Origin of the sequence: Arthrobacter sp. BPSS-3 (assembly GCF_044628475.1) — a bacterium.
Taxonomy (GTDB): Bacteria; Actinomycetota; Actinomycetes; order Actinomycetales; family Micrococcaceae; genus Arthrobacter.
In genome coordinates this window covers 115344-341281 of the sequence record NZ_JBIMMV010000004.1, presented here as the reverse complement: position 1 = coordinate 341281, position 225938 = coordinate 115344, and the positions used below count along the sequence as shown (strand labels likewise).

The 225938-nt window shown below is 70.1% G+C and carries 203 protein-coding genes, 3 tRNA genes, 2 pseudogenes and 2 riboswitches (2 of these 210 cut by a window edge); of the genes and pseudogenes, 62 read left to right on the top strand and 146 right to left on the bottom strand.

What is annotated here, in order from left to right:
* A protein-coding gene (gene infC / locus ACFVY3_RS09050) for a translation initiation factor IF-3 (RefSeq protein ID WP_400159468.1) crosses the window boundary here: on the bottom strand, positions 1-613 show its 5' portion. Its footprint begins 527 nt before the window's first position; only the first 613 of its 1140 coding nucleotides appear in the window; it begins with the start codon at positions 611-613; its stop codon lies off the left edge, out of view.
* Positions 614-862: 249 nt separating this feature from the next.
* Between infC and ACFVY3_RS09045 the strand changes: the two genes are divergently transcribed.
* Positions 863-1249 carry a DUF1844 domain-containing protein gene (locus ACFVY3_RS09045; RefSeq protein ID WP_290258291.1) on the top strand — a complete coding sequence of 129 codons (387 nt, stop codon included), beginning with the start codon at positions 863-865 and terminating at the stop codon, positions 1247-1249.
* A 90-nt stretch (positions 1250-1339) separates the two neighbouring features.
* On the opposite strand, the gene ACFVY3_RS09040 is transcribed toward ACFVY3_RS09045, so the two are convergent.
* The 8 genes from ACFVY3_RS09040 to ACFVY3_RS09005 form a co-directional block, all read right to left on the bottom strand.
* The gene (locus ACFVY3_RS09040; protein ID WP_400159467.1) at positions 1340-2662 is read right to left on the bottom strand and encodes an MFS transporter; all 1323 of its coding nucleotides are present in this window, start codon (positions 2660-2662) and stop codon (positions 1340-1342) included.
* A gap of 78 nt (positions 2663-2740) precedes the next feature.
* Positions 2741-3646, bottom strand: coding sequence for an SseB family protein (locus ACFVY3_RS09035; RefSeq protein ID WP_400159466.1), 906 nt, complete (start codon positions 3644-3646; stop codon positions 2741-2743).
* Positions 3647-3658: 12 nt separating this feature from the next.
* Complete coding sequence (gene priA, locus ACFVY3_RS09030; RefSeq protein WP_290258294.1) at positions 3659-4405, bottom strand: bifunctional 1-(5-phosphoribosyl)-5-((5-phosphoribosylamino)methylideneamino)imidazole-4-carboxamide isomerase/phosphoribosylanthranilate isomerase PriA; 747 nt, start codon at positions 4403-4405, stop codon at positions 3659-3661.
* A 43-nt stretch (positions 4406-4448) separates the two neighbouring features.
* On the bottom strand, positions 4449-4607 hold the full coding sequence (locus ACFVY3_RS09025; protein ID WP_290258295.1) for a hypothetical protein: 159 nt from the start codon (positions 4605-4607) through the stop codon (positions 4449-4451).
* On the bottom strand, positions 4608-5378 hold the full coding sequence (gene hisH / locus ACFVY3_RS09020; RefSeq protein ID WP_377973428.1) for an imidazole glycerol phosphate synthase subunit HisH: 771 nt from the start codon (positions 5376-5378) through the stop codon (positions 4608-4610).
* Positions 5375-6001 carry an imidazoleglycerol-phosphate dehydratase HisB gene (hisB, locus tag ACFVY3_RS09015; protein ID WP_290258297.1) on the bottom strand — a complete coding sequence of 209 codons (627 nt, stop codon included), beginning with the start codon at positions 5999-6001 and terminating at the stop codon, positions 5375-5377. Before hisB ends, hisH begins: the two co-directional genes overlap by 4 nt.
* 170 nt (positions 6002-6171) lie before the next feature.
* The gene (locus ACFVY3_RS09010) at positions 6172-7281 is read right to left on the bottom strand and encodes a histidinol-phosphate transaminase (protein WP_377973426.1); all 1110 of its coding nucleotides are present in this window, start codon (positions 7279-7281) and stop codon (positions 6172-6174) included.
* 118 nt (positions 7282-7399) lie between these two features.
* Positions 7400-7705: a LysM peptidoglycan-binding domain-containing protein gene (locus tag ACFVY3_RS09005; protein ID WP_400159503.1), complete on the bottom strand. Its 306-nt coding sequence runs from the start codon at positions 7703-7705 to the stop codon at positions 7400-7402.
* A gap of 615 nt (positions 7706-8320) precedes the next feature.
* Between ACFVY3_RS09005 and lexA the strand changes: the two genes are divergently transcribed.
* Entirely contained in the window at positions 8321-9070 is a 750-nt protein-coding gene (gene lexA / locus ACFVY3_RS09000) for a transcriptional repressor LexA (RefSeq protein ID WP_400159465.1), read from the top strand.
* Between the two features lie 129 nt (positions 9071-9199).
* On the opposite strand, the gene ACFVY3_RS08995 is transcribed toward lexA, so the two are convergent.
* Together ACFVY3_RS08995 and hflX are read right to left on the bottom strand one after the other, a co-directional pair.
* A complete protein-coding gene (locus tag ACFVY3_RS08995; protein WP_400159464.1) occupies positions 9200-11290 on the bottom strand; it encodes an ATP-dependent DNA helicase in 2091 nt (696 codons plus the stop codon).
* A complete protein-coding gene (gene hflX, locus ACFVY3_RS08990; protein ID WP_364137230.1) occupies positions 11283-12860 on the bottom strand; it encodes a GTPase HflX in 1578 nt (525 codons plus the stop codon). Before hflX ends, ACFVY3_RS08995 begins: the two co-directional genes overlap by 8 nt.
* Before the next feature lie 495 nt (positions 12861-13355).
* On the opposite strand from hflX, the gene ACFVY3_RS08985 reads away from it, so the two are divergent.
* Positions 13356-13970, top strand: a complete 615-nt coding sequence (locus tag ACFVY3_RS08985; RefSeq protein ID WP_364137228.1) for a methyltransferase — start codon at positions 13356-13358, stop codon at positions 13968-13970.
* Here ACFVY3_RS08985 and dapF read toward each other — a convergent pair.
* Genes dapF through map form a run of 4 tightly spaced genes read right to left on the bottom strand, consistent with a single transcriptional unit; the run spans position 13951 to position 18240 of the window.
* On the bottom strand, positions 13951-14910 hold the full coding sequence (gene dapF / locus ACFVY3_RS08980) for a diaminopimelate epimerase (RefSeq protein ID WP_400159463.1): 960 nt from the start codon (positions 14908-14910) through the stop codon (positions 13951-13953). The genes ACFVY3_RS08985 and dapF overlap by 20 nt on opposite strands.
* On the bottom strand, positions 14903-15859 hold the full coding sequence (gene miaA / locus ACFVY3_RS08975; RefSeq protein ID WP_400159462.1) for a tRNA (adenosine(37)-N6)-dimethylallyltransferase MiaA: 957 nt from the start codon (positions 15857-15859) through the stop codon (positions 14903-14905). Before miaA ends, dapF begins: the two co-directional genes overlap by 8 nt.
* Positions 15860-15863: 4 nt before the next feature.
* Complete coding sequence (gene miaB, locus ACFVY3_RS08970) at positions 15864-17429, bottom strand: tRNA (N6-isopentenyl adenosine(37)-C2)-methylthiotransferase MiaB (protein ID WP_400159461.1); 1566 nt, start codon at positions 17427-17429, stop codon at positions 15864-15866.
* A 34-nt stretch (positions 17430-17463) separates the two neighbouring features.
* On the bottom strand, positions 17464-18240 hold the full coding sequence (gene map / locus ACFVY3_RS08965) for a type I methionyl aminopeptidase (protein ID WP_400159460.1): 777 nt from the start codon (positions 18238-18240) through the stop codon (positions 17464-17466).
* A gap of 43 nt (positions 18241-18283) precedes the next feature.
* On the opposite strand from map, the gene ACFVY3_RS08960 reads away from it, so the two are divergent.
* Positions 18284-18556, top strand: a complete 273-nt coding sequence (locus ACFVY3_RS08960; RefSeq protein WP_400159459.1) for a helix-turn-helix domain-containing protein — start codon at positions 18284-18286, stop codon at positions 18554-18556.
* A 24-nt stretch (positions 18557-18580) separates the two neighbouring features.
* Here the strand turns inward: ACFVY3_RS08960 and ACFVY3_RS08955 are convergent, their stop codons facing one another.
* From ACFVY3_RS08955 to ACFVY3_RS08945, 3 genes are all read right to left on the bottom strand, one after another.
* Positions 18581-19084 carry a regulatory protein RecX gene (locus ACFVY3_RS08955; protein WP_400159502.1) on the bottom strand — a complete coding sequence of 168 codons (504 nt, stop codon included), beginning with the start codon at positions 19082-19084 and terminating at the stop codon, positions 18581-18583.
* Positions 19085-19142: 58 nt separating this feature from the next.
* Positions 19143-20192, bottom strand: coding sequence for a recombinase RecA (recA, locus tag ACFVY3_RS08950; protein WP_290258309.1), 1050 nt, complete (start codon positions 20190-20192; stop codon positions 19143-19145).
* A 252-nt stretch (positions 20193-20444) separates the two neighbouring features.
* Positions 20445-20681: a DUF3046 domain-containing protein gene (locus ACFVY3_RS08945; RefSeq protein ID WP_400159458.1), complete on the bottom strand. Its 237-nt coding sequence runs from the start codon at positions 20679-20681 to the stop codon at positions 20445-20447.
* 44 nt (positions 20682-20725) lie between these two features.
* Here ACFVY3_RS08945 and ACFVY3_RS08940 point away from each other — a divergent pair, with 44 nt between their 5' ends.
* Positions 20726-21256 (top strand): MarR family winged helix-turn-helix transcriptional regulator, encoded by a 531-nt coding sequence (locus tag ACFVY3_RS08940; RefSeq protein ID WP_377973417.1) that lies wholly within the window; start codon positions 20726-20728, stop codon positions 21254-21256.
* A 75-nt stretch (positions 21257-21331) separates the two neighbouring features.
* Here the strand turns inward: ACFVY3_RS08940 and ACFVY3_RS08935 are convergent, their stop codons facing one another.
* The 7 genes from ACFVY3_RS08935 to ACFVY3_RS08905 form a co-directional block, all read right to left on the bottom strand.
* Positions 21332-21772: a helix-turn-helix domain-containing protein gene (locus tag ACFVY3_RS08935; RefSeq protein WP_290258312.1), complete on the bottom strand. Its 441-nt coding sequence runs from the start codon at positions 21770-21772 to the stop codon at positions 21332-21334.
* A gap of 138 nt (positions 21773-21910) precedes the next feature.
* On the bottom strand, positions 21911-22444 hold the full coding sequence (locus ACFVY3_RS08930) for a CinA family protein (protein WP_290258313.1): 534 nt from the start codon (positions 22442-22444) through the stop codon (positions 21911-21913).
* On the bottom strand, positions 22441-23079 hold the full coding sequence (pgsA, locus tag ACFVY3_RS08925; RefSeq protein ID WP_290258314.1) for a CDP-diacylglycerol--glycerol-3-phosphate 3-phosphatidyltransferase: 639 nt from the start codon (positions 23077-23079) through the stop codon (positions 22441-22443). The genes ACFVY3_RS08930 and pgsA overlap by 4 nt, the downstream gene beginning before the upstream one ends.
* A 25-nt stretch (positions 23080-23104) precedes the next feature.
* Entirely contained in the window at positions 23105-26014 is a 2910-nt protein-coding gene (locus ACFVY3_RS08920; RefSeq protein WP_400159457.1) for a DNA translocase FtsK, read from the bottom strand.
* Between the two features lie 264 nt (positions 26015-26278).
* Positions 26279-27967 (bottom strand): ribonuclease J, encoded by a 1689-nt coding sequence (locus ACFVY3_RS08915; RefSeq protein ID WP_290258316.1) that lies wholly within the window; start codon positions 27965-27967, stop codon positions 26279-26281.
* 60 nt (positions 27968-28027) lie between these two features.
* Positions 28028-28936, bottom strand: coding sequence for a 4-hydroxy-tetrahydrodipicolinate synthase (gene dapA, locus ACFVY3_RS08910; protein ID WP_400159456.1), 909 nt, complete (start codon positions 28934-28936; stop codon positions 28028-28030).
* A 58-nt stretch (positions 28937-28994) separates the two neighbouring features.
* A complete protein-coding gene (locus ACFVY3_RS08905) occupies positions 28995-29375 on the bottom strand; it encodes a hypothetical protein (RefSeq protein WP_400159455.1) in 381 nt (126 codons plus the stop codon).
* Positions 29376-29445: 70 nt separating this feature from the next.
* Between ACFVY3_RS08905 and ACFVY3_RS08900 the strand changes: the two genes are divergently transcribed.
* Positions 29446-30681 (top strand): heparan-alpha-glucosaminide N-acetyltransferase domain-containing protein, encoded by a 1236-nt coding sequence (locus ACFVY3_RS08900; RefSeq protein ID WP_400159454.1) that lies wholly within the window; start codon positions 29446-29448, stop codon positions 30679-30681.
* Here ACFVY3_RS08900 and ACFVY3_RS08895 read toward each other — a convergent pair.
* From ACFVY3_RS08895 to ACFVY3_RS08865, 7 genes are all read right to left on the bottom strand, one after another.
* Positions 30678-31172: a hypothetical protein gene (locus ACFVY3_RS08895; RefSeq protein WP_400159453.1), complete on the bottom strand. Its 495-nt coding sequence runs from the start codon at positions 31170-31172 to the stop codon at positions 30678-30680. The genes ACFVY3_RS08900 and ACFVY3_RS08895 overlap by 4 nt on opposite strands.
* Entirely contained in the window at positions 31172-31930 is a 759-nt protein-coding gene (gene dapB / locus ACFVY3_RS08890) for a 4-hydroxy-tetrahydrodipicolinate reductase (protein WP_400159452.1), read from the bottom strand. Before dapB ends, ACFVY3_RS08895 begins: the two co-directional genes overlap by 1 nt.
* A gap of 127 nt (positions 31931-32057) precedes the next feature.
* Complete coding sequence (locus tag ACFVY3_RS08885) at positions 32058-32585, bottom strand: molybdenum cofactor biosynthesis protein MoaE (RefSeq protein WP_400159451.1); 528 nt, start codon at positions 32583-32585, stop codon at positions 32058-32060.
* Positions 32575-33123: a MogA/MoaB family molybdenum cofactor biosynthesis protein gene (locus tag ACFVY3_RS08880; protein WP_400159450.1), complete on the bottom strand. Its 549-nt coding sequence runs from the start codon at positions 33121-33123 to the stop codon at positions 32575-32577. The genes ACFVY3_RS08885 and ACFVY3_RS08880 overlap by 11 nt, the downstream gene beginning before the upstream one ends.
* Positions 33120-33617: a cyclic pyranopterin monophosphate synthase MoaC gene (gene moaC / locus ACFVY3_RS08875; protein ID WP_364137198.1), complete on the bottom strand. Its 498-nt coding sequence runs from the start codon at positions 33615-33617 to the stop codon at positions 33120-33122. Before moaC ends, ACFVY3_RS08880 begins: the two co-directional genes overlap by 4 nt.
* Complete coding sequence (glp, locus tag ACFVY3_RS08870; protein WP_400159449.1) at positions 33605-34834, bottom strand: gephyrin-like molybdotransferase Glp; 1230 nt, start codon at positions 34832-34834, stop codon at positions 33605-33607. Before glp ends, moaC begins: the two co-directional genes overlap by 13 nt.
* Before the next feature lie 82 nt (positions 34835-34916).
* Positions 34917-36593 (bottom strand): molybdopterin-dependent oxidoreductase, encoded by a 1677-nt coding sequence (locus ACFVY3_RS08865; protein ID WP_400159448.1) that lies wholly within the window; start codon positions 36591-36593, stop codon positions 34917-34919.
* A gap of 143 nt (positions 36594-36736) precedes the next feature.
* Between ACFVY3_RS08865 and moaA the strand changes: the two genes are divergently transcribed.
* Both moaA and ACFVY3_RS08855 read left to right on the top strand, forming a co-directional pair.
* The gene (moaA, locus tag ACFVY3_RS08860; protein ID WP_400159447.1) at positions 36737-37867 is read left to right on the top strand and encodes a GTP 3',8-cyclase MoaA; all 1131 of its coding nucleotides are present in this window, start codon (positions 36737-36739) and stop codon (positions 37865-37867) included.
* Positions 37868-37874: 7 nt separating this feature from the next.
* Complete coding sequence (locus ACFVY3_RS08855) at positions 37875-38141, top strand: MoaD/ThiS family protein (RefSeq protein ID WP_290258329.1); 267 nt, start codon at positions 37875-37877, stop codon at positions 38139-38141.
* 15 nt (positions 38142-38156) lie between these two features.
* Here ACFVY3_RS08855 and ACFVY3_RS08850 read toward each other — a convergent pair whose 3' ends face one another.
* The 8 genes from ACFVY3_RS08850 to ACFVY3_RS08815 form a co-directional block, all read right to left on the bottom strand.
* Positions 38157-39065 carry an alpha/beta hydrolase gene (locus ACFVY3_RS08850; protein WP_290258330.1) on the bottom strand — a complete coding sequence of 303 codons (909 nt, stop codon included), beginning with the start codon at positions 39063-39065 and terminating at the stop codon, positions 38157-38159.
* Positions 39062-39742, bottom strand: a complete 681-nt coding sequence (locus ACFVY3_RS08845; protein WP_290258331.1) for a TetR/AcrR family transcriptional regulator — start codon at positions 39740-39742, stop codon at positions 39062-39064. The genes ACFVY3_RS08850 and ACFVY3_RS08845 overlap by 4 nt, the downstream gene beginning before the upstream one ends.
* A complete protein-coding gene (locus ACFVY3_RS08840) occupies positions 39739-41388 on the bottom strand; it encodes an AMP-binding protein (RefSeq protein ID WP_364137186.1) in 1650 nt (549 codons plus the stop codon). Before ACFVY3_RS08840 ends, ACFVY3_RS08845 begins: the two co-directional genes overlap by 4 nt.
* Positions 41385-42638: a branched-chain amino acid ABC transporter permease gene (locus ACFVY3_RS08835; protein ID WP_400159446.1), complete on the bottom strand. Its 1254-nt coding sequence runs from the start codon at positions 42636-42638 to the stop codon at positions 41385-41387. Before ACFVY3_RS08835 ends, ACFVY3_RS08840 begins: the two co-directional genes overlap by 4 nt.
* On the bottom strand, positions 42635-43510 hold the full coding sequence (locus ACFVY3_RS08830; RefSeq protein ID WP_290258334.1) for a branched-chain amino acid ABC transporter permease: 876 nt from the start codon (positions 43508-43510) through the stop codon (positions 42635-42637). The genes ACFVY3_RS08835 and ACFVY3_RS08830 overlap by 4 nt, the downstream gene beginning before the upstream one ends.
* Positions 43507-44313, bottom strand: coding sequence for an ABC transporter ATP-binding protein (locus ACFVY3_RS08825; protein WP_400159445.1), 807 nt, complete (start codon positions 44311-44313; stop codon positions 43507-43509). The genes ACFVY3_RS08830 and ACFVY3_RS08825 overlap by 4 nt, the downstream gene beginning before the upstream one ends.
* Positions 44310-45074: an ABC transporter ATP-binding protein gene (locus ACFVY3_RS08820; protein WP_290258336.1), complete on the bottom strand. Its 765-nt coding sequence runs from the start codon at positions 45072-45074 to the stop codon at positions 44310-44312. Before ACFVY3_RS08820 ends, ACFVY3_RS08825 begins: the two co-directional genes overlap by 4 nt.
* An 80-nt stretch (positions 45075-45154) precedes the next feature.
* Entirely contained in the window at positions 45155-46348 is a 1194-nt protein-coding gene (locus ACFVY3_RS08815) for a substrate-binding domain-containing protein (RefSeq protein ID WP_290258337.1), read from the bottom strand.
* Positions 46349-46649: 301 nt separating this feature from the next.
* On the opposite strand from ACFVY3_RS08815, the gene ACFVY3_RS08810 reads away from it, so the two are divergent.
* Positions 46650-47159: a DUF1579 domain-containing protein gene (locus tag ACFVY3_RS08810; RefSeq protein ID WP_400159444.1), complete on the top strand. Its 510-nt coding sequence runs from the start codon at positions 46650-46652 to the stop codon at positions 47157-47159.
* Here the strand turns inward: ACFVY3_RS08810 and ACFVY3_RS08805 are convergent.
* The 6 genes from ACFVY3_RS08805 to ACFVY3_RS08780 form a co-directional block, all read right to left on the bottom strand.
* The gene (locus tag ACFVY3_RS08805) at positions 47156-48499 is read right to left on the bottom strand and encodes a pitrilysin family protein (RefSeq protein ID WP_290258339.1); all 1344 of its coding nucleotides are present in this window, start codon (positions 48497-48499) and stop codon (positions 47156-47158) included. The two genes, ACFVY3_RS08810 and ACFVY3_RS08805, sit on opposite strands and share 4 nt — an antisense overlap.
* 84 nt (positions 48500-48583) lie before the next feature.
* A complete protein-coding gene (locus ACFVY3_RS08800) occupies positions 48584-50815 on the bottom strand; it encodes a polyribonucleotide nucleotidyltransferase (protein ID WP_290258340.1) in 2232 nt (743 codons plus the stop codon).
* A 247-nt stretch (positions 50816-51062) separates the two neighbouring features.
* Positions 51063-51332, bottom strand: coding sequence for a 30S ribosomal protein S15 (gene rpsO / locus ACFVY3_RS08795; RefSeq protein ID WP_290258342.1), 270 nt, complete (start codon positions 51330-51332; stop codon positions 51063-51065).
* Positions 51333-51526: 194 nt separating this feature from the next.
* Positions 51527-52783, bottom strand: coding sequence for a kynureninase (kynU, locus tag ACFVY3_RS08790; RefSeq protein WP_400159443.1), 1257 nt, complete (start codon positions 52781-52783; stop codon positions 51527-51529).
* Entirely contained in the window at positions 52780-53634 is an 855-nt protein-coding gene (gene kynA / locus ACFVY3_RS08785; RefSeq protein WP_290258344.1) for a tryptophan 2,3-dioxygenase, read from the bottom strand. Before kynA ends, kynU begins: the two co-directional genes overlap by 4 nt.
* Positions 53635-53662: 28 nt before the next feature.
* Entirely contained in the window at positions 53663-54748 is a 1086-nt protein-coding gene (locus ACFVY3_RS08780) for a bifunctional riboflavin kinase/FAD synthetase (RefSeq protein ID WP_400159442.1), read from the bottom strand.
* 207 nt (positions 54749-54955) lie between these two features.
* Here ACFVY3_RS08780 and ACFVY3_RS08775 point away from each other — a divergent pair, with 207 nt between their 5' ends.
* Entirely contained in the window at positions 54956-55399 is a 444-nt protein-coding gene (locus tag ACFVY3_RS08775) for a hypothetical protein (protein ID WP_400159441.1), read from the top strand.
* 58 nt (positions 55400-55457) lie between these two features.
* On the opposite strand, the gene ACFVY3_RS08770 is transcribed toward ACFVY3_RS08775, so the two are convergent.
* Positions 55458-56039, bottom strand: coding sequence for an adenylate kinase (locus tag ACFVY3_RS08770; RefSeq protein ID WP_400159440.1), 582 nt, complete (start codon positions 56037-56039; stop codon positions 55458-55460).
* Positions 56040-56065: 26 nt separating this feature from the next.
* Here ACFVY3_RS08770 and ACFVY3_RS08765 point away from each other — a divergent pair, with 26 nt between their 5' ends.
* Positions 56066-56488 carry a GNAT family N-acetyltransferase gene (locus tag ACFVY3_RS08765; protein WP_400159439.1) on the top strand — a complete coding sequence of 141 codons (423 nt, stop codon included), beginning with the start codon at positions 56066-56068 and terminating at the stop codon, positions 56486-56488.
* Between the two features lie 34 nt (positions 56489-56522).
* Here ACFVY3_RS08765 and ACFVY3_RS08760 read toward each other — a convergent pair whose 3' ends face one another.
* Positions 56523-57587, bottom strand: coding sequence for a DUF222 domain-containing protein (locus ACFVY3_RS08760; protein ID WP_400159501.1), 1065 nt, complete (start codon positions 57585-57587; stop codon positions 56523-56525).
* A 740-nt stretch (positions 57588-58327) separates the two neighbouring features.
* Between ACFVY3_RS08760 and ACFVY3_RS08755 the strand changes: the two genes are divergently transcribed.
* Positions 58328-58891 carry an NUDIX domain-containing protein gene (locus tag ACFVY3_RS08755; RefSeq protein ID WP_400159438.1) on the top strand — a complete coding sequence of 188 codons (564 nt, stop codon included), beginning with the start codon at positions 58328-58330 and terminating at the stop codon, positions 58889-58891.
* A gap of 27 nt (positions 58892-58918) precedes the next feature.
* On the opposite strand, the gene ACFVY3_RS08750 is transcribed toward ACFVY3_RS08755, so the two are convergent.
* From ACFVY3_RS08750 to truB, 4 genes are all read right to left on the bottom strand, one after another.
* Positions 58919-59347 (bottom strand): MarR family winged helix-turn-helix transcriptional regulator, encoded by a 429-nt coding sequence (locus ACFVY3_RS08750; RefSeq protein WP_400159437.1) that lies wholly within the window; start codon positions 59345-59347, stop codon positions 58919-58921.
* Positions 59348-59846: 499 nt separating this feature from the next.
* Positions 59847-60407, bottom strand: a complete 561-nt coding sequence (locus tag ACFVY3_RS08745; RefSeq protein WP_400159436.1) for a hypothetical protein — start codon at positions 60405-60407, stop codon at positions 59847-59849.
* A 22-nt stretch (positions 60408-60429) separates the two neighbouring features.
* Complete coding sequence (locus ACFVY3_RS08740) at positions 60430-60783, bottom strand: hypothetical protein (protein WP_290258352.1); 354 nt, start codon at positions 60781-60783, stop codon at positions 60430-60432.
* 2 nt (positions 60784-60785) lie between these two features.
* Positions 60786-61706 (bottom strand): tRNA pseudouridine(55) synthase TruB, encoded by a 921-nt coding sequence (truB, locus tag ACFVY3_RS08735; RefSeq protein WP_400159435.1) that lies wholly within the window; start codon positions 61704-61706, stop codon positions 60786-60788.
* A gap of 157 nt (positions 61707-61863) precedes the next feature.
* On the opposite strand from truB, the gene ACFVY3_RS08730 reads away from it, so the two are divergent.
* Complete coding sequence (locus tag ACFVY3_RS08730) at positions 61864-63072, top strand: pyridoxal phosphate-dependent aminotransferase (RefSeq protein WP_400159434.1); 1209 nt, start codon at positions 61864-61866, stop codon at positions 63070-63072.
* A 60-nt stretch (positions 63073-63132) separates the two neighbouring features.
* Entirely contained in the window at positions 63133-63330 is a 198-nt protein-coding gene (locus ACFVY3_RS08725) for a hypothetical protein (protein ID WP_290258355.1), read from the top strand.
* A gap of 45 nt (positions 63331-63375) precedes the next feature.
* Here ACFVY3_RS08725 and ACFVY3_RS08720 read toward each other — a convergent pair whose 3' ends face one another.
* The 7 genes from ACFVY3_RS08720 to rimP all read right to left on the bottom strand — a co-directional run bounded on the left by ACFVY3_RS08720 (position 63376) and on the right by rimP (position 70328).
* Positions 63376-63723 (bottom strand): CU044_2847 family protein, encoded by a 348-nt coding sequence (locus ACFVY3_RS08720; protein WP_400159433.1) that lies wholly within the window; start codon positions 63721-63723, stop codon positions 63376-63378.
* A complete protein-coding gene (gene trxA, locus ACFVY3_RS08715; protein WP_364137143.1) occupies positions 63720-64169 on the bottom strand; it encodes a thioredoxin in 450 nt (149 codons plus the stop codon). The genes ACFVY3_RS08720 and trxA overlap by 4 nt, the downstream gene beginning before the upstream one ends.
* A 168-nt stretch (positions 64170-64337) precedes the next feature.
* Entirely contained in the window at positions 64338-64862 is a 525-nt protein-coding gene (rbfA, locus tag ACFVY3_RS08710) for a 30S ribosome-binding factor RbfA (protein ID WP_377972212.1), read from the bottom strand.
* A 321-nt stretch (positions 64863-65183) separates the two neighbouring features.
* Positions 65184-68027, bottom strand: coding sequence for a translation initiation factor IF-2 (infB, locus tag ACFVY3_RS08705; protein WP_400159432.1), 2844 nt, complete (start codon positions 68025-68027; stop codon positions 65184-65186).
* Between the two features lie 152 nt (positions 68028-68179).
* Positions 68180-68518, bottom strand: a complete 339-nt coding sequence (locus ACFVY3_RS08700) for a YlxR family protein (protein ID WP_400159431.1) — start codon at positions 68516-68518, stop codon at positions 68180-68182.
* A gap of 215 nt (positions 68519-68733) precedes the next feature.
* Positions 68734-69714, bottom strand: coding sequence for a transcription termination factor NusA (gene nusA / locus ACFVY3_RS08695; RefSeq protein WP_290258361.1), 981 nt, complete (start codon positions 69712-69714; stop codon positions 68734-68736).
* A complete protein-coding gene (gene rimP, locus ACFVY3_RS08690) occupies positions 69714-70328 on the bottom strand; it encodes a ribosome maturation factor RimP (RefSeq protein ID WP_290258362.1) in 615 nt (204 codons plus the stop codon). Before rimP ends, nusA begins: the two co-directional genes overlap by 1 nt.
* Before the next feature lie 158 nt (positions 70329-70486).
* Between rimP and ACFVY3_RS08685 the strand changes: the two genes are divergently transcribed.
* The 3 genes from ACFVY3_RS08685 to ACFVY3_RS08675 all read left to right on the top strand — a co-directional run bounded on the left by ACFVY3_RS08685 (position 70487) and on the right by ACFVY3_RS08675 (position 73521).
* Positions 70487-71614, top strand: coding sequence for a DUF4439 domain-containing protein (locus ACFVY3_RS08685; RefSeq protein ID WP_400159430.1), 1128 nt, complete (start codon positions 70487-70489; stop codon positions 71612-71614).
* 114 nt (positions 71615-71728) lie between these two features.
* On the top strand, positions 71729-72460 hold the full coding sequence (locus tag ACFVY3_RS08680) for a VIT family protein (protein ID WP_290258364.1): 732 nt from the start codon (positions 71729-71731) through the stop codon (positions 72458-72460).
* Between the two features lie 23 nt (positions 72461-72483).
* Entirely contained in the window at positions 72484-73521 is a 1038-nt protein-coding gene (locus ACFVY3_RS08675; protein WP_400159429.1) for an aminoglycoside phosphotransferase family protein, read from the top strand.
* Between the two features lie 36 nt (positions 73522-73557).
* On the opposite strand, the gene ACFVY3_RS08670 is transcribed toward ACFVY3_RS08675, so the two are convergent.
* The 10 genes from ACFVY3_RS08670 to dxr form a co-directional block, all read right to left on the bottom strand.
* Positions 73558-75006: a pyridoxal phosphate-dependent decarboxylase family protein gene (locus ACFVY3_RS08670; RefSeq protein WP_400159428.1), complete on the bottom strand. Its 1449-nt coding sequence runs from the start codon at positions 75004-75006 to the stop codon at positions 73558-73560.
* Between the two features lie 97 nt (positions 75007-75103).
* Positions 75104-75898, bottom strand: coding sequence for a TSUP family transporter (locus ACFVY3_RS08665; protein ID WP_290258367.1), 795 nt, complete (start codon positions 75896-75898; stop codon positions 75104-75106).
* Positions 75899-75910: 12 nt separating this feature from the next.
* A complete protein-coding gene (locus ACFVY3_RS08660) occupies positions 75911-77722 on the bottom strand; it encodes a proline--tRNA ligase (protein WP_400159427.1) in 1812 nt (603 codons plus the stop codon).
* A 491-nt stretch (positions 77723-78213) separates the two neighbouring features.
* Positions 78214-79101 (bottom strand): GNAT family N-acetyltransferase, encoded by an 888-nt coding sequence (locus ACFVY3_RS08655; RefSeq protein ID WP_400159500.1) that lies wholly within the window; start codon positions 79099-79101, stop codon positions 78214-78216.
* Positions 79064-80230 carry a flavodoxin-dependent (E)-4-hydroxy-3-methylbut-2-enyl-diphosphate synthase gene (gene ispG / locus ACFVY3_RS08650; protein ID WP_290258369.1) on the bottom strand — a complete coding sequence of 389 codons (1167 nt, stop codon included), beginning with the start codon at positions 80228-80230 and terminating at the stop codon, positions 79064-79066. The genes ACFVY3_RS08655 and ispG overlap by 38 nt, the downstream gene beginning before the upstream one ends.
* Positions 80231-80278: 48 nt before the next feature.
* Entirely contained in the window at positions 80279-80572 is a 294-nt protein-coding gene (locus ACFVY3_RS08645; protein WP_290258370.1) for a YciI family protein, read from the bottom strand.
* Positions 80573-80622: 50 nt separating this feature from the next.
* Positions 80623-81177: a hypothetical protein gene (locus ACFVY3_RS08640; protein WP_400159426.1), complete on the bottom strand. Its 555-nt coding sequence runs from the start codon at positions 81175-81177 to the stop codon at positions 80623-80625.
* A complete protein-coding gene (locus tag ACFVY3_RS08635; RefSeq protein WP_400159425.1) occupies positions 81174-81920 on the bottom strand; it encodes a MarR family transcriptional regulator in 747 nt (248 codons plus the stop codon). Before ACFVY3_RS08635 ends, ACFVY3_RS08640 begins: the two co-directional genes overlap by 4 nt.
* An 87-nt stretch (positions 81921-82007) precedes the next feature.
* Positions 82008-83339: a M50 family metallopeptidase gene (locus tag ACFVY3_RS08630; protein ID WP_400159424.1), complete on the bottom strand. Its 1332-nt coding sequence runs from the start codon at positions 83337-83339 to the stop codon at positions 82008-82010.
* Positions 83340-83350: 11 nt separating this feature from the next.
* Positions 83351-84565, bottom strand: coding sequence for a 1-deoxy-D-xylulose-5-phosphate reductoisomerase (gene dxr / locus ACFVY3_RS08625; RefSeq protein WP_400159423.1), 1215 nt, complete (start codon positions 84563-84565; stop codon positions 83351-83353).
* A gap of 74 nt (positions 84566-84639) precedes the next feature.
* Between dxr and ACFVY3_RS08620 the strand changes: the two genes are divergently transcribed.
* A complete protein-coding gene (locus ACFVY3_RS08620) occupies positions 84640-86136 on the top strand; it encodes a lipase maturation factor family protein (RefSeq protein ID WP_400159422.1) in 1497 nt (498 codons plus the stop codon).
* A gap of 105 nt (positions 86137-86241) precedes the next feature.
* On the opposite strand, the gene ACFVY3_RS08615 is transcribed toward ACFVY3_RS08620, so the two are convergent.
* Genes ACFVY3_RS08615 through ACFVY3_RS08605 form a run of 3 tightly spaced genes read right to left on the bottom strand, consistent with a single transcriptional unit; the run spans position 86242 to position 89328 of the window.
* Positions 86242-87774: a tripartite tricarboxylate transporter permease gene (locus tag ACFVY3_RS08615; protein ID WP_290258377.1), complete on the bottom strand. Its 1533-nt coding sequence runs from the start codon at positions 87772-87774 to the stop codon at positions 86242-86244.
* Entirely contained in the window at positions 87767-88306 is a 540-nt protein-coding gene (locus tag ACFVY3_RS08610; RefSeq protein ID WP_400159421.1) for a tripartite tricarboxylate transporter TctB family protein, read from the bottom strand. Before ACFVY3_RS08610 ends, ACFVY3_RS08615 begins: the two co-directional genes overlap by 8 nt.
* Before the next feature lie 2 nt (positions 88307-88308).
* A complete protein-coding gene (locus ACFVY3_RS08605; RefSeq protein WP_290258379.1) occupies positions 88309-89328 on the bottom strand; it encodes a tripartite tricarboxylate transporter substrate binding protein in 1020 nt (339 codons plus the stop codon).
* 172 nt (positions 89329-89500) lie between these two features.
* On the opposite strand from ACFVY3_RS08605, the gene ACFVY3_RS08600 reads away from it, so the two are divergent.
* Both ACFVY3_RS08600 and ACFVY3_RS08595 read left to right on the top strand, forming a co-directional pair.
* Positions 89501-91147, top strand: coding sequence for an ATP-binding protein (locus ACFVY3_RS08600; RefSeq protein ID WP_400159420.1), 1647 nt, complete (start codon positions 89501-89503; stop codon positions 91145-91147).
* Positions 91144-91941, top strand: coding sequence for a response regulator (locus tag ACFVY3_RS08595; protein ID WP_400159419.1), 798 nt, complete (start codon positions 91144-91146; stop codon positions 91939-91941). The genes ACFVY3_RS08600 and ACFVY3_RS08595 overlap by 4 nt, the downstream gene beginning before the upstream one ends.
* Positions 91942-91965: 24 nt before the next feature.
* On the opposite strand, the gene ACFVY3_RS08590 is transcribed toward ACFVY3_RS08595, so the two are convergent.
* From ACFVY3_RS08590 to ACFVY3_RS08560, 7 genes are read right to left on the bottom strand one after another with little or no spacing between them, the layout of a single operon-like run.
* Positions 91966-92799: an HpcH/HpaI aldolase/citrate lyase family protein gene (locus tag ACFVY3_RS08590; RefSeq protein ID WP_400159418.1), complete on the bottom strand. Its 834-nt coding sequence runs from the start codon at positions 92797-92799 to the stop codon at positions 91966-91968.
* Positions 92796-93401, bottom strand: coding sequence for a MaoC family dehydratase (locus tag ACFVY3_RS08585; protein ID WP_400159499.1), 606 nt, complete (start codon positions 93399-93401; stop codon positions 92796-92798). The genes ACFVY3_RS08590 and ACFVY3_RS08585 overlap by 4 nt, the downstream gene beginning before the upstream one ends.
* 17 nt (positions 93402-93418) lie before the next feature.
* Positions 93419-94201 carry a CoA transferase subunit B gene (locus ACFVY3_RS08580; RefSeq protein ID WP_400159417.1) on the bottom strand — a complete coding sequence of 261 codons (783 nt, stop codon included), beginning with the start codon at positions 94199-94201 and terminating at the stop codon, positions 93419-93421.
* 2 nt (positions 94202-94203) lie between these two features.
* Positions 94204-94989 carry a CoA transferase subunit A gene (locus ACFVY3_RS08575; protein WP_400159416.1) on the bottom strand — a complete coding sequence of 262 codons (786 nt, stop codon included), beginning with the start codon at positions 94987-94989 and terminating at the stop codon, positions 94204-94206.
* Between the two features lie 21 nt (positions 94990-95010).
* Positions 95011-96186, bottom strand: coding sequence for an acyl-CoA dehydrogenase family protein (locus ACFVY3_RS08570; protein WP_400159415.1), 1176 nt, complete (start codon positions 96184-96186; stop codon positions 95011-95013).
* A gap of 5 nt (positions 96187-96191) precedes the next feature.
* Entirely contained in the window at positions 96192-98357 is a 2166-nt protein-coding gene (locus ACFVY3_RS08565; RefSeq protein WP_400159414.1) for a biotin carboxylase N-terminal domain-containing protein, read from the bottom strand.
* A gap of 8 nt (positions 98358-98365) precedes the next feature.
* Positions 98366-99973, bottom strand: a complete 1608-nt coding sequence (locus tag ACFVY3_RS08560; RefSeq protein WP_400159413.1) for a carboxyl transferase domain-containing protein — start codon at positions 99971-99973, stop codon at positions 98366-98368.
* 205 nt (positions 99974-100178) lie between these two features.
* On the opposite strand from ACFVY3_RS08560, the gene ACFVY3_RS08555 reads away from it, so the two are divergent.
* Positions 100179-100799: a TetR/AcrR family transcriptional regulator gene (locus ACFVY3_RS08555; protein WP_364137092.1), complete on the top strand. Its 621-nt coding sequence runs from the start codon at positions 100179-100181 to the stop codon at positions 100797-100799.
* Positions 100800-100907: 108 nt separating this feature from the next.
* Here ACFVY3_RS08555 and ACFVY3_RS08550 read toward each other — a convergent pair whose 3' ends face one another.
* From ACFVY3_RS08550 to pdhA, 3 genes are read right to left on the bottom strand one after another with little or no spacing between them, the layout of a single operon-like run.
* Entirely contained in the window at positions 100908-102311 is a 1404-nt protein-coding gene (locus ACFVY3_RS08550) for a dihydrolipoamide acetyltransferase family protein (RefSeq protein WP_400159412.1), read from the bottom strand.
* Entirely contained in the window at positions 102308-103318 is a 1011-nt protein-coding gene (locus ACFVY3_RS08545; protein ID WP_400159411.1) for an alpha-ketoacid dehydrogenase subunit beta, read from the bottom strand. Before ACFVY3_RS08545 ends, ACFVY3_RS08550 begins: the two co-directional genes overlap by 4 nt.
* Positions 103318-104496 carry a pyruvate dehydrogenase (acetyl-transferring) E1 component subunit alpha gene (gene pdhA / locus ACFVY3_RS08540; RefSeq protein WP_400159410.1) on the bottom strand — a complete coding sequence of 393 codons (1179 nt, stop codon included), beginning with the start codon at positions 104494-104496 and terminating at the stop codon, positions 103318-103320. The genes ACFVY3_RS08545 and pdhA overlap by 1 nt, the downstream gene beginning before the upstream one ends.
* Positions 104497-104693: 197 nt before the next feature.
* Between pdhA and ACFVY3_RS08535 the strand changes: the two genes are divergently transcribed.
* A complete protein-coding gene (locus tag ACFVY3_RS08535) occupies positions 104694-105167 on the top strand; it encodes an Lrp/AsnC family transcriptional regulator (RefSeq protein WP_400159409.1) in 474 nt (157 codons plus the stop codon).
* A 77-nt stretch (positions 105168-105244) separates the two neighbouring features.
* Here ACFVY3_RS08535 and ACFVY3_RS08530 read toward each other — a convergent pair whose 3' ends face one another.
* Both ACFVY3_RS08530 and ACFVY3_RS08525 read right to left on the bottom strand, forming a co-directional pair.
* Positions 105245-106873, bottom strand: coding sequence for a cation acetate symporter (locus ACFVY3_RS08530; RefSeq protein ID WP_290258395.1), 1629 nt, complete (start codon positions 106871-106873; stop codon positions 105245-105247).
* Entirely contained in the window at positions 106870-107250 is a 381-nt protein-coding gene (locus tag ACFVY3_RS08525) for a DUF485 domain-containing protein (protein WP_290258576.1), read from the bottom strand. Before ACFVY3_RS08525 ends, ACFVY3_RS08530 begins: the two co-directional genes overlap by 4 nt.
* A gap of 197 nt (positions 107251-107447) precedes the next feature.
* Here ACFVY3_RS08525 and ACFVY3_RS08520 point away from each other — a divergent pair, with 197 nt between their 5' ends.
* The 4 genes from ACFVY3_RS08520 (at position 107448) to ACFVY3_RS08505 (ending at position 111289) form a co-directional block, all read left to right on the top strand.
* Positions 107448-108659: a sensor histidine kinase gene (locus tag ACFVY3_RS08520; protein ID WP_400159408.1), complete on the top strand. Its 1212-nt coding sequence runs from the start codon at positions 107448-107450 to the stop codon at positions 108657-108659.
* Positions 108660-108724: 65 nt separating this feature from the next.
* Positions 108725-109444 (top strand): LytR/AlgR family response regulator transcription factor, encoded by a 720-nt coding sequence (locus ACFVY3_RS08515; RefSeq protein ID WP_400159407.1) that lies wholly within the window; start codon positions 108725-108727, stop codon positions 109442-109444.
* On the top strand, positions 109441-109815 hold the full coding sequence (locus tag ACFVY3_RS08510) for a hypothetical protein (RefSeq protein WP_290258398.1): 375 nt from the start codon (positions 109441-109443) through the stop codon (positions 109813-109815). Before ACFVY3_RS08515 ends, ACFVY3_RS08510 begins: the two co-directional genes overlap by 4 nt.
* Positions 109816-109822: 7 nt before the next feature.
* Positions 109823-111289, top strand: coding sequence for a cation acetate symporter (locus ACFVY3_RS08505; protein ID WP_377972253.1), 1467 nt, complete (start codon positions 109823-109825; stop codon positions 111287-111289).
* A gap of 36 nt (positions 111290-111325) precedes the next feature.
* On the opposite strand, the gene ACFVY3_RS08500 is transcribed toward ACFVY3_RS08505, so the two are convergent.
* The 6 genes from ACFVY3_RS08500 to rpsB form a co-directional block, all read right to left on the bottom strand.
* The gene (locus tag ACFVY3_RS08500) at positions 111326-111904 is read right to left on the bottom strand and encodes a DivIVA domain-containing protein (RefSeq protein WP_377972508.1); all 579 of its coding nucleotides are present in this window, start codon (positions 111902-111904) and stop codon (positions 111326-111328) included.
* Positions 111905-112048: 144 nt separating this feature from the next.
* Positions 112049-112969 carry a phosphatidate cytidylyltransferase gene (locus tag ACFVY3_RS08495; RefSeq protein ID WP_364137075.1) on the bottom strand — a complete coding sequence of 307 codons (921 nt, stop codon included), beginning with the start codon at positions 112967-112969 and terminating at the stop codon, positions 112049-112051.
* Positions 112969-113526 (bottom strand): ribosome recycling factor, encoded by a 558-nt coding sequence (frr, locus tag ACFVY3_RS08490; RefSeq protein ID WP_290258401.1) that lies wholly within the window; start codon positions 113524-113526, stop codon positions 112969-112971. Before frr ends, ACFVY3_RS08495 begins: the two co-directional genes overlap by 1 nt.
* 75 nt (positions 113527-113601) lie before the next feature.
* Positions 113602-114339 carry a UMP kinase gene (pyrH, locus tag ACFVY3_RS08485; RefSeq protein ID WP_290258402.1) on the bottom strand — a complete coding sequence of 246 codons (738 nt, stop codon included), beginning with the start codon at positions 114337-114339 and terminating at the stop codon, positions 113602-113604.
* Between the two features lie 153 nt (positions 114340-114492).
* Complete coding sequence (gene tsf / locus ACFVY3_RS08480) at positions 114493-115329, bottom strand: translation elongation factor Ts (protein ID WP_290258403.1); 837 nt, start codon at positions 115327-115329, stop codon at positions 114493-114495.
* A gap of 138 nt (positions 115330-115467) precedes the next feature.
* The gene (rpsB, locus tag ACFVY3_RS08475; RefSeq protein ID WP_400159406.1) at positions 115468-116328 is read right to left on the bottom strand and encodes a 30S ribosomal protein S2; all 861 of its coding nucleotides are present in this window, start codon (positions 116326-116328) and stop codon (positions 115468-115470) included.
* 504 nt (positions 116329-116832) lie between these two features.
* Between rpsB and ACFVY3_RS08470 the strand changes: the two are divergent.
* Positions 116833-117420, top strand: a pseudogene (locus ACFVY3_RS08470) (murein hydrolase activator EnvC family protein); the annotation flags it as partial.
* Between the two features lie 78 nt (positions 117421-117498).
* Here ACFVY3_RS08470 and ACFVY3_RS08465 read toward each other — a convergent pair.
* From ACFVY3_RS08465 to ACFVY3_RS08440, 6 genes are all read right to left on the bottom strand, one after another.
* Entirely contained in the window at positions 117499-118689 is a 1191-nt protein-coding gene (locus tag ACFVY3_RS08465) for an acyl-CoA dehydrogenase family protein (RefSeq protein WP_377972256.1), read from the bottom strand.
* Positions 118690-118924: 235 nt separating this feature from the next.
* A tRNA-Ile gene (locus ACFVY3_RS08460) sits at positions 118925-119001 on the bottom strand.
* Positions 119002-119101: 100 nt separating this feature from the next.
* Entirely contained in the window at positions 119102-120301 is a 1200-nt protein-coding gene (locus tag ACFVY3_RS08455; RefSeq protein ID WP_400159498.1) for a glycosyltransferase, read from the bottom strand.
* A 100-nt stretch (positions 120302-120401) separates the two neighbouring features.
* Positions 120402-121307 (bottom strand): DMT family transporter, encoded by a 906-nt coding sequence (locus ACFVY3_RS08450; RefSeq protein ID WP_290258406.1) that lies wholly within the window; start codon positions 121305-121307, stop codon positions 120402-120404.
* On the bottom strand, positions 121307-121975 hold the full coding sequence (locus ACFVY3_RS08445; protein WP_290258407.1) for a CDP-alcohol phosphatidyltransferase family protein: 669 nt from the start codon (positions 121973-121975) through the stop codon (positions 121307-121309). The genes ACFVY3_RS08450 and ACFVY3_RS08445 overlap by 1 nt, the downstream gene beginning before the upstream one ends.
* A gap of 54 nt (positions 121976-122029) precedes the next feature.
* Positions 122030-122917 (bottom strand): phage holin family protein, encoded by an 888-nt coding sequence (locus ACFVY3_RS08440; protein WP_290258408.1) that lies wholly within the window; start codon positions 122915-122917, stop codon positions 122030-122032.
* Positions 122918-123182: 265 nt separating this feature from the next.
* Here ACFVY3_RS08440 and ACFVY3_RS08435 point away from each other — a divergent pair, with 265 nt between their 5' ends.
* Positions 123183-124406, top strand: a complete 1224-nt coding sequence (locus ACFVY3_RS08435; RefSeq protein WP_377972258.1) for a multidrug effflux MFS transporter — start codon at positions 123183-123185, stop codon at positions 124404-124406.
* Positions 124407-124562: 156 nt separating this feature from the next.
* On the top strand, positions 124563-124970 hold the full coding sequence (locus ACFVY3_RS08430; RefSeq protein ID WP_400159405.1) for a hypothetical protein: 408 nt from the start codon (positions 124563-124565) through the stop codon (positions 124968-124970).
* A 54-nt stretch (positions 124971-125024) separates the two neighbouring features.
* Here ACFVY3_RS08430 and ACFVY3_RS08425 read toward each other — a convergent pair.
* The 6 genes from ACFVY3_RS08425 to ACFVY3_RS08400 form a co-directional block, all read right to left on the bottom strand.
* Positions 125025-125097: transfer RNA gene (locus tag ACFVY3_RS08425), tRNA-Asn, on the bottom strand.
* Positions 125098-125222: 125 nt separating this feature from the next.
* Positions 125223-125295: transfer RNA gene (locus ACFVY3_RS08420), tRNA-Asn, on the bottom strand.
* Positions 125296-125376: 81 nt separating this feature from the next.
* On the bottom strand, positions 125377-127380 hold the full coding sequence (dnaG, locus tag ACFVY3_RS08415; RefSeq protein ID WP_400159404.1) for a DNA primase: 2004 nt from the start codon (positions 127378-127380) through the stop codon (positions 125377-125379).
* Between the two features lie 25 nt (positions 127381-127405).
* The gene (locus ACFVY3_RS08410; RefSeq protein ID WP_377972261.1) at positions 127406-128695 is read right to left on the bottom strand and encodes a deoxyguanosinetriphosphate triphosphohydrolase; all 1290 of its coding nucleotides are present in this window, start codon (positions 128693-128695) and stop codon (positions 127406-127408) included.
* On the bottom strand, positions 128688-129866 hold the full coding sequence (gene dusB, locus ACFVY3_RS08405; protein ID WP_400159403.1) for a tRNA dihydrouridine synthase DusB: 1179 nt from the start codon (positions 129864-129866) through the stop codon (positions 128688-128690). Before dusB ends, ACFVY3_RS08410 begins: the two co-directional genes overlap by 8 nt.
* A gap of 47 nt (positions 129867-129913) precedes the next feature.
* Entirely contained in the window at positions 129914-131374 is a 1461-nt protein-coding gene (locus ACFVY3_RS08400) for a YibE/F family protein (protein ID WP_400159402.1), read from the bottom strand.
* Positions 131375-131561: 187 nt separating this feature from the next.
* On the opposite strand from ACFVY3_RS08400, the gene ACFVY3_RS08395 reads away from it, so the two are divergent.
* The 4 genes from ACFVY3_RS08395 (at position 131562) to ACFVY3_RS08380 (ending at position 135613) form a co-directional block, all read left to right on the top strand.
* A complete protein-coding gene (locus tag ACFVY3_RS08395) occupies positions 131562-132308 on the top strand; it encodes an alpha/beta hydrolase (protein WP_400159401.1) in 747 nt (248 codons plus the stop codon).
* Complete coding sequence (locus tag ACFVY3_RS08390) at positions 132308-133159, top strand: DUF1295 domain-containing protein (RefSeq protein WP_377972266.1); 852 nt, start codon at positions 132308-132310, stop codon at positions 133157-133159. The genes ACFVY3_RS08395 and ACFVY3_RS08390 overlap by 1 nt, the downstream gene beginning before the upstream one ends.
* Positions 133159-133989 carry a lysophospholipid acyltransferase family protein gene (locus tag ACFVY3_RS08385; protein ID WP_400159400.1) on the top strand — a complete coding sequence of 277 codons (831 nt, stop codon included), beginning with the start codon at positions 133159-133161 and terminating at the stop codon, positions 133987-133989. The genes ACFVY3_RS08390 and ACFVY3_RS08385 overlap by 1 nt, the downstream gene beginning before the upstream one ends.
* Positions 133990-134164: 175 nt before the next feature.
* Entirely contained in the window at positions 134165-135613 is a 1449-nt protein-coding gene (locus tag ACFVY3_RS08380; protein ID WP_400159399.1) for a short-chain fatty acid transporter, read from the top strand.
* Positions 135614-135695: 82 nt separating this feature from the next.
* Here the strand turns inward: ACFVY3_RS08380 and ACFVY3_RS08375 are convergent, their stop codons facing one another.
* From ACFVY3_RS08375 to ACFVY3_RS08365, 3 genes are all read right to left on the bottom strand, one after another.
* Positions 135696-136712, bottom strand: a complete 1017-nt coding sequence (locus ACFVY3_RS08375) for a GNAT family N-acetyltransferase (RefSeq protein WP_400159398.1) — start codon at positions 136710-136712, stop codon at positions 135696-135698.
* 2 nt (positions 136713-136714) lie between these two features.
* On the bottom strand, positions 136715-138100 hold the full coding sequence (locus ACFVY3_RS08370; RefSeq protein WP_377972270.1) for a glycine--tRNA ligase: 1386 nt from the start codon (positions 138098-138100) through the stop codon (positions 136715-136717).
* Positions 138101-138225: 125 nt separating this feature from the next.
* The gene (locus ACFVY3_RS08365; RefSeq protein WP_400159397.1) at positions 138226-139200 is read right to left on the bottom strand and encodes a DMT family transporter; all 975 of its coding nucleotides are present in this window, start codon (positions 139198-139200) and stop codon (positions 138226-138228) included.
* 33 nt (positions 139201-139233) lie between these two features.
* Between ACFVY3_RS08365 and ACFVY3_RS08360 the strand changes: the two genes are divergently transcribed.
* On the top strand, positions 139234-139470 hold the full coding sequence (locus ACFVY3_RS08360) for an RNA-binding S4 domain-containing protein (RefSeq protein ID WP_400159396.1): 237 nt from the start codon (positions 139234-139236) through the stop codon (positions 139468-139470).
* 20 nt (positions 139471-139490) lie between these two features.
* Here the strand turns inward: ACFVY3_RS08360 and ACFVY3_RS08355 are convergent, their stop codons facing one another.
* The gene (locus ACFVY3_RS08355; RefSeq protein WP_290258423.1) at positions 139491-140153 is read right to left on the bottom strand and encodes an alpha/beta hydrolase; all 663 of its coding nucleotides are present in this window, start codon (positions 140151-140153) and stop codon (positions 139491-139493) included.
* Positions 140154-140301: 148 nt separating this feature from the next.
* Between ACFVY3_RS08355 and ACFVY3_RS08350 the strand changes: the two genes are divergently transcribed.
* Both ACFVY3_RS08350 and ACFVY3_RS08345 read left to right on the top strand, forming a co-directional pair.
* The gene (locus tag ACFVY3_RS08350) at positions 140302-141141 is read left to right on the top strand and encodes an SGNH/GDSL hydrolase family protein (RefSeq protein WP_377972511.1); all 840 of its coding nucleotides are present in this window, start codon (positions 140302-140304) and stop codon (positions 141139-141141) included.
* Between the two features lie 65 nt (positions 141142-141206).
* Positions 141207-141809: a hypothetical protein gene (locus ACFVY3_RS08345; protein ID WP_400159395.1), complete on the top strand. Its 603-nt coding sequence runs from the start codon at positions 141207-141209 to the stop codon at positions 141807-141809.
* A 19-nt stretch (positions 141810-141828) separates the two neighbouring features.
* Here ACFVY3_RS08345 and ACFVY3_RS08340 read toward each other — a convergent pair whose 3' ends face one another.
* Positions 141829-143313 (bottom strand): CoA-acylating methylmalonate-semialdehyde dehydrogenase, encoded by a 1485-nt coding sequence (locus ACFVY3_RS08340; protein WP_400159394.1) that lies wholly within the window; start codon positions 143311-143313, stop codon positions 141829-141831.
* A 28-nt stretch (positions 143314-143341) separates the two neighbouring features.
* Positions 143342-144244, bottom strand: a complete 903-nt coding sequence (gene mmsB / locus ACFVY3_RS08335; RefSeq protein WP_400159393.1) for a 3-hydroxyisobutyrate dehydrogenase — start codon at positions 144242-144244, stop codon at positions 143342-143344.
* Between the two features lie 171 nt (positions 144245-144415).
* On the opposite strand from mmsB, the gene ACFVY3_RS08330 reads away from it, so the two are divergent.
* Positions 144416-145315 (top strand): LysR family transcriptional regulator, encoded by a 900-nt coding sequence (locus ACFVY3_RS08330; protein ID WP_400159392.1) that lies wholly within the window; start codon positions 144416-144418, stop codon positions 145313-145315.
* A 28-nt stretch (positions 145316-145343) separates the two neighbouring features.
* Here ACFVY3_RS08330 and ACFVY3_RS08325 read toward each other — a convergent pair whose 3' ends face one another.
* Positions 145344-145931 carry a TetR/AcrR family transcriptional regulator gene (locus tag ACFVY3_RS08325; protein WP_400159391.1) on the bottom strand — a complete coding sequence of 196 codons (588 nt, stop codon included), beginning with the start codon at positions 145929-145931 and terminating at the stop codon, positions 145344-145346.
* A 76-nt stretch (positions 145932-146007) separates the two neighbouring features.
* Between ACFVY3_RS08325 and ACFVY3_RS08320 the strand changes: the two genes are divergently transcribed.
* Entirely contained in the window at positions 146008-146631 is a 624-nt protein-coding gene (locus tag ACFVY3_RS08320) for a dihydrofolate reductase family protein (protein WP_400159390.1), read from the top strand.
* A gap of 55 nt (positions 146632-146686) precedes the next feature.
* On the opposite strand, the gene ACFVY3_RS08315 is transcribed toward ACFVY3_RS08320, so the two are convergent.
* The 3 genes from ACFVY3_RS08315 to ACFVY3_RS08305 all read right to left on the bottom strand — a co-directional run bounded on the left by ACFVY3_RS08315 (position 146687) and on the right by ACFVY3_RS08305 (position 151038).
* Entirely contained in the window at positions 146687-148069 is a 1383-nt protein-coding gene (locus ACFVY3_RS08315) for an MFS transporter (protein ID WP_400159389.1), read from the bottom strand.
* 191 nt (positions 148070-148260) lie between these two features.
* Positions 148261-149409: a homoserine O-acetyltransferase gene (locus tag ACFVY3_RS08310; RefSeq protein WP_400159388.1), complete on the bottom strand. Its 1149-nt coding sequence runs from the start codon at positions 149407-149409 to the stop codon at positions 148261-148263.
* A 13-nt stretch (positions 149410-149422) separates the two neighbouring features.
* Positions 149423-149538, bottom strand: a riboswitch (SAM riboswitch).
* Positions 149539-149721: 183 nt separating this feature from the next.
* Complete coding sequence (locus ACFVY3_RS08305) at positions 149722-151038, bottom strand: bifunctional o-acetylhomoserine/o-acetylserine sulfhydrylase (protein ID WP_290258430.1); 1317 nt, start codon at positions 151036-151038, stop codon at positions 149722-149724.
* Positions 151039-151123: 85 nt separating this feature from the next.
* Positions 151124-151240: riboswitch (SAM riboswitch) on the bottom strand.
* A gap of 192 nt (positions 151241-151432) precedes the next feature.
* Between ACFVY3_RS08305 and ACFVY3_RS08300 the strand changes: the two genes are divergently transcribed.
* Positions 151433-152071, top strand: coding sequence for a VOC family protein (locus ACFVY3_RS08300; protein ID WP_290258432.1), 639 nt, complete (start codon positions 151433-151435; stop codon positions 152069-152071).
* A gap of 149 nt (positions 152072-152220) precedes the next feature.
* On the opposite strand, the gene ACFVY3_RS08295 is transcribed toward ACFVY3_RS08300, so the two are convergent.
* The gene (locus ACFVY3_RS08295; RefSeq protein WP_290258433.1) at positions 152221-152988 is read right to left on the bottom strand and encodes a CPBP family intramembrane glutamic endopeptidase; all 768 of its coding nucleotides are present in this window, start codon (positions 152986-152988) and stop codon (positions 152221-152223) included.
* Positions 152989-153068: 80 nt separating this feature from the next.
* Between ACFVY3_RS08295 and ACFVY3_RS08290 the strand changes: the two genes are divergently transcribed.
* Positions 153069-153725, top strand: coding sequence for a histidine phosphatase family protein (locus ACFVY3_RS08290; protein ID WP_400159497.1), 657 nt, complete (start codon positions 153069-153071; stop codon positions 153723-153725).
* Positions 153726-153730: 5 nt separating this feature from the next.
* Here ACFVY3_RS08290 and hutI read toward each other — a convergent pair whose 3' ends face one another.
* From hutI to tdh, 4 genes are read right to left on the bottom strand one after another with little or no spacing between them, the layout of a single operon-like run.
* Positions 153731-154942 (bottom strand): imidazolonepropionase, encoded by a 1212-nt coding sequence (gene hutI, locus ACFVY3_RS08285; protein WP_400159387.1) that lies wholly within the window; start codon positions 154940-154942, stop codon positions 153731-153733.
* Between the two features lie 11 nt (positions 154943-154953).
* Positions 154954-156069: an NAD(P)/FAD-dependent oxidoreductase gene (locus tag ACFVY3_RS08280; RefSeq protein WP_400159386.1), complete on the bottom strand. Its 1116-nt coding sequence runs from the start codon at positions 156067-156069 to the stop codon at positions 154954-154956.
* A 58-nt stretch (positions 156070-156127) separates the two neighbouring features.
* Positions 156128-157339: a glycine C-acetyltransferase gene (locus tag ACFVY3_RS08275; protein ID WP_400159385.1), complete on the bottom strand. Its 1212-nt coding sequence runs from the start codon at positions 157337-157339 to the stop codon at positions 156128-156130.
* A 57-nt stretch (positions 157340-157396) separates the two neighbouring features.
* Positions 157397-158443 (bottom strand): L-threonine 3-dehydrogenase, encoded by a 1047-nt coding sequence (gene tdh, locus ACFVY3_RS08270; protein ID WP_400159384.1) that lies wholly within the window; start codon positions 158441-158443, stop codon positions 157397-157399.
* A gap of 144 nt (positions 158444-158587) precedes the next feature.
* Here tdh and ACFVY3_RS08265 point away from each other — a divergent pair, with 144 nt between their 5' ends.
* The gene (locus ACFVY3_RS08265) at positions 158588-159496 is read left to right on the top strand and encodes a LysR family transcriptional regulator (protein WP_400159383.1); all 909 of its coding nucleotides are present in this window, start codon (positions 158588-158590) and stop codon (positions 159494-159496) included.
* Between the two features lie 3 nt (positions 159497-159499).
* Here ACFVY3_RS08265 and gatB read toward each other — a convergent pair whose 3' ends face one another.
* The 4 genes from gatB to ACFVY3_RS08245 all read right to left on the bottom strand — a co-directional run bounded on the left by gatB (position 159500) and on the right by ACFVY3_RS08245 (position 164758).
* Positions 159500-161005 (bottom strand): Asp-tRNA(Asn)/Glu-tRNA(Gln) amidotransferase subunit GatB, encoded by a 1506-nt coding sequence (gene gatB / locus ACFVY3_RS08260; RefSeq protein ID WP_400159382.1) that lies wholly within the window; start codon positions 161003-161005, stop codon positions 159500-159502.
* A complete protein-coding gene (gatA, locus tag ACFVY3_RS08255; protein ID WP_400159381.1) occupies positions 161005-162555 on the bottom strand; it encodes an Asp-tRNA(Asn)/Glu-tRNA(Gln) amidotransferase subunit GatA in 1551 nt (516 codons plus the stop codon). Before gatA ends, gatB begins: the two co-directional genes overlap by 1 nt.
* Positions 162556-162558: 3 nt before the next feature.
* A complete protein-coding gene (gatC, locus tag ACFVY3_RS08250) occupies positions 162559-162855 on the bottom strand; it encodes an Asp-tRNA(Asn)/Glu-tRNA(Gln) amidotransferase subunit GatC (RefSeq protein ID WP_011691167.1) in 297 nt (98 codons plus the stop codon).
* Between the two features lie 412 nt (positions 162856-163267).
* On the bottom strand, positions 163268-164758 hold the full coding sequence (locus tag ACFVY3_RS08245) for a CitMHS family transporter (RefSeq protein ID WP_400159380.1): 1491 nt from the start codon (positions 164756-164758) through the stop codon (positions 163268-163270).
* Positions 164759-164938: 180 nt separating this feature from the next.
* On the opposite strand from ACFVY3_RS08245, the gene ACFVY3_RS08240 reads away from it, so the two are divergent.
* Entirely contained in the window at positions 164939-166675 is a 1737-nt protein-coding gene (locus ACFVY3_RS08240) for an ATP-binding protein (protein ID WP_400159379.1), read from the top strand.
* Positions 166668-167333 carry a response regulator gene (locus tag ACFVY3_RS08235; RefSeq protein ID WP_400159378.1) on the top strand — a complete coding sequence of 222 codons (666 nt, stop codon included), beginning with the start codon at positions 166668-166670 and terminating at the stop codon, positions 167331-167333. Before ACFVY3_RS08240 ends, ACFVY3_RS08235 begins: the two co-directional genes overlap by 8 nt.
* Here ACFVY3_RS08235 and ACFVY3_RS08230 read toward each other — a convergent pair.
* The 20 genes from ACFVY3_RS08230 to ACFVY3_RS08135 all read right to left on the bottom strand — a co-directional run bounded on the left by ACFVY3_RS08230 (position 167323) and on the right by ACFVY3_RS08135 (position 199706).
* Positions 167323-167844, bottom strand: coding sequence for a hypothetical protein (locus tag ACFVY3_RS08230; RefSeq protein WP_400159377.1), 522 nt, complete (start codon positions 167842-167844; stop codon positions 167323-167325). The two genes, ACFVY3_RS08235 and ACFVY3_RS08230, sit on opposite strands and share 11 nt — an antisense overlap.
* 55 nt (positions 167845-167899) lie before the next feature.
* Positions 167900-168403 (bottom strand): GNAT family N-acetyltransferase, encoded by a 504-nt coding sequence (locus ACFVY3_RS08225; RefSeq protein WP_400159376.1) that lies wholly within the window; start codon positions 168401-168403, stop codon positions 167900-167902.
* A gap of 64 nt (positions 168404-168467) precedes the next feature.
* The gene (locus ACFVY3_RS08220) at positions 168468-169298 is read right to left on the bottom strand and encodes an inositol monophosphatase family protein (RefSeq protein WP_400159375.1); all 831 of its coding nucleotides are present in this window, start codon (positions 169296-169298) and stop codon (positions 168468-168470) included.
* A complete protein-coding gene (ligA, locus tag ACFVY3_RS08215) occupies positions 169295-171517 on the bottom strand; it encodes an NAD-dependent DNA ligase LigA (RefSeq protein ID WP_400159496.1) in 2223 nt (740 codons plus the stop codon). The genes ACFVY3_RS08220 and ligA overlap by 4 nt, the downstream gene beginning before the upstream one ends.
* Before the next feature lie 233 nt (positions 171518-171750).
* Entirely contained in the window at positions 171751-172017 is a 267-nt protein-coding gene (locus ACFVY3_RS08210) for a hypothetical protein (RefSeq protein ID WP_290257160.1), read from the bottom strand.
* A gap of 87 nt (positions 172018-172104) precedes the next feature.
* The gene (locus ACFVY3_RS08205) at positions 172105-173382 is read right to left on the bottom strand and encodes an LssY C-terminal domain-containing protein (protein ID WP_400159374.1); all 1278 of its coding nucleotides are present in this window, start codon (positions 173380-173382) and stop codon (positions 172105-172107) included.
* 79 nt (positions 173383-173461) lie between these two features.
* Positions 173462-177919 (bottom strand): FtsK/SpoIIIE domain-containing protein, encoded by a 4458-nt coding sequence (locus tag ACFVY3_RS08200; protein WP_400159373.1) that lies wholly within the window; start codon positions 177917-177919, stop codon positions 173462-173464.
* Positions 177916-178620, bottom strand: a complete 705-nt coding sequence (locus ACFVY3_RS08195; RefSeq protein ID WP_400159372.1) for a hypothetical protein — start codon at positions 178618-178620, stop codon at positions 177916-177918. Before ACFVY3_RS08195 ends, ACFVY3_RS08200 begins: the two co-directional genes overlap by 4 nt.
* 25 nt (positions 178621-178645) lie before the next feature.
* Positions 178646-180331, bottom strand: a complete 1686-nt coding sequence (locus tag ACFVY3_RS08190) for a serine/threonine-protein kinase (RefSeq protein WP_400159371.1) — start codon at positions 180329-180331, stop codon at positions 178646-178648.
* Complete coding sequence (locus tag ACFVY3_RS08185) at positions 180328-182151, bottom strand: hypothetical protein (RefSeq protein WP_400159370.1); 1824 nt, start codon at positions 182149-182151, stop codon at positions 180328-180330. Before ACFVY3_RS08185 ends, ACFVY3_RS08190 begins: the two co-directional genes overlap by 4 nt.
* Positions 182138-183181, bottom strand: a complete 1044-nt coding sequence (locus ACFVY3_RS08180; RefSeq protein WP_400159369.1) for a PP2C family protein-serine/threonine phosphatase — start codon at positions 183179-183181, stop codon at positions 182138-182140. Before ACFVY3_RS08180 ends, ACFVY3_RS08185 begins: the two co-directional genes overlap by 14 nt.
* Positions 183178-184665, bottom strand: coding sequence for an RDD family protein (locus ACFVY3_RS08175; protein WP_400159368.1), 1488 nt, complete (start codon positions 184663-184665; stop codon positions 183178-183180). Before ACFVY3_RS08175 ends, ACFVY3_RS08180 begins: the two co-directional genes overlap by 4 nt.
* Positions 184662-187163, bottom strand: coding sequence for a transglutaminase family protein (locus tag ACFVY3_RS08170; RefSeq protein WP_400159367.1), 2502 nt, complete (start codon positions 187161-187163; stop codon positions 184662-184664). Before ACFVY3_RS08170 ends, ACFVY3_RS08175 begins: the two co-directional genes overlap by 4 nt.
* The gene (locus tag ACFVY3_RS08165; RefSeq protein WP_400159366.1) at positions 187160-188491 is read right to left on the bottom strand and encodes a DUF58 domain-containing protein; all 1332 of its coding nucleotides are present in this window, start codon (positions 188489-188491) and stop codon (positions 187160-187162) included. The genes ACFVY3_RS08170 and ACFVY3_RS08165 overlap by 4 nt, the downstream gene beginning before the upstream one ends.
* A gap of 46 nt (positions 188492-188537) precedes the next feature.
* Positions 188538-189509 carry a MoxR family ATPase gene (locus tag ACFVY3_RS08160; RefSeq protein WP_290258457.1) on the bottom strand — a complete coding sequence of 324 codons (972 nt, stop codon included), beginning with the start codon at positions 189507-189509 and terminating at the stop codon, positions 188538-188540.
* Positions 189510-189600: 91 nt separating this feature from the next.
* Positions 189601-195612, bottom strand: coding sequence for an Ig-like domain-containing protein (locus ACFVY3_RS08155; protein ID WP_400159495.1), 6012 nt, complete (start codon positions 195610-195612; stop codon positions 189601-189603).
* A gap of 300 nt (positions 195613-195912) precedes the next feature.
* Positions 195913-197244 carry an adenylate/guanylate cyclase domain-containing protein gene (locus ACFVY3_RS08150; RefSeq protein WP_400159365.1) on the bottom strand — a complete coding sequence of 444 codons (1332 nt, stop codon included), beginning with the start codon at positions 197242-197244 and terminating at the stop codon, positions 195913-195915.
* The gene (locus tag ACFVY3_RS08145; RefSeq protein WP_364136974.1) at positions 197234-197830 is read right to left on the bottom strand and encodes a PH domain-containing protein; all 597 of its coding nucleotides are present in this window, start codon (positions 197828-197830) and stop codon (positions 197234-197236) included. Before ACFVY3_RS08145 ends, ACFVY3_RS08150 begins: the two co-directional genes overlap by 11 nt.
* Positions 197823-198731 (bottom strand): biotin--[acetyl-CoA-carboxylase] ligase, encoded by a 909-nt coding sequence (locus tag ACFVY3_RS08140; RefSeq protein WP_400159364.1) that lies wholly within the window; start codon positions 198729-198731, stop codon positions 197823-197825. Before ACFVY3_RS08140 ends, ACFVY3_RS08145 begins: the two co-directional genes overlap by 8 nt.
* Before the next feature lie 72 nt (positions 198732-198803).
* Positions 198804-199706 carry an SDR family oxidoreductase gene (locus tag ACFVY3_RS08135; protein ID WP_400159363.1) on the bottom strand — a complete coding sequence of 301 codons (903 nt, stop codon included), beginning with the start codon at positions 199704-199706 and terminating at the stop codon, positions 198804-198806.
* 256 nt (positions 199707-199962) lie between these two features.
* Between ACFVY3_RS08135 and ACFVY3_RS08130 the strand changes: the two genes are divergently transcribed.
* The 3 genes from ACFVY3_RS08130 to ACFVY3_RS08120 are packed head-to-tail and all read left to right on the top strand — an operon-like array spanning position 199963 to position 203527.
* Positions 199963-201546 (top strand): acyl-CoA carboxylase subunit beta, encoded by a 1584-nt coding sequence (locus ACFVY3_RS08130; protein ID WP_400159362.1) that lies wholly within the window; start codon positions 199963-199965, stop codon positions 201544-201546.
* Entirely contained in the window at positions 201543-201776 is a 234-nt protein-coding gene (locus ACFVY3_RS08125) for an acyl-CoA carboxylase subunit epsilon (RefSeq protein WP_290258463.1), read from the top strand. Before ACFVY3_RS08130 ends, ACFVY3_RS08125 begins: the two co-directional genes overlap by 4 nt.
* 50 nt (positions 201777-201826) lie before the next feature.
* Positions 201827-203527: a DUF885 domain-containing protein gene (locus tag ACFVY3_RS08120; RefSeq protein WP_400159361.1), complete on the top strand. Its 1701-nt coding sequence runs from the start codon at positions 201827-201829 to the stop codon at positions 203525-203527.
* A 38-nt stretch (positions 203528-203565) separates the two neighbouring features.
* Here ACFVY3_RS08120 and ACFVY3_RS08115 read toward each other — a convergent pair whose 3' ends face one another.
* Positions 203566-203925 (bottom strand): VOC family protein, encoded by a 360-nt coding sequence (locus tag ACFVY3_RS08115; protein ID WP_290258465.1) that lies wholly within the window; start codon positions 203923-203925, stop codon positions 203566-203568.
* Positions 203926-204108: 183 nt separating this feature from the next.
* Between ACFVY3_RS08115 and ACFVY3_RS08110 the strand changes: the two genes are divergently transcribed.
* A complete protein-coding gene (locus ACFVY3_RS08110; RefSeq protein ID WP_400159360.1) occupies positions 204109-205566 on the top strand; it encodes a dicarboxylate/amino acid:cation symporter in 1458 nt (485 codons plus the stop codon).
* A gap of 90 nt (positions 205567-205656) precedes the next feature.
* Here ACFVY3_RS08110 and ACFVY3_RS08105 read toward each other — a convergent pair whose 3' ends face one another.
* A complete protein-coding gene (locus tag ACFVY3_RS08105) occupies positions 205657-206229 on the bottom strand; it encodes a hypothetical protein (protein WP_400159359.1) in 573 nt (190 codons plus the stop codon).
* A gap of 179 nt (positions 206230-206408) precedes the next feature.
* Between ACFVY3_RS08105 and ACFVY3_RS08100 the strand changes: the two genes are divergently transcribed.
* The 5 genes from ACFVY3_RS08100 to ACFVY3_RS08080 all read left to right on the top strand — a co-directional run bounded on the left by ACFVY3_RS08100 (position 206409) and on the right by ACFVY3_RS08080 (position 211079).
* The gene (locus ACFVY3_RS08100; protein WP_400159358.1) at positions 206409-206783 is read left to right on the top strand and encodes a YbjQ family protein; all 375 of its coding nucleotides are present in this window, start codon (positions 206409-206411) and stop codon (positions 206781-206783) included.
* Between the two features lie 38 nt (positions 206784-206821).
* Positions 206822-207523: a TetR/AcrR family transcriptional regulator gene (locus tag ACFVY3_RS08095; RefSeq protein ID WP_400159357.1), complete on the top strand. Its 702-nt coding sequence runs from the start codon at positions 206822-206824 to the stop codon at positions 207521-207523.
* A gap of 1 nt (position 207524) precedes the next feature.
* Positions 207525-210065 carry an MMPL family transporter gene (locus ACFVY3_RS08090; protein WP_400159356.1) on the top strand — a complete coding sequence of 847 codons (2541 nt, stop codon included), beginning with the start codon at positions 207525-207527 and terminating at the stop codon, positions 210063-210065.
* 245 nt (positions 210066-210310) lie between these two features.
* Positions 210311-210781, top strand: a complete 471-nt coding sequence (locus ACFVY3_RS08085) for a hypothetical protein (RefSeq protein WP_400159355.1) — start codon at positions 210311-210313, stop codon at positions 210779-210781.
* Positions 210774-211079, top strand: coding sequence for a transcriptional regulator (locus ACFVY3_RS08080; RefSeq protein WP_364136953.1), 306 nt, complete (start codon positions 210774-210776; stop codon positions 211077-211079). Before ACFVY3_RS08085 ends, ACFVY3_RS08080 begins: the two co-directional genes overlap by 8 nt.
* 53 nt (positions 211080-211132) lie before the next feature.
* Here the strand turns inward: ACFVY3_RS08080 and ACFVY3_RS08075 are convergent, their stop codons facing one another.
* Positions 211133-212587: an HNH endonuclease gene (locus ACFVY3_RS08075; protein WP_400159354.1), complete on the bottom strand. Its 1455-nt coding sequence runs from the start codon at positions 212585-212587 to the stop codon at positions 211133-211135.
* Positions 212588-212831: 244 nt separating this feature from the next.
* On the opposite strand from ACFVY3_RS08075, the gene ACFVY3_RS08070 reads away from it, so the two are divergent.
* The 3 genes from ACFVY3_RS08070 (at position 212832) to ACFVY3_RS08060 (ending at position 216240) form a co-directional block, all read left to right on the top strand.
* Complete coding sequence (locus tag ACFVY3_RS08070; RefSeq protein WP_400159353.1) at positions 212832-213509, top strand: Maf family protein; 678 nt, start codon at positions 212832-212834, stop codon at positions 213507-213509.
* Between the two features lie 133 nt (positions 213510-213642).
* Positions 213643-215475: an acetyl/propionyl/methylcrotonyl-CoA carboxylase subunit alpha gene (locus tag ACFVY3_RS08065; RefSeq protein WP_400159494.1), complete on the top strand. Its 1833-nt coding sequence runs from the start codon at positions 213643-213645 to the stop codon at positions 215473-215475.
* Positions 215476-215508: 33 nt separating this feature from the next.
* Positions 215509-216240, top strand: coding sequence for a glutamine amidotransferase (locus ACFVY3_RS08060; RefSeq protein ID WP_400159352.1), 732 nt, complete (start codon positions 215509-215511; stop codon positions 216238-216240).
* Between the two features lie 131 nt (positions 216241-216371).
* On the opposite strand, the gene ACFVY3_RS08055 is transcribed toward ACFVY3_RS08060, so the two are convergent.
* Entirely contained in the window at positions 216372-217781 is a 1410-nt protein-coding gene (locus ACFVY3_RS08055; RefSeq protein WP_400159351.1) for an MFS transporter, read from the bottom strand.
* A 285-nt stretch (positions 217782-218066) separates the two neighbouring features.
* Between ACFVY3_RS08055 and ACFVY3_RS08050 the strand changes: the two genes are divergently transcribed.
* The 4 genes from ACFVY3_RS08050 (at position 218067) to ACFVY3_RS08035 (ending at position 223897) form a co-directional block, all read left to right on the top strand.
* Complete coding sequence (locus tag ACFVY3_RS08050; RefSeq protein WP_400159350.1) at positions 218067-219461, top strand: MFS transporter; 1395 nt, start codon at positions 218067-218069, stop codon at positions 219459-219461.
* On the top strand, positions 219462-221639 hold the full coding sequence (locus ACFVY3_RS08045) for a molybdopterin oxidoreductase family protein (protein ID WP_400159349.1): 2178 nt from the start codon (positions 219462-219464) through the stop codon (positions 221637-221639).
* Positions 221636-223192: an FAD-dependent oxidoreductase gene (locus ACFVY3_RS08040; RefSeq protein ID WP_400159348.1), complete on the top strand. Its 1557-nt coding sequence runs from the start codon at positions 221636-221638 to the stop codon at positions 223190-223192. The genes ACFVY3_RS08045 and ACFVY3_RS08040 overlap by 4 nt, the downstream gene beginning before the upstream one ends.
* Before the next feature lie 111 nt (positions 223193-223303).
* Positions 223304-223897, top strand: coding sequence for a PASTA domain-containing protein (locus ACFVY3_RS08035; RefSeq protein WP_400159347.1), 594 nt, complete (start codon positions 223304-223306; stop codon positions 223895-223897).
* Positions 223898-223935: 38 nt separating this feature from the next.
* Here ACFVY3_RS08035 and ACFVY3_RS08030 read toward each other — a convergent pair whose 3' ends face one another.
* Positions 223936-224187, bottom strand: a complete 252-nt coding sequence (locus tag ACFVY3_RS08030) for a DUF1272 domain-containing protein (RefSeq protein WP_400159346.1) — start codon at positions 224185-224187, stop codon at positions 223936-223938.
* Positions 224188-224256: 69 nt separating this feature from the next.
* On the opposite strand from ACFVY3_RS08030, the pseudogene ACFVY3_RS08025 reads away from it, so the two are divergent.
* The 3 genes and pseudogenes from ACFVY3_RS08025 to ACFVY3_RS08015 all read left to right on the top strand — a co-directional run.
* Positions 224257-224340 (top strand): annotated as a pseudogene (locus ACFVY3_RS08025) (hypothetical protein); the annotation flags it as partial.
* A 258-nt stretch (positions 224341-224598) separates the two neighbouring features.
* Positions 224599-225078, top strand: a complete 480-nt coding sequence (locus tag ACFVY3_RS08020) for a hypothetical protein (protein WP_400159504.1) — start codon at positions 224599-224601, stop codon at positions 225076-225078.
* Between the two features lie 376 nt (positions 225079-225454).
* Positions 225455-225938, top strand: partial view of an aldehyde dehydrogenase family protein gene (locus tag ACFVY3_RS08015; RefSeq protein WP_400159345.1) — the 5' portion only. The gene runs 974 nt beyond the window's last position; only the first 484 of its 1458 coding nucleotides appear in the window; the start codon lies at positions 225455-225457; the stop codon falls past the right edge of the window.

Below are 225938 nucleotides of genomic sequence, written 5' to 3'. Positions count from 1 at the left end.
CCTCGGCGCGCTGGGTGGCGCGGCGGGCTTCCGCCTTGGCTTCGGCCTTGTTCTTGAGCGGGCCGACCACCATGACCATGTTGCGGCCGTCGATGCGGGGGCTGGATTCCACCACGCCCACCTCGGCGACGTCCTCGGCGAAACGCTGCAGCAGACGGATGCCCATCTCGGGGCGCTGCTGCTCACGGCCGCGGAACTGGATCATGGCCTTGACCTTGTCGCCGGCGCCGAGGAACCGCAGCGCGTGTCCACGCTTGGTCTCGTAGTCGTGCTTGTCGATCTTGAGGCGGAAACGGATTTCTTTCAGGACCGTGTTGGTCTGATTCTTCCGGGCCTCGCGTGCCTTGACGGCGGCTTCGTACTTGTACTTGCCGAAGTCCATCAGCTTGCACACCGGAGGCTTGGCCTGCGGTGCAACTTCAACGAGATCCAGATCAGCCTCGGCAGCCAGACGCAGGGCATCCTCAATACGGACGACTCCTACCTGTTCACCTGCAGGGCCGACCAGCCGCACCTCGGGGACGCGGATACGCTCATTGATTCTTGGCTCGCTAATGTTAAAGCTCCTGTGATCGTGGGGGTACTTCTCCGGCAAAAGAAGAAGGCCTCCCATTGCCGGTAGCAATCGAAGGCCTCGAAGATCGGAACTGCCGCCCTGTGGGGCAACATGCGCTTGTCCGGCACGCAGTGCGTGGGTCAAGCGCCCGACCAGGTACCCGGCAACCTTGACTCCCGAAGGAATTCGCGCGGCTGACGCGGGTGGGAGAGATCTCCGCTTGCAAACTGGACGCCGTCTTCACTGGAATCTGTGCGATTCCGGCAAAATAACGACATCCAGTCGGTCTGTGACAAGCTTACCAGCATGAGTACACCAGAACGTAATTCGCACGTCTTCCAGCCGGCGGGCGAGCAGGCGGACGTCTCCCAGCAGATCCGCGACATTTCCGAGGTCCCCGCGATCGAGGTCATCACCACCGCCGCCGTGCACCTGATGAGTGCCGCCGCCGTGAAGCTCGGCCTCGCCGCCGAGGACAATGCCGAAGAACTCAAGGACCTCGACGAGGCCCGCAAGCTCATCACCGCACTGGCGGGCCTGGTCACCGCGGCGGCGCCGGAGATCGGCTCCCAGCACGCCGGACCGTTGCGCGACGGCCTGCGCTCCCTGCAGCTGGCCTTCCGCGAGGAGTCCGTCATTCCGGACGCTCCCGGCAAGGGCCCGGGCGAGAAGTACACCGGCGCGGTCAACTGACCACAATTACACGGCGGTAACGACGACGGCGGGCGGACCAGTGCGGTCCGCCCGCCGTCGTCGTTAAGTCCGGGAGGCACTGGGCCCTCGTCAGGCGGCGGCGAGCCGGCGCCTGCGCCGCCGCTGGAGCACCAGACCCACGAGGCAGAGCAGCACCCCGGCCGCGCCGACCGAGACGAAGCCCGCCCCGGCGCCCACGCCGTCGATGAAGAGCCCGGCCAGCGGAGCGCCGAGCGCCACACCGCCGGTCAGGGCCGAGCCGTACCAGCCCATCGCCTCGCCACGTCGTTCCTCGTCAACCAGGTCGGCCACCTTCTCCGAGGCGGCCGAGAGTACCGGGGCGCAGAGCACGCCCGGCAGCAGGGACAGGAACGCCAGGGCCCAGGTGCTGTGGGCGAACGCCATCGGCAGGGTCAGGGCGGACATGCCGAGCAGCAGGAGCACCGGGGAAACGGGCCGGTGCATGGCGCCGTAGACCACGCCGCCGATCACCGAGGCGGCGCACCAGAACAGAAAGACGATGCCGATCTCGGCCTGGTGGCCGCCGGTCTGCAAGGCGGCGACGATGCCGACGTCGGTGCCGCTGAGGACCATGCCGGAGCCGGCGGCGACGGCGAAGACTGCGGCGACCGAGGCAGTGAACCAGGCGAAGTTGTGCCGCACCTTGTGCCGCAGTCCCAGCCGATCCTGACGGCGGTGCTCGGCGGCGGCGAGGGGAGCCAGTTCCGCCGCTGCCTCCTGCAGGTGCGCGGGGGCGGCCGCGACGACGGCGGCCTCGGCGCCCTGCTGCTGATCCGCCTCGAAGGCGGCCTCGGGCTCGGCGTCGGTGGCGACGGACCGCGTGGGCGGGTTCATCCACATCAGGAAGAGCCCGGACAGTGAGGTGGCGACGCCCACGATGCCGAGGCCCAGCACGGAGTAGCCGGCGGTGGCGACGATCGCGCCGGCGGCCGGACCGATCATGAAGACCAGTTCGGTGCTAATGGCGTCCAGGGCGAACGCGGTGCGGCGCTGGTCCCCGGTGGCCAGGATGCCCAGGGACTGCCGGACCACGCTGAAGATCGGCAGGGTCAAGAGGCCGCCGACGAACACCAGCGGCAACAGCAACTGGTAGCTGACGTGCGGGGCGATGGTCCAGATCACCGTCTCCGAGAGGACGGACGGGATCAGTGCCCGGCGCAGGCCCACGGTGTCCACCCGGCGGCCGCGCCACGGGGCGCCGACGGCGATGCCGATGGTCATGACGGCGGCGGCGGTCCCGGCCGCGGCGTAGCCCTGGCCCAGGGTGAGGACGATGTGCAGGGTCAGGAGCACGCCCGCGGCCGAGTGCGGGATGCGGGCCACCATCCCGACAATCAGTAGGTTCCTGATGGGCCGCACTGCCAGCAGCTCACGGTAAAGCGCGAAGTTCACGGGACGGCGTTCCTTTGCCTTGCATTTCTCTCGGTGGCGCGGCCCGTGACCGGCACCGCGGGAGAGGCGGGCCGCCGGTCAGGGTGCTGCGCGCTGCAGCTTGATTTCGATCGAGTCAACCCGCTCGGCGAAAGCTTCATTCCGGGCCCAGTCCTCGTTCAGGCCGGCCACCAGGGATTGCACCTCGGCGGCACTGAGCCCGTCTTCAAGGTACAGCACCACGCGCAGTTCCGGCCCGGCACCGCCGCCGGGCAGCTGCGTCCCGTCGGCCTGCGCCGAGGCCACTCCCCCGCCGGGGCGCAGTTCGACCCGGCGCAGCGCCCTTACCCCGGCCGCGGAGGCGACGACGGCGTCGGCCACCGTCTGGTCCCGGTAGCTGGGGACCCAGCCGTGCTGCTTGGCCAGCGCCCATACGGCCGGGCGGCGCACCACGAACGTGGCGGCCGAGCCGGGGTCCAGGACCAGCAGTTCGGCATGCTCGGCGACGGCGGAGAGCGCGGCGCGGGCGGCGTAGACGGCCACCGGGCGGGCCTCGGGGTGCCAGGCGGTGAGGTTCTCCGCGGAGGTGAAGACCGGCAGGGCGGTGCGGCCGTCCGGCGCCTTGAGGGTCACCAGCGCCATGTCGGCCTGCTTGTCCCCGTGCAGCTCGGTCCCGTGGGCCCCGGCCACGGCGTCGCCCTCCTCCGCGAGGCTGGCGACGATCGGCACGAAGACCCGGGCCGTGGCGAGGGCCGCGACGACGCCGGCTTCGTCCCCGGTGCCTGCCGCGAGGGCCGCGACGGCGGCGAGGTAGCCGGCGTCGGCCGCGCCGTCGTCGTCCTCGAAGTTATGGATGGTCGCTCCGTCGCCGGCCAGGCTGCGTCCTGCCCAGGGCTGCCCGGCGGAGTCCGTCGCTCCCCCGGCGCCGGCGAGGGCGGCGGCGATGTGGCCGGGGAGGGCGCGGTGGCCGGGCTGCGGTTCCTGCGGCACTGGTTCCTGCGGCATGAAGGGACCGGCCTAGCGGCGGCCGGCGACGTCGAGGGCCTCGGGCAGCGTGAAGTTGCCGTTGTAGAGCGCCTTGCCAATGATCGCGCCTTCGACCCCGAGCGGGACAAGGGAGCGGAGGACCTTGAGGTCCTCGAGGCTGGAGATGCCGCCGGAGGCGACGACGGGCTTGCCGGTCTTCTCGACCATCTGGCGCAGCAGTTCCACGTTGGGGCCCTGCAGGGTGCCGTCCTTGGTGACGTCGGTGACGACGTAGCGGGCGCAGCCGGCTTCTTCGAGGCGGCCGAGGACTTCCCAGAGGTCGCCGCCCTCCTTGGTCCAGCCGCGGCCGGCGAGGGTGGTGCCGCGCACGTCGAGGCCGACGGCGATCTTGTCGCCGAAGCGTTCGATCACCCGGTCGGTCCACTCCGGGTTCTCCAGCGCGGCGGTGCCGAGGTTGACGCGGCCGACGCCGAGGTCCAGGGCGCGTTCGAGGGATTCGTCATCGCGCAGGCCACCGGAGAGTTCGACCTTGATGTCCAGCCGTCCGACCACCTCGCGCAGCAGCTCCGCGTTCGAACCGCGGCCGAAGGCAGCGTCCAGGTCCACCAGGTGGACCCACTCGGCGCCCTGTTCCTGCCAGTTCAGGGCCGCTTCCAGGGGGGTGCCGTAGCTTGTTTCGCTGCCGGCCTCGCCCTGGACCAGGCGCACGGCCTGGCCATTGACAACATCGACGGCGGGGAGCAGTTCCAGGATCGGCAGCGGGTTTTCGGTGGTCATCGTGAAGTCCTCACAAGGTAGGTGGCGGGGGCGGCGCGGGGCGTCAGGCGCCGGGCAGGGTCAGCAGGTAGGCGGCCAGCAGGGACATGCCGGCCAGGATGTAGAAGACGATCTGGACCCAGAGCGGGCTCTTCTGCTGGCGGAAGGAGAGCGCTCCGCCCACCAGCAGCCCGGCGAGGCCCATCAGTACCAGGGACCACATTCAGGCGGTCGCTTCCGGGGTTGCCGGGGCTTCCGCAGTGGTGCCTGTGCCGGCGTTGCGGGCGGGGCGCAGGCTCCCGACCCAGTTGCGCAGCAGGCGGGCGCCCGCGTCCCCGGACTTCTCCGGGTGGAACTGGGTGGCGCAGAGCGGGCCGTTCTCCACCGCCGCGATGAACGGGGCGCCGTGTTCGGACCAGGTCACCAGCGGTGCTGCCATCCGCGGCTGGATCACGTCGAAGTCCCAGTGCTGGACGCCGTAGGAGTGCACGAAGTAGAAGCGTTCCTTCTCCACCCCGTCGAACAGCAGCGAGCCCTCCGGCACGTCGACGGTGTTCCAGCCCATGTGCGGGACGACGTCGGCGGGCAGCAGCTCGACCTTGCCTGGCCACTCCCCCATGCCTTCGGCGACCGTGCCGTGCTCCACGCCGGCCTCGAAGAGGACCTGGAGGCCGACGCAGATGGCCAGCACCGGCCGGCCGCCGGCGACGCGGCGGCCGATCATCCGGATGGCATCGACGGCCTTCAGTTCGTTCATGACGGTTTCGAAGGCGCCGACGCCGGGGACCACCAGGCCGTCGGCGTTGAGGACGTCCTCGGGCTTGGAGCTGAGGATGACCTCGGCGCCGGCGCGCTCGAGGGCGCGCACGGCGGAGCGGACGTTGCCGGAGCCGTAGTCCAGGACGGTGACGGTGGGCTTGCCCTCCGGGGAGGCGGGCTTGCGGCCGGCCTCCGGATCGATGATGGCGCCGTCGCGCAGCACCTTCCCGGTCACAGTGCACCCTTGGTGGAGGGAATGCCCTCGACGCGGGGGTCCGGCTCGACGGCGGCACGGAGCGCCCGGGCGAACGCCTTGAACTGGGCCTCGACGATGTGGTGCGGGTCGCGGCCGGCGGTGACGTTCATGTGCAGGCAGATTCCGGCGTGCAGCGTGATGGCCTCGAAGACGTGGCGGGTCAGCGAGCCGGTGAAGTGGCCGCCGATCAGGTGGTATTCCTGCCCGGCGGGTTCGCCGGCGTGGACCAGGTAGGGACGGCCGGAGACGTCCACGACGGCGTGTGCGAGGGCCTCGTCGAGGGGCACGGTGGCCTCGCCGAAGCGGCGGATCCCGGCCTTGGTGCCCAGTGCGGTCTTGAGGACCTCGCCGAAGGTGATGGCGACATCTTCGACGGTGTGGTGCACGTCGATGTGGGTGTCACCGGTGGCCTTGACGGTCATGTCGATCAGCGAGTGCTTGCTCAGGGCGGTCAGCATGTGGTCGTAGAACGGCACCGAGGTGCTGATGTCCGAGACGCCGGTGCCGTCCAGGTCGATCTCGACCAGGACGGAGGATTCGCTGGTGGTCCGTTCCAGGCGGGCGGTCCGGGCCCGGGCAGCGGCTGATCCGGTGGTGCTCATATGGGTGTCCTTTTGGCTAGGTGGCGGTCGCCCGGCCTGTGACGGCGGCGCGCGGGTCCTGGATCAAGTCTAGGGCCCGGCACGCCCGGGACGCCCGGCGGTCGCAGGGGCGGTCGCGCGGGGCCGGCGGGGCTGACCCGGCGGTGCGGAAGGTGGGGGTGGACGCGGGCTCAGCCGCGGTGGGCGGTGAGGATCCGTTCGAGGGCCTCCAGGAAGGCGGTGGTCTCCGCCTCGGTTCCGGCGGTGACCCGGAGATGGCCGGGGATGCCGACGTCGCGGACCAGAACGCCGGCGTCGAGTAGTTCCTGCCAGACCCGGTGCGGGTCCGTGAGCCCGCCGAAGAAGACGTAGTTCGAGTCCGACGACGCCGGGGTAAGGCCCATTCGGGTCAGCTCGGTGACGATCCGGTCGCGCTGCCGCTTGATGTCCTCGACGTCGGCCATCAGTGCCTCGCGGTGCCGGAGGGCGGCGAGTGCGGTGGCCTGGGTGATGGCGGAGAGGTGGTACGGCAGGCGCACCAGGCGCAGCGCGTCGGTGACCTCGGGCGCCGCGGCCATATAACCGATCCTGGCACCGGCGAGGGCGAAGGCCTTGCTCATGGTGCGGGAGACGATCAGCCGTTCCCGGCCCGGCAGCAGGGTCAGGGCGCTCGGGGTGCCCTCGTGGGCGAACTCGTGGTACGCCTCGTCGACGATGATGATGGCCTGGCTGGCCTCCCCCGCCTCGTAGACGGCTTCGACGACATCAAGGCCAAGGCCCGTGCCGGTGGGGTTGTTGGGCGAGCAGAGGAAGACGATGTTCGGCTGCAGCTCGCGGACCTGCCGGGCGGCGGACTCGGCCGTCAGGCTGTAGCCCTCACCGCGGACGCCGGCGACGTAGCCGGTGTCCGTTCCGGCAGCGAGCAGCGGGTACATGGAGTACGTGGGAGGGAAACCGAGGGCGTTGCGGCCCGGACCGCCGAAGGCCTGGAGAATCTGCTGCAGCACCTCATTGGAACCATTGGCGGCCCAGATGTTCGTGGCATCCAGCCCGTGGCCAAGGTATTCGGCCAGCGCCCCGCGGAGTTCGGTGAACTCCCGGTCCGGATAGCGGTTGAGCCCGGCGGCCGCCTCGGTGACGGCCTCCGCGATCGCTGCCCGCACGTCGGCGGGGACACCATGGGTGTTCTCGTTGACGTTCAGGAGAATCGGAACGTCCAGCTGGGGAGCACCATAGGGGCGCAGGCCCCGCAGGTTGGTCCGGAGGGGAAGTCGGTTGAGTCGCTCAAGCTGGTCAGTCACGTTCCCAGTTTAAGTGAGAGGACTGTCTGGCCCGAAACCGTGACCAACGATGGCCCATCCCGCGGACGGCGAATGGCCATCCCGAGGTCGGCGGACGCTCCGTCCCGGGGGATTCAGCTCAGGGGGTCGGAACGAAGAGCTGCTGGCCGGGCAGGACCGGTGCGGCGTCGAGATTGTTCAGCTGCACGATCTCGGCGACCACGTCCCGCGGATCCCGTTTCGGGTCGACGGTGCCGGCGATGGTCCACAGGGACTCCCCGGGCTGCACGGTCACGGTGACCGTCGGGGTGGTCGCCAGCGATGCCGGGGAATCGGCGGCCTTCGCCGGCGCGGTCAGGAAGCCGGCCACGGACAGCAGCAGGGCCGCGAGCAGGATCAGGGGCAGTCCGAAGAAGACGAAGCGTCCCCGCCGGGTCAGCCGCAAGGGAGCCTGGGCGGAAGAGTGGGCCCGGCGTACAGCTGACGCGCTCCCGGCGGTCGCGTAAGCGTCGGCCGGGGCCGCGAACGGAGCTACCGCCCCGGAGAAGGCCGTGGCGGTATCCGGCACGAGATACAGTGCCGGCCTTCCGGCGTCGGAAAACTGCGAACCGGCGAAAGCGCTTCTTGCTGACATGAACTGAGCCCTCCTGGACTTGTCGTTGCCGCCCGGCGTACTCCTCGTACCTGCCGCCAACCGGCTGAACCATCATTCGCTTCGAACACAAAGCCGAAGCCGGCCGTGGTTCTCCACTCGCAATCTTCGAACACATCTTCGAATCTTGCTGTTCTTTTTTTAGCACCTATGAACGAACTCTGTCGAGACTCGCTAGAACAAATGTTTGAAAAACGCCGGCGGCTGACCTATTTTTGAAGCACGGAACCGGTCCCTCGAGGGACCCGCACTCCGCACCTGCAGTCTGAAACCTGTCGAACACCCGCCAGCGGTGATCAAGAGCAGTCAAACGGCAGGCACTGACATTTTTAGGATTCGCAGCAATCGGGCCGCTTCTCTCGGTCCGCCGGCCACGGATCCGCACCACGAACGGAAGGCACGGCGACCATGGCAGCACAAGCCACCGGCGGGAGGGCAACCCGGCGCGGCGCCCAGTCTGCCCGGGCGCCCAAGAGCCTCACCGTCCGTCAGAAAAAGATCCTCGAAACCATCCAGCGGTCCGTGACGGACAACGGCTATCCGCCGTCGATGCGCGAGATCGGGGACACGGTGGGGCTGGCCAGCCTCTCCAGCGTGACCCACCAGCTCTCCCAGCTTGAGAAGCTGGGCTACCTGCGCCGGGACCCCAAGCGTCCCCGCGCCATGGAAGTCCTGATGCCGCTCACCCTGGACGAGGGGTCCACCCCGATTTCCGGCGTCGAACAGCCCCGCGGGCTGAAGGCCGTCGGCGGACTCGCGGTGTCGGAACTGGCCAGCGCCACGGACACGGCTATGGTCCCGTTTGTGGGCCGGATCGCCGCCGGTGGTCCGATCCTGGCCGACCAGGTGGTGGAGGACGTCCTCCCCCTGCCGCGCCAGCTCGTGGGCCACGGTGAGCTGTTCATGCTCAAGGTCGCGGGTGACTCCATGATCGACGCCGCGATCTGCGACGGGGACTGGGTGGTGGTGCGCCGGCAGAACGACGCCGTCAACGGCGACATCGTGGCCGCCCTCCTCGATGACGAAGCCACGGTCAAGACGTTCCGGCAGCGCGACGGCCACACCTGGCTGCTGCCGCAGAACACCCAGTATGAACCGATTCTGGGCGACCACGCCGTCATCATGGGCAAGGTCGTCTCGGTCCTCCGCTCCCTGTAGCGCGGGCAACGCCGCCGGCCAGGGACCGGCTGAACGCGCTGAACGCCCGGACCTGAGCCCCCCCACCCCGCCCGGACGCCGAGGCCTGAGCGCCACCAAACCCCGCCAAAACGTCCCTGCCCCGGGGGCCTACGACCCCTGCGCGGCTTCTTTCGCGAGCCGCTCCAGCGACGCCACGGCCACCGCCGGGTCCGTCGTGGCCCAGAACGGCGGCAGCGCGGCCCGGAGGAAGCCGCCGTAACGCTCGGTGGACAGCCGTGAGTCCAGCACCGCCACCACGCCGCGGTCCGACGTCGACCGGATCAACCGGCCCGCGCCCTGCGCCAGCCGGATCGCCGCGTGCGTGGCCGAGACGCTCATGAAGCCGTTGCCCCCGGCCTGCGCCACGGCCCGGGAGCGGGCCGTCATCAGCGGATCGTCCGGCCGCGGGAACGGGATCCGGTCGATCACCACCAGCCGGCAGGAGTTGCCGGGCACGTCAACGCCCTGCCACAGGGACATGGTGCCGAAGAGGCAGGTGTCCGGTTCGTCCGCGAACTGCTTGACCAGCGCGGTCATGGTGGATTCGCCCTGGCAGAGGATGCTGAGGCCCAGCCGCGGCCGGAGCGCGTCGGCGGCCTCCTCCGCGGCGCGCCGGGAGGAGAAGAGGCAGAGCGCGCCGCCGCCGGAGGCGCGGATCAGCTTCTCGAGCTCGTCCAGGGCCTCGGGCGCGGTCCCCCGGCCCGGTTTGGGCAGGTGCTTGGCGACGTAGAGGATGCCCTGCTTGGGGTATTCGAACGGCGACCCGACGTCGACGCCGGTCCAGCTCGGGGCGCCGGGGCCCACCAGGCCCAGCCCCCCCGCGGCCGGTTCGAAGGCCGAGCCGATGGCGAGGGTGGCCGAGGTCAGCACCACGGTGTGGTCCGCGAACAGGCCCTCCCGCAGCCGCCCGGCCACGCTGAGCGGGGCGATGTTGATCAGCACGGGCGCCGAATCGTCCGGCTGCGAGTAGCCCTGCTGCGGGTCGAAGGTGCTCTGCCGCGAGAACCACACCACCTCGCGGTTCTCGCGGGCCGCGAGCAGGCGTTCGCAGAGCTCCAGGATCACCATCAGCCGGGAGCGCGCCAGCTGCCGGCCGCCGTCGGCCGTGGTGGAGCCGTCTCCCTTGGAGTCGGAGAGCGCCGCACGGCAGGCGTCCCGGAGCTGGTCCACGCAGTCGAGCTGTTCGCTGTTCAGGCCGTTGGGCATCAGTCCGCCGGGAACCCCAGCAACGGCGAGCTCAAGGTTCGCGGCGGCGTTGTTCAGCGCGTCCACGGTGATGCCGGTGTGCTTGCGGGCGCCCGAGGCGGCGGCGTGGACCATGGCCACGGAGAGCTGGCCGGAGACAGCCCCGGTGACCCGGTCCTGGAGTTCGTGCGCCTCGTCCACCACGACGACGTCGTATTCGGGCAGCACGGCCAGGCCCTCGAAGGCGCTCACGGCCAGCATGGCGTGGTTGGTGACCACGACGTCTGCGTCCGCCGCGTCCTGGCGCGCCAGTTCGCTGAAGCATTCGGCGGCCAGCGGGCACTTCTGCGCGCCGAGGCATTCCATGGCGGTGACGGACACCTGCCGCCAGGCGCGGTCGGTCACGCCGGGGAGCAGTTCGTCGCGGTCGCCGGTGGCCGTGTCCTCGGCCCATTCCCGGAGCCGGACCACTTCCCGGCCCAGCTGCGAGGCCGGACCGCCCATGGCGGCGGCGAAATGCGGGACCGAGGTGTCCTCACCCAGGGAGAAGAGCTGGCCCTCGGCGGGTTCCTCGGACGGGAACCCACCCTCGAGCTTGTGCCGGCACACGTAGTTGGACCGGCCCTTGACCAGGGCAATCTTGACGGGCCGCTTCAGGGCAGGGGTGATGGCCTTGAGCAGCCGCGGCAGGTCCCGGCCGACGATCTGGGTCTGCAGGGCCAGGGTGGCCGTGGAGACCAGGGTTGGCTTGTCGCTGTCCAGCGAGTGGGCGATGAGCGGGATCAGGTACGCCAGGGACTTTCCGGTGCCGGTGCCGGCCTGGACCAGCAGGTGGTCGCCTGTGTCGATGGCGCGGGCCACCTGGCGGGCCATTTCGTGCTGGCCGTCACGGCTCTGCCCGCCCATCGCCGCGACAGCCCGGTCGAGGAGCTCGATCACGAGCTCCTCGCCGGTGGCGCCGCTGGGGGCCGGGCGTGCGTCGCTGTCCGCTTCCGCCACGGCCGGTTCAGTCATTGCGGACGAAGGGATCCAGCTCGGCCGCCAGGCCTTCGCGCACCATGACCACGGCGCGCGTACCGGTCTCCTCGTGGTCCAGGCTGACGATCTCCGCCTCGGTCTCGTGCAGCTTGCTGAGCACGTCGCCGCGGCTGTACGGGATCATCAGTTCCAGCTTCACGCTGGGCCGCGGGATGCCCTCGCTGACGGCCCGCAGCAGCTCGGGGATGCCCTCGCCGGTACGGGCGGAGACCACCACGTGGCGCGGTTCGCGCTGCTTCAGGCGCTCCACCACGAACGGGTCCGCGGCATCGGCCTTGTTCAGGACGATGATCTCGGGCACCTTGCGGGCGTCGACCTCGCTGAAGACGGAGCGGACGGCCGCGATCTGGCCCTCGGGGTCCGGGTGCGAGACGTCCACCACGTGCAGGATCAGATCCGAGTCGGCGACCTCCTCCAGGGTGGACCGGAACGCCTCCACCAGCTGCGTGGGCAGCGAGCGGACGAAGCCCACGGTGTCGGCCAGAGTATAGCCCAGGCCGTCGGAGGTCTCGGCCTTGCGCACGGTGGGGTCCAGAGTGGCGAACAGGGCGTTCTCCACCAGCACGCCGGCGTCGGTCAGCCGGTTCAGCAGCGAGGACTTCCCGGCGTTGGTGTAGCCGGCGATCGCGACGGACGGGACGGCGTTACGACGGCGGTTGGCCCGCTTGGTCTCACGCGCCGGCTTCATGGCCGCGATTTCGCGGCGCAGCTTGGCCATCCGGGTGCGGATCCGCCGGCGGTCCAGTTCGATCTTCGTCTCACCGGGGCCACGGGAGCCCATGCCGGCGCCGGCGCCGCCCACCTGGCCACCGGCCTGGCGGGACATCGACTCGCCCCAGCCGCGGAGGCGGGGAAGCAGGTACTCGAGCTGGGCCAGTTCCACCTGGGCCTTGCCCTCGCGGCTCTTGGCGTGCTGGGCGAAGATGTCCAGGATCAGCGCGGTCCGGTCGATCACCTTGACCTTGACGATATCCTCGAGCGCACGCCGCTGGGAGGGCGCCAGTTCGGCGTCGACCACCACGGTGTCCGCACCGGTGGACATCACGATGTCCTTGAGCTCCTGGGCCTTGCCCGAGCCCAGGAAGGTGCCCGGGTCCGGCTTTGCCCGGCGCTGGACCAGCCCGTCCAGCACCTCGGAGCCGGCCGTCTCGGCCAGCGCGGCGAGTTCGCGGAGGGAGTTCTCGGCGTCGGCCAGGGTGCCCTCGGACCAGAGGCCGGCCAGCACCACGCGCTCCAGCCGGAGTTGCCGGTACTCGACCTCCGTGACGTCTTCGAGTTCGGTGGAGAGCCCGGCGGTGCGGCGCAGGGCACGGCGCTCCTCGAGGTCCTGCTGGTCACCGTCGTAGCTGCCGTGCTCGGTGGCCAGGCCGGAGATGGCCTGGGCCCGGCCCAGGACCGCGCGGGGTTCGGCGGTGTCCGCGTCGGCGGCGCCGGTGTCCCTAGCGGGGGAATCCTTGGAAAGAATCCGGTCGATCACAGCCTGGATCTCGGCAGGACTCATGTCCTGGGCTGCTGAATCGGGTCCGGTGTTGGGCTGACTGGTCATGGTCTCCTTTGAAGGGTCTGCCATTTCAGAATAATGCTGATCGGTGCGGTGCGCTGCGGAATTCGCGCTGGGCTGACGATGTGGGGTCATCCGTGCCTCCTGGCTGTCCTGCGGCGGCGGTGCCGCGGACGGGCGGGCTCCTCGGCGGAGCGGCGGGTGGGGTCCGTGGGTCCTGGAAAGGTTTCCTCACGGGCGGTGCTGCACGCCGGTCGGTTCCGCGGGTGACGGCGGGGCCGTGCGGTGGGATCTTCGAGGCGTGGAGTTTCCGGCGTTGCTGGAATGAGTACCGGAACAGGCCGCGGGTCGCCGCGGCCGGAGGGGTCCAGCGGAGGGCGGGGCCTGCGTCGCTGGAGGGCGGATCACCCGTTGAGGCGGGCGCCTGTGCCGGTTGCCTGGTGGCCGGCTATTCGAAGATCAGGAACATGCCTCCAAGTTTACCAGAGCGCACCTTTCCGGTTTCCCAAGCCCGCGGACGGCCAACTACTCTGGCACGTTATGGAGTCTGCACACTATTTCAGCGCCCAGCCGGCCGGGCCGTTCACCCGCAAGCCCCTCACCGTGGAACTGGCCGGCGCGCCGCGGCAGTTGCAGACCTCCAGCGGAATCTTCAGTCCCGACGGCGTCGACAAGGGCACCGCGGTGCTGCTGGCGGATGTCCCGGCCCCCGCCCCGCAGGGGAACCTGCTGGACATCGGCTGCGGCTGGGGTCCGATCGCGCTGACGATGGCGCTGAAGGCCCCGCACGCGCACGTCTACGCCGTGGACGTCAACGAGCGCTGCGTGGCCCTGACCAACGAAAACGCGGCACTGCTGGGCCTGGAGAACGTCACGGCCAGCACCCCCGGCGAGGTGGACCCGGAGCTGCGCTTCGACACCATCTGGTCCAACCCGCCCATCCGGATCGGCAAGGACGAGCTGCATTCCCTGCTGCTGCTCTGGCTGCCGCGGCTGGCGCCGGGCGGGTCGGCGTGGCTGGTGGTGCAGAAGAACCTCGGCTCGGATTCGCTGCAGCGCTGGCTGGGCACGGAGCTCGACAGCAGCTTCACGGTGACCCGGGAGAGCACCTCGAAGTCGTTCCGGATCCTTCGGGTCAGGAAAGCGTCCCGCTAGCGACGATCACGGCCGGGCCGCTGAGCTCGACGTGCTCGTGGCCGTCGGGGGCGACGAAGAACTTCACGCCGACGACGCCGCCGGGCACCGTGACGTTCCAGGCGTCCGGCGCGCCCTGACCAGCCCAGTGCCGGATCGCGACGGCGGCCGCGCAGGCGCCGGTGCCGCAGGAGAGGGTCTCGCCCACGCCGCGTTCGTGGACGCGCATGCTGATGGCGCCGACGCCGTCGTGGACCAGCGGCTCGGCGGGAACGACGAACTCGACGTTGGTCCCGTGCGGCGGCTCCGGGTCGACGCGCGGTGCGGTGAACAGTTCGGTGGCGTCCAGTTCTGCCTGCTCGGCGAGGGCGACGACGGTGTGCGGGTTGCCCATGCTGACCGAGAGGGCCGGGCGGGCAACGTCGAGGCCGTGGGCGCTGACGAGGGAGTCCATGGCCCGGGCCGTGGCCTCGCCGGGGAAGATGAATTCCCAGGGACCCATGTCCACGGCGTAGCCGGAGGCGGTGCGGACGACGGTCTTGATGCCGGCGCGGGTGCCGATCACGAGGGATTCCCCGGCGGGCAGGTCCACGAGGCCCTGCTGGACCAGGAAGTGGACAAAGACCCGGACCCCGTTGCCGCACATTTCGGAGAGCGATCCGTCACCGTTGCGGTAGTCCATGAACCACTCCGCCTCCGGGTGCTCCGCGAGCAGTTCGGTGCCCTCGGGCAGGAATCGGGAGGGGACCGCGCGGATCAGCCCGTCGCCGCCGATGCCGCGGTGCCGGTCACAGAGGGCCGCGACCTGCTCGGCGGTCACTTCCAGGGCCCCGTGCGGGTCCGCGATCAGGACGAAGTCGTTGCCGGTGCCGTGGCCCTTGGAGAAGGCGAGCCCGGCCAGTGCTGTGGTGTCGGCGGCGTGGGCCGTCGGGGCGGCGGTTCCGGCGAGAGTGTCATCCATGGTCCAAGGCTACCGGGCCGCCTCCCGCCGGGACCAACGCCAGCTGCGTTGCCTTCGCCACGAGGTCCGGGGCCTGCCAGTCGAGCCAGGCGATCCGCGGGTCGGCGCGGAACCAGGTGAGCTGGCGGCGGGCGAACTTCCGAGTGGCGGCGATGGTGTCCTCGGCGGCGTGCGCGACGTCGGATTCGCCGTCGAGAACCTTGAGGAACTGGGAGTAGCCGAGGGCGCGGGAGGCGGTCTTGCCGCGGCGCAGGCCCTCGGCGTCCAGCCGACGCACCTCCTCGAGCAGGCCGCGGTCCACCATGGCGTGCACGCGGGCGGCGAGGCGCTCCCGGAGCTCCTCCCGGTCCACCTGGAGGCCGACTTGGACGGCCGGGCGGTGGTAGGTGCGGTCCGGCATGAAGGAGCTGAAGGGCCGGCCGGTCAGTTCGTACACCTCGAGGGCACGGATGACCCGCCGGGCGTCGCCCAGGCGCCCGGCCGAGACCGGGTCCACCTGCTCCAGCCGGGCCCGGAGCGGGGCCAGGCCTTCCGCCGCCTCCTCGGCCTCGAGGCGGGCACGGACGGCCGGGTCGGTGCCGGGGAAGTCCAGGACGTCCAGGGCGGCCCGGACGTACAGCCCGGACCCGCCGGCGAGGATGGCGCGTTTCCCGCGGGCGTGGATGCCGTCGATGGCCTCCCGGGCCTGCCGCTGGAAGTCCGAGACGCTGGCTTCCTCGGTGACGTCCATGATGTCGAGCAGGTGGTGCGGGACGCCTCGCCGCTCGGCGTCGGTGATCTTGGCGGTGCCGATGTCCATGCCGCGGTAGAACTGCATGGCGTCCGCGTTGACCACCTCGCCGTCAAGCGCCAGCGCGAGGGCGACGGCCAGGTCGGATTTCCCCGAGCCGGTGGGGCCGACGACGGCGATCACCGGCGGCGGCGCGGCGGACAGTTCGGCCCCGGTCACGGCGTCAGCGGCCGCGCACGGGCAGCGCGGGCATGCCGAGGGACACCCCGGCCTTGCCGCCGCCGGCCGCGGCGGGGGCGGGTGCACCGCAGGAGTCGGCCTGGGACCGGTCCCAGGCGTCGCCGGCGCGGGAGCGGCGCAGCTGGTAGTCCTCGGGGGACGTGGGGTCGGCGATGAGGTGGAAGGACGCGGCCCCGGTGACGGTCACGGTGACGAGGTCGCCGGGGCGGGGGGTCTCGGCGCCGTCGGGCACTGAGAAGTGCACCAGGCGCTGGTCCTGCGCGCGGCCCGAGAGGCGGTGGGTCTCCCCCGCCTTCCGGCCCTGCTGGGCGGTGACCATGACCTCGACCCGGCGGCCCACCTGGCGGGCGTTTTCCTCGGCGGCGATCCGGTCCTGCAGGGCGGTGAGCCGTTCGAAGCGTTCCTGCACCACGGCCTTGGGCAGCTGTTCGGGCAGGTCGGCGGCGGGGGTGCCTGGCCGCTTGGAGTACTGGAAGGTAAAGGCGGTGGCGAAGCGGGAGCGTTCCACGACGTCCAGGGTGGCCTGGAAGTCCTCCTCGGTCTCCCCGGGGAAGCCGACGATGATGTCGGTGGAGATCGCGGCGTGCGGGATCTTGTCCCGGACCTTGTCGAGGATGCCCAGGAACTTCGTGGAGCGGTAGGAGCGCTTCATGTCCTTGAGTACCTTGTCCGAGCCGGACTGCAGCGGCATGTGCAGCTGCGGCATGACGTTGGGGGTCTCCGCCATCGCCTCGATGACGTCGTCGGTAAAGGCGGCGGGGTGCGGGCTGGTGAACCGGACGCGCTCCAGACCGGGGATCTCCCCGCAGGCGCGCAGCAGCTTGGAGAAGGCCTGGCGGTCGCCGAATTCGACGCCGTAGGAGTTCACGTTCTGGCCCAGCAGGGTGACCTCGATGGCGCCGTCGTCCACGAGGGCCTGGATTTCGGCGAGGATGTCGCCGGGGCGGCGGTCCTTCTCCTTGCCGCGCAGGGCCGGGACGATGCAGAAGGTGCAGGTATTGTTGCAGCCGACGGAGATGGAGACCCACCCGGCGTACACCGAGTCGCGCTTGGTGGGCAGCGTGGAGGGGAAGACGTCGAGGGATTCGAGGATTTCCAGCTGTGCCTCGTCGTTGTGGCGGGCCCGGTCCAGCAGGGCCGGCAGCGCGCCGACGTTGTGGGTGCCGAACACCGCATCGACCCACGGCGCCTTCTTCAGGATGGTCTCGCGGTCCTTTTGCGCCAGGCAGCCGCCGACGGCGATCTGCATGCCCGGGTTCGCCTCCTTGACCGGGCGGAGGATGCCGAGGTTGCCGTAGAGCTTGTTGTCCGCGTTCTCACGCACGGCGCAGGTGTTGAAGACCACGACGTCGGCCAGCTCGCCCTCGGAGCGGACGTAGCCGGCGGCCTCCAGCAGGCCGGACATACGCTCGGAGTCGTGCACGTTCATCTGGCACCCAAAGGTGCGCACCTGGTAGGTGCGGGCGGGCGCGGACGCTGCCGCATCCGACGCCGAGGAATCGGCGTGCGTCGAGGGGCTGTCGGCTGGGGAGGGAATGGTCAAACTCACCCGTTAAGGGTACCGGCTCCGCCCGGGGCGCGGACTACGCGGGCGGAGCGAGGGTGAGGATCTCGGCCCCGTCCTCCGTGATGGCGATGGTGTGTTCGCTGTGGGCGGTCCGGCAGCCGGTGGCGCTGCGAAGTGTCCAGCCGTCGGCGTCGGTGACCAGGGTGGCCGTGTCCTCCATGACCCAGGGCTCCAGCGCGAGCAGCAGCCCCGGCCGGAGGGTGAAACCGCGGCCGGGCCGGCCGGTGTTGGGCACGTGCGGGTCCTGGTGCATGGTGGAGCCGATGCCGTGGCCGCCGAATTCGGTGTTGACCGGGTAGCCTGCCGCGGTGAGGACGCCGCCGATAGCGGCCGAGAGGTCACCGATCCGGGCGCCCGGCTTCGCCGCCGCGATGCCGGCGGCCAAGGCGCGTTCGGTGGTCTGGATCATCGCGACGCTCGCGGCAGGCCGCGTGTCGCCGACGAGGAAGCTGATGGCGGAGTCAGCGGCGATGCCGTTCCTGGCGACGGCGAGGTCCAGGGTGAGCAGGTCGCCGTCGGCCAGGCGGTAGTCCTGGGGCAATCCGTGCAGGACGGCGTCGTTCACGGCCGTGCAGATGTAGTGGCCGAACGGTCCGCGGCCGAAGGAGGGCGCGTAGTCGACGTAGCAGGATTCGGCGCCGGCAGCGGCGATGAGGTCCTTGGTCCAACGATCAATGTCCAGCAGGTTGGTGCCGACGGTGGTGCGGCTCTTGACGGTCTGCAGGATGCCTGCGACGAGGGCACCGGACCCGCGGGCCCGGTCCAGTTCGGCGGCGTTGAGAATCTCGATCATCCAATAACTATACCGGCCATATTATCCCGGTACACTGGTTCCCATGGTCAGACTCCCGCTCTCCCCGCACGAGGTCCGCCGCGGCCAGCGCCTGGGCACGCTGCTGCGCGAGGCCCGCGGCGACCGGTCGATGCTGGACGTGGCCCTGGCCGCCGGGGTCTCCCCCGAGACCCTGCGCAAGATCGAGACCGGCCGGATCGCCACCCCGGCGTTTCCGACGATCGCTGCATTGGCCGAGGCTCTCGGCCTGTCCCTGGACCGGCTGTGGGAGGGCGTCAGGGATGCCGATGACGAGACACGACGAGTGGCGTCCTAGGGCCGGACTAATCCAGGGCCAAGCTCAGTCATCCAAGGGCGGCACGTCGCCCGCGCCGCCGTCCTGCAGCGACGCGTCGATGACCTCGTTGACGATCCGGAAGGCCTGTCCCGGCTGGTAGCCCTTCCGGGCGAGCATGGATGCCAGACGCCGGACGGCCTTGTCCCGTTCCGCCCGGTCCTCGAGGCCGCGCAGGGACCGCAGCTTCCGCTCCACCAGTTGCCGGGCAGCCGCGTCTTCCTGCTCGTCGGTCACCTGGGCGAGCGCCTCGGCCGCCGCGTCCTCCGCGACGCCCTTCTCGGCCAGTTCCCGGCGCAGGGCTCCCCTGGCGAGCTTCCGGTTTTCCGAGCGGCTCCTGACCCACATCCGGGCGAATTCCGCGTCGTCCACCAGCCGGACCGCCTCGAAGCCGTCCAGCACAGCCTCGGCCACATCCTCGGGAATGTTCCGCTCGGCGAGCTTGCGCTCGAGCTGGTGCCGGCTCTTGGCGGAGCCGGTCAGCTGGCGCAGGATGATGGTGCGGGCCACCGACGCGGGGTCCGCGTCGGCGTCCAGCTCCGGCGCCGGTGGTTGAGAAGCCCGTGGCTTAGAACCCGTCAACGGCCTTCAGCTTCGGCGACTCTTCCGCGTCGGCTGCCTTGACGCCGACGCCGAGCTTTTCCTTGATCAGGCGCTCCAGCTCCGCTGCCAGCTCCGGGTTGTCACGGAGGAAGCGGCGGGAGTTCTCCATGCCCTGGCCCAGCTGGTCACCGTCGTAGGTGAACCAGGAACCGGACTTCTTGATCAGGCCGTGCTCGACACCCATGTCGATGATGCCGCCCTCGCGGGAGATGCCCTGGCCGTAGATGATGTCGAATTCGGCGATCTTGAAGGGCGGGGCCATCTTGTTCTTGACGATCTTGGCCTTGGTCCGGTTGCCGACCGAGTCCGCGCCCTCCTTGAGGGTCTGGATCCGGCGGACGTCGATGCGGATGGAGGCGTAGAACTTCAGCGCCTTACCACCGGTGGTGGTTTCCGGGGAGCCGAAGAAGACACCGATCTTCTCGCGGAGCTGGTTGATGAAAATGGCGGTGGTCTTGGTCTGGCTCAACCGGCCGGTGATCTTACGCAGGGCCTGGCTCATCAGGCGGGCCTGCAGGCCGACGTGGCTGTCGCCCATGTCCCCTTCGATTTCGGCGCGGGGCACCAGCGCGGCGACGGAGTCGATCACGACGATGTCCAGCGAGCCGGAACCCACCAGCATGTCCATGATTTCCAGGGCCTGCTCACCGGTGTCCGGCTGCGAGACGAGCAGCGCGTCCGTGTCCACGCCCAGCTTGGCGGCGTATTCCGGGTCCAGGGCGTGTTCGGCATCGATGAAGGCTGCAATGCCGCCCTGGCGCTGGGCGTTGGCGACGGCGTGCAGCGCTACGGTGGTCTTACCGGAGGATTCGGGGCCGTAGATCTCTACGACGCGGCCGCGGGGCAGGCCGCCAATGCCAAGGGCGACATCCAGGGCGATGGAGCCGGTGGGAATGACCTCGATGGGGGCGCGGACTTCGTCGCCCAGGCGCATGACCGAGCCCTTGCCGAACTGCTTGTCAATCTGGGCGAGTGCTGCGTCGAGCGCCTTCTGGCGATCCGGGGCTGCGGCCATGATTCACACCTCAAAAACTTTCTCATTGGAGAGTGGCCGTCACGGCCGTTGCTGTCATCACCGACGTTAGGGGCAGCCACTGACAAAGTTGCCGCCGTCGTCGCGTATGTGGAAAACGCTCTGAAAAAAGCATAGCCCGACCCGAACAGATATTCGAACAATCCCCCGGCGTGTCAGGCACCGCGGGAGGCCAGGCGCCCACGGTCCGGGAATGGTTCACCGGACCGGTTCCCGGGCCGGCGTCGCCGTCGTTTAGTTCAGCGGGCCCGGGTCGCGGGGTTTGATGTCGCGGCCGAGCCGGCGCTCCGCGGGCACGTCCTGGACGTCACACATGGCCAGCCACACCTGTTTGGGCGGGATGCCGGCGCTCAGCGCCTGGTCCGCGGTGCGTCCTCCCACGCCGGCCAGAACCAGGGAACTGCTGAGGACGCGGGAGTAGCCGGCACCGAACTCGTCGTCCATGAGCCGCCAGAAGTCGCTGATTCGCACCGCACAAGTCTCTCACGGAAGCCGAGCGCGGGGCGGACCCTAGAATGGTTGCTATGAGCACCATTGACCACGCCGCGACCACGCCGGAGCAGGGTTCCGGGGCCGGCGCGGCCTCCCCCGACGAGTCCATCGCCGAGGTGGAACACCAGCTGAGCCTGCTGTGGCGGCGCGCCCGTTCCGTCTCGCAGCGGCTCTCCCGCGAGGTGCACCCGGATATGGAACCCGCCGCGTACGGCCTGCTCTCGGTGCTTCGGGCCCGGGGGCCGATCCGCCTGACCGAGCTGGCGGCATGGCTGGGCGTGGGCAAGCCGTCGGTCAGCCGCCAGGTGGCGTTCCTGGAGGGCCTCGGCCTGGTGTCCAAGGCCGCGGACCCGCTGGACGGCCGGGCGCAGGCGATCAGCCTGACGGCCCTGGGCGAGGAGAAGATGCACCTGGTGCAGGACGCCCGGCGCGAGGTATTCCGGGACCGGCTGGCGGAGTGGCCCGCCGGGGACCTGGCGGCCTTCGCCGGGTACATGGCCCGGCTCAATGCCAGCTACGAACGGGATGGCTTCCCGCGCGACGAAGACCTCTAAGAGACCTGCAGCGGCACGCAAAAGGTCCCCGGCACACCGCCGGGGACCTTTTCTATGCTTTGGGTGACGCTGGATTTAGCGGGCGCCCGAGAGCAGTCCGGTTCCCAGTTCGTCGTTCAGTTCACTGTCCAAATCACGGCCGTACCGCTGGGAGAATTCCTGCGGAACGGTGTCCGGCACTGCCACGCCCTCGGCCACGGCGACACGGTCGCTGACCTCGCGGAGCATGCTGGAAAGCGGGACATCGAGGGCCGTGCAGATCGAGGAGAGCAGCTCCGAGGAGGCTTCCTTCTGGCCGCGCTCCACTTCGCTCAGGTAGCCCAGGGATACTCGGGCACTGTGCGAGACTTCGCGGAGGGTACGGCCCTGGCGCTGGCGGACGTCGCGCAGGACGTCGCCAATTTCGTGACGAAGTACAACCATCTTGCGCTCCTTCTGTTCGCTCTTAGCCTGATCGGCGAGGCCCACATCCTTCCAGCGGACAACGCCGTTTACGGATACGGGCTGCTTTACCATCTGTATCGCCTTGCTCCCTCGTTGGTCGGTTCGCCGTTTCGGTGCGAACGTCTCGGTGACTTCATCCTATGCGCCGCCCTTCTTCGGTGGCGACACAATGTAACAACTATTCGAAATCACGTTTTGTTCCCCGTTACTTTACGGTCCGGTAGCACCGCCGACGGCGTCGAGCAGCCGTTCGAGTGCGGCGCCGCAGGAGAGCGCCCGGATCTCCTGACGGCTGCCCTCGAAACGGTAGGGGTACGACGCCGCGCCCTCCGCGGTGGCGACGCCGATGAAGACGGTGCCCACGGGTTTGCCGTCGTGGGCGTCGGGGCCGGCGACGCCGGTGGTGGAGACGCCGACGTCGGCGCCGCACGCGCGGCGGGCGCCCGCGGCCATGGCGGCGGCCACGTCCCCGTCAACCGATCCGGCCGTCTCGAGGAGCGCCTCCGGGACCCCGAGCACCGCGGCCTTGACCTCGTTGGCGTAGGCGACCACGCCGCCGCGGAGCATCGCGGAGGCGCCGGGCGTGTCGGCGAGGACGGCGGCGACCATGCCGGCCGTGAGGGACTCGGCCGTGGCTACCGTCAGGCCGGCGGCAACGGACCGCTCCACGGCTTCGCCGGCGAGGCGGTGCAGGTTGGGGTGGGCTCCCGGGTGCAGGTTCAGGTGGGCTTCCGGGCCGGTCACGGGGTGCCCTCCTGGATCTTCTGCTGCTGCGCCTTGATGCCGCGGGCGCGGAGCTTCATGGCCTCGATGACGTACTCGGCGCCGGTCCAGACGGTGATGGCGAGGGCCGCGAGCATCACGATGAAGCCCAGCACGCCCAGCCACGGGGCGATCGCGGCGAGCGGGACGACGTAGAGGAAGATCGCCGCGGTCTGCACGACGGTCTTGAGCTTGCCGCCGCGGGAGGCGGGAATCACGCCGTAGCGGATAACGAAGAAGCGCAGGGCGGTGATGCCCCACTCGCGGATCAGGATCAGGGCGGTCACCCACCAGGGCAGTTCACCCAGCAGGGAGAGCATCACCAGGGCCGAGCCGATCAGCAGCTTGTCGGCGATGGGGTCCGCGATCTTGCCGAAGTCGGTGACCAGGCCGCGGCTGCGGGCGATATCGCCGTCGAGCTTGTCCGTATAGATGGCGACGGCGAAGACGGCGACGGCGGCCCAGCGCCACGGCCCGTTGCCGGCGTGCAGGCCCGGGGCGTCGGCGACGAGGCACCAGATGAAGAAGGGCACCAGCGCGATCCGCAGCATCGTCAGGATGTTGGGCAGGTTCCAGATCTGCGGGGCGGACCCGGGGTTGTTCTCTGCGCTAGTCACTCTCTTAGGCTACCGTCTGCGCCGGTTACCGGCCGGTGAGCGACCAGGCGTCCTCGGAGCCCTCGTCCTCGCCGCCGTCCGCGCCGTCGTAGTAGTCGACGCTTTGGGCGCGGTTGTCCAGGTCCGCCGCCACGAGGTCCTCGGCGTAGCCGCCCTGGGCGATGTTGGCGTTGGCGTTGTCGCTCAGCGCGGCGGTCTGCGAGTCGGCCGCGGCCGGGGCCTCCTGGCCCTTCATGGCCGCCAGCACGGCCGCGAGGTCGTCCGGCTTGACCAGCACGTCGCGGGCCTTGGAACCCTCGGAGGGTCCCACCACTCCCCTGGATTCGAGCAGGTCCATGAGCCGGCCGGCCTTGGCGAAGCCGACGCGGAGCTTGCGCTGCAGCATCGAAGTGGAGCCGAACTGCGTGGTGACCACCAGTTCGGTGGCCTGCAGCAGCACCTCGAGGTCGTCTCCGATGTCGTCGTCGATCTGCTTCTTTTCCGCCTCGGGGGCGACGTCCTCGCGGTAGACGGCCTGCAGCTGGCCCTTGACGTGCTCGACCACCTTGTGGATCTCGGATTCGGTGACCCAGGCGCCCTGGACGCGCATGGCCTTGGAGGCGCCCATGGGCAGGAAGAGGGCGTCGCCCTGGCCGATCAGCTTCTCCGCGCCGGGCTGGTCGAGGACGACGCGGGAGTCGGTGACCGAGGAGGTGGCGAACGCCATCCGGGACGGGACGTTGGCCTTGATCAGGCCGGTGACGACGTCCACCGAGGGCCGCTGCGTGGCGAGCACCAGGTGGATGCCGGCGGCGCGGGCCAGCTGGGTGATGCGTACGATCGAGTCTTCGACGTCGCGCGGGGCGACCATCATCAGGTCGGCGAGCTCGTCCACGATCACCAGCAGGTACGGGTAAGGGCGGATGACGCGCTTGGAGTCCACAGGCGGGTGGACCTTCCCGGCGCGGACGGCCTTGTTGAAGTCGTCAATGTGCTTGAAGCCGTAGTTGGCCAGGTCGTCGTAGCGGGCGTCCATCTCGCGGACCACCCACTGCAGCGCCTCGGCGGCCTTCTTGGGGTTGGTGATGATGGGGGTGATCAGGTGCGGGACGCCCTCGTAGGCGGTCAGTTCCACGCGCTTGGGGTCCACCATAACCATGCGCACCTCGTCCGGGGTGGCGCGCATCAGGATCGAGGTGATCATCGAGTTCACGAACGAGGACTTACCGGCACCGGTGGCACCGGCCACGAGCAGGTGGGGCATCTTGGCGAGGTTGGCCACGACATAGCCGCCCTCGACGTCCTTGCCGACGCCCATCACCATCGGGTGGTCCGTGCGGCGGGCGTTCTGGCTGCGGAGGACATCGCCCAGGGAGACGGTCTCGCGGTCCGTGTTGGGGATCTCGATGCCGATCGCGGACTTGCCCGGGATGGGGCTGAGGATCCGGACGTCGGAGCTGGCCACCGCGTAGGAGATGTTCTTGGACAGGGCGGTGACGCGTTCGACCTTGGTGCCGGGCGAGAGTTCGATCTCGTACCGAGTGACGGTGGGGCCGCGGCTGAAGCCTGTCACGGTGGCGTCCACGTTGAACTGGGTCAGGGTGTCGGTCAGGGCGGCGACGACGGCGTCGTTGGCTTCGGTGCGCTCCTTGGGGATGGAGCCCGGGGTCAGGAAGTCCGAGGCCGGCAGCGTGTAGGTGACGTCCCCGGCGAGGGAGAGCTGCTCGGTCCGCTGCGGGATCGGGGTCGGCTGCGGCGCCGGGGCGACGGGGTTGGCCGGGACCTTGGGCGCGGCGGCGGCGCCCGCGGTGACGGACCCGGCGGCGATCATGCCGGGGGGGATTTGCGGGATCGCTTCGGTGGCGTTCTCCGGAGTGGCGCCGTCCGCCGCGGCGCCCAGGCCCTGGGCGGCCTTGATCTTCTCGACGGCGATCTCGGCCTGGGTGGGCCGGCGCACGCCGGGCGCGACGGCGGGTGCCTTCCGGCCGCGACGGCCGCCGTCGTCGTGGGCGTCGTCGGGTTCGTCGTCGACGACGGCGTGCTCGAAGGCCTCGTCGCCGACGTAGCCCTCGAGGCGGGCGTCGGCGGCGTCCTGGTCCTTGCCGAAGAGCCGCTTGCGCTTCTTCTTCGGCGCGGGGGCGTCGTTCTCGTAGAGGTAGCTGCGGTCGTGGGCGTCGGTCTCCGGCTCGTCCCGGAGATCGATGCCCATGAGGTGTTCGTAGGCGCCGCGGATCCGGGAGGGAATGGCGCCGAACGGTGTGGCCGTGACGATCAGCAGGGAGGTGAACGCGAGCAGGCTGTAGAGGGCCACCGGGACGGCGGGGTGGATGGTGGCCAGCGGCGCGGCGGCGAGGTAGCCGAGCATGCCGCCGGCGCGGCGGAGGCCGTCGAAGCCCTCGGCGACGCCGGGCTGGCCGCCGATGATGTGGGCGAGGCCGCAGCCGGCGAAGGTCATGATGAGGAAGCCGATACCGACGCGGTTGTTGCCGCGGCCGTCCACCGGCTGGCGGAAGAGCCGGAAGGCGCAGACGAACAGCATCAGCGGCAGGAGCAGGGTCATCCAGCCGAACGTGCCGTTGACGATCCCGTAGACCAGGTCCGGGAGCCAGCCGCGGAAGCCCCACCAGGCGAAGGTTGCCACGAAGACGCCGAGGACCAGGTTGAACAGGGCGGCGCCGTCGCGGCGGTCCTCGGGGTGGAGGTCGCTGACGTCGGAGCCGATGCGGCGGATCCCGGCGCCCAGGACGTGCCCGACGCCGAGCCAGGCGCCAGCGACGACGCGGACCAGCCAGGGCTGGTGCGGCTCGACGGCGGCCATCTGCCGGGTGCGGGCCGTCCCCTGCGTGCGGGATTTGGACGCGGCTGCGCCGGAGCCTTTGGCCGAAGATGTGCCTGATTTGCCCCGCGGGCTGCCGCTTGAGTTGCCTCTAGGCGCGGAAGTAGTTCGTGTCGCCATACCTGCCACGGTACCCGAGGACCGGCCTGATGCCCCGGATTTCCGGGGCGGAGCGGGCCATGTTGGCGCTCCCCGGCCCGGCACTCCCCTGTCCCGGCGGGCTCACGCCCCGCCCCCGTCCCGGCGGGCTCACGGCGCGCCCCCGTTCCTGGCGGCTTCACGGCGCGGCGGGGCCGGTTAACGCCGGACGGCTCCCCCGGCCGGGCCGCGCGGGGGCGGAACCGGCGGGAGGAGCCGTTCGGGTGCTGCTGGTGCTGCCGGGGCCTACGCCTCGAGGACCACCGGGATGATCATCGGCTTGCGGCGCAGCTTGCGGTTGACCCAGGTGCCGATGACCCGGCGGACGACCTGCTGCAGCTGCTGCGTGGTGTGGTCGCGGTTCTTGACGGCGTCCTCGAGCGCGGCGTTGATCTTCGGGATGATCTCGTCGAAGACCGAGTCGTCCTCCGCGACGCCGCGGGCGTGGATCTCCGGGCCGGAGACGACCTTGCCGGTGGCGCGGTGGATGACGGTGACGATCGAGATGAAGCCCTCGTCGCCGAGGGTCTGGCGGTCCTTGAGGTCCGCCTCGGTGACCTCGCCGACGCTGGAGCCGTCGACGTAGACGAAGCCGACTTCGACCTGGCCGACGATGTCCGCCTCGTGGTCGCGCAGGTCGATCACGGTGCCGTTGTCCGCCAGCAGGATGCTCTCCTCCGGCACGCCGGAATCCAAGGCGATCTTGCCGTTAGCGATCAGGTGCCGGGTCTCACCGTGCACCGGCATGGCGTTCAGCGGCTCGAGGATGTTGTAGCAGTAGAGCAGTTCGCCGGCGGCGGCGTGGCCGGAGACGTGCACCTTGGCGTTGCCCTTGTGGATCACGTCCGCGCCGAGCTTGAGCAGGCCGTTGATGATGCGGAAGACGGCGTTCTCGTTGCCCGGGATCAGGCTGGAGGCAAGGATGACGGTGTCGCCCTGTCCGACGACGACGCGGTGGTCGCCGTTGGCCATGCGGGACAGCGCGGCCATCGGCTCGCCCTGGGAACCGGTGGACATCAGCACCACGCGGTTGTCCGGCAGGTTGTCGATGTTCTTGATGTCCACCAGGATGCCGGCGGGCACCTCGAGGTAGCCGAGCTTGGCGGCGATGGCCATGTTGCGGACCATGGACCGGCCGACGAAGGCGACCTTGCGGTTGTGGTTTGCCGCGGCGTCGAGCACCTGCTGGACGCGGTGCACGTGAGAGGAGAAGGAGGCGACGATGATGCGCTTGGACGCCTGGCCGAAGAGGCGGTCCAGGGTGGGGCCGATCTCCTTTTCCGCGGTGGTGAAGCCGGGAACGTCGGCATTGGTGGAGTCCGAGAGGAACAGGTCCACGCCTTCCTCGCCGAGCTTGGCGAAGTGGCGCAGGTCGGTGATGCGGCCGTCGAGGGGCAGCTGGTCCATCTTGAAGTCACCGGTGTGCAGCACGGTGCCGCCGGCGGTGCGCAGGAAGACCGCGAGGGCGTCCGGGATGGAGTGGTTGACGGCCACGAACTCGCACTCGAAGGGGCCGAACTTCTCGACCTGGCCTTCGTTGACGATCATGGTGGTCGGCTTGATCCGGTGTTCCTGCAGCTTGGCCTCGATCAGCGCCAGGGTCAGCTGCGAGCCGACGAGGGGGATGTCGTTGCGCAGGCGCAGCAGGTACGGGACGGCGCCGATGTGGTCCTCGTGGCCGTGGGTGAGGATGACGGCGACGACATCGTCCAGACGCTTCTCGATGTAGGAGAAGTCCGGGAGGATCAGGTCCACGCCGGGCTGGGTCTCCTCGGGGAAGAGGACGCCGCAGTCAACGATCAGCAGCTTGCCGCCGATTTCGAAGACCGTCATGTTGCGGCCGATCTCGCCGAGGCCGCCCAGCGGGACGATCCGCAGGGTGTTGGCGGCCAGTTTCGGCGGCGTGACGAGGCCGGGGAGGGCGGTTTGGGTCATAGTGCACTACTTTCCAGGCGGGGCATGGCAGGTCGGGGCGTGATGCGGCGCGGGGCCGGATCAGGCGTAGACGAGCCCGGCCTCCGCCAAGTCCTCGCGGATTGTTTCGATCTCGGCTTCGCCCGGCTCCACGAGGGGCAAACGGACAACCGAGTTGGGCAGGACTCCCTGCCACTTGAGAACTTGCTTCGCAGCTACAGCGCCCTGAATGTGGGTCATCACTGCACGGACCACGGGGTCCAGTTCGAAATGTAGGGTGCGGGCGGTGGCAAAGTCGCCCGCAAGCGCGGCGTCGATCATGGCCCGGAACTGCCGGGTCGCGACGTGCGCGGAAACACTGACAAGCCCGACGGCGCCGGCGGCCATCCAGGGCAGGGTGAGGCCGTCGTCGCCGGAGTAGACGTCAAGGTCCGTGTTGGCCAGCACCTTGGTGACGGCGGCGAAGTCGGCCTTGGCGTCCTTGAGGGCAACGATCCGGGGGTGGTCCGCCAGCCGGATCATGGTCTCGGGAAGGATCGGGACGCCGGCGCGGCCGGGGATGTCGTAGACCATGACGGGCAGGTCCGCCGCGTCGGCGACAGCCTCGATGTGCGCCTGGATGCCGGGCTGGCTGGGCTTGTTGTAATACGGGGTGACGATCAGCTGGCCGTGGGCGCCGGCCTTGGCGGCCCGCTTGGCCATCTCGATCGAGTGCGAGGTGTGGTTGGTGCCGGTACCGGCGATGACCTTGGCCCGGTCCCCCACCGCCTCGACGATGACGCGGAACAGCTTTTCCTTTTCGTCGTCCTCCAGGGTGGAGGTCTCGCCGGTGGTGCCGGAGATGACGAGGGCGTCGTTGCCGTCGTCGACGAGCTTGGAGGCCAGTTCGGCGGACTTCTGATAATCGACGTCACCATCGTTCGTGAACGGCGTGACCATGGCGGTCACGAGGGTTCCAAACGTGTACGAGCGAATGTCAGAGTCAGCCATGGCAAAAACGTTACCTTGTCCCCGCAGTGTTAGAACAATAACGGCAACGTGACGCGCATCATCCCCGTTCGGGCGCGGCACCCGGCGCGGCACCCGCTGCGGCGCCGCCCGCGGTGCCGGGCGCGGCGCAGTAGCGGCCCACCGCCTGCTCCCGCAGCGACTCAGCCCACGCGGCCAGCCGCTGCGCCGCGCGGACGTAGTGGAAGAGCTCGATCGGCGTGAGCGCCTCGACGTCGGTCTCGGCGAGCCGGCGTGCCAGTTCGGCCCCGGGTTGCTGGGCGGACAGGGCGGTTCCCTCGTTGTGCCAGCTGAGGTCCTCCGCGGCCTCCCCGGCCACCAATCGGCGGAACAGGAAATCGACGACGCCGGGACTCATGGCTTTGAGGACCCCGGAGGACGGCCCGAACCCGGCCGGCTGTGGTTCTGGTGGATGGTTCATGCCGCTCATCCTATTCGAACATATATTCGAATACAAGAGTCGTGACCGGCCCGCGTGAGACCATCGAGGCATGACCTCCCGCGGTACCGCTGCCCGTTCCAGGACCGCCGGCGGGACGCCCCGGACGCCCCGCCTGACCGGCGTCGACGCCGCCCGGGGCCTGGCGCTGCTGGGAATGATGGCCACCCACGTCCTCCCCACTTTCGAGGCCGACGCGGCGCTAACACCCACCTGGGTGGGCCTGGCCTTCTCGGGGCGGGCGGCGGCGTTGTTCGCGGTCCTGGCCGGGGTGGGACTGGCGCTGTCCACGGGCAAGGAGCAGCCCTACGCCGGGCGCGAACTCTGGGCGGCACGGCGCGGGGTGGCCCTGCGGGCCCTGGTGGTGGCCGCCGTCGGGCTCACCCTGGGGGCCCTCGAGGTGAACATCGCCGTCATCCTGGTGCATTACGCCGTCCTGTTCCTCTGCATCCTGCCCTTCCTCGGGCTGCGGCCGGGGCGCCTGTTCGCGTTCGCCACCGGGTGGCTGCTGGCCAGCCCGGTGCTCGCCTACCTGCTGCGCCCGTGGCTGCTGGCACCGGAGCCGCCGCTGCAACTGGGGCACAACCCCGGCTGGGCGGATCTCGCGGAGCCCACCCGGGTGGCCGGCGACCTGTTGCTCACAGGCTACTACCCGGTGGTGCAGTGGCTGACGTACCTGTTGATCGGACTCGCGCTCGGCCGGCTGCCTTTGGGCCGGGTCGGTCTGCAGGTCAGCCTGGTGGCCGCCGGGACGGCCGCCGCCGTCTTCGCTAAGTGGTTCGCCGGGGTGCTGATGGAGGACCGCGGCGGCCGGGCGGCGCTGCAGGCGGCCATCGGTGACCCCGACTATCCGCTGGCGTCCCTGCTGCAGGTCAATCTCGCGGGCGTGGACCAGTCTGGCTCAGGCTGGTGGCTGGCCACCGCGGCCCCGCACTCGGGCACCAGCCTGGACCTGTTGCACACCTCCGGGGTCGCGGCGGCGGTGCTGGGGGCCTGCCTGCTGCTGGCCCGGCTGGCGGACTGGGTGGAGCTGGATCTGCTCCGCCCCCTGCGCGGCGCCGGTGCGATGACGCTCAGCCTGTACTCGGCGCACGTGTGTGTCATGGCCTCCCTGCATGGCCACCCGCTGCCGTCCGGGTGGAGCCCCGACGGCGTCTTCTGGGCGCAGGCACTGGCGGTCCTGGCGCTGGGCTGGATCTTCGCGACGCTGTCCTGGCGCGGGCCGCTGGAGTGGGCCGGCCACGGCGCGAACCTGCTGGGCCGGGGCCGAACCCTCGCGGGCCGCTAGGCGGGGCGTCCCCCGGCGTTCCCGCCGTCGCGGTACAGGCGGACGGCGTCGCGCATGGCCGCGCGGGCGCGCTTCCGGTCGCCGGCGGCGTCGTACGCGCAGCTGAGCCGGAACCAGGACCGCCAGTCATCCGGCGCGGCTTCCGCCTCGACGCGGTACTTCTCAAATTCGGCGTCCGCGGCCTCGCGGATGATCCGCCCGGCGGGGGTGCGCGGCAGGGTGTCCTCCGGCAGGCCGCCCTCGGCCTCGAGGATCTTGGCCAGGCGTTCGGTGCGGGCGCCGAAGAGCAGTTCCCGCACCAGCGCCCAGGCCCCGACGATGGGCAGCAGCAGGTAGGCCAGGCCCAGGGCCTTGGCCACCAGGTTGGGGTCGCCGAGCAGCAGCACCGAGCGCTGCAGCGAGACCACCAGGTAGAAGACGAGCAGGAGCGTCACCGCGCCCACCCAGATCTTGGTGCGGTTTGCCTTGAAGGCGGCCAGCACGTTCGCCATCAGAGGCCCAGGTCCAGGTAGCCGTCCAGGCCCACGGTGAGGCCCGGGTGCGCCGCGACATTGCGGACACCCAGCAGCACGCCGGGCATGAAGGAGGCGCGGTCGAACGAGTCGTGACGGAAGGTCAGCTGCTCGCCGGGGCCGCCGAGCAGGACCTCCTGGTGGGCCACCAGGCCGCGGAGCCGGACGCTGTGGACCCGGACGCCGTCGACGTCGCAGCCGCGGGCGCCGGGGCGCTCGCTGGTGGTGGCGTCGGGGCTGGGGGCCACGCCGGCGGCGTCGCGCTCGGCGGCGATGAGCTGTGCCGTGCGCACGGCGGTGCCGGAGGGGGCGTCCACCTTGTCCGGGTGGTGAAGTTCGATGATCTCGACCGATTCGAAGTAGCGGGAGGCCTTGGCGGCGAAGGCGGAGGCCAGGACCGAGCCCAGCGCGAAGTTGGGGGCGATCAGCACCCCGGTCTCCGGCCGGCCGGCGAGGAGGGCGGTGAGCCGGTCCAGGCGCCCGGCGTCCCAGCCGGTGGTGCCGACGACGGCGTGCATCCCGTGGTCGACTGCGAAGCGGACGTTCGCCTCGGTGCTCTCGGGAACGGTCAGGTCGACGACGACCTGCGCGCCGGCCTCCGTGAGGGTCTCGAGGGAATCGCCCCGGCCTAGGGCCGCGACGAGGGTGAGGTCTTCGGCGGCGTCGATGGCCTTGATGGCCTCCGCGCCCATGCGTCCGTTGGCGCCCAGGACGGCGACGGCGAGTTGTTCGGTCATGCCCTCAACCCTACCGCCGGGGCGCTGGCCGGCCTGAACCGTTACCGCCCGGACCGGCCCCGCGTAACGGGGCCCGCGCCGCGGGGGGCTGGCTGCGGGCATCGGCGGGCACAGGCCGCCGGAGGTGCTACTCCCCCGCGCCTACCCATTCGACGGTGCCGTCGCTGAAGAACTGTTCCTTCCAGATCGGCACCTGTTCCTTGATCCGGTCCACGAGTTCGGTGCAGACGGCGAAGGCCTGCCCGCGGTGCGCGGCGGAGACGGCGCAGACCAGGGCCGGGTCGCCGATCTCCAGCATGCCCGTGCGGTGCGCGGCCCAGATCCGGACCGGCTTGGACTCAGTGCCGGCGGCGGCGTGTTCGGCGACGAGCCCGGCGACGACGTCGGCCATCACCTTGTGGGCGGTGGGGTGCGCGCTGTAGCTCAGCCGGTCCACTGGCTTGCCGCAGTCGTGGTTGCGGACGACGCCGCTGAAGCTGACGACGGCGCCGGCCGTGTCCGACTCCACGGCGGCGATGGCCTGGTCGACAGAGATGGGCTCGGCGCTGAGGACGGCGTGGACGATGTCGAACGTGGCGCCGCCGGCGCTGTCGGCTGGGGTGGCGGCGGTGCCTTCGGCTGTGGTGGCGTTGGGGTTGGTGGCGTCAGTGCCCATGGGTGCCTTCCAGCTGGTCGCAGAGGTGGCCGAGGATCGGGTCGAGGAAGCCAAGGCCGTCCATCACGCCCTTGGGCGATCCGGGCAGGTTGACGATGAAGGTGGTGCCCGCGGCGCCGGCGTGGCCGCGGCTGAGCAGCGCGGTGGGTGTCTTGGCGGCGCCGACGGCCCGAAGCCCCTCCATGATGCCGGGGATCTCGCGGTCCAGCAGTGGCAGGGTCTGTTCCGGGGTGGAGTCGGTGGGGCTGAGGCCGGTGCCCCCGCTGGTGATGATCACCGAGGGGCGCTGGCTGAGCAGGGCGCGCAGGGCGGCACCGACCGGTTCGCCGTCGGGGACCACCATTGCCGGGTAGGTCTCGAAGCCGTGTTCGGTCAGCCAGTCCGCGATGACGGGGCCGGTGAGGTCCTCGTAGACTCCGGCGGCGGCGCGGGTGGAGGCGATCACGATCCCGGCCTTCCGGCCGGTCACCTCGCCGTGGGTATGGGGTTCCCCGTGGGTGTGGGGTTCGGGGTGCTGGTGGGGTTCGTGGCTGCTCACAGGGTCCAGTCCCCGCTCTTGCCGCCGCTCTTGGCCAGGACCTTGATGTCGTTGAGCACGGCGTGCTTGTCGACGGCCTTGATCATGTCGTAGACGCTCAGGGCGGCGACGGAGACCGCGGTGAGGGCCTCCATCTCCACCCCGGTCACGCCGCGGGTCTTCACGGTGGCGAAGACGGTGACGGTGTCCGTGCCGAGCTCGAAGTCCACCGTGACCTTGCTGATGGGCAGCGGGTGGCACAGCGGGATCAGCTCCGGCGTCTTCTTGGCGGCCATGATGCCGGCGACCCGGGCGACGGCGAGCGCGTCGCCCTTGGGGAGGTCCCCGGACCCCAGGAGCGAGAGGACCTCTGCGGTGCTGTGCACGGTGGCGGTGGCGGTGGCCTCGCGGGTGGTCTCGGCCTTGGTGGAGACATCGACCATCTGGGCGGTGCCGTCCCGGCGGAGATGGGTCAGCGCGGGCGGGGAGAGTTCTGCGTCGTTCACAGCACCCATACTTCCACCTCATCGCCGGCGGCGAGCTCCGCGGTACCGGCCGGGACGTGCACCAGGGCGTTGGAGAGGGCCAGGGCGTGCACCAGGTGTGAGCCGGCGCCGCCCTCCAGGTGCACGGTGCCGTCCGGGGTCAGGGTGCCCCGCCGGACCTGGTGTTTGGCCGCGGGCGAGGTCAGCGGCGCGGCCAGCCGGGCGCGGACGGCGGTCCGGGGTGCGGGACTGCCGAGCAGCCCGGTGAGGACGGGACGGAGGAACATCTCGAAGGAGACCAGGCAGCTGACCGGGTTGCCGGGGAAGCACAGCACCGGGACGCCGTCGAAGGTGCCCAGCCCCTGGGGTCCGCCCGGCTGCATGGCGACGGAGCCGAATTCGACGCCGTGGCCCTCCAGGGCCTGCCGGACCACCTCGTAGGCGCCCTTGCTGACGCCGCCGGTGGTGATGATGAGGTCCACCGAGGGCGCGTGGGCGCGGAGCAGCCGCTCGAGCGCGGCCGGGTCGTCCGCGGTGATGCCGGCGCGGGTGACGGCCAGGCCGGCCTGCCGTAGCCCGGAGTCGAGCAGGGTGGAGTTGGCGTCGTAGATCTTGCCGGCCTCCAGCGGCGTGCCCGGGGCCACCACCTCGTCGCCGGTGGTGACCAGCAGCACGGTCGGGGCGGCGTGCACCGGTGCCTCGGCGAGGCCCAGGGCGGCGAGCAGTCCCAGCTGCCCGGGGCCCAGGTAGGTGCCGGCGGCCAGTGCCCGGGTCCCGGCGGCGATGTCGCTGCCGGCGGCGCGGACGTAGGTTCCCGTGGCCGTGGCGGGCAGCCGGACGGTGGCGGGGCTGCCGGGTTCGGGGAAGACGTCCGGCTCGGCCGCTTCGATCGGTACGACGGCGTCCGCACCCGGCGGGATCATTGCCCCGGTCATGATCGGGGCCGCGGTCCCGGCGGCCAGGGCGGCGGGTTGGGCGCCTGCGGGCACCGGGTCGGTGACGCGCAGCTCGGTGCCGCCCTCGGCCAGGTCCGCGCTGCGCACGGCGTATCCGTCCATTTGGGAGTTGGCGAACGGCGGGAGGTCCAGCGGCGCGGTAATGTTTCGGGCCAGTCCGCGGCCCAGCGCGTCGGCCAGCGGCACGGTGTCGGTGCGGACGGCGAGGCCTGCCAGCAGTGCGCGGACCTTGTCCCGGTGCGCCTCGACGCTGGCCGGTCCCGCCTTGGCGGGCTGGGGTCGGGAGTGCATGGGTGCGTGTCCTTCGGCTCGGCGGGCTGGGTTTCTCGGCGGACTGGGGTTCTGGTGTGGCAGGGGTCTGGCGGCGCTCCGGTTAGGAGGTCACGTCAACTGTAACCGTGTGGTATCCGGTGGCTCCGTCCGGCGCGACGGGGGCCTGTGCCTCCACCTGGACGGCTCCCGTGGCGTCCGTGGCGCGGACCTGCACCTCGTAGCTGCCCGGCCCCAGCGGCAGGGCCAGTCTCCATTGCCGCCAGGTGTCAGCGGAGATGCCGGGGGCCAGCTCGGCGGCCTTCCAGTCGCCGCGGTTCACCCGCACCTCCACGGCGCGGATCCCCCGGTGCTGGGCCCAGGCCACCCCGCCGAAGGTCACCGTCCCGGCCGGGACCTTCCGGCCCGCGCGGGGCACGTCGATCCGGGACGAGGTCTTGATCGGCCCGCGCTCGCTCCAGCCGCGCGGGGTCCAGTAGCCCTCGTCGGCGGCGAAGCGGGTGACCTTCAGCTCGGTGAGCCACTTGGTGGCCGAGACGTAGCCGTAGAGGCCGGGGACGACAAGGCGCACCGGGAAGCCGTGTTCCAGCGGCAGCGGCGCACCGTTCATGCCGATAGCCAGGATCGCGTCCCGGTTGTCCGTGAGGGCCTCCAGCGGCGACCCGGCGGTCCAGCCGTCCACGCTGCGCGAGAGCACCATGTCCGCGCCCTGTTGCGGTCCGGCCTGTGCCAGCAGCTCGCGGACCGGCCAGCCCAGCCACCGGGCGTTGCCGATCAGGTCCCCGCCCACCTCGTTGGAGACGCAGGCGATGGTGATGTGCCGTTCGATCAGGGGTTTGGCGAGCAGCGCCTGGAAGTCAAGTTCCACTGGCCGGTCCACCATCCCGGTGACCGTGAGCTTCCAGGTCCGGGGATCCACCACAGGGACGCGCAGGGCGGTGTCGATCCGGTAGAAATCGTCCGCCGGGGTCACCAGCGGGCCCTGGCCTGGCAGTTGCTGGTCCGCGCCGGCGGGAACGGGCGGGGCGGCCGAGGCGGGGGCGGGAAGTGCCAGGGTGCTGCGGTAGCCGGTGACGGCGGCCGTGGCGCCGCGGAGCGTGCCGGCGAGCACGCCGCCGAGGGCCGCGACACCCGCCGTGATGGAGAAGCTGCGGAGGAACCGGCGTCGGGTGGCCGGTTCCTTCCCGGCGTCCGGGGCCGGCAGTGCCGCTGGGAGTGTCTCCGGTGGCGTCTCCGGCTCTAACGCTCTCTCCGGCGCCGCCGTACCGCGCGTCTCCTCCGCCGTCGTCCGCCAGTCACGGAGGGCGCCGATCAGCCAGCCCAGCAGCACCACGGCGACGGCGGCGGCCAGCAGCGGGGCGGGAACGGCAGCCCCGTCCGCCTCCGGCCGGCCCAGCACCGCGGCGAGTCCGGCCAGTCCGAACACCGCGACGACGGCCGCCCCGGCGAAGCGGCGGCGCAGTTCCAGGACCCCGGCGACGGCGGCCAGCACGGCGATCGCCAGGCCCATGCCGGTGAGCAGGGCGAGCTTGTCGGCGGTGCCGAACAGGGAGATGGCCCACTCCTTGACGCCGGGCGGGACGGCGTCGATCACGGCCCCGCCCACAGCCGTCACGGGAGAGACCGAGGGGCTCAGCAACCCGGCCGCGAGCTCGCCGGCGGCCACGCCGGCTCCCACCGCGGCCAACCCGGAGGCCGCCGCCCAGCGGGACACGCGCGGTCCTACGATCTCCGGCCCGGGCGGGACCGGGCGCTGCGCCACCGGCTGCGGGGTATTCATCCTCCCAGCATAGATTCGCCGGGGAGATTCGCCGCCGGGTTCAAGGGCTGGGTCCGCCCGCCGGGTTCGCGGGCTGCGTTCGCTGGATGGATTCGCGGCTGCCGGGCGGTGATGCCCCGGCGCAGGTGGCGTAGCCTGACACTATGACTGTTCAGCTTGGCATGCCCCAGCCCCGCGCGGAGGGTGGCTCCGGTCCGCAGGCGCCACAGCCGGCCGGACGCCCGGCCGGGCTGCCCGCGGGCCTGGTGGACCGCTACGGCCGCGTCGCCACGGACATGCGCCTGTCGCTGACGGACAAGTGCAACCTCCGCTGCAGCTACTGCATGCCCGCCGAGGGCCTGGAGTGGCTGTCCAAGGCGGCCGTGATGAGCGCCGAGGAGATCGTCCGGATTGTGAGGATCGGCGTGGACAGCCTGGGCGTCCGCGAACTCCGGCTCACCGGCGGCGAACCCCTGGTTCGCGCGGACTTGCTGGACATCATCAGCTCCCTCCGCCACGCTCACCCGGACCTGCCGATCTCCATGACCACCAACGCCGTCGGCCTGGACAAGAAGGCCCAGGCGCTGAAGAACGCCGGCCTGACCCGGATCAACGTCTCCCTGGACTCGCTCCACGAGGAGACCTTCACCCAGCTGACCCGGCGTCCGTTCCTGAACAAGGTGCTCGCCGGCGTCGACGCCGCCTGGGCCGCGGGCCTCGGACCGGTGAAACTGAACGCCGTCCTGATGCGCGGCATCAACGACGCCGAGGCCCCCTCCCTGCTGGCCTGGGCACTGGGCCGCGGTTACGAGCTCCGCTTCATCGAACAGATGCCCCTGGACGCAGACCATGGCTGGACCCGACGGAACATGATCACCGCCGCCGAGATCCGGGACCTGCTGTCCGTGGACTATGTCCTGTCCGCCGACCCGCGGGAACGCGACGGCGCCCCGGCCGAACGCTTCGAGGTCCGCGCCCGGGTCCCCGGCACGGACACCGCGGAGGGACCCATCCTGGGCACCGTGGGAATTATCGCCTCGGTCACCGAGCCGTTCTGCGCGGACTGCCGGCGCACCCGGATCACCGCCGAGGGCAAGATCATGAGCTGCCTCTTCTCGCACGAGGAGACGGACCTGTTGGGGCTGCTGCGCAGCGGCGCCACCGACGAACAGCTCGCCGAACGCTGGCAGGACGCCATGTGGGCCAAGCCCAAGGCCCACGGCATGGACCACGTGGGCCTCGACGCCCCCGACTTCGTCCAGCCGGACCGCAGCATGAGCGCCATCGGAGGCTGACCCACCCGTGATCGTCCGTTACTTCGCTGCCGCGCGCGCCGCCGCCGGCGTCGACGAGGAAACTTTCCAGCTGCCCGAGGGCGCCGACGTTGCCGGCCTGCTCGAAGCCGTGCTCGCCGTCGACCGTCCGGTCCCGCCCGCCGGCACTCCCCCGCTGGCCCGGCTGCTGTCCCGTTCCAGCTTCCTGCTCAACGAGGTGGCCGTCCGGGACCACGCCACGGCGCTGGCCCCGGACGACGTCGTCGACGTCCTGCCGCCGTTCGCCGGCGGCTAGGAACCCGCCGGGAAACTACTCCCCCGCGAGGGCGGCCCGGACGGTGTCTGCCACGGCGGCCGCGCCGCGCTCGCCCATGATGATCGTGTAGTGGTTCACGTCCGGGACGTCCCGGACCTGCAGGGACGGCAGCTTCTCCGCCCAGGTCTCGAGGTAGCCCGGCGCGTACAGGCCGGCGGGTTCGTTGAGCAGCCCGCGCGGCGCCCGCAGTACCTGGGTCGACACCGTGAGGTCCGCCAGCGCCTTCAGCAGCGAGGAGCCCCGGTGCAGGTCCGCGGTGTCCTCCGCCATCGCCTCGTACCGGGTGGCAGGCTTCAGTTCCGGGGCCTCGCCGGTGAGGTCGTAGTCCACGTAGTCGTCCACGAACGGCCCCCAGTCGGAGGCGAAGGCCGGGTGCTTGCGCCAGAAGGAGCGGTAGACCTCGCGGCTGGTGAAGGTGGCATTGAGCCGCTCCGCCGCCGGGCCCAGGATGGAGGAGACGATCTCGGCGTCGGAGAGCCCCTCCGGGACCTGCAGCGGCAGGCCGCCGTCCACCAGCACCAGGGACCGGACCCGCTCCGGGGACAAGTCCGAGAGGACCACGGAGGCGAAGCCGCCCATGGAGTGGCCCACCACGACAACGGGGCCGGGGGCGAGTTCGGCCAGCACGGCGGTGAGGTCCTCCGCGTGCGAGGTCATGCCGTACGGGGCGGGCAGGGCGTTGCTGCGGCCGCGGCCGCGCAGGTCCGGGGCGATGATCCGCACGTCGGGCAGCGCCTCGGCCAGGTACGCCCAGCACTTGTGCGAGGCGGTGACGCCGTGGACGGCCAGGATGGTCGGGGCGTCGGAGCTGTCCTCCGGGCCCCAGATGGCGGTGTGCATGGTGCCGCCGCGCACGGGGACCTCGACGGTCCGGTAGGTCTGCTGGCTGGTGGTCTGGGTCATGGGTTCGTCCCTTCCTGGGGCGGGGTGGGGTTCGCGGCGGTAGTGGGGGCGGGAAGGCCGGGGTTCGGGGCCAGCCCGCGTTCGATGAACTGCATCATTTCCTCGAAGACGTGCTCGGGAATCTCGGGCCTGGCGCCGGCGGCCGGTTCGGCGCCTTCCTCGTCCCAGAGCACCCAGCGCATGCCGATCAGCTCGCCGATGCCCATCAACGCCCAGGCCGCGACGGTGGGGTCCATGTCCCGGACCTCCCCCGCGAGCTGGGCTGACTTCAGGCCCTCGATGTAGCCGTTGACGATCCGGGTGTAGTGCAGGCGGAGGGCGCCGGGCGAGACGAACTCGGCCTGGCGGATGATCCGGTACAGCGCGGGGTGCTCGGCGGTGAAGCGGAAGAACGCCCGGAAGCCGGCCCGTTCGGCGTCGATCCGGTTACCGGCGCTGCGGGCGGCGTCGGTCATGGCGTGCCGGACCCGGCGGTTGAGGTCCTCCACCACCTCGTCGAAAATCGTCTGCTTCCCGTCGAAGTAGAGGTAGAAGGTGCCGAGTCCGACGCCGGCGGCCTCGGTGATCTTGACGATCGAGGCGTCGTGGTAGCCCACCGAGGCGAACACGGCCTCGGCGGCCTCGAGCAGCTTGGCGCGAGTGCGGGTGCCGCGGGCGGTGCGGGGTGCGGTGCTCATCGCCGGCCTCCGGGGGTCGATGCAGTGGTGGTTGATGCGGTGGTCGGGGTGGCGCCGTCCGAGTGACGGGCGGCGAGATCCTGCCGGAGCCGGGCGCGCAGCACCTTGTTCAGCGCCGTGCGCGGCAGCCCGGCGACCAGTTCCACCCGCGACGGGACCTTAAAGCGGGCCAGCTGGCCGGCGCAGTGGTCCAGCAGGTCCTGCTCGTCGGTGGCCATCCCGGGCCGGACCACCACGAACGCCTGCCCGGTCTCGCCCCAGCGGGGATCTTCAACGCCGACGACGGCGGCCTGCGCCACCGCCGGGTGGGCCAGGAGGACGGCCTCCACCTCGGAGGGCGAGACGTTCTCGCCGCCGGAGATGTAGATGTCCTTGAGCCGGTCCACCACCTTGATGTACCCGTCGGCATCGCGCTCGACCAGGTCACCGGTGTGCAGCCAGCCGCCGGCGAGGACCGCCGCCGTCGCGGCCGGGTCGCGGAAGTAGCCGGCGAAGACGCCGGGGCCACCCACCAGGAGCTCGCCGGCGGCCGCGCCGTCGAGGATCTCCCCGGTGGTGGGATCGGCGACCGCCACCTCGACGTGCGGGTAGGGCTTGCCGGAGTAGCCGACCATCCGCTCGGCGTCCTGGTTGGGCAGGCAGAGCACGTTTGGGGACGCCTCGGTAAGGCCGTAGCCCTGGCTCAGCGCCACCCCCTTGCGGTGCCAGATCCGCAGCAGTGGCGCGGGCATGGGCGCCCCGCCGACGACGGCGTGCCGGAGGCCGCCGAGTTCCGCGGCGGCGAAGTCGGGGTGCTCGGCCAGCATCAGGTACTGGGTGGGCACGCCCATCAGCATGGTGACGCCGCGTTCGTCGATCAGCTGCAGCACCCGGCCGGGATCGAAGCCGCGCTCCAGCACCACCGTGGCCCCCACCCACCAGGCCAGCAGCGGCTGGATGTTCCAGCCGCCCACGTGGAACTGAGGGAGGACGGCCAGGACCACGTCACTGCTGCCCATGTCCAGGGTGCGGGAGAGCGAGAGGTTGTTCCAGAAGCAGTTGGCGTGGGTCAGCACGGCGGCCTTGCTGGGCCCCTCGGTGCCGGAGGTGAAGATCATCAGCAGGGCGTCGTCGTCCTGCACGGACTGCCGCGGCAGCTCGGCCGGCGCCGGGGTGACCCGGGTAGGCGGCGGGACGGACTTCTCCACCCCGCCCGGACCCAGCGCCGCGGTCCGTGGCCGGTGCGCCAGCAGGGCGCAGGCGGCGGCGCCCAGGGAGTCCAGGTCCGCCTCGACGAGCAGCAGGTGCGGTTCGGCGAGTTCCAGCTGCACGGCCAGTTCCCGGGGCGAGAGCCGCCAGGACAGGGGCACCAGCACCAGGCCGGCCTTGGCGCAGGCGAAGAACGCCACCACGTGGTCGGTGCTGTTGCCGGTGAGGCTCGCCACCCGGTCCCCCACCCGGTACCCGGCTTCGCGGAACCCCTCGGCCAGGGCCGCGGCGCGGCGCTCCAGTTCGAGGTAGGTCAGGGCGCAGCCCCGGTCATCGATCGCGACCCGGTGCGGGGTGGCGTGGCTGCGGTCGGTGGTCCAGCGGCCCAGGGTGTGGAGCCCGTCCCCGCGAACAGAGCCTGCGATGTGGACCGCGGCGGAAGCCGTGTCGGTGGTCATGCTGCGTCCTCCAGAATTTCCCGCGGCGTCTCGGTGGTGCCGTTGCCGGCCCGGCCGCGGCGCCGTTGGGCCAGCCGCTCCGCGGTCCCGGCGATGCCGCCCGGGAGGAAGAGCACCACCAGGATGAACAGCGTGCCGAGGATGAACAGCGGTTCAGACAACGGTACCCGCAGGATGTCCGGAAGGCCCTTGACGGCCTCGGAGTTGGCCAGCGCGGTGAGCCGCTGGTCCAGGATGGTGTAGAAGACGCCGCCGATCACGGCGCCCCAGCGTGAGCCCACGCCGCCGAGTACCACCATGACCAGCAGGGTGATGGTCAGGTCCGAGGAGATGGCCCGGGGCACCGCGCCGCTTTGCAGCAGCAGGAACACCATGCCAATCACACCCACGAGGATCGCGGAGACCACGAAGATCAGCAGCTTCACCAGGTACGGCTGCAGGCCCAGGACGCGGACACGGAGTTCGTTCTCGCGGACCGCGGCGGCGGTGTGGCCGGCCCGGGAGGACTGCACCCAGGTGACGATGATGAAGACAACCACCAGCACGGCCAGCGCCAGCCAGTAGAGGTTCCGGGTGTTCACCACGCCCACCAGGGCCTCGGGCAGGTTGTCCGTGCGCAGGGTCAGGCCCTCGTCGCCGCCGGTCCGGCCGTCCGGGTTGCGGCCGACGATCACCGAGCCGGCCTGGGCGAAGGCGAGGGTGACCATGGCGAACGGGATGCCGCCGACGCGGAGGCTGATGCTGCCCACCACATGCGCCAGCACGATCACGATCAGCAGCGTCAGCCCCATGGCCGGCAGCAGCGGAATCTCCAGGTTCTTCAGGATGATCGCGAGCCCGTAGACGCCGGCGCCGAAATAGAGGGCGTGGCCGAAGGAGAGCAGCCCCGCGACGCCGAGGAGCAGGTGGTAGGTCAGCGCGGCCGCGGCCATCAGCATGCTCATGGCCAGCAGCTGCAGCGATCCCGGGGTGTAGCTGGGACCGGGCAGGATCCCGGGCAGGGACAGGTTGAGCAGCGGCAGGAGGACCAGGAGCAGTACCCCGGCCAGGCCCGCGGCCCAGCCGGCAACCCGGCGGCCGGTGACGGGGCGGCCTCCCCTGCCGCGGCCGGCGCCGGGCGTGCCCGCGGTGCGTGCGCCGTCGTCGTGGGTGGCGCCCTGGCGGCGGGACCGGCGGACTGCGCCGGTCCCGGCGGTGGTCCCGGCGTCGCCGCCGGTGGTGGTCTCGGTGTTGCTGCCGGTGGTGGTCATGCGGTTCTCCCAAGCAGGCCGGTGGGGCGGACGAGCAGTACGACGCCGAGGGCCAGCACCACGACGAAGTCGCCGGTGCCGCCGAGGTAGAAGTTGGCGAACTGCTGCAGGACGGCGACGGCGACGGCGGCGATGGCCGCGCCGGTCAGCGAGCCGAGCCCGCCGATCACCGTGACGATGAAGGCGAAGATCAGCAGCGAGCCGCCGAGCATCGGTGAGACGTAGCCGAAGTAGTGCGAGGCGAGGACGCCGCCTAGTCCGGCGGCGGCGCCGCCGATGGTGAAGACCAGGGTGAAGGCCTTGCGGACGTCGATGCCCAGGGCGGTGACCATGGAGCGGTTCTCGACGCCGGCGCGGATGATCATGCCGTAGCGGGTCTTCTTCAGGAAGAAGACCAGGGCCAGCAGCACCAGGACCGCCGCGAGGATGCAGACGAACCGGTCGTTGGGGACGCGGGCGCCCAGGATGTCGGTGGTGTCCTTGAACCAGGCCGGTCCCTGGATGAAGACAGGGTCGGTCCCCCAGATGCCGTCGAACAGGGCGACAGTGGCCAGCGAGAGGCCAAGGGTGACCAGGACCTGTTCGATGTGGCGCTGGTAGAGGCGCCGGATCAGGACGAACTCGGTGAAGGCCGCGAACGCGGCGCCGGCGGCGGCACCGATCAGCAGGGAGACCAGGAAGATCCCCCAGTTATCGGACCCGGCGCGGCGGGCGATCTCCCAGCCGGTGAAGGCGCCGAGGGTCAGGAAGGCCCCGTGGGCGAAGTTGAGCACGCCCATCAGGCCGTAGATCAGGGACAGGCCGGCGGCGACGAGGAAGTACAGCGCCCCGAGGCCGAGGCCGGTGAAGAGCAGGAGGATGACGGTACTCACTGGGCGGCGCCTTTCACGGCAGCGTGGGAGGCCTGGTCCGCACCCGGGTGCGGGTCGTTGGAGACGCCGAGGTGGCGCTGGATCAGGGCGGCGTCGTCGAGGAATTCCTGTGCCGGGCCGGTGTGGACCACGCGGCCGCCGGAGAGGACGACGGCGTCGCCGGCGAGCTGGCGGACCACCTGGAGGTTCTGTTCCACCAACAGGATCGGCACGGTCCGGGCGGCCTCGGCCAGGGTCTCGGCGACCTCGCCGACGATCTTGGGGGCCAGGCCCTTGGTGGGTTCGTCGACCAGCAGGACCTTGTTCGTGTTCAGCAGGGCGCGGGCCAGCGAGACCATCTGCTGCTGGCCGCCGGAGAGCGTCCCGGCCATCTGGCCGGCGCGGGCCAGCAGGTCCGGGAAGAGCTCCTCGACCAGCTGGCGGCGCGGCGCGGCGTCGCGTTCGGCCAGGCGCAGGTTCTCGGCGACCGTGAGCTTGGAGAACACCTCGCGGTCCTCGGGGACGTAGCCAACGCCGCGCTGGATGATCCGGTAGGTGGGGTCCTTGTCGATCCGTTCGCCGTCGAGCGTGACTGCCCCGGAGCGATCGATCAGGCCGATGATGGCCTTGATGGTGCTGGTCTTGCCGACGCCGTTGCGGCCCAGCAGCGCAGTGATCCCGGCGGCGGGGACGGAGAACGAGACATCCTCCACCACCTGCTGGCCGGCGATATTGGCGCTGAGGCGGTCAACGGTGAGGATCGGCGTGGCGGGGCCTGGGGCGGCGCCCGGGGTTTCGGGTTGGGGGTCCGCGGCGGGGCTCATACTGGTTCTCCGAGGTAGGCGCTTTGCACGGTGGGGTTGGCCATGACGGCGTCGGGGCTGTCCAGGGCCAGCAGGCTGCCGTGGTGCATCACGGCCACCCGGTCCACCAGGCCCAGCACCACGTCCATGTGGTGCTCGACCATCATGACCGTGCAGCCGCGGTCCCGGTGCATCCCCCGGATGATGGCGGTGAGGGACGGGACGTCCCCCGACGCCACCCCGGCCATCGGCTCATCGAGGAGGACGACGGCGGGATCCGTCGCCAGCAGCACGGCGATCTCCACCTTGCGCTTCTCGCCGTGCGAGAGGTCCCCGGCCGCCGTCGTGAGCTGGCCGCTGAGTCCCACCTCGGCGATGGTGCCCAGGGCGATCCGGGTGGCCTCGTCCGAGGAGCCGGGGAAGCGCAGGATGTTCAGGCTTCCGCCGAGCTTGGCCTGCGCGGCGAGCCGGACATTCTCCAGGACGGAGAGCCGGGGGAAGAGGTTGGAGGTCTGGAAGGTCCGGCCCAGCCCCGCCCTCGCGCGGCGGTGGATCGGCTCGTTGGTGATCGGCCGTCCGTTCAGGGCAATGCTGCCCGCGGTGGGGCGCAGCACGCCGGAGATCAGGTTGAAGAGGGTGGTCTTGCCGGCGCCGTTGGGGCCGATCACGCCGATCATCTCGCCGGCGTTGACGGTGAAGCCGACGTCCTGGAGGATGCGGGCGCCGCCGATCTGCAGGCCGAGGCCGTCCGCCTCAAGGGCGGGCGTGGCTGGGGTAGTCATACGGGTCCTTTGTTCTGGCTCGAAGGCCGGTGCGGCCGGGCCGGGGCGGAATTCTCCGCGCCCGGCCCGGCCGCCGCTGGCTACTTCTTCTCCGGCGGGGCGACGGTGTCGCCGGGCACGGCCTTGATCAGCTGCGGGGTCCAGGCGCCGTCCTTCTGGACGAGCTTGGCCTGGTACATGTCCTGGATCAGGGCGTGGTCCGAGGCACGGACCGTTTCCTTGCCCTTGGGTCCGTCGAAGCTGTAGCCCTCGAGGGCCTTGACCATGGCGTCGGGGTCGGTGCCGCCGCCCTGCTTGATGGCCTGGACGATCAGCTGGCCGGCGACGAAGCCGTCCGGGGTGAAGAGGTCGGCCTTGCCGCCGGCCTTCTCGACGCCGGCGATCATCTTCTTCTCGACGTCGGTGCCTGAGGCGCCCGGGAAGTAGTGGTTGAGGAAGCTGATCTTGGAGCTCGCCGGGCCGTAGGCATTGAAGCTGGAGGCGTCGCCGAGGCCGGTGACCACGGGAGCGGAGTCGAAGACGCCCTGCTGGCTCAGGGCCTGCCACATGGTTCCGGTGGTGGCACCGGCCCAGGCGACGAAGACCAGGTCTGCCTTGGCGTCCAGCAGCTGGCGCGCGAACGGCGTCAGTTCCTGGTTCTCCGGGACCAGCACGGAGCTGACGTTGGCGCCCTTGGCCCCGAGCACGGCCTTGACCGCGGCGACGTTGCCCTGGCCGAAGGCGTTGTCCTGGGCGAAGACGACGACCTTCTTGCCCTTGGTGTCGATGAACGTGCCCGCGGTGGCGACGTCCTGCAGGCTCTGCCGGCCGGAGCGGAAGGTGTACTTGTTGACGCCCTGGATCGCGTCGGTGGCGGCGGGGCCGGAAATGTAGAGGACCTTGTTCTGCTGGGCCTGTTCGGCGAGCTTGACGGCGATGCCGGAGGAGGCGGTGCCGCCGATGATCTTGTAGCCCTTGCCGATCATGTCCTTGGCGGCGGCGACGGCCTTGTCCGGGTCGCCGGCGTCGTCGGTGTAGGTCAGGTTGATCTTGGCGCCGTTGACCTCGCCGCTGCCGCCGGTGGCGTAGTCGATGCCGGCCTGTAGGCCCTGGTAGTAGGTGGCGCCGTAGGCCGCCAGGGCCCCGGTCTTGGAGTAGATGATGCCGACGTTGACGGGCTCGGCGGCCTTGCCGGAGCCCGCGGGGGCTGCCGAGCCGGCGGTGGGCGCGCAGGCGCTCAGGGCCAGGCCGGAGGCCATCACGGCTGCCATCAGGAACTTCTTTGTGTCCTTCACGGGATGCCTTTCGGTGAAAATCCGAGGAGTGGGGGCAGAGGAGATCTGAGTCCAACCTGAAAGGTGATTCAGATTACAGTCAATCTATGGCGCGACTCACACGCTGTCAACGGATTCCGGTGCCGGCTGTGCAACGAAATGGCAACGAAGTTGCCTCTCCCCCGCTTCGACCAACTGCGCCTTAGCGGCTCCCCGCGGCCGCCCTTTACTCCCGGTGCGGCCCGCGTGAAGATGATCCCGGGGCCGCAGCGCGGTCCGGGGAAAGACAGGGAAGGACCGAGAAGGAGCGGGGTGGTGCGGCATGAACCGACGGTTGACGGGCGCCACGCTCGGCGCCCTGGCTGATTTCCTGGGGCGCTGGAGCGGCACCACCCGCTGGGAGGCCACCGCATGGGGTCCGGCAAGGAGCGCGGCGGCGGAGGTGGAGTTCGCGCGGGCGGCGGGTGGGCTGGCGGTCACGGTGGCGTTCCGGCACGCCGAGGCCGACGGCGGCGTCGCCACCGTCACGGGGGTGCTCACCGAGGATCCGCGCCACCCCGGGGCGCTCCTATACGAAATTCACGGTGCACGCGCCGGCGTCGTAGGCCTGCCCTTGGATGGGCGCGCACCGGACGCGCCGGCGCGGGCCGCCTGGCACGACGGCGTGCTGACCATCGAGCGGCGCAGCGCCCGGGGCACGGCCCGGCACACGCTGCAGGTGCGCGATGGCGAACTCATCCACTCCGCCGGGCTGCGGCTGGGAGCCGCCGGGGAGTTCACCCCGTTCATGACGACGGTGTGCCGCCGGGTCCCGGCGGCGGCGCCGGTTTAGAGCCCGAAGGTCTCGGTTTCCTCGAAGGGTCCCACCACGGTGACGGTCCGCGGGGCGGCGGCGAGTTCGCGGGCGAGTTCCTGGACCTCGGCGGCGGTGACGGCCTGGATCTGCCGCAGGGTCTCGTCGATGTCCTGGTATTCGCCGGAGACCAGTTCGGCCCGGCCCAGGCGGGACATCCGCGAACCGGTGTCCTCCAGCGCCAGGACGATCCCGCCGCTGAGCTGGCCCACGGCCTTGCGCAGCTCCTCCTCGGTGATGCCGCCCTCGGCGAGCTTGTCCAGCTCGGCGCCCAGCAGGTCCAGCACCTGGCGGACCTTTGTGGGGGTGCAGCCGGCGTACATGCCGAAGTACCCGGCGTCGGCGTAGGAAGAGGCGAAGGAGTAGGTCGAGTAGACCAGGCCGCGCTTCTCGCGGACCTCCTGGAACAGGCGGGAGGACATGCCGCCGCCGAGGACGGCGTTGAGGACGCTCATGACGAAGCGGCGGTCATCGGTGGCCACCAGCGAGGGGCAGCCCACAATGATGTTGGCCTGCTCCACGGGGCGCTTGACCACGTGCAGGCCGGCGGTGCCGGTGATCACGGCGCGTTCGGTCGCGCGGCGCTGCACCGGGGCGGCGTCGGCCTCGAGGTCCCAGCCGGCGGTCTCCAGGGCGTCCACCACGAGGCGGCAGACGACGTCGTGGTCCAGTCCCCCGGCGGCGGTGATGACGAGCTCGTCCGGGCGGTAGTAGCGCCGGTAGTGGTCCCAGACCGAATCCCGGGCAACGGCGCGGATGGCCTCGGGAGTGCCGCCGATGGGGCGGCCCAGCGGGTGGGAGCCGAGGACCGCGGCGACAAAGTGCTCGTGGGCGACGTCGGTGGGGTCGTCGCTGTCCATCGCGATCTCCTCGAGGATGACGTCGCGTTCCTGCTCCATCTCCTGCGGGTCGAGGACGGCGCCGGTGATCATGTCGGCGATGACGTCGATCGCCATCGGCAGGTCCGTGTCGAGGACCCGGGCGAAGTAGCAGGTGCTTTCCTTGGCGGTGGCCGCGTTGGATTCGCCGCCCACCTCGTCGAAGGCGGAGGCGATCTCCAGGGCGGTGCGCTTCCGGGTGCCCTTGAAGAGGAGGTGTTCCAGGAAGTGGGTGGAGCCGTGCTGGCCGGGGGCCTCGTCCCGGGATCCGACGCCGACCCAGAAACCGATCGTGGCGGAGCGCTGGCCGGGCATCGCCTCGGTCAGCACCCGGACGCCGCCGGGGAGCACCGAACGCCGCACCTCCGAACCGCCGTCGGCCCCGTGGATCAGGGTGTCGGCGTGCTGGTTCTGCTCGAGCGGCAGCGGGACGAGAGTCATTAAGGCCTTTCAAAAAACCGTGCTGGAAGGGTGCCAAATCTGCCTGCCATCCTACCCGCGGCGGCGGCCGTTGATCGGGAGGGACTACTCCGCGGACTCCGCGGCGGCGTCGGCGCCCTCTTCCTCGGCCACGACGGGCGAGAGGGAGAGCTTGCCGCGGTCATCGATCTTGGTGATTTCCACCTGGATCTTCTGGCCGACGGAGACGACGTCCTCGACGTTGTCCACGCGCTTGCCACCGGCGATCTTGCGCAGCTCGGAGATGTGCAGCAGACCGTCCTTGCCCGGGGTCAGGGAAACGAAGGCGCCGAAGGTGGTGGTCTTGACGACCGTACCCAGGTAGCGCTCACCGATTTCCGGGACCTGCGGGTTGGCGATGGCGTTGATCGCGGAACGGGCGGCGTCCGCGGACGGGCCGTTGGTGGCGCCGATGTAGACGGTGCCGTCGTCCTCGATCGAGATGTCCGCGCCGGTGTCCTCCTGGATCTGGTTGATCATCTTGCCCTTCGGGCCGATGACCTCGCCGATCTTGTCTACCGGGATCTTGACCGCAATGACGCGCGGAGCGAACTCGGAGAGCTCGTCCGGGGTGTCGATCGCGGAGTTCAGGACGTCCAGGATGTGGAGGCGGGCTTCGCGGGCCTGCTTGAGGGCCGCTGCCAGCACGGAGGCCGGGATGCCGTCGAGCTTGGTGTCCAGCTGGATGGCCGTCACGAACTCGGAGGTACCGGCGACCTTGAAGTCCATGTCGCCGAAGGCATCTTCGGCGCCGAGGATGTCGGTCAGGGCGGCGTAGCGGGTCTGGCCGTCAACCTGGTCAGAGACCAGGCCCATGGCGATACCGGCGACGGCGGCCTTCAGGGGCACACCGGCGTTCAGCAGCGACAGGGTGGAGGCGCAGACGGAGCCCATCGACGTCGAACCGTTGGATCCGAGAGCCTCGGAGACCTGGCGGATGGCGTAGGGGAACTCCTCGCGGGACGGCAGCACGGGCACGATGGCGCGCTCTGCCAGGGCACCGTGGCCGATTTCGCGGCGCTTCGGCGAACCGACGCGGCCGGTCTCACCGGTGGAGTACGGCGGGAAGTTGTAGTTGTGCATGTAGCGCTTGCGCGTCACCGGCGACAGCGAGTCGATCTGCTGTTCCATCTTCAGCATGTTCAGCGTGGTGACACCCATGATCTGGGTCTCGCCGCGTTCGAAGATGGCCGAACCGTGGACGCGGGGCAGGACCTCGACCTCGGCGGTGAGCTGGCGGATGTCCGTCAGGCCACGGCCGTCGATGCGGACCTGGTCCTTGAGGATGCGCTGGCGCACGACCTGCTTGGTGACGGAGCGGAAGGCTGCGGAGAGTTCCTTCTCGCGGCCCTCGAACTGGCCGGCCAGGGAGGAGAGGACCTCGTCCTTGAGCGCGTCGGAGGCGGCATCGCGTTCCTGCTTGTCGGCGATCTGGAAGACCGCGGCAAGCTTCTCGGCGGCGGCGGACTCGACGGCGGCGTAGGTGTCGTCCTCGTAGTCCAGGAAGACCGGGAACTCGACCGTGGGCTTGGCGGCCCGGGCGGCGAGGTCGGACTGGGCGTCGCAGAGAGCCTTGATGAACGGCTTGGCAGCCTCAAGGCCCTCGGCCACGACCTCTTCGGTCGGGGCGGTGGCGCCCTGTTCCTTGATCAGGTTCCAGGAGTTGTCGGTGGCCTCGGCCTCGACCATCATGATCGCGACGTCGTCACCTGCAACGCGGCCGGCGACGACCATGTTGAAGACCGAGTTCTCCAGCTGGGAGTGCTTCGGGAAGGCAACCCACTGGGAGCCCTGCTCGTCGGCGACGAGGGCAACGCGGACGCCGCCGATCGGGCCGGAGAACGGCAGGCCGGAGAGCTGGGTGGACATCGAGGACGCGTTGATCGCGACGACGTCGTAGAGCTCGTCCGGGTTGATGGAGAGCACGGTAACGACGATCTGGACCTCGTTGCGCAGGCCCTTGATGAAGGCCGGGCGCAGCGGGCGGTCCATCAGGCGGCAGGCCAGGATCGCTTCGGTGGACGGGCGGCCTTCGCGGCGGAAGAACGAGCCCGGGATGCGGCCGGCGGCGTACATGCGCTCTTCGACGTCGACGGTCAGCGGGAAGAAGTCAAAGCCTTCACGCGGGTGCTTGCCCGCCGTGGTGGCCGACAGCAGAGCGGTTTCTTCGTCGATGTAGACCATCGCGGCACCGGCGGCCTGCTTGGCAAGGCGGCCGGTTTCGAAGCGGATGACCCGCTTGCCGAAGCGGCCATTGTCAATGACGGCTTCCGAGAACTGGATTTCGGGACCCTCCATAGAGAGTCACCTCCGTTTCTTGTGTCACGGAGTCCAGCCGCATCAACCCAGTCCGGCATCTGTCTACCTGGACTGCACTGCACCCGGTCATCGATCGAGACCCACGGGCCCGGGCTTCGGTTCCTTGAAGCCCTTCCCGGAGGTCACTACCGAGGACCGCGAATGCGTGATGCGGTTGATCCTCCTGTTGAGTTTTTTTGAAGAAGGCGGCCCCTTTCCGAGGGAAAGGGGCCGCCCCTAAAGCTGACTAGCGGCGCAGGCCGAGGCGCTCGATGAGCGCACGGTAGCGGTTGATGTCAGTGTTCTTGAGGTAGGTGAGCATGCGCTTGCGGCGACCAACCATGGCCAGCAGACCGCGCTGGGTGTGGTAGTCGTGCTTGTGCACCTTCATGTGCTCAGTCAGATCCTTGATCCGCTGGGTCAGGACTGCAACCTGGACCTCCGGCGAACCGGTGTCGCCCTCGGACGTTGCGAAATCCTTCATGATGGACTGCTTTACAGCGGCTTCAAGTGCCACAATAACTCCTTGAGATGTGCCGTGAGGCCCGAATCAGTAATTCACTGCCGGGGATGCCGGACGCGCTTTCCACCGGAGCGGAGCGCGTGGCAGGGCCCAGCAACCACGGACTGCAGCCGGACCCACCGTTTAGTTTACGGGCACGCCGCGGACGTTGTCTAAACCGGCCCCGCGCCGGCGTCGACCTGCGGCGATCAAGCGGTGTCGGCGAGCAGCCCGCGGATGGCCAGCACGCCGCGGTAGAGCTCGGCGAACGAGGTGCTCAGCGGGGAGAGGCCCAGCCGGATGCCGTGCGGGGCTCGGAAGTCCGGGATGACGTCCTGCTTCCACAGCGTTGCGGTCATTTCCCGGAACGCCGGGTGGTCCACGGTGATGTGGCTGCCGCGCCGCGCCGGGTCCCTGGGGGTGGAGAGCTTCACGCCGGAGGGTTCCAGCCAGGCGTCGAAGAGCTCCAGGGCATAGGCGGTCAGCAGCTCGGACTTGCGCCGGATCGCCGGCATCCCGGCCTCCTCGATCAGGTCCAGGGTTCCGCGCATGGCGAGCATGCCGAAGATCGCCGGGGTGCCGCTGAGAAAACCGCGGATGCCCGGGGCCGCCTCATAGCCGGGACCCATTTCGAAGGCGTCCTTGCGGCCCATCCAGCCCCAGATGGGCTGCTGCAGGCCGGGCAGGTGCCGGGCGTTGACGTACGCGAACGCGGGCGAGCCCGGTCCCCCGTTGAGGTACTTGTAGGTGCAGCCGGCGGCGAAGTCCACGTCCGCGGCGTCCAGGGCGATCTCCACCGAGCCCGCGGAGTGGCAGAGGTCCCAAACCACCAACGCGCCGGCGTCGTGGATGGCGGCCGTGATCCCGGGCAGGTCCGCCAGGTGGCCGGAGCGGTAGGCGATCTGGCTCAGGACCACGACGGCGGTGGCGGGGCCGGTTGCGGCGCGCACCTGTTCGTCGGTCACGCCGGAGGCCTGGTCAGCCTGGATCCAGCGGATCGTCAGGTTTTCCTCGCGGGCAATCCCCTCCACCAGGTACCGGTCCGTGGGGAAGTTCTCGGTGTCCAGCACGATCTCGGTACGGGCCGGGTCCGTGACGGCGGCGAGGGCGGCCCGGATGAGCTTGTAGAGCACCACGGTGGTGGAGTCGGCGATAATGGTCTGTCCCGGGGCGGCGCCGAGCGCGACCCGGCCCAGCTGGTCGCCGATGGCCTGTGGAAGGTCCAGCCATTCCTCGTCCCAGCCACGGATCAGCCGGCCGCCCCAGCCCTGCTCGATGAACGAGGAGATGTCCGTGACGGTGCGCTTGAGCGGCCGCCCCAGGGAGTTGCCGTCCAGGTAGGACAGCTCGGATTCCGCGCCGATGAACTGGTCCCGGTAGGCGGCCAGCGGATCGGCTGCGTCGAGGTCGAGGGCGCGCTGCCACAACGGGTCGGCGCCGCTGTGCACCTTCTGGTTCTCGCTCACTGGCCGATCTCCGTTCGTACGGCGAAAAGTTCGGGGAAGAAGGTCAGCTCCAGGGCCTTCTGCAGGAATGCGGCGCCGCTGGAGCCGCCGGTGCCGGACTTCATGCCGATGGTCCGCTGCACCGTGCGGAGGTGGCGGAAGCGCCAGAGCTGGAAGTTGTCCTCCAGGTCTACGAGTTCCTCGCAGGCCTCGTAGGCGCCCCAGTTGTCCGCCGCGTTTTCGTAGATGTACTTGAACACCGGCACCAGCTCGGCGGAGAACTCGTGCGCCCGGGTGACGTCCCGGTTCAGCACCGACTCGGGCACGTCGAAGCCCTGGCGCTTGAGGTAGGCGAGGAAATCGTCGTAGATGCTGGGGGCCTCGAGCAGCTCCTGGAGCATCGCGTGCGCCTCCGGGTCTGATTCGAAGACCGGCAGCATCTTGCGGTTCTTGTTTCCCAGCAGGAATTCCACGGCCCGGTACTGGCTGGATTGGAACCCGGAGGAGTTGCCGAGGAAGCCGCGGAATTGGGAGTACTCGGTGGGCGTCAGGGTGGCCAGGACGGACCACTGCTCGGTGAGGGTCTTCTGGATGTGCTTGACCCGGGCGATGGCTTTGAGGGCGGAGCCGAGGTCGTCGCTCCGGAGCCACGCGGCGGCACTGCGCAGTTCGTGGAGCACGAGTTTCAGCCACAGCTCCGTGGTCTGGTGCTGGATGATGAACAGCAGCTCGTCGTGGTGCTCCGGTTGGCTGACCGGCTGCTGCGCGCTGAGCAGCGTGGGCAGCTGGAGGTAGGAGGCGTAGCTCATCCGGGTGCTGAAGTCACGGACGATGTCCTTGTCCAGCTCCCGGGTGTTCTTCTCAAGTGTCACGTCTGGTGCCTTCCCCGCCGGCAGGGTGTCAGCCGGCGAACAGGATCTGGTGGGTCTGGACGACGTCCAGCCGCATCTGCTCGATCAGAGCCTCCGGCCCACGGTACGCGACCATGCCGCGCAGCCGGGCCACGAATTCGACGACGACAGTCTGGTCGTACAGATCGAAGTCCTCCACGGCTTCCTGGGGCCGGTCAATGACGTGTGCCTCCACCTGGCGGCTGACGCCGTCGAAGGTGGGGTTGGAACCGACGGAGATCGCCGCGGGCCAGCGGGTACCGGCCTCATCCACTAGCCAGCCGGCGTAAATGCCGTCCGCGGGGATGTAGCCGGTGGCGTCGGCGGCGAGGTTCGCGGTGGGGAATCCCAGGTCGCGGCCGCGGGCTGCGCCGTGCACCACCGTGCCGCGCATCCGGTGCGGGCGGCCGAGGACGGCGGCGGCCGTGGCGACGTCTCCCTCGCGCAGCGCTTCGCGGACCCAGGTTGAGGAGCAGCGGCGGTCGCCGGCGCCGTGTACTGCTGCGTCTCCGTGAGTTCCGGCGTCGTGCGTTCCGGCGTCGCCTGTTCCGGCACCGTGGGTTCCGGCACCGTGCGTTTCAGTGCCATCTCTTCCGGCGCCGTGCAACGGGAAGCCCTCGGCGCCGAACTCGTTGATGACCTGGACTTCGAAGCCGAGCTTCTCCCCCAAGTCCTTCATGGTGTCCAGGTCTCCGGAGTTGCCGCGGCCGAAGCGGGTGTCGTGGCCGATGACGACGTGGCTGGCCTTGAGCGTGTCGACGATGATGGAGGAGACGAATTCTTCGGGCGTGAGGCTGGCCAGTTCCAGCGAGTACTTCATCACCAGGACGGCATCGAGGCCCACCTCGCCGAGCGCGACGAGCTTGTCTTCGAGGCCCATGATCAGCTCGGGTGCGGACTCCGGCCGGTGTACCTGAGCGGGGTGCGGGTCGAAGGTGATGACGACGGCGCGGGCGTGGTTCAGGCGGGCGGTGCGGATGAGCTGGGAGAGCACCTGCTGGTGACCTCGGTGCACGCCGTCGAAGTTGCCGATCGTGACGACGGTCGGGCCGAAGTCCGTGGGGACCTCGGACGGATCGTTCCAGATGTGGACCATCTACCTCGCCTTTTTGCTGCCTGCCAAAACACTTTTCCCGGAGGGATAGGGCCGGCTCCGGAACTCTCCTAGGTTACCCGCATTCCTCCGGCGCCCCCGACGCCGGCCGGGTCCCCGAACCCGGCCCCGCCATCGGCGCCGTGGTAGCGTCCCCCTAACGCCGACGTAGTGACATGGCATCAATTTGGGGGACAGATGAAATATGGAATGACGGGCGCCCTGGCGCTAGTGGCGATACTCGGCGGGACGCTGTGCGGGTGCGCAGCGCAGCCCACGGGCGCCGTGCAGCCTGGGCCGGCGCAGGCCGGTCCGGCGGCCGCAGATCCGACGGACGCAGGTCGGACGGACGCAGGGCGGGCTCACGGTCCGGTGGGCGGTTACGAGGGCTGGTGGAACTCGACGCCGGCCAGCGGTGACGCCCATGGCCTGCCTGCGGAGACGGTCGCCATCAATACCCGCACCAACCAGGTGGTGGACGCCTTCAACCGAAGCATCAACGACGCCGGCCGCCCCACGAAGATCAGCGATGTCGATTACATCGTCACCCCGGACCCGTCATGGCCGAAGGACTCGGTGGTCATCATTGACACTTCCACCCGTCAGGTCATCGCCAACTTCCGGGTCGATGCGGCGGGCGAGCCGATCCGGTAGGTTCCGACCTGAGCCGCAACCCGCCGTCGTTCGCGCACCGCGGCAGCCACACGCTCCGCTACCTTGTCTGGGATCGCGTCTCCACCGGTGGCACGGATGGCAACCCGTTCAACCAGGCCTCCAGTTCCCGCGGCCGCCGGAAGATCAGCACCTCGGCGGAGCCGCCGGCGCTGTTGAGGGAGCGCATAACCCGCCGCTTGCGGGTAAAGGACCGGAAGTGCCAGGCAATGATTGAGTCCTTGGCGAACAGCCGGCGAAACGTCTCCCGGTTTCCGTTGCAGACCGCCTCTTTGGAGACGACCCGTCGGATGGACCGGCGAACGAGGCGGAGCAGGGATAGCCACCGGGGGTAGTCCAGCCCGACGATGAGTTCGGCCCGGGGAACGATCAAATCCCGCCACACGCCGTAGGCGCTGTCCAGCACCCACTCGTCCAAGGCGGCGATCCGTGCGGCCGTCTCGCGTTGCTCCTCGTCGCCGGGCTGCTGCCACCCGGGCAGCCAGCCAATATCGTCATCCGCCGAGTACTCCGGGAGCCCGGTGCGTGCGGCGTAGGCCCGGGCGGCCGACGATTTTCCGCTCCCGGTGACACCGTAGAAGAGCACACGCGAGGGGCCCGGGGCCGGGGTGGGTGAGTTCATTCGCCCCAGCATGCCACACTGGGCGGATGCCCGAGTTCAGCCTCTCAGCGAGCCGCGATGTCTCCCGGTCGGAGCTGCTTGCCCTCTACGACTCCGTGGGCTGGACCGCCTACACCAACGAACCCGAGGTGCTGGAACGGGCCGTTCGAAAGTCCTCCTTTGTCGTCACGGCCTGGGCGGAAGGCGCCTTGGCTGGTCTGGCAAGGGCTATGTCCGACGACGAGACTATTTGCTACGTCCAGGACATCCTGGTGCAACCCTCTTTCCATCGTTCGGGTGTCGGCCGACAATTACTGGCCGCGGTCATGGACCGGTTCGCTCACGTGCGGCAAACGGTCCTTTTGACCGACGACGAGCCGGAACAACGGTCCTTCTACGAGTCGCAGGGATTCATCGAGGGCGGCGACTCGAAGCCCCACGCTCTGCGCGTGTTCACACTGTTCCGATAGCGGCACCTGCAACCACTCCCTCTATCTCCCGAAATCACAGTCTGAAGTAGTGGTTTTGTCGGGGTTTTTGGTGGGGGTCGAGGTGGGGTGGCGGGATATACCAGGGAGTCCCGGCCCGTGACTGGATAGTCCATTGTTCTTTGTGGATCAGGTGATGGTGGTGCGAACACAACAGGACACCGTTGTCTGTACTCGTTAGGCCGCCGCGGGACCAATAGTCGATGTGGTGGGCCTCGCACCAGGGGGCGGGGATGGTGCAGCCGGGGAAGGTGCAGCCCTTGTCGCGGGCGGTGATGGCTTTGCGGATGTGTGGCGGGAAGATCCTACTGGTCCGGCCGATGTCCAGGATCCGGCCCTCGCTGCCGAGGAGGACGGGAATGATGTCCGCGTCGCACGCGATCTTCCGGATGGTGGCGGCGCTGACGGGTCCGGTGAAGGCCAGCGTCCCGGTCCCGGCCAGACCCAGGGTCCCGGATGCTGTCTCGTCCTGCGGGCCACGACCGTCGGCGGTAGTCAGGCGGGTGAGGAGGTCGCGGTAGTCGATAGTGACCATGACCTGCGGGCGGAGGCCGCCCGTGGCGGGGAGCCCGCCGGTGGCGAGGGCGGCCTTGCAGGCGCCGATCAGACCGTCGAGCAGGCGCTGGGGCCGGGTCCGGAGATCCAGCCGTTCCTCGGAGACTCCCGGTCCGGTGGCGAAGGCCTCCTCCGCCGAAACTATGCAGCCTTCAGCGTCGGCTTTGTCGGCAGCGGCCGGGGTGGTCCCGCTGGCATCCACTGCGCCGGGAACGGTCGCGGCTGTTCGTGGGTTGGTGGCGGTGTTCATGACCGTGAGGAGGTGTTCGAACTGGTCGGTGGTGGCGAAGATTTCCAGGTGCTGGAGACCGTGCCGGGGACGGCGGATGAACGCGCCCTGTAACTGGCGGAGGAGTTCCTCGGTGGGCTCGGCACCGTCCTGGTCGAGGCCGTCGATCCAGCGGCGGGCGACCCGGGTGAGGAAGTCCGGGTCGTGAACCGCCGCGACGGTGGTGAGGGCTTCTTCCATCCGGGCCACGGTGGCGGTGTCTGCAAGGAGCCGGACCCGGTCGAGGGACTGGGTGATGATGGTCGCGGACCGGGATGGAACCTCCCCTTCCGCGAAGGCCGGCCAGTTCCCCGTGAACGGCCGGGATCGGCTGGCCGGTCAGCCCAACCCGGGGCAGGAGTTCCCCGGCAAGACATAGTCGCCGGTGCGCCTCGGCGGTGGTGATCCGTAGGCGGTCCCGCAGGAAGTCCGTGGTCCGCCGATACCCGTCACCTTCCGGCCCGGGCTTTGAGAGATCACAAGCATCGGCCGCGGCGGCCTGGGTTCGCGTCCGGTCGACCGCTCCCGCGGCGACAACCTGCAAGAACTCCACCGCCCGGGCGAGTTCCTCCACATCCCCGGCGAAAGCCGCCGCCTCAGTGAAACCCAGCACCCCGGCGTCGTCGACGGCCGCCGTGCAGACCTCCCGCAGCGAAGGGGCGATATCCCCCAATGCAATACCGCCGCGCCCGCCAGCTACCGGTACGGGGACCGGAAGAAACGAAACCGCAGCCGTTGCGTTCATGGGTTAATCCTGCCCCCGACCTCTGACAATTAATCTCGCGCAGGCGCGCCGCATGCGCCCGTCACCGACCGGCCAGTGAGCCGGTAGATACGAAAGCGCAGCCAGTGCGTCCATGACCCAATACTCTCGCCGACCTCTGACAATTAACCGCGCCTCAAGGACCCGCAGAAGAAACCCGGCGACGTGACTCCCTATGACCTCGCGTGCGCCTCCCCGGAGTCGAGCCGTACTGCCCCCGTGGCAGACTAGCGATATGGACAGCTCAGCCGCTCCCCTGCCCGACGCCCCGCAGCCAACCCCCACGCCGGACACGCAGGAAAAGCAGGAGAACCCCTACTTCGGGCCTCGCCGGCCGCACGGCCCCCGCGATCCGGGCGACGCCTGGGTGGAGGGCGACAAAGGGCGTTTCTGGGGCCGGTTTGGTTCGGCCGGGCTATTGGTCCACGACGCCGGCAAAGGCATCCTCCTGCAGCACCGTGCCACCTGGAGTGACCAGGGCGGCACCTGGGGCCTGCCCGGAGGTGCCTTGCACCAGGGCGAGGACGCGGTCAACGGTGCACTCCGCGAAGCGAAAGAGGAGGCCGCGGTGCCCCCGGAGTCGGTGGAGGTGCTGTTCACATCCGTGTTCGACGTAGGCTACTGGACCTACACGACAGTCGCCGCGCGAGTGATCGAGCCTTTTGACCCGGCGATCAGCGATCCGGAAAGCCTGGATCTGCAGTGGATTCAGCCGGCCAACGTCGATGAGCATGAGCTGCACCCCGGCTTTGCCGCCGCCTGGCCGGAACTGCGCCGGCGGCTGGAGCAAGCGTCCTAAGACCGGCGAACGACGAGCAGAGCAGGCTTAGCGCCCGGGAGTCTCGAAGGCGGAGAGGATGCGGCCGAGGTCGTGCTGCAGGTGGGTCCAGTTCTCCAGATCCTCCGGCAGTGCCTCGCGCTCGATCTTGTGCGCAGCGTCCAGCGCGGCGGTGCCGGCTTCCGTCAGCGCCACGGAGAACTGCCGGCGGTCGCGTCCGTCGCGGGTGCGGGTGACCAGACCGGAGTCTTCCAGCCGACCCAGGACTCGTCCCAGAGTCTGGCTCTGCACGGCAATGCGCCGCGCCAGCTGCTCCTGATTCATCGGTCCGGCCGCGAGGCCTTGGAGGGCAATAACGCCGGCGTGGGTGAGCCCAAGCGCGGCCAGGGCGTTGTCCTTACGGCGTTCAACGACCCTGGCGGCCATAGACAGCAGCTGGTCGGTCCGCCATTTTCTGGAATCGGGGGCGGCGCTCATGCCAGGCACCCCGGGAGCGGCCGCAAACTGACCTCGCCCACCGGCGCTGCGCCCGTGGCTGCGCCCTCAAATTCCCATGTCGCTCCGGGAATGGCGTTCATAGTACCCATGATGCCTCCCTCGCTTCGGTTGACCAGCAGGAAGCGAAACCGTCATTGCCCGCATCCGAGTTCCACAATAAGCATGCTTACTATGAATCGCAAGTTTACTTATTATCGCGGGCCTGCGGCGTGGTGCCAAGCATGCTCGCCGGCGGGAAAGGATCGGGGCACGGTCGCTGGAAATGGCGTACGACGACGGCGGCCGCGGATGCCCGGCGACGGCTCGCCGCCGCGGGATTCAGAGGGCAGCCACACTCACCAGCGCGTGTACGCATCGGGCGGGGACGGGCGGTCCAGCGGCGGAGCCGGGGTCGGTCGGCAGGTGCGAACGGCATCACTCCGGAACGCGCGGTTTCAGCAGCGAAGCCGCCGCCGTCGTCCGGATGCCGCGGACAACCTCAGTCAGCGGAAGCAGCCACCGGGGCCGAGGGGCGGCGGCGGTAGAGCCAGATCAGGCCCAGAATCGGCAGCAGCAGCGGGATGAACCCGTAGCCCCGCCCGAACAGGGACCAGACGGTCTCGTGCGGGAAGTTCACGGCGTCGAAGAGGCTCAGGGCCCCGACGACCAGCACGCCGACCAGTTCCACCACCACGGCCGTGACGGACACCTTGAACCAGGTGGGCCCGGGCTTCGCGAGGGAAATGGTCGCCACGATGTAAACCACCGCGGCGAAGGCGGACAGCAGGTACGCCAGCGGCGCCTCGGAGAACTTGGTGAGGATCTGGTAGCCGGCCCGCGCGGTCGCGGACAGGGCGAAGATCGCGTACACCGCGATCAGCAGCCGCCCCGGACCGGTGTTGCGGGTGTCCTTCGCGGTCCGGTTAGACCGACCCGCCCCGGACGAACGGCCGAGCCCTCCGAGCCGGCCCCCGCGGGCGCCAGTTCCCCCAATGGCCCCGGACGGGTCCGTTGCCCCGCCGTCGTCCGTCGTGCCGGTTCCCCGCTCTGAAGCCGCCATGTTCTTCCCTGCCTCTTTCACGTCAGTACCAGATCTGATTCATCCGGGCGGCCATCACCAGGGCGGTCACGCCCACGGCCGCCAGCACGAAGTTACTCCACCGGGTGCGTTCAGCGATGGCCCAGTACACGGCCCCCACCGGCAGCAGCAGCGCCGTGAACAGGTAGCCCCAGAACTCCCACGGCTCCCCCGCGATGTGCTCTCCCGATGCCACGCGGATGATCGAGCCCACCAAATAGACCAGCAGGGCCAGCTCCACGGCGGCCACGGAGAGAATGGTCGTGTCGTTCGGGGCCTTCTTCAGGATGCCGGCACCGGCGCAGAGCACGGTGGAGACCAGCCCTACCACCAGGATGATGTAGAAATACGCGTCCACCCTCAGGCACCCGGCTTTCCGGTGTCCGGGGCGAAGACCAGCACGGGCTTGGCGTAGTTGCCGGCGTCGGAAAGCAACGCCACGAGGGAGCCGTCCGGGGCAAAGGCCGCCGCCGGATTCTCCGCCGTCGCAGCCTCCGGTGAACCGGCCGGCGCACCGGCGGCGATCCGCCGGCCGAAGGAAAGCTCGACGGTCTCCTCGTCGCTGAGTTCGCGGTTGGGCATCAGCGCCCGCGCGGCCTGCGACATTTCCAACAGGTCCAGCTCCTCGGCGAGCTCCTCCAGGCTGTGGGCCTGGTCGAGGCCGTAGGGTCCCACCTGGGTGCGGCGCAGGGCCGTGAGGTGGCCGCCGACGCCGAGGGCGGAGCCCAGGTCGCGGGCGAGGGCGCGGATGTAGGTGCCGGAGGAGCACTCGACGGTGACGTCCAGGTCCAGCACCGCGCCGTCGGCGCTGCGCCGGAACTCGTGGATCTCGAAGCGGTGGATGGTGACCGGTCGGGCGGCGAGTTTGACCTCCTCGCCGGAGCGGACGCGCGCGTAGGCCCGCTCGCCGTTGACCTTGATGGCGCTCACGCTGCTGGGGACCTGCTGGATTTCCCCGGTGAGGGCGGCGACGCCGGTACGGACGGCGTCTTCGGTGACCCCGGCGGCGCTGGTGCGGCTGACGACCTCGCCCTCGGCGTCGTCCGTGATGGTCGACTCGCCCAGGCGGACGGTGGCGGTGTAGGTCTTGGACGTCCCAACGATGTAGGTCAGGAGGCGGGTAGCCTTGTTGACGCCCAGGACCAGGACGCCGGTGGCCATCGGGTCCAGGGTGCCGGCATGGCCCACCTTTCGGGTACCGGCGATCCGCCGCATCCGCCCAACCACATCGTGGCTGGTCCAACCCTGCGGCTTGTCTACTATCACCAGTCCAGAAAGCACGCCTCCCAGTATATCCGCGGCACACCGGCCTCCCGCCGCCCGGGGGTCGGCCGTGCGCAGCACCAGCGCAGCACCCGCACAGCACCGGGAAGCCACCGGGAAGCCACAGCCGGCAGGCACCGGCTCGGTCGCCAACCCGGCGGCTAGGATGGCAACCATGCCAGAGCTAGCCGCCCATGTCCGCGATGTCCCCGTCAACCAGATCCGCGAGATCACTGAGGCCGCCTGGCACACCCCCGGTGCGATCGTGCTGAGCATCGGCGAGCCGGGCTTCGCGCTCCCCCGTCACGTCCTCGAGGCCGGCATGGCGTGCCTGGACCGGGACGAAACCAACTACACGCCCAACGCCGGGATTCCCGCGCTGCGGGAGGCATTCGCCGCCCGCTTCCGGGAGCACAACGGCGTCGACGTCGGTGCGGATTGCGTGTACGTCGTCGACGGCGCCCAGCAGGGCCTGCACTTCGCGATGAGCCTGTTGCTCTCCCCCGGCGACGAGATCCTGGTGCCCAACCCCGGCTACCCCACGTTCGCCATGACCTCCAGCCTGCTGCACGCTGTCCCGGTCCGTTACCCGCTGTACCCGGACCACGCCTTCCAGCCGCGGATCGAGGACATTGAGGAGCTGATCACCCCGCGGACTCGGGTGCTGGTGCTCAACTCCCCCTCGAACCCGCTGGGTGCCGTGCTCAGCGAGGACCTCACGCGGCGGTTGGTGGAACTGGCGCGGAAGCACGACCTGTGGATCATCTCGGATGAATGCTACGAGGCCTTCACCTACGACGTCCCGCACGTCAGCCCGGCCCGGTTCGACAGCGACGTCCCCGGCGAGGCGCGCGTGTTCACGTCGCTGACGCTGTCCAAGACCTACGGGCTGACGGGTCTGCGGATCGGTGCGCTGATCTGCCCTCCCGGCCTGGAGCAGCAGATGAACAACGTCATGGAGGCGATCGTCTCCTGCGTGGCCTCCCCCTCGCAGTACGCCGCCTTGGCCGCGCTCACCGGCCCGCAGGACTACGTGTCCCACGCCCATGCCCACTACCGGACCAACCGGGACGCCGCCTCCCAGGTCCTGGACGCGAAGGCCATCCCCTTCCTGACCGCCCAGGGTGCCTTCTACCTGTGGGCGGACATGTCCCACGTCAGCGGCGGCAACGTCCGGGCCTGGGTGCGGCGTTTCCTGGCCGAGTCGGGGGTTGCCTTCGCCCCGGGAACCGCGTTCGGTTCGATCGGCGAGGGCTGGATCCGGATCGCCTTGTGCGGCGGCACCGCGGAACTGGTCGAGGGGCTGGAGCGGCTGCCCGGCAGGGACCGGTCCGGGGACGACACGGCCCCGGAGTCCCTACCGCGGGATGCGGCCAGGCAGTAGCCTGACCCGACACGTCCCAGCCGCCGGAGGCGGGCAACGACAAGGAAAACGGAGGCGGCCATGTGGTGGCAGGACCTGTTGTGGGGCATCTGGAACGGGCTGACGGCCTGGATCATCCTGATCGCCCACGTCTTCGGGGCGTGGAAGGAATTCCCGTTCTACAACACGGCCCGGGCCGGCAACTGGTATGACTTCGGTTTCCTGCTCGGCATGGGGTCGCCGCTGCTGGGCCGCCTGGGCGCCCGACGGCGGCGCTGACGCGACGCGCCAGCGGTAGCGACAGGACCGGTCAGAGCACCACGGTCAGAGCAAGATCTCGTTCTCGTCCTGAACCGCCGGCGCGGCCGGTGCGGTGAAGGACAGGGTGACCACGAAGTGTCCCTCGGCGCAGTTGCGGGCGATGATCGCCCCGGCGTCGCCGGCCAGTTTCACCCCGAACTGCAGTTGCAGGTGTTCCGGGGCGAGTTCGCGCATCACCTCGGCGGCGGCGCGGGCGGCCGGGCGGACCGCGGCCAGGGCATCCTCGAGCCGGCGGCCGGCCTCCAGCACCCCGATCTCGTTCCGGGCCGGACGCTCGACCCCGAAGCTGCCCTCGTCGACCTCCACCAGCACGGTCCCGGATCCCACCTCGTAGCGCAGGATCTCGGTCACCGCCGGCTCCTTTCGTTCCGGCCGGCCAGCGCCCCGTCCAGCCAGGACCGCAGCGCGGCCGCCGGGGGCGCCCCGGCCTGGCGCGCCACCACCGTGCCGTCGATGATGACCAGCATGGTGGGGATGGCCTGCACGTCGAAGCGGCGGGACAGGGCCGGGGAGGTGTCCACGTCGACCTTGACGAGTTTGACCTGTCCGGCCCGCTCGCGCGCCAGCCGGTCCAGCACCGGGCTGACCATGCGGCAGGGGCCGCACCAGGCGGCCCAGAAATCCACCAGCGCCGGCACCGATGACTGCTCAGCGATCGCGGCGAAGTCCGCGTCTCCGGCGGCCACGATCCAGGGCAGGTCTTGCCGGCATTTGCCGCAGCGGGGGTGGCCAGCCACGGCGGCGGGGATGCGGTTGGTGGCGCCGCAGTTCGGGCACGTCACCAGCGCCGTGGTCATGGCCTGCCGCCGTCGTTCGGGTGCCCCGGAGTCATGGTTCCATGGGACCCTCCGGGCGCCGGAGCGCCTAGGGTCCAAAGGCCCCGCGGGCGGCGGGCGGCCAGCCCCGGATACGCCTGCGGCCGGACCCGCGAACGGGTCCGGCCGGAGGTCCGGGGCGTGCCGGGACTACTTGTTGCTGTCCTCGTCGATGGCGCTGTCGGCGCGGAGATCGTGGTTCTCCTCGTCGAAGTCGTCCTCGTCAAAGTCCTCCTCGTCGAGCTCGACGTCGTCGGGGATGTCGCTCTTGTACGGGTCGGCGTCGCCGGCGTGCTTGGCGCCGGCCGCGAGGGCCGCCACCTCGGCGTCACGCTTCTTCGCCTCGCGCAGCAGTTCCTCGAGGTTGGAGGCCACCACAGGAATCTGGTCGGCGACGAACTCCAGGGTCGGAGTCAGCCGGACGGTGATGTTGCGGCCGACTTCCTGCCGGAGCACACCCTTGGCCTTCTCGAGGCCCTTGGCGGCATCGGCCTGCGCCGTCTCGTCGCCGAAGACTGTGTAGTACACCGTGGCGTGCTGCAGGTCATTGGTCACCCGCGCATCGGTCACGGTCACGCCTTCGAGCCGGGGATCCTTCACCCGTCGGCCCAAAGCCTCCGCAACCACAACCTTGATCCGCTGCGCCAACTTGGCAGCCCGTGCGGGATCAGCCATTTCCACTCCTAAAAATTTTGGATGTACGACTGCGCCGAAACGGTCGCCGTACAAGTGCCGGTTTGGTGCCACGCGCCTAAGTCAAGCCTACGACGGACTCCCGTTGGATTTTTTCCGGCGGCCTGGGAGTGGCATCCCAAGGTCGCAGCCGAGTGCCCCGATGCGAGCTTGCGAGCATTGGGAAGGCTGAGACCGCTGCCGGAGCTGGGCGGACGACGTCGTCAGACGTTGGCCGCCCAGCGCAGGGGCGGGGCCCCCACAACGGCGGAAAGGGCGGGGCCGCCGGAAAAAATCCAACGGCCCCACCCGCGAAGCAACGCCTTAGACGCGCGGCTTCTCGCGCATCTCGAAGGTCTCGATGATGTCGCCTTCGGTGATGTCGTTGTACGAGCCAAGACCGATGCCACACTCGAAGTCCGTGCGGACCTCGGTGGCGTCGTCCTTGAAGCGCTTGAGCGTCTCAACGGTGAGGTTGTCGCCGATGATCTTGCCGTCGCGGCTGATGCGGGCCTTGGCGTTGCGCCGGATGATGCCGGAGCGGACGATCGAGCCTGCGATGTTGCCGAACTTGGACGAGCGGAAGACCTCGCGGACCTCGGCCGTGCCCAGCTGGACCTCTTCGTACTCCGGCTTGAGCATGCCCTTGAGGGCTGCCTCGATGTCATCGATGGCTGCGTAGATGACGGAGTAGAAGCGCATGTCCACGCCTTCGCGGTCTGCCAGTTCGGCAACCCGCTCTGCGGGCTTGACGTTGAAGCCGATGATGACGGCGGAGTCGACCGTTGCCAGGTTGACGTCGTTCTGCGTGATCGCACCGACACCGCGGTGGATGACGCGGAGCTGGACACCCTCGCCGACGTCGATCTTGAGCAGCGCGTCTTCGAGGGCTTCCACGGCACCGGACACGTCACCCTTGAGGATGAGGTTGAGGGTGTCGATCTTGCCATCGGCGACGGCCTGGTCGAAGTCTTCCAGGCTGATGCGCTTGCGGCGCTTGGCCAGGGCGGCGTTGCGGTCGGCGGCTTCACGCTTCTCGGCGATCTGGCGGGCGGTGCGCTCGTCAGCGGTCACGAAGAAGGTGTCACCGGCGCGCGGGACGTTGGACAGACCCAGCACCTGGACGGGGCGGGACGGGCCGGCCTCGGTCAGGGCGCTGCCGTCGTCGTCGAACATCGCACGGACGCGGCCGTGGGCCGTGCCTGCCACGATGGTGTCGCCGACGTGCAGTGTGCCGGACTGGACCAGGACGGTTGCAACCGCACCGCGGCCCTTGTCCAGGTTCGCTTCGATCGCGATACCGCGGGCGTCCTTGTTCGGGTTGGCGCGCATGTCCAGGGCTGCGTCCGCGGTGAGCAGGACGGCCTCGAGCAGCTCGTCGATGTTGAGGTTCTGGCGTGCAGAGACCTCCACGAACATGGTGTCGCCACCGTACTCTTCCGGAACCAGGCCGTACTCGGTCAGCTGGCCGCGGACCTTGTCCGGGTTGGCGCCTTCCTTGTCGATCTTGTTCACGGCCACGACGATCGGCACGTTGGCCGCCTGGGCGTGGTTGAGGGCTTCAACGGTCTGCGGCATCACGCCGTCGTCCGCTGCGACCACCAGGATGGCGATGTCGGTGACCTTCGCACCACGGGCACGCATGGCGGTGAACGCCTCGTGGCCCGGGGTATCGATGAAGGTGATCTTCCGGTCGGTGCCCTCGTGGTTGTGGGTGACCTGGTAGGCACCGATGTGCTGGGTGATGCCGCCGTGTTCGCCCGCCATGACGTCGGACTTGCGGATGGCATCGAGCAGCCGGGTCTTACCGTGGTCGACGTGGCCCATGACGGTGACAACCGGAGGACGTGCCTCGAGTTCCTCATCGCCCTCGGCCTCAAGCTCGGCGTCGAAGTCGATGTCGAAGCCGGAGAGCAGTTCGCGCTCCTCGTCCTCCGGCGAGACGACCTGCAGCTTGTAGCCCAACTCCTCGCCGAGCAGCGCGAAGGTCTCTTCGTCCAGGGACTGCGTGGCCGTGGCCATTTCGCCCAGGTGGAAGAGGACCGTCACCAGTGCGGCGGGGTTTGCCTCGATCTTGTCGGCGAAGTCCGTGATGGACGAGCCGCGGCGCAGGCGCACCACGGTGTTGCCGTCGCCGCGGGGTACGCTCACGCCACCCAGCGACGGTGCGCTCATCTGCTCAAGTTCCTGGCGCTTTGCGCGCTTCGACTTGCGCTGCTTGCCGCGGCCTGCGCCGCCCTTACCGAAGGCACCCTGGGTGCCACCGCGTCCGCGGCCACCCTTGCCGAAGCCGCCGCCGGCCGGGGCGCCGCCGCCACCGGGACCGCCGGTGCCGGGAGCACCCGGACGGCCCGGGCCGCGGCCGCCGCCGGGACGGCCTGCACCGGCGGGTGCGGGACGCTCGGTGCGGTTGGGCATCATGCCCGGGGTCGGACGGTTTCCGCCGGCACCCGGACGGGCGCCGGGGGCACCGGCCGGACGCGGGGCGCCCGGACGGGGACCTGCAGCACCGGCGGGACGCGGTGCGCCCGGACGGGGTCCACCGGCACCGGCTGCGGGGCGGGGGCCGCCGGGGCGGTCGCCCTGGCTGCCACCCGGACGCGGCATCCCCTGGGACGGCGCGAACGGGTTGTTGCCCGGACGGGCGGTACGTTCGGAGTCGCCGCCACGGCCGCGGGGCATGCCCTGCGAGGTGGCGAACGGGTTGTTGCCCGGGCGGGGACCGCCGGGACGCGGCGCGGAGCCACCCTGGCGGGCCGGAGCGGCGGGCGCTTCAGCCTTGGGTGCCGGGCGTGCGCCGGGCTTGGCACCGGTGGACGGCGCGGCGGGAGCCTCGGCGGCCGGAGCGGCAGCCGGGGCTACCGGGGCGGGTGCCGACGGCGCCGGAGCGGCGGGGGCTACGGGAGCTTCGGCCTTGGGCGCGGCCGGTGCCGGCGCGGGGGCCGGGCGGTTGGCGGCGGGGCTGGCCTTGGGGGCGGACGCGGGCGCTTCGGTCTTGGAAGCGGCAGGCGCGTCGGGGAAGGCGTTGCGGAGTTTCCGCACCACCGGTGCCTCAATGGTGGAAGAGGCGGAGCGAACAAATTCGCCCAGTTCCTGCAGTTTTGTCACTGCATCTTTGGAAGTAATACCGAGCTCTTTGGCGAGCTCATGTACGCGGACCTTGGCCACATTTCTCCTGTCTCGGTCCGCACCGAGCCAGGCACGAACCGTCTACTTCTTACTGCGGGCCTCCGCCGCTGGTGCAGCTGAAAGGCCCATTGCAGAGCGCAACAAAGTTGTCATCGTTGCGTACTCATCGCTGGGAACTCATCGGGTTTCCATCAGTTTTCTGACCCGCTTTCAGGTTGGACGGTTGTTGCTGCGGCCACCGGAGGTGTCTGCAGCGTGCCTGCCAGGATCCGGCGTTCGACGTCGTCCGTTCCGGCGGCGCCGTTGAGGGCGCGTCCGAACGCACGGCGTTTGACCGCCAGTGCCAGGCACTTTTCGCTGGGGTGCAACCATGCACCCCGGCCTGCCATCCGGCGTCGTTCGTCGACCACGACGGCGGTTGACCCGCCGGCGCCGGCGACCAGCCGGAGCAGTTCCGACCGCGTTCCCTTCTTGCGGCACCCGATGCAGGTACGTTGCGGCTGATTCCCGAGCTGCTGAGTTTCTGCCACTGCGAGTATCTTCCTGCCGTAACCACCTGCCGGCCCGGGCACGTCCGCTGGGAAAGCCGCACGCGCCGAGGGCACAAGGATGCCGGCCCGAAGGCGCGGTCACTGTCTATTCTAGCCCTCCGGCGCCCCGGTCCCGAAACGGGCGGGGCCGGGGAAACGCCTTTCGGCCCCGGGCAGGGGCTGCGCCGGGGCCGAACGAGGGGATGCGGGAGGGACTACTTGTCCTTGTTCTCCGCGGCGTCCGAGACGATGTCGATCCGCCAGCCGGTGAGCTTGGCGGCCAGGCGGGCGTTCTGGCCCTCCTTGCCGATGGCGAGGGAGAGCTGGTAGTCCGGGACCACCACGCGGGCGGACCGGGTGGCCTCGTCCGTGATGGTGACCGAATTCACCCGCGACGGCGAGAGCGCGCTGGCTATAAAGGTGGCCGGATCGTCGCTGTAGTCGACGATGTCGATCTTTTCCTCGTTCAGCTCGGTCATCACGGCGCGGACGCGGGAGCCCATCTCGCCGATGCAGGCACCCTTGGCGTTGACGCCCGGGATGTTGGCCTTGACCGCGATCTTGGTGCGGTGTCCGGCTTCACGGGCCAGCGCCACGATCTCCACCGAGTGGTCCGCGATTTCCGGGACCTCGAGCTCGAAGAGCTTGCGGACCAGGCCGGGGTGGGACCGGGACAGCGTGATGGACGGGCCCTTGGTGCCGCGGTGCACGTCGATGACGAAGGCGCGGAGCCGGTTGCCGTGGATGTACTTCTCGCCGGGGACCTGTTCGGGCGGCGGCAGCAGCGCCTCCACCGTGCCGAGGTTCACCTGGATCATGTGCGGGTTGTTGCCCTGCTGGATGGTGCCGGCGACGAGTTCGCCCTCGCGGCCCTTGAACTGGCCCAGGACGTTGTCGTCCTCGGCGTCGCGCAGGCGCTGGAGAATGATCTGGCGGGCGGTGCTCGCGGCGATCCGGCCGAAGCCGGCGGGGGTGTCCTCGAACTCGCCGACGGGTTCGCCGTCGTCGTCGATCTCGGTGGCCCAGATGGTCACGTGGCCGCTCTTGCGGTCCAGCTCGGCGCGGGCCTTCTCGAAGGCGCCCGGCGTCTTGTGGTAGGCGACCAGGAGGGCCTGTTCGATGGTGGGGATCAGGAGATCCAGCGGGATTTCACGCTCACGCTCCAGGAGTCTCAGCGCGCTCATGTCAATATCCATTAGGCCTCCTCGGAAGGTCCATTGTCGTTCTCCAGCGGCGCCTCTTCGAGGTGGCTGAACTCTATCTCGACTTTTCCACTGCGGATCCTGTCGAAAGGAAGCTTCACGGGGTCGCCCTGCTTGGGCTTCATCCCCTTCTTGACGGCCAGCTCGGGCACCAGCGTCACGCCGGAGCTGTCCACGGACTGGATCCGGCCGGTGACGTTGTCACCCTGGATGACGTTGACGGTGACCATCCGGCCGCGGGCGCGGTGCCAGTGCCGCTCTTCGGTGAGCGGGCGGCCGACGCCGGGCGAGGACACCTCGAGCTCGTATGGCCGGGAATCCGTGCTGGGGTCCTCGTCCAGGATGTCCGAAAGGGTCTTGGAAATCTCCGCGATCACGTCGAGGCTGACGCCGCCGGTTTCCTCCTGGGGCAGGTCGACGACGACGTGGACCACCCGGTTGGCGCCGGCAATGTGAATGGAGACATCTTCCAGGTACAGCCGGTTGGCCTGGACCGCGGGGGCGAGGAGCGCATAGAGCCGCTCGGCCTCCAGGTTGTGTGCGGGGGCGGCGTCAGCCTTTCCCGATCCGGTCCGGCCTGTCGAAGTCGTGGCTTCTGCGTTGGTCATAATGCCGCCCGCCTCCTGCTAGATGATGTTGTGAGTACTAGCGTAGCGACAATCGCGGCCGGTGGCGCACTCCAGTTCCGGCCCGCGCACCGCCGTCGGGCCTCTCCGGGGCCCCCACCGCGGTGGCTCGCGGGCGGGCCGTGCCAAAATGGTCTGTTGTGAATGAGGAGACCAGCGGAGAACGACGGCGGGCCCGGCTGCCCCGGAACCTCCCCCGGCTGGCGTTGATCGTCGTCCTCGCCGTGGTGGTGCTGACTTTGGGGCTGGTGGTGCGCCCCGGCAAGCCCGCGGAACCGGCTCCGCCGACCGCGTCCGAGCGGGCCCTGGCCGCCGCCCTTACCGACACCCTGGAGCTCCGTTCCGACGCGGAACGGCTCCCCGAAGCGGGGACCGCCGCGGACGGCACTGTGAGTTTCCTGACAACCCAGGCCCGCGCCCTCTGGCGCCCCGGGGCGGCCACCCCTTCGGCATCCCCGTCTCTGGCGCCCTCCGGCGCGGCGTCCCCGGGCCAATCCCCCGCGTCTGCGTCCCCGTCCGCCGCGCCCATGACGGCCGCGTCGCTCGTCACCGCACTGGACGCCAGCGGACGGCAACGCCTGGCCGACGCCGCCGCCGCGGGCCCGGGGACGGCGCGGCTGCTCGCCTCGATCGGCACCGGCCAGCTGCTGCAGGCCTCCGCGTTGGCCGCCGCGACCGGCACGCCGGACCCGGCAGCGACGGGCGCCCCGGCGTTGGCCTCCTCTCCCGCCGCCCCAACCACCGATTCTGCGACCCCGTCCCCCTCGGCCTGCCCGACCGCCACGGATTCCTCCTCTGCCGCCCCCTCCGCGTCGGCGTCACCGGCGCCTGCGGACCTGGCGAACGCCCTCGCCGAGGTGATCAGCACCGAACGGGAAACCGTTTACGCTTACCAGGTGGCCCTCACGCGTCTGGACGGCCCCGGGGCCGCCGCGGCCTCCACCCGGCTGACCCGCCACGAGGCCCTCGCCGCGGCCGCCGAGGCGCTGGTCCGGCAGCACTGCGCGGCCGCTCCCCCGCGCCAGGCCGGCTACGCGCTGGACCCCGCGTTCCTGGCCTCGCCGGCGGCCGGGCTACGCGGGCTGGAGGCCGGCTCGCTGGCCGCCTACGCCGACCTGGTGGGCCTCAGCGACGGCAGCACCCGCCAGTGGGCCGTGTCCGGGCTGCTGGAGGCCGGCCGCCGCGCCGCCGCCTGGGGCGCCGCGCCGGAGCCGACCCCGGGCCTGTCGGTGGACCCCGCGGAACTGCCCACGCTGCCTGCACAATAGGCTGGCCGGGCGGGAAATAAGCCTGGATGTGCCACGATTCAGGGTAGGCGCGGCTTACTTTGCTTAGCCTCCGGATACTGGCAGTGGTTGCGGCCCTGATGGTTGGCTGTTCGCATGGAAACCAGCCAGGCACCCGTCCTTCAAGAAAATGAACCGCACCGCAACGACCTCGCGCACCGGCTTAACTGGCTGCGCGCCGGTGTCCTCGGTGCCAACGACGGGATCGTCTCGGTCGCCGCGATCGTGGTGGGCGTCGCGGGCGTGACCACCGACTCCGGCCCCATCCTGATCGCCGGTGCCGCCGGCGTCGTCGGAGGTGCTATCTCCATGGCCCTGGGTGAATACGTGTCCGTCAGCAGCCAAAAGGACAGCCAGGAGGCGCTGATCGAGAAGGAACGCCGTGAACTGGCCGAACAGCCCGAGGAGGAGCTCGCCGAGCTCACCGCCATCTACCAGGCGAAGGGCCTCAGCCCCGAAACCGCCGGCGCCGTGGCACGGGAACTGACAGCCCACGACGCGCTCGGCGCGCACCTCGCGGCCGAACTGAACATCGACGAGACCGACATCGTCAGCCCCTGGCACGCGGCCCTCGCGTCCGCCATCGCCTTCCTGGCAGGTGCCATCCTGCCGATGCTGGCGATCCTGCTGCCGCCGGAGAACATCCGCGTGCCGCTCACCTTCGCCGCGGTGCTGGTCGCCCTGGCCGCCACGGGTGCCGTTGGCGCCTGGATCGGCGGTGGCTCCAAGGGCAAGGCCGCGATCCGCGTGGTGATCGGCGGCGCCGCGGCGCTGCTGGCGACCTTCCTGATCGGCAACTGGCTGGGCGCGAGCGGCTTCGCCGGCTGAATCGCCGACACTACGCTGGGACGGTGACTTCGCCCAGCCCCGTCCCGATCCCCGCCGCCCTCACCCGCAGATACTCCCGGACCGCCGAGGGCCGCGCCTGGCTGGCGTCCCTACCGGGCGTGATCGCGGACGCCCTTGAGGCGTTTTCGCTGGTCCTTGACCTGGCGCCCGGCGCGGAACCGTGGAGCGGGCACTGCGCCGTGGTCGTCCCGGTGCGGCTGAACGACGGCGCGCCCGGTGTACTGAAGGCCGCCTACCCGCACGAGGAATACCGGACCGAACATCTCGCCCTCGGGCTCTGGGAGGGCCGGGGCGCGGTCCGGCTGATCGCCGCCGACCCGGAGGCGGGCGTGCTGGTGCTGGAGCGGCTGGAGGCTACCCGTTCGCTGCAGGAGGTGCCCCTGGCGGCGGCCACCGCGGTGTGGGGCGGCCTGGTCCGCCGGCTTTCGATCACCCCGGACGGCCGACCTGCGTGGCGCGGCTTCGAACAGGTCGCCGCCGTGGCCGAGCGGTGGAGCGACGAGTTTCCCGAGCGCTGGGAGGCCTTGGGCCGGCCCTTCCCCCGCTGGCTCCTGGAGGCCGCCCTGGAGGTCTGCCAGACCAGGGGCGTGGTGGGCCGGCGCTCCGGCGTCGACGTCCTGGTCCACGCCGACCTGCACTTCCTGAACATCCTGGCCCGTCCCGGGACAGCGGCCGGGTCAGGGCATCCGGACGATTACCGTGCCATCGACCCGCACCCGCTGGTGGGTGAGGCGGAGTTCGCGGTGGCGCCGCTGCTCTGGAACCGGCTGGCCGAATTGTCCGCCGCCGGTCCGGCCGCGGCGCTGCTGGAGCGCTGCCAGGAGTTCAGCGCCGCCGCGGGCCTCGACGGCGACGTCGCCCGGCAATGGGCCTTGGCGCGGGAAGTCGAGAATGCGCTCTGGTACACGGAGGAACGGAACGACGGCGGCCGGGTGCGCTCGCTCTGGGTCGCCAGCACCCTCGCCGGGCGGACCCTCGACGGGCTGCCCATGCCCGCCGACCTGCAGGTCCCGGGCGCCTCCGGCCCCTCCCGCGGCTAGGCAACAACGACGAGGTTGCCTAGCCAGGCGTCCGCGCTAGGTGCCCGCCTGCTCAGTCGCCTGCTCACCGGCGTCCCGGACCGCGGCAAGCGCGTCCCGGACCGCCGCCACAGCTGTGGCCACGTCGCCGTCGTCGGTGCTCCAGTTGCTCACCGAGATCCGCAGGATGTCCCTGCCCCGCCAGCGCGAACCGGACATCCAGACCCGGCCGTCGGCGATGATCCGGTCCGTTACCGCCCGGGTGGTGGCGTCATCACCGAAGGCCAGGGAGACCTGAGTGTAGACGACGTCGTTGAGCACCTCGACGCCCTCGAGCGCGGCCAGCGCCTCGGCCAGTTGGCGGGCACGGAGCACCAGCCCGCGGACCTGCCCGGCGACGCCGTCGCGGCCGAGGGACTTCAGCGCAGCCCAGACCGGCACGCCGCGGGCCCGCCGGGACAGCTCCGGCACGGTCTCGAACGGATCGGCGGCCCCGTCGGCGGCCTGGATGGGGTAGCTGGTGTGCAGGCCCATCGCCGCCCGGAGCGCGGTGACGTCCCGGACCACCGCGATCCCGCAGTCGTAGGGCACGTTGAGGGTCTTGTGCGCATCGGTCCCCCAGGAGTCTGCCCTGTCCAGCCCGTCGGTCAGGGCGGCCAGTTCCGGCACGGCGGCGGCCCAGAGACCGAAGGCCCCGTCCACGTGCACCCACGCGCCGTGGGACTTGGCGACGGCGATGGCCTCCCGGAACGGGTCGAAGGCACCCGAATGCAGGTTGCCGGCCTGCAGGCAGACCAGCAGCGGCACGGATCCGGTACCCGGACCACCCTCGGCAACCGCCGCCCCGAGGGCGCGGTCCAGGGCCGCCGGGTCGATCCGGCCCTCCGCGTCCGCCGGCACGGCGGTGGGCCGGCCGAGCCCGAGGTAGCGGAGCCCCAGGTCAATGGTGTCGTGGCGCTCGGCACCCGCGAAGCAGCGGATCCGCGGCGCGCCGGAGAGGCCGTCGGCGTCGGAGTCCCAACCGGCGTCCTGCAGCAGGCGCCAGCGCGCGGCGGCCAGGCCGGTGAAGTTGGCCATGGTGGCGCCGGTGGCGAACCCCACCCCCGACTCCTGGGGCAGGCCCAGCAGCTCGAGCAGCCACCGGCCCGCGGCCTCCTCGATGGCGGCGGTGGCGGGGGTGGCGAAACGGAGCCCGGCGTTCTGGTCCCAGGCGCTGACCAGCCAGTCCGCGGCCAGGGCGGCGGGCAGCGTCCCGCCGATCACCCAGCCGAAGAACCGGCCGGAGGGCATGGCCATCAGCCCGGGTTCGGCCTTTTCCGCGAGGTAGTCCACCACCTCGACAGCGGGGGTGCCGCCGGACGGGAGCGGGCCGCCGACGTCGGCCGCGAGTTCGGCGGCGCTCCGGGCGGGGCCGATGGGACGGGACTGCTGGCTCTCCAGCCACCGCCGGGCGTGCCCGGCCGCGGCGGCCAGGGCGTCGCGGTAGCGCTCACCGGGTGCTGACATAGCTGCATGCTACGCCCGGCCCCGCCACCGCGGCAGGGCCCTGCGGTCCCCGGGAGCCCGGCGCCCGGAGCCCGGCACGGAGCCCTTAGCCGAAGTCTCAGCCGAGGGTGTCGTGCCAGACGTCGGAGCCGAGCTTGATGATCAGCACGCCCACGACCACCAGGAACACGATCCGGATGAACTTGCTGCCCCGGCTGACGGCGGTCCGGGCACCGAGGTAGCCGCCGGCCATGTTGGCCCCGCCGAGGACCAGACCCAGGCCCCAGAGCAGGGAGCCGTGCGGCAGGAAGAACAGCAGGGCTCCGGCGTTGGTGGCCATGTTGACGATCTTCGCCTTGGCGCTGGCCTCGAGGAAGGCGTAGCCCATGGCGGACACCAGCGCGATGATCAGGAAGGACCCCGTTCCGGGGCCGATCATGCCGTCGTAGAACCCGATGACGCCGCCGATCAGGCAGGCGATGACGTAGTGGCGGTGCCCGTTGTGGCGCAGCTTGGTCAGCTCGCCAACGTTGGGCCGCAGCGCCGTAAACAGGGCCACGGCCACCAGCGCGGCTACGATGATCGGTTTGAAGACGCTCGCCGGCAGGGTGGCGGCCAGGATCGCCCCGCCGAAGCTGCCAGCCAGGGCGATCACCGCCATGGGGATGGCGGTGCGCAGGTCCGGCCGCACCCGGCGGTAGTAGGTCACCGCGCTGGTGGTGGTGCCGAAGATGGAGCCCATCTTGTTGGTCGCCAGCGCCTGCACCGGGCTGATGCCCGGCACCAGGAGCATGACCGGCAGCTGGATCAGTCCCCCGCCGCCCACGACGGCGTCGATCCACCCGGCGGCGAAACCGGCCACCACCACCAGGATCAGGGTGGTGAGCTGGATTGATTCAAGACCCGAAAGCATCCCCGGGGCGGGTCAGGCGTTGCGGACGGCGTTGAGCACGTGGTCGACGGCCCGGTCCACGGCGATGTTCTCGGCAGCGCCGCTGCGGCGGTCCTTGATCTCGACGACGCCGTCCACCAGGCCGCGGCCGACGGCCAGGATGGTGGGCACGCCGACGAGTTCGGCGTCGCCGAACTTCACGCCCGGGGAGACCTTGGGACGGTCGTCGTAGATGACCTCGAGGCCGGCGGCCTCCAGTTCGAGCGCGAGTTTCTCGGCGGCGGCGAAGATCTCCTCGCCGCGTCCGACGGCGACGACGTGTACGTCGGCCGGGGCGACGGCGCGGGGCCAGACCAGGCCCTTCTCATCGTGGTTGGATTCGGCCAGGGCCGCCACCGCGCGGGTGACGCCGACGCCGTAGGAGCCCATGGTGACGACGACCTGCTTGCCGTTCTGGTCCAGGACCTTGAGGTCCAGGGCCTCGGCGTACTTGCGGCCAAGCTGGAAGATGTGGCCCATTTCGATGCCGCGGGCGGTTTCCAGCGGGCCGGAGCCGTCCGGGGCGGGGTCGCCGGCGCGGACTTCGGTGGCCTCGATGACGCCGTCCCAGCCGAAGTCGCGTCCGGCCACCAGGCCGAAGACGTGCTTGCCGGCCTCGTTGCCGCCGGTGATCCAGGCGGAGCCGCTGACGACGCGGGGGTCCACCAGGTAGAGCAGCTTCGACGCGCCCTCGGAGCCGAGCAGCGGGGCGTCCAGGGACATGCCCGGGCCGATGTAGCCCTTGACCAGCAGCGGCTGCTTCTTGAGGTCTTCCTCGTTGGCGGCCTCGAGGGTGATCTCACCGGCGATCGGCAGGAAGGACCCGATGGTGGCCTCGACGCGCTTGAGGTCCACGCCGCGGTCGCCGGGGACGCCGATGACGACGAGCTGGCGCTCACCGGTGGGCAGCGTGACGGCGAGCACGACGTTCTTCAGCGTGTCCGCGGCGGTCCAGGCGCCGCCGTCGGCTTCGCTGCGGGGCGCCAGGGTGTTTGCGGCCGCCACGAGGGTGTCGATGGTGGGGGTGTCCGGGGTGTCGCGGACCTCGGCGGCGGGGGCGTTGGTGAAGTCGATCTCCGCGGGAACCACGGTGGTGACGGCCTCTACGTTGGCCGCGTAGCCGCCGGCGGACCGGACAAAGGTGTCCTCACCGATCTCGGTGGGGTGCAGGAATTCCTCGCTCTTGGACCCGCCCATGGCGCCGGCCGTCGCGGTGACCGGGACGACCTCGAGGCCGAGGCGCTCGAAGATCTTCAGGTAGGCGCCGCGGTGTGCGGCGTAGCTGGCGTCCAGGCCGGCGTCGTCGACGTCGAAGGAGTAGGAGTCCTTCATGATGAACTCGCGGCCGCGGAGCAGGCCTGCCCGGGGGCGTGCCTCGTCGCGGTACTTGTTCTGGATCTGGTAGATGCTCAGCGGCAGGTCCTTGTACGACGAGTACAGGTCCTTGACCAGCAGGGTGAACATTTCCTCGTGCGTGGGGGCCAGCAGGTAGTCGTTGCCCTTGCGGTCCTTGAGCCGGAAGATGCCCTCGCCGTACTCGGTCCAGCGGTTGGTCGCCTCGTAGGGCTCCTTCGGCAGCAGCGCCGGGAAGTGGACCTCCTGGGCGCCGATCGCCGTCATCTCCTCGCGGATGATCTGCTCCACCCGGCGCAGGACGCTCAGGCCCAGCGGCAGCCAGGTGTAGATGCCGGGGGCCGCGCGGCGGATGTAGCCGGCCCGGACCAGCAGCCGGTGGCTGGCCACCTCGGCGTCGGCGGGGTCTTCACGGAGGGTGCGCAGGAACAGCTGGGAGAGTCGAAGGACCACTGGAGGGGTATCCGTTTCTGAGAAATGCGGGGCCTCCGGGGAGGCACGAAATGTCCAGCTACCAATCTACCGTCTCGCCGCGGCGCGGGTTCCCGGACGACGAGGGTTCCCGGGGCGGCATGTGTGCGGGTGGCATGTGTCCGGGCGGGAGGCGTCAGGGAATGGGAAGGGCCGCGCCCCGGCGTGGAAGCCCCTGGCCGTTTCCGGCTGGTCATCCGTCGTGGCGCGGCCCCGCGACCCCAGTGCCGCTTTTATCAAGGCTGTTAACCCTGGCCCGAGCCTGCCCTTCCGGGCGGCTGCGGGGCCAGTTGGTGGTTTCCCCCTGAGACCGCTCGCGCCTTCTCGGCGCGGCTAGCTAGAACCTATGTGATCCCCGTCGCCAAAACAAGAGTGTGCCCTTATATTTTTGTCACAAGTCGGTGACATGACGTGTCTCGGGCGGGGTGGAACGGCACCGTCCTAGAAGAGCGCGGTTTTAGAAGAGCACGGTCTTAGAAAAGCACCGTCGCGAAGCTGCCGGCCTGTTCGAAGCCCACCCGTTCGTAGCTGGCCCGGGCACGGACGTTGAAGTCGTTGACGTAGAGGCTGGTCACCGGAGCGAGCCGCTGGGCCAGGAGCACGACGGCAGCCATGTACCCGGCGCTAAGGCCGAGCCCGCGGTGGGTGGGGTTCATCCACACGCCCTGGACCTGCGTGACGGCGGATGTGACGGCGCCGAGTTCGGCCTTGAAGATGACCTCGCCGTCGGGCCCGAGGTGGACCATGGAGTGCCCGGCCCGGATCAGCCCCTTGATCCGCCGGCTGTAGAACTCGCGGCCGCCGAGGTAGGGCGAGTAGCCCACCTCCTCCTCGAACATAGCGGCGCAGGCGGGGAGGATGCGGTCGAAGTCGGCCATCTGCCCGAAGCCCAACGCCGGATTGGGCTCGATCAGCGGCGTGCCGCTGATGGTCATGAGCGGTTGGTCCGCCCTGATCTCCTGGGCGGTGTGCCCGAGGTCCTCCATGGCCGCGTGCAGCGCCAGTACGGCCTCGGCGGGGCCGAAGATGGAGGCGTAGCGGCGACCGGCGCGGTGTGCCGCGGCCGCGATGAGGGGTGCGAGGTCGGCATCCAGTTCGACCGGCACCAGGTTGGCCCCGGCCCAGCAGGCCGAGACGAGGGCCCCGCCGTCGAACACGCCGAGGATGCTGGCGCCGCCGGCGGTTGGCGCGGCGGTGCCGGTGGATTCGAGGTGGGACAGGATGAAGACGTTCGCGACGGGGTCGCGCCGCGCGAGATCGCGGAGGGCGCCGGTGTCGCCGGCGCCGAGGAGGCGGACGGCGGCACCGGCCTGGGTACCGTCCTTACGAAACGCTAACCACGGGGCCACCCTTGACAGCATCTTCGCCATCGGCTTCCCCCATCTCTTCGGCGAGGCGCATGGCCTCTTCGATCAGTGTCTCAACGATCTGGTTCTCGGGGACGGTCTTGATGACCTCGCCCTTGACGAAGATCTGGCCCTTGCCGTTGCCGGACGCCACGCCGAGGTCCGCCTCGCGGGCCTCGCCGGGTCCGTTGACCACGCAGCCCATGACGGCCACGCGCAGCGGCACCTCCATGCCCTCCAGGCCGGCGGTGACTTCCTCGGCGAGGGTGTAGACATCCACCTGGGCGCGTCCGCAGGACGGGCAGGAGACGATCTCGAGCTTGCGGGGGCGCAGGTTCAGCGACTGCAGGATCTGGTTGCCCACCTTGACCTCCTCCACCGGCGGGGCAGAGAGGGACACGCGGATGGTGTCGCCGATGCCGCGGGAGAGCAGCGCGCCGAAGGCGGTGGCGGACTTAATGGTGCCCTGGAAGGCGGGGCCGGCCTCGGTCACGCCGAGGTGCAGGGGCCAGTCGCCCTTTTCCGCGAGCATCTCGTAGGCGGCCACCATGACGACGGGGTCGTTGTGCTTGACCGAGATCTTGAAGTCGTGGAAGCCGTGCTCCTCGAACAGCGAGGCTTCCCAGACGGCGGACTCGACGAGCGCCTCCGGGGTGGCCTTGCCGTACTTCTTCATGATGCCGGGCTCCAGCGAACCGGCGTTGACGCCGATCCGGATGGAGGTGCCGTGGTCCTTGGCGGCGCGGGCGATTTCCTTGACCTGGTCATCGAACTTGCGGATGTTGCCGGGGTTGACCCGGACCGCTGCGCAGCCGGCCTCGATCGCGGCGAAGACGTACTTCGGCTGGAAGTGGATGTCCGCGATCACCGGGATCTGCGACTTCTTCGCGATGATGGGCAGCGCCTCCGCGTCGTCGGCGGAGGGGCAGGCCACGCGGACGATGTCACAGCCGGAGGCTGTGAGCTCGGCGATCTGCTGAAGGGTGGCGTTGATGTCCGTGGTCGGCGTGGTCGTCATGGACTGCACGCTGATCGGGAAGTCGGAGCCGACGCCGACCGAGCCGACCTTGATCTGGCGGGTTTTCCGGCGCGGGGCAAGAACGGGGGGCGGTGCCGACGGCATTCCGAGGCTGACCGAGGTCACGGGGACTCCTCTGGGATCGAAGCGTAGTGCGAAGGGTGGGCGGGCCGCTTAGGCGGAGTGGCCGGCCAGCAGGCCGGTCACCGGCGCCCAGGCCGTGGTGCGGATACCGGAGATGGCGCTGGCGGCGGCGAACGGGTCCTGCTTGAGCAGCTCGCTCAGGGCCTGCTCGTCGGCTGCCTTGAGGATCAGCAACGCGCCGGCGCCGTCGGAGTACGGGCCACTGGCCAGCAGGGTGCCGTCCTCGGCCAGGCCGGCGGTCCATTCCCGGTGGGCGGGTCGGGCGGCGGCGCGGGATTCGGCGGACTCGGCGTCGTAAACGTACTCAACAGCAAAAACAGTCATACCGCTACCCTATCCCCCAGTCCACCGGGTTCCCATCCATCGGCCCGGTTTCAGGCCTGCAGCAGAACCCTCGCCAGCGCGGCCACGCCGGCGGCCCACAGCATCGAGGTGAGGGTGCCGATGATGAACCTCTCGGCCGCGACCGGGGTTTCCTTCAGTTCGGCGAACCGGCCCAGGCCCTTGATGGCGACCACATAGGCGATGGCCACGGGCTGCCCGGCCAGGATGGCGAGGGCGACGGCGAGGCGTTCCAGCACGCCGATGATCGCCCCGCCGCGCAGGATGCGGGTGCCGACGGCGGCCGCCGGGACGGGCGCGGGGGCTGGGGTCTCGGGGGTTGGAGTCTCAGTGCTTGCTGCGGCCGGGATTGCCGGGGTTCCGGCGGCCGTGGTTACAGCCCCGTCCGAGGGATCGTCGCTCCAGCCGGGACCGGCGTCGGAGTCGCTCCAGCCGGGACCGCCGTCGGCGTCGTCAACCGCGTCGGCCGACTGCCCGGCGTCGGCCCTGTCGTCGATGGTGCGGGCCAGGCGGAAGACCAGGGCGGTAACCGGCCAGCCGGCAAAGCCCGCAATCAGCAGCGCCAGTGTGATCCAGAGGGCGTTCACCGGTCTCCTTCGCTCGGGGTGCGCGCGGCGTGGCCGTCCGCGCCCGCGGTCTGGCCGTCGGCCAGGGCCAGCAGCATTTCCGCCGCGGGCCGTGCCGCCCATTCTTCCTGCCAGCGGGAGCGAAGCAGGGCACGGCTCACCGACTGCTCCGTGATTCCCAGCGCGGCGGCGGCGGCCTTCTGGCTGCCGTGGGTGCCGGCGCGCCCGTCGCGGACGTCACGCAGCGCGTCCACCACCTTCCACTGGGCCGCGGTCCGGTCCTGGACCAGGCGGCCGATCAGCCGCAGGACCGCCTCGGCATTGGCAGCCTCCCGCTCTCCCGGCGGCGCGGCCGGTGTCCCGGCGGCGCCGTCTCTGGAGCCGGCCGGACGGGAGGCCGCCCCGCGGCGTGGGGTCCCCGCGGTGCCGGCTTCGACGGCGAGGGGGACATGCCCGGCGGCCTTGGCCCGCTCCACCGCGAGCCGGGCCGCCACGAACGCCGGCCCGGAGCCCTCACGGGGGCTGGCAGGCAGCGGCTGGTCCACGGCCCCGACGCCGATTCCGACATACCAGTGGCCGTCGCGAAGGACATGCAGGGCGGTGTCCACCGCCTCGGCCGGCGACTGCAGCACCCCCTGCAGCTCGTCGCCGACGGAGCGTTCGAAGGTGGCTCCGGGGACCAGCCGGGCCAGCGCCGCCAGCAGCCCGGGAACCCGATCCACATCGGTGCTGCTGCCGCGCTGGTCGATCGTCAGGACGTACATACCGCAACCCTAGGCGGCTGATTCATAAAGATCAACCATCTAAAGCTGATTATCAAAAATCAGTTCAAAATGGCTTAGTAGCGGGAATCAACCGAAAAGGTTCACCGGTTTGACGATGTCCGCGTAAATCAGCAGCGCTGACATGCCCATCAGCAGCGCCGCCACCACGTACGTCACGGGCAGCATCTTGGCGATGTCGAACGCCCCCGGATCCGGGCGGCCGAAGAGCTTGGCGATCCGGCGCCGGACACCCTCGTACAGCGCGCCCGCCACGTGGCCGCCGTCGAGCGGCAGCAGCGGGACGAGGTTGAAGACGGCCAGGGCGAAGTTCAGCCCGGCGAGCAGGCCCACCAGGGTGGCGAGCCGACTCTGCAGCGGCACCTGTTCCATGGCGGCGACCTCGCCGGCCACCCGGCCGACGCCCACCACGCTGATCGGGCCGTTGGGATCCCGTGGCTCCGAACTGAAGGCCGCCTGCGCCACGCCCACCACGCGGGCCGGGAGGTTCAGGACGACGCCGGCGATCTGCTTGATGTTCTCCCCCGCCATCGGAAGCACCGCCGAGGCCGGCTGCTGCACCAGCGCCGATTGCGGGCCGATGCCGAGGAAGCCGACGTCCTGGTAGCGGAGCTTGCCGTCCGCGTCCTTGGCCTGGCGTCCGTCGGCGCCGACCACCGGGCGGGAGGAGAGCACCGGGGTCACCGTGGTGGTGACGGGGGCGCCGTCGCGCTGGACCGTGACGCTCACGGTCTTGCCGGCCGATGCCCGGATCCAGCCGGTGAGCTCGTCCCAGTTGGTGACCTGCCTGCCGTCGAAGGAAGTGATTGTGTCGCCCGGTTTCAGTCCGGCGGCGGCCGCGGGGGTGAGCTTGCAGTCCTGCGAGTTCGGGTCCACGGTTTCCCCGGCCTTGACCTGGCACTTGGAGACGTCGGCGATGGTGGTGGTGGAGCCCGCCACGCCGAAGCCCATCAGCAGCACGGCCGTCAGCACGAGGCCGATCAGCAGGTTCATGGCCGGGCCGCCGAGCATGATGATGATCTTCTTCCAGACCGGCAGCCGGTAGAACACCCGGTCCCGGTCGTCGGGGCCGATCTCCTCGTGCGCCAGCGACCGCGCGTCGGCCGCCAGGGACTGGAACATGCCGGTGCTGGAGGCCCGGACGGTGCCGTCTTCCGGGTTGGGCGGGTACATGCCGATCATCGAGACGAAGCCGCCGAGCGGGATGGCCTTGACGCCGTATTCGGTCTCACCGCGGCGCCGCGACCAGAGGGTCGGGCCGAAGCCGATCATGTATTTGGTGACGCGGACCTTGAACAGCTTGGCCGGCACCAGGTGGCCCACCTCGTGCAGGGCGATGGACACGGCGATGCCGATCACGACAAAGACGACGCCGAGGATGAAGAGGAGAACGGGGCTCATGCTGGGTCTGGCTACTTCCTGGGCACGGACTGGCTGGGGGTGGCGGGGGTTCCTACGGCCAAACGCTCGAGGGTCCGCACGCGTGCCCACGTTTCAGCATCCAGCACGGCCTCGACCGTCAGCCCGGAGGATCCTGTGTGCTCGCTGAGGACGGCCTCGACGGTGTCCACGATGTCGGGAAAGCGGATCCGGCCGGCGTGGAAGGCCATCACGGCTTCCTCGTTGGCGGCGTTGAAGACCGCCGGGTAGGTGCTGCCGCGGCGGGCGGCGTCCTTGGCCAGGCCGACGGCGGGGAACGCGCCGGCGTCCAGCGGTTCGAACGTCCAGCTGGTGGCCCGGGTCCAGTCGCACGGGGACGCGGCGCCGGGAACCCGGTCCGGCCAGCCGAGGCCCAGGGCGATCGGCAGGCGCATGTCCGGCGGGGAGGCCTGGGCGATGGTGGATCCGTCGGTGAACTGCACCATCGAGTGCACCACGGACTGCGGGTGGACCACGACGTCGATCTTCTCCAGTGGGATGTCGAAGAGCAGGTGCGCCTCGATCACTTCCAGGCCCTTGTTGACCAGGGTGGCGGAGTTGGTGGTGACCATCAGGCCCATGTCCCAGGTGGGGTGGGCCAGGGCGTCCTGCGGGCTTACGTCCAGCAGCTCGGCCCGGGTCCGGCCGCGGAACGGACCGCCGGATGCCGTCAGGACCAGGCGGTCCACCTCGGCGGCGGTGCCGGAGCGCAGGCACTGGGCGATGGCGGAGTGTTCGGAGTCCACCGGGACGATTTGGCCCTCGCGGGCGGCGGCCTTGACCAGGGCGCCGCCGACGATCAGGGATTCCTTGTTCGCCAGGGCGAGCGTGGCGCCGGCCTTCAGGGCGGCGAGGGTGGGTGCCAGGCCGATCGAGCCGGTGATGCCGTTGAGGACGACGTCGGCGGGGATCTCCGCGATCCGGGTGGCGGCGTCCGGGCCGGCGAGGATCTCCGGCCGGTAGCCGGTCACACCGGCAGCGCGCGCGGCGTCGTCGATCAGGCGCTGCAGCCCGGCAGGGTCACCGGCGGCGATGCCGACGGCGCGGGCCCGGGTGTGGACCGCCTGCCGGGCCAGGAGTTCAAGGTTGCCGCCGCCCGCGCTGAGCGCCACGATCTCGAACCGGTCGGGCGCCCCGTCGACGACGTCGATGGCCTGGGTACCGATGGACCCGGTGGATCCGAGGAGGACAATGCTGCGCGGCTTCATGCCTCCAGTATCCCGCACCGGCACTGCCCCGGCCGCGCCTTGACGCCCTCCGGCGGCGGCGTACCGTGGGAATCGTGGAGTGGACGGCCTGGTTTGACGCGCCGGACTACGGATTCGCCCGGCAGGTACTGCAGCGCGGCGTCGCGGCCGTTTTTGTGGTCGCGTTCCTCTCCTCGCTGAACCAGTTTCCGGCGCTCCTCGGCGAGCGCGGACTACTCCCGGTCCCCTCGCTCCTGGCCCGCGCCCGGCGCCCGCTTCGACCCACCCTGTTCGCCTGGCACTATTCGGACCGTTTGCTGCGCGCGGTCTGCGCCGTCGGGATGCTGATCGGCGCCGCCCTGGTACTGGGCCTGCCGCAGCAGGGGCCGCCGTGGCTGCCGCTGCTGGCTTTCCTGGCGCTCTGGTTGCTGTACATGTCGATCGTGAACGTGGGCCAGACGTTCTACGGGTTCGGCTGGGAGATGCTGCTGCTGGAGGCTGGGTTCACCGTGGGGTTCCTCGGCTCGGAGCAGACTCCCCCGCCGCGGACCGTCCTGCTCCTGCTGGTGTGGCTGCTGTTCCGGCTGGAATTCGGGGCGGGGATGATCAAGATCCGCGGCGGCCGGGAGTGGCGGGACCTCACCGCGCTGTACTACCACCACGAAACCCAGCCGATGCCCGGGCCCCTGAGCCGCCAGGCCCACCTGATGCCGAAGGCCTGGCACCGGCTGGAGGTCCTGGGCAACCATGGCGCCCAGCTGGTCGTGCCGTTCTTCCTGTTCGCCCCGCAGCCGCTGGCGTCCGTGGCCGCGGGGATCGTGGTGTTCACCCAGCTGTGGCTGGTGGCCAGCGGCAACTTCGCGTGGTTGAACTGGATGGCGATTCTGCTGGCTTTCGCGGCGGTGAGCGATCCGGTGCTGCACGCCCTGTTCCCCGGCCTGCCGTCCGGCTGGCGGCCCCCGGGTGCGGCGGAGGGAGCAGTGCCGGCGGGAGGTGTCGTGTCAACGGAGGGCTCGCAGGCGCCGCTGCCCTGGCTGGTGCTGGTAAGCCTGGCCACCGTGTTGCTGCTGGTGCTCAGCTACCGCCCGGCGGCGAACCTGGTCTCGTCGTACCAGCTGATGAATGCCGCGTTCAACCGCTGGCAGCTGGTCAATGCCTACGGGGCGTTCGGCTCGGTGACCAAGCAGCGGATCGAGATCGTGGTGGAAGGGACGCTGGACGCCGAGCCGGACGAGACGGCGGACTGGCGGGAGTACGGGTTCCGCGGCAAGCCCGGAGATGTCCGCCGGCTGCCGCGGCAGTGGGCGCCGTACCACCTGCGGCTGGACTGGCTGATGTGGTTCCTGCCGCTGCGCAGCGTGCACGAGCAATGGTTCTACGCGTTCCTGGCGAAGCTGCTGGAGGCAGACCGGCCCACGCTGCGGCTGCTGCGGGAGGACCCGTTCGACGGCGCCCGGCCGCGCTGGGTGCGGGCCCGGAGTTTCCACTACCGCTTCGCCACCCGGGCGGAGTTCCGCGCCACCGGCCAGCGCTGGGTCCGGATCCTGCTGGAGGAGTCCATCCCGCCGCTGTCCCTGCCGCCGGAGGACTGAGTGCCCGCCGGGAACGCAGCGATCTGACACGAATGGCCGGAATGGTGGGTACCATTCCGGCCATTCGTGGCAAACAGGCGCGGTGGCCTGGCTAATGCTCCCGCCTTAGACGGACACGGATTCCTTCTCGGTGACCGCCTCCAGGGCGGCCTGCCGGCGGCGCAGCCACCAGGAACCCAGGAAGATCAGCGCCATGGTCGCGTAGACCACGACTGCGAACGGGGTGGAGAACAGCGCGGTGGGGTCGTTCTGGGAGAGCTGCAGCGAGCGCCGCAGCTGCACCTCGAACATCGGCCCCAGGATCATCGCCACCACCATGGGCGCCACGGGGTAGCCGTAGCGGCGCATGAAGTAGCCCAGGATGCCCACCACCAGCAGCACCCCGACGTCGATCGGCGAGAAGTTCACCGAGAACGCCCCGAGGGCCGCGAAGACCAGGATGCCGGCGTAGAGGAACGGCCTCGGGATCTGCAGGATCTTCACCCAGAGGCCCACCAGCGGCAGGTTCAGCACCAGCAGCATCAGGTTGCCCACGTACAGGGAGGCGATGAGGGTCCACACCAAGGCGCCCTGGTTTTCGAACAGGAGCGGCCCGGGCTGGATCTGGTAGCGCTGGAACGCGGTCAGCATCATCGCCGCGGTGGCGGTGGTGGGGATACCTAGGGTCAGCAGCGGCACCAGGACACCGGCTGCGGCGGCGTTGTTGGCCGCCTCGGGACCGGCGACGCCCTCAATCGCGCCCTTGCCGAACTGGCGCCGGTTCTCGCCCTTGGCCAGCCGCCGTTCCGCCGCGTAGGACAGAAACGTTGAGACGTCCGCGCCGCCGGCGGGGACCGTGCCGATCGGGAAGCCGATGAACGTCCCGCGCAGCCATGGCTTCCAGGACCGCTTCCAGTCCTCCTTGGACAGCCAGGCGTTCTTGCCCTTGCTGACCGGGATGACCTCCACCGGACCGTGCCGGAGCTTGGAGGCGACGTAGAGCGCCTCGCCCAGGGCGAAGAGGCCCACGGCCACCAGCACCATGTCGATGCCGTCCACCAGGTTGGGGTTGTCGAAGGTGAACCGCTGCTGGGCGGTGCTGTCATCGATGCCGATCAGGCCGATGAACAGGCCCAGCGCCAGGGACGCGAGCCCCCGGAGCACCGAGGCGCCCAGCAGCGCGCCGACGGTGAGGAAGGCCACCACCATGAGTGCCACGTAGTCCACCGGGCCGAGGCCGACGGCGAATTCCGCCACCACGGGGGCCAGGAAGGACAGCAGCACGGTGGCGATGGTGCCCGCGATGAACGAACCGATCGCCGCCGTCGCCAGCGCTGCTGCTCCCCTGCCGGCCTTAGCCATCTTGTTGCCCTCGAGGGCGGTGACGATCGAGGCGGACTCACCGGGGGTGTTGAGCAGGATCGACGTCGTCGAGCCGCCGTACATGCCGCCGTAGTAGATGCCGGCGAACACGATCAGCGCCGCCGCCGGGTCCAGGGCGTAGGTGATGGGCATCAGCAGCGCCACGGTCATGGCCGGGCCGATGCCCGGGAGGACGCCGACGGCGGTGCCGACGAAGACGCCGCCCAGGGCGTAGAGCAGGTAGACCGGCTGGAGGGCGTTGGCGAAGCCGTCGAGCAGGAACGTGATGCTATCCATGGAAGAACGGCACCCCCTCGAACAGCGGACCCGGGGGCAGGGACACGCCCAGCAGGCCGCCGAAGACGTACTGCAGGAGCAGGGCCATGACCACGGCGACGACGATCGCCTTCCAGAGCGGCTTGGCCTCGAGGGTCCAGGCCGCGCCGCTGAACAGGACCGCCGCGGCCACGGGCCAGCCGGCGGGCTCGATCAGGACGATGTGCAGCACCACGAAGCCGACCAGCTTGGCCAGGGCCACCCAGTCGGTGGAGGCGTCGGCGTCGAGGTCCTCGCCCTCCTCGGCCTGGCCCACCTTACCGCGCAGGACCTGGATGACGACGCCGGTGCCGACGGCCACGAGCGTGCCGCAGACGATGTAGGGGAAGGCGCGGGGGCCGATGCCGGTCTCCGACGGCGGGATCGGGATGGATCCCGCCGACAGGAGTCCCGCCGCGCCGATGCTGACGAACAGGAGGGCGAAGAGAATCTCCCCGAGAGGCCGCCTGGCGGGCGCCTCTACGTGGGTGGACTCTGTTGTTGGGGCGGACACTGTTACTTGACCAGGCCGATCTCGGTCAGCGTGGTCTTGACCTTGGTGATGTCCTCGCCCAGGAAGGTCTTGAAGCCGTCGCCGGCCAGGAACGCGTCGTCCCAGTTGTTCTTCTTCAGGGTGGACTTCCAGGCCTCGGTCTCGTGCAGCTTGGTGACGAGCTCGGTCAGCTTGGTCTTCTGGGCGTCGTCAATGGAGCCGGGGGCCACCACGCCGCGCCAGTTGGTCAGCACGACGTCGATGCCCTGCTCAGTGAGCGGCTTGATGCCGGGCAGCGCCGGGACCTCGCCCTTGCCGGAGACGGCGAGCGCGCGGACCTTGCCGGCCTTGACCTGTTCGGCGTATTCGCCGATGCCGGAGATGCCGGCCTGGACCTTGTTGCCCAGCAGCGCGGCAATGGACTCGCCGCCGCCGGAATAGCCGATGTAGTTCAGCTTGTCCGAGCCGACGCCCTGGGACTTGAGGATCTGCCCGGCCAGGATGTGGTCGGCGCCGCCGGCCGAGCCGCCGGTGATGGCGACGCCCTTGCCGTTGGCCTTGATGTCGTCCACCAGGTCCTTGACGGACTGGTACTTCGAGGACGCCGGGACCACCAGGACCAGGGGCTCCTCGGTGAGGCGGGCGATCGGGGTGGTGTCCTCCAGGCGGGACTTGGCGCCGTTGGTCTCGACGGCCCCGACCATGACGTAGCCCATCACCATCAGGGTGTTGGCGTCCTTTTCGGTGGCCAGCTTGGCCAGGCCGTTGGTGCCGCCGCCGCCGCCGATGTTGGTGACCTGGGCGGAGCTGACGAGCTTGTTGGACTGCAGGTCCGCCTGGATGGCCCGGCCGGTCTGGTCCCAGCCGCCGCCGGGGTTGGCGGGGACGATGATGCTGAGCTTCTTGACCGGTTCGGCGGCGGATCCGGTGCCGGCGGCGCTGCCGGTGCCGGTGCTGCCGCCGCAAGCCGCGAGGGTGAGGGCCAGGCCGGCCGCTCCGGCGGTGAGGGCGGCGCGGCGGGTGAAGGTGTGGTGGAACGTCATGATCTCTCCTTGGACACATGTGATGCACATCATTGGAATCACTTCCCCGACCCTAGGAGCGGCCACGGTGGCGGGACAGTATTAGGACGTAGAGGTAGTAGTGGTCATATTGGTCACGGATCGTGGCCGGCTTCCGGCACCGGGCGGCGGTCCCGGGTGGCAGACTTGTGAGGTGTTTCACAGCGTCCCGCTCCGCTTCCAGCTGGTGGCCCTCCAGCTGGCCATCGTCCTGGCCGTGCTCACCGCCGTCGGCGTCGTGACCATCCGCATGCAGGAGGCGCAGCTGCGCGATGCGTACAAGAGCCGGCTGATCGGCGTGGCCGAGTCCGTGGCGCGGCTCCCGTCGGTCATCAACGCCTTCGGCACGCCCGCCCCCGCGGAAACCATCCAGCCGATCGCCGAGGTGATCCGGCAAGCCTCGAACGTCACCTATGTGGTGGTGACGGACAAGTTCGGCGTGCGGCAGTCCCACCCGAACGCGGAGGAGATCGGCAAGCACGTCTCCACGGACCCGTCCGTCCCGCTCGCCGGGGACATCTACGTGGGAACCCAGACCGGCACCCTCGGCGAGTCCTGGCGGGTCAAGGTGCCCATCTTCGACCGGAACGGGGCGGTGATCGGGTCGGCCTCCGTGGGGGTCCTGGAGAGCACCCTCGCCGCCGACCTCTACGAGGACCTGCCGCAGCTCTTCGGCTGGCTGGTGGGCGCCGCACTGCTGGGGTCCCTCGGCGCGATGTACATCTCCAAGCTGGTCTGGCGGCGGATCTACAAGCTGGAACCGGAGGACATCGCTGCGCTGCTCGAGACCCGGGACGCCATGCTGCACGGCCTGGGTGAGGGGCTGGTGGCGGTGGACGCCGACGGCACCGTGGTGCTGGTCAACGACGAGGCCCGGCGGCTGCTGGGCGTGGGCGAGGAGATCCTCGGCTCCCCCGCCACCGCCTCCCTGGAGCCGGGCATCCACCGGCTCCTCGCGGCCGGCTCCAGCACCGAAGAACTGGTCCTTTCCGGCGAGCGAATCCTCCTGGGCAAGGTGAACGCCGCCACGGTGGACGGCCGGGAGGTGGGCAAGGTGCTGATCCTGCGGGACCGGACCGAGCTGCACGCCATGCTCAGGGACCGCGACGGCGCCCTGGACGTGACGCAGGCGCTCCGGGCCCAGGCGCACGAGTTCGCCAACAAGCTGCACGTCGTCTCCGGGCTGCTGGAGCTGGGCCAGCAGTCGAAGGCGGTGGAGTTCCTGGGCCGCAGCGCGGCCGACGCCGGCTTCGTGAACCGTCCGCTGGCGGCGGGCATCACCGACGACGGCGTCCGGGCCCTGCTGATCGCCAAGTCCACGGTGTGCGCCGAGCGCGGGATCGACATCGAGGTCGCGGAGGACTCGGTCTGCTCCCCGGACGGGACCGACGACGTCATCACCGTGCTGGGAAACCTGATCGACAACGCCGTGGACGCCGCCGGCTACGACAGCACCGTGGCCGTCGCCCTCGCCGAGACCCCGGCCGGCGGACGGGTGCTCACCGTCGAGGACGACGGCCCGGGCGTGCCGGAGGCGGCCCGGCAGGCGGTCTTCGACCCCGGGGTCACGAGCAAGGATACCGACGGCGTGAACACCCGCGGGTTCGGGCTGGCCCTGGTCCAGCGCGTTGCCCGGCGGCGCGGCGGGACGGCGGCGGTGACCCTTTCGGACCTGGGCGGGGCGCGGTTTACGGTCACCTTCGGCACGATTACTACTTCACACACGGCGGGGAGCGCCGCGGCGGCTCCCCCGGCGGCGGGGCCGGACGCCCCACGGAAGGCGGCACTGGAACGGCTATGAGCGGCATACGCACCCTCATCATCGACGATGACGTGGCGGTGGCGGGAATCCATCACGGCTTCCTGCTGGCCCGCGGCGGCTTCGACGTCGTCGGCACCGCCCACTCGGGACGGCAGGGACTGGACCTCGCCGCGGAGCTGCTGCCCGATCTGGTCCTGCTGGACATCCACCTGCCCGACATGTCCGGGCTGGAGGTGCTGCGGCAGCTCCGGAACCGGCCGCACCAGCCCACGGACGTCCTGGTGATCACCGCGTCCCGGGAGTTGGAGACGGTCCGCGCGGCGATGGCCGGCGGGGTGCTGCACTACCTGGTGAAACCGTTCACCTCGCAGGCCCTCAACGAGCGGTTGGACGAGTACGTGGCGCTGCGCGACGAGCTGGCCGCAGGGTCCTCGGCCGGGCCGCTGGACCAGGACCGGATCGACCGGTTGGTGGCACCCGCCCGGCGTGCTACCGCGGCGGCCGGGGCTGGGCAGGCTGCCGGGGGTCACGCGGCAGGTCAGGCGTCAGAGGCCGACGGCGGCGGGACCGGCGCGGGGCTCAGTGCCGGTGCCGGTGCGGACGGGGTGCGACTGCCCAAGGGGTTGTCCCGGCCCACCCTGGACGCGGTGATCGAGGCGCTGCGGGCCAGTCCTGAGGACGTGTCCGCGGCCGGGCTGGCGTTGAGGCTGGGCCTCTCCCGGGTCAGCGCCCGGCGGTACCTCGAGTATCTGGTGGTGAACGGCTTCGCCCGGCTCACCCCGCGGTACGGCGCCGCCGGCCGGCCGGAGAACCGCTACCTCTGGCGCCGCTGAGAAGCGGCCCGAAAGCCCCGGAGGTCAGTGCCCGGCGCGTCGGAGCGTGGCCTCGGCGTGCTTGAGGATGGGCCCGTCGATCATGCTGCCCTTGTGCTGGAAGACGCCCGTTCCGGCGGCTGCGGCGGCGTCGAGCAGCTCGCGCGCCGTGGCCACTTCTTCCTCGGACGGGGCGTACGCCTCCCGGACCACGGCCACCTGGTTCGGGTGGATGCAGGCCTTGGAGCCGAAGCCGGAGGCGACGGCGTCGCGGCTCTCGGTGGCCAGGCCGTCCAGGTCCGGGATGTTGACGTAGACCGAGTCCACCGCTTCCTTGCCGGCGGCGCGGGCGGCCAGCAGCACCGTGGAGCGGGCGTGCAGGGCGACGGCGCGGTAGCCGCCGTCGTCGTTCCGGCTGGACGTCCCGCCGAGGGAGGCGATCAGGTCCTCGGCGCCCCACATCAGGCCCACCACGTTCGGTTCGGCGGCGATGGCTGCGGCGTTAACGATCCCGGCCGCCGTCTCGCACAGGGCGATCACGCTGAAGCCGTCCAGCTCACGGAGCTGGGCGGCGCTTTCGGCCTTGGCGAGCATCACGTGCCGGTAGGGGGTGTGCTTGAGGCAGTGCAGGTCCTTCCCGAACTCCTCGGTCCCGGCCGGGTTGATCCGGATGATGGTCCGGCTGGGATCCAGTTCGGGCACGTCACCGGCCGAGCCGAGCTGGGCCAGGATGGCCCCGCGGGCGCGCTGCTTGTCCGCGGGGGCGACGGCGTCCTCGAGGTCCACGATCACGGTGTCCGCGCGGTCGGCGGCCTTTTGGTAGCGCTCGGGCCGGTCGGCGGGGCAGAAGAGCAGGGCGGGGCCCATCAGGAAGGTCATGCCTCGATTCTCCCCTTTTCGGCGGCTTCCGGTGACGCGGCTTCCCGCGACCCGCCCTGCTGAGCCGCCTGCTGAGACGCCGGCTGCGACCCCGGCTGAGCAGAAGTGTGCGCGTCGCGGGTCCACATCAGGCAGCTGCGGGTCGCCAGCGCCACCACGGTGCCGTCCTGGTTCCGGCCGGTGTGCTCCATGGTCACGATGCCCTGGCCCGGCCGGGACGAGGAGAGCCGCTTACCGGTCACCACCGTCTCCGTGTAGAGCGTGTCCCCGTGGAAGAGCGGGTGCGGGAAGGACACATCCGTCAGGCCCAGCTGGGCAATGATGGTCCCCTGGGTCAGCTGCGGCACGGACTGGCCCACCATGGTGGCCAGGGTGAACATGGAGTTCATCAGCCGCTGGCCGAAGGGCTGTCCGGCGCTCCAGGCGGCGTCCAGGTGCAGCGACTGGGTGTTCATGGTCATGGTGGTGAACAGGACGTTGTCCGTCTCGGTCACGGTCCGGCCGGGCCGGTGCGCGTAGGCGACGCCTTCCTCGAGCTCGTCGAAGTAGAGGCCGCGCTGTTCGATGACGCGGCGGCCCGCGCCGCCGGCGCCAGCGTCCATGTGGGAGTGGCTGGTGGTCATACGGAGAGTTCCTGGTCTTCCTCGAAAAGTTCGGCGCCGGTGGCCGCGGCCACCTCTTCCGCGGTCACGTCCGGAGCCAGTTCCCGCAGCACCAGCCGCGAGGTCCCGCCCTCGGTCACGACGTCGATGACGGCGAGGTCGGTGATGATCCGGTCCACGCAGCCCTTGCCCGTCAGCGGGAGGGAGCAGCGCTCCACGATCTTCGGGTTGCCGTTGCGGTCAACGTGTTCCATCATCACGATCACCTTCTTGGCACCGAAGACCAGGTCCATCGCTCCGCCCATTCCCTTGACCATCTTGCCCGGGATCATCCAGTTGGCGAGGTCCCCGTTCTGCGCCACCTCCATGGCGCCGAGGACGGCGACGTCGACGTGGCCGCCGCGGATCATCCCGAAGGATGCGGCGGAGTCGAAGAAGGCGGCGCCCTTGTTGACCGTGACGGTCTCCTTGCCGGCGTTGATCAGGTCGGGGTCGACTCTGTCCTCGGCCGGGTAGGGCCCGACGCCGAGGATCCCGTTCTCCGAGTGCAGCACCACCTCGACGCCGTCCGGAATGTAGTTCGGGATCAGCGTGGGCATGCCGATGCCGAGGTTGACGTACTGGCCGTTGTGCAGCTCCCGCGCCACGCGGGCGGCGAGCTCGTTCCGGGTCCAGCCCCTGGCCGGAGCGGCGGAGTCGGCGCCGCCGGGAACGGCGCCGTGTTCGACGGCGGGCGGGCGGTATTCGTGCCGGACGGTTTCGGGCCGGGCCGGCCCGTCCGGGGTCGGGGTGCTCTCCACGGTCAGGCTCCTGTCGTTACGGCGGGCGCCGCGGGCGCCGCAGCGGCCACGGTGCGCTTCTCGATGCGTTTCTCCGCCTCCGGGGCGAGGACCACGCGCTGGACGAAGATGCCCGGGACGTGGATCTGTCCGGGATCCAGCTCGCCCGGTTCCACGAGTTCCTCCACCTCGGCGATGGTGATCTTCCCGGCCATGGCGCAGAGCGGGTTGAAGTTCATCGCGGCGGCGTGGAAGACCAGGTTGCCGTGCCGGTCCCCCTTCCAGGCGTGGACCAGGCCGAAGTCGGGCGCCAGCGCCTCCTCCAGCACGTAGTCGGCGCCGTGGAAGCTGCGGACTTCCTTGGCCGCGGAGGCCACCGTGACGTTGCCGTCGGCGTCGTACTTTTGCGGCAGGCCGCCCTCGGCCACCTGGGTGCCGACGCCGGCGGGGGTGTAGAACGCGGGAATCCCGGCCCCTCCGGCGCGCAGCTTCTCGGCCAGGGTGCCCTGCGGGGTGAGGACCACCTCAAGTTCGCCGGACAGGTATTGCCGGGCGAACTCCTTGTTCTCCCCCACGTAGGAGCTGATGGTGCGGCGGATCCGGCCGTCCTTGAGCAGGATACCCAGGCCCCAGTCGTCCACGCCGCAGTTGTTGCTGACGGTCTCCAGGTCCGTGGCGCCGCGCGCGTGCAGGGCCTCGATCAGCGCGACCGGGATGCCGCAGAGGCCGAAGCCGCCGACGGCGAGCGAGGCGCCGTCGGGAATGTCCGTAACGGCCTCGGCGGCGCTGGCAACAACTTTATCGATCATCGAAAGGATCCTTCCCTGCGGCTACAGGCCCAGTTCGCGGGCGATCAGCATCAGCTGGACCTCCGTGGTGCCCTCGCCGACTTCCAGGATCTTGGAGTCGCGGTAGTGGCGCGCCACGGTGAACTCGTTGATGAAGCCATAGCCGCCGAACACCTGGGTGGCGTCCCGCGCGTTGTCCATGGCTGCCTCGCCTGCGATCATCTTAGCGATGGCCGCCTGGGTCTTGAACGGCTTGCCGGCGAGCATCCGGGCGGCCGCGTCGTAGTAGGCCAGGCGGGCGGTGTGGGCCCGGGCCTCCATGCGGGCGATCTTGAATGCGATGGCCTGGTATTTGCCGATGTTCTGGCCGAAGGCGCTGCGTTCCTTGGCGTATTTCACCGACTGGTCCACGCAGCCCTGGGCTGCGCCGACGGCGAGCGCGGCGATGGCGATGCGGCCTTCGTCGAGGATGGAGAGGAAGTTGGCGTAGCCACGGCCGCGGGTACCGAGCAGGTTCTCCTCCGGGACCCGGACGTTGTCCAGGGTCAGCGGGTGGGTGTCCGAGGCGTTCCAGCCGACCTTGTTGTAGGCCTTCTCAGCCGTGAAGCCCGGCGTGCTGGTGGGCACCAGGATGGTGGAGATTTCCTTCTTGATGCTGCCGTCCGGGCGTTCCTGCTGACCGGTGACTGCGGTGACGGTGACGAGCCTGGTGATATCGGTGCCGGAGTTGGTGATGAACGCCTTGTTGCCGTTGATCACCCAATTTTTTGCGTCTCCGACGCCTTCCAGCCGGGCGGTGGTCTTCGTGCCGCCGGCGTCCGAACCCGCCTCGGGTTCGGTCAGGCCGAAGCCGGCGAGGGCCTTGCCGGAGGCCAGCAGCGGCAGCCACTCCTCCTTCTGCGCGTCGGTGCCGAAGCGGTGGATCGGCATGGCGCCGAGCGAGACGCCGGCCTCCAGGGTGATGGCGACGGACTGGTCCACGCGGCCGAGCTGCTCCAGGGCCAGTGCCAGGGCGAAGTAGTCCCCGCCCATGCCGCCGGATTCCTCCGGGAACGGCAGGCCGAAGAGGCCTATGTCGGCCATCTGGGAGACGACCTCATAGGGGAAGCTGTGCTCCTCGTCGTGCTTGGCGGAGACCGGGGCAACCACCTGGTCGGCGAAGTCGCGGACGGTGTCGGAGAGGTCCTGGTAGTCCTCGCTGAGTTCAAAATCGGGCATGGGGATCACTCCTGTGGGTGGATGGTGGCGAGGACCTGGTCTGCCTTGACCAGGTCGCCGGTGGTGATGCTGAGGTGGACGGTGCCGTCCAGGGGTGCGGTGAGCTGGTGCTCCATCTTCATGGCCTCCACGGCCACCAGCGCCTGGCCCGCGGTGACGGCGTCGCCGTGGGCCACGGAGACGGACACCACGGTGCCGGGCATCGGCGAGCGCACCGCGGGGTCCGCGGCGCCCTCTTCGCGTTCGACGGCGGCGAGCACCCGGGCGAGCCGGGCCTCCCGGGTCAACGGCTCGAGCCGGCAGGACCAGCCCTCGTTGCCAACGAAGAGGAACCCGGGCGGGTCTTCCCGAAGGAAGTCGTGCCCGGACTGCGCTAGCGCGAACCGGTGCTCCACGCCGTCGATCTCGAAGAGGATGCTGTCGCCGGAGAGGCCGATCACGGCCACGTCATGCTTGGTGCCGCCGTCGACCTGGACCCGGGCGCGGCCGAGGTCGATGTTCTCCACGAACGTGACCGCCACGGTGGCGAGCCCGCCCCCGGGAATGCCGAAGCTCATGGTCCACGCCGCCGGTGCCCCGATCCGCCAGCCGCGGACGCTGTCCCAGGGCGAGCGCAGGCCCGCGGGACCCTCGGCGAGGACCCAGAACGGCAGGGCCGCCGCCATCAGCTCCGCGTCGCCGGCCCGGCGGAAGGTGAAACCCGGCATTTTGCGTTCGATCAGGCCGGTGTCGAGCCGGCCGGCTCGGACGTCCTCGTCGTTGATCAGCATCCGCAGGTATTCGACGTTGGTCTCCGGACCCAGCACCGTGTACCGGGAGAGGGCCGTGTCCAGCTTCGCGAGGGCCGCGGCCCGGTCCGGACCGCGGGCGATAACCTTGGCGATCATCGGGTCGTAGTCGCTGGAGATCTCGGCGCCGGGCCGCAGCGATGAGTCGATCCGGATGTCCGGGTCCGCCGCTGCCGGGACCCCGGCGTCCAAAACGGCGGCGTCCGCGTCCTCGAGCTCGGTGAAGATCTCCCCGCGCTCATCCAGCAGCAGCACCTCTCCCCCGGAGGGCAGGAAGTTCTTCTCAGGCACCTCGGCGTAGACCCGGGCCTCCACGGAGTGGCCGGTGAGGACGACGTCGTCCTGGGCCACGGTGAGTTCCTCCCCGGCGGCGATGCGGACCTGCCATTCGACCAGGTCGATGCCGGTGACCATCTCGGTGACCGGGTGCTCGACCTGCAGGCGGGTGTTCATCTCCATGAAGAAGAATTCGTCCGGGGCGTCGTCGGAGACCAGGAACTCCACGGTGCCGGCACCGGAGTAGTTGACGCTGCGGGCGGCGTTGCAGGCGGCCTCGCCGAGCCGTGCGCGGATGGCGGCGCCGTCGGGAAGGCCCTCCAGCAGCGGGGACGGGGCCTCTTCGATCACCTTCTGATGCCGGCGCTGCAGGGAGCATTCGCGCTCTCCGAGGTGGATGACGTTGCCGTGGTTGTCGGCGAGGACCTGGACCTCGATGTGCCGCGGGGTGGTGACCAGCCGCTCCAGGAACAGGGTGTCGTCGCCGAAGGCGCTGGCCGCGACCCGGCGGGCCGTCGCGAGGGTGGCTTCGAGGTCCTCGGGCCGCTCGACCACGTGCATGCCCTTCCCGCCGCCGCCGGCGGAGGGCTTGATCAGCAACGGGTACCCGACGCCGGCAGCGGCCGCGATCAGCTGGGCGTCGCTCATGCCGGGTTCGGCGACGCCGGGGACCACGGGGACGCCGTAGCCGGTGACGTGGTTTTTGGAGCGGATCTTGTCGCCCATGATGTTCAGGGATTCGACGCCGGGGCCGATGAAGGTGATGCCTGCCCGCTCCAGGGCGCGGGCGAAGTCGGCGTTCTCGCTGAGGAAGCCGTAGCCGGGGTGCACGGCCTCGGCGCCGCTGCGGCGGCAGGCATCGATGATGGCCTCGATCTTGAGGTAGCTCTCGGTGGCGGCTGCAGGCCCGATCCGGACGGCGGCGTCGGCCTCCCGCACGTGGCGGGCGCCGGCGTCGGCCTCCGAGTAGACGGCGACCGAACGGATGCCGAGGGCGCGCAGGGTGCGGATCACGCGGCAGGCAATCTCGCCGCGGTTGGCGACCAGGACGGCGCCGAAGAGCGGCGCCGGGGTCGAAATGGCGGGGGTGCTGGTGGTTGCTGTCACGGCGGGGCTCACATCCGGAAGAGGCCGAAGGAGGTCTCCGGCAGCGGGGTGCGGGAGACGACGTCGAGCGCCAGTCCCAGGACGGTGCGGGTGTCCGCGGGGTCGATGATGCCGTCGTCCCACAGGCGGGCGGTCGAGTAGTAGGGGCTGCCCTGGTCCTCGTACTGCTGCTTGATCGGGGCCTTGAAGGCCTCCTCGTCCTCGGCAGACCATTCCTCGCCGCGGGCCTCGTACTGGTCGCGCTTCACCGTGGCGAGGACGCTGGAGGCCTGGTTGCCGCCCATGACGGAGATCCGGGAGGCCGGCCACATCCACAGGAAGCGCGGCGAGTAGGCCCGGCCGCACATCGAGTAGTTGCCGGCGCCGAACGAGCCGCCGATCACCACGGTGAGCTTGGGCACCCTGGCGGTGGCGACGGCGGTGACCATCTTGGCGCCGTTCTTGGCGATGCCGCCCTGCTCGTAGTCCTTGCCGACCATGAAGCCGGAGAGGTTCTGCAGGAAGATCAGCGGGATCCCGCGCTGGTCGCAGAGTTCGATGAAATGTGCACCCTTGAGGGAGGACTCGCTGAACAGGACGCCGTTGTTGGCCACGATGCCCACGGGGTGGCCGTGCAGCTTGGCGAAGCCGGTGACCAGTGTGGTGCCGTAGTTCTTCTTGAACTCGTGGAAGCGGCTGCCGTCCACCAGCCGGGCGATGACCTCGCGGACGTCGTACTGGGCGTTGACGTCGGTGGGGACGGCGCCGTAGAGCTCGGCCGGGTCCGCTTCGGGTTCGACGACCGTGTCGATCTCCCAGGCGGGGGCGGCCGGCCGCGGCAGGGTGGAGACGATGTCGCGGACGATTTGCAGGGCGTGCTCGTCGTTCTCGGCCAGGTGGTCGGTGACGCCGGAGATCTTCGAGTGCAAGTCGCCGCCGCCGAGTTCCTCGGCCGTGACGATCTCGCCGATCGCCGCCTTCACCAGCGGCGGGCCGCCGAGGAAGATGGTGCCCTGGTTGCGGACAATCACGGTCTCATCGCTCATCGCGGGGACGTAGGCGCCGCCGGCGGTGCAGGAGCCCATGACGGAGGCGATCTGCGGGATCTTCGCCGCGGACATCTGCGCCTGGTTGTAGAAGATCCGGCCGAAGTGCTCCTTGTCCGGAAAGACCTCGTCCTGGCGGGGCAGGAACGCCCCGCCGGAGTCCACCAGGTAGATGCAGGGCAGGCGGTTCTCCAGCGCGATCTCCTGGGCGCGGAGGTGCTTCTTGACCGTCATCGGGTAGTAGGTGCCGCCCTTGACGGTGGCGTCGTTGGAGATGACCAGCACCTGCCGGCCGTGGACCAGGCCGATGCCGGCGATCACGCCGGCGCCGGGCGAATCGCCGTCGTACATGCCGTCCGCGGCGAGCGGGGCGATCTCCAGGAAGGGGCTGCCGTCATCGAGCAGCCGGTCGATGCGTTCGCGCGGCAACAGCTTGCCGCGGGCGACGTGGCGTTCGCGGGACTTCTCCGGTCCGCCGAGCGCTGCGGCGGCCAGGCGCTCCTTCAGTTCCCGGGCCAGGCCCAGCTGGGCCTCCCGGTTTGCGGCGAAGCCTGCGCTGCCGGGATCCACCCGGCTGGCGATTGTCTCCATTGACTGCTTCCATCCCCGGCCGGACCGGGGCCCTGGGGCTGCCGGTCCGGCCATTTCGGTTAGTAACGCATAACTGAGTTTTAGGTTAGTCTCTACTAACTGTGATGTCCAACACAGGATCGCCGGGACGGCGGGTTGCAGCCCGGTGTACGGAGCCCGTACAGCACAGTGAATACCCAGACCAGCCGAGAAGAAGGGTGAGCCGGTGACCGAGTCCAGCCAGCCAACCCAGCGCAGCCGGGCCAAGGAGAGCCGCCGGCAGGCGCTGCTGCAGGCCGCGGCCGCCCTCTTCGCCGCCGAGGGCTTCAACCGCGTCTCCCTGGAGGATCTCGGCGCCGCGGCCGGAGTCAGCGGCCCCGCCGTCTACCGGCACTTCGCCGGCAAGCAGGCGGTGCTGGGGGCAATGCTGCTCAGCGTCAGCCAGGACCTGCTCGACGGCGGCCGCGCCGTGGTGGCCGGCGCCGGGACCGCGGAGACCGCCCTCGCCGGGCTGGTGGAGTTCCACGTGGACTTCGCCCTCAGCCACCCGGACGTGATCCGGGTCCAGGATCAGGACTTCAGCAACCTCGCCGACGAGGACCAGGCCGAGGTCCGGACCCTGCAGCGGAACTACGTGGAGCTGTGGGTGGACGTGTTGTCCGGCCTGCACCCGGACACGGACCCGGCCGAGCTGCGGATGCGCGCCCACGCCACCTTCGGCCTGATCAACTCCACCCCGCACTCGGTCCGCACCCAGGGCCGCCGGATGGCACTCAAGCGTGCCCGGCCGCTGCTGGAGGGCATGGCCCTGGCCGCCCTGACGGCCCCGGGCAACGGCACGCGCTAGGCGAACTCGCCTGGGCGGGTCTCCCCCGGACGGCCCTGCCCCCCGAACGACAAAGGGCCGGGCGCCCCTCCGGCAAAGGAGGGATGCCCGGCCCCGCGGGCTGGGAACCTAGGCCATGGCGAGTGCCATGCCGGGGTCGGACAGCAGCGCACCGACGTCCTGCAGGAAGCGGGAGCCCTGTTCGCCGTCGACCAACCGGTGGTCGAAGGAGAGGCTGAGGGTCATGACCTGGCGCAGCGCCACCTCGTCCCGGTACTCCCACGGCATCTTCCGCACCGCGCCGACGGCCAGGATGGCGGCCTCGCCCGGGTTGAGGATGGGGGTCCCGGCGTCGATGCCGAAGACGCCGATGTTCGTGATCGAGATGGTCCCGCCGGAGAGGTCCGCGGGGGCGGTCTTACCGGCGCGGGCGGTCTCGGTCAGCTCGGTGAGCGCGGTGGAGAGCTGGGTCAGCGACATCCGGTCCGCGTCCTTGATGTTCGGCACGGTCAGCCCCCGCGGAGTGGCGGCCGCGATGCCGAGGTTGACGTAGTTGAACTGGACGATCTCCTGGTTGATCTCGTCCCACCGGGCGTTGAGCGTGGGGTGGCTGCGCAGGGCGATAAGCACCGCCTTGGACACCAGGGTCAGCGGGGTGAGTTTGTACCCGGCAAAGGCCCGGCTCTCCTTGAGCCTGGCCAGCAGTTCCATGGTGGGCGTGACATCCAGGGTCAGAAACTCGGTCACGTGCGGCGCGGTGAAGGCAGACGAGACCATGGCCGCGGCGGTGAACTTCCGGACGCCCTTGATCGGGGTCCGGGTTTCCCGCTCGCCCGCCGCCGCGGTGACGACGGCCGCCTGCGCGCCGGCCAGTTCCTGCGGCGCGACCGGGAGGTCCCCGCCGCCGACGAAGTTCCGCACGTCCTCCCGGGTGATCAGGCCGTGCTCGCCCGTACCGGTGACGGCGGCGAGGTCGACGCCGAGGTCCTTGGCCAGCTTGCGGACCGGCGGGGTGGAGCGGGGCCGCTCGGCAGCAGGCGCGCCACTCGGCGGGACGGCGACGGCGGGTGCGGGTGCGGGCGCCGGGACAGGCGCGGCAGCGGCAGCAGGAGCCGGAGCGGGTGCGGCCGCCGAAGCAGCCGGTGCAGCCGCGGCCGCGAAGGTCCGTGCCCGGCGGGCCGGCCGGCCGGAGCCCTCCGGCACGGCACCGTAGCCCACCAGCGTCGGTTCCCGCTTTGCGGGCGCCTCGCCCGAACCCGCGCCGGAACCGCCGTCGTCGTCGCCCTCGATCTCGAAGGAGACAATCGGCTTGCCGACCTCCACCACGGTGCCGGGCTGTTCGTGCAGCGCGGTGACGACGCCGGCGAACGGTGAGGGCAGCTCGACGACGGCCTTCGCGGTCTCCACCTCGGCGATGATCTGGTTCAGGGTGACGGTGTCCCCCACGCCGACCTTCCAGGCGACGATTTCCGATTCCGTCAGGCCTTCGCCGAGGTCCGGGAGGCGGAATTCCTTGATCATGGTGGCGTTCATCCTTCCAGCCCGCTCAGGGAGTTGGGGCGGCCCAGGGCCCGGTCCACGCCGTCGAGGATCCGGTCCAGTCCGGGCAGGTGGTGCATCTCCAGCTTGGAGTAGGGGTACGGGACGTCGAAGCCGGTGACCCGGACGGGGGCGGCCTCGAGGTGGTAGAAGCAGCGTTCGGTGATGCTCGCGGCGACCTCGGCGCCGAGGCCGCCGGACTGGCTGGCCTCGTGCGTGATGACCAGGCGGCCGGTCTTGCGGACCGAGGCCTCCAGCGTGGCGAAGTCCACCGGGGCGAGGGAGCGCAGGTCGATGACCTCGACGGAGACGCCCTCGTCGGCGGCGGCGAGCGCGGCGTCACGTGCGGTCTTGACCAGCGGGCCGTAGGCCACCAGGGTCACGTCGGTGCCCTCGGTGACCACCCGGGCCTTTTCCATCGACGGGGCGGCGGAGACATCCAGGGACTCGTCCACCTCGCCCTTGTCGTGGTAGCGGCGCTTGGGCTCGAAGTAGAGGACCGGATCGTCGCAGGCGATGGCCTGCTGGATCATCGTGTACGCGTCCTGCGGGTTGGAGACGCTGACCACGCGCAGGCCGGAGGTGTGGGTGAAGTACGCCTCGGGCGATTCGGAGTGGTGTTCGGGTGAACCGATGCCGCCGCCGAAGGGCACGCGGATGGTGATGGGCATCTTCACGGCACCCATGGTCCGGTAGTGCATCTTGGCGACCTGGCTGACGATCTGGTCGAAGGCCGGGTAGATGAAGCCGTCGAACTGGATCTCCACCACCGGGCGGTAGCCGCGGTAGGCGAGGCCGACGGCGGTGCCGAGGATGCCGGATTCGGCGAGCGGCGTGTCCACCACGCGGTGCTTGCCGAAGTCCTTCTGCAGCCCGTCGGTAACGCGGAAGACGCCGCCGAGGGTGCCGATGTCCTCGCCCATGAGGATCACCTTGGGATCGTTGTCGAGGGATTTGCGCAGGCCGGAGTTGATCGCCCGGGCAAAGGTCATCTGCGTCATCAGCGAGCACCTTCTTCGGAGGGGGCACCTGCGGGATCGCCGAAGGAGGCCAGGTAACGGGTGTAGTGGTCCTGCTGGCGGTCCAGCCAGGAGTGCGGGGTGCTGTAGACGTGCTCGAAGATCTGCAGCGGCTGCGGTTCGGGCATGGTGATGGTGCCGGAGCGCAGTTCCTTGGCCACGGCGTCGGCCGTGGCGGCGACGGCGGTTTCCAGGTCCGCGGTGAGCAGGCCCTTACGCTCCAGGAGCGCCTTAAGGCGGTGGATCGGGTCCTTGGCGGCCCAGTCCTCGAGCTCGTTGGCGTCCCGGTACCGGGTGGGATCGTCCGCCGTCGTGTGCGGGCCCATGCGGTAGGTGACGGCCTCGATGAAGGTGGGGCCTCCGCCGCGCCGGGCCCGGTCCAGGGCGATCCGGGTGGCGGCCAGCACGGCGAGGACGTCGTTGCCGTCCACCCGCATGCTGGGGATGCCGAAGCCGGAGGCCCGGTCCGCGATCTGGATGTGGGACTGCAGCATCACGGGCTCGGAGATGGCCCAGTGGTTGTTCTGGCAGAAGAAAATGACGGGGGCCTGGAAGCTGGCCGCGAAGACCATCGCCTCGTTGACGTCGCCCTCGCTGGTGGCGCCGTCGCCGAAGTAGGCCACGGCCGCGGAGTCGGCGCCGTCGTTCTGGATGCCCATGGCGTAGCCGGTGGCGTGGAGGCTCTGGGCGCCGATGATGATCTGCTGGGTGGCGACGTTCACGGTGTACGGGTCCCAGCCGGCGAGGGCGTTGCCGCGCCAGGCCTTGACGATGTCCGCGGGCTTCACGCCGCGGACGTAGGCGACGCCGTTGTCCCGGTAGCTGGGGAAGACGAAGTCGTCCTCGCGCAGGGCCCGGGCGGAGCCGATCTGGGAGGCTTCCTGGCCCAGCAGCGGCGGCCAGAGGGCGAGTTCGCCCTGGCGCTGCAGGGCGGTGGCCTCGGCGTCGATCCTCCGGATGGCCACCATGTCCTCGTAGAGGGAGGTCAGCACGTCATCGCCGATGTCCTGGACCCAGGGGTCGAACTCGGGATGGCTGACGCGTTCACCCCCCGGGGTGATGAGCTGGACGAGATCCCCGCCCGTGCGCCTGTTCGATCCTGCACTGTTTCCGGGGCCGCCGGGGGCTGCGCCGCCCTGGCCCGCGTCGTCGGTAAACACAGTTTGTCCGCAACCTTCTGACGTCGTCTGACCCCTGCCCGCGGGACTCGTGATCCCAGCGCGCGGCGGCCACCCGGGCGCCGTTGCCCCGGATAATTGTGACCCTACTCACAAGTGCCATTGGGTACAACCACCCACTGATATTTTGAGCATCCTGCCAGGTTCAGAGGTTCCGGACCGTGCTAACCTTGCGCACTATGCAACCCTTGGATGGCACGGACACCCGCTTGCTTTCGGCCATGGCGCGGGACCCGCGCGGCACCGTCGTGGCCCTGGCGCAGAAGCTGGGACTCTCCCGCAACACGGTGCAGGCCCGGATGGCCCAGCTGGAGAAGAAACACGTATTCCTCTCCTTCGAGCGCCGGATCAATCCGGTCACGCTGGGCTACCCGCTGATGGCCTTCATCTCGGTCCACGTCCAGCAGCAGAAGCTGGGCAAGCTGGCGGTGGAGCTGGCCGCGGTCCCGGAGATCCTGGAGGGCTATGGCCTGACCGGCTCGGCAGACCTGCTGCTGCGCGTGGTGGCGCGCGACGCCGAGGACCTGTTCCGGATCAACGGCAAGATCCTCTCCTGCGACGGGGTGGACCGGACGGACACGGCGCTGGCGATGAGCGAGATGATCCCGTTCCGGATTCAGCCGCTGCTCGAACGCGGCCCGGCCGAGGGCTGACCCGGAACGCACAGGACCCCCGCGCCGGGCGGCGCGGGGGTCCTGTGCGTTCGGTGATGCAGCTATGTGGTGGTGCGTTAGTGGTTGGTGGCCTTCTCGGCGCCCACCCCGGTGAGGGAGCGAACCTCCATCTCGGCCTGCTTGGTGGTGTCCTCGCGCCGCTTATCTAGCACGGTGCCCAGCCAGCCCAGGAAGAACGCGAGCGGGATGGAGACGATGCCGGGGTTGCTGAGCGGGAAGATCGCGAAGTTCGCGCCGGCGATCATCGAGGTCTTGGTGCCGGAGACCACCGGGGAGAGGGCGATCAGGATGATGGCGGCGGCGAGGCCGCCGTACATGCTCCAGATCGCGCCCTGGGTGGTGAACCGGCGCCAGAACAGCGAGTACACGATGGTGGGCAGGTTCGCGGAGGCGGCGACGGCGAAGGCCAGGGCCACCAGGAAGGCGACGTTCTGGCCGTTGGCGAAGATGCCGCCGGCGATGGCGAGGATGCCGATGACGATCACCGTGCGGCGCGCCACCTTGACCTCGGTCTCGGCGTCGGCCTTGCCCTTGGCGATCACGTTGGCGTAGATGTCGTGGGCGAAGGAGGCCGCCGCGGTGATGGTGAGGCCGGCGACGACGGCGAGGATCGTGGCGAACGCCACCGCCGAGATGAAGCCCAGCAGCAGCGGTCCGCCGAGGTGGAAGGCCAGCAGCGGGGCGGCGGAGTTCACGCCGCCGGGGGCGCCCTTGATGGTGTCGGCGCCCACGAGGGCCGCGGCACCGTAGCCGAGGACCAGGGTGAACAGGTAGAAGATGCCGATCAGCCAGATGGACCAGACGACGGACTTGCGGGCTTCCTTGGCGGTGGGGACCGTGTAGAAGCGCATCAGCACGTGCGGCAGGGCCGCGGTGCCGAGCACCAGGGCCAGGCCCAGGGACATGAAGTCCAGCTTGGACGTGTCCGACTTGCCGTACTGCAGGCCGGGGTTCAGGACGGCCGGATTTTTGGCCGTCTCCGCGGCGCCGCCGAGCAGGTCCGAGAGGTTGAAGCCGTAGATCGCGAGGACCCAGAAGGTCATCACGGCGGCGCCGGCGATCAGCAGCATGGCCTTGATGATCTGCACCCAGGTGGTGCCCTTCATGCCGCCGATCAGGACGTACATGATCATCAGGGCGCCGACGACGATGATCACCAGCGCCTGTCCGCCCCAGTCGCTGATGCCCAGCAGCAGGGAAATCAGGCTGCCGGCGCCGGCCATCTGGGCGAGAAGGTAGAAGAAGCAGACGGCCAGGGTGGAGATGGCCGCGGCGATCCGGACCGGACGCTGCCGGAGCCGGAAGGAGAGCACGTCGGCCATGGTGAACTTGCCCGTGTTGCGGAGCAGTTCGGCCACCAGCAGCAGCGCCACCAGCCAGGCGACGAGAAAGCCGATGGAGTACATGAAGCCGTCGTAGCCGTTGACCGCGATCGCGCCGGTGATGCCCAGGAAGGACGCGGCGGAGAGGTAGTCGCCGGCGATGGCGGTGCCGTTCTGCGAGCCGGTGAAGGACCGGCCGGCGGCGTAGTAGTCGGCGGCGGTTTTGTTGTTCCGGCTGGCGCGGAACACGATCACCATGGTGACCGCGACGAAGAGGGCGAAGATGCCCATGTTCAGGAGGGTGGTGTCCTTGAGCGCGGCGACGTTGACCGCGGGGACCGTCAGGGATGCGTGCAGTGTCATTGGGCCGTTCCGCTCACTCGGTTGCCGTGCTTGTCGAACTCGTGGCCTTCGATCTCCTGGCGGATCTCGGAGGCGATGGGGTCCAGCTTCCGGTTCGAGTAGCTGACGTACCAGCCCGTGATCGCGAAGGTGGAGACGAACTGCAGCAGGCCCAGGATCAGGCCGACGTTGATGTTGCCCCAGACCTTGGTGGACATGAAGCCCACCGCATAGTCGGCCAGCAGGACGTAGGCGAAGTACCACAGCAGGAACGCGATGGCCATCGGAAAGACGAAGCTGCGGTGACGTTTGCGCAGTTCCTGGAACTGCTCCGTCGACTGGACTTGCTTGAAGTCCACGGACGCCGCTGCGTCCGTATGCTGGGCGTCGTGACCCATCATTCCTCCTCATTGAGACTGGCGAGTCACCGCCGGGCGCTCCGGCTTCCGGACAACACTCCCCCGGGATTGTGTGACTGGAATCACTGTGCAACGTGATGTGCGCTACATTCCAGCACCGGCGCGGGCGGCGTCGCCCAGCGGTCGCCGCGCTGCGACAAACGGCGGACCGCCCGGCCTGGCGCTACGCTGGCAGCATGCCGGACTCCCCCCTGGTCAGCGCCGCGGCCGTCGCCGTGATCGCGCTGGCGATCGCCGTCGTCATCGCCGTCGGGCTCAAGGTCCTGCGCTCTTTCCGTGACCTTGGCACCGACGCCGAGCGCGCGACCTATAAGACCCTGCACGCCGCGTCCCGGGCCGGCCAGCACCTGCGGACCGGCCTGAACCCCGCCGGCGCGGGCAAGGCCAGCCGGCAGCTGCGCGGGCTGCTCGGCTGCGACGGGTTCGCCATCACGGACACCACGGGCGTCCTGGCCTGGGACGGCGCGGCCGAGGAACTCCGCCCGGTCCTGATGGAGGTGGCCGCGGCAGTGCTGGCGGGCGGCCACACCGCCGTGATCCCCGCCGGGGAGCTGCGGGCCCCGGGCGGCCGCTCCCCCGCCGGCTCTCCCGGAGCCGGCTACGCGGCCGTCATCGCGCCCATCCGGGTGGGGTCCGGGGTGGCGGGCGTGGTGGCCGCCTTCGCCCCCGAGGCGGGGTCCGGCCTGGTCCGGGCAACCGGCGAGGTGGCGGACTGGGTGGCCACCCAGGTGGAACTGGCCGAACTCGATGCCTCCCGGACGCTGCTGATGGAGGCGGAGGTCCGGGCGCTGCGGGCCCAGATCAGCCCGCACTTCATCTACAACTCACTGAACGCGATCGCGTCCTTTATCAACACGGATCCGGTCCGGGCCCGGGAGCTGGTGGTGGAGTTCGCCGACTTCACCCGCTATTCGTTCCGCCGGCACGGGGACTTCACCACCCTGGCCGAGGAGCTGCGCTGCATCGACCGGTACCTGCTGCTGGAGCGCGCCCGCTTCGGCGAGCGGGTGCAGGTCAGCCTCCGGATCGCGCCGGAGGTGCTGAGCACCGTGATCCCTTTCCTGAGCCTGCAGCCGCTGGTGGAGAACGCCGTCCGGCATGGCCTGGAGGCCAAGGAAGGGCCCGGGCACATCAGCATCACGGCCAACGATTCGGGCGCGTTCGCCGAGGTGACGATCGAGGACGACGGCGTCGGCATGGACCCGGATCAGCTGCGCTCGGTCCTGGCCGGGCACAGCGGCGGCGACCACGTGGGCCTGCATAACGTGGACGCGCGGCTGCGGCAGGTCTACGGGGAGGACAACGGCCTGGTGATCGAGACGGCGCCCGGCGAGGGCACGCTGATCACCCTGCGCGTCCCGAAGTCCCAGCCCCGCCACGACGCCTGAGCCGGCGCCCGGCCCACGCCGCCCTGGCGCCCGTCGGGGCGCCGGTGCGGCGGTACCCTAGGACCATGATTAACGTCCTCGTCGCCGACGACGAGCTGCCCGCCGTGGAGGAGCTGGCGTTCCTGCTGGGCCGGGACGACCGGATCGGCACCATCTACCGCGCCTCCTCCGGCGCCGAGGCGCTGCGCACCCTGGAGAGCGCCGACGTCGACGCCGTCTTCCTCGACATCCACATGCCGGCCCTCTCCGGCCTGGACATCGCCCGGGTGATCGCCCGCAGCGCCCGGCCGCCCGCCGTCGTCTTCGTCACCGCGGACGAGGACTGCGCCCTTGAGGCCTTCGAGCTCGCCGCCGTGGACTACCTGCTCAAGCCCGTCCGCGCCGAGCGGCTGGCCCGCTCCGTGGGCCGGATCAGTGAGCTGCTGCGCGACGGCGGCCCGGCCCCGGAAATGATTACCGTGGACCTCGGTGGCACCACCAAGATGATCCGCCGCGACGACGTCACCTACGTCCAGGCGCAGGGCGACTATGCCCGGCTGCACACCGCGGACGCCAGCTACCTGATCCGGGTGCCGCTGGCGGACCTGGAGCAGCAGTGGGCCGAGGCCGGGTTCCTGCGCATCCACCGCTCCTACCTGGTGTCGCTGGCCCACGTGGGGCACCTGAAGCTGGCGGCGGGCCGGCCCAGCGTGGCGGTGGCCGGCGCCGAACTGCCGATCAGCCGCCGGCACCTGCCCCCGGTCCGGGAAAAGCTGGAGGCCACCCGGATCCGGCCGCAGGCATGACCCGGGTCAGGGTCACCGCCCCGCGCCGCGTCGCCACGGGCGCCGGTTCCGGGCGTGGCAGAGCCGCGGCTGAGGCACGGAAGGCGGCGGAAGAGACCGACGCCGGTCAGGTGTTCGTCCGCGCGCTGATCCGGTCCCAGCTCCGGCTCGGGATCGTGGTGGCCGCCGGGTTCCTGCTGATCATGCTGGGTTTCGCCCTGCTGCTGGGTCTGGTGCCGGGACTCGCCGAGCTGCGGATCGCCGGCCTGCCCTTCGACTGGGTGCTGCTGGGCGCCGGGATCTATCCGGTGATCGGGCTGAGCGCCTGGCTCTACGTCCGGACCGCCGCCCGGAACGAGGCCCGCTACCGCGACCTCGCCGGCGAGCGGTGAGGCGGCCATGAACCCGGTGGTCGGCGTCGCCGCCTTCGCCGCCGTCACCCTCGCCACCGCCGTGATCGGTTTCTACGGCCTGCGGATCTCCCGCACCACCGGGGACTTCTACGTCGCGTCCCGCACCGTCCGGCCGTGGTGGAACGCCTCGGCCATCGGCGGCGAGTACCTCTCCGCGGCCAGCTTCCTGGGCGTGGCCGGCCTGATCCTGCTCTCGGGCACCGACGCCCTCTGGTATCCGGTGGGCTACACCGCCGGGTACCTGATGCTGCTGCTGTTCGTGGCGGCCCCGCTGCGCCGCTCCGGCGCGTACACCATCCCGGACTTCACCGAGGCGAGGCTGGAATCCCGGGCCGTCCGCCGGGTCACCAGCCTGGTGGTGGTGATGGTGGGCTGGCTGTACATCGTCCCGCAGCTGCACGGCGCGGCGCTGGCCATCCGGATCACCACCGGGCTGCCGGCCTGGGTGGGCCAGGTGGCCGTGATCGCCGTCGTCTGCGTTACCGTGATGGCCGGCGGGATGCGCTCCATCACCTTCGTCCAGGCCTTCCAGTACTGGCTGAAGCTCACCGCGCTGGCCGTGCCGCTGCTGTTCCTGCTGCTGGTGCTCGCCGGCACCGGTACCCCGGCCGTGGCCGAGGCGCCGGTGAACCCCACCGGGCTGCCGCCGGCCGGCCCGTACCAGAACATCTCGCTGCTGGTGGCGCTGCTCTTCGGGACGCTGGGCCTGCCGCACGTGCTGGTGCGCTTCTACACCAACCCGGACGGCCAGTCGGCGCGGCGGACCACCCTGATCGTGCTGGGCCTGCTGTCCGTGTTCTACCTCTTCCCCACCGCGTACGGGCTGATCGGGCGGGTCTTCGCCCCCGGCGCCGCGGGCGCGGGGCAGGCCGACGCGCTGGTGCTGCTGCTGCCGGGCCGGATGATCGGCGGCCTCGCCGGGGATCTGCTCTCCGCGCTGGTGGTGGCCGGGGCGTTCGCGGCGTTCCTGTCCACCACGTCCGGGCTGGTGGTCTCGCTGGCCGGCGTGATCAGCCAGGACATCCTGGGCGGCAGCGTCCGCGGCTTCCGGCTCGCGGCCCTGTTCTCGGCCGTGGTGCCGTTGGGGATCGCCGCGACGACGGATTCGACGGCGCTGGCAGGGAGCGTGGGGCTGGTGTTCGCCTTCACCGCCTCGACCATCTGCCCGGTGCTGCTGCTGGGGATCTGGTGGCGTGGTTTGACCGACGCCGGGGCGATCGCGGGGATGCTGACCGGGGCGCTGGCGTGCGGCGGTTCGATGCTGGCCGGCGCGGTGCTGGGCGCGGCGGGGACGCCGTCGTGGCTCGCGCAGCCGGCGGCGTGGACGGTGCCGGCCGCGTTCGCCGTCATGGTCCTGGTGTCCCGCGCCACCCGGGGCCGGGTGCCGAGCAGCATCACCCGGCTGATGACCCGGCTGCACACCCCCGAGCGGCCGCTCGTGACGGAGCGCTAGCTCCGGGTCAGTTGGCGGCCGGTCGCTAGGGCCGCGTCAGTCGATGGCGGCCATGAGTTCGACGACTTTGTCCAGGAACGCATCCACCTGGGTTTCCTCGTAGCCGTCGCGGCCGACGGCAGGCCGGAAGGTGGCGCGGCGGACGTTGTCCACGCTGAGCGGCTGGTCCTCGTCCAGGTAGCCGATCAGCTCGTGGCAGAGGCCGTCGACGTCGGCGATGTTGTAGCTGCGGACTTTGGCCTTCGCCGGCCGCCGGAAGCGCTGGCCGTCCGGTCGGTGCAGCCGGCCGCGGAGCAGCCCGGCCAGCCGGCCGATCTCGCGCAGCCAGGCGTCCTCGCCGCGTTCGCCGACCAGTTCGTCGCGTTCCCGGCGGGCCAGGGCGTCCTCGAGCCGGTCCAGGGCCGCGTCCACGGCGGCGGCAGCGTAGCCGCCCTTGACCGGGTCGAAGGTGACGGCGCGGACATCGGCGCTCCTGACCACGCGCTCGGCCGCCTGCGGGGTCTCGAAGGAGACCCTGGCCTGCCGCAGGAACTGGTCCACCTGCTTGGCGTTGTAGCCGTACTGGTTGCGCTGGACGCGGTCAAAGGAGGCAGGGATCTGCCGGTTGAGGTCCACTCGGTTGCTGTCCACTGTTTACTTCTTATCCTTCGAGGCCGTGCGGCTCTTGTTGTTCGGCGCTGGTTGTCCGGCTCTGGCCGATCCGGTACGGCGCTTTTTACGGGCACCATTGTAGGCGCCGGGGCGGGGTTGTCCGCCCGCTCAGCCGCCCGCGGCGGCAGAGAAAATCATGAAGGCCACCGGCGAGGCGAAGACGATGGAGTCCAGCCGGTCCATCACTCCCCCGTGGCCCGGCAGGCTGTTGCCCATGTCCTTGATGCCAAGCTCACGCTTGACCATGGACTCGGCAAGGTCACCGGCGGTCGCCGCTCCCACCATGCCCACGGCGAGGGCGGCACCAAACCACCACGGCTCACCGAGGACAAAGATCGAGGCCAGGACGCCGACGACGACGGCCCCGCCCACAGACCCGGCGAAGCCCTCCCAGGACTTCTTCGGGCTGATCTTGGGGGCCATCGGGTGTTTGCCGAGGGACGCGCCGACGAGGTAGCCGAAGGTGTCGTTGGAGACCACCAAGAGCAGCAGGGTGCCGATCTGCCAGGCCCCGACGGGCACCACGCCGTTTGGCCAGAAGCCGACCGGAGTGATCCCGCCGGAGGCGTGCAGCGGCAGGACCGCGAAGCTGATCAGGAAGGGTACCCACGCCATCGTGAAGACGCCGGCGAAGATGCTGCGGGCCGAGCCCGCGGCGCCCTCCAGCGACCGCCACAGCAGCACCGCGACGCTGCTGAGCAGGAACGCGAACATGAGGCTTTCCGGGCCGCCGAAGTAGGCGGAGACCGGCATCGCCACGGTGCCGGTCATCGCGGGGATGATCGGCAGCCGGGTGCCGGAGGCCTCCAGGGCCCGGTAGACCTCCCAGACGCCGAAGACGGCGAAGGCGGTGACGATCAGGACGAAGGCCAAGGGCAGGAACAGCAGGCCGCCGAGCACCGCAAAGAGCATGGCGAGGCCGACGGCCGTCGCGGCGGGAAGATTCCTGCCCGCCTTGGGCGTCGGGTTCTTCCGCTCTTTCCCCCTCACCCGGACGCGCGGCCCGGGTGCCTGCTGTTCGCCTGTCATCAGACCTCGAGCAGCTCGGCTTCCTTGCGCTTGAGCAGCTCGTCGATGCCGTCGACGTGAGACTTGGTCAGGGCGTCCAGTTCCTTCTCGGCACGGGTTCCCTCGTCCTCGCCGGCCTCGCCGTCCTTGACCAGCTTGTCCAGGGTTTCCTTGGCCTTGCGGCGGATGTTGCGGATGGACACCTTGGCGTCCTCGCCCTTGGACTTGACGATCTTGACGTATTCCTTGCGGCGTTCCTTGGTCAGTTCCGGGATGGTGACCCGGATGACGTTGCCGTCGTTGGAGGGGTTGGCGCCCACCTCGGAGTCACTCAGGGCGCGTTCGATGTCGCGCAGCGCGGTCTTGTCGAACGGGGTGATGAGGATGGTGCGGGCGTCCGGCACGGCGAAGGACGCCAGCTGCTGCAGCGGGGTCGGCGAGCCGTAGTACTCCACCATGACCTTGTTGTACAGGCCCGGGGTGGCGCGCCCTGTGCGGATAGAGGCGAAGTCTTCCTTGGCAACCTCGACCGCCTTGTCCATCTTGTCGCCGGCTTCGAGCAAGGTCTCTTCGATCACGTTCTCTCCTCAGAAATTTGGTGCGCGCCCCAGAGCCCGGGGAGCTGAACTGTCCTCAAACCATCCTAGCCGGAGCTAGGGGGTGACCACGGTGCCCAGGTCCTCGCCGCGGATGGCGCGGGTGACGTTGCCCTCGCCCTCCATGCCGAAGACGACCATGGTGAGGTTGTTGTCCTTGCACATGGTCATGGCGGTCTGGTCCATGACGCGGATGTCGCGGCGCAGGGCCTCGTCGTAGCTGAGCTTGTGCAGCTTCTCCGCGGTGGGGTCCTTCTTCGGGTCGGCGGTGTAGACGCCGTCGACGCCGCTCTTGGCCATCAGGACGACGTCGGCGTGCACCTCCATCGCGCGCTGCGCGGCGACGGTGTCGGTGGAGAAGTAGGGCAGGCCTGCGCCGGCGCCGAAGATCACGACGCGGCCCTTCTCCATGTGGCGGATGGCGCGGCGCGGGATGTACGCCTCGGCGACCTGGCCCATGGTGATGGCGCTCTGCACGCGGGTCTCGACGCCGGCCTGCTCCAGGAAGTCCTGCAGCGCCAGGCAGTTCATGACCGTGCCGAGCATGCCCATGTAGTCGGCGCGGGAGCGGTCCATGCCGCTCTGCGAGAGCTCGGCGCCGCGGAAGAAGTTTCCGCCGCCGACGACGATCGCGACCTCGACGTCCGGGACGGCCGCGGCGATCTGCTTGGCGACCCCGCGGACGGTATCCGGGTCGACGCCCAGCTTGCCGCCGCCGAAGACCTCGCCGGAGAGCTTGAGGAGGACGCGGCGCCGCGTCTTCGTTGGCTGGGCGGAATTGTTGACGGTATCCATGGTGCCTTCCCGTTGGTGAGCTCTCAAAAGGTTATCGTGCCGGGGCCCGGCGGCGGCATTCCCTGCCGACCGGGGCCCGGCGCAGGCGCCCGGGGGTCTCCTGCGCATGCAAAAGGGGTGGCCACCGAAGTGACCACCCCCTGGCGTTGCCGGTTAGGAACCGACGCGGAAGCGTGCGAAGCCGGTAGCCTTCACGCCGGCCTCTTCGAGGACGGCGGCGACGGACTTCTTGGCGTCCTTGGCGAATGCCTGGTCAACCAGGACCTCGCCCTTGTAGAAGCCGGTGACGCGGCCTTCGACGATCTTGGTCATCGCGGCTTCGGGCTTGCCCTCGGCCTTTGCGGTTTCCTCGGCGATGCGGCGCTCGGACTCGACCAGCTCGGACGGGACGTCCTCGCGGGTCAGGTAGTTCGGGGCCATGGCGGCGATGTGGACGGCGACGTCGTGGGCGGCGGCGGTGGCGGCTTCGCCTTCACCGTCGACGGCGAACAGGACGCCGACCTGGGCCGGGAGGTCCTTGGACGTCTTGTGCAGGTACGCGTCGACGGTCGGGGCCTCGATGCGGGCGATGCGGCGGACGACGACCTTCTCGCCCAGGATGGCGCCTTCTTCGACGACAACCTCGGAGAGCGGCTTGCCGTCAACGTCGGTGGCCAGGAGGGCCTCGAGGTCGGCAGCGCCGGACTCGACGGCGACGGTCAGGACCTTGTCGGCCAGCTGGATGAACTTGTCAGCCTTGGCGACGAAGTCGGTCTCGCAGTTGACTTCGACCATCACGCCGACGCCGTTGGCGACCTTGGCGGCAACCAGGCCCTCGGCCGTGGAGCGGCCTTCGCGCTTGGTGGCACCCTTGAGGCCCTTGATGCGGATGATCTCGATGGCCTTCTCGGCGTCGCCGTTGGCCTCGTCGAGAGCCTTCTTGACGTCCATCATGCCGGCGCCGGTGCGCTCGCGCAGGGCCTTGATGTCAGCAGCAGTGTAGTTCGCCATGTGAACCCCTCTGTCTAGAAAATTTTGTCTAATGTACGGACCGACAGGACGGCTGCTCACGCAAAGTGAGCGGCCATCCTGTCGGTACCCCCGCACGCTGCGGGCAGCGCGCGGGGAAGTGCGGCTAAGCCGGGGTGACTACTTGGCGTCGTCCGCGGCCGGGGCCTCGGCGGCTTCCGGAGCAGCCTCGGCCGCGGGAGCAGCTTCGGCGGCCGGGGCAGCCTCTTCGGCCTTGTTGCCTTCGAGGAGCTCGCGCTCCCACTCGGCCAGCGGCTCTTCCGGGGCTTCCGTGGTGCCCGTGGCGCGCTGGTTGCGGGCGATCAGGCCCTCGGCAACGGCGTCGGCAACGACGCGGGTCAGCAGGTTCACGGAGCGGATGGCGTCGTCGTTACCCGGGATCGGGAAGTCAACTTCGTCCGGATCGCAGTTGGTGTCCAGGATGGCCACAACCGGGATGTTCAGCTTCTTGGCTTCGTCGACGGCGAGGTGTTCCTTCTTGGTGTCGACAACCCACAGGAGCGAAGGCGCCTTGGTGAGGTTGCGGATACCGCCGAGGTTGGTCTCCAGCTTGGTCAGCTCGCGACGCAGGAGCAGCAGTTCCTTCTTGGTGTAAGCGGAACCGGCGACGTCGTCGAAGTCGATCTCTTCGAGTTCCTTCATGCGCTGGATGCGCTTGGAAACCGTCTGGAAGTTGGTCAGCATACCGCCGAGCCAACGCTGGTTGACGTACGGCTGGCCGACGCGGGTGGCCTGCTCGGCGATGGCTTCCTGTGCCTGCTTCTTGGTACCAACGAAGAGGACGGTGCCGCCGTGTGCAACGGTGGCCTTCACGAACTCGTAGGCACGGTCGATGTAGGACAGCGACTGCTGCAGGTCGATGATGTAGATGCCGTTGCGCTCCGTGAAGATGAAGCGCTTCATCTTCGGGTTCCAACGACGGGTCTGGTGTCCAAAGTGGACGCCGCTGTCAAGCAGCTGGCGCATGGTTACGACGGGCATGCCGACGCTCCTTCCGGCAGGTCATTCATGAGAGAGCCGTGAGGCCCTCTTACCCTGCCAATAGTTGACGGTTGATTAGCAGCACCCGGTTCCGGGAGCTCCTCCTGGTATCCACCGCGCTCCTCATCCGGGCCATGGGGTCCGGACCGCAAGGGACGCAGTCCTCCTCATCCGAAGCGGGGCTTCGGCTGCAGAGGGCTGGATACGCGTAGTCAGCAAGCATTCCCGCACTCCTGAATGAGATGTGCTGCCTTCCGCGGCACGTCCGGGAAGGACAGCGCAACGAATCGGGGCATGAGGGGAACAGCAAACTGCTCCACCTAGTGTACTACAGCGGTCCCCGCCCGACGGACGCGGTCGGGGCGCCCGGCGGGGGTGCTTCGGGGTGCTGACGGGGCGCCGGCGGCGGTGTCTTGAAGGGCGAATCCGGGGGCCTCAAAGGAGTTGTCCACATGGCGTGCCGGGTGCCTGTTCCGGCACAGCCCCGGTTCCCATGCTGAAACCATGACCCTGTTCTCTGTGCTCCCGCTGCTGCTCGCCGTTGCGCTGGCCCAGTCCCTAGCGCCGACGGCACCGCCGCGCCCTTCGGCAGCGTTTTCCGGCCAGGCGGCCGTCCGTGCCGCGGCCATCGGAGCCGCGACGGCGTTGGCTTCTGGCCCCAAGTCGACGGCGGGCGGCGGGGCTTCGACCCGCGGGGCGCGGGCGGTGCCGGCACGCGCGGCGCCGGCACGGGGCTGGGTCTGGCCGCTCTCCCCCAGGCCCGCGGTGGTGCGCGGCTTCGATCCGCCGGACCGGCCGTGGCTCAGCGGCCACCGCGGGGTGGACCTGCGGGCCGAGGCCGGGGCTGTGGTCAGCGCACCGGCTCCGGGACGGGTCAGTTTCGCCGGCGTGGTGGTGGACCGCCCGGTGCTGACCATCGATCACGGGGACGGGCTCCGGAGCAGCTTCGAACCCGTGGAGACGAGCCTGCGGGCCGGGGACCCGGTAGCGGCCGGATCCCCGGTGGGTGCGGTGGCAGCCGCGCAGTCTGCACCGCCCGGCCACTGCGGCGGCACGCCCTGCCTGCACTGGGGCGTCCGCCGCGGCGAGGAGTATCTGAACCCGCTCGGGTTCGTCCTGGACCTGAGGCCCTCGGTGCTGCTGCCGCCGGTCCGGGCGCCGGCGTCGGGTTTAGACGATCGCAGAGATTCCGGTGATGGCCCGGCCCGTGACCAGGGTGTTGATCTCGTGGGTGCCCTCGTAGGAGTAGATGGCCTCGGCGTCGGAGAAGACCTTCGCCATCTCGTAGTCGGAGACAATGCCGTTGCCGCCCAGGAGGCTGCGGCCAATCGCCACGGTCTCCCGCATCCGGGCCGTGGTGAAGGCCTTGGCCAGGGCGGACTGTTCGTCCTTCGCCTGGCCGGCGTCCTCGAGCTGGGAGAGCCGGACCATCATGCCCATCGAGCTGACGGTGTTGCCGAGCATCTGGACCAGCTGGTTCTGCACCAGCTGGAAGGAGGCGATCGGCCGGCCGAACTGGCTGCGTTCGACGGCATAGCGGCGGGCGACGTCGAACGCGGCCAGCTGCTGGCCGACGGCCTGCCAGGCCACGGAGAGGCGGGTGACCTTCAGGACCTTGTTGGTGTCGCGGAAGCTGTTGGCGTTCGCGAGCTTGAAGAAGTCGGGAACCACGACGTTTTCCAACGTGATGTCCGCGTTCTGGACCGTGCGCAGCGAGATCTTGTTCTCGATCTTGGTGGCGCCGTAGCCCTCGGTCTTCGTGTCCACCAGGAAGCCCTTGACCTGGTTGTCCTCGACGTCGCGGGCGTAGATGACCACCCAGTCGGAGAAGGTGGCGTTGCCGATCCAGCGCTTGGCGCCGTTGAGGACCCAGTGGTCACCCTCGCGCCGGGCGGTGGTGCGCGTGCCGCCGGCGACGTCGGAGCCGCCCAGCGGTTCGGTCAGGCCGAAGGCGCCGATCTTCTTCATCGAGTAGATCTCCGGCAGCCAGGCCTCCTGCTGCTCCTCGGAGGCCAGCGCCTCGATGGAGCCGGTGAACAGTCCGTCGTGGACGCCCATGAAGGTGGCGATCGAGGTATCGGCGCGGGTCGTCTCGGCGTGCAGGATGCCGGCGAAGAGGTTGGAGTAACCCTGGCGCTTGACCGGGCTGACCAGGTCGATTTCGGCCAGCTTGGGGATCAGGTCCATCGGGAACTCGGCACGGTTCCAGCAGTCGACGGCGATCGGCTTGACCTCGCGGGCCAGGAACTCGCGGACCTCGGCCAGCCGGTCGCGCTCCTTGGCGCTGAGCAGCTGCTCGAAGGCAAAGAAGTCGCCGTCGGCGTACGGGAGGTTGTTGACGTCGATTGCAGCCTTGGACATGGTGTTCCCTCACTTGTGATCAGCGGCGACCAGAACGGCGCGGGGAGATCCGCACCGATATGTTACTGGGCAGTAACTTACCGTGCGCGGAGAGGTGCCGCAAGTGACCTGGCCCACCCGCGGGGGCCACGGCATACAAAAAGAGCCGCGTCCGGGAGGCGGGCTTCCGGACGCGGCTTGGGAATGCGGCGTCTGATGTGGGGAGGTGATGCGGACCGGCCAGGAGACCGGTCGATGGTAGGGCTACTCGGACTTGAACCGAGGACCTTAGGATTATGAGTCCCGCGCTCTAACCAGCTGAGCTATAGCCCCGTGGGACCCGGGGCACCGGCCGTGTCACGGCGGGCCCCGGGGCAAAACACTCTAGCAATAGTAGTCGCACCGGCCGGGCGCTACGGCCCGTGCGGGAGTGCTAGACCACCAGGTCGTCGTAGCTGGCGCCGCGGTAGATGTCCTCGAAGGTCTGGAGGGTCCGCTCGATGCTGTGGTTCTCCACCATGCTGCGGCTGACCTTGCCCATGGCGGCGCGCTCGTCGGCCGGCAGCGACAGCACCGCGGTGATCTTGGCCGCCAGGTCGTCGCTGTCGTTCGGGGTGAAGAGGTAGCCGTTCTCGCCGTCGCGCACCAGGTGCGGCAGGGCCATCGCGTCGGCCAGGACCACGGGCGTGGAGGCAGACATGGCCTCAAGGGTCACCAGGGACTGCAGCTCCGCGGTGCCCGGCATGCAGAACAGGTCGGCGCCGAGGTAGGCGCGGCGCAGTTCCTCGTCGCTGGCCAGGCCCAGGAAGCGCACCCGGTCCCCCAGGCCCAGGCGCTTGACCTGGGCCTCCAGGGCCGGTCGGACCTCGCCGCCGCCGACCACCTGCAGGTGGACGTCGAGGTGGGCAGGCGTCTTGGAGATGGCGTCGATCAGAACGTCGATGTGCTTTTCCTCGGCGAGGCGGCCCACGAAGAGCACGGTGGGGCTGGCGTTGACGGGAACTTCCTCCCCGGGCTTCAGCTCGTAGGCGGCGGCGTCGATGCCGTTGGAGAGCGGCAGCACCTTGCGAAGGAAGGCATGGTCGTGCATCGCCTTGGCCGCGAGCGGGGTGGGGGTGGTCACGACGTCGGCCTGGCCCATGACCTTGCCCATGTCGCGCCAGGAGACGCGGCCAACGATGTCCTTGAACCACTGCGGGAACGGCAGGAAGGGGTTGAGGTTCTCCGGCATGAAGTGGTTGGTCGCCACGATCCGCACGCCGCGGCGCACCGCCTCGTAGAGGACGTGCTCACCGATCATGTAGTGGCTCTGGATGTGCACGACGTCGGGCTTGACCCGGTCGAAGAGGAGCGCGATTTCTTTCTTGATCTCCCAGGGGAAGGTGATCCGGAAGCTCTCGTGCGTGGGCACGGAGTGGGAGCGCACGCGGTGCACGGTGGCCTCGTCGCGGAACTCGCTGTAGCTCTTGCCCTTGCTGGGGCGGGTGGCCAGGACGTGGACGTCGTGGCCGCGTCCGGTCATGCCCTTGGCGAGACGGTAGCCGAACTGGGCGGCTCCGTTGACGTCCGGCGGGTAGGTTTCGGCGGCGATCAGGATCGTCAGTTTCCTGCCGGGGTTGTCGGTCTGGGGCATGGTCACGGGGATGGCTCCTGGTGGTCACGGTGGGTAGCGGCGGCCGGCCGGCCGCCGGCGCAGGCGCGGCCAGCCGGCGCCTGAAGTCTGTGGCGTCGCCCTAAGGCCTCCGCGCCGCGGCCTTCCGCGCGTCTTTCTTGCGCTTGGTGACCTCGGGGTGGTGCCTGGACAGGGCGATCACTCCCACGATAGCAAGGAGAGCCGCGGCACCCATGGCGATCGCGGTCACGGCGTGGACATCGGGGCGCAGTTCGCCGAGGATCACGACACCGATCGCGATGCCGATCATGGGATCGATCACGGTCAGGCCGGCGATGACCAGATCCGGTGGACCGCCCGAGTAGGCGCTCTGCACGAACCACGAACCCAAGCCGCCGGCGGCGAGGATCGCCAGCAGGGTGTACCACTGCACGTTGAGCAGGAACAGCCCGTTGGGGTCCAGCAGGTGCCGGCCGATGATGCGGGTCAGGACGGCAACGAAGCCAAACAGCATGCCGGCGCCGATGATATAGACGAAGGCGCTCATCCGGTGCTTGAACAGCAGCGCCAGGGTGCCGAACAGGGCCACGACGAGGGCCAGCAGCAGCACCACCGTGAGTTCGTCCGCGGCGCTGACATGGTGGTTCTCCTGGGTGACCGTGACGGCCAGGACCACGAACAGGGCGGAGCCGGTGACGCAGCAGCTGATCGCCACCACGGTGGCCCGGTTCATGCTCAGGCCCTGGTCCTTGGCGTTGATGACCGTGGTGATGACCAGCGCGATGGCGCCGATAGGCTGCACGACCGTCAGCGGGGCGGACACGAGGGCGATGGCGTTCATGGCCGTGCCGACGCACAGCAGCAGGAGCCCCAGGATCCAGCGCCGGTTGCGGATCAGCCGCAGCAGGCCGTTGGAGCTCAGGGCCAGTCCGCCGGTGTCTGCCTTGACCGCGCTGCCCTGCCGTTGCGCGCCGAAGGCGAGGAAGAAGGCACCGGCGACGGCCAGCACGACTGCCAGCCAGACCATCAGCGGGGCCCGCCGTCGTCGTTGGAACGTTCCTGCGGGTTCACGGCGGTGCTGCTTTCTGCGGCGGGCCGCTGTCCGCGGCCCTTGCGGATGATGGCCCAGAAGTAGTTATAGGCGGCGATCCAGTGCCCGATCAGGCCGAGGCCCAGGCAGGCCCAGGCCGCCACGAAGTAGCCCTCGGCGCCGGGCAGCTGCAGCTTCGAGAGCACCAGCAGGGGCGTGCCGAGGAGCAGCAGCGCGGTCCGGATCTTGCCGACACGGCTGACCGGGAGGTCGGGGTGGCTGTGGAAGTAGTAGAGCGAGATGGTCATCAGGATGAGGTCGGGCACGAGGAGGGCGGTCAGGTACCACCACTCGACGACGCCGGCGATCACGAGGGTGACCGCGACGGCGATCAGGGCCAGCCGGTCCGCGATCGGGTCCATGATTCGGCCGAGGTTGGACATCTGGTTGAAGCGGCGGGCGATGTAGCCGTCCACCCAGTCGGTGCTGCCCATGAGGGCCAGGACCAGGGCGGCGGCACCGTACTCCTGTTTCGCGAGGACCAGCCAGATGAACAGCGGAACGCCGAGGAACCGCACCACGGTGAGGAGATTGGGGACCGTGAAGACCACATCCGAATGGATTTGGGGTTGGCCGGGACGCGCGCCAGCGCCGATGAACCTCATTCGGCCTCCCTTTCCGCTGCCGGTGTCCATTCGTTGTCGAGGTTTACAGTCCTGTCAGCCCTTGAGCAGGCGGCGCAGCAGGACGACGAAGGTGGTGGCGGCCGCCGCGAAGGCTGCCAGCGGCTTCCAGCGCTTGGCCAGGTCCGCGGCCGGAGCCGAACCGGAGCTGCCGGTGGAGGGCCGGGCGCCGGGAGTGGTGGCGGAGGGGCCGCGGAGGGCGGCGATCCGGTCGTCGACCAGTTCCTTGCCCTCTTCGACGCGCTGCTGGCCGGCGGCGAGGAGGATCTGCGCCTGGGCCTTGAGGTCCAGTTCCTCGCCGAGTTCGTCGCGGACGCCGGTGAGGTGGCGGCGGCGCTGGTCCAGCCGGCGGCGCAGCTCATCTTCGGAGGGGGCGGGGCCGAGGTCGGGCTGTTCGGCCGCCTTCTTCGCTTCCTTTTCCGCCTTCGCCCGGGCTGCGGCCGCTTCCTTGGCGGCCTTCGCGGCCTTGGCTTGCGGCGTGTTCGGGTCCAGCACGGCCGGGTCGAAGGAGGAGCCCTCCTTGGCGATGCCGAGGTCGTACTTCAGCCCGCGGATGGTCTCCTCGGGGACCAGCGGCATGGCCTTCTTGAAGCGGCTGACGCCGATCAGTCCCACGATCAGAGCGATGACCAGGAACAGGGCGCAGACCAGCAGGGCCGCGAGCCAGGCCGGCATGATCGTGGCCAGGCCCATGATGGCCGCCACGACGAGTCCGATGACCAGCAGCAGGACGAAAATCAGGGCGACGACGGCGAAGGCCGCCGCGATGCCGAGCTGGATGCCCTTGCGCTTGAGTTCGGCCTTGGCGAAGGCAATCTCATCGTTAAGTTGCCGCGGTGCCAGCTTAAAGATCAGTTTCAAGGTCTTGGGCAACGCGGAAAGGCGCAGCCCCCCGCCGGTCCTGCCGGTGTGCCGTCCGCTCATCGGTTCCGCCTAACTGGTGCCATCTGTCGTTCTGCTTCCGCTGAAATGCCCGGGCCTGCGCGGCTGATTGCACGCCCAGGTGTCAAAACTATCATTCGGGGCGCCGACGGCGGCCAGCGGAGGGCGCGGGCGCCTGCGCGTCGGGTTAGGCGACGCGCGCCGCGTCCTGCGCGGCGTCGTGCCCGGCGTCGTGCCGCGCGTCGTGCCGGCGGCGGCGGCCGGCGGCGCTGTCCGTGCCGCCGCCCCGGCCCTAGGATTGACCTCTGTGCAGACACCCAGCAATCCGGGCGATTCCCTGACCCGCCGCCGCAAGCTTCTCTATATCCTCATGCTGGGCGCCCTGACGGCACTGGGACCCTTCACGGTGGACCTGTACCTGCCGGCCTTCCCGGCCCTGGAGGCCAGCCTCGGCGTCAGCGAGGCGGCGGTCCAGCTGACCCTGACCGGTACCACCGTGGGCTTCGCGCTCGGCCAGCTGGTGGTGGGACCGCTCAGCGACCGGTTCGGCCGCCGGATGCCGCTGATCCTCGCCACCGCCCTGCACATCGGCGCGTCCCTGGGGGCGGCGTCGGCCACGGACATCGGGACCCTCGGCCTGTTCCGGGTGCTCATGGGCATCGGCGCGGCGGGCGGCGGCGTCGTCGCCATGGCCATGGTGCGCGACCTGTTCAGCGGCTACGCCATGGTGCGAATGTTCTCCCGGATGGCACTGGTCAACGGCCTGGCCCCGATCCTGGCGCCGGTGATCGGCTCGCAGCTGCTCCTGCTGACGGCGTGGCCGGGCATCTTCCTGTTCCTGGCCGGCTACGGCAGCTGCGTGATCATCGCGGCGCTGTTCCTGGTCCGCGAGACGCTGCCGGCGCACCTGCGCGGCGCCTCGGGCATGACGATGCGCCAGCGCTACCGGGTGTTGTTCGCGGACCGCATCTTCGTGGGCACCCTGTTGCTGGGCGGCATGAACTTCGGTGGCCTCTTCACCTACCTCTCGGCCTCCCCCTTCCTCTTCCAGGACGTCTTCGGCTTCTCGGCCCAGCAGTACGGCCTGCTCTTCGGCATCAACTCCTTGGGGATCGTGGCCGGGGTGCAGACCAGCGCCCGGCTGATCAAGCGCGTCCCGCCCCAGTGGATCGTGGCCTGCTCCACGGCCTGGATGTTCCTGATGGCCCTGCTGATCGTCGTCTTCGACCGGGCCGGCCTGGGGCTGTGGGGCGTGATGGTGCCGCTGTGGTTCTACATCCTGGGGGCCGGCTTTACCTTCCCGTGCGTCCAGGTCCTGGCGCTGGCCAACCACGGCGCCCAGGCCGGCACGGCGGCGTCCCTGCTGGGTGCCGCGACCTTCCTCATGGCCGGGATCATCTCCCCCGTCGTGGGCTGGCTGGGCGTCGAGTCGGCGACGCCGATGGGCGCCGTGCAGGCCGGCTGCATTCTGCTGGCGGCGGCCGCGCTCTGGCTCGTGGTCCGGCCGCGGACGGTACCCTCCATCCACTGATCCGGCGCTCTTCGGGGGACGCTCCGGCTACGCGAGGGTGTCCCGCCCGGCGGTCCGCGCGGGTCCGGCCCTGGTGTTCGCTGGCACGCTCTGGCCGCCCGCTCGGGGCCGGTCCCGGCCCTGTTCCCGCCCGGCGGCGGGCGATAAGGTTATGGTGTGCCCGAACGGCAGGACCTCCCTCCCCTCCCGGCCACGTGGCAGCGGTGCGATGACGGCATCCTGCCCCTGTGGTGGGAGCGGTTGTGTTCGCAAACCAGCCCCCAATCGGCGGCGCTCTACGCGGCAGGGCTCTTCACGGAGGACCGCCGCCGGCCGATCGCGCAGTGGTACAACCCCGCTTTCGACGCCGCCCTGCTGGTAGCCCCCGAGACGTCCCCGGAATGGCCGGTGCAGCGCTTCGGCATCTTCTACGCCCCGCCGCGCGGCGGGTTCACCCGGGTCCACTCCGGCGCCCACGAATGGCACCCCCGCGAACCCCGGCAGTCCCCCACCGAGGAAGAGGCCTTCCAGGCCGCCGTCGGCGAGGCGGAACGCTTCCTGCAGGTGGAAACGTTCTTCGTCTGAGCGCACAAGAAAAGGCCCCGCAGCCGGCTGTTCGCCGGCCGCGGGGCCTGTCCGCTCCTCCTGCTGGACTTGAACCAGCAACCCTTCGATTAACAGTCGAATGCTCTGCCAATTGAGCTAAGGAGGAATGAAGCAGGTATGACATTAGCAAAGGTTTTACCGCTAAGGAAATCGGCCCCCGGCGACTCGGCAGATACCCCCGCTGGGTATAAAAAAGTCCCCGCTCCGGCGAACCGGAACGGGGACTGTGCGCTCCTCCTGCTGGACTTGAACCAGCAACCCTTCGATTAACAGTCGAATGCTCTGCCAATTGAGCTAAGGAGGAATGAAGCGGGTACCAGCCTAGCAAACCCGCGGCCCGGAAGCGAAATCGACGGCCGCCGGGTCCCCGTTGCGGGGCGAGGCCTCAGGAATCGGCGCGCAAGGACCGCCGCTGCATCTCCAGTTCCATCAGCTCGCGGTTGAGTCGCTGGAACTCCTCCGGGTTCGCGGCGGCGTCGAGGCGCTGCAACTGGCCCATCTTGTCCGCCTTGACCCGCGTGATCTGCAGTTCGAACAGCCGGGCCAGGATGTCCCGGCAGTAGCGCTGCACGGCGTCCTCGGTGCTGGCCGGCAACGGCACCACCGAGAGCTCGGAGACGAGCGGACGGAGCGGTTCCGGAACCTCCTGGAGCAGCTCGGCGACCCAGCGGGCCGGATCCGCGGCCGAGGCCAGGCCCGTGGCGCGGATGGCCTCGTGGATCGCGAGGTAGGCCGGGGTGGAGAACCGCGCCTCGGAGAAGCGCTCCCAGGTGGTCCCCTCCAGCATCGAGGGTTGCTGCAGCACCACTTCCAGCGCCTGCCGTTCCATCGCCGCGACGGGGTCGCGGGGATCGGGCCGGTTGAACGCGGGCAGCGCGGCCGACGGCGGCAGCGGCGCCACCCCCGGTGCACCCGGGTTCTGGCCCTGCTGAGGGTAGCCACCCTGATTCTGGTAGCCCTGCTGGTTCTGTTGGTAGCCGCCCTGCTGGCCGGCGGAACCGAAGCCGTTGCCCTGGCCCGCTCCCCCGCGGCCGCCCTGCTGACCGGGACCGCCCTGGGTGCCGCGCTTCATGGCCGCGCCCACGGCCCGGCTGACGTCCTCCACGGGCATCCCGAGCCAGCCGGCGAGCTCGCGGGCGTAGGCCGGGCGCATGCCGGCGTCGCGGATCTGCGCCACGACGGGCGCGGACTCGCGCAGCGCCGAGATCCGGCCCTCCACGGTGTCCAGGTTGTGCCGGCGCAGGGTGGCCCGGATGGCGAATTCGAAGAGCGGCCGGCGGGTGCCAATCAGGTCGCGTACGGCGGCGTCGCCCTTGGCCTGGCGCAGGTCGCAGGGGTCGGCCCCGGTGGGTTCGACCGCCACGTACGTCTGTGCGACGAACCGCTGGTCCTCCTCGAAGGCGCGCAGGGCGGCCTTCTGGCCGGCGGCGTCGCCGTCGAAGGTGAAGATGACCTCGCCTCCGCTGCCGTCGTCGGAGAGCAGCCGGCGGGCGATCTTGATGTGGTCCGTGCCGAAGGCGGTGCCGCAGGTGGCCACCGCCGTCGTCACACCGGCCAGATGGCAGGCCATCACATCGGTGTAGCCCTCCACCACCACCAGTTGCCGGTCCTTGGCGATGGTGCGCTTGGCCAGGTCGATCCCGTAGAGGACCTGGGACTTCTTGTAGAGCGCCGTCTCCGGGGTGTTGAGGTACTTGGGGCCCTGGTCGTCCTCGTAGAGCTTCCGGGCGCCGAAGCCGATGGTGTCCCCCGCGATGTCGCGGATGGGCCAGATCAGCCGGCCGCGGAACCGGTCATAAATCCCCCGGTTGCCCTCGGAGAACATGCCGGTGAGTTTCAGTTCCGCGTCCGTGAAGCCGCGGCCGCGGAGGTGCTTGAGCAGCGAGTCCCAGCCCTGCGGGGCGTAGCCGACGCCGAACTGCTCGGAGGCCGCCCGGTCGAAGCCGCGGCCGTAGAGGAAGTTCCGGCCTTCGGCCGCGCCCGGGGTCAGGAGCTGGGCGCGGAAGAATTCGTCGGCGATCTTGTGGGCGTCCAGGAGCCGCTGGCGGCGGCCGATCTCCTCACGGTTGGGGCCGGAGCCGCCGTCCTCGTAGCGGAGCTCGTAGCCGATCCGGGCGGCGAGCTTCTCGACCGCCTCATGGAAGGTGGTGTGGTCCAGCTTCTGCACGAAGGAGATCACGTCCCCGTCCTCGCCGCAGCCGAAGCAGTGGTACCGGCCCACCTGGGGGCGGACGGTGAAGGAGGGGGAACGCTCGTCGTGGAACGGGCAGAGGCCCTTGTAGGAGCCGAGGCCGGCGCCCTTGAGCGTGACGTAGCCGTCGACGACTTCCTTGATGTCGGTGCGCTGGCGCACCTCGTCGATGTCTTCGCGTTTGATCAGGCCGGCCACGGAGCCATCCTAGTCACTCCCGCTGTCACCACAGTGACGGTAGGCTGCCGACCAGCCGTTCATACATGGCCAGCGCGGAGCCGTCAGTCAGCGAGGCGACCTGGTCGATGACGACGCGCAGCCGCGCCCCGTCGTCGGCGGCGTCGCGCCAGTCCGCGGCGAACATCGGCTCGAGGTGCCGGTCGCCGGTGGCGTTCAACGCGGTCACCAGGGCGTGCAGGACCTCGCGCTGGCGTTCGTAGATCGGCTGCCGGTGTTCGGTGGTCATCACGAAGGTGGTGGCCAGGCCCTTCATCACCGCGATCTCCATCACGGTCTCGTCCGGGACAATCAGTTCGGCGTTGTAGCGGGTGAGGTTCTCCGGCCCGTACACGGCGCGGGTGGTCTCCAGGGCGCTCTGGCAGAACCTGCCGATGAGCTGGCTGGTCATGTCCTTCAGGGCCGCCATGGACTTGCGGCTGCCGTCGGCCTCGCGGACCCACACGCTGGTGGCCTCGAGGCGGGCCAGGGCGGCGTCGATCGCGGCCGGGTCGTTGTGCGGCAGGTACCACTGCTTAGCGTAGCCGACGACGCGGGCGCGGTGGTCCGGATTGTCCATCCAGCGCAGCTGGAAGTGCCCCGCGACGATCGCGTCCTCGACGTCGTGCACCGAGTACGAGATGTCGTCGGCCAGGTCCATGACCTGGGCCTCGAGGCAGGAGCGCCGCTCCGGGGCGCCCTCGCGGATCCAGTCGAAGATGGGCAGGTCGTCCTCGTAGGCGCCGAACTTGCTGGTGCGCTGGCCGTGGATGACCGGCGCGTTTTCCGCCGACCAGGGGTACTTGGCGGCGGCGTCGAGGCTGGCCCGGGTGAGGTTGAGCCCGGCCGGGCGGCCGTCCGCGGCGAGGACCTTCGGTTCCAGCCGGGTCAGCAGGCGCAGGGTCTGGGCGTTGCCCTCGAAGCCGCCGATCGCGTGCGCCACCTCGTTCAGGGCGGACTCGCCGTTGTGCCCGAAGGGCGGGTGTCCCAGGTCGTGGCTGAGGCATGCGGTGTCCACGACGTCGGGATCGCAGCCCAGGGCGCGGCCCAGTTCGCGGCCCACTTGGGCGACCTCGAGGCTGTGCGTGAGCCGGGTTCGGACGAAGTCGTCGGTATCCGGGGCGACCACCTGGGTCTTGGCGCCGAGCCGGCGCAGCGCCGAGGAGTGCAGCACCCGGGCGCGGTCCCGTTCGAAGTCGGACCGGTAGGTGCTCTTGGGCGGCTCCTCGACCCAGCGGGCGGTGTCGCTCTCCACGTAGCCGTCCAGCACCGGGGCGGCGGTCCGGGTCTCAGCCACCGGAGACGTCCAGTTCGGCGGCGGCGATCTCCTGGGACTGCTCCGCGTTCAGGCGGCGGTCCAGCAGCCAGTCCTTGGGCAGTGCGGGTTTCTTCGGCGAGCCGGCGCGGCCGCGGGGCCCCTCGGCGTCGACGCCCGGGTAGGGCGAGTCGAGGTCCAGCTCGTCCAGGGTGCCGCGGAGCACCTCCAGGCTGGTGACGAGGGCCAGCCGGTGGCGCAGGTCGCTGCCCACCACGTAGCCCTTGAGGTACCAGGCCATGTGTTTGCGGATCTCGCGCAGGGCCTTCCCCTCGTCACCGAAGGTCTCGACCATCAGTTCGGCGTGCCGGTAGATACCCTTGGCGACCTGCCGCAGTCCCGGCTTGTGCCGGACGTCGCTGCCCTCGAAGGCGGCCATCAGGTCGCCGAAGAGCCAGGGCCGGCCCTGGCACCCGCGGCCGACGACGACGCCGTCGACGCCGGTTTCCCGGACCATGCGGACGGCGTCCTCCGCGGACCAGATGTCGCCGTTGCCCAGGACGGGGATGTCCGGGAGGGCCTCGCGCAGCCGGGCGATGGCGGACCAGTCGGCCTGGCCGGAGTAGAACTGGGCGGCGGTGCGCCCGTGCAGGGCGACGGCGGCGACGCCCGAATCGCGGGCGATCCGGCCGGCGTCGAGGTAGGTCAGGTGGTCATCGTCGATGCCCTTGCGCATCTTGATGGTCAGCGGGATGTTGCCCTTGGAGGCTTCCTTGACGGCGGTCTGGACGATCGAGGTGAACAGGTCGATCTTCCAGGGCAGGGCGGAGCCGCCGCCGCGCCGGGTCACCTTGGGCACCGGGCAGCCGAAGTTGAGGTCGATGTGGTCCGCGCGGTCCTCCTCGACGAGCATCCGCACGGCCGCGCCGACGGTGACCGGGTCCACGCCGTAGAGCTGGACGGAGCGGACCTTTTCGTCGTCGTCGTGGGAGATGATGCGCAGCGATTCGGGGGTGCGCTCGACGAGGGCACGGGAGGTGACCATCTCCGCGACGTAGAGGCCGCCGCCGTATTCACGGCAGAGCCTGCGGAAGGCGGAGTTGGTGATGCCTGCCATCGGGGCGAGGATCACGGGCGTGTCCACCGTGATCGGGCCCAGCTTCAGGGGCGGCAGTTCCAGCTTGGGGGCGGGAGGGGTTGCTACAACAGTCACCCCTCCATTGTCTCAAAGCCGGACAAATCGAGGCCGCGCCGTGCCCGCTATGTGGAAACCGGGGCCGCGCGCCGGCCCCGGCGCTTCTCCGGCGGGGCATCCGGACCGGCGTCGACGGCCGGGGCCGGTTCCCGGCCGGCGGCGGGGCGCGGGTCCCGGTTGTCGGCGGGTCCCGGACTGCCGGCAACCGGCGCCGCGGGCCCGCCCGAACGGAGCCCGGTGGCCTTGACCACCAGCACGGCGATCAGGGTGGTCACGGGGATCGCCAGGACGAGCCCGATCGACCCGACCAGGGTGCGGACCACCTCTTCGGAGAGTTCGGCGCTGGTCAGTGCGTCCCCCAGCGGGCGCTCGTAGAGCATCACGATGATCAGGATGGGCAGCGCCGCGCCCGCATAGGCGAACGCGATGGTGTAGACGGTGGAGGCGATGTGGTCGCGGCCGATCCGCATGGCCGAGGCGAAGAGCTTCCGTGCCGAGGTCTCCGGTGCCAGTTCCCAGAGCTCCCAGACGGCGGAGGACTGGGTGATGGTGACGTCGTTGAGGACGCCGAGGCCGGAGATGATCAGCCCGCAGAGGATGATTCCGGAGATCGAGATGTGGTCCGAGACGTTGGCGAGCGTGGCGGCGTCGTGGTTCCCGACGCCGGCCAGGTTCGCCGCGTCCGTGGCCCAGGCTGCGAGCGCGGCGGTGATCGCCAGGCCGAACATGGTGCCCAGCAGCGCCGTCGAGGTCCGGGCGGTGAACCCGTGCGCGAAGTAGAGCACCCCGATCATGATCACGGTGGATCCGACCAGGGCCAGCAGCAGCGGCGGTTTGCCCTCCACGAGGCCGGGCAGCATGAAGGAGACCAGCACCGCATAGGCACCCACGAGGCCGATGAGCGCCCGCAGTCCGCGCCAGCGGGCGACGGCGATCACGACGACGGCGTAGAGCACCGCGAGCAGGATGATCGGCAGGGTCCGGACGAAGTCGACGAAGACGAACGCCGGGGAGCCGCCGGCGTCGGCGCCCTGGACCCGGGAGAGGTTGAGGTAGCGAATGTTGTCGCCGACCTTGACGCCGTGGGACTTGGCGACGTCGGGGTTGATCACCACCTTGACCGGGTTGCCGCCCTGGTCCGGTTCCGTCCAGGCGAAGGTGCACTGCGAGCCCGTTCCCGGAGCTTGGGGCTGGGCGGACTGCCCGTCGGCGGGCTGGCCCTGCTGGGCCGGCTGCTGCCCCTGCGCTGGCGTTTGACCCTGTGTGGTGTCCATGCAGCTGCCGGTCACGACGCGCTGGATCTTGCCGGTGTCGAAGGTGACGCCCGGGGCGGCGGCGTAGGGGCTGGCGAGGGTGAGGCCTTCCTTGCTGCCCGAGGGCCAGAGGAGGATCATCGCCACAATGGTCAGGACGGTCAAAGGCGCCAGGACCGCCGCCAGGATCCAGTTGGCTTTGCGGCGGGCCGCGAGGGCACGGGGCGACGGCGGTTCGGCCGGGTGCGGGGCGTGCGAGTGTCCGGCGCCCATCAGCAGGTGATCTCCATGCCGAAAATCCTACGGGGAGAACGTTGCCGCCCGGGCACGGTGGCACGGCGCACCCATCCCCGCCGTGGCGGGTTCCGAATCACCGCGGGACATAAACTCGGCGTGCGGGAACTTCGCCCGCGGGCCCGGTGTTGGTATGGGCAGGACAAGCAGGGTGGAGGACACTATCGTGGCCAGGCGAATTGCAGACGAGCGCGAACACACGGGCCCGGGCCCGGAGGCCCGGGCGGAGCTGAGCGTCGCCGACGCCGAGGGGCAGACCCGCGGCGTCGCACTGGTGCTGCACGGTGGACGGGCGGACAGCTTCGACCAGGTCCGTGCCCGGCACCTCAGCCCGGCCCGGATGCTGCCCTTCGCCCAGGCCCTGCGCAGCCAGGGCGGACCGCATGGCCTGGCGGTCTGGACCATGCGGAACCGGTACCGCGGCTGGAACGGCCCGGACATGTCCCCCGTGCAGGACGCCCGCTGGGCCCTGTCGCAGATCGCGCGCGAACACCCGGGCGTCCCGGTGTTCCTGCTGGGCCACTCCATGGGCGGCCTCACGGCCCTCTGCGTCGCCGACGATCCGCAGGTTGCCGCCGTCGTCGCCCTCGCCCCCTGGCTGACCGCCGCGACGCCGGTGGAGCGCGTGGCGGGCCGCCGCGTCCTGATCGTCCACGGGGACGAGGACCGCTGGACCAGCCCGGTGAACTCCCTGGCCTACGCCCGCCGTGCGGAGGGGATCGCCGCCTCGATTGACTACGTCTCGCTCACCGGCGCCGGGCACTTTATGTTCCGCCGGGTGGGGCTCTGGAACTCCCTGGCCAATGGCTTCATCCTGGACTCGTTTGCCGCCAGCACCGGCGCCAAGCCTGCCGGAACCGATGCTCTCCGCCAGGTGCTGCCGGCCGCGGCTGCGCTGCCAGTGGTTCTCTAATGCAGGCTTTCCCGCCGCTGGACTTCCCGCTGGAGGCCTTCCTGGCCAGCCTTCCCTGGGCCGCACTGGCCGTGGCGGCACTGCTGGCCGTGACCTTCGCCGTCGCCGTCCGGCAGCGCCGGCACTCGGTGATGGACGTGGTGTGGGGGCCCGGCTTCGTGGTCGTGGCGGCGGTGTCCTGGCTGCTCTCAGCCGGGCACGGCGACGGCGGCCGGCGCCTCCTGCTGCTGGTGCTCGTGGCAGTCTGGGGCCTGCGGCTGGGAGCGCACATCGGCGTCCGGGCGCGCGGCGGGCACGAGGACCCGCGCTACACCGCCATGCTCGACGGCGCGCCGGGCTCCCGGGATGTCTACGCCCTGCGCCGCGTCTACCTGCCCCAGGGCATCGTGCTCTTCTTCGTCTCCCTAACGCTGCAGGTGGGGATGTTCGCCACCGCTCCCCTGGGCTGGCTGGCCCTGGCCGGGGCGCTGCTGTGGGCCGTCGGCTTCGTCTTCGAAACCGTCGGCGACCGGCAGCTGGCGCAGTTCAAGGCCGATCCCGCCCGGCGCGGGACCGTTTTGGACACCGGCCTCTGGCGCTACACCCGGCACCCGAACTACTTCGGTGACGCGGCCGTCTGGGCCGGCCTGTTCCTGGTGGCGGCGGACTCCTGGCCGGGCATCCTCACCGTCCTCTCCCCCGCCCTGATGATCTGGACCCTGGCCGGCAAGACCGGCAAACCGCTGACCGAGAAGGCCATGGCCGGCCGGCCGGGCTACCGGGAATACGTTGAGGCGACCTCGGGCTTCCTGCCGTGGCCGCCGCGGACCCGCCGCGCCGCAACGGGCACGGGCACGGGTAGGGGGCAATAATGGGACGGTTCCCGCACTGGCGTCCGGCGCCTAACGACCGCTTCTACCGCTCGATCGTGCGCACCGGGCAGGCCCTGCGCTGGTTGTTCCAGATCCGGATCATCGTCACGGGCCAGGAGCACCTGCCGGCCCCGGACCACCGCGGCACCGCCTCCCGCACCCCGGTTCCCGGCTCCGGGGCCGTCGTCGCGATCACCCACTTCGGGTACCTCGACTTCGCCGCCGCCGAACTGCTGCTCTGGGCCCGCAACAGGGCGCAGATGCGCTTCCTCATCACCCAGGGCGCGGCTGACCACTGGTTCGCCGGCCCCGCCGTGAGCGCCGCCGGGCACGTCGTCGTCGGCTACGAGACGGGCTCCCACGCCTACGACGCCGCCGTTCAAAAACTCCGCGCCGGCGAGTACGTGGCGATCCTGCCCGAGGCCGGCGTCAGCCGCAGCTTCAAGGTCCGCGAATGCAAGACCGGCGCGGTGCGGATGGCCGCCGAGGCGGGCGTCCCCATCATCCCGGTCTCGGTCTGGGGCGCGCACCGGATCATGACCCGGCACCACGGCTTCTCGCCGCTGCGGGCCTGGCGCGCCCCCGTGCGGGTGCACGTGGGCGAACCTCTCACACCCGGTCCGGGGGTGGACGTCGCCGCCGCCACCGAGGCGCTGCGGACGGCACTCCAGGACGGGATCGACGTCGCCATGGCCGACTTTCCGCTCCGCCCCGCGCCCGGGGCCTGGTGGATGCCCGCCGACCACGGCGGCGGCGCTCCCACGGAGGAACAGCGGCGCCGGCTGGACGAGGCCGAGGGCCCCCGCCGCGCCCGCGCCCGCCGCCGCTGAGCTCCAACGCTGTGCTTCGCCGCCGCTGACCGCGGCAGATCGACCGCTCGGCGCTCCGCCGCCCGCCTGAGAGCCTGGGCCGGGCCAACACGCGCCGATAAACCCGGGCCGGGGCGGGGCGCTGGCTAAACTCCATCGGGTAGAAAAACGCACTCAATGGAGAGGTACACCCCCGGTGGCAAACACAGCCCTGACCACAAGCACGATCGGCGAGGAACGCGGTCTCGCCCGGATCGCCCAACGGATGGCCGCCTGGACGGAGAAGTGGTTCCCGGACGCCTACATCTTCGCCCTCGCCGGGGTCATCATCATCGCCCTCGCCGCACTGGCCATCGGCGCCTCCCCGCAGTCGATCGCAGACTCCTTCGGCAACGGCTTCTGGGACCTGACCGCCTTCACCCTGCAGATGGCCATGGTGGTCCTCACCGGCTACGTCGTGGCAACGTCCCCTCCGGTGGCGCGCCTGATCAACCGCCTGGCCATGGTCCCGGCCACCGCGCGCACCGCCGTCAGCTTCGTGGCCCTGATGTCCATGTCCGTGTCCTTCCTCAACTGGGGCCTGAGCCTGATCTTCGGCGGCCTGCTGGCCCGCGCCATCGCCCGCCGCAAGGACCTCACCGTCGACTACCGGGCCCTCGGCGCGGCCGCGTTCATGGGCCTCGGCGCCGTCTGGGCCCTCGGCCTGTCCTCCTCCGCCGCCCAGCTGCAGGCCACCCCGGCCTCGCTGCCGCCGGCGCTGCTGAAAATCACCGGCGTCCTGGACTTCGGCACCACCATCTTCACCTGGCAGTCGCTGCTGACCCTCGCCATCCTGATGCTGCTGACCACCGTGATCGCGCACTTCTCCGCCCCGCAGGGCGGCTCCATCCGCACCGCGCAGGACCTGGGCGTAGACCTCGACGACGCCCCGACCGAGCCGGCACCCCGGTCCCGTCCGGGTGAATGGCTCGAATACAGCCGGATCCTGCCGATCCTGGCCGGGCTCCTGACCCTGGGCTGGCTGGTCTCCCAGTTCCTGACCAAGCCGTTCCTGTCCGTGGTCAGCAGCCTCAACGGCTACCTGCTGGTCTTCCTCATCCTGGGCCTGGTGCTGCACGGCACGCCGCGGAACTTCCTGCAGGCGGTCACCAAGGCCGTCCCGGCCACCGCCGGCATCCTGGTCCAGTTCCCGCTCTACGCCGCGATGGCCGCAATCCTGACCAAGGCCACCGGCGCCGGCGGCATGTCCATCTCCGGGCACCTGGCCGAATTCTTCGCCCAGATCGGCAGCGGCGGCGGCTTCGCCGTCGTTATTGCCCTCTACACCGCGGTGCTGGGCCTGCTGGTCCCCTCCGGCGGCGGCAAGTGGCTGGTGGAGGCCCCGTACGTGATGCAGTCCGCCACGGACGTGCAGATGAACCTGGGCTGGACGGTGCAGATCTACAACATCGCCGAGGCGCTGCCGAACCTGGTCAACCCGTTCTTCATGCTGCCGCTGCTCGCGGTGCTGAAGCTGCGGGCCCGCGACCTGGTCGGCTTCACCTTCCTGCAGTTCCTCTTCCACCTCCCGGTGGTGCTCCTGCTGGTCTGGCTGCTGGGCATGACCTTCGACTTCGTCCCGCCGGTAATGCCTTCGGGAAAGTAGCGGGGAAGTAGCCCTTAACCCAACTGACCCGCAGCCGTTGTCATCATGACAACAGCTGCGGGTCAGTGTGTTTTAAGGCGGCTTAGGCCGGGTCGGAGAGGACCAGCGTGTCCGCCTCGGCCAGCCGGGCGGTGCCTGCCTCCAGCAGGGGTTCGACGACGGCGGTCAGCGCCTCCATGGAGTCATCCAGTTCCAGCAGCACCGGGTACTGGTAGGCGATCAGCGCCAGCAGGTCCCGGACGGCGGCCCGGGCGTCCTCGGCGGACAGCTCCGGGTCGTGGCCCAGGAACACGTCCGAGGGCTCGGCCCCGGCCGCACCGGCGTCCGGGGTGCCCGTCTCCAATGCGCCGGTCTCCAGGGCGCCCTGGGCGTAGCTGACGGCGAAGGCCTGCAGCTTGCCCTTCCTGCTGGCCGGAACGCCTGCGCCGAAGGCACTGGCCTTCGGCGCGCGCAGCACGATCGCCCCGCGGGCCCCGGTCAGGTCGTCGAGGAAGAGCCGCTGCACGGTGGCGACGCTGAGCTCCCCCGGGGTGTCCCAGTGGTGCACGGCGGTGTAGTACCGGCCCACGACGTCGCTCAGTTCCACCGAACCCGTGGCCAGGTCCTCAACCCGCTCGGAAGCCGCGGCCTCGGAGCCGTCGCCGAAGACGGGCAGCTTCAGGGCGCCGGGTTCGACCACCACCAGGCGGGACCGCTGGATGGGTGTCAGGCCGGCGGCCTCGGCGAAGCCGGCGCCGGGGGTGCCGGGTTCAACCTTGGTCCGCAGCCGGGTCACGCCGGAGGGCGACTGCTGGGCCTCGTGCCGGAGCATGGCCAGCAGCGTCGAGCCAATGCCGGCCCGGCGGTGGTCCCGGGCCACCTCCACGTACACCCAGAGGCGTTCCGGGTGCAGCGTGGCCTCGTGCACGACGCCGGCCGCGACCGGGATGGCCACGCCGTCGACGACGTCCTCGGCCACGATGCAGCGGCGCCACGGGGTGTTGCTGGAGGGCGCCAGGGCGGCGCGGAACTGCCGGGCCTGGTCCGTTTCCGGGCCGCCCCAGATTTCCAGCAGCGCCAGGTCGTCGCCGTCGCGCCAGGGGCGGTACTCGATCGCCATGCTCAGGCGCCGATCAGCCGCGCGGCGAGGTAGCCCTCCACCTTGTCCAGGGAGACGCGCTCCTGGCTCATGGTGTCGCGCTCACGGATGGTGACGGCCTGGTCCTCAAGGGTGTCGAAGTCCACGGTGATGCAGAACGGGGTGCCGATCTCGTCCTGGCGGCGGTAGCGGCGGCCGATCGCGCCGGCGTCGTCGAAGTCGATGTTCCAGTTCTTGCGCAGCTGCGCGGCGAGGTCCTTGGCCTTGGGCGAGAGGTCCTCGTTGCGGCTCAGCGGCAGGACGGCGGCCTTGACCGGGGCCAGGCGCGGGTCCAGCTTGAGCACGGTGCGGACGTCGACCCCGCCCTTGGCGTTGGGGGCCTCGTCCTCGACGTACGCGTCGATCATGAACGCCATGAAGGATCGGGTCAGGCCGGCGGCGGGCTCGATCACGTACGGGGTGTAGCGCTCGTTGGTGGCCTGGTTGAAGTAGCTCAGGTCCTGGCCGGAGGCCTTCGAGTGGGTGGAGAGGTCGAAGTCGGTGCGGTTGGCGATGCCCTCGAGCTCGCCCCACTCGGAGCCGGAGAAGCCGAAGCGGTACTCGATGTCCGTGGTGCCCTTGGAGTAGTGGCTGAGCTTTTCCTTCGGGTGTTCGAAGAAGCGCAGGTTTTCCTCGCGGATACCCAGGCCGGTGTACCAGGCCATGCGCTCCTTCATCCAGTACTCGTGCCACTGCTCGTCGGTGCCGGGCTCGACGAAGAATTCCATTTCCATCTGCTCAAACTCGCGGGTGCGGAAGATGAAGTTGCCCGGCGTGATCTCGTTGCGGAAGGACTTGCCGATCTGGCCGATGCCGAACGGCGGCTTCTTCCGGGAGGTGGTGAGCACGTTGTTGAAGTTCACGAAGATGCCCTGGGCGGTTTCGGGGCGCAGGTAGTGCAGGCCCTCTTCGCTGGCCACCGGGCCCAGGTAGGTCTTGAGCAGGCCGGAGAATTCCTGCGGCTCGGTCCACTGGCCGCGGGTGCCGCAGTTGGCGCAGACGATGTCCTTGAGGCCGTTCTCGGCCGGGCGGCCCTTCTTCTCCTCGTACTCTTCCTCGAGGTGGTCGGCGCGGTAGCGCTTGTGGCAGGAGAGGCATTCGACCAGCGGGTCGGAGAAGACCTCGACGTGGCCGGAGGCTTCCCAGACCTGGCGGGGCAGGATGACGGAGGAGTCCAGGCCAACGACGTCCTCGCGGCCGCGGACGACCGACTGCCACCACTGCCGCTTGATGTTTTCCTTCAGCTCGGCACCGAGGGGACCGTAGTCCCAGGCAGAGCGTGAGCCTCCGTAGATTTCGCCGGCCTGGAAGACGAATCCCCGTCGCTTGGCGAGGGAGATGATCTGGTCGAGTACGGATTTTGCTGCCATGGGAACTCCATTTTCTACAGGGCCGCTGGGTGCGGTCCGCGCTGTTGGCCCCGGGTCACCGGCTGGTTGCCGGGCGGGGTGGTACGAAAGGGGTGATTCAAGGTCCTAGCCTACCCGTGTGGCCCCTACCGTTTCAGCGCGTTCCGGGACCAGGGCAGGCTGGCCAGGACGATCGCGGCGAGGGTGAGCAGGGTGCCCAGCACGGTGGGGAGGGCGACGACGGTGCCGGGGGCCGGCAGCGCGAGGTCCAGGCCGAGCGAGCCGAGGAGCTGCCCGGCGATCATGCCGAGGCCGGTGACCAGCACGCCCAGGCTGCGGACCAGGAACGCGGCGACGGCGATGAAGATGCAGCCCATCGGGCCGCCGAGGTAGTACCACCACTGTCCGGGCAGGCCGTTGCCGGCCCCGGCGATGGCCAGTTTGATACCCCAGGCCAGCCACAGCAGCACGCTGCCGGCGATGAAGTTCACCAGGGTGGCGGTGATGGGGGTGCCGTAGTGGACGGTAGCGGTGCCGTTCATCGCCTGCTGGAAACTCATCAGGAAACCGGCCAGCACGGGCAGCAGCACCGGGAGGATGAGCTGCAGCGGGTCGGGGGCGCCGGCGCCCCCGGAGAAGCGGGGTGAGACGGCCCAGGCGACGGCGGCGACGGTGAGGACGCTGCCGAGGACCCGGATGCCGGTGATGGGCCGCTTGCCCGCCGGGCCGATGCCCATCCGGTCCACCAGCAGGCCGCTGAGGGTCTGGCCGGTGACGGCGGCGACGGTGAACAGCGCCACGCCGAGCAGGCCCACGGTGAAGGACTGGGCGAAGACGAAGAGTCCGCCGATGGCACCAGCCAGCACGTAGTAGCGGGGGAAGCGGCGTTCCCGCAGGGCCGGCAGCACCTCCGCCAGCCCTGCCCTGCCCCTGGGCAGCGCCAGGGTGATGGCGATCATCAGGATCAGGCCGGTGGTGAAGCTCACCACAGCGGCGGCCAGGCCGTCGGCGAGCGCCGTGCCGAGGGCGCCGTTGACGCGGGCCTGGACGGGGACCAGGAGGCCGGCGGTGACGGCGGCGAGGAGTCCGAGCGGCAGCGGCAGCCGGGGCGTGTGGGTCATTGGTGGCACCTTTGGTCAGGCATTATTGCTTGTATGAGCAACCCGGAAATTGATGAGGTCCCGATCCGCGACGAGATGATCCGGCTGGGGCAGCTGTTGAAGCTGGCCAGCCTGGTCGAGGACGGGGTGGAAGCGGCGGAGCTGATCAAGAACGGGCTTGTAAAGGTCAACGGGGAGATCGAGGAGCGCCGCGGCCGGCAGTTGCACCACGGCGACGTGGTCACGGTCAACGGCGAGTCGGTCCGGATCAGCACCCCCGCGCGAGCCTAGCGCGGCGTCACGGCAGTCCCCTAGGCGGTGAGCACCTCGTGGGTGAGGAACTCCCCCACATGGCCCACCTCCTGCTGGTTGATGCCGTGCCACATGCCCGTGTAGAGCACCTTGGTGAGCTTGACGTGCCTGCGCACCCAGCCCATGGTGAATTCGATCTTGTCCGGGGTGATCACCGGGTCCTGCTGGTCCCGCCCCCAGAACATCGGAACGGTGCCATCCAGATCGGCGTCGTGGAAGGTGGGGTCACCGGCGGCGTCCACGGCGAAGCCGGAGAGGCCGACGACGGCGGCGTAGGCCCCGGGGCGGCGGCGCAGCAGTGTGGTGGCCAGCGCCATCCCCATCGAGAAGCCCAGCAGCGTCACCGACGGGTGCTCCCCGCGGACCGAGTCGATCCAGTGCTCGGCGTAGGCGGCGGCTTCCTTGACGGCGTCGAGGGAGTACTCGATGGACGCCGTCAGCGGGAACCACGTGAAGCCGGGGCCGGTGGGCAGCGGTGCCCGCAGCGCGGCCACGACGAACTCCTGCGGCAGCATGTCCGCGAGGCTCATCAGGTCCTGTTCGTTGGCGCCGTAGCCGTGCAGCAGCACCAGCAGGGGCCGCCCGGCCCGCTCGGATTCGGGCCGGGACCAGAGGACGACGGGTTCGGGAAAGGTTGCCGGGTAGCCGGCGGCGTCAGTCATGGCTCCATTCTTGCAGTTACCAATCAGTAACATGCGACGGTGGCGCGATTTGCGGGGCAGGGGGCAGGATGGAACGGTGAGCGAAACAAAAGCAACGGAGAACGATCCGGACCGCACGGTCAACCACCCCTGGACCCGCTACGTGGCGATGGGCGATTCCTTCACCGAGGGGATCGGCGACCCGGAACCCGCAAGCCCCGGCGGCCACCGCGGCTGGGCGGACCGCGTGGCCGAGGAGCTCAGCCGGGGGCACGACGACTTCGCCTACGCCAACCTGGCGGTGCGCGGCCGGTTGCTGCAGCAGATCGTGGACCAGCAGCTCGCCAACTGCCTCTCGCTGAAGCCGGACCTCGTCACCCTCTCCGCCGGCGGCAACGACCTGATCCGCCCCGGCGGCGACCCCGACGTGCTGGCCGAGCGACTGGACTCGGTGGTGCAGATCCTGAGCCTGAACGGCGCCACGGTGGTGCTGTTCAACGGCCCCGACACGGGGTCCTCGGTGCTGGGCAGAATCCGGAGCAAGGTGGCGATCTACAACGAGAACCTCCGCACGGTGGCGGCCCGGCACGACGCGGTGATCGCGGACATGTGGTCCCTCCGGCAGCTGAGCGACCCGCAGATGTGGGACGCGGACCGGCTGCACTTCTCCCCGCTGGGCCACCACACGATCGCCGCGATGGTGCTCGATTCCCTGAACGTCCAGCACACCCTGGAACCGCTCTCCCCCAAGCCGCTGCCGCCGCAGACGTGGCGCGAGGCGCGCACCGGGGACCTGATCTGGGCCCGGGAGCACTTCGTGCCGTGGGTAGTGCGCCGGCTGCGGCACCGCTCCTCCGGCGACGGCATCACCGCCAAGCGCCCGCTGGCCGGGCCGGTGTTCGGCCCCGGCGTGCCGCTGGGCTCCGGCGAGGGGCCCAAGGGCACCGGAACGGGCGCCGCCGGCGGTTCGGCCGGCACCGCGGACGCCGCCGACGCCCTGCGGTCCTGAGTCCGGCACGGGCCGCGGGTGCCGGGCGTTAAGCTGGGAGATCATCTTCTGAGAGGCCCGGTACCGTGAGTATTTTCTTCTGGATCATCATCCTGTCCCTCGTGATTCCTGCTGCCTTGCGCTACTACCGGCGCTCGGTGCAGAACAAGAACCGGGACCAGGGCCCGTACCAGGGCACGCCGGGCGGCTTCGGAGGTTTCCCCGGCACCGGCCCGGGACCCGGCCAGAGCAACCAGCCGCGGGACGGCTTTACCCAGCGGGACTACTACGGCGGCTTCGGCCGGCTCAATCCCCCGCAGCCGCCCGCAGGCCAGCCTTACCCTGACCAGTACCCGGGAAACCAGTACCCCGCCGGCCAGCCCTACCCAGGCAATCCTGCCCCGGGTACCCAGTACCCGGGCAGCCCGTACCCCGCCAACCAGTTCCCCGCGCCGCAGCCGCCGGTCCCCTACGAGGACAGCGAGCAGTACCGGAACAACCCGCCCCGGCCCACCCCGCAGCCGCAGGGTTCAGACAGCCCGCAGGGCGTGCCGCCTGTACCGCCGCCGTCGTCGAACGCGCAGGGCTACCGCGCCCGCAAGCTCGCCGAGCTGGACCAGATGTACAGCAACGGCGAGCTTGCGATGGAGGACTACATGGCCCGGCGCGCGGAGATCATGAAGGGCTGACCGCGACGGGTCCGCCGCCCTAGTCGACCTGCGGGAAGCCCAGGTCGATCACCGAGGTGGAGGGGTCCGGCCAGCGGGTGGTGACCACCTTGCCGCGGGTGTAGAAACGGATGCTTTCCGGGCCGTACATGTGGGTGTCGCCGAAGAGCGAGTTCTTCCAGCCGCCAAAGGAGAAGGTGCCCACCGGCACCGGGATCGGGACGTTGACGCCCACCATGCCGGCCTCGACGTCGAACTCGAACTGGCGCGCCGCGCCGCCGTCGCGGGTGAAGATCGCCACGCCGTTGCCGAACTCGTTGTCGTTGACCAGCTGCACCGCGTCGGCGTAGGTCTCGACCCGGACCACCGAGAGCACGGGGCCAAAGATTTCGTCGTCGTAGACCTTCATGCCGGGCTTGACGTGGTCGATCAGGCTGACGCCGATGAAGAAGCCGTTGGAGTCGAACTCCTGCTCGCGGCCGTCCACCACGACGGAGGCGCCCTCGTCCGCCGCGCCCGCCACGTAGGAGGCGACCTTGTCGCGGTGCTCGGCGGTGATCAGCGGACCCATCTGCGAGGCCGGGTCGGTGCCGGGACCGATCTTCAGGGTGGCCATCCGGGTCTTGATCGCGCCGACCAGGTCGTCGGCGATGTTGCCGACGGCCACCAGCACGCTGACGGCCATGCAGCGCTCACCGGCGGAGCCATAGGCGGCGGAGACCGCCGCGTCGGCGGCCATGTCCAGGTCAGCGTCCGGGAGGACCACCATGTGGTTCTTGGCGCCGCCGAGGGCCTGGACGCGCTTGCCGTGGTCGGCGGCGCGCTTGTAGATGGACTGGGCGATCGGGGTCGACCCGACGAAGCTGACGGCCTTCACGTGCGGGTGTTCCAGCAGCACGTCCACGGCCTCCTTGTCGCCGTGCACCACATTCAGGACGCCGGCGGGCAGCCCCGCCTCGGCGAAGACCTGGGCGATGAAGACTGCGGAGGACGGGTCCTTCTCGCTGGGCTTGAGCAGCACGGTGTTGCCGCAGGCCAGGGCGCTGCCGATCATCCACAGCGGCACCATGGCGGGGAAGTTGAACGGGGTGATGCAGGCGACGACGCCGACGGGTTGGCGGACGGAGTGGACGTCGACGCCGCCGGAAACCTGCTCGGAGCGTTCGCCCTTGAGGGCATGGGAGAGCCCGGTGGCGAACTCGATGTTCTCCAGGCCGCGGGTGATCTCGCCCTCCGCGTCGGAGAGGACCTTGCCGTGCTCGCTGGTCAGCAGCGCGGCCAGCTCCGGCCGGCGCTGCATCAGCAGCTCGCGGACGCGGAAGAAGATGGCAGTGCGGCGGGCGAGGCTGGTGGCGCGCCAGCCGGGCAGCGCGGCGCGGGCGGCCGCGATGGCTTCCTCGACCCGGGCGGCGGAGGCGAGGGCGACTTCCTTCTCCTGCTCGCCGGTGGCCGGGTTGAAGACGGGGCCGTAGCGCTCGGCGTCGGAGACCAGTTCGCCGTTGATGACGTGGGGAATGCGTTCCATGGGGGTTCTCTTTCTCGGGGGTCCGGCGCTACTTGGCGGCTTCGAAGGAGCCGTCGACCAGCTTCACGATCGCGGAGCAGTCCGTGCCGGAGTGGCCGCCGTCGATCAGACGCTGGAAGAGCTGCTGGACGTGCTGGCCGATCTCCAGCGGGGTGCCGGTGTCCTGGGCGGCGCTGATGGCCAGGCCGATGTCCTTGTTGGCCAGTTCCGCGGTGAAGGTGGGGGCGAAGTCGTTGTTGGATGCGGCGGTGGGGACGACGCCGGCCACCGGGTACCAGGTGCGCAGCGCCCAGCTGTCGCCGGAGGAGACGGAGGCGATGTCCCAGAAGACCTGCTTGTCCAGGCCCAACCGGTCGGCCAGGACGGCGCCCTCGGCGGTGGAGGCGAGGTTGATGAAGAGCATCAGGTTGTTGCAGATCTTGGCGGCCTGGCCGGTGGTGGCCCCGCCGGTGGGGATGATGTTCGCGGCCATCGGGCGGATGAACTCGGTGGCGTCGGCGACGGCGTCGGGCTTGCCGCCGATCATGAAGGTCAGGGTGGCGGCCTTGGCGCCGCTGATCCCGCCGGAAACCGGGGCGTCGACAAAGCGGAACCCGGCCTCGGCTGCGGCGTCGTGCAGGGCCTGCGCTGAGGCTATGTCAATCGTGGAGGAATCCACCAGCAGGGTTGTGGTGTCCGCGTGGGCCAGGACGCCGTCCTCGCCGAGGTAGACGGCGCGGGCGTGCTCGCCCTTGGGCAGCATGGTGAAGACGACGTCGGCGCCCTTGACGGCCTCGGCGATGCTGCCGGCGGGGGTCACTCCCCCGGCCTCTGCGGCGGCGACGGCGTCCGGGTTGAGGTCGAATCCGCGGACCTCGTGTCCGGCCTTGGCGAGGTTGACGGACATGAATCCGCCCATGTTTCCCAGTCCGATCCAGGCAACAACTGCCATGGCTAAAGCTCCTTTGCTTGGTGTGGCTGATGGTTCCGTGCGGAACTCCCCGCGCTTCGGCGGGGCACTGTGTCCACCATCACACCCTGTTACAGTGCAATCAAGACAAAAAAGTGAAGATGCCATGTGCAGCCATGCACATATCTCCCGAAGCACCGAGAGGCCCGGACCGTGAACCGCCTTCCCAGCCCCGATGACCTGCTGATCCTGCTGACCGTGGCGCGGCTGGGCCGTTTCAACGCCGTCGCGGAGACCCTGGGCACCACGCACACCACCATCTCGCGCCGGATCCTGGCGCTGGACAAACAGCTGGGCGGCCGGACCCTGGAGCGCACCCCGCAGGGCTGGGAACTGACCGAGCTGGGCAGCCAGGCGGTGGCGGCAGCGGAGGCGATCGAGGGTACCCTGGGCGCACTGAGCGGCCGGATCGCCAGGCGGGACGACGTCCTGGCGGGCCTGGTGCGGATCAGCACGCCCGACGGTTTCGGCGCCGAATTCGTTACCCCCGCCCTGGTCCGGCTGCAACGCGAGCACCCGCAGCTGAACGTGGAGGTCCTCAGCGCCACCCGCAAGGTCAGCCAAAACCGCTCGGGCGTTGACCTGGAGGTGGTGGTGGGCAACCTGGAGGTCAGCAGCGCCCAGACCATCTTCCTGGCCAACTACTTCCTGCGGCTGTACGCCAGCCCGCAGTACGTCCGCGAACATGGGACGCCGGAGACGCTCGACGACGTGCGCCGGCACGGCTTCGTCTCCTACGTGGAGTCCGCCCTGCAGGTGGCGGAGCTGGGCCACCGCTCAACGCAGCTGCCGTTGCCCCGTTCCAGCTTCCAGGCCACCAGCATTTTCGCCCAGCTGGAGGCGGTCCGGCGGGCGGCCGGGATCGGGCTGCTGCCGAATTTCCTGGTGGTGGGCAAGGAGGGGTTCGTCCCCGTCCTGCCGGCCGACTTCCAGCGCCAGCTCCCCATCTGGGCCGCCGCGCGAGCCGAGTCGCTCCGCTCGGCGCCGGTGCAGGCCGTGCTGGCCGCCCTCCGGGCCGAGATCGCCGAGCGCCAGGACGTGCTGGCCGGCTGACGAGGCCTAGCGCAGGAACGCGGGCGGCTCAGCGGCCACCTAACGGGACCGCGGGGATGAGCCGTTCCACGAAGTCCTCGATGATGTGGTCGCGGTCGGCCGAAGGGTCGACGGCAACGGTGATCTGGTCGAAGATGAAGCCGGTGATCGCGTAGTGGAACAGCGAGATCTCGTGCCGGCCGCCGGGGAGTCCCATCCGGGCGTTGAAGGCGACGTCGGCGGCGAGCCCCTCTCGCAGCCAGCTGCTGATGGCCGCTTCCACAGGGGGCCGGCGGGTTGCTTCGAGGCGAAGCTCGAAAAGGGCCAGGGCGGCATCACGGTCCGAGGTCAGCCGCCGGACGATGTCCTTCATATAGTCGGCGAACAATGCCCGGCCGGGCTGCCGCGCAGCCAGGGCGGCGTGGACTTCCGCGTCGGGCGCGAGGCGCTCACCGATGCGAACCAGAATGGCGTCGACGATCGCGTCCCGGGTGGGGAAGAAATTGGACGCAGTGCCGCGGGGGACGCCGGCTTCGGCATCGAGCGCACGATGGGTGAGACCCCGTGAGCTATGGCGGGCAAGGACTCGGACCGCGGCGTCAGAAAGTCTCTGTCGCCGCTCAACGTTCGGTGGCATGCCCCAATCCTACGGCTACCGGGACAGTTGTCGTGGTACCGTCCAAGTACAACACCTGTAGTGATTGGAGATGCTTGTGCGTGAGCTTGTTTACTACGTCGCGACCTCGCTGGATGGATACATCGCAGCCCCAGACGGATCGTTTGAGGTGTTTCCCGTGGAGGGCGACCACATGCAGGTCATTTTCACCGAGTTCGCGGACGCCCTTCCATCGCACGTCCTTGCAGCGCTCGGCGTCGACCCGCCGGGGAACCGCTTCGATACCGTCATCCAGGGCTGGGGAAGCTACTCCGTTGCCCATGCGATGGGAATCGGGCGCCCGTACGCACATCTTCGCGAGTTCGTCGCAACGCGGACGAGAACGGGCACCGATCCGGCCGTCACCTATACGCAGGATGCCCTCGCCACCGTGAAGACGCTCAAGGCCGAAGAAGGCCTGGACATCTACCTCTGCGGTGGCGGCGACCTCGCCGGACAGCTCCTGCCGGAGATCGATCGATTGATCCTCAAACGGAATCCCGTCGTCCTCGGGGCAGGCATCCCGCTCCTCGGCGGCGCCGCCTTTCAGCCGACGGCGTTCCGCCCGGCCGCCTCTCGGAAATTCACTTCGGGAGTCGTCATCGAGGAATGGGCACGCGCCTCCCAGCCCCGAACAGCGGCAGCCCCCGTCCCGCGGTGCGGGGACGGGGGCTGCCGGTGAAGCTGGTCGTTCGTTACTTCTTGCTGACTACTTCTCGCCAGCTACTTCTTGCCTGCTATTTCTTGCCTGCGGCAAGCAGGTCGGCCGTGCCCTGGGCGTCGGCGGCGTCGACGTCATGCAGGGAGATGCCGCGGGTTTCCTTCAGGAAGAGCACCGCGACGGCGGTGATCGCGCAGGCGATCGCCAGGTAGATGGCAACCGGGACGGAGGACTTGTACTCGCCCAGCAGCGCCACTGCGATGATCGGGGCGAGCGAGCCGGCCACGATCGAGGTCACCTGGTAGCCGAGGGAGACGCCGGAGTAGCGCATCCGGGTCGGGAACATCTCGGCCATGATGGCCGGCTGGCCGGCGTACATTAGGGCGTGGAACAGCAGGCCGATGATGACCGAGGCAAGGATGATGAAGTCGTTGCCGGTGTCCATCATCGGGAAGGCGAAGAAGCCCCAGGTGGCACCGAGGACGGCGCCGGCCATGTAGACCGGGCGGCGGCCCAGGCGGTCGGACAGCCGGCCCACCATCGGAACCACAGAGAAGTGAATGGCGTGGGCGATCAGCAGCAGCATGAGGATGCGGGTGGTGTCGGCGTGGACCACGGTCTTCAGGTAGGTGATGGAGAAGGTGACCACGAGGTAGTAGAGGATGTTCTCCGCGAAGCGCAGGCCCATGGCGGTGAAGACGCCGCGGGGGTAGCGGCGGAAGACCTCGGCAACGCCGTAGCCCTTGTGGCCGGCTTCGACTTCCTTGCGGGCCTCGAGGAAGATCGGCGCATCGTTGACCTTGGTGCGGATGTAGTAGCCGATCAGGACGATCACGGCGGAGAGCCAGAACGCCACGCGCCAGCCCCAGCCGAGGAAGTCGGCGGAGGACAGGGTGGAGGAGAGGATGAACAGCACCGCGGTGGCGAAGAGGTTGCCCAGCGGCACGGCGGACTGCGGCCAGCTGGCCCAGAAGCCGCGGGACTTGCTGGGGCTGTGCTCGGCCACCAGCAGGACGGCGCCGCCCCACTCACCGCCGACGGCGAAGCCCTGGGCGAAGCGCAGGAAGACCAGCAGGGCCGGAGCCCAGTAGCCGATCTGGGCGAAGGTGGGCAGGCAGCCCATCAGGAAGGTGGAGACACCCACCAGGATGATGCTCAGCTGCAGCAGCTGCTTGCGGCCGAACTTGTCACCGAAGTGGCCGAAGACGATGCCGCCGATGGGGCGGGCGACGAAGCCGACCGCGTAGGTCAGGAAGGCGGCCAGAATGCCGTCCAGCTCGGTCTGGGAATTGGGGAAGAAGGCCTTGCCGAAGACCAGGGTTGCGGCGGAGGCGTAGAGGAAGAATTCGTACCACTCCACCACCGTGCCGGCCATGGAGGCGGCGACGACTTTCTTGAGGCCGGACGCCTTGACGTCGGTTTCCTCTGCGCGCCTCGCGGCGGCGTTTTCCGTGCTCATAAGAACTCCTTCGGTGTCGCCATCGACACCCTGCGGCTTACTGGGCTGACTCCGTGTGAGTTGGACCACACGCGGTCATTCTCCACGAGTATGGAGTGTCACCGCCGCAGCCTCAACGACCAATCGCGCAGAGCCTATCTGCAAAATTGCACACCGGCACACGGGAAGAGCCGGCGAAGAAGCCGTGGTACTCAGGCGAAGAACGCCTCCCGGAGGACGCCGCCGAGCTGGCCGATCTCGGTCAGGAACCCGTCGTGGCCGATCGGGGCCGAGATGACGTGCATGGGCACCTCCCCCGGCAGGGCCGCCGCGAGCTCCCGGGACTGTTCGGGAAAGTAAAGCCGGTCCGAGTCCACGGCGGCGATGAAGAACTCGGCGGTGGCCCCGGCGAGCGCCTGCCGAAGGCTTCCGCGGCCACGGGCGACGTCGTGGCTCATCAGCGCCTCGGTGATCGCGATGTAGCTGTTGGCGTCGAAGCGCTGCACCAGTTTGTTGCCCTGGTGGTCCAGGTAGCTCTCCACCTGGTAGCGGCCGCGGCCGGACAGCGGCCCGGGCGCGAGCGGTGTCTCGCCGTCCTGGCCGGTCCGGCCGAAGCGGCCCTCCAGTTCGGCGGCCGAGCGGTAGGTGATGTGGGCGATCCGCCGGGCCAACGCCAGGCCGTCATGCGGCTCGGGGCCGCCGTAGTAGTCGCCGCCATTGAAGCGCGGGTCCTGCCGGATCGCGAGGGTCTGGGCCTGGGCGAAGGCGATCTGTTCGGCGGTGCTGTAGGCGCCGACGGCGATCACGGCGCAGCGGCGCACGCGTTCCGGGTAGCTGACGGCCCACTCCAGGGCCCGGGCGCCGCCGAGGGAGCCGCCGAGCACGGCGTGCCATCGGTGGATGCCCAGCGCGTCGGCCAGCCGGGCCTCGGCGGCGGTGCTGTCGCGCAGGGTGACGAGGGGGAAGCGGGATCCCCAGGGCCGGCCGTCGGGCGCCGGCGTGGACGGGCCGGTGGAGCCGTAGCAGCCGCCGAGGATGTTGATGGACACCACGAAGTACCGGTCCGTGTCCACGGGCGCGCCGGGGCCGGCGAGCTGTTCCCACCAGCCGGGCTCCCCGCCGGCGCCGCGGGTGACGTGGGTGTCCCCGGTCAGGGCGTGCTCGATCAGGACGGCGTTGGAGGCGTCCGCGTTCAGGGTGCCCCAGGTCTCGTAGGCGAGCACCACCTCCGGCAGGACGGCGCCGGACTCGAGTTCCAGGGCGCCGACGGACAGGTACCGCACGGCGCCTTCGGGGGCGGCGGCGTTTCCTGCTGCGGGACTGGTGGCGGGTACACCCGTTCGGGTGACGGCAATCGTCATGTTAAAAGACCTCACTTCGCGCTTGCCTGCCGTCAGTTGACCGGCAGGCCAGGTCTTCACCCGGGGCACCCCGCCGCAAAAGGAGGGTTGCCGGCCAGCAAGCCGGGGCTGTCGCTGGCACTCATGACCTGCACCGAGTGTACGAAACAGGGCGGCGTCCTGGCGAAGATTGTGACTTCCATGTGACAGCCGCCCGCCCCGCCGCCCCGTTTCCCCACCTTTGAAGGCCAAGGCCGGCGGGTCGCCGCGGACACGCCGCGCCGGCCGCCGTCGGGCCCGCAAAGGTGGGGAAATCCGGCGAGGGTCCCGGGCCTAGCCGGCCTTCGCGGCGCGGAAGCCGGCGTCGAGGTCCGCCAGGATGTCGTCGATGTGCTCCAGGCCCACCGAGAGCCGGACCAGGCCCGGGTGGACGCCCGCCACCGCCTGCTGCTCCGGGCTGAGCTGGCTGTGCGTGGTCGACGCCGGGTGGATCACCAGCGAGCGCACGTCGCCGATGTTCGCCACGTGCGAGTGCAGCTCCAGGGCGTCGACGAAGCGTTTGCCGGCCTCCACTCCCCCGGCGATGACGAAGGAGACGACGGCGCCCGTGCCGCGCGGACCGTATTTCCGGCCGCGCTCGTACCAGGGACTCGAGGGCAGCCCCGCGTAGGCGACCGATTCGACGTCCTCCCGGCCCTCCAGCCATTCGGCCACCCGGGTGGCGTTGGCGACGTGCCGCTCCACCCGCAGGCTCAGCGTCTCGATGCCCTGGGCGATCAGGAAGGCGTTGAAGGGCGCGACGGCGGAGCCGAGGTCGCGCAGCAGCTGGACCCGGGCCTTGAGGATGTAGGAGAGGTTGGCCCCCAGTGCGCCGTCCGCGCCGAGGTCCCGGGCGTAGACCAGGCCGTTGTAGCTGGGGTCGGGGGTGTTGAAGCCGGGGTACCGCTCCGGGTCCGCGCCGAAGTCGAACTTTCCGGAGTCCACGATCACACCGGCGATCGCCGAGCCGTGGCCGCCCAGGTACTTCGTGGCCGAGTGCACCACGATGTCCGCGCCCCACTCCAGCGGCCGGATCAGGTACGGGGTTGCGAGGGTGTTGTCCACGATCAGCGGCACCCCTGCCTGGTGGGCCACCTCCGAGATGCCCTCGATGTCCAGCACGTCCTGGCGCGGGTTGGAGACCACCTCGCCAAAGAAGAGCTTGGTGTTCGGCTGCACCGCCTCGCGCCACTGGTCCAGGTTGTCCGGGTCCGCCACGAAGGTCACGGAGATGCCGAACTTCTTCAGAGTGTGGGCCAGCAGGTTGTAGGTGCCGCCGTAGAGGCTGGGGCTGGCCACCACGTGGTCCCCGGCCTCGGCGATGTTGAGGATGGCGAAGGTTTCCGCCGCCTGCCCGGAACTGAGCAGCAGCGCGCCGAGGCCGCCCTCCAGGCTGGCGATGCGCTGTTCGACCGCGTCCTGGGTGGGGTTGCCGATTCGGGTGTAGATGGGGGCGAGCTCGGCCAGGGCGAACCGGTTCGCGGCGCTCTCGGCGCTCGGGAAGACGAACGACGTCGTCTGGTAGATCGGCAGCGAGCGGGCGCCGGTGGCGGCGTCCGGCTGCTGGCCGGCGTGGATCTGACGGGTTTCAAAGGACCAGGCGTTGGACATGGTGTCTCCTGTGACTGGGCTCAGGACGGCACCGCCTCCCGGGTCCTGCGCCGCTGGCAGGTCCCGGAATATCGTCACGGCCCTGGCGCCGCGCTTGCCCCGCCGGCGGTCGCCGGAGGGCCAGGTCTTCACCCGGGGCACCCCACCGCGCAAGGAGGGTTGCCGGCCAGCGAGCCGGGGCTTGGCGCTGGCACTCATGACCTGCTCCCAGTGTAGGAAGCCGGAAACCGGTCCGGATAGCTTTGTGACAAAGATGAAGAAACCGGTCCCCGGGACGGCTTCTCCGGCGGATTTCCGCGGCCGCGCTGGGCGGCACGGGGGCCCGCCGGATGGTCCCTGCGAGGTTAGGACAGCCTAAGCTGAGAGGTCCATCACAAAGTGCCAAGATGAGGGCATGCGCATGGATCACGTCTCTTACGCCTGTGAAAAGGATGGCCTCGCGGCCACCACCGACCGTATCGCCACGGCCCTCGGGGTCGAGGCCGTCAAGGGCGGCGTGCACCCCCGTTTTGGCACCCGCAACATGATCATCCCGCTCGCCGGGCACAAGTACCTGGAGGTCGTGGAGGTCCTGGACCACCCGGCCTCGGACAAGGCACCGTTCGGCCAGGCGGTCCGCGCCCGCTCCGCCGCCGGCGGCGGCTGGATGGGCTGGTGCGTTGAGGTCGACGACCTGGCACCCTTCGAGGAACGCCTGGGCCGCGCCGCGGTCAACGGCAACCGCAAGTTCCCCGATGGCCGCGAACTGGTCTGGAAGCAGATCGGCATCCTGGGCCTCATCGCGGATCCGCAGGTCCCGTACATGCTCAAGTGGGAGGGCGACCCGGCCCTGCACCCGTCCAACGCCTACGAAAGCTCGGTGAAGATGTCCGAGCTGACCATCGCGGGCTCCGCGCAGCGGGTCACCGAGTGGCTGGGCGAACCGGTGGAGAAGCCGCTGGAGGACGTGGCCGTGAACTGGCAGGCCCCGCACGGCACGCCGGGCATCCTCTCGGTCACCTTCGAGACCGCCTCCGGCGCCGTCACCATCTAGGGCTTCGGCCCGCCACAACTTCGGCCGCCGGCCGCGGGTGTCAATGACGCCACCCGCCGCCGGGGGCCGAAACTCTTTAAGCCGCTCCCCGCCTCGTCGTGCGGGACAGGGCACCGCAGGTCACGGCACCGCAGGAATCGCAGGACGCCTCAGCCCAGGCCGACCGCCTTGCCGAACAGGCTGAAGCCCACGAACGCCACGATGTCCAGCAGCGCGTGCGCGATCACCAGCGGCATCACCCGCCGGGTCCGGGTGTAGACCAGGGCGAAGATGACGCCCATGATGGCGTTGCCGATGAACGGCCCGAACCCCTGGTACAGGTGGTAGCTGCCGCGCAGGATGGAGCTCGCGGCGATGGCCGCCGGCAGCCGCCACCCGAGTTTGCCGAACCGGTCCAGCAGGTACCCCACCACGATCACCTCCTCGACGATCCCGTGCCGGATGGCGGAGAGGACCAGGACGGGCACGGTCCACCAGTAGGTGCCCAGCGCGCTCGGGATGATCGCCGTCGTGATGCCCAGGGCCCGGCCGGCGGCATAGAGGCCCAGCGACGGGATGCCGATCAGCAGGAACAGGCCCACACCCTGCAACAGGTCCTTTCCGGGGCGTGCGAAATCGAACCCGAGCTTCCGGAATGCCGAGCCGCCGGGGGTCCCCGGCTCGCGGGGACCGGTGAGGAAGTAGAGCACCAGCAGCACGGGGACGAGCGCGAAGGCGATGTCCAGCAGCTGGTAGGTCAGGTCGAAGTACTCGCGGCTGCTCTGGGAGCGGTTCAGCGTTGAGGTCCCCTGGGCCAGCGGCGCCTGCGAGAGCTTGTCCAGCAGCTGCACCACCGAGTACACCGCCGACTGCCCCAGCGAGAGTCCCAGCACAATCCATACTTCGAACCGCACACGGCGGCGGGAGGTAACCAGCATGGTCCTATCTTGCCTGCCGTTGCCGGGAGTTGGCCGGACGCGCCTAAGCTGGGGCCGTGAGCGCGCCCGGGAAAATCCTGATGATCCGGCACGGCCAGTCCGCTGCCAATGCCGATACCTCCATCTACAACCGGGTGCCCGATTACCGCGTCCCGCTGACCGATCTGGGCGTCGAGCAGGCCCGGGCCGCCGGCGTCGAGCTCCGCCGCCAGCTGGACGGGCAGCAGGTCTGCGTCTACGTCTCGCCCTACCTGCGCGCCTACCAGACCCTCGATGCGCTGGATCTGGGCAACCTGACCGAGCGGGTCATCGAGGAGCCCCGGCTGCGGGAGCAGGACTGGGCGAACTTCCAGATCGCGGGGGACATCGAGGACCAGAAGGAGCTCCGGAACGCTTACGGGCACTTCTTCTACCGGTTCCGCGAGGGCGAGTCCGGGTCCGATGTCTACGACCGGATCTCCTCGTTCATGGAGACCCTGTACCGGCACTGGTCCAAACCGGACTACGCGCCCAACGCCCTGTTCGTTACGCACGGGCTGACCATGCGGCTGTTCTGCATGCGCTGGTTCCACTGGTCCGTGGAGTACTTCGAGTCGTTGAACAACCCGGACAACGCCGAGCTGCGCACCCTGCACCGCACCGGGGACGGCAAGTACGAACTCGACAAGCCGTTCAGCCAGTGGGTGGAGCGGCGCGTGGACGAGACCGTGCTGCACGCCCCGCCCATGGTCTTCTAGAAGGTTTAGCGGGCGCGGACCCCGGCGCGCCAGACGGCGTGGGTCAGCGGCATGCCCGGCCGGTAGGCCAGGTGGGTGGCCGAGGGGGCGTTGAGCAGGTGCAGGTCCGCGCGGTGGCCGACGGCGATTGACCCCACAGCGCGTTCGCCGTCGACGTCGTTCCCCGACTCCCGGCCCAGCGCCAGCGCCCCGCCGTAGGTCGCGGCGCGGACCGCCTCGTGCACGCTGAGCCGCATCTGCAGCACCGCGGTGGTGACGCAGAAGGCCATGGAGCTGGTGTAGGAGGTGCCGGGGTTGGCGTTGGAGGCCAGGGCCAGCTGGACGCCGGCGTCCAGCAGTTCGCGGCCGGGGGCCAGCGGCTGCCGGGTGGAGAGGTCGCAGGCCGGCAGGCAGGTGGCCACCGTGCCGCGCTCCCCGGCGCCGGCCGCGGCTTCCCAGCCGGACCAGCTGTCCGCGAGGTCGCGCACGTCCTCCCGCGACAGGTGGTTCACGTGGTCCACGCTGGCTGCCCCGAACTCCACCGCCAGCCGCACCCCCGGCCCCTCGCCGAGCTGGTTGCCGTGCACCCGCAGGCCCAGGCCCGCCTCCCGGCAGGCCGCCAGCACGCGGCGGGACTGCTGCTCGGTGAAGGCTCCGCGTTCGCAGAAGACGTCCGCCCAGCGCACGTAGGGCCGGACGGCGGCGAGCATCGGCCCGCAGACCAGGTCCGTGTACTCCTCGGCATCCATGCCGGCCGGGACCAGGTGGGCGCCGAGGTAGGTGACCTCATCGGCGACCGTGGAGGCGATCCGGGCGCTGCGGGCCTCGTTGTCCACGTCCAGCCCGTAGCCGGTCTTGGTCTCCAGGTACGTGGTGCCCTGCGAGACGGCCTCCGCCACCCGGCCCAGCGCCAGGCGGGTGAGGTCGAAGTCACCGGTCGCCCGGGTCGCGCCCATGGTCACGGCGATGCCGCCGGCGCTGTACTCCTCCCCCGCCATCCGCGCCTCGAACTCCGCGGTGCGGTCGCCGGCGAAGACGAGGTGCGTGTGCGAGTCCACCCAGCCGGGCAGCAGCGCACGCCCCGCGGCGTCGATGGCGTCGTCCGCGGCCGGGGCGTCCCCGGCGGGGCCCAGCCAGGCGATGCGTTCGCCCTCGATGACCACGGCGGCGTCGTGCAGGACCCGGTACTCGAGGTCCTGCGTCATCAGTTCGCCGATATTGGTGATCAGGGTGCTCATGGGTCCATTCTTCAGGCCCGGATGGACATCCGCGTCGCCGCCAGCGCCGCCGCTGTCCGGGATGCCGGACTGTCGGTCGGGAACGGCGCCCCGGCCGCCTGCCCGGCGAGGATCAGTCCGGCGGCGAGTTCGGCGATCCCGGAGGAGGTCTGGAAGCCATAGCCGCCCTGGCCGGCGAGCCAGAAGAAGCCCGGCGCCTCGGCGTCGAACCCCACCACCGGGATGCCGTCGGAGGCCTCGGTGCGCAGTCCGGTCCAGGCCCGGCTGACGGCGTTGATGCCGAGGGTGGTCACCTCGTTCAGGCGGGTGATCAGGGCCTCGACGTCGCCGGGGTACGGCCGGGCGTCCTCGGGTCCGCTGGGGACCTTCTCCGAGGGCGAGATCAGCACCTGGTGCCGGCCTTCCGGGCGGAAGTAGAAGCTGTCCGTGGCGGCCACCATCGGGCAGCCGGGCGGAAGCGGATTCTCGACGTCGACGATCGCCGCGGTGCGGCGGAAGGGCTGCAGGCCCAGCTTCTCGACACCGGCAAGGACGGCGAGCTCATCCGCCCAGGCGCCCGCGGCGTTGACCACGACGGCGGTGGAGAGCGCCTCCTGCCCGGCGCCCAGTTCCCAGCCCGAGCCCGTGCGCTGCGCGGAGTGGATGCGGGCGCCGGTGATGATGTCCACGCCGCCGGCGACGGCCCGCTCCCGGTGGTCCTCCAGCAGCAGGGAGGCGTTGCAGGCGAAGGAGCCGGAGTCCAGCCCGGCGGAGGTGAAGCTCTCCGGTTTCAGCGCCGGGCAGAGCTTGAGCGCCTCGTCGTGGCCGATCAGGTGCATGAAGCCGCTGGCCTGCTCGCGGACCGCGTCCTCGTCGCCGATCAGCATAAATCGCCGGGGCGAGAGGACGGGTTCGGGGCGGGTGCCCTCGTGCGTGCCGATCAGTTCCAGCGTGCGCAGCGTCAGGTCCCGGACCACGGGCGGGCCGTAACTGGGGATGAGCTGCCGGGCCGAGCGCGCCGAGGTGTGGTAGCCCAGCGTCTGCTCGGCCTCGACCAGCGCCACGCTGCACTTGCCGGCCAGCGCCGAGGCCAGGGACAGTCCGGCAATGCCGCCGCCGGCAATCACAACATCGTAATGAGCTGACATGTGACCCATCCTCGCACCCGGCGGGGACATCCGTCAGCAGGTCTTGCGGACCGGGTTGCTACGCGGCGGCGACCTCCGCGCGGCTGGCCACGAACGCCTGGACGCAGCGTTCGACGTCGTCGGTGCTGTGCGCGGCCGAGAGCTGGACGCGGATCCGGGCGGCACCCTTGGGGACCACGGGGTAGCTGAAGGCGGTGACGAAGACGCCGTGGCCGAGCATGGCGTCGGCGACCTTGGCGGCCATGACGGCGTCGCCGAACATCACCGGGACGATCGCGTGTTCGCCGTCGAGCAGCTCGAAGCCCTCCTCGGCCATCCGGCGGCGGAACAGCCCGGCGTTGGCGAAGAGCTTTCCGCGCAGCTCCGCAGAGTTCTCCACCAGGTCCAGGGCCTTCAGGGTGGCGGCGACGATCGCGGGGGCCAGGGAGTTGGAGAACAGGTACGGGCGGGCCTTCTGCCGGAGCATGGCGACGACCTCGCGGCGGCCGGAGACGTAGCCGCCGGAGGCACCGCCGAGGGCCTTGCCGAAGGTGCCGGTGTAGATGTCCACCCGGTCGGAGACGCCCGCGTGTTCGGGGGTGCCGGCGCCGGTGGGCCCCATAAAGCCGACGGCGTGCGAGTCGTCCACCATGACCATGGCGTCGTACTTGTCGGCCAGGTCGCAGATCGCCTCGAGCGGGGCGAGGTAGCCGTCCATCGAGAAGACGCCGTCGGTGACGATGATCTTGCGGCGGGCCGGGTTCTCCTGGTTGTCCGCCTCGATCAGGCGGGCCTCGAGGTCCGCCATGTCCCGGTTGGCGTAGCGGAAGCGACGGGCCTTGCAGAGCCGGATCCCGTCAATGATGGAGGCGTGGTTCAGCGCGTCCGAGATGACCGCGTCCTCCGGGCCGAAGAGGGACTCGAAGACCCCGCCGTTGGCGTCGAAGCAGGAGGAGAAGAGGATGGTGTCCTCGGTGCCGAGGAACGTCGAGACCCGTTTCTCCAGGGCCAGGTGCAGGTCCTGGGTGCCGCAGATGAAGCGGACGCTGGCCATGCCGAAGCCGCGGGAGTCCATGGCGTCCTTGGCGGCGGCGATGATCTCCGCGTGGTCGGCCAGGCCCAGGTAGTTGTTAGCGCAGAAGTTCAGCACGTCCGTGCCGGGCTGGCCGAGCTGGCCGGCCGTGATGTGGTTGGCCTGCGGCGAATCGATGTGCCGTTCGGTCTTGAACAGGCCGGCGCTGCGGATCTCATCGAGTTCGTGCTGCAGCTGGTCCTTGATGGCTGAATACATGGTCGGTGCGCTCCTGGGCTGGGTGGGTGGTTGTACGGTACCGGAAAGGGCCGGGGCCTAGAAGCCGGTCCAGTCGAGGACGACCTTGCCGCCGACGCCGGCACGGGCGATCTCGAAGCCCTTCTCCCAGTCGGCGGCGGGCAGGGTGTCGGTGACGACGGCAGAGATGTTCGCGTGCAGCACCGGGTTGGAGGAGAGCATGGCGCTCATGGCGTACCAGGTCTCGAACATCTCGCGGCCGTAGATGCCCTTCATAGTGAGCATGTGGGTGACGACCTTGCCCCAGTCGATGTCGATGGACTGGCTGGGCAGGCCGAGCATGGCGATCCGGCCGCCGTGGTTCATGTTCTCGATCATTTCCGGCAAGGCGGTGGGGTGGCCGGACATTTCCATGCCGACGTCGAAGCCCTCGCGCATGCCCAGTTCGCGCTGGGCGTCCTTGACCCGGGTGGTGGAGACGTCGATCGCGAGGTCGACGCCGAGCGTGCGGGCCAGGGCCAGGCGCGGGGCGGAGACGTCGGTGATGGCAATCTTGCGGGCGCCGGCGTGGCGGGCGACGGCGATCGCCATCAGGCCGATGGGTCCGGCGCCGGTGATCAGGACGTCCTCGCCGACCAATGGGAAGCTCAGGGCGGTGTGGACGGCGTTGCCGAACGGGTCGAAGATGGCGCCGAGTTCCGGGGTGACGGACGGGTCGTGGTGGACCCAGACGTTGGTCTCGGGGATCACGACGTATTCGGCGAAGGCGCCGTCGCGCTGGACGCCGACGCTGACGGTATTGATGCACATCTGCTTGCGGCCGGCGCGGCAGTTGCGGCAGATCCCGCAGACGATGTGGCCTTCGCCGGAAACCCGGTCGCCGACCTTTACGTCCAGGACGTCCTCGCCGACCTCCACCACCTCGCCGTAGAACTCGTGGCCGGCGATCAGCGGGGCGTTGATCATGCCCTGGGCCCAGGCGTCCCAGGACTGGATGTGCAGGTCCGTGCCGCAGATGCCGGTGGTCATCACCCGGATCTTGACGTCCCCGGCCCCGGTCTCCGGTTCCGGCCGGTCGACGAGGTCGAATCCGGCGTGCGCGCCGGACTTGTAGAGAGCCTTCATGGGCCTGCCTTACTGTGCTGGTGCCGCCGGGGAGGTGGCGGGGTGTGGGTCAACTCACCCCATTACAACCGCCCGGATGCATTAGCACAACCGAAAATTTCTCAATCGACGATTTAGATTTTCCTTAGCCGTAGGATGGTGGGCATGGAAATCCACCAGCTCGAAATGCTCCGCGAGCTCGGCGCCCTGGGCAGCGTCAAGGCAGTCGCCGAAACCCTGCTGGTCACCCCCTCGGCGGTGTCCCAGCAGCTGGCGGCGCTGCAACGCTCCGTGGAGGTGCCGCTGACCCGAAAGGAGGGCCGGAACCTGGTGCTCACCGAGGCCGGGCAGGTGCTCGCCGACGCCGGGGCCACCGTCGTCAGCGCCATGGCCGAGGCCCGCGCCGCGATCGGCGAATACCACGGCTCCCCCGCCGCGCCGGTGACCCTCAGCGGGTTCCACAGCGCCGGCCAGGCGCTGTTTGCACCGCTGGCCCGGCTGCTGTCCGGGCCGGGCCGGCCGGAGGTGCGGCTCTCCGACGAGGACGTCGCCCAGCAGGACTTCCCGGCCCTGACGGCCCGCTACGACCTGGTCCTGGCGCACCGGATGGATCACAGCCCGCGCTGGCCCGAGGAGCGGGTGGCGGTGATTCCGCTGGCGCACGAGCCGCTGGACGTGGCGTTGCCGGCGGGCCACCGGCTGGCCGGGCAGCGTGCGGTGAGCGCGGACGACGTCGTCGGCGAACCCTGGGTGACCAGCCACGCCGGCTACTCCCCAGCGGACGTGCTCTCCGCCGTCGCCGCCGTGGCCAGCCGGGAGCTGAACATCGTGCACCGGATCAACGACTACTCCACCGTGGCGGCGCTGGTGGCGGCGGGCAGCGTGATCGGGCTGCTCCCCCGGCACACCGCCCGGCCGGTGCTGAACCCCTCGATCGTGCTCAAGCCGCTGGAGGGGATCAGCACCCGGCGCCGGATCGACCTGCTGGCGCGGCCGGAAAACCTTAAACGCCGATCGGTCATGATGGTCTGCGAGGCGCTGCAGACAATCATGACCGATCTGGTGGGCGGCTAGGGGCTAGCCTTCGACGCCGAGGCGCTCCAGGATCAGCTCCCGGACGCGGCCGGCGTCGGCCTGGCCGCGGGTGGCCTTCATGACGCCGCCGACGATCGCGCCGATCGCCTGGACCTTGCCGCCGCGGATCTTGTCCGCGACGTCCGGCTGCGCGGCGAGGGCAGCGTCGATGGCTTCGAGCAGCGGGCCGTCGTCGGAGACCACGGCGAGGCCGCGCTTCTCGACGATTTCCGCAGGGGTGCCCTCCCCGGCGAGAACGCCGTCGAGGACCTCGGAGGCCATCTTGTTGTTGATCTTGCCGTCCTCGACCATCTTGTTCAGTTCGACGATGGTGGCCGGGTTGACGCCGAGCTGGCCGGGGTCGACGTCGGCGTTCTTGGCGCGGCCGACGATCTCGCCCATCCACCATTTGCGGGCCACCGTGGGGGTGGCGCCGGCGGCGATGGTTTCCTCGATCTCGTCCATGACGCCGGCGTTGACGACGTCGCGGAACTCCAGGTCGGAGTAGCCCCAGTCCGCCTGCAGGCGCTTGCGGCGGGCGGCCGGCGGCTCGGGCAGGGTGGCCCGGAGCTCCTCGACCCATTCGCGGGAGGCGACGACCGGCACCAGGTCCGGTTCCGGGAAGTAGCGGTAGTCGTCCGCGTCGGACTTGGGCCGGCCGGAGGTGGTGGAGCGGGTGTCCTCGTGCCAGTGCCGGGTCTCCTGGATGACCGGCTGGCCGGAGTCCAGGACGGCGGCGTGCCGCTGGATCTCGTAGCGGACGGCGTGTTCGACGGCGCGCAGCGAGTTCACGTTCTTGGTCTCGGAGCGGATGCCGAAGCGTTCGCGGCCGTGGGGGCGGAGCGAGACGTTGGCGTCGCAGCGGACGTTGCCGCGTTCCATCTTCGCGTCCGAGACGCCGAGGTTCTTGACGATCTCGCGGATCGCGGCGACGTAGGCCTTGGCCAGTTCGGGGGCGCGGCTGCCGGCGCCCTCGATCGGCTTGGTGACGATCTCGACCAGCGGCACGCCGGAACGGTTGTAGTCCACCAGGGAGTAGTCCGCGCCCTGGATGCGTCCGGCGGCGCCGCCCATGTGGGTGAGCTTGCCGGCGTCTTCCTCCATGTGGGCGCGTTCGATCTCGACCCGGAACACGGTGCCGTCGGAGAGCTCGATGTCCAGGTAGCCGTCGTACGCGATGGGCTCGTCGTACTGGGAGGTCTGGAAGTTCTTCGGGGTGTCCGGGTAGAAGTAGTTCTTCCGGGCGAAGCGGCAGGACTCGGCGATCGTGCAGTTCAGCGCCAGGCCGATCTTGATCGAGGACTCGATCGCGGTCTTGTTCACCACCGGCAGGACGCCGGGCAGGCCCAGGTCCACCTCGTTGACGTTGGTGTTCGGCTCGTCGCCGAAGACGTTCGGCGCGGAGGAGAACATCTTGGTCTTGGTGTTCAGTTCGACGTGGACCTCGAAGCCGAGTACGGGGTCGTACTTCTCCATCGCCTCTTCGAAGCTGAGGGTTGCGTCAGTCATTAGTGTGAACCTCCGTGGCTCAGGGCAGCGTCGTCAAGTGAAGGGGCCTTCGCCAGCAGGGGTCCACCCCACTGTTCCTCGAGCAGCGACTCGAGCACGGCGCCGACACGGTAGAGGCGGGCGTCCTGCCGGGCCGGGGCCAGCAGCTGGACACCGACGGGCAGGCCGTCCTCGTCCGCCAGGCCGCCGGGCAGGGACAGGCCGGGGACACCGGCCATGTTCGCCGGGATGGTGGCGACGTCGTTGAGGTACATCGCCAGCGGGTCGTCCAGCTTCTCGCCGAGCTTGAACGCCGTGGTGGGCGCCGTCGGGGAGATCAGCACGTCGGCCTGGGCGAACGCGGCGTCGAAGTCGCGCTGGATCAGGGTGCGCACCTTCTGGGCCGAACCGTAGTAGGCGTCATAGTAGCCGGCGCTCAGGGCGTAGGTGCCCAGGATGATGCGGCGCTTGACCTCGTCGCCGAAGCCGGCCGCGCGGGTGGCGCCCATGACGCGTTCGATCGTCAGCGGACCCTCTTCGGGCAGCACGCGCAGGCCGAACCGGACGCCGTCGAACTTTGCCAGGTTGGAGGAGGCCTCCGAGGGCATGATCAGGTAGTAGGCACCCAGGGCGTACTTGAAGTTCGGGCAGGAGACCTCGACGATCTCGGCGCCGGCGCCCTTGAGCAGCTCGAGTGCCTCGTTGAAGCGGTTCTCGACGCCGGCCTGGTAGCCCTCGCCGTGGAGTTCCTTGATGATGCCGATCTTCATGCCCTCGACGTTGCCGGTGCGGGCGGCGGCCACCAGGTCCTCCAGCGGGTCCGGCAGCGAGGTGGAGTCGCGCGGGTCGTGGCCGCCGATCACCTGGTGCAGCAGCGCGGAGTCCAGCACGGTGCGGGAGACCGGGCCGATCTGGTCCAGCGAGGAGGCCATGGCGATCGCGCCGTAGCGGGAGACGCCGCCGTAGGTGGGCTTGACGCCGACGGTGCCGGTGACGGCGCCGGGCTGGCGGATGGAGCCGCCGGTGTCCGTGCCGAGGGCCAGCGGGGCCTCGAACGCGGCCACGGCCGCGGCGGACCCACCGCCGGACCCGCCGGGGATGCGGTCCAGGTCCCACGGGTTGCGGGTGGGGCCGTAGGCGGAGTGCTCGGTGGAGGAGCCCATGGCGAATTCGTCCAGGTTGGTCTTGCCCAGGATCGGCATCCTGGCCGCGCGCAGGCGTTCGACGACTGTGGCGTCGTAGGGGCTGTGCCAGCCCTCGAGGATCTTCGAGCCGGCCGTGGTGGGCTGGCCGACGGTGACGATCAGGTCCTTGACGGCGATCGGGACGCCGGCCAGGACGTGCAGGGCCTCGGCTTCGGCGCCGCCGGCGGCGCGGATGGCGTCCACCTCGGCGGCGACGGCGAGGGCTTCCTCGCCGTTGACGTGCAGGAAGGCGTTGACCTGGCCGTCGACGGCGGCGATGCGGTCCAGGTAGGCCTGGGTGACCTCGACGGCGGTGACCTCGCGGGCGGCCAGCTTCTCGGCGAGCGCGGCGGCGGAGAGGCGGATCAGTTCGTTGGTGTCAGTCATGTCTTAGTCCTCATCCAGGATGGCCGGGACCTTGAAGCGGCCCTCGTACGCGTCGGGGGCGCCGGAGAGCGACTGCTCGGCCGTGAACGTGTGGCCGACGACGTCCTCGCGGAACACGTTGGTCAGCGGGATCGGGTGGGACGTGGCGGGGACGTCGTCCCCGGCGGCTTCACTGACGGACTTGACCGATTCGACGATGACGGCGAGCTCGCCGGCCATCCTGTCCAGCTCTTCAGCACTCATCTCGATGTGCGCGAGACGCGCGAGATGCGCGACGTCGTCGCGGTTGATCGCAGCCATGGATCTCCCCTGCAAGGTTCGGATTATTTTCCGTCCCAGTCTACGTGGGTTGAACTACGCTTACCGCCCGGCGTGGCCGCCATGGGACGGCCTGCCGCCTTTCGGCGGCGGGCCGGACGGATCCCTTGGCTGCTCGCTCGTTCCTCCCCACCGTCCCCCTCCCCTCGCAAGTCCCCACCGGCTCCCAGCCTTCGCAAGCTCAGGCCGGGTCCCGCGCCGGCGTGGCCCCTCGGGCAGGGAACCCTGACGGCGTGGGCCCTGCTTGGACGCACGCTGGCGGATGTCCGTCCCGTCGCCGATGTGCCTACCTCACCTCACGGCCCCTGTCCGGGGCTCGGGGCCCGGACAACGCAAAGGAGGCAGGGGCGGAAAAACTTCCGCCCCTGCCTCCTTTTGTTTTTCTCTTTCGTTGTCAGCCGATGCCGATGGCTCCGGTGGCCATGCCTACTCCGAGCATGACCAGGGAGATGACGGCGGTGCGCCAGAGGACCTTCTTGTGGTGGTCGCCCAGGTCCACCTTGGCCAGGGAGACCAGCAGGAGGATGGCCGGGACCAACGGGCTCTGCAGGTGGAAGGGCTGGCCGGTGATGGAGGCGCGGGCCATGTCCGCCGCGCCGACGCCGTAGTGGGCGGCGGTTTCGCTCAGGACCGGGAGGACGCCGAAGTAGAAGGCGTCATTGCTCATGAAGAACGTCATCGGGATGCTCAGGACGCCGGTGATGACGGCCATCAGCGGGCCCATGTCGGACGGGATGATCTGCACCAGCCACTCAGACATGGCCTTGACCATGCCGGTGCCGTTGAGGACGCCGGTGAGGACAGCGGCGGCCATGACCATGCTGACGACGGCGACGATCGAGGGTGCGTGGGCGATCAGCTGCGCACTCTGCTCCTTGATCTTCGGGAAGTTGACCAGCAGGGCCACGGCAGAGCCGACCATGAACACGAACGGCAGGGGCATGATGTTGGCCACGAGGGTCACCATGACGGCCACGGTCAGGGCCAGGTTGAACCAGAACAGCTTCGGCCGCAGGGTCGCGCGGTTCGGATCCAGGGCGGTGTCCGCCATGGCGGAGTCGCGATCGTCCACGAGGTTTTCGGTGCGTTCCAGGACTGCGACGCCGGAGCCACCCGCGGGGGCGCCGCCGGCCGGGGTGCCGCCGGCCGGGGTGCCGTTGCGGCCGGCGCGGCGGCCGGAGATGCCGGAGGTGCCGGAACCACTGGTGCCCGTGCCGCCGTCGGCCGTTCCGCCGAACTCAACGCCCTCGGCCCATATCTCCGGAACGGTGGCGCGGAGGCGGTTGCGTTCCTGCAGGCCCAGCAGCCAGGCGAAGACCATGACCACGGCCAGGCCGACCACCAGCGAGGGGATCATCGGGACGAACACGTCGTTCACGTCGAGCTTCAGCGCGGTGGCGGCGCGGGCGGTGGGACCACCCCAGGGCAGGATGTTCATGGTGCCGTTGGCCAGGCCGGCCACGCAGGTGAGGACCACCGGGCTCATCTTCAGCCGCAGGTACACCGGCAGCATCGCCGCGGTGGTGAGGATGAAGGTGGTGGAACCGTCGCCGTCGAGCGAGACGGCCGCGGCGAGGACCGCGGTGCCCAAGACCACCTTGGCGGGGTCGTTGCCGAGCTTGCGCAGGATGAACCGCACCAGCGGGTCGAAGAGTCCGACGTCGATCATCAGGCCGAAGTAGATGATGGCGAACATCAGCAGCGCGGCCGTGGAGGTCATCGACTTCATTGAGTCGAGCACCATGGGGCCGATGCCCAGACCCGCGCCGGCAAAGAGTCCAAAAACGGTGGGGACGATGATCAGCGCCAGCACCGGCGTCAGCTTCTTCGTCATGATCAGCACCATGAACACCGCGATCATGGCGAATCCGAGTATTACCAGCACAGCCGGCTCCTTCTTCAGTGGTCCGCACCACTCCGCTGTGATGCGCACTACAGACGTTAGGGTGGCGTGCGTCACGGTGGTGCCTTTGCCTCATTTGATTGGCATACTGCTTGTTGGACGCATTGTGCTCATTTTGCTCACCACCCGATCGACGACGCCGGACCGCCCCAGGAGGCAGCCATGGGACCCCTCACGGGCCGCACTCCCCTGCGTTTCAGCACCCAGACGCTGCTGCTGCAGCTCGCCGTCGTGGCGCTGGTGGTACTGCTCAGCGGCGCCGTCCACGCCTGGCTGACCTACGACCGGCTGGGCCGTGAGGCGGAGAACCAGGCCCTGACCCTGGCCCGCACGGTCGCCTCCGACCCCGGGGTCCGGTCCGAGGTGCAGCAGATCAGCGCCCAGGCCGGCACCCCGCCGCCGGCCGAACTGCTCACCGGCCCGCTGATGGCCGCCGCGGAGGGTGCCCGCGCCCGGACCGGGGCGCTGTTCGTGGTCATCACCGACGAGACCGGGCTGCGGCTGGCCCACCCCGACGCCGACCGGCTGGGCGAGCGGGTCAGCACCGACCCGTCCGAGGCGCTCTCCGGCAAGGAGGTCACCACCCGTAACACCGGTACCCTGGGCCCCTCCGCCGGCGCCAAGGTCCCCGTCTACGCCCCCGGCGCCGGGGCGCCGACGGGCCAGGTGGTGGGCGAGGTCAGCGTGGGCTACTCCACCGAATCGATCGGCCAGAGCCTGGGCCGGGACATCGCCCCGATCCTCCTCACCGCCGCCGGCGCCCTGCTGGCCGGTGTACTGGCCTCCTTCCTGCTGCGGCACCGGCTGCGCCGGCTGACCCTGGGCCTGGAGCCGGAGGAAATCAGTACCCTGGTCCATGACCAAGTGGCGGTGCTGCAGGGCGTGGACGACGGCGTGATCGGCATCTCCGCCGACGGCCGGATCAGCGTGTTCAACGCGGCGGCCCGGCGGATGCTGGACCAGCCGGACCTGGCCGGGACCGCCTGGGCGGACGCCCCCGTCCCCGGTGCCCTGCACGCCCTGACCCGGGCGGACGCGGCCGAGGCGGACGCCGTCGAGGTGGTGGCCGGGGGCCGTGCCCTCGTGGCCAGCGCCCGCAAGGCCCTGCACGGGCGCGAGGACCTGGGCTGGGTGGTCATGCTCCGGGACCGCACCGAGCTCCAGCACCTGACCCGGCAGCTGGACGCCGTCGGCACCCTCTCCACCGCACTCCGGGCGCAGCGGCACGAGTTCGCCAACCAGCTGCACACCATCGCCGGGTTCATGAGCATCGGCCAGCACCAGCAGGCCCGCGATTACCTGGCCAGACTTGCGGCGACCGGCCCGCTGAAGTTCCCGGTGGACCAGGCCGAACTGCTGCAGGACCCCTACCTGCAGGCCTTCCTGGGCGCCAAGGGCGTGGAGGCGGACGAGCGCGGGGTCAGCCTGCGCCTGGGCCCCGAAACCCTGGTCCGTGGCCAGGTGGTGGAGCCGCAGGACGTCACCACGGTGCTGGGGAACCTGATCGACAACGCCGTGAACGCCGCCGTCGCCGGATCAGGCCCGGACCGCTGGGTGGAGGTGGAGGTGCTGGACGCCCCAGGCGCGGACGGCGCGGCCGGAACCCTGCACATCATCGTGGGCGACTCCGGCGACGGGCTCCCCACATCCGACGGCGGGTCCGATGCCGGGCCGGACGGGGTCTTCGCCGAGGGTTTCACCACCGCCCGGACCCCGGCACGCGCCAGCGCCGGGCAGGGACTGGGACTCGCCCTGGCCCGGCAGCTGGCCCGCCGCCGCGGCGGGGACGTCACCGTGCTGGACCGCGGCAGCCCGGGCGGCCCGGGCGCCGTCTTCCTCGCCACCCTGCCCGGCACCACCGCCATGACCCCGAACCCCCAAGGAGGGGACGATGCCTGAGGACTTCCGCGTCCTGATCGTCGACGACGACTTCCACGTCGCGAAGCTGCACGCCGCCTATGTCGATTCCGTGGGGGGCTTCCTGGCCCTGCCGCCAGCCGGTTCCGCGGCCCAGGCGCTGCAGGCCATCCACAGCCTCCGCCCGGACCTGGTGCTGCTGGATGTGTATCTCCCGGACGCCTCCGGCCTGGACCTGTTGCACCAGCTGGATGTGGACACCATCATGCTGACCGCCGCCGCGGACACCGCCTCGCTGCGGGTGGCGTTCCGGCGCGGGGCGCTGGGCTACCTGCTCAAGCCGTTCACGTCCGAGTCGCTCTCCCAGCAGCTGCGCTCCTACGCCCGGTACCGCCGGATCCTCACCCAGCCGGGCGCCGTGACGCAGGAAACCGTGGAGCGGGCCAAACGGGCCCTGATGCCCGGGGACGTCACCGCATCGGCCAGGCCACGGTCCGCCACGGAGGCCGCCGTGCTGGAATCCCTCGAGCCCGGTGAGCAGTATTCGGCGGCGGAGGTGGCCACCCGGGTGGGCGTCTCCCGGGCCACGGCGCAGCGGTACCTGTCCTCACTGGCGGACGACGGCGCCGTCGAAATCCAGCTCCGCTACGGCAGCACGGGCCGCCCGGAGCACCGGTACGGGGTGGCCGTCAGCCGCTGATGCTGCCGCCGGCGCGGAAGGCGTACTTCCGCGCGTGTTCGTGGATGCGGCCCAGGATCTCCATTTGGGCGTGGCCGTCCTCGATCAGCCGCTCGTAGGTGGCCGGGTCGAGGCCGAGCTCCACGGCGTGTTCCAGGATGGTCTGCCAGCCGCCGATCTTGCCCAGAACGGCCGCGCGCATGAGTTCGGACTCGAGCACCAGGGTCAGCGGGGAGCGGCTCACGATCCGGCCGTTGAGTTTCAGCCGGCCGGCGTGTTCGGCCAGCCAGGCCGCGGCCTGCCGGTGCGGGCGCTGCGGGACGCCGAGCTCGTGGATGAGGTTCCGGAGCAGCTCCCGCTCACGGGTGAGCTCCTCCACCAGCCGCGCCAGCTCGGCCCGGAACGGGGTGTCAGTGAAGTCCTTGGCCATCCGCTCCACCCGGCCCAGTCCCGCCGTCGAGCCGGTGAGATGGTCCGAGAGGTAGATGCCGAGCAGCTTCCGGTCGATGGTCTCGGGGATGCGGGGTGCCATGCTGGCCACCCTACCCGAGGGCGCGCGTCAGAGAACCGGTACTAGAGGGCCGCCGCTAGAGGTCGAGGCGGTAGACCAGCAGCTTGATCTGGGTGTCCGGGACGAACCAGTCCCGTTCCGGGACCCGCTGGAAGCCGGTCTTTTGGTACAGGCCGTGGGCGCTTTCCCAGGTCAGGCCGGTGGTGAGGGCCACGCCGGTGACGCCGGGCAGGGTCCGGGCGTGGCTGATGATGGCGTCCACCATGGCCTTTCCGGCGCCGCTGCGCTGCACGGCCGGGTCCACCACGAGCATCCGGAATTCCAGTTCGTCGGGCAGAGCGATGTCCGCGTACGGCTCCCCCGCGACGGCCAGGGTGACGGAGCCGATGACCTCGCCGGCGCGTTCGGCCACCCAGATGACCGCGTTGTCGTTGCGCTCGGCGACCTTCCGGATCTGGCGCATGTACGGGTGGTCGGCGTCGTCAAAGTACCCGGCGGCGAGGTAGGCGTCGGTGGTGATGCGGGCGACGGCGTCGAAGTCGGCCGGGACGGCGGGCCGGATCAGGATCTGCGAAGGCACCTATCAATGGTACGGGCAGCCGTGCGGGCCGGCCGGCCAAACGCCCATTTCCGTGACTGAGGTATCAGAGCGGGAAGGCGCCGGAGAGCTCCAGCGGCCCGGCGCAGGTCCAGGCGCCCAGGCGTTCCTCGTCCGAGGGCCCGCCGTTCAGCACGCTGGTCAGCCGCGGCCGGCGGACCCAGCAACCGGCCTCCTCGGCGATCAGGGCGCCGGCGGCGAAGTCGTGTTCGTTCAGGCCGCGTTCGCCGTAGGCGTCGTGGGTGCCGTCGGCCACCAGGCAGAGGTCCAGCGCGGCGGAGCCCAGCCGGCGGACGTCCGCGAAGCCGCCCATCAGCTGCGCCAGGCCCGCGGCCTGCTCGGCGCGGACCGCCGGGTCGTAGCTGAAACCGGTGGCCAGGATCTGGCCGGTCCTGCCCTGGACGGGTCCGTTGAGCGCGGTCCGGCGGCCGTTCTCCTCGAGCCAGGCGCCCTGGCCGCGGGAGGCGTAGTAGACCCGGCCCAGTGCCGGGGCGTGGACGACGCCGGCCAGCCAGGCGCCGTCGGGCCCGGCGACCGCCACCGAGGTGGCGTAGTAGACGATGTTGCGGATGAAGTTGGTGGTGCCGTCCAGCGGGTCGACGGACCAGCGGTAGCCGCTGGAGTCGTCGGGCAGCACGGTGCCGCCCTCCTCGCCGGTGATGGTGTCCGTGGGCCGGGCGCCGGTGATGACGCCCCGGACCGCGGCCTCGGCGGCGAGGTCGAAGTCGGTGACCCAGTCCCCCGCATCGCCCTTATTGCTGACGCCCAGGTCCGCCGAGCTGCGGCCGGCCAGGACGGCGGCGCCGGCGGCTGCCGCCTCCCGGGCCAGGGCGAGGAACGCCTCCGGGGCGGGAAAGGCCGCGTCCGTCCCGCTCATTCGGCGTCGGTCCCTGCGTCGGCGACTGTCTCGGACTCGTCGGCCGCGCCGTCGTCGTCGGCTTCCTCGCCGCTCCCGCCGCCCACGCCTGCCGGTCCCTCGGCCAGCAGTGCCCGGAAGCCGTCCTCGTCCAGCACCGGCAGGCCCAGCTGCTCGGCCTTGTCCAGCTTGGTGCCCGCGTTCTCCCCGGCCACCACGTAGTCGGTGTTCTTCGAGACCGAGCCGGCGGCCTTGCCTCCGCGGATCAGGATGGCCTCCTTCGCCTCGTCCCGGCTGAAGCCCTCCAGGCTGCCGGTGACCACCACGGTCAGGCCTTCCAGGGTGCGCGGGGTGGAGTCGTCAACCTCGTCCTCCATCCGCACGCCGTCGGCAGCCCAGCTGTCCACGATCTCGCGGTGCCAGTCCTCGGCGAACCATTCCTTCAGCGCCACGGCGATCACCGGGCCCACGCCGTCCACCCCGGCCAGCTCCTCCTCGGAGGCCTGCCGGATCGCGTCCATGCTGCCGAAGGCGGTGGCCAGCGCCCGGGAGGCGCGGGGCCCCACGTGCCGGATGGAGAGGGCCACCAGCACGCGCCAGAGCGGCTGGGATTTGGCCTTCTCCAGCTCGGCGAAGAGCTTGACCGTGCTGGCGGTGGGCTTGGACGGGTTCTTGGCCGTGCCCTTGGTGTAGAAGTACGGGACCAGCTCGTACTCGCCGGTGCCCACGCCCTTGCTGCGCTTTTCGCGCCGGATCCGGACGTCCGCGAGGTCCTCGGGGGTGAGGCGGAACAGGGCCGCCTCACTGGTCAGCGGCGGGGTCTCGGGCTCGGTGGGCTGGGTGAGGGCGACGGCGGCCTCCCAGCCGAGCGCCTCGATGTCGAAGGCGCCGCGGCTGGCCACGTGGAAGACACGTTCGCGCAGCTGCGAGGGGCAGGACCTGGCGTTGGGGCAGCGGATGTCCACGTCGCCCTCCTTGCCGGGGGCCAGCGGGGTGCCGCAGGACGGGCATTCGGTGGGCATGACGAAGTCCCGGACCGGCGGGTCCTGCTGGTCCCGGAGTGCCAGGACCGGGCCGACGATCTCCGGGATCACATCGCCCGCTTTGCGCAGAATGACGACGTCACCGATCTTGACGCCCTTGGCCTTGACCACGTCCTGGTTGTGCAGGGTGGCCATGCTGACGGTGGAGCCGGCGACCTTGACCGGCTCCATGATGCCGAACGGGGTGACACGGCCGGTGCGGCCGACGTTGACGGCGATGTCCAGCAGCTTGGTGTTGACCTCTTCGGGCGGGTACTTGTACGCCACCGCCCAGCGGGGCACGCGGCTGGTGTAGCCCAGCGCCCGCTGGGTGGCCAAGTCGTCGACCTTGACGACGATGCCGTCGATCTCGTGGCTGAGGCTGTGCCGCTTGTCCCCGTAGCGTTTGATGAAGTCCAGCACCTCGGCCAGGCCGGGCAGCACCTCGAAGTAGGGGCTGGTGGGCAGGCCCCAGTCGGCGAGCTGGCGGTAGGTGTCCGACTGGCTCCGGGTCTGCAGGCCCTCGCGGGCGCCGATGCCGTGGACGTACATCTTCAGCGGCCGTTTGGCGGTCTCGGCCGGGTCCTTTTGCCGCAGCGACCCGGCGGCGGCGTTGCGCGGGTTGGCCAGCGGGGCCTTGCCCTCGTTGATCAGGGCCTCGTTGAAGGCGGCGAAATCCTTGGACGGGATGAACACCTCGCCGCGGATCTCCATCTCGGCGGGGAAGTCCGTGCCGGTGAGCCGCTGCGGGATTTCCTTGATGGTCAGGACGTTGTGGGTGATGTCCTCGCCGGTGGTGCCATCGCCGCGGGTGGCGGCGCGGACCAGGACGCCGTCGCGGTAGAGGAGGTTGACGGCCAGGCCGTCGATTTTGAGTTCGGTGAGCCACTGCGGTGGGGTGCCGCCGTTGCCGATTTTGGCGATGCCGGCCTCGGCCTTGGCGATCCAGGCTTCCACCTCCTCGACCGAGAAGACGTCCTCGAGGCTGTACATGCGGGTGAGGTGCTCGACGGCGGTGAACGCGGCGGAGACCTCGCCGCCCACCTCCTGGGTGGGTGAGTCGTTGGCGACCAGCTCGGGGTGGGTTGCCTCGAGCGTCTCCAGCCGCCGGTAGAGTTCGTCGAATTCGGCGTCGGAGATGACCGGGGCGTCCTCCTGGTAGTACGCGAAGCGGTGCTTGCGGACCTCCTCGACCAGCTGCTCGTACTCCTCGCGGATGGCCTCGGACGGGACGGCGCCGCCGTCGCTGCCGGGGGCGGTGGCCGTGGATTCGCTGTCTGCTGCGGTCTTCGCTGTGCTCACAGACCTATCCTGCCTTAGAACACGGACATTGTGTCCGCACGGAAAGTTATCCGGTTCCGGAGAAGCCGTCCGGCCGGGGGATGCAGCAGGTCCGGACGCGGTGCGTCCGGACCTGCTGCGTAGTGGGCGGGTTGTTTCCGCGGCCGCGTTTAGCGGGCGGAGGCGCTCTGCTGTTCGGTGGCGTTGCGGACCGCCTGCTGGCCGGCCTGCTGCAGCGCCTGGGACACCCGGGTCAGGGCCGCGACGTGCTCGCCGTTCCACTCGCTGCGGAACTTCTCCGCGTCCGGACCCATCCACTGCGTGCCGGCCAGGACCTTGGTCAGCATCGACTTCTGGTTATCGATTTCCTGCGACCCGGCCTGCAGCTTGGACCCCAGCGCCTTCAGCTGATCAACATCTGCACCCCAAATAGCCATGCGAAAAATCTCCTTAGATCGTCGGACCCGAACCTCTCGGCGTCCCCAGCGGCCCCCGGCTGATCCGGAAGTTCCTATGCCAAGAACCTACCCTGCCGCCTCCGCCAGCGTCGATGGGGACCCCTGCCCATCGGCCTTGCGGGCGTAGCTGAGGGAGCGCCGGCTGGTGAGGGCGATGATCAGCAGGATGTCCAAGGACAGGCCCACCAGGTTGGTCTGGAAGGTCACGGCGGGTCCGCCGGTGAGCACGTCGACGGCCTGGGCGATGATGGCCAGTGCGCTCAGCAGCATGGTGGCCACGCGGGCGCGGTTGCCGCCGCGGAGCACGAACCAGCCCAGCGCCAGCTCGGCCAAGCCGAACACGGCGATCACCGCGACGACCACCGGCAGCTGTTCCCCGGCGCGGTCCGCCAGCGGCAGCGAGCCCGGGTCCGAGACGGCCATCAGGGCCGCGAGAGCCAGGGCGGCGAGGCCGCGGAGGGCGGCGAGCCCGACGCCGAAGAGGGTGGGCGCGGGCGGGCGGACGGCCGTCACGGCGGGCGGCGGCACCGCCCCGGCGTCGGCCGTGACCCCGGTGAGGTCGACGACGGGAAGGTGCCCGTCGGTGGAGATGGTGTCTCCCCCACCGTTGCGGGAGTGGTAGCCGGAGGAGAAGTCGCGCAGGATCCGCACCCCGACGGCGGGGTCGGCGGCGCGCAGGCTGGCCAGGACGAAGTCCCGTTCCCTGTCGATGTCCTCCTCGATCTTGTGGGTGACCTGCAGGGTGAAGAGGGACAGGCCCACGGAGCGGTCATAGGTGCCGGCGGCCACCCAGTCCACGGCGGCACCGCCGGGGAGGACCCAGCCGGGCGGGCAGCGCCAGAACCGGATGTGGTGCCGCTTGCCCGGGTTGCCGTCCACCTCCTGCTGGTACGCGAAGTCCTGCTGCCGGCCGAAGAGGAACAGCGGGCTGACCGGCGCCTCGTCGTAGCTGCGGCGGGTGAGGGTGGCGGTGATGATGCGCCGGCTGCTGGCCAGGTCAACCGGGTCGGCCAGGGTCCAGCCGGCCCGGCGCATGGCGGTGTGGACCTGTGCCGGCGAGCCGAGCAGCGCCACGTTCACCGGGTCCCCCAGCAGGCCGTCGCTGGTCCGGGCCCGGCCGATGAAGTAGTCGGGCAGGTAGATGCGGGTGAGGATCCGGTGCAGCCGGGGCAGCACCAGGTACGCGAGCGCGGCCCAGAAGACGACGGCGAACCAGGCCCGGCTCCAGTCCAGGCTCGCCTCAAACAGGATGCTTGCGAGCCACAGGGCGGCCACACCGCTGAAGACGAAGAGGGCGTTGTCCAGTGCCGTGTCGCCGCCGGGGGCCACCCTCCGCGCGGCCACCGCCCGATTCCTTACCCGGGTCATGCCCACACCCTACCGCCGGGGACGCCACTGCGTCCCCGGCGGCAGGGGTCGGCTCCTAGGCCCGGTTTTCCGGCGGCAGGGCGACCTGGAGCTTGCGGACCTTGCCCCGGCCCACGATGTAGCCGCGGCCCGGGATGAAGTCTCCGCTGACCCGGCCCAGGGAGGTGTTGAGCAGGCTGTCACCCTCGATGTCCCCGGGGTTCAGCAGCAGCCCGCGGCGCCCGGACTTGAAGGGCTGGGCCAGGGACCAGGCGGAGGACCAAGTGGAGGTCTCAGATTCGCCCACCACCCACTGCTCGGCCTTGATCGAGGCGGTCACCAGCCGGGCCAGGCCGGATTCGGCCAGGGTGTCGGTGAACTCGGTGAGGCCCTCGATGAAGATCGCCAGCTTGCCGGGGGTGCCGGTGCTGTAGTCGACCAGTTCGTCGATCATCTCGTCGACGTCGTCGGCGCCCACCACGGAGCGGTCCCAGAGCTTCAGGGACGCGGCCGCGGAGCGCCGGGAGCCCAGGTAGATCAGCTCCACGCCCGGGTTGGAGCGGCGCAGGGCATGGGCCAAGGTCACCAGGGCAACGGTGCGGCCGGAACCGGGCGGGCCGGCCAGCAGCAGCGGGCCCTTGGCCAGGATTTCGGCCGGCTGCAAGGTCTCGTCGTCGACACCGATCACGGGCAGGTCCGGGCTGCCGGCGGGCAGCAGGTCCAGGTCCACCGAGTCGGGCAGGCGCTCGATCTGCGGGGCGCGTTCGACGCCCTGGCGCAGCATCGCCTCCCGCAGTTTGTGCACCTCGCGGGCCTGGACGGCGAGGTTGGAGTTGCCGCCCAGGACGGCCAGTTGCACCTCGAGGCCGCCGAGCAGGCCGCGGCCGGGCGGGCTGCCGGCGCCCAGGACGTCGCGCGGGACGTCCATGGAGAGGTAGTCCTCCTCGGAGGACAGCCGCAACACCAGCCGGCGCTGGATGGACGCCAGCAGGGAGGCGGGGACGGCGTTGGGCCGGTCGCCGGCGACCACCAGGTGGATGCCCAGCGGCCGGCCGTCGGTGGCCAGCTGCAGGAAGATGTCCCAGAGGCCGGAGAGCTTGCTGTATTCGAAGGTCTCCCGGAAGGCGGAGATGCCGTCCACCAGGACGAAGATGCGCTTTTCGTCCGCCATCCCGGAGAGCCGGCGGTATTCGACGATGGTGCTGGCGCGGACCTCGGCGAAGCGGGCGGACCGGTCGTCGGCCAGGTCGCGGAGCCAGCGCAGCAGGCGGCCGACGCGTTCGACGTCGTCGCCGTCGATCACCTCGCCCACGTGCGGCAGCTCGTCGAGCATCCGCAGTCCGGCGGAGCCGCAGTCGATGCCGTAGACGTTCACCGGGCCGCCGCGGGGGGTGACGGCCGCGGCGATCGCGATGCCGCGCAGCGCCGCGGACTTGCCGGAGCCGCCGGTGCCGTAGATGGCCATGTTTCCGTCCCGGTCCGGTTCGTAGAACACGGTGGGCTGGTCCTGGTGCGCGGGGTCGTCCGCCACGCCCAGGAGCAGCCGCTCGTCCGTCCGCGGGTTCGGCAGCAGGGAGAAGTCGTAGGTGGTGGCCAGCTCGTCCAGCCACGGCTTGCGGGGAGGCTCGATGGCGAGCACGTCCGCGGCGCGCAGGATGTTCTGCGTCATCCGGGCGATGTCGTTCGGGCCGGCGGGCTGCTCGGCCGCCGGGTCCGCCTCGGCCGGGGCGGCCCAGGCCGGGCCGGAGCCGAACGCCATTTCCACGACGTCGATCCGGGGCCGCTGCGGCTTCTCCGTGGTCCAGCCGCCGGCGTAGCCGGTCTGGAAGCCCTGGATCCGGCCGGGACCGGTCTTGACGGCGCCGCGGCCCGGGATGGACGGGTCGAAGTAGGCGGCGGTGGGGACGCCGAGGATGTCGACGGCGTCGTCCTCATCCGCCATCCGCAGCGCCACACGCAGGTTGGTGTTGGCGCGTAGGCTCTCCTTGATCACGCCGGCGGGGCGCTGGGTGGCGAGGATCAGGTGCAGGCCCAGAGAACGGCCGCGGGCGGCGACGTCCACGACGCCGTCGACGAACTCGGGCACCTCGGTGGCGAGGGCGGCGAATTCGTCCACGATGATGATCAGGTACGGCGGCGCCTCCGGGTCGGCCCGGCGCTGGAGTTCCAGCAGGTCCTTGGCCTTCTTGCGGTTCAGCAGTTTCTCGCGGTGGTGCAGCTCGGCCCGGAGCGAGGTCAGGGCCCGGCGGACCAGGTGCGGGGACAGGTCGGTGACCAGGCCCACGGTGTGCGGCAGCTGCAGGCAGTCGGCGAACGCGGCGCCGCCCTTGTAGTCCACGAACAGGAAGCTGACCCGGTCCGGGCTGTACGCGGCGGCCATGCCCATCACCCAGGACTGCAGGAACTCGGACTTGCCGGCGCCGGTGGTGCCGCCCACCAGCGCGTGCGGGCCCTCGTTCTTCAGGTCCAGGTAAAGCGGTTCGATGCCCTTGGAGCCCACCAGCGCGCGGAGCGAGCCGTTGTCCTTGCGGTTGGGCGAGGCGGAGGCATGCACGGAATTGTTCTCGCTCCAGCGGTCCGCGACAGCCTGCGGGTTGTCCAGGAAGTCCTTGCCGATCAGGGTGGCGTAGGAGACGGCGCGGGGCAGGTCGGAGTCGTCCTCGAGCGGCTTGCCGACGTCGACGACGGGGGCCAGCATGCGGGCCAGCTGCGCGGCGAGGCCGGCGTCGAGGCTCTCGCAGGAGACCGGGAAGGTGTGCCGGCCCAGGCGGACCTGGCCGGTGGTGGTGCCGTGTTCGCCGTCGACGGCCATGAAGTCCCGGCAGGCGGCGGGGAGCTGTTCCACCGAGGCGGCCACCCAGATCACGTGGACGCCGGCGTCGGGGCCGCGCTCAAGGACGCGGGTGAGCCGGCCGCGGTCCACCGGGGCGTCGTCCTCGACCACCAGCAGCACGGTGGGCAGCTGCGGGGCGGGGACCTCCGCGGCGGTTTCGCCGGGCCGGTCGGTGAAACCGGGGCGCAGCGCCGGGGCGGGTTCGCGGGAGGCGGCCTCGCGCTGGTCGATCAGGTCCTCGAGGCGGGACAGCAGGGCGGTGCCGCCGGCCGGACCGGCGGCAAGGTGGTCCCCGGCGAGCGGGCTGTGCCCGGAGCCGGCGTGCGGGAGCCACTGCAGCCAGTCCCAGCGGTCCCGGGACTGGGCGGAGGTGATCGCGGTGAGGACCACCTCGGCCGGCGAGTGCAGGCCCACCAGCTGAAGCACCATGCCGCGGGCGACGTCGTCCACCAGGCCGCGGGCGCCCGCCAGGCCGAAGGAACCGGCGGTGCGCAGCTGCGAAACGATCGGCACGCCCTCCACCTCGGCGAACCGGTGCAGGCAGTCCTGAATCTCGGCCATGAACTCGGGGTCGGTCTCGTTGTTCTGCGGTTCCTCGAACTGGATCCGGGACGGGGCGGTGCCCAGGCCGAAGCGCAGGCCCAGGAAGCCGGTGTGTTCGGGGCGGTGGGTCCACAGCAGCGGCCCCAGCTTGTAGATCGAGTCCACGGTGTCGCTGACGGAAGGTGCCTCCTGCAGCCGGACGGCCCGTTCCACCTTTTGCAGCCCGGTGATGTCGGCCTGGAACGCGGCCATGGCGGCGCGGAAGGACTTGAGCTGTTCCTTGCGTTCGCGCCGGGACTGCATCTTCTGGTCCATGTAGTGGCCCACGACGAACAGCGGCATCATCAGCATGAAGACCACGGACATCATGTTCTGCGTGACCGCGAAGACCACGGCGCCCATCATCAGCGGGGCGATCAGCATGATGTACGGGAAGGGCTGGCGTTCCTGGCGGGTGGGCCCGGACGGCACGGTGCGCTTGCGCGGTTCGAACCGGGGCACCACGCGGGGCGAGCGGTTGAAGTCGATCAGCGGGGAGCTCGGGGCGGCGCCCTGGCTGCCGCCGAGCGAGACCACCGAGACCGTGGTGTCGCCCAGGGTCACGGTGTCCGAGGAGGTCAGGGTGGCACGGGTAACCGGCAGCCCGTCCATCAGCAGCCCGTTGGCGGAGTTGGTGTCCACGATCTCGATGCTCTCGCCCACCGTGATCCGGGCGTGCCGTTTGGAGGTCAGCGGGTCGTTGAGCCGGATGTCGACGTCGCGGTCCCGGCCCACGTAGCTGGTGCCCGAGGGCAGCGGGAATTCGCGGCCGACGTCGGGCCCGGAGAGGATCCGCAGGGTCGCCGCGGCGGGGCCCCGGTTCGCCCCGGGGACGGCGAACTGCTCGCTGACCTGTGTGAGGGAAATGATCGAGCCGGGCCGGAGGCCGGATTCGAGCAGGCCGTCTTCCCGGTTCAGGACGGTGCCGGTGGAACCGCCGGCGGCGAAGGCCTCCTCGATCCGGAGCGAGAGGTTCGCCGGCGCGGGGGTGCCGCGCCGGGCCGGGTCGGCGGCCCAGAGTTCCGTGGCGATGTCAGCCACGGTGGCGAGGCCGTCGACGGTGACGGCCAGGTCCTTGGCCTCGGCGGGGTCACGCCGCAGGGTCAGGCGGATCCTCATGCGTCCCCGCTTCCGCGCTGGGTCTCCAGCAGCACCAGGTCCGCGGGGGTGACCAGGTGTGAGGTGACGGCATGTTCGACGAGCCGGGCCCGGCGGTTGGTGGCGAGCTTCCCGCCGCCGCCGCGCAGTCCGGCGACTCCCACCCGGTCAAGTTTGTCGCACACGTTATCCAGCTTTCTGTTGAATCGGGTCAGGGTCCAGCCCAGGGTCTTGGCCGCCTCCGCGGAGGAGGGTATGGCGCTGAAGCCGGTGCCCTCGCGGCGGAGCATGGGCTCGGCGAGGGCGACGATCAGGGCCTTTTGCGAGTCGGTGAAGACCACGGGCCCGATGGTGGTGTCGCCGCCGCTGTCCTCGCCGCGGGATTCCTGCCGGAAGGACGGGGTGCGCAGGTGCACGGCGAACTCGTACGTGGTGGGGCCAGCGGTGAAGATGACGTTGGTGTGGCTGAAGACCAGCGGGATCCGGGCGCCGGGGGCCAGCCAGGCCTGCATGCCGCCGGAGGCGTCGGCGATGGTGGCGCAGAGCATGCTGCCCACGTTGCTGAGCCACCAGATGCCGTCGTAGCGGGCGATCTGCAGGAACTGCCGGTGCAGGTACGGGTTGTCATCGACCTCCAGGTCGCCCTCGCGGCCGATGCTGAAGATGTCCTCGTCGGATGGTTCGTGCCATTCGCCGCAGAAATCGATCGCTAGGTCCCCCATGATGGTTCTCCTTCTCGGGTGGTGGTCACGGTTTCTTGGCGCAGCCGATGGAGGGCTGTTCCATCGGTGAGGAGGCCCCGTCGGCGCGGACCATCATCACCTGGATGCAGGTCTCACCCGAGGGATTCGGTTCCACCTGCACCTTGGGTTCGGCGGCCGCCTGGAACTCCCCCGTGCCCTGGAGGGAGTAGGTCCGCCATTTGTACTTGTCGCCCGGCTTGGGCTGCGGGTTCTTCCAGGTGAAGGTGACCTTCCCGGCCGCGTCCACGGCTCCGGTGAGGTTCTCCACGTCCGGGACCGTGCCGTTGTCCAGGGCGTCGGCGGGCGGCCGGCTGACCTGTTCGGCGGGTTTGGCGGCGGGCGCCGGGCGGGTGGTTCCGGCCACGACGCCGACGACGGCGGCCACCACCAGGACGGCGCCGGCGACGACGGCGAGCACCAGGTTGCGCCGGCGGTGGTCGGGGGCGGCGGTGCTGTCTCCGACGGCGTCGGCTGCCGCCGCGTCAGTGTCCCCCGAGGCCTGCCGGCTGGAACGGCTGACGGTGGCCGCGACGTCGTCGTCCTCCGCGGGGGCGGCCGGCGTGAAGGAGGGCAGGGCTCCGGGCTTCTTGACGGCGTCGCTGCCCGGCCGCGGGGCGGAGGCGCCGGATGGGCGGCGGACCGTATCGCTGCCAGGTGCAGGCGGTGGTGCCGCCGCGGGAGCGGTCGCCGCCGTAACCCCGGGCAACCGGGTGGGGAACGTGGGCCCGTGCCCGGTAGCGTCCGGGTCGATCGCCGCGATGCTGCGGACCCGCGTCTCCTCGAAGCTGTCATCCGGATGCGGTTCGTCGGCGCGGGGTTCCTCGAGGACCTCGAAGGGGGTCACCGAGAGATTCAGTTCGGCCTGAATCCTCTGCAGCGCCAGGGCGAACGCGTGCGCCGAGGAGTACCGCGACGCCGGGGCCTTGGCCATCGCGGTTGCCAGGGCCAGTTCCAGGGACTCGGGCACGTCGGCGCGGCCCAGCTTGGGCACGGGCATGCTGGTGATCCGGGAAATCAGCTCGCGCTGGGAGTTATCCGCGCCCGGCAGGACGAACGGGGACCGGCCGGCCAGCAGGGTGTAGAGGGTGGCGCCGAGCGCCCAGACGTCCACCAGGACGCCGTCGATCTGGCGGTCGCTGAACTGTTCCGGCGGGGACCACGGGATGGACATGCCGGCGTCCTCGTCCTGGTCCCCGGCGAGTGTGCCGGAGATGCCGAAGTCCGTCAGCGCGGGCCGGTTGTAGTCGGTGACCAGGATGTTCGCGGGCTTGATGTCCCGGTGGGCGATCCCGGCCCGGTGCGCGGTCTCGACGGCGGAGGCCACCTGGATGCCGACGGCCAAGACCTCGTCCACGCTGAAGCGCTGGCGCCGGTAGCGGACGTCCAGGCTTGGCCGGGAGCAGTACTCCATGGCCAGGTACGAGTGGCCGGCGTCGGTGATCTCGGCCTCGAAGATCGTCACGATGTAGGGGTGCGAGGAGAGCTGGGCCATCAGGTTGGCCTCGGACTCGAACCGGCGGCGGGCGCCCTCGGTCTTCAGGTCCGAGAGCAGCACCTTGACCGCCACCTTGCGGCGCGGACGGTCCTGTTCGTAGAGGTAGACGTCGGAGAAGCCGCCGGAGCCCAGCAGGCTGACGTAGCTGAAGCCGGGGATGGTGGGCGGCGGCGCGGCGGGGCGTTTGGCGTTCACAGCAGTTCCTCGAAGCGCAGCTGGATGCCGTCGCCGAGTTCGGCGATGTCGCCGTCGAACACGATCGCCATCTCGCCCTGGGCGAGCCGGCGCGGGGCCTGGCCCTCACGCAGGAGCACGGTGCCGTTGGTGGCCTTGAGGTCGCAGAGCATCACGTGCCAGCCCTCCAACCGGACCTCCACGTGCGAGCGGGAAATATCGCCGCCGGGGCTGGCCACCTGGATCAGGCGCGGCATGACCGCGCCCTGGACCCGGGAGACCGACGGCTGGCGGCCGATAATCAGGGACTGGTCCAGGTCGATCAGCTCGCCGGTGGAGAGCCGGACCCGGCCCAGGCGCGGGCGCCGGACCTGCACGCCGTCGCCGGGCAGGGCCTGGCCGCAGTACGCGCAGGCGGCGCTGGTGGGCGGGTTCGCGTGGCCCCGGGGGCAGACCCGGGCCAGGACCATGGGACCCGTGCCGGGAGCCGGCTCCGGAGGCGCCTGCAGCGGGGCCGCTCCCCTGCCGGGCAGCGCGCTCTTCATGATGGTCTGGCCGTCGTGGTCCGTGTCGTCGGTTGCGCCCTGCGCCACGGCCGGTGATGCCGACGCGGGGCTTTCCGGGGCCGTATCCGGCCGGGCGAAGGCGTGGATCACCGACGGCGGACCCTGCTGGGCCGGCGGCGTGGGTGCAGGCACCGGCGCGGGGGCGGAGGCCGCGCGGTCGCCGCCGGTGGCCCAGGGCACCGAATCGATCAGGCCACCGGGCACGGCGGGCGCCGCGGGGGCCGGGGCCACCGCGGGCTCCGGTTCCGGGGCGAAAACCGGCTCCGGTTCCGCGGCGGGTTCGGCCGCGGCCGTTGCGGGTTCCCCGTCGGCATCCGGGTCCTCGCGGACGGCGGCGTCCTCGATGGTCCGCAGCACGGTCTGTTCCCAGAGGTGGTCGTAGCTGCTGGTCGGTTCGGCCTCGGCCGGCTCGGGCGTCCCGGGTACGTCCTGGTCCGTGGGCTCGGATGCGGCCGGTTTCGAAGCGGCGGCTGCGGGCTCGGCGGGTGCGGGCTCGGCGGGTGCGGGCTCTGCCGCTTCAGGCTCCTCGGGTGCCAGATCCTCCGGCAGTTCCAGCACGGTGTCGGCAGAGCTGCCGGCGTCGCCGGATTCGATCTGGGTCTGGTCGTCGGTTTCATCGGCGGCCTGGTCGGCGGCTTCGTCGGCCAGCTCGGCCTCGACATCCGCCGCCGCGGCGGCGAGCAGCACCTCGTCGCGGGGTGCCGCAGCCGCAGGTGCCACCGCTGCCGGGCTCTGCATCGTCCCGGGCGTCCCGCCGTCGAACGTGCAGACAAGCCCCCGAAGCATCACGACGCCCTCGGCCAGCGGCAGCCGCTCCGCGGCCGCAGTCGCAGTCGCAGTCGCAGCCGCAGCCGAGTCACCCGTGACCGCGGGCAGTACGGCCTCGAAACCCTCAGCGGCGGGCAGCCGGCGCTCGGTCCAGGTGGTCACGTCGCGGCCGCTGAGTTCGGTGGTGGTGCCGCCGTCGAGCCGGACGGTCAGGTCGATCTCGCCGCGGAGGAACACCCGCAGGGGTGCCGCCAGGCCCACCACGCCGAACCACGGCAGCCGGAACAGCGACCCGCCCGAGGCGGCGGTGACGGCGTCGAGCACCTCGTGGATTTCCGGGGACCGGCCGAGCAGCGCCCACAGCGGCTCCACCAGGGAACGCCCGGTGTCAGGCGGCAGCAGCACGACGGTGCCGCCGCGGATGATCCCCAGCCAGTCCCCCGGCAGGTAGCTCAGCTGTGCCCGTTGCTCAGCAATGTGAGCCGCCGCGGCGTCAGCGCTTGCCATGGCTGTCCCGGTCAGGGGCATCGGCCACAGCGCCGTCGAGGGCCACGTCCAGGACCTCGGTCGCGGCGGAGTCGGCGGTGATGTCCTGCGTCTCAGAAATACTGGCCGGGAGCACGTCGGTGTCGACCAGTTCGGGCCGCGGGAGTGTGTTCTCGTCCTCGGCCTCGCCGGGGGTGCGCGGCGCGGTGTGGGCGCCGCCGTCGCCGGCCACGTTGCTGGCGTCCACCACGATGCAGGTGACGTTGTCGCGGCCGCCGCTGCGCAACGCCGCCTGGATGAGCTGGTCCACCGCTGCCTGCGGGTCCGGCTCGCCGGCAAGGATGCCGGCGATCTGCTCGTCGTCGAGCTCGCCGTTCAGCCCGTCGGAGCAGACCAGCATCCGGTCGCCCTCCTCGACGGGCAGCAGCCAGTAGTCCGCTTCGGTCTCGTCGCCGGTGCCCAGCGCCCGGGTGACCACGTGGCGGCGGGGGTGCACGGCGGCCTCGGCCTTGGTGATCTCCCCGGCGTCGACGAGTTCCTGGACCTCGGAGTGGTCCACGCTGACCTGGCTGAGCTTGCCCTGGCTGAGCCGGTAGGTGCGGGAGTCGCCGATGTTCATGACCAGCCAGTACGGCACGCCGCGCTGCTCCACCACCACGACGCCGGTGAGGGTGGTGCCGGCCCGCGAGCCGGTGGCCTCGCGGATGTCCGCGTCGGCCTGAACCAGGTACTGCTGGAGGCCCGCCGCCGTGGCGTCGCGTTCCCCGGTGGCCAGCTGCGGGATGCCCGCGAGGGTGCGGACGCAGATGCCGCTGGCGATCTCGCCGGCCTCGTGTCCGCCCATGCCGTCGGCGACGGCGAAGACCGGGTCCGCGGCGATGTAGGAATCCTCGTTCATTTCACGGCGGAGGCCCCGGTCCGTGCCGTAGCCGCAGTTGAGCCGGAGGCTTGGCGCATCGCTGGAAGTACCGCTGGGGGCGCTGCCTGCTGCGCTGCTGGCTGCACCCGCGGGGGCTTCGGCGGAGGGAACGGGAGACGGCTGTGTTGTCATGCCTGTCCTAGGTAGAAGGAGCGGTCACCGAAGTGCACGGTGGAGCCGGGGCGTACGTGGGTGGGCTCTCCGGGGGCCAGCGCGGTGCGGATTCCGTCCGGGGTGGTGACGGCGCTGCCGTTGGTGGAGTTCCGGTCGGTCACCCAGATACCGCCGTCGCCGGCCTGCAGGTGCAGGTGGGTCTTGGAGATGGAGCGGCCCGGGTCGGCCACGGGGATCAGCTGCACGGCGTCCTCGCCGGGGTGGCCGGCGGGGTTGCGCCCGATCAGCGAGGCGCGGTCGAGCTCGATTTCCCGGCCGTCGTCGATCCGGATCCGCAGCATGGCGAGGGTGATCGGCGCGGAGGAGTCGCCGCGGACCTGGGTGCGGTCATGATCGTCGTCGGGGTGGACGCCGAAGGCGCGGTTGTTCGCCGGGGTGCTGCGGACGGCCTCGATCGGGGCGAACCCGGCGGGAGCGGGGACGGCGGCGGGGGCGGGCGCCGCGGCAGCGGGTTCAGGCGCAGGGGCGGCCGGGGCAGAAACAGGCGCAGCCACCGCGGGCCGGGCATCCAGCCGTGCGGCACCCGCGACGGGCGAGGCGACCTGCTGCACCGGCGGCAGGTCGAGCGGGGCGAAGCTGTAGGGGCCCTGGATCCCGCCGGTGGTGATGGGGTTGCGTCCGGCGGCGACGTCGAACATCCGGGTCTTGGCGGCGGCGTCGTGCCAGCCGCGCAGCCCGTTGTTCTTGTCCCACCGGTTGGAGATGACCACCAGGACGGCCCATACGGCGGCAATCACGACGGCGGCCCCGAGGATCCACTGCGCGGCGCCGAACCATCGGAAGACCACCACCAGGACCGCGGCCACGGCGGCCAGCAGCACGCCGGCTCCGGTGATCAGCCCGCGCAGGAACACTGCGCCGCCGCCGGGGGCGTACCCGTCGGCGTCGGCGGTCCGGAGGCCCAGCACGCGGTTGCCCAGGGTGACGCCGGAACGGGACTCGAGCACCGCCTGGACGATCACGTACACCGCGGCGATGCCGAGGCCGATGCCGCCGAAGAGCACCAGCGAGGAGGTGTTGTAGATGATGGTTCCGTTGCTGCGGGTGCGGGTGACCTGCGAGAACCCGAGGGCCAAGAGGATCGCCAGGACCGCCACCGGGCCCGTCCAGTCCAGCACCGCGGCCCCCAGACGCCGCTGCGCGGTCGCTGGAACCAGCTCAAGCTTGTTCGGCAACGCGGTACCTCCCCCTGGTCCGTGGACGTCCGCGCCGGCCGGCCGGGCGTCCCGTGATGTGGCGCCGCCCGGACTGTTTGGCGCTACCGGGATAGTACCGGGTCCGGGGACACTCCGCGGGGCGGAGGGGACGGAGTGGGCGGCGCGGTTGGCCAGCGGCGTCCCGCAGGCGGGGCAGAAAGTGGCGCCCGGGCGGATCGGCTGCTGGCAGCGCGGGCAGCGGCTGGCGTCGGTCATGGCTCGGTGCGGGTCTTCCTGAAGCGTCACTGTGGTTCCTGGGGCGGACCGGGCTCCACTGTACTAGCTGGCTTCCGGCCGGGCCGTTTCCTGCCGGGCAGCACCGGCCTGAGGCTGCGCAGCGTAAGCGCGGCGCGGCCCTCGGCCAGCAGCGAGCGCGGCGAGAACCTCGCCTGCTGGCGCCGCCAGAAGCCCATCGTCCCGGTCATTTCCTTGAGCGACCCCTCCACGATCTCCCAGTACTGGCGCACCTGGTCCTCACTGGGTTCGCCCGCGCCGAAGATGGCGGCGTCGGCGCGGTGGGCCAGCAGCGTCGTCGTGCCCTTGCTGGCGGGGAACGCCTCGCCGAGCACCACGGAGGTTTCCCGCCGGGTGGCGCGGCCGTCCACGCCGGCGCCCAGGTCGGTGGCCAGGCTCAGCACCTCGCTCCAGCCGCCGCCCACGCGCTGGGAGGGGTTGCCGGTGGTGAAGCGGGCCTTTCGCCGCCGGGACTTCAGCAGGGCGATCAGCAGCAGTGGCAGCGCGATCACGGCCACCGGGATGAGGGCGACGCCGATCGCGGAGAGCAGCGGTCCCCAGAACAGCCAGGGGTTGTTCTTCTTCTCATCCGCGTCCAGGGCGTCCGGGGAGGAGTCCGGCGGCAGCTCGGCCGGCTCCTGCGGCGGGGGCGGCGGCTGCAGCACCTGCGGCTTGGGCTTGGACTTGTTCTCCGGGTCAGGTGGGATCGGGACGTTGTCCTTGGGCGGGGTGGGGTCGAAGGCCACCCAGCCGACGCGGTCGAAGGCCACCTCCACCCAGGCGTGGACGTCCTTGCCGGTGATCTGCACCTGGCCGGCGCCGTTTTCCGGGCCCTTGGGGTCCGGGTAGAAGCCCATCACCACGCGGGATGGGATGCCCAGGTGCCGCAGCATCAGGGACATCGCCACGGAGTACTGCTCGTCGTCGCCGAGCATCTGCTTGGCGGTCAGCAGGGCGCGGATGCGGTTGGAGCTGTGGCCGGAGACGCTGGGCAGCTGGCCGTCGTCGATCAGGCCGTTGCTGAAGGCGCCCTTCTTCTGGAAGTGGGCCTCGATCTGCCGCACCCGATCGATCGCGGTGGGCGCGTCCGCGGCCAGGTCGTTCGCCTGGGAGCCCACCACGGGCGGGACTTCCTCGGGGTCCGGCAGGGAGTCCTTGGCGAAGTCGTACTGCGTCAACTGCCCGTGTTCGAGCATCACCGGGTCGGCCACCTGGACGCTGTAGGAGTCGCCCTTGGCCAGGCCGCGGGTGGTGACGGCGGTGTCCGTGCCGGAGTTGAAGTACAGGCCGGACGCGGCGCCGGAGCCGTCGCTGGTGAAGCTGATACCGGTGGTTTTCCGGCCGCCGGGCAGGAAGTAGCCCTGGTAGTCCTCGATGGTCACGTCGAGGGTGTAGTCCCGGGTAGGCACGACGCCGGACGAGTCGGCGAGGGTGTTCAGCGACTTGGCGTCCCCCACTTTGCTGAAGCTGCCGGAGCCGTTGGGATCCATGGAGTAGTTGGTGCCGTTGAAGGAATCAAGCGCGGCCAGGCGGACCCGGCCGTCCTTGGGCAGGCCCTTGACCAGGAAGAGGTTGTCGTCCTTTTTGTCCTTGACGAAGTTCCTGAAGCTCGCCAGCGGCGTGACGTAGTCCTTCGGGTCGAATGGCGGGACGACGGCGTTGCGCAGCACCCGACGATCGTCCCCGCCGGTGAGCAGCGGGGAGGTCACGGCGGTGGTGCCGATGGCGACGGCGATCACGCCGGCGGCGGTGCCGAGGCGCCGAAGCCGGGCGGCACGGGCCGCGGCCGGGTCCGCGTCCGGCCGGTTCACCGAGACGGTGCGGGTGCTGTTGCGGCGCAGGGCGTCCCGGCGGAAGGTGGCCCAGGCGATCGCGATCACGGTCAGGGCGGTGCCGCGCTCCACGGTCAGGAACGCGGCGTTGGTGCTGAAGGCGATCCCGGTGATGAACAGCACCAGGACCGGCAACAGCGGCCAGTACGGGTTCTTCAGCCGCCAGATCAACAGCCCGGCGGCCAGGGCGGTGAGCAGCGAGCTAAGGAACGGCACGATCAGGGTGCCACCCGCGGTCCCCACCGGCACGCCCACGGTGAGCATGTCCTTCCAGGCGAAGACGATGCCGGTCAGCAGGGTCCGGAGCGATTCCAGGCTGGGCAGCACGGCGGCCAAGGCCGCGCCCGGGACCGCCAGCGCCGTGCCGAAGACCAGGTAGGCGGCGAGGGTCAGCGCGGCCGTGGCCAGGCCACCGAGGCGCAGGTGCACGGAGGCGGCGGCGACGCCGAGGCCCAGCAGGACGCCGCCGAGGCCGGCCACGAGGTAGTACGGGTCGCCGCCGAAGCTGAGGCTGAAGCCCAGGACGCCCAGGCCCAGCAGCACGGTGAGGACGCCGGCGTCGAGCAGGTAGTGCCAGGCCGGCTGCCCGTCGCCGAACCCCGACATTGTGGCGGCGGAACGGGTGGCGGGCTTTCGGCTGGCGGGGGTGCGGTCGCGGCGCAGCGGGGTGGCACTCATGCGGCCGCCTTTCGGAGCACGATGGCGAGCTCGGCGAGGTCGCCGAGGGTGAGGACGGTCAGGTCCGCGATGTTGGCGCGGGAGGGGGCGGCGCCGGCCTGGACCCGGACGGCGAGGCTGCGGACACCCGGCGGCACGGACGCGGCCGCGGAGCGCAACTGCGTGGGGGTGACGTTGCTGCCGACGATGAAGAACACCACCGAGGCGTTCGGGACGGTATCGGCGAGCGTCCGGGCGAGGTCGACGGCGGTCTTCCGCTGCGACGCGCCCACGATGCGGGTCATGTCATCGAGCATGTTGCGGCCGGTCTCGCAGCGCAGCGGGCCCTGCTGGGTGAGGACGTCGAGGTTGCGCTGTTCCCGGATGGCTTGCAGGCCGATGGATCCGGCGGCGGAGATGGCGAGTTCGAACTCCTCCTCGGAGCCGTATTCGTCCGTGTTGGTCGAGAGCGAGATCGCCAGGTGGGCGCGGCGGGTCTCCTCGAACTGCCGGACCATGAGCTTGCCGGTCCGGGCCGTGGTCTTCCAGTGGATGTGCCGGCGGTCGTCGCCCGGCACGTAGTCGCGCAGCGCATGGAAGGACACGTCCGCGCTGGAGAGTTCGGTGGTGGGCATGCCCTCGAGGTCGCGGATGAAGCCGGCGGCGGACCCGGCGAGGGGCACGGTGCGGGGGTGCACGAACAGGTCGCGCGGTTCGGTCCAGAGCACCTGGCGGCGCAGCAGGTGCAGCGGGTCGGCGCGCACCGAACGGACCGGGCCCACCACGATCACGGCGCGGCGGGCGGTGGGGATGGTGAAGAGGTCCTCGTGCACCTGCGCCGGCTTCATCCGCGGCAGGTGGAACACCGCCGTCGCGGACCCCACCGGCAGTTCCAGGGCGGCGGGCAGCAGCGGCCGGGCCGAGGTATTGGACACCGCGATGCTGCCGACGGCGCTGTCCCCCACCGCCACCCGCATCCGGGCGAGGTCCAGCAGCACGCCGTAGGAGGACCGGCCCAGGATGAACCCGACGGCCAGCACGAAGAGCACGAACGCGGCGATCGCCGCCGCCTGCGCCTCCGCCCAGCCGTAGGCCTGGCCCAGGATCCAGAGCAGCACGGAGCCGGCCAGCACGGCCCAGCCGAGGACACTGACCACGGCCAGGACCGGCTGGACGTGCCGCCGGAAACGGTCGCGGACCAGCCGTGCGGCGGGGGCCAGCGCCAGGGCGGCGGTGCCGCGGGCCTCGGCCCAGACGGCGGAGGGGTGCAGCCGCGCGGGCACGGCAGCCCGGGAAAAGGGCTGCTTCAGGCGGTCAGCAAGCCGGGTCAGCGGGGTGCCGGTGGACATAGGGGTGGCCTTCGTTCGTGCGGGAAATACGAGGTGAAGCGGGACGCTAGACGGCGGCGCGCTGCTGCGGGGCGGCGACGTCGGCCAGCACCCGGGTGAGCACGGCGTCGGCGGTGGCGCCGGAGAATTCCGCTTCCGGGTCCATGACCAGCCGGTGGGTCCAGACGACGGCGGCGAGGTCCTTGACGTCGTCGGGCAGGACGAAGTTGCGGCCCTGGGCAGCGGCCCAGACCTTGGCGGCGCGGACCATCGCGAGGGCTCCGCGGACGGAGACGCCCAGGCGGGTCTCCGCGGCGTTGCGGGTCTCCTCGCAGAGCCGGGAGATGTATTCGAGCACCGCGGTGTCCACGTGCGTGGTGGCGGCCAGGTCGGCCATGTCCGCGACGGCCTGGGTGGTGATCACGGCGGTGATCTCCTTGGACCGGTCCTTGAGGTTGGCGCCGCCGAGCAGCTGGACCGTGGAGGCGTGGTCCGGGTAGCCGATGGAGGTCTTGATCAGGAAGCGGTCCAGCTGCGCCTCCGGCAGCCGGTAAGTGCCGGCCTGTTCGATCGGGTTCTGGGTGGCCATCACCATGAACGGCCGGCCGGCCTCGTAGGTGGTGCCGTCCACGGTCACGCGGGACTCCTCCATAACCTCCAACAGTGCCGACTGGGTCTTCGGCGAGGCGCGGTTGATTTCGTCGGCCAGGACGATGTTGCTGAAGATCGGGCCCTTGTGGAACTCGAACTTCTGCGTCTTCTGGTCGTAGATGGTCACGCCGGTGACGTCGGAGGGCAGCAGGTCCGGGGTGAACTGGATGCGGCTGTTCGAGCCCTGAACGGTGGCGGCGAGGGCCCGGGCCAGGGAGGTCTTGCCGGTGCCGGGGGCGTCCTCGAAGAGCACGTGCCCCTCGGCCAGCATGGCCGTGAACGTCAGCCGGATGACATGTTCCTTGCCGAGGACGGCCTGGCCGACGTTGGCGACGAGCTTGTCGAAGGTGCCGGCAAACCACTCGGCCTGTTCGGTGGTCATGGTCATGGCGTGGTCCTCTTCTGGGTTCGGGGGGTGCGGGGTGGGGCCGCCGGGAGGGGTTCCCGGCGGCGTCCGGTGTTTGGCGAAGCGGCGGTCATCAGCAGCCGCCGGGGGCGGGACCGAACAGATCCACGGTGGTGGACTTGGCGTACCAGCTGGGGTGGCTGCCCCCGGTCATCCGGTACCAGGGGGTGCCGTTGCCGTAGATGTCCTTGGTGCAGTCGACGTTCAGCTTGCCCTCTGACCGCTGCACCCAGCCGACGCCGCAGGACGGCCCGCTCGGGTTGTAGGTGTCCGCCTGGCCGGGCTTGCCCGGGCAGGTGCTGTTGTGCGCCTGGATCTGGGACAGCGGCGGGGTCGGGTCGGCCCCGGAGGTTGAGGGGGCGCTGCCGGAGCCGCCGCAGCTGGTGTCGTTGCAGGCCCGGACGGCCAGGGTGTGCCGCTTGTCCCAGCCGCCGGCGTTGTGGTCGTAGCTGCGGTTCAGCCCCACGCTGGTCCAGCCGCCGCCATCGTAACTGACCTCGTAGCGGACGATCGGCTTGCCGTTGTCGGCGGGCTGGGACCAGGTCCAGTGCACCTGTCCGTCGCCCGGCTGCGACGTGCCGCCGTTGACGTTCGGCACCCCTGGGGGACCGTAGGGGACGGCAGAGCCGATGGCCTGGGCGTCTCCGGAGACGTTGTTCTTGGTGGACACCGCAATAATGTTCACCGTGACGTTCCTGCCGTTGGGCTGGCCGCCGATGGTGCCGCCGCCCGCGTTGATCGGCCCGGAGCCGTAAGCGGTGTTCCACCGGTAGGCAATCTCCGAGGCGGTGGAGCCGTTGCGCTGAGCCTGCGTCAGCGGGGTGAAGGTGACCTTCAGGTCCCCGCTGCTGCCGGTAGCGGCCACGCTGCCGCCGCTGACCATGCCGGGCTTGCCGGCCGCGCGGACCGGTGCCGAGGCCGGGCTGGTGCCCGAGGTGCCGGCCTTGTTGGTGGCCGCCACCGTGAAGGTGTAGTCCGCCTCCGAGTTGTCCACCGTCACGTTCTGCGAGGTGCCGGAGACCTGTTGGGTATTCACCACGGATCCACCCCGCAGGGTGGTCAGGGTGTAGACGGAGATCGCGTCGCCGTTATTGTTCGGCGCCGCCCAGGAGACCTTCATCTGGCTCTGTGAACCGACCGAGCCGGCCTGGCTGGCGCTGGGGGCCGCCGGGGTGACGGGCACGCCGGCGGGGGTTTCCGCCGCCGAGTAGGCGCTCCACTCGGACGGGTCCTTGGCGTCGTTCCGGGCCAGCACGCGCACCGTATAGGCCACGCCGTTCTTCAGGCCCTTCCAGACGTAGCTGGTGGTGGTCAGGTTCTGGATCTGGGCGTTCTGGCCCGCGGGAGCCGGCGAAATCTCCAGGTCGTAGGACTTGATCGCCGAACCCTTGGACGCGGGGGCGGTCCACGCGACGGACAGCTGCTTGTCGCCGAACTTCAGGGTGGGCGCGGCGGGGGTGTCCGGCTTGACATCCGGGCGCACCTCCGCTGAGGCCGGAGACGGGTCGGAGGTGCCGACGTCGTTCGTGGCCGTGACCGTGAAGTGGTACTTGGTGTTGTTGGTCAGCCCGTTGAGGGTGCACGAGTTGGCCGGGCAGTCCTGGCTGAAGCCGCCCTCCCCCGTCACCGTGTACCTGGTGATCGGTGAACCGCGGTCCGCCGGCGGGGTCCAGGTCAGCAGCGCCGTCCGGTCGCCCACGCTCTGAGCCTGCGGCGTGCCGGGGGCCAGGGGCTTGTCCTTGACGGTGAGCCGGATCCGGGCAGTCGCGTTCCGGGACGGGTCACCGGTCTTGTCCGCCACCGTATAGGACACCACCATGGTGCCCGAGGCGGACGGGGTGACCTGCACGCTGTCCCGGGCCACGGAGACGTTGCCGGAGCCGGTCTCCGCGGTGGCGGAGAGGATCTTCAGCGGCGTCTCCGGGAACGGGTTCGCGTCGTTGGCCAGCACGTTGACCGTCACCGGCTTGCCGACGGCGGCGTTCTCCTCGACGTCGTCATTGGCCACCGGCTTGGGTCGGTTGGAGGCCGTGGCGGTCAGCTGGTAGGTGGCCGTTGATTCCAGGCCGCGGGGATCCTTGGCCTTGACCTGGACCGCGCCGGTGGCGCCGGAGGCGGTCCCGTCCTTGACCGTGACCTTGAGCGTCTTGCCGTCGATCGAGGCGTCGAACCCGGCGGGCGCGTTGCCGGCGAGCTCGTACTTCATGGCGTCCACGTCGCCGTCGTCCGGGTCGGTGGTGAGCTTGGCCAGGTCGGTGCTGGCGGTGTCGCCCTTGGGCACGTCCACCTGGCTGCCCAGCAGCACCGGCGGGTTGTTCCGGTTGGGGTCCGGGAGCACCTTGGTGCGGATACTCAGGGTGGACTTCAGGCCGGCCGGGTCGTCCGGGCCGGAGCCGTCGGTGACCTCGAAGCTCAGCGAACCGGGGCCCACGTAGTCCTGGCCGGCGGTGTACTTCAGCGCGGTGCCGTCCCCCGCGACCGGGTCGGAACCGTCCGCGCCGATCAGCTTGATCCGGTCCGTCTGGGTCAGCCGCGGGGAGCGGCCGTCGCGGACCTTCACCCATTCCTTGAGATCGACCGTGACGGACTGCCCGGCGACCACCTCGATCACGTCGTTCTTGGCCAGGGTGGGGACCTGCTGGCCGATGCCGGGTACCCAGATGATGGCGGTGGACTTCAGCCCGTCCACGTCCTCCACGGTGTAGGGGATCAGCTGCGGCCCCTCGGTCAGTTCGACGATCACGTTGCCGTCGGTGCCGGGCCGGGCGGTGGGCGACTCGGTGGAGATCTTGAGGTTCTCGCCGACGCCGTCGGGGTCCTCGTCATTCTTGAGCACGGGCACATCGACGGCGGTCTTGCCCAGCGTCTGGGCGGAGGTGACCCGGTCGTCCCGGGCGATCGGGGCCTGCAGCGGCACGTCCTTCATGACCTTCACCGCGATCGAGGCCTGGGCGGTGGCGCCGCGGTCATCGGCCACAGTGTAGCGGACGTTGGTGGTGCCCTCCTCCCCCGGCGCCAGCACGATAATCCGGCCGCTCTGCTTGCTGACGGTGGCCTGCAGCTCCTGAGGGGCCTCGATCTCGTTCGCGAGGATCTTGATCGGGTCGCCGTCGGGATCGGTGTCGTTGCCCAGGGCGTCGACGGCGATCTGCCGGCCGGGCCGGACCTTGACCTCGTCATCCACGGGTGTGGGCTTCTGGTTGACATCCCCCCGCGGGGCGATGCCCACCGTGACAGTTCCGGTGTTCACGGCGCCCTGCCGGTCCACCACCTTGTAGCGGAAGGTGTCCGTACCCGCGCCGTCGCCGGCGGCGGTGAAGTCGATGAAGTTGCTGCCCACGGTGGCCGTGCCCATCGACGGGGAACTGTCGATCCCGGTCAGCTGGACCGAATCGCCGTCCGGGTCGATGCCGTCCAGTTCCACCGGGATCCGGACGGTGCCGGCGGCAACCACGCGGGCGGTAAGGTTCTTCGGCTGCGGGCGGGAGTTCTGTGCCCCCTCCAGCGGCAGGATGTGGATGGTGACCGCGGCGGCGCTCTTCTGGCCCTGCGGGTCCACGGCGTTGTAAATGGCGCGGACGGTCTTCGGAACGGGGCCTGCAATGAACCGCAGGGTGTTCTCGGAGACGAAGCTCTTGCCGTCGGCCTCGGGGACGGGCTGCGGGAGCACTGGGTCCACCGTGAGTTTCTGGCCCTGAGGGTGGGTGTCGTTGGCCAGCACCGGAATCGTGACGACGTCGTTGACGCGCACGTTGACCTCGTCCGGCTTCGGCTGCGGGGCCTCGAGCACGGCCGGGGCGGGCACCGGGACCACGGAGACGCTGCCGGTGGCGGACTTGCTGCCGTTGGACATGGTGTAGCGGAAGGTGAACGGTTCCCGCGTGCCGACGATGTCGGTGACGCGCAGGACGCTGTGGTCGATCACGCTGACCGAGGCGGTGGAGTTCTCCGGCACCTGGACGGACTGTAGCACCAGGACGCCGCCGGCCGGGTCGGAGTCGTTGGCCAGCGGGTCCACCAGGACGCTGCCGCCGGTGGGCATGAGGGCGACGTCGTGCACGGCCACCGGGTTGCCGGTGTCCTTGCCGGATTCGACGTCCACCCGGATGAGGCCCTGGGTGCTTTGCGGGCCGTTGCTGGCGATGTAGGTGAGGTAGACGGGACCCGGGGTGTCGCTGCGGAAGGTGAAGGTTCCGCCGTCGGTCACGGGACCCAGCTGGGCCGGGCCTGCAGCTTCCACCTGGGCCAGGCGCAGGGCGCCGCCGTTGGGGTCGACGTCGTTCTTCAGCGGCGCGATCACCAGGTCCTGGCCGACGACGGCGGTGACGTGGTCCGCGTTGACCACCGGCTGCAGGGCGCCGGGCGGCTGGACGTTGACGATCACCTTGCCGGTGGTGGTGGCGCGGCCGTCCCAGACGCTGACCGTGACGGTCTTCTTGCCGGGGGCGGCGCCGGAGTCCTGGTAACTGAGCAGGCCGTCGCGGCGGACCTTGACCTGGTCCTGCTCGTTGTCCGCCTTCGCGTCCAGCAGCACCAGGTCATCGCCGTCGGGGTCCATCCAGTCGGTGAGGATGTTCTGGCTGACGGACTTGCCCTGCTCCACCAGCATGGTGGTGGGCTCGCCACGCTTGAACAGCGGGGGCTTGTTCTCGTCCGGGCCGACCACGCTGAGCGTGACGGTGCCGGCGGCGGACAGGCCGCGGCCGTCCGCGGCGTTGTAGCCGAAGGTTTCGGTGCCGGGCTTAGCGTCCGACGGGACGGTGATCTGGAAGGCCGTGCCGCCGTAGATGCTCTCCAGGCTGCCGGATTTGGGGCCGTTGCCGGCCACGGAGGCGGTGAGGACGTCGCCGTCGGGGTCGGAGTCGTTATCCAGGACCGAGAGCACGGTGGTGCGGCCGGGCCGCACGCCCACGGTGTCCGGCTTGGTTTCCGGCGGCCGGTTGGGCTTGGTGCGGTCCGGGAGGATGTTGATGGTGTTGTTGTCCGCGGATTCCTGGTCCTGGTCGTTGGACTGGTTCTTCGGCGGGATGACGTCGTCCCAGTTGTTCACCAGCTGCATGTTCTGGTTGACCAGCCAGACGTTGCCGGAGTTCACGTCGTTGAGCACCACCAGGTCCCGGTTGACCCGGAAAACATAGCTCGGCGACGCCGAGGCCTTGGGAACGTCGGAGGTCTTGTCGTCGGCGTTGTTGACGCAGTCGCGGACGTACTTGTTCGCCCCGGACCAGGCGGCGTGCACACAACCGCCCAGCTGCACCGGCGCCGCCGGCACTCCCTGTCCGCCGAACGTCACCGTCCGCGCCGTCGAACCGTCCAGTGGTACCTCCAGCAGCGCCTTCGGCGTGGCCACGGCCACCGCGTCCGAGCCCGGACCGGGCTGCTGCAGCTTGGCGTCCTTCGCGTCGGCCAACGCCAGTTCCCGGCCGCCGGGCAGGAACAGCTTTGACCGGCCGGCGTCGAGCACCACCGGCTGGTCGCCCACCACGGTCAGCTGCACCGTGCCGGCGCCCTTCAGCCCGTCCCAAGTGGCGGACTGCGAGTCCGCCGTGGGCTTCCCCGCGGTGTCGACACCGGTGACGGTGACCTTGCCGGATTTCGGGTCGACGCTGTAGATCCGGTCATCGGAGCCGACCACGGAGACCACGCCCTTGCCGCCCTGGAGCACCGGTTCCACGTTCTCCGGGTCAAAACTGTTCAGCGAGGAGGGCGAGAGCGCCCAGACCGAACCCTTCGCCGGGTCGGTCACGGCGATGACCCGCGAGCCGAAGCTGACCTCGGCGGATCCGGGCAGCTTCCGGTCCCCGCCGAGGCGCATCTGCGCGGCGGAGACCTGGTTCAGCGTCGCCCCGTTGGCGTCGTCGACGAACACGGTGCCGGCATCCTGCAGGACGTCGAAGGAGGTCGACGCCGGGGTCACGGCACCGTCGAGCACGCGGGACGGGTAGTTCAACCGGCCCACGGCGTTCTTCGACTTCGAGACCACCCAGACGCCGCCGTCGTTCAGGTCCACCTCGGTGGTCTTGAAGCCCGGGTACAGCACCGCGGCCACCACCAGGACGGCGAGCGACACCACGAACCCCACCACGGAAAGCAGGCGGCGTCGGGCACGGCTCAGACGCCGGAAACGGGGCAGCAGGGAACCCGGTTTCCTGGCCTTCAGAGTGCTCAGCAGTCGTGTCACGGCGTCAGTTGTCCCTCAAAAAATGCGGCATTGGGTTCCGGGCGAAAGCCCCGGGCAGGGCTCTGCGCCCCGCGACAGCCTACCGAACGGCCCGCGGCGGCGCGATGGGGAGCTCTGCCCGCCGGCGGCTCCCCCCGTGGGCGCCGGCCCGGCTGGGCCTCCACGACTATGACATAAGACCGGCGACTTTAGAAACCCCGGGACTTAGTCCAGGACCAGGCCCCTGCCCTGTCCGCGCTGCAGTTCCACCGGCAGGATCTCGCCGAAACCACGCACGTTTTCCGCCTCCCGGGGCAGCAGGACGAAGCGCTCGTCGTGCTCCAGGGCGGCGGCGGTCATGGAGTCCACCAGCACGGTGCCGGGGTCCGCGAGCGCCGTCAGCCGGGCGGCCAGGTTGACGGTGGGCCCGTAGATGTCGCCGAGCCTGGAGAGGATGCGACCCCAGACCATCGCCACCCGGGCCTGGGGAAGGATCTCGTCGTCGTTGAAGGCCTGTGAGAGGGCCAGGGAGATCTCCGCGCCCGCGGCGGGGGTCTCGGCAATGTAGAGGACTTCGTCGCCCACGGTCTTGACCAGGCGGCCGCCGCCCACGGAGATGATCTCCGCGCACTTGTTTTCGAACCGCTGCACCAGTTGGGCCAGGGTCTTCTCGTTCATCCGGCGCGAGAGGCTGGTGTAGGAGACCAGGTCGGCGAAGCCGACGGCGCGGGCCAGGGGCAGCGGCGCGTCGTCCTCATCGCCCTCGCGGCCCTCTTCGCTGGAGGCCAGCCCAGCCTCGGCGCGGACGGCCAGGCGCTGCACGCCCGCGTTGAGCTGCCGGCGCCAGGAGTAGACGAGCACCTCCTCCAGGGCGTCCACCAGGGCGGGCAGCTGGCCGACAAGCTGCTTGCGGGCGACGGCGTCGCTGACACCCTGCTGGTGGACCATGTCCTCGACCAGGGCCTCGATCTGCCAGACCACCATGCGGTCCGTCATCTGGCCGATGGCGCGGGTGACGGAGATGGCCGCTTCCTCGGTGAGTGTGCCGGTGCGGACCAGGCCCACCACGGTGTTCAGGGCGGTCAGGTCCGCCTCGGTGAAGGCCACGTCCTCGTCTCCGAGGTTCGGGAAGCCGAGGGCGCGCCATAGCTTCCGGGCCGAGAGCAGGGACAGGCCGGCCCCGGCGGCCACCTCGCGGCGGCGGAGCTTGCGTTCGCCGCCGAGCAGCCGCTGTTCGAGGGCCTTGATGGCCAGCCGTTCGGGCGACATGGCGCCGGTGGCGGGGTGGGCGGCGACGGCCTGGGCGCGGGCCGAGGTCGCCGCGGCGTCCGCATCGGCGTCGGCCGGGTCGGAACCGGCATCGGCGGCGTCGTCGGTCAGGGTTTCGGGATCGACTGTCCCGACAGCAGCGCCGTCAGCGGCACCTTCAGCAGCGGCGTCGCCTGCCGTGTCCAGCACCGCGGCCTCCAAGGCGGCGGGGTCAACGACGGCGTCGGGCACGTCGGAGGGCTCGGGAGCCAGGAGTCCGGTGTCCGGGTGCGCGTTCTCAGCGGTCATCTCGTCCACCTTCCCTCATCTCCCATGGCCATTCGTCGGAGCCGTCGTCCGTACCGCCGTCGTTCATCACTTCGCCCTCCGGAAGCTCTTCCATCGCCTCGAGGATGAAGCGCCGGAAGGTCATGACTTCCGGGACGTCGGGAATCACCGTGTTTGCGGGGTACCCGGTGTCCAAGGATATATTCCCGGACCGCAGGCTCCGCTGAAGCAACGACTGATCGACAAACACATTACGGACTGCGACGAGCGGAACCTGCTGGTCGCGGCGGCGGAGCATGCCGTTGCGGGCCACCAGGCGCCGGCTGGTCAGGATGTAGCGGCTGCCCTGCCAGGCCACCAGCCGGGGCAGCCCGTAGGAGAGCACGGCCCACGCGGCCACCACCAGGCACGCCCCGGTCAGCCAGGGCGTCCATTCCGCGGTCACCAGCGGCAGCAGCTTGCCCGGTCCGCCCTTGGTGATCCAGGCGCAGGCGTAGGCGGTAAGGGCCGCTACGACGATCAGGAGCAGCGCCGGTCCGATCAGGGTCCGGGGCTGCGGGCGGGTGGCCACGATGACCTGCTCGCCCGGGAACAGCTCTTTACGCATAGCCGCTTTCGGTGCCGGGCGGGCTCCACGGGCGCAGGTGGACGACGTCGCCGGCGGTCACCACATGCTCCCGGCCGCGCTCGTCCACCACCAGCAGCGAGCCGTACTCGTCCAGCCGGCTGGCGTGGCCGATGATCTCGTGGTCGCCGGGCAGCTGGGCCCTGACCTGCTTGCCCAAGGTGGTGAGCACGTGCTCCACCCGCTTGTGCAGGGCGGGTCCGCCGGCCAGGCCCGCGGCGGGGTCGCCGTCGGCGTTGCAGAAGCCGCGGTACAGCGTGCAGAAGCGGGACAGGTAGCTCTTGAGCAGCTCGGTCCGGTCCACGGTGCGGGGGTTCTCCAGCAGCACGGACGTGGCGGTGGGTACCGGCAGCTCCGCGCCTGTCAGGGTGACGTTCAGTCCGGTGCCGAGGATCACCGGCGGGACGGCACCGTCGCCCACGGGGCCCAGCTGGGCGAGGATGCCGGCGATCTTCTTCCCGCGCACCAGCACGTCGTTGGGCCACTTGAGCTCGGCCGGGATCCCGGCGGTTTCCAGCAGGGCCTCGCGCAGCGCCAGCGCTCCCAGCAGCGAGAGCCAGGAGTAGGAGTCGGTGGGCAGCGGCCGGCCGTCGGCGTTGACCGGGCGGAGCACGATCGAGACGGAGACCGAGCTGCGGGCGGGGGCCTCCCAGTGCCGGTCCAGCCGGCCGCGGGCCGCGCTCTGGTGTTCGGCGGTCAGTACAGTTAGGTCCGGATACGACGCCGGGTCCACGGTGACGCCGCGCAGCAGGTCCGCATTGGTGGAGCCGGTGGAGTCGACCACACTCACCCCGGCGAGCCCGTTCCCGGCCAGGAAGGCAGGATCGGTCAGGGCCGCCCGGTCCAGCGGCGGACGGTCAGGGTTTCGCTGCTCGGCTTCCATGCTTGAATCCTACCGAGTTGCGGCCTCCCCGGCGCCGGTGACAGCCCGTCACCGGCGGCATGGTCGGGGAACTCAGAGGAAAATGTCAGGAACCAGCTGATCTTCCGGGGCGCCCATGCTGTAGGGGGTGAAGTCCGTGACGCCGGCGGCCTTGAGGACCTGCTCGTCGGTGTAGAAGTTTCCACTCCAGCTACCCGATTCGGGGATGGCGTTGCCCGCGGTGAGGATGGCGTGCGCGGCGTCGGCCATGATCTCCGGGCCGCGGGCGCCGCGGACGATGCGGTCCCCGCCGGGCATGTTGCGGATGGCGGCGGTGTCCACCAGCGTGCAGGGCCAGAGCGAGTTGACGCTGATGCCGTCCACCTTGAGCTCCTCGGCCAGGCCCAGGGTGGTCAGGCTCATGCCGTACTTGGCCATGGTGTACGCCAGGTGCAGGCCGGCCCACTTGGGGTCCAGGTTCAGCGGCGGCGAGAGGGTCAGGATCTGGCCGGCCTCAGACTCGCGCAGTGCCGGCAGGGACAGCTTGCTCAGCAGGAACGTGCCGCGGACGTTGATGTCCTGCATCAGGTCGTAACGCTTCATGTCCACGGCGTCGGTCTTGGACAGGTCGATCGCCGAGGCATTGTTGATAACGATGTCGATCCCGCCGAACCGCTCGACCGTGGACGTCACGGCGCCTTCGACGTCGCCGTCGTTGCGCACGTCCCCGACCAGCGGCAGGGCCCGGCCGCCGGCCGCCTCAATCTGCTCGGCGGCGGTGTAGACAGTGCCCTCCAGCTTGGCGTGCGGCTGGCCGGTCTTGGCCAGCAGGGCGATGTTGGCCCCGTCCCGGGCGGCGCGCAGGGCGATGGCCAGGCCGATGCCGCGGCTGCCGCCAGACATCAGGATGGTGCGGCCGGCCAGGGACCCGGTGGCGCGGTAGGGGCCCGGCTGCTGGGCGGCGGAGGTGTCCAAAGCGTCATTGCTGGAAGTCATGGCACTACCCTAACCGATGTTACCCGCCAGTAACATCCCCTTTTTCCCATGTGCCGTACAGCCCCACCCGCCGCGAATTCGGTCGAAAATTGTAGGGTTTCTACAGCGGCAAGCTCGAATACCGTTACTAGACTTGCGACAGCGGCCCTGCTTTTGTGTGGATTCACCTAAACGGCGAATTCCCCGCACGGGCCGGGGCTAACGCCCACGACCGACAGAGAACGTCAGCACAGAACAACAGAGCCGGAGACACCTGATGAGCCACGATCTGACCACGACTGCGGGAAAGATTGCCGATTTCCGCGACCGCCAGGCCCGTGCCGAGCAGCCCTCCGGCCCCGAAGCCATCGCCAAGCAGCATGCCCGCGGCAAGAACACCGCCCGCGAGCGCATCGACCTGCTCCTCGACGCCGGCTCCTTCGTGGAGTTCGATGCCCTGGCCGTGCACCGCTCCACCGCGTTTGGCATGGAGAAGAAGAAGCCCCTCGGCGACGGGCTGGTCTCCGGCTACGGCACCGTCGACGGCCGGCCGGTCGCCGTCTACAGCCAGGACTTCTCCGTCTACGGCGGGTCCCTCAGCCAGGTCAACGGCGAGAAGATCGTCAAGGTCCAGGAATTCGCGCTGCGCAACGGCTGCCCGGTGGTCGGCATCCTCGACGGCGGCGGCGCCCGCATCCAGGAGGGCGTCGCCTCGCTGGCCATGTTCGCGGACATCTTCCGCAACAACGTCCACGCCTCCGGCGTCGTCCCGCAGATCTCCCTCATCATGGGCCCCTCCGCCGGCGGCGCGGCCTACTCCCCCGCCCTGACCGACTACGTGGTCATGGTGGACAAGACCTCGCACATGTTCATTACCGGCCCCGACGTGATCAAGACCGTCACCGGCGAGGACGTGGACATGGAGACCCTGGGCGGCGCCCGCCAGCACAACGCCAACACCGGCACCTCCACCTACCTGGCCGCCGACGAGGCCGACGCCGTCGAGTTCGTCCGCGAACTGCTGGACTTCCTGCCCTCGAACAATCTGGCCGAGGCCCCCGTGCTGGAGCATGCGCAGGAACTTGAGCTCGACGACGATGACCTCGCCCTGGACGCGCTCATCCCGGACTCGGCCAACCAGCCGTACGACATGCGCAAGGTGATCGAGCAGATCGTCGACGACGCGCACTTCCTGGAGATGCAGTCCCTCTACGCGCCCAACGTGATCATTGGCTACGGCCGGGTCGAGGGCCACACCGTGGGCATCGTGGCCAACCAGCCGATGCAGTTCGCCGGCACCCTGGACATCGCCGCCTCGGAGAAGGCCGCCCGCTTCGTTCGGCACTGCGACGCCTTCAACATCCCGATCATCACCCTGGTGGACGTGCCCGGCTTCCTGCCCGGCAAGGACCAGGAGTTCCAGGGCATCATCCGCCGCGGCGCCAAGCTGCTCTACGCCTACGCCGAGGCCACCGTGCCGAAGCTGACCGTCATCACCCGCAAGGCCTACGGCGGAGCGTACATCGTGATGGGCTCCAAGAAGCTGGGCGCGGACCTGAACCTCGCCTGGCCCACAGCGCAGATCGGCGTCATGGGCGCCCAGGGCGCCGTCAACATCCTGTACCGCCGCGAACTGGCGGCCGTGGCGGAGGCCGGCGGCGACGTCGAGGCCAAGCGCGCCGAGGTCATCCGGCAGTACGAGGAGGAGCTCCTCAACCCGTACCAGGCTGCCGAGCTTGGCTACGTCGACGCCGTGATCGCCCCGTCGGAGACCCGGCTGCAGATCATCAAGGGCCTGCGGGCGCTCCGAGACAAGCGCGCCAGCCTGCCCGCCAAGAAGCACGGGAACATCCCGCTGTGACCGCCGCTCCAGACCCCGCAGCCGCGCCGGCGGAGCAGCCCCTGCTGGCCGTCGTCAAAGGCGATCCCACCGCGGAGGAACTCGCCGCGCTTACCGCCGTCGTCCTGTCCCTGGGCAGCGGCGCGCCGGCGGAGGCGAAGCAGCCCAGCGCCCGTCACTGGATCCGCCGGCAGCAGCTGCAGCTGGCCCCCAAGCCCGGCCCGGGCTCGTGGAAACGCAGCCGCGGCTAAAAGTTCAGTAACCCTTTCATAACTGCGCGGGCCGGGCTAGTGTCGGTCGGGTGACTATCGAAACCAACACCCCCGCCGCCGGCACGCCGGCCCGCCCGCAGACCCGGATCGACGCCGTCGCCGACGCGTACACGGACACCCTGATCCGGCTCAACCCGAGCTTCGCCACCGAACTGGGCCTGCCCGGCCACGAGACCGAGTACCCGGACTTCTCCCCCGCCGGCCATGACGCGTTCGCCGCCGCGGCCCGCGAGGCGCTGGACGCCCTGGACGGGCTGGAGCCGGAGGACGACGTCGACGCCGTCACCCTGGACGCGATGCGCGAGCGCCTGGGCCTGGAGCTGGAAATCCACGAGTCGGGCTGGGGCCTGGCCGAGTTGAACAACATCGAATCCCCGGCCCAGCAGATCCGGGCCATCTTCGACCTGATGCCCACGGCCACCACCACGGACTGGGACCACATCGCCGGCCGCGCGCACAACATCGGCGGCGCCATCGACGGCTACATCGAATCCCTCCGCGCGGCCAAGGCCGACGGCAAGGTCTCCGCCGCGCGCCAGGTGCGGATCGTCATCGAGCAGACCACCAAGTACGCCGCCGAGGACGGTTTCTTCGCCAAGCTCGCCGCCGGCGCCCGCACCGGTGACGGCCCGCTTCCGGCAGACCTGCAGTCGGACCTCGACGCCGGTGCCGCGGACGCCCGCGTGGCCTACTCCCGCCTGGCCGGGTTCCTCGAATCCGAGCTGCTGCCGGTCGCCCCGGACAAGGACGCCGTGGGCCGCGAACGCTACGCCTTGGCCTCCCGCCAGTTCCTCGGCGCCGCCGTTGACCTCGAGGAAACCTACGCCTGGGGCGTGCAGGAACTGGACCGGCTGATCGCCGAGCAGGAGCGCGTCGCGGACCAGATCCGCCCCGGCGCCACCATCGAAGAGGCCAAGGAGATCCTGAACAACGACCCGGCGCGCCAGCTCAAGGGCACCGACGCGCTCCAGGCCTGGATGCAGGAACTCTCGGACAAAGCAGTGGCGGACCTCGCCGGCGTGCACTTCGAGATCCCGGACATCATGAAGACCCTGGAATGCCGGATCGCCCCCACCGACGAGGGCGGCATCTACTACACCGGCCCGTCCGAGGACTTCAGCCGCCCGGGCCGGATGTGGTGGTCCGTACCCGCCGGCGAGGACACCTTCACCACGTGGGCCGAGACCACCACCGTGTTCCACGAGGGCGTCCCGGGCCACCACCTGCAGGTTGCCACCGCCGTCTACCGCCGCGAGCTGCTGAACAAGTGGCGCCGCAGCGTCTGCTGGACCTCAGGTCACGGCGAGGGCTGGGCGCTGTACGCCGAGAAGCTGATGCAGGAACTGGGCTACCTCAAAGATCCGGGTGACCACATGGGCATGCTGGACATGCAGCGGATGCGCGCGGCCCGCGTGGTCTTCGACATCGGCGTGCACCTGGAGCTCGAGGTCCCCGAGCGCTGGGGCAGCGGCACCTGGACCTCGGAGAAGGGCTTCGAGTTCCTCAAGGCCAACCTGCCGATCAGCGAGGGCCAGCTGAAGTTCGAGTTCACCCGCTACCTGGGCTGGCCGGGCCAGGCCCCGTCCTACAAGGTTGGCCAGCGGCTCTGGGAGCAGATCCGGGCCGAGCTGGAGTCCCGCCCCGGCTTCGACCTCAAGGCGTTCCACACCAAGGCGCTGAACATGGGCTCGGTGGGGCTGGACACGCTGAAGCGGGCGCTGCTGGGCTAGTTTTTCGGGGCTGGCTTTTCGGGGCTAGCCTCTCGGGGCTAGCTCAGGCAGAGGCAGAAGGGGTGGCCGGCCGGGTCCAGGAAGACCCGGAAGGTCTCCCCCGGCTGGTGCTCGTGCCGGGTCGCGCCAAGCTCCAGCACCGCCGCCTCGGCCGCGTCGAGGTCGTCAACGGTCAGGTCCAGGTGCATCTGCTGCGGCATTTCCTGGCCCGGCCACTGCGGCGGGACGAAGGATTCCACTTTCTGGAAATTGATCGAGTCGCCGTACTCGGCGCGGATGGAGGTCCACCCCTCGTCGTCCTGCTCGATGGTCCAGTCGAGCAGGGCGCCGTAAAACCGCGCCAGGGCCCGGGGGTCGGGGCAGTCGAGGACGACGGCGGGAAAGCGTGCGATAGCCATGGCGCCACTCTAGGGCGCATCCTGCCGAGAGACAATCACCACACTCCGGGCCGGAATAACTTCACAATGGGGCAGTCTTTCGGCGTCGTTGCAGGGTTTTTCGAAGCACAACGCAAAATCTGCCGCGTAACATTTCTCAACATTGGTTCGTCGTGGTAAGGGCCGTGGTCCTAGCGTATTCGGGTGACCACTCAGACAAGTACCCCCGCAACCGCAGGCAAGCCCGGTTTTCGGCTGCCACGCTGGGCCGGCTCGTTCGGCTTCCAGATCATCGCCGCGCTGATCGTCGGCCTGGGACTCGGCCTGCTCGCGAAGTACACGGGCAGCACCAAGGCGGCCCCGAACGCCCTCGGCGCCACGCTGCAGACCATCGGCTCGAGCTACGTCTCGCTGCTGCAGACGGCCGTCGTCCCGCTGATCTTCACCGCCGTCGTCAGCTCCATCTCCAACCTCCGCGCCGTCTCCAACGCGGCCCGGCTGGCCTGGAACACGCTGCTCTGGTTCGCGATCACCTCGCTGATCGCGGTCCTGATCGGCATGGGCCTGGGCGTCCTGCTGCAGCCCGGCGCCGGCACCGGCATCACCCAGGAAGCCAAGTACACCGGCAAGTCCGGCGACTGGTGGGCGTTCCTGATCGGACTCTTCCCGAAGAACTTCCTGGGCCTGGGCGCCAGCACCACCGTCGCCGACGGCACCGCCACCACGGCCGTGAGCTTCAACGTCCTCCAGATCCTGGTGATCGCGATCGCCGTCGGCATCGCCGCGCTCAAGGTGGGCAAGGCCGCCGAGCCGTTCCTGAACCTCAACGCCTCCGCCCTGGCCGTCATCCAGAAGGTCCTCTGGTGGATCATCCGGATCGCCCCGCTGGGCACCGTCGGCCTGATCGGCAACGCCGTCGCCGTCTACGGCTGGGACACCATCGGCTCGCTCGGCAAGTTCGCCGTCGCCATCTACGCCGGCCTGGTGCTGGTCCTGTTCGTGGTCTACCCGGTCCTGATCCGCAGCCACGGCCTGTCCATCAAGCAGTACTTCTCCGGTGTGTGGCCGGCCGTGCAGCTGGCCTTCGTCTCGCGCTCCTCGGTGGGAACCCTGCCGCTGACCCAGCGCGTCACCGAACGGTCCCTGGGCGTCCCCCGCGCCTACGCCTCCTTCGCCGTGCCGCTGGGCGCCACCACCAAGATGGACGGCTGCGCCGCGATCTACCCGGCCGTGTCCGCGATCTTCGTGGCCCAGTTCTTCGGCATCCAGCTGGACTTCAGCCAGTACCTGCTGATCGCACTGGTCTCCGTCCTGGGCTCCGCCGCGACAGCCGGCACCACTGGCGCCGTCGTGATGCTGACCCTGACGCTCTCCACACTGGGCCTGCCGCTGGCCGGCGTCGGCCTCCTGCTGGCGATCGACCCGATCCTCGACATGGGCCGCACCGCGGTCAACGTCGCCGGCCAGGCGCTGGTCCCCACGATCGTCGCGAAGCGCCAGGGCATCCTGGACGAGGCGCTCTACAACGCCCCGCGCAACGGTGACCCCTTTGCCGACGACGACGCCGAGTCCGAGGGCTCCGACCCGACCGCCGCGGCCATCAGCCGCGAGGCCGACGCCGACGAGTTCGAGGGCGGGCGCCTGGTGGGCAGCAAGGCCTGACCTACCCGCCACAAGTAAAGGTCCCCGGGAGGTATGTCTCCCGGGGACCTTTCTTTTAATCCCGCCTCATCGGCGTCGTTTCGTTTTCGGTCAGCGTCCGCCGCCGCCGATGACGCCCTTCTCGACGGCCTTGGTGACAGCATCCGCCTCGGCCTGGGTGAGGGTGCCGCTGCTGACGGCCTTGTCCAGCTTCGTCTTCAGCGCGGCCGCGTGCTTGGCCTGGGCCTCGGACTTCAATTCATCCAGCGCCGCGGTGACCTTGGCTTCGTCGATTCCCAGCGAGGAGGCGAGCGACTTGGCCAGCTCCGCCTCCATCGCGGCGCGGTCCGGCTTGGCGCCCTGGGCCGGCGGCGTGGACGGCTTGTGCGCGTCACGGAAGGCCTTCAGGGCATCGACCACCTTGGTCTTGTCCACGCCCAGCTTGGTGGCGAGTTCCGCGGCCTTGACGCCGGCCATGCCTTCGCGGTCGCCGCGGCCGTGGCCGCCGCGCATCCCGTCGCCGTCGCCCTTGGTGGTGCTGCCGTCGGCGGGCGCGCTGGAGCTGGCGCTCGGGCTGGGGGCGTAAGTGGTGGTGGCGGAAGCCATCCCGGCCACCCCGAGGCCTGCGCCCAGGGCCAGGGCGGTGGCCGAGACGCCGAGCGTGATTCTCTTGGTACGTGACATGCGATGTCTCCTGGTCTGCCGTCAGCGACGGCGGTGTCAGTCTTACGGTGTGCGGCGGCCCGGAAACCATGGTGGCTGACGGACCGGCCGCTCTTCCAGTGTGTACTGCCCTTTTCTGCGTGGGCTGTTGGGAACCTTTTAGCTTCCTGTGAATGCTGATGACTGGTTAGGCTCAGGGCATGCTGATCGTCACCACCAACGACATCCCCGGCCACCGCATCGACGCCGTCTTCGGGGAGGTCATGGGTCTCACCGTCCGCTCGCGCGACGTCGGCGCCCAGGTGGTGGCGGGCTTCCGTTCGCTGGCGGGCGGAGAACTGCGCGAATTGACCGATGTGCTCTACGAGAGCCGGCAGGAGGTCATGGCCCGAATGGTGGCTGAGGCGGCCCAGCGCGGCGCCAATGCGATCGTGGCGATGCGCTTCGACACCGCTCACATGGCCAACAGCTGGTCCGAAATCTGCGCCTACGGCACGGCGGTCTACGCGATTCCGCTGACCAGCGGCGAGCCGGGCGCCACCGGACAGTCGATCCAGCTGACGACGCCGTCATAAATTTGCCCGGAGTGCAAAGATGCACTTAGTGTAATTCCATGCCCCCATCCGCGACCGGTCCCGGCGCTCCCGCGGCCGCACCCTCCCGGCGTGAACTGAACAAGGCCGCCACCCGTCAGGCCATCATCGACGCCGCCCTCGGCTTGCTGCGCGCCAGCGGCCCGGGCAACTTCACGGTCGAGGAAATCGCCGACGCGGCCGGAATCTCCCGCCGCACCTTCTTCAACTACTTCGGCAGCACCGACGCCGTCATCGCCTCGGTCACGCACGGCTTCCTGGACACCGCGCTGCAGCAGTTCCGGCTGCGACCGGTCAGCGAACCCATCCTGGAGGCAGCCAAGGCCTCGCTGATGGCCCTCGCTGATCCCATGACCATCGCCCCGCTGGCAGAGCTGTACACGCTCGGCCTCTCCAACCCGCAGCTGAACCGCTCGGAACTGGAGGCCTGGGACCACTGCACCGCCGAGATCATCGACGCCGCCCGGTCCCGCTTCACCGGTCCGGCCGGGGCGCTCGACGAGCTCTATCTGCGGGCGCTGGCCAGCTCGGTCATCGCCTGCGGGAAGGCCGCCATGGACCTCTGGTTCGACCGCTGCCACGGCGACCTCTCCCCCGCGTCGTTGTCCACCCTCCGCCAGCTCCTTATTGACTCCATGAGCCTGCTGGGCTCCGGATTCGCTTCCCCGGCGGCCGCCCCGGCCGCCCCTTCCACCGCCACCCCTTCCCCAGATCGGTTCTGACATGGCACTCCTGCTGTACCGCCTCGGCAAGTTCTCCTACCGCCACCGCTGGCTGGTCATTTCGCTGTGGCTCGCCGTCATGGTGGCCGTCGGCGGGGCCGCCGCCGCCTTCCACGGCACCCTCAGCAACAACTTCCAGATCCCGGGCACCGAGACCCAGCAGATGGCGGACAAGCTCAAGAAAGACCTGCCATCGTCCTCCGGCGGCTCCGCCACGGTGGTCTTCGAGGCCAACGACGCGCAGTTCAGCCAGGCAGGCAAGGACGCGGTGTCCGCCGCCCTGGCCAAGCTCAAGACCATTCCGGACGTGCAGGGAACCGTGGACCCTTTCACCACCCAGGCGCAGCTGGACAAGGCAGGCACCGACCTGGCCGCCGGCGAGCAGCAGGCAGCCGCCGGCAAGGCCCAGTTGGACGCGTCGGCAGCGGAGTTGGCCGCCGGCAAGGCCAAGCTGGACGCCGCCGAGGCGCAGCTGAAGGCCGCCGGCCTGCCGGATGCCGCCATCGAGGCCCAGCTCGGCCAGCAGAAGGCGGCCCTCGCAGCCGGGCAGGCGAAGCTCAACGCGGGCACCAAGGACCTGGCCGCCGGCGACGCCAAGCTCGCGCTCGGAAAACGCCAGCTGGAGGCCTCCAAGGGTCTCCGGTTTGTCTCCGAGGACGGCAAGGCCGCGATCGCCCAGGTGCAGTTCAAGACCTCGATCAACGGCCTGAAGCCGGAGGTCCGGCAGCAGGTTCAGGACATCGTCAACGAGGTCTCCGCCGCCAATGTCACCGCCCTGCCCAGCAAGGAAATCAGCGAGGACATCTCGGAACTCTTCGGCACCGCGGAGGTCATCGGCATCGCCGTCGCCGCTCTGGTCCTGATCGTCATGCTCGGCACCCTGGTGGCAGCCGGCCTGCCGCTGCTGATGGCAATCGTGGGTGTGGCCGTCGGCGTCGGCGGGACCTTCGCGCTCAGCGGCGCCGTGGACATGAGCTCCATCTCCCCGATGCTGGCCCTGATGCTGGGGCTTGCCGTCGGCATCGACTACTCGCTCTTCATCGTCAACCGGCACCGCGGCCAGCTGCTCTCCGGCATGGACACGGAGGAGTCCGTGGCACTCGCCACCGGCACCTCCGGCAACGCAGTGATGTTCGCCGGGCTGACCGTCATCATCGCCCTGGCCGCCCTGGTGGTGCCCGGGCTGCCGTTCCTGGCCGTGATGGGCCTCTCCGCCGCCGCCACGGTGGCTGTCGCCGTCGTCGTCGCCCTGACGCTGACGCCGGCCATCCTCTCGCTGGTGGGCCGGAAGCTGATCTCGAAGCGGGCCTGGGCCAAGGCCGAACGGCACAACGCCGACCCCGGCCACGACTCGGAGGACCGGGAGCGGGACGAGTACCGCGGCAGCCACGGCTGGGGCGGCGTCGTCACCAAGCACCCGTGGCTGGCGCTCCTGGCCGGCGTGATCCTGCTGGGCGTCGTGGCGCTGCCGGCCAGCCAGCTGCGGCTCGCCCTGCCGGACGCCAGCTCTGAACCGGTGGCCTCCACCGCGTTCAAGGCCTACGACGTCACCAAGCGCAGCTTCGGCGAAGGCATGACCGGGCCGATCATCGTGGTGGGCGACTTCCCCGAGGGCCTGGACGCGGCCGCCGCGCAGGCCAAGCAGTTCGACGTCGCCGACATCCTGCGGAAGACCGAGAACGTGGCCGCCGCCGTGCCGTTGGCCCTCAGTGAGGACCGCCGGACCGCCGTGTTCCAGGTGCTGCCGAAGGAGGGTCCGGCCAGCGCCAGCACCGTCCAGGTGGTGGCCGATCTGCGGGCCGAGAAGGGCCAGATCAAGGACCAGACCGGGGTGTCTATCGGCCTGACCGGCCAGACCGCGGGCAACGTGGACGTCTCCACCAAGCTGGGCGACGCGCTGCCGCCGTACCTGGCGATCGTGGTGGGGCTCTCGCTGATCCTGCTGCTGCTGGTGTTCCGCTCCGTGGTGGTTCCGCTGCTGGCCACCGGCGGCTTCCTGCTCTCGCTCGCGGCGGCGTTCGGCGCCGTGGTGGCCGTGTACCAGTGGGGCTGGCTGGGGTCCGTGTTCGGTGTGGAGAATCCGGGCGCGGTGCTGAGCTTCCTGCCCATCATCCTGATCGGCGTGCTGTTCGGCCTGGCGATGGATTACCAGGTGTTCATTACCTCCGGCATGCGTGAGGCGTACATGCACGGCGAGACCGCCAAGCACGCGGTCCGGTCCGGCTTCAGCCACGCGGCCGCAGTGGTGACCGCCGCCGCGATCATCATGGTGAGTGTGTTCTCCGGCTTCATCTTCTCGCACCTGAACATGGTCCGGCCGCTGGGCTTCGCGATGGCGTTCGGCGTGCTGGTGGACGCGTTCGTGGTGCGCATGACGATCGTCCCGGCGGTCATGTACCTGCTGGGCAGCAAGGCGTGGTGGCTGCCGCGCTGGCTGGACCGGATTCTCCCGGACGTCGACGTCGAAGGCGCCAAGCTGCGCAAGGCCGACGCCGACGGCGAGGCCGCCGAGTCCGAGCCCGCCGGGGTCGCCGTGCGGTAACGAGGTCCCCGAGCGGGTCACGCTCCCCGACGGCGCCTGCGCACCGCGGCTGTCGCCGCCCAGCGAATGCCGCCGCTCGGATGCCGACCAACGAACGCCGCCCGTCGATCCCTGTGATCGGCGGGCGGTGTTCGTCATTCCGGGAAGTCTTCCCTGCCTGATGACCATCTCCTCGTCTGCACGGCACGGGCCTGCGGCAACAATTAACTTGCCGTCTCAGAAAGTTATTTATTACTCTTTCCATCATGGAAAATCATTCACGCCGGCTTCCGTCCCCTGAGGACGCCAACGCGCTCCTTGCCGAACTGGGCTCCGACCGGAATGTCCTCGCTGATAGCGTCCGGGTTCCCACCACGCTTATGGCCGCTCTCGGAGCCTGCGCAGCCTGGTGGGTCTCCGCCGCGGCCGCGACAACTCCGGGCGCGGGCTACCAGCCGCCGACGTCCGGCTGGCTGGGCCTTGTAGCCGTCCTCATCATCGTTCATCTCATCCGCCGCGAGACGGGCATCCGGTTCCGCACCCTGGGTCTGCGGGCCACCGTGTTGCTCGCAGTCATCCTGGTGGCATGCCTCGCGTTGTTCTCGGTGTCCTTGGCCCTGGTTTCCCTTGGCGCTGCCTGGGCCGTGGCTCTGACCAGTCTCTCTGCGTTCGGGGCCGTTATGTGGCTGTCCGGGGCTGCCTTCCGTTCCGCACTGGAGCACCTCCGCCGTGGCTGAGGCACGCTTTGACGAGCTCATCCACGCCCCGGTGCGTCTTCGGATCTGCGGACTCCTGCGCCCGGTCGACACGATGGATTTCGCGATTCTGCGGGACACCCTGGGAGTCTCCGACGCGACCCTGTCTAAGCATCTGAAAGCCCTCACCGATGCCGGGTACGCCAGCACCACCAAGTCGGCCTCGGCCGCCCGCAGCGACGCCCGCCGGCTGACCTGGGTGGGACTCACCCCGGTCGGCCGGAAAGCGTTCGGGGCTCATGTCCGGGCTCTGCAGGACATCGCGGGTACCTCGGGCTGAGGTCCGCAGGGTGACGAGGACCCACCCCGCGGCGCCCCGCCCGAACACTCCTTCTACCCTGCCCGTGGAACGGCGTCGGTTCCGCGGTATCTCTTGAGCTCCTTCCTTCGCCCGGGGCTCTCACCCCTGCCCGACCGCATCGGAACCTCCGCTGCCGCGGTTCGCGCCCTCGCGGCAGTACCGGGAAGCGGCGGGGCAATCGACGAGTAAGTGTGGCCGGTGGGCGTCGTCAGTTCAAAGGCGTGGCGACCCTCTGACGGTCTGCCATCGGTCCGGGCTCTGTCTGCCGATCGGGCGGTCCAGCCGGGGGTTTCTTTGGTGTGGTTGCAGGCCTCGCAAAGTCCGGCGCCGTTGGCCGCTGTGGTGGCTCCGCCGCGGTGCCAGGGAACGACGTGGTCCAGGTGCCGGATGGGCGCGTCGCAATAGGGGGTGCGGCAGGTGTTGTCGCGGATTACGATGAACCGGCGCAGGCCCGCGGGGAAGAGCCGGGCCCGGGAGTCCATGCCGACGAGTTCGCCGGTGCTGGGCGCGGTGTAGAGCCGGCGGATCCAGACCTCGAACCCCTTGCCGTTGGGAGCGGTGCCGGCGGCGTTCCTGTGCGTCCCCTTCGGTTGAGACGGTTCACTTACACCGGCTCTCTTCCCTCCCGATGCCACGAGTTTCCTGGCCCATCCGGCCGGCACAATGCCGTAGCCGGCAAGCCTGGCGGGTTCACTGTCTCCGGCGAGGAGGGTCCGGTCGGTCATAACGAGCTGAACCTCGATGCCGGTGATCCCGCCCGGTGTGCCGGTGATGCGTTCGACCAGGGTGTCCGCCATCAGCTGGGCGCGGGATCGTGGGTCTCCGGTGGCGCGGGCGGTGTCGGCGTGCAGGGTCAGGGCCGCGTAGGCGGCGACTCCGGCGGCGACGGGGAGCAGGGCGGTGAGGTAGCACATGGTGTCCGGTGCCGGGCGGAGGCTGACACTGCGTTCGGTTTCGGCGTGGGCTGCGCGTTGGGTGACGGATCTCGGGTCGTGCCGGTAGGCGGCGGCTTTGGCGGCGGAGATGATGGCACGGTCGCCGACGCCGTCGTAGGTGCCGGTGTCGGCGGCGAGTTCCTCATCCACCGCGGCACGGTCAGCAGAGTCGAGGAAGGCGGTTTCGCGGACCAGGAGCGTGGTGCGCCATTCGTTCAGGCGCCCGGTGTCGAGGGCGGCCAGGGTGTGCGGCATCTCGGTCACCAGCGCCCGGGCCAGACCCAGTAACCGGGACCCTTTGGCCGGGGATTCCCGCCGCGCCAACGCGATCTCCGCCCCGACGCCGGCGCCGAGCTGATCAGCGGGCAAGCCAAGAGCGGCCTGGTCCCGCCGCCGTAGCAGGTCCAGTGCCACGGCCAACCTGGCCTGCCGGGCCGAGATCGTCGATTTCCGGTCCTCCAGGACGCGGAGCTCATCGATGATCGCCGCCGCGTCTCCCACCACCGGGACCGCGCCGACTGAATCCTCGAAAAGCTGCCGACTGCCTTCCATGACCCCATTCAATCGGAGGGGTCTGACAATTTAGGCCCGCCCCCCGCCATAACGTCGGACCTCTGCCGCCGGGGCTGAGACCTGACGACGGTCATGCGGCCACGCGGCCGGAAGCCGTCCTCGGCGACGCACCGTCGTCGTCCGCTGCGCTTTGATGCGCGGCGGCCGCCCCGACCAAGCCCGCACCCCACCGGATACCCACCGAACCCGCCACACTGTCAGCCCGAGGAACTACGCTGGTTCCGTGACCCGTCTGATCCTCGCCTCCCAGTCCCCCGCCCGCACCAAGCTGCTCAGCAACGCCGGCATCGCGCACACCGTTCTCGTCTCGGACGTCGATGAGGACGCCGTCCAGGCCCGCTACGGCGTAACCGACCCGCACGACACCGCCCTCCTCCTGGCCCGCGCCAAGGCCGAGGCGGTCGCGTCGCTGCCCGAGGCGGAGGGCGCCCTGGTGATCGGCTGCGATTCCGTCTTCGAATTCGACGGCGAAGCCCACGGCAAGCCCTACACCCCCGAGGTCGCCAAGGAACGCATGCTCCGGATGAGTGGCAGTATGGGCATCCTGCACACCGGCCACTGGCTGGTCGACTGCCGGGACACGGACGAAGCGGACGACGACGGCGGCACCGGTTCCGGTGCGACGCTCGGCTCCGTCGCCTCGGCCGAGGTGCACTTCATGGAGATGAGCGAGGCGGAAATCGACAGGTACATCGCCACCGAAGAGCCGCTCCTCTGCGCCGGGTCGTTCACCATCGACGGCTACGGCGGGGCGTTCATCCGCAAGGTCGACGGCGACCCGCACACCGTCGTCGGGCTCTCCATCTCCACCCTCCGCGGCCTCCTGGCCCAGGCGGGAGTCAGCGTCACACAGCTGTGGACTGGCGGCGCCGCCAATCCCGCCGAAGTCCGCGCCGAGTGAGGCAATTCGCACGGCCTTGTAGGAACCCCACAAAGGAATAGCGGTTTACGCGCGGGATCCGCAAGGAATCTCGGCGGAACCCACAAAACCGCGCTAGGCTCCGTGAAGGAAAGAAGGAGACGCCTTGTCAGCTATTTCGGAGCAGTCCGTCCAGTCCGCGCCCGCCGCAACCCAGCCGGGCACCCGTCGCCTGAGCAAGGTGCTGATCGCCAATCGCGGCGAGATCGCGGTGCGCATCATCCGCGCCGCCCGTGACGAAGGCCTGGCCTCGGTGGCCGTCTACGCCGATCCGGACCGCGACGCGCTGCACGTCAAGCTCGCCGACGAGGCCTACGCGCTCGGCGGCAACACTGCGGGCGAGTCCTACCTGGTCATGGACAAGCTGATCGAGGTGGCCCTGCGCTCCGGCGCCGACGCCGTCCACCCCGGCTACGGCTTCCTGGCCGAGAACGCCGAGTTCGCCGCCAAGGTCATCGCCGCCGGCATCACCTGGATCGGCCCCTCCCCCGAGGCCATCTCCGCCCTCGGTGACAAGGTCCAGGCCCGGCACATCGCCGAAAAGGTCGGTGCGCCCCAGGTTCCCGGCACCGCCGACCCCGTCAGCTCCGCCGAGGAAATCCTCGAATTCGTCGACAAGTTCGGCCTCCCGGTCGCCATCAAGGCGGCCTTCGGCGGCGGCGGCCGCGGCATCAAGGTCGCCCGCACCCGCGAGGAGATCCCCGAACTGTTCGAATCCGCCGTCCGCGAGGCCACCGCAGCCTTCGGCCGCGGCGAATGCTTCATCGAACGCTTCCTCGACGCTCCCCGCCACGTCGAAACCCAGTGTCTGGCCGACGCGCACGGCAACGTCGTCGTCGTCTCCACCCGCGACTGCTCACTGCAGCGCCGCAACCAGAAACTGGTCGAAGAGGCCCCCGCACCGTTCCTCACCGACGAGCAGAACCAGCGCCTCTACGAATCCTCCAAAGCCATCCTTAAAGAGGCCGGCTACCTCGGCGCGGGCACCTGCGAATTCCTGGTCGGCCAGGATGGCACCATCTCCTTCCTCGAGGTCAACACCCGCCTTCAGGTGGAGCACTGCGTCTCCGAGGAAGTCACCGGCATCGACCTGGTCCGCGAACAGTTCCGGCTGGCCCGCGGCGAGGAGCTCGGCTACGGCGATCCCGAGGTCCGCGGCCACTCGATCGAATTCCGCATCACCGGCGAGGACCCGGGCCGGAACTTCATGCCCGCCCCCGGCACCATCACCGCCCTGAAGAACCCCACCGGCCCCGGCGTCCGGATCGACTCCGGCGTGGAGCAGGGCGACGTCATCAGCGGCAACTTCGACTCCATGCTCTCCAAGCTGATCATCACCGGCGCCACCCGCGAGCAGGCCCTGCAGCGCTCCCGCCGCGCCCTCGAGGAAATGGTGGTCGAAGGAATCCCCACCGTCATCCCGTTCGATCTCGCCGTCGTCAGCAACCCCGACTTCGCCCCGGCGGAGGGACCGTTCAAGGTCCACACCCGCTGGATCGAGACCGCCTTCGTCAACGACATCCCCGCTTGGACCCCGGGCGGCGCCACCGCCGAGGCGGCCGACGCCGGCGAACGCCAGCGCGTCGTCGTCGAGGTCGGCGGCAAGCGGATGGAAGTCGTCCTGCCGGCATCGCTCGGAACCGTCAGCGGCGGCGGCAAGCCCGCCAAGGCCAAGAAGCGCTCCCGCAGCGCCGCCGGTCCCGCCGCGGCAGCCGGCGGCAACGCCCTGACCTCCCCCATGCAGGGCACTATCGTCAAGGTGGCCGTCGCCGAGGGTGAGCGCGTCGCCGAGGGCGATCTTGTGGTGGTGCTGGAAGCCATGAAGATGGAGCAGCCGCTGACCGCGCACCGCGCCGGCATCGTCATCGGCCTGTCCGCCTCCGCCGGAGAGACTGTCTCCGCCGGTGCCGTGATCGCCATGATCGAGGATGGCGAGGGCGCCGAATAGCGGCCGCGTCGGCGGCGGTGCAGACTTAGGTCTGTGAAGCCCTTCCTGCTGCTCGCCTCCCGCGCGGAGGACGCCGCCGCCGACGACGAATATCTCGCCTACCTGCGCTACACCGGTCTGGCCGAGTCCGGGCTGCATCGGATCCGGATGGAGGCCGCGCCCCTGCCGCCACTGGACCTGGAGCGGTACTCGGGCGTGATTGTCGGCGGCAGCCCGTTCACCTCCAGCGACCCCGCTGAGGACAAAACCGACGTCCAGCACCGGGTGGAAAAGGACCTGTTCGCCCTGCTGGACCGGATCGTGGCCGAGGATTTCCCGTTCCTGGGCGCCTGCTACGGCGTCGGTACCCTGGGCCTGCACCAGGGCGCAGTGATCGACCGGACCTACGGCGAGGGGCTGGGCGGAGTGACCGTCAGCCAGACCGACGCGGGCCGGCAGGACCCGCTGCTGCGCGGGCTGCCGGAATCATTCACGGCGTTCGTCGGGCACAAGGAGGCCTGCACCGTGCTGCCCGGCGGCGCGGTGCTGCTGGCCAGCTCCGAGACCTGCCCGGTGCAGATGTTCCGGATCCGGTCCAACCTCTATGCCACCCAGTTCCATCCGGAGCTCGACGCCGACGGGCTCACCACCCGGATCGATATCTACCGGCACGCCGGCTACTTCCCGCCGGAATCCGCCGAGGAACTCATTGCCCAGGCCCGGACCCACACCGTGACCGAGCCGATGGCCATCCTGCGCAACTTCGTGGAGCGGTACGCGCGCTAGCCCGCAAGGAGAGCCGCCGCCGTCGTACGTTCCTCCCCGGTTACCGCCCACCGCACCCTCCCCGGACACGGAAATGCCCGGAGTGTCGGGTGCGCACGCCGGGCATTTGCCGCAGTAACCGGGGAGGAGCGTCAGGCCACGTTGTTCTCGTAGTCCAGATCGCGGGTCTCGCGGCTGATGAACAGTGCGATCAGCGTCAGCACGGCCATGACCGAGAGGTAGACGCCCACCAGGACGGGGCTGCCCTTGGCGGACTCCCACAGCCAGACGGCGATGAACGGAGCCACGGCCGCACCCAGGATGGAGGAGACGTTGTAGCTGATGGCCGAGCCGGTGTACCGGACGTTGGTCGGGAAGAGCTCCGGCAGCAGCGCACCCATCGGTCCGAAGGTCAGGCCCATCAGGGAGAAGCCGATGATCAGCAGGCCCATGGCACCGGCGAACCCGGCGCTGAACAGCGGCACGAAGAGCAGGCCGAAGACGAAGATGCCGGTGGTGACGGCGAGCAGCATCTTGCGGCGTCCGTACTTCTCGGCCAGCGGGCCGGAGACCAGGGTGAAGATGCCGAAGAACACGACGCCGGCGATCAGCATCCAGAGGAAGTCGTTGCGGGAGTAGCCCAGGCCCGGGACGAACGCGGCCGCGGCGGCCTCGCTCATCGGCTTGCCGGCCTTCTCAGCGGCGGCCTGCGCGCCGGCCAGGGTCGGCTTGGTGCCGTAGGTCAGCGTGAACGTGGTCATCAGGTAGAAGAGCACGTAGGTGGCCAGCATGATGAAGGTGCCCAGGATCAGCGGGCGCCAGCTGGTCTTGAAGACCCGGCCCAACGGCAGCTTGGCGACCTCGTTGCTCTCCAGCACCTTGGTGAAGGCGGGCGTTTCGATCAGCTTCAGCCGGACGTACAGGCCGATGATGACCATGACGGCGCTGACCAGGAACGGCACGCGCCAGCCCCAGTCGCTGAAGGCCTGCGGGCTCAGGGTGTAGCTGAAGACCAGGAAGAGCACGTTGGCGATGATGAAGCCGATCGGCGCGCCCAGCTGCGGGAACGTTCCGTAGATCGCGCGCTTGTTGGCCGGGGCGTTCTCCGTCGCGAGCAGCGCGGCGCCGCTCCATTCGCCGCCGAGGGCCAGGCCCTGGGCGAAGCGCATGACCACCAGCAGTGCCGGCGCCCAGAATTCCCAGCCCGGAACCAGGGCGGTGGGAAGGCAGCCAATCAGGAAGGTGGCGATGCCCATGGTGAGCAGCGAGGCCACGAGGGTGCCCTTGCGGCCGAACTTGTCACCGAAGTGCCCGAAGACGATCGAGCCGAGCGGACGGGCGACGAACGCGACGCCGAAGACGGCGAAGGAGCTCAGGAGCTGGGTGGTCTCGTTCTGGCCCGGGAAGAATAGCTTCGGGAAGACCAGGACTGCGGCCGTGGCGTAGACGTAGAAGTCGTAGAACTCGACGGTGGTGCCGATCAGGCTGGCAACGATCACGCGGCCGCGCGAGTTCACCTGCTTGGCGGATCCATGCTCCGTCGACATGGCGGTGGGTGACATGTGAGAACGCTTTCATCAAGACCGGCGGCCCACGCGGGCCGTCCGGCAAAGGAGTGGAATATATCTGCCATATTATGCGGGACTGTCCACGAGTTGGACATTTATTTCACTATTTGGACATCCGCGTGTCGCCCGGATCCGGGGCCGGATGGCCCGGGATGCCGCCGGCGTCTCACGCCCTGGCTGAACCCCGGATAGGCAAACGTCACAGCACGTTTACATTCGGCGAGCGTTCCGGAAATGCGGCCTCCCTAGCTTTGAAGGAACATCCCCAAGGAGGTCCCCGTGACAGAACGCACCGCAGACACCGCCACCCTCACTCCCCCGACCGTCCCCGCCCTGGAACACCGGCCCGGCCGCTGGATCGCCAACTGGGACGCCGAGAACCCGGCCCAGTGGGAGTCGGTGGGGCGTGGGATCGCCCGGCGAAACCTGAACTGGTCCATCTTCGCGGAGTTCCTGGGCTTCGTGGTCTGGCAGCTCTGGTCGATCGTGGTGGTGCAGCTGCCGGCGGCCGGTTTCCGTTTCTCCACCAACGAGATCTTCTGGCTGATCTCGATGCCCAGCCTGGTCGGAGCGACCCTGCGCATCCCGTACACCTTCATGGTCCCGCGCTTCGGAGGCCGAAACTGGACGGTCGTCTCGGCGCTCCTGCTGCTGATTCCCTCCACCGGGCTGGCGTTCTGTGTGGCCAACCCGGGCACCCCGTTCGGCGTCATGCTGCTGGTGGCAGCCCTGGCCGGTTTCGGCGGCGGCAACTTCGCCAGCTCGATGGCGAACATCAGCTTCTTCTACCCGGCCCGGGAAAAGGGCTGGGCGCTGGGCCTGAACGCCGCCGGCGGAAACCTGGGCGCCGCCGTCGCCCAGCTCGCCGTGCCGGTCGCCGTCACGCTCCTGGCCGCCGGCACCATCAACCTGCCGGTCGCCGGGCTGATGTGGGTGCCACTGATCCTGCTGGCCGCGTTCGGTGCCTGGAAATACATGGACAACCTGACCAGCGCCCGGGGCGACGTCGCCGGCTCGCTCGCGGCGCTCAAGGAGCCGCACCTGTGGGTGATGGCGCTGCTGTACATAGGTACCTTCGGCTCCTTCATAGGCTTCGCCGGCGTGTTTCCCAAGCTCATCAAGGATTACTTCCCGGCCTTCTCCTCGTTCGGCATCGGCACCGTTGCCCTCTCGCTGGCGTTCCTGGGCCCGCTGGTCGGATCGCTTGCCCGTCCGTACGGCGGCAGGATGGCGGACCGGCTGGGCGGGGCGCGGATGACCGTGGCCGCGTTCGCGGCGATGGCCGCCATCACCCTGACCATGGTGTGGACGCTGCCGATGAAGAACTTCTGGCTCTTCCTGATCCTGTTCCTGGCCCTCTTCACCGCCAGCGGCTTCGGCAACGGCGCCACCTACCGGATGATTCCGGTGATCTTCGCACTGCACAGCCGCGCCGCCCGCACCGGGGCCGCTCCGGCGGCCACGCAGAAACTGGCATCCTCGGCGCTGGGGCTGATCTCGGCGATCGGCGCCTACGGCGGCTTCGTGATCCCGCAGGTACTCAACGCCGCCAACACCGCCACCGGCTCCTACACGCCGGCGTTCTACGGCTTCGTCGCGGCCTACGTCCTGATGCTGGCCGTGTGCTGGGCCTGCTACCTACGCCCCGCCGGTCACGGCAAGGGACACGTCTAGATGGCCGACGGCGCCGCGACCCACTGCCCGTACTGCGCCCTGCAGTGTGCCATGACGCTGACCGTGCCAGCGGCCGCGGAGGCCCCGCCCGAGGTGACCGGCAGGGACTTTCCCACCAACCGTGGCGGGCTCTGCCGCAAGGGCTGGACCTCGACGACGTTGCTCGAGCACCCCGGGCGTGTCACCGAACCGCTGCTCAGGAGCGCCGACGGCGTGCACCGGCCGGTCGACTGGGATACCGCCTTAAACCTCATCGCCACCGCGGTCCGGGATACCCGGGCCGCCCACGGCCCCGACGCCGTCGGCGTGTTTGGCGGCGGCGGGCTAACCAATGAGAAGGCCTACCAGTTGGGCAAGTTCGCGCGGCTGGGGCTGGGGACCTCGCGGATCGACTACAACGGCAGGTTCTGCATGTCCTCCGCCGCGGCAGCCGGAATCCGCGCGTTCGGCCTGGACCGTGGGCTGCCGTTCCCGGTGGCCGACCTGGACGGCGCCGCCACCGTGCTCCTGCTGGGCTCCAACGTTGCGGAGACGATGCCCCCGTTCGTGCAGCACCTGCGCGGGGCGCGCGACGCCGGCGGCCTGATCGTCGTCGACCCGCGGCGCTCCGCGACGGCCGCGTTGACCTCCGACGGCGCCGGACTGCACCTGCAGCCGCTGCCGGACAGCGATCTGGCCCTGCTGCTGGGGCTGGCACATGTGGTGATCCATGAAGGCCTGGCGGATCAGGCCTACATCGCCGGGCGCACCGCCGGCTACCCGGCCCTCGCCCGCAGCGTGGCCGGGTACTGGCCCGAGCGGGTGCAGTCCCTCACCGGCGTGCCAGCCGGCCTGGTCCGCGAGACCGCCCGGCGGCTGGCCGACGGTGCGCGCCGCGGCGGCAGCTACATCCTGACCGGCCGCGGCGTGGAACAACACGTGGACGGGACGGACACCGCCACCGCCGCGATCAACCTGGCCCTGCTGCTGGGCCTGCCGGGGTCGGCCCGGAGCGGCTACGGAACGCTGACCGGCCAGGGAAACGGACAAGGCGGGCGCGAACACGGCCAGAAGGCGGACCAGCTGCCCGGCTACCGGAAGATCACCGACCCCGCGGCGCGGGCCCACGTCGCGGGCGTCTGGGGAGTTCCCGAGGCGCTGATCCCGGGTCCGGGGGTCCCCGCCGTCGAACTGCTTGCCTCCCTGGGACAGCCCGACGGCGTCCGCTGCCTCTTCGTGCACGGCGCCAACGTTGCGGTGTCCGCCCCGGATGCGAACGCCGTGACCGCGGGCCTGCGTCGGCTGGATTTCCTGGTGGTCACCGACTTCTTCGTCTCAGAGACCGCGGCCGAGGCGGACCTGATCCTGCCGGTGACCCAGTGGGCCGAGGAGGAGGGCACGCTGACCAACCTCGAGGGCCGGGTACTGCGCCGCCGCCGGGCCGTGACTCCCCCGGCCGGGGTCCGCAGCGAGTTGTGGATCATGGCCCGACTGGCCGATTTGCTGGACGCCCCGTCGACCTTCAGCGAGGACCCGGAGACGGTGTTCGAGGAACTCCGCCGGGCGTCAGCCGGCGGACCGGCGGACTACTCCGGGATCGATTACGCGATGTTGGACCGCGGTGAGGAGGCCTACTGGCCGTATCCCGCGGGCAGCGCTGGGACGCCGCGGTTGTTCCTGGAGGCCTTCGCGCACCCGGACGGACGTGCGGTGTTCGCGCCGGTGACGCCCCGCCGTCGTGCGCCGTCGGGCGTTTCCGCGGGCTCGGCCGGCTCCTTAGGTTCCGGGGACGGCGGTGGGGGCGCCCCGATGACCCTGGTGACCGGACGCTGGCTGGAGCATTACCAGTCGGGAGCCCAGACCCGGCGTGTGCCCGCGTTGGTGGACGCACGGCCCGAGGCGCGGCTGCAGCTGCATCCCTCGGCAGCCGCGGCGCAGGGCATCGACGACGGCGGCCTGGTGCTCGTGGCGAACGGCCGCGGTGAGGTGCTGTGCCGCGCCGACGTCAGCCCGGACATCCGCCCGGAAACCGTGTTCCTGCCGTTCCATTTCGCCGGGGTGGAGAGCGCGAACCGGCTCACGGAGGCCGTAACGGACCCCGTCTCCGGGATGCCGGAATTCAAGACCAGTCAGGTCTGGGTGCGGCCGGTTGCTGCCGGTGCCTCCGCCGTGGCCCTGCAGAGGGAAGGTGCCTCATGAGCGAGCGTGTTGTGGTGGTGGGCTTCGGCCCGGTTGCGGCGAGGCTGATCGATGAACTGCTGCCCGCGGTGGCGTCCGGACTGCTGGAGTTGACCGTGGTCGGCGAGGAACCGGTGGCCGCCTACAACCGGGTCCTGGTGGCGGACTTGGGCGTCGGCCGGACCAGCGCGGACGCCCTGGCCCTTGCCGATGCGGCGTCCCTGGTGGCCGCGGGCGTCGATGTCCGGCTGGACGTGCGGGTCCGCCGGGTGGACCGGGCCCGGCGCCGGCTCCTGCTCAGCGACGGCAGCACCCCGCGCTATGACCGGCTGGTGTTCGCCACCGGCGCCCGGCCCGTGATTCCCAGCCTCACCGGGCTGAACCCGGATCCCGGCCAGCCCGCTCTTCCGCCCGGGGTGACCGCGCTGCGCGACCTGGGTGATGCGGCGGCGCTGCACGCAGCGGTGGCCGGCGGCAAACGCGTGGTGGTCCTGGGCGGCGGTGTCCTGGGCCTGGAAACCGCCCTGGCCGCCGCCGAGGAGGGCGCCACCGTGACCGTGGTGCACAATGGCCCGTTCCCGCTGGGCCGCAGCATCGACCGCGGCGGCGGGGCCGTGCTGGCGGCGTCGCTGCGGAACTGCGGGGTGCGGATGGCCGGTAATGCGCGGTCCGTGGGCGTGGAGACGGACGACGACGGCGGCTTCTCCGCGCTGCTGCTCGACGACGGCTCCGCGATCGACGGGGACCTGTTGGTGCTGTCCTGCGGCGTGCGGCCCCGCGTTGAGCTCGCGGAGGGCTGCGGGCTGCCGACGGCGGCCGGCATCCTGGTGGACCACCGGCTTCGCGCGCACCACGAGCCGCACGTCTTCGCCGTCGGGGACTGCGCGGAGGTCCGCTGCCCCGATCCGGACTGCGTGGACTGCCGGGCTTCCCTTGGGCCGTCCGGACTGGTGGGGCCGGGATGGCGGCAGGCCGAGTGGCTGGCCGGCTACCTCACGCTGCTGGCGTCCGGTGCTCTTGCGGAGGCTCAGGCGATGCCGCCGCTACCTTCGGAACAGCCAGCCGTGGTGGTGCTCAAGGCGCGCGGGCTGACCATGGCCGTGGCCGGTGACGTCACCGCGGATCCTTGGGACGAGGAGGCGCTGTGTTCCGGGTCGGCCACGGACCGGCCACGGCTGCAGGTCTCGCAATGGGCCGACCCCGAGCACGGCCGCTACGTCAAAATGTCCACCCGCGCCGGGGTACTGGAGGGTCTGGTGGCCGTTGGGATGCCCCGCACCGCGGCCGAGCTGGTGCAGCTCTTCGAACGCGGTGCGGAACTACCGGCGGACCGGTCGCTGTTGCTCAGGCTGGACGGTCCGGAGGCTAATACCTCGCAGGCCGCCCACGACCCGGCGCGGACTGTTTGCCGCTGCGCGGGGGTCAGTGGGACTGCCATCGCTTCGGCCGTTTCCTCCGGCTGCTCGACGGTTGCCGAGGTCTCCGCTACCACCCGCGCCGGCACCGGCTGCGGCAGTTGCCACGACGAGATCAGGGGCCTGATCGAAAAGCACTTCCAGGCGGCGGTGGCGTAGGGGCTGGTCCGGTGAGGGTGCGCTGACGTCGCGGACCTAAGTCCGGCCTGAACAGCTGGTAGCTTATGACAGCGGCCCAGTCTCAGGCGCCGCCTTCCTAGGGGGGAAATTTTGAAGAAATCACTCGCATTTGTCGTGCTCACCGGGCTTTTGCTCACCGGATGCGGCGGCAAGCAGATGTCCGCACCATCTGCAGCAACACCCAGCATTTCCGCAGCCGCGGCTGTGGAAGGCTCCATCTCCGTTCCCGGCCTGGTCGGGATGACGCTGGACAAGGCCACGAACCAACTGCAGGATCTGGGCCTCAAGGTCAAGGCAACAGACGTCGACAACGGCAAGTCGATCGTGGTCAAAAGCAACTGGACGGTCGCCAGCCAGGGCACCGCGGAGGGCACCAAGGTAAACAAGGGTGCGACCGTGGAACTGGGGGTGCATCACCTCACCGACTCCACCCCGACGCCGACTCCTACGCCGACTCCGGTAAAGGTCGTCGAGGCTCCGCCCGCACCGGTGGTCCCGGCCGCTCCCCCGGCGGTGGCCGAGCCGCCGGCTCCCGCCTACGTTCCGCCGGCACCGGCCTATGTCCCGCCGGCACCGGTTCAGGCTCCGCCTGTCTATGGCGGAATCATCTGCAAGGACGGCTACGCATGGCCCGGAACCACGCGCCAGGGCGCGTGCCACGGTCACGGAGGCATCAGGAACTAGCTCGAGAAAGGTGCCGGGCCGGCCTGCCGGCCCGGCACCTACACCTCGGTCAGACGTTCCTGACAGCTGGGCGAGACGACCCGCAGCGTGCTGGCCGGGTTGGCGACGAGGGCTGCGGGCGGCCTGACCGGACGCCGCTCGAGGTTACCGCCGCAGTTGGGACACGCCCCGTCGCGGAAACGGGCGACGCAGCCCGGGCACCACGTGCACTCGAAGGTGCAGATGTAGGCCTCGTCGGTGGGCGCGATGTCCCGGTCGCAGCATTCGCAGTTCGGTCGGATTTCAAGCATGCGACCAGCCTACCGGCCAGTAACTGAGACGTGGCGCGGCCTTCGACTTGGCAGATACTTGGCCTCTGGATGCCGGCCCATTGCTTCAGCTGTTTCTTCCCCGGTTGCTCGACGGTTGCCGAGGTCTCCGGTACCACCCGCGCCGGCACCGGCTGCGGCAGCTGCCACGACGAGATCAGGGGCCTAATCGAAATAAACTCCAGGCGGCCGTGGCGTAGGGGATCTGGGTGCCTTGAAGCTGGGCAGCAAGGATGTGCCGCTGCGACACTGACCGTCGACGCCGAATCGGCCCGATCGCAGTGGCCACAGAGGTTTATTGGTCCCGCGCCTAGCCGTCTCGGTCGAGCGGTACTGATACGATGCGCAAGCGGCCGCTGGGGCCGCCATTTACGTTTCGGGGGAAACCGTCTCATGCGCAATAGAAATCTTCTCCGCCTGTCCGCCGGCATTGCAGCGGCTGCATCCCTGATGGGCGCCGCAGCTCCGGCCCAGGCATCCAGCAGCGAAGGCGCTACAAAGAGCACCACCAGCACCTGCACCGAACTCGCACCCGATATCACCACCTGCCTCACTATGGAGGAGCGCCGCAACGTGGTAGTCACCCCGTCCGGGGTTGCCGTCTTGCAGGGTTATCGCGAATACACGGACTCCACAACCTTCCCCGATGGCACGCAGTCCAGCCAAGGAACTCGGCGGTACGTCTCCGTCTTCGGTTCCTCCGTTCAGACACCCGACGGGGTCCTCTACTACGATGCCAAGGTCACTCGGGTCGACGGGTCAGATGTCCTCTCCTTCCCCGACGGACTGACCTGCGTCCTGGACACCAATTTCGTGGAAGCCAATGTAAGCGGCGGCTACAACCACAGCACGGGCGTCTGCACCACCAACTAATACCCTCCCCGCTTGAAGGCCCGCTCCCGTTAGGGGGTGGGCCTTTCTGCACCACGGCTGGGTCGTCATTCCGGCGCGTCGTATAGAGACGGGATTGCGTACCGGCCTGGGCCGAGGTGTGCACACCTAGCCTTAATTGCCACGCTCGCGCCGCGACGCAGGCATTCTTCCACTGGTCCCCACGTCCCCGCCGGGCTTCAACTGGCACAGGTTCTGGTCGTCCGGCTGCAGGGACCGCGGGTCGCCCCGGGCACCGCGCACACAGCGTGAAACGGCTCTTGACGGCGGAGTCCGGACAGCATGTGATGGACGGGAACTGATCCTGGACCACCCATCTGCCGGACGCCCGCCGTCCGGAACGCCGAAAGGACAACGAATGTCCCTGCTCGACTCCGCCCTCTGGAACGGCAAGATCTACCTCAACGGCTGGCGGGACGGGGGCGGCGGGACCGGCACCGCCGTCGAGCCGGCCACGGGCGAGGAGCTGGGCAGCTACGGGGTCGCCTCGGCGGACGACGTCCGGGAGGCCGCCGCCACGGCGGCGAAGGCTCAAAAGGAATGGGCTGCCCGGAATCCGGAGGAGCGTGCCGCCGTCCTGCGCCGCGCCGGGCAGCTCTGGGAGGAGCACGCCGCCGACATCCAGGACTGGATCGTCCGCGAATCCGGCGGCATCCCTCCCAAGGCCGGCCTGGAAACGCACATCGCCGCCAACGAATGCTACGAGGCCTCCGCGCTGCCCTCGCTGCCGGCCGGGGATGTCCTGACCTCCAACGAAAACCGCTGGTCCTTTGCCCGCCGCCGGCCCGTCGGCGTCGTCTCCGTGATCTCCCCGTTCAACTTCCCGCTGATCCTCTCCATCC

Coding starts and splice junctions, on each gene's coding strand:
- ACFVY3_RS09045 (WP_290258291.1), top strand. CDS start 863: ATGAGTACACCAGAACGTAATTCGCACGTCTTCCAGCCGGCGGGCGAG.
- ACFVY3_RS09035 (WP_400159466.1), bottom strand. CDS start 3,646: ATGCCGCAGGAACCAGTGCCGCAGGAACCGCAGCCCGGCCACCGCGCC.
- priA (WP_290258294.1), bottom strand. CDS start 4,405: ATGACCACCGAAAACCCGCTGCCGATCCTGGAACTGCTCCCCGCCGTC.
- ACFVY3_RS09025 (WP_290258295.1), bottom strand. CDS start 4,607: ATGTGGTCCCTGGTACTGATGGGCCTCGCCGGGCTGCTGGTGGGCGGA.
- hisB (WP_290258297.1), bottom strand. CDS start 6,001: ATGAGCACCACCGGATCAGCCGCTGCCCGGGCCCGGACCGCCCGCCTG.
- lexA (WP_400159465.1), top strand. CDS start 8,321: ATGGCAGCACAAGCCACCGGCGGGAGGGCAACCCGGCGCGGCGCCCAG.
- ACFVY3_RS08995 (WP_400159464.1), bottom strand. CDS start 11,290: ATGACTGAACCGGCCGTGGCGGAAGCGGACAGCGACGCACGCCCGGCC.
- hflX (WP_364137230.1), bottom strand. CDS start 12,860: ATGACCAGTCAGCCCAACACCGGACCCGATTCAGCAGCCCAGGACATG.
- ACFVY3_RS08985 (WP_364137228.1), top strand. CDS start 13,356: ATGGAGTCTGCACACTATTTCAGCGCCCAGCCGGCCGGGCCGTTCACC.
- dapF (WP_400159463.1), bottom strand. CDS start 14,910: ATGGATGACACTCTCGCCGGAACCGCCGCCCCGACGGCCCACGCCGCC.
- map (WP_400159460.1), bottom strand. CDS start 18,240: ATGATCGAGATTCTCAACGCCGCCGAACTGGACCGGGCCCGCGGGTCC.
- ACFVY3_RS08960 (WP_400159459.1), top strand. CDS start 18,284: ATGGTCAGACTCCCGCTCTCCCCGCACGAGGTCCGCCGCGGCCAGCGC.
- recA (WP_290258309.1), bottom strand. CDS start 20,192: ATGGCCGCAGCCCCGGATCGCCAGAAGGCGCTCGACGCAGCACTCGCC.
- ACFVY3_RS08940 (WP_377973417.1), top strand. CDS start 20,726: ATGGTTGCTATGAGCACCATTGACCACGCCGCGACCACGCCGGAGCAG.
- ACFVY3_RS08935 (WP_290258312.1), bottom strand. CDS start 21,772: ATGGTAAAGCAGCCCGTATCCGTAAACGGCGTTGTCCGCTGGAAGGAT.
- ACFVY3_RS08920 (WP_400159457.1), bottom strand. CDS start 26,014: ATGGCGACACGAACTACTTCCGCGCCTAGAGGCAACTCAAGCGGCAGC.
- ACFVY3_RS08915 (WP_290258316.1), bottom strand. CDS start 27,967: ATGACCCAAACCGCCCTCCCCGGCCTCGTCACGCCGCCGAAACTGGCC.
- dapA (WP_400159456.1), bottom strand. CDS start 28,936: ATGGCTGACTCTGACATTCGCTCGTACACGTTTGGAACCCTCGTGACC.
- ACFVY3_RS08905 (WP_400159455.1), bottom strand. CDS start 29,375: ATGAACCATCCACCAGAACCACAGCCGGCCGGGTTCGGGCCGTCCTCC.
- ACFVY3_RS08900 (WP_400159454.1), top strand. CDS start 29,446: ATGACCTCCCGCGGTACCGCTGCCCGTTCCAGGACCGCCGGCGGGACG.
- ACFVY3_RS08895 (WP_400159453.1), bottom strand. CDS start 31,172: ATGGCGAACGTGCTGGCCGCCTTCAAGGCAAACCGCACCAAGATCTGG.
- dapB (WP_400159452.1), bottom strand. CDS start 31,930: ATGACCGAACAACTCGCCGTCGCCGTCCTGGGCGCCAACGGACGCATG.
- ACFVY3_RS08885 (WP_400159451.1), bottom strand. CDS start 32,585: ATGGGCACTGACGCCACCAACCCCAACGCCACCACAGCCGAAGGCACC.
- moaC (WP_364137198.1), bottom strand. CDS start 33,617: ATGGGTGCTGTGAACGACGCAGAACTCTCCCCGCCCGCGCTGACCCAT.
- glp (WP_400159449.1), bottom strand. CDS start 34,834: ATGCACTCCCGACCCCAGCCCGCCAAGGCGGGACCGGCCAGCGTCGAG.
- ACFVY3_RS08865 (WP_400159448.1), bottom strand. CDS start 36,593: ATGAATACCCCGCAGCCGGTGGCGCAGCGCCCGGTCCCGCCCGGGCCG.
- moaA (WP_400159447.1), top strand. CDS start 36,737: ATGACTGTTCAGCTTGGCATGCCCCAGCCCCGCGCGGAGGGTGGCTCC.
- ACFVY3_RS08850 (WP_290258330.1), bottom strand. CDS start 39,065: ATGACCCAGACCACCAGCCAGCAGACCTACCGGACCGTCGAGGTCCCC.
- ACFVY3_RS08845 (WP_290258331.1), bottom strand. CDS start 39,742: ATGAGCACCGCACCCCGCACCGCCCGCGGCACCCGCACTCGCGCCAAG.
- ACFVY3_RS08840 (WP_364137186.1), bottom strand. CDS start 41,388: ATGACCACCGACACGGCTTCCGCCGCGGTCCACATCGCAGGCTCTGTT.
- ACFVY3_RS08835 (WP_400159446.1), bottom strand. CDS start 42,638: ATGACCACCACCGGCAGCAACACCGAGACCACCACCGGCGGCGACGCC.
- ACFVY3_RS08825 (WP_400159445.1), bottom strand. CDS start 44,313: ATGAGCCCCGCCGCGGACCCCCAACCCGAAACCCCGGGCGCCGCCCCA.
- ACFVY3_RS08820 (WP_290258336.1), bottom strand. CDS start 45,074: ATGACTACCCCAGCCACGCCCGCCCTTGAGGCGGACGGCCTCGGCCTG.
- ACFVY3_RS08810 (WP_400159444.1), top strand. CDS start 46,650: ATGAACCGACGGTTGACGGGCGCCACGCTCGGCGCCCTGGCTGATTTC.
- ACFVY3_RS08805 (WP_290258339.1), bottom strand. CDS start 48,499: ATGACTCTCGTCCCGCTGCCGCTCGAGCAGAACCAGCACGCCGACACC.
- ACFVY3_RS08800 (WP_290258340.1), bottom strand. CDS start 50,815: ATGGAGGGTCCCGAAATCCAGTTCTCGGAAGCCGTCATTGACAATGGC.
- ACFVY3_RS08780 (WP_400159442.1), bottom strand. CDS start 54,748: ATGGTCCACATCTGGAACGATCCGTCCGAGGTCCCCACGGACTTCGGC.
- ACFVY3_RS08775 (WP_400159441.1), top strand. CDS start 54,956: ATGACGGGCGCCCTGGCGCTAGTGGCGATACTCGGCGGGACGCTGTGC.
- ACFVY3_RS08770 (WP_400159440.1), bottom strand. CDS start 56,039: ATGAACTCACCCACCCCGGCCCCGGGCCCCTCGCGTGTGCTCTTCTAC.
- ACFVY3_RS08765 (WP_400159439.1), top strand. CDS start 56,066: ATGCCCGAGTTCAGCCTCTCAGCGAGCCGCGATGTCTCCCGGTCGGAG.
- ACFVY3_RS08755 (WP_400159438.1), top strand. CDS start 58,328: ATGGACAGCTCAGCCGCTCCCCTGCCCGACGCCCCGCAGCCAACCCCC.
- ACFVY3_RS08750 (WP_400159437.1), bottom strand. CDS start 59,347: ATGAGCGCCGCCCCCGATTCCAGAAAATGGCGGACCGACCAGCTGCTG.
- ACFVY3_RS08745 (WP_400159436.1), bottom strand. CDS start 60,407: ATGGCGGCTTCAGAGCGGGGAACCGGCACGACGGACGACGGCGGGGCA.
- ACFVY3_RS08730 (WP_400159434.1), top strand. CDS start 61,864: ATGCCAGAGCTAGCCGCCCATGTCCGCGATGTCCCCGTCAACCAGATC.
- ACFVY3_RS08725 (WP_290258355.1), top strand. CDS start 63,133: ATGTGGTGGCAGGACCTGTTGTGGGGCATCTGGAACGGGCTGACGGCC.
- trxA (WP_364137143.1), bottom strand. CDS start 64,169: ATGACCACGGCGCTGGTGACGTGCCCGAACTGCGGCGCCACCAACCGC.
- rbfA (WP_377972212.1), bottom strand. CDS start 64,862: ATGGCTGATCCCGCACGGGCTGCCAAGTTGGCGCAGCGGATCAAGGTT.
- nusA (WP_290258361.1), bottom strand. CDS start 69,714: ATGGATATTGACATGAGCGCGCTGAGACTCCTGGAGCGTGAGCGTGAA.
- rimP (WP_290258362.1), bottom strand. CDS start 70,328: ATGACCAACGCAGAAGCCACGACTTCGACAGGCCGGACCGGATCGGGA.
- ACFVY3_RS08680 (WP_290258364.1), top strand. CDS start 71,729: ATGGAAACCAGCCAGGCACCCGTCCTTCAAGAAAATGAACCGCACCGC.
- ACFVY3_RS08670 (WP_400159428.1), bottom strand. CDS start 75,006: ATGTCAGCACCCGGTGAGCGCTACCGCGACGCCCTGGCCGCCGCGGCC.
- ACFVY3_RS08665 (WP_290258367.1), bottom strand. CDS start 75,898: ATGCTTTCGGGTCTTGAATCAATCCAGCTCACCACCCTGATCCTGGTG.
- ACFVY3_RS08655 (WP_400159500.1), bottom strand. CDS start 79,101: ATGCTGTCAAGGGTGGCCCCGTGGTTAGCGTTTCGTAAGGACGGTACC.
- ACFVY3_RS08645 (WP_290258370.1), bottom strand. CDS start 80,572: ATGACTGTTTTTGCTGTTGAGTACGTTTACGACGCCGAGTCCGCCGAA.
- ACFVY3_RS08635 (WP_400159425.1), bottom strand. CDS start 81,920: ATGTACGTCCTGACGATCGACCAGCGCGGCAGCAGCACCGATGTGGAT.
- ACFVY3_RS08630 (WP_400159424.1), bottom strand. CDS start 83,339: ATGAGCCCCGTTCTCCTCTTCATCCTCGGCGTCGTCTTTGTCGTGATC.
- dxr (WP_400159423.1), bottom strand. CDS start 84,565: ATGAAGCCGCGCAGCATTGTCCTCCTCGGATCCACCGGGTCCATCGGT.
- ACFVY3_RS08615 (WP_290258377.1), bottom strand. CDS start 87,774: ATGGATAGCATCACGTTCCTGCTCGACGGCTTCGCCAACGCCCTCCAG.
- ACFVY3_RS08605 (WP_290258379.1), bottom strand. CDS start 89,328: ATGACGTTCCACCACACCTTCACCCGCCGCGCCGCCCTCACCGCCGGA.
- ACFVY3_RS08595 (WP_400159419.1), top strand. CDS start 91,144: ATGAGCGGCATACGCACCCTCATCATCGACGATGACGTGGCGGTGGCG.
- ACFVY3_RS08590 (WP_400159418.1), bottom strand. CDS start 92,799: ATGACCTTCCTGATGGGCCCCGCCCTGCTCTTCTGCCCCGCCGACCGG.
- ACFVY3_RS08585 (WP_400159499.1), bottom strand. CDS start 93,401: ATGGACGCTGGCGCCGGCGGCGCGGGCCGCCGCGTCATCGAACAGCGC.
- ACFVY3_RS08575 (WP_400159416.1), bottom strand. CDS start 94,989: ATGATCGATAAAGTTGTTGCCAGCGCCGCCGAGGCCGTTACGGACATT.
- ACFVY3_RS08570 (WP_400159415.1), bottom strand. CDS start 96,186: ATGCCCGATTTTGAACTCAGCGAGGACTACCAGGACCTCTCCGACACC.
- ACFVY3_RS08560 (WP_400159413.1), bottom strand. CDS start 99,973: ATGGAGACAATCGCCAGCCGGGTGGATCCCGGCAGCGCAGGCTTCGCC.
- ACFVY3_RS08550 (WP_400159412.1), bottom strand. CDS start 102,311: ATGAACGCCACCATGATCAAGGAATTCCGCCTCCCGGACCTCGGCGAA.
- ACFVY3_RS08545 (WP_400159411.1), bottom strand. CDS start 103,318: ATGACGCAGATGACCTTTGCCCGGGCGATCAACTCCGGCCTGCGCAAA.
- ACFVY3_RS08535 (WP_400159409.1), top strand. CDS start 104,694: ATGCAACCCTTGGATGGCACGGACACCCGCTTGCTTTCGGCCATGGCG.
- ACFVY3_RS08530 (WP_290258395.1), bottom strand. CDS start 106,873: ATGACACTGCACGCATCCCTGACGGTCCCCGCGGTCAACGTCGCCGCG.
- ACFVY3_RS08525 (WP_290258576.1), bottom strand. CDS start 107,250: ATGGGTCACGACGCCCAGCATACGGACGCAGCGGCGTCCGTGGACTTC.
- ACFVY3_RS08520 (WP_400159408.1), top strand. CDS start 107,448: ATGCCGGACTCCCCCCTGGTCAGCGCCGCGGCCGTCGCCGTGATCGCG.
- ACFVY3_RS08515 (WP_400159407.1), top strand. CDS start 108,725: ATGATTAACGTCCTCGTCGCCGACGACGAGCTGCCCGCCGTGGAGGAG.
- ACFVY3_RS08510 (WP_290258398.1), top strand. CDS start 109,441: ATGACCCGGGTCAGGGTCACCGCCCCGCGCCGCGTCGCCACGGGCGCC.
- ACFVY3_RS08505 (WP_377972253.1), top strand. CDS start 109,823: ATGAACCCGGTGGTCGGCGTCGCCGCCTTCGCCGCCGTCACCCTCGCC.
- ACFVY3_RS08495 (WP_364137075.1), bottom strand. CDS start 112,969: ATGACAGGCGAACAGCAGGCACCCGGGCCGCGCGTCCGGGTGAGGGGG.
- pyrH (WP_290258402.1), bottom strand. CDS start 114,339: ATGGATACCGTCAACAATTCCGCCCAGCCAACGAAGACGCGGCGCCGC.
- tsf (WP_290258403.1), bottom strand. CDS start 115,329: ATGGCGAACTACACTGCTGCTGACATCAAGGCCCTGCGCGAGCGCACC.
- rpsB (WP_400159406.1), bottom strand. CDS start 116,328: ATGCCCGTCGTAACCATGCGCCAGCTGCTTGACAGCGGCGTCCACTTT.
- ACFVY3_RS08465 (WP_377972256.1), bottom strand. CDS start 118,689: ATGTCCAAGGCTGCAATCGACGTCAACAACCTCCCGTACGCCGACGGC.
- ACFVY3_RS08455 (WP_400159498.1), bottom strand. CDS start 120,301: ATGCCCCAGACCGACAACCCCGGCAGGAAACTGACGATCCTGATCGCC.
- ACFVY3_RS08450 (WP_290258406.1), bottom strand. CDS start 121,307: ATGGTCTGGCTGGCAGTCGTGCTGGCCGTCGCCGGTGCCTTCTTCCTC.
- ACFVY3_RS08445 (WP_290258407.1), bottom strand. CDS start 121,975: ATGAGGTTCATCGGCGCTGGCGCGCGTCCCGGCCAACCCCAAATCCAT.
- ACFVY3_RS08440 (WP_290258408.1), bottom strand. CDS start 122,917: ATGAGCGGACGGCACACCGGCAGGACCGGCGGGGGGCTGCGCCTTTCC.
- ACFVY3_RS08400 (WP_400159402.1), bottom strand. CDS start 131,374: ATGGGCGCCGGACACTCGCACGCCCCGCACCCGGCCGAACCGCCGTCG.
- ACFVY3_RS08390 (WP_377972266.1), top strand. CDS start 132,308: ATGCAGGCTTTCCCGCCGCTGGACTTCCCGCTGGAGGCCTTCCTGGCC.
- ACFVY3_RS08385 (WP_400159400.1), top strand. CDS start 133,159: ATGGGACGGTTCCCGCACTGGCGTCCGGCGCCTAACGACCGCTTCTAC.
- ACFVY3_RS08375 (WP_400159398.1), bottom strand. CDS start 136,712: ATGGCGATCGAGTACCGCCCCTGGCGCGACGGCGACGACCTGGCGCTG.
- ACFVY3_RS08370 (WP_377972270.1), bottom strand. CDS start 138,100: ATGGCAGCAAAATCCGTACTCGACCAGATCATCTCCCTCGCCAAGCGA.
- ACFVY3_RS08365 (WP_400159397.1), bottom strand. CDS start 139,200: ATGACCCACACGCCCCGGCTGCCGCTGCCGCTCGGACTCCTCGCCGCC.
- ACFVY3_RS08360 (WP_400159396.1), top strand. CDS start 139,234: ATGAGCAACCCGGAAATTGATGAGGTCCCGATCCGCGACGAGATGATC.
- ACFVY3_RS08355 (WP_290258423.1), bottom strand. CDS start 140,153: ATGACTGACGCCGCCGGCTACCCGGCAACCTTTCCCGAACCCGTCGTC.
- ACFVY3_RS08350 (WP_377972511.1), top strand. CDS start 140,302: ATGGGCGATTCCTTCACCGAGGGGATCGGCGACCCGGAACCCGCAAGC.
- ACFVY3_RS08340 (WP_400159394.1), bottom strand. CDS start 143,313: ATGGAACGCATTCCCCACGTCATCAACGGCGAACTGGTCTCCGACGCC.
- mmsB (WP_400159393.1), bottom strand. CDS start 144,244: ATGGCAGTTGTTGCCTGGATCGGACTGGGAAACATGGGCGGATTCATG.
- ACFVY3_RS08325 (WP_400159391.1), bottom strand. CDS start 145,931: ATGCCACCGAACGTTGAGCGGCGACAGAGACTTTCTGACGCCGCGGTC.
- ACFVY3_RS08315 (WP_400159389.1), bottom strand. CDS start 148,069: ATGAGCACGGAAAACGCCGCCGCGAGGCGCGCAGAGGAAACCGACGTC.
- ACFVY3_RS08310 (WP_400159388.1), bottom strand. CDS start 149,409: ATGACGATTGCCGTCACCCGAACGGGTGTACCCGCCACCAGTCCCGCA.
- ACFVY3_RS08305 (WP_290258430.1), bottom strand. CDS start 151,038: ATGTCCAACGCCTGGTCCTTTGAAACCCGTCAGATCCACGCCGGCCAG.
- ACFVY3_RS08300 (WP_290258432.1), top strand. CDS start 151,433: ATGCGCATGGATCACGTCTCTTACGCCTGTGAAAAGGATGGCCTCGCG.
- ACFVY3_RS08295 (WP_290258433.1), bottom strand. CDS start 152,988: ATGCTGGTTACCTCCCGCCGCCGTGTGCGGTTCGAAGTATGGATTGTG.
- ACFVY3_RS08290 (WP_400159497.1), top strand. CDS start 153,069: ATGATCCGGCACGGCCAGTCCGCTGCCAATGCCGATACCTCCATCTAC.
- hutI (WP_400159387.1), bottom strand. CDS start 154,942: ATGAGCACCCTGATCACCAATATCGGCGAACTGATGACGCAGGACCTC.
- ACFVY3_RS08280 (WP_400159386.1), bottom strand. CDS start 156,069: ATGTCAGCTCATTACGATGTTGTGATTGCCGGCGGCGGCATTGCCGGA.
- ACFVY3_RS08275 (WP_400159385.1), bottom strand. CDS start 157,339: ATGTATTCAGCCATCAAGGACCAGCTGCAGCACGAACTCGATGAGATC.
- tdh (WP_400159384.1), bottom strand. CDS start 158,443: ATGAAGGCTCTCTACAAGTCCGGCGCGCACGCCGGATTCGACCTCGTC.
- ACFVY3_RS08265 (WP_400159383.1), top strand. CDS start 158,588: ATGGAAATCCACCAGCTCGAAATGCTCCGCGAGCTCGGCGCCCTGGGC.
- gatB (WP_400159382.1), bottom strand. CDS start 161,005: ATGACTGACGCAACCCTCAGCTTCGAAGAGGCGATGGAGAAGTACGAC.
- gatA (WP_400159381.1), bottom strand. CDS start 162,555: ATGACTGACACCAACGAACTGATCCGCCTCTCCGCCGCCGCGCTCGCC.
- gatC (WP_011691167.1), bottom strand. CDS start 162,855: ATGGCTGCGATCAACCGCGACGACGTCGCGCATCTCGCGCGTCTCGCG.
- ACFVY3_RS08240 (WP_400159379.1), top strand. CDS start 164,939: ATGGGACCCCTCACGGGCCGCACTCCCCTGCGTTTCAGCACCCAGACG.
- ACFVY3_RS08235 (WP_400159378.1), top strand. CDS start 166,668: ATGCCTGAGGACTTCCGCGTCCTGATCGTCGACGACGACTTCCACGTC.
- ACFVY3_RS08230 (WP_400159377.1), bottom strand. CDS start 167,844: ATGGCACCCCGCATCCCCGAGACCATCGACCGGAAGCTGCTCGGCATC.
- ACFVY3_RS08220 (WP_400159375.1), bottom strand. CDS start 169,298: ATGAGCGGGACGGACGCGGCCTTTCCCGCCCCGGAGGCGTTCCTCGCC.
- ACFVY3_RS08210 (WP_290257160.1), bottom strand. CDS start 172,017: ATGGCTATTTGGGGTGCAGATGTTGATCAGCTGAAGGCGCTGGGGTCC.
- ACFVY3_RS08200 (WP_400159373.1), bottom strand. CDS start 177,919: ATGAGGATCCGCCTGACCCTGCGGCGTGACCCCGCCGAGGCCAAGGAC.
- ACFVY3_RS08195 (WP_400159372.1), bottom strand. CDS start 178,620: ATGGGGGACCTAGCGATCGATTTCTGCGGCGAATGGCACGAACCATCC.
- ACFVY3_RS08185 (WP_400159370.1), bottom strand. CDS start 182,151: ATGGCAAGCGCTGACGCCGCGGCGGCTCACATTGCTGAGCAACGGGCA.
- ACFVY3_RS08180 (WP_400159369.1), bottom strand. CDS start 183,181: ATGACAACACAGCCGTCTCCCGTTCCCTCCGCCGAAGCCCCCGCGGGT.
- ACFVY3_RS08170 (WP_400159367.1), bottom strand. CDS start 187,163: ATGAGTGCCACCCCGCTGCGCCGCGACCGCACCCCCGCCAGCCGAAAG.
- ACFVY3_RS08165 (WP_400159366.1), bottom strand. CDS start 188,491: ATGTCCACCGGCACCCCGCTGACCCGGCTTGCTGACCGCCTGAAGCAG.
- ACFVY3_RS08160 (WP_290258457.1), bottom strand. CDS start 189,509: ATGACCATGACCACCGAACAGGCCGAGTGGTTTGCCGGCACCTTCGAC.
- ACFVY3_RS08150 (WP_400159365.1), bottom strand. CDS start 197,244: ATGACCGCTGAGAACGCGCACCCGGACACCGGACTCCTGGCTCCCGAG.
- ACFVY3_RS08145 (WP_364136974.1), bottom strand. CDS start 197,830: ATGCGTAAAGAGCTGTTCCCGGGCGAGCAGGTCATCGTGGCCACCCGC.
- ACFVY3_RS08140 (WP_400159364.1), bottom strand. CDS start 198,731: ATGGAAGCCGAGCAGCGAAACCCTGACCGTCCGCCGCTGGACCGGGCG.
- ACFVY3_RS08135 (WP_400159363.1), bottom strand. CDS start 199,706: ATGACTTCCAGCAATGACGCTTTGGACACCTCCGCCGCCCAGCAGCCG.
- ACFVY3_RS08130 (WP_400159362.1), top strand. CDS start 199,963: ATGAGCCACGATCTGACCACGACTGCGGGAAAGATTGCCGATTTCCGC.
- ACFVY3_RS08115 (WP_290258465.1), bottom strand. CDS start 203,925: ATGGCTATCGCACGCTTTCCCGCCGTCGTCCTCGACTGCCCCGACCCC.
- ACFVY3_RS08105 (WP_400159359.1), bottom strand. CDS start 206,229: ATGTCACGTACCAAGAGAATCACGCTCGGCGTCTCGGCCACCGCCCTG.
- ACFVY3_RS08100 (WP_400159358.1), top strand. CDS start 206,409: ATGCTGATCGTCACCACCAACGACATCCCCGGCCACCGCATCGACGCC.
- ACFVY3_RS08095 (WP_400159357.1), top strand. CDS start 206,822: ATGCCCCCATCCGCGACCGGTCCCGGCGCTCCCGCGGCCGCACCCTCC.
- ACFVY3_RS08090 (WP_400159356.1), top strand. CDS start 207,525: ATGGCACTCCTGCTGTACCGCCTCGGCAAGTTCTCCTACCGCCACCGC.
- ACFVY3_RS08085 (WP_400159355.1), top strand. CDS start 210,311: ATGGAAAATCATTCACGCCGGCTTCCGTCCCCTGAGGACGCCAACGCG.
- ACFVY3_RS08075 (WP_400159354.1), bottom strand. CDS start 212,587: ATGGAAGGCAGTCGGCAGCTTTTCGAGGATTCAGTCGGCGCGGTCCCG.
- ACFVY3_RS08055 (WP_400159351.1), bottom strand. CDS start 217,781: ATGTCACCCACCGCCATGTCGACGGAGCATGGATCCGCCAAGCAGGTG.
- ACFVY3_RS08045 (WP_400159349.1), top strand. CDS start 219,462: ATGGCCGACGGCGCCGCGACCCACTGCCCGTACTGCGCCCTGCAGTGT.
- ACFVY3_RS08040 (WP_400159348.1), top strand. CDS start 221,636: ATGAGCGAGCGTGTTGTGGTGGTGGGCTTCGGCCCGGTTGCGGCGAGG.
- ACFVY3_RS08030 (WP_400159346.1), bottom strand. CDS start 224,187: ATGCTTGAAATCCGACCGAACTGCGAATGCTGCGACCGGGACATCGCG.
- ACFVY3_RS08020 (WP_400159504.1), top strand. CDS start 224,599: ATGCGCAATAGAAATCTTCTCCGCCTGTCCGCCGGCATTGCAGCGGCT.